Annotated in this window: 176 protein-coding genes, 2 tRNA genes and 2 pseudogenes; 76 read left to right on the top strand and 104 right to left on the bottom strand. The window is 64.1% G+C overall.

Annotated features, from left to right (window positions below; all coding sequences use genetic code 11):
• Positions 1–766 (bottom strand): annotated as a pseudogene (locus tag AC16HO_RS08560) (IS3 family transposase); the annotation flags it as partial.
• Positions 767–841: 75 nt separating this feature from the next.
• Here AC16HO_RS08560 and AC16HO_RS08565 point away from each other — a divergent pair.
• On the top strand, positions 842–2,227 hold the full coding sequence (locus tag AC16HO_RS08565; RefSeq protein WP_484335380.1) for a primase-helicase family protein: 1,386 nt from the start codon (positions 842–844) through the stop codon (positions 2,225–2,227).
• A 394-nt stretch (positions 2,228–2,621) separates the two neighbouring features.
• Here the strand turns inward: AC16HO_RS08565 and AC16HO_RS08570 are convergent, their stop codons facing one another.
• The 3 genes from AC16HO_RS08570 to AC16HO_RS08580 form a co-directional block, all read right to left on the bottom strand.
• Positions 2,622–3,101, bottom strand: coding sequence for a hypothetical protein (locus AC16HO_RS08570; protein WP_395642644.1), 480 nt, complete (start codon positions 3,099–3,101; stop codon positions 2,622–2,624).
• Between the two features lie 202 nt (positions 3,102–3,303).
• Positions 3,304–4,323, bottom strand: a complete 1,020-nt coding sequence (locus AC16HO_RS08575; protein ID WP_395642645.1) for a hypothetical protein — start codon at positions 4,321–4,323, stop codon at positions 3,304–3,306.
• A 216-nt stretch (positions 4,324–4,539) separates the two neighbouring features.
• Positions 4,540–4,800: a DUF3761 domain-containing protein gene (locus tag AC16HO_RS08580; RefSeq protein ID WP_395643046.1), complete on the bottom strand. Its 261-nt coding sequence runs from the start codon at positions 4,798–4,800 to the stop codon at positions 4,540–4,542.
• Between the two features lie 178 nt (positions 4,801–4,978).
• Here AC16HO_RS08580 and AC16HO_RS08585 point away from each other — a divergent pair, with 178 nt between their 5' ends.
• The 4 genes from AC16HO_RS08585 (at position 4,979) to AC16HO_RS08600 (ending at position 11,260) form a co-directional block, all read left to right on the top strand.
• The gene (locus AC16HO_RS08585; RefSeq protein WP_395642646.1) at positions 4,979–5,260 is read left to right on the top strand and encodes a helix-turn-helix domain-containing protein; all 282 of its coding nucleotides are present in this window, start codon (positions 4,979–4,981) and stop codon (positions 5,258–5,260) included.
• 460 nt (positions 5,261–5,720) lie between these two features.
• Complete coding sequence (locus AC16HO_RS08590) at positions 5,721–6,569, top strand: cyanophycinase (RefSeq protein ID WP_395642647.1); 849 nt, start codon at positions 5,721–5,723, stop codon at positions 6,567–6,569.
• Between the two features lie 82 nt (positions 6,570–6,651).
• Positions 6,652–9,444, top strand: coding sequence for a cyanophycin synthetase (gene cphA, locus AC16HO_RS08595; RefSeq protein ID WP_395642648.1), 2,793 nt, complete (start codon positions 6,652–6,654; stop codon positions 9,442–9,444).
• 7 nt (positions 9,445–9,451) lie between these two features.
• A complete protein-coding gene (locus tag AC16HO_RS08600) occupies positions 9,452–11,260 on the top strand; it encodes a Mur ligase family protein (RefSeq protein WP_395642649.1) in 1,809 nt (602 codons plus the stop codon).
• A gap of 24 nt (positions 11,261–11,284) precedes the next feature.
• Here the strand turns inward: AC16HO_RS08600 and AC16HO_RS08605 are convergent, their stop codons facing one another.
• Together AC16HO_RS08605 and AC16HO_RS08610 are read right to left on the bottom strand one after the other, a co-directional pair.
• Entirely contained in the window at positions 11,285–12,796 is a 1,512-nt protein-coding gene (locus AC16HO_RS08605; protein ID WP_395642650.1) for a glycosyltransferase family 39 protein, read from the bottom strand.
• 151 nt (positions 12,797–12,947) lie between these two features.
• Positions 12,948–14,171, bottom strand: a complete 1,224-nt coding sequence (locus AC16HO_RS08610) for a YncE family protein (RefSeq protein ID WP_395642651.1) — start codon at positions 14,169–14,171, stop codon at positions 12,948–12,950.
• Positions 14,172–14,342: 171 nt separating this feature from the next.
• Here AC16HO_RS08610 and amaB point away from each other — a divergent pair, with 171 nt between their 5' ends.
• The gene (amaB, locus tag AC16HO_RS08615) at positions 14,343–15,878 is read left to right on the top strand and encodes an L-piperidine-6-carboxylate dehydrogenase (protein WP_395642652.1); all 1,536 of its coding nucleotides are present in this window, start codon (positions 14,343–14,345) and stop codon (positions 15,876–15,878) included.
• A gap of 104 nt (positions 15,879–15,982) precedes the next feature.
• Positions 15,983–16,627, top strand: a complete 645-nt coding sequence (locus AC16HO_RS08620; RefSeq protein ID WP_395642653.1) for a class I SAM-dependent methyltransferase — start codon at positions 15,983–15,985, stop codon at positions 16,625–16,627.
• A gap of 13 nt (positions 16,628–16,640) precedes the next feature.
• Here the strand turns inward: AC16HO_RS08620 and AC16HO_RS08625 are convergent, their stop codons facing one another.
• Together AC16HO_RS08625 and AC16HO_RS08630 are read right to left on the bottom strand one after the other, a co-directional pair.
• On the bottom strand, positions 16,641–19,031 hold the full coding sequence (locus AC16HO_RS08625) for a heavy metal translocating P-type ATPase (protein ID WP_395642654.1): 2,391 nt from the start codon (positions 19,029–19,031) through the stop codon (positions 16,641–16,643).
• Positions 19,031–19,435 (bottom strand): heavy metal-responsive transcriptional regulator, encoded by a 405-nt coding sequence (locus AC16HO_RS08630; RefSeq protein ID WP_395642655.1) that lies wholly within the window; start codon positions 19,433–19,435, stop codon positions 19,031–19,033. Before AC16HO_RS08630 ends, AC16HO_RS08625 begins: the two co-directional genes overlap by 1 nt.
• Before the next feature lie 154 nt (positions 19,436–19,589).
• On the opposite strand from AC16HO_RS08630, the gene AC16HO_RS08635 reads away from it, so the two are divergent.
• From AC16HO_RS08635 to murB, 5 genes are all read left to right on the top strand, one after another.
• Positions 19,590–19,880, top strand: a complete 291-nt coding sequence (locus AC16HO_RS08635) for a DUF4190 domain-containing protein (RefSeq protein WP_395642656.1) — start codon at positions 19,590–19,592, stop codon at positions 19,878–19,880.
• A 94-nt stretch (positions 19,881–19,974) separates the two neighbouring features.
• Entirely contained in the window at positions 19,975–20,271 is a 297-nt protein-coding gene (locus tag AC16HO_RS08640; protein WP_395642657.1) for a hypothetical protein, read from the top strand.
• The gene (locus AC16HO_RS08645; RefSeq protein WP_395642658.1) at positions 20,268–20,474 is read left to right on the top strand and encodes a hypothetical protein; all 207 of its coding nucleotides are present in this window, start codon (positions 20,268–20,270) and stop codon (positions 20,472–20,474) included. Before AC16HO_RS08640 ends, AC16HO_RS08645 begins: the two co-directional genes overlap by 4 nt.
• A 50-nt stretch (positions 20,475–20,524) precedes the next feature.
• A complete protein-coding gene (locus AC16HO_RS08650; RefSeq protein WP_395642659.1) occupies positions 20,525–21,559 on the top strand; it encodes a quinone-dependent dihydroorotate dehydrogenase in 1,035 nt (344 codons plus the stop codon).
• Positions 21,560–21,651: 92 nt separating this feature from the next.
• Positions 21,652–22,674 carry a UDP-N-acetylmuramate dehydrogenase gene (murB, locus tag AC16HO_RS08655; protein WP_395642660.1) on the top strand — a complete coding sequence of 341 codons (1,023 nt, stop codon included), beginning with the start codon at positions 21,652–21,654 and terminating at the stop codon, positions 22,672–22,674.
• Positions 22,675–22,766: 92 nt separating this feature from the next.
• On the opposite strand, the gene AC16HO_RS08660 is transcribed toward murB, so the two are convergent.
• On the bottom strand, positions 22,767–23,117 hold the full coding sequence (locus AC16HO_RS08660) for a DUF711 family protein (protein ID WP_395642661.1): 351 nt from the start codon (positions 23,115–23,117) through the stop codon (positions 22,767–22,769).
• A 302-nt stretch (positions 23,118–23,419) separates the two neighbouring features.
• Here AC16HO_RS08660 and AC16HO_RS08665 point away from each other — a divergent pair, with 302 nt between their 5' ends.
• Positions 23,420–23,593 carry a hypothetical protein gene (locus AC16HO_RS08665; RefSeq protein ID WP_395642662.1) on the top strand — a complete coding sequence of 58 codons (174 nt, stop codon included), beginning with the start codon at positions 23,420–23,422 and terminating at the stop codon, positions 23,591–23,593.
• Between the two features lie 207 nt (positions 23,594–23,800).
• Here AC16HO_RS08665 and AC16HO_RS08670 read toward each other — a convergent pair whose 3' ends face one another.
• The 13 genes and pseudogenes from AC16HO_RS08670 to AC16HO_RS08730 form a co-directional block, all read right to left on the bottom strand.
• Positions 23,801–24,700, bottom strand: coding sequence for an adenylate/guanylate cyclase domain-containing protein (locus tag AC16HO_RS08670; RefSeq protein ID WP_395642663.1), 900 nt, complete (start codon positions 24,698–24,700; stop codon positions 23,801–23,803).
• Between the two features lie 486 nt (positions 24,701–25,186).
• Positions 25,187–25,263 (bottom strand) — tRNA-Pro (locus tag AC16HO_RS08675).
• A 99-nt stretch (positions 25,264–25,362) separates the two neighbouring features.
• Positions 25,363–25,719 (bottom strand): MerR family transcriptional regulator, encoded by a 357-nt coding sequence (locus tag AC16HO_RS08680; protein WP_395642664.1) that lies wholly within the window; start codon positions 25,717–25,719, stop codon positions 25,363–25,365.
• On the bottom strand, positions 25,700–26,002 hold the full coding sequence (locus tag AC16HO_RS08685; RefSeq protein WP_395642665.1) for an integration host factor subunit alpha: 303 nt from the start codon (positions 26,000–26,002) through the stop codon (positions 25,700–25,702). Before AC16HO_RS08685 ends, AC16HO_RS08680 begins: the two co-directional genes overlap by 20 nt.
• Position 26,003: 1 nt before the next feature.
• The gene (gene pheT / locus AC16HO_RS08690) at positions 26,004–28,397 is read right to left on the bottom strand and encodes a phenylalanine--tRNA ligase subunit beta (protein WP_395642666.1); all 2,394 of its coding nucleotides are present in this window, start codon (positions 28,395–28,397) and stop codon (positions 26,004–26,006) included.
• A 62-nt stretch (positions 28,398–28,459) separates the two neighbouring features.
• Positions 28,460–29,383 (bottom strand): annotated as a pseudogene (gene pheS / locus AC16HO_RS08695) (phenylalanine--tRNA ligase subunit alpha); the annotation flags it as partial.
• 385 nt (positions 29,384–29,768) lie between these two features.
• Positions 29,769–30,128, bottom strand: coding sequence for a 50S ribosomal protein L20 (rplT, locus tag AC16HO_RS08700; protein WP_347262556.1), 360 nt, complete (start codon positions 30,126–30,128; stop codon positions 29,769–29,771).
• A 12-nt stretch (positions 30,129–30,140) separates the two neighbouring features.
• Entirely contained in the window at positions 30,141–30,338 is a 198-nt protein-coding gene (gene rpmI, locus AC16HO_RS08705; protein WP_018973532.1) for a 50S ribosomal protein L35, read from the bottom strand.
• A 224-nt stretch (positions 30,339–30,562) separates the two neighbouring features.
• The gene (gene infC, locus AC16HO_RS08710) at positions 30,563–31,084 is read right to left on the bottom strand and encodes a translation initiation factor IF-3 (protein ID WP_395643047.1); all 522 of its coding nucleotides are present in this window, start codon (positions 31,082–31,084) and stop codon (positions 30,563–30,565) included.
• 43 nt (positions 31,085–31,127) lie between these two features.
• A complete protein-coding gene (gene thrS / locus AC16HO_RS08715) occupies positions 31,128–33,032 on the bottom strand; it encodes a threonine--tRNA ligase (RefSeq protein WP_395642667.1) in 1,905 nt (634 codons plus the stop codon).
• A gap of 392 nt (positions 33,033–33,424) precedes the next feature.
• On the bottom strand, positions 33,425–35,539 hold the full coding sequence (locus AC16HO_RS08720) for a hypothetical protein (protein WP_395642668.1): 2,115 nt from the start codon (positions 35,537–35,539) through the stop codon (positions 33,425–33,427).
• 430 nt (positions 35,540–35,969) lie between these two features.
• Positions 35,970–36,959 (bottom strand): inositol 2-dehydrogenase, encoded by a 990-nt coding sequence (iolG, locus tag AC16HO_RS08725; RefSeq protein ID WP_484335381.1) that lies wholly within the window; start codon positions 36,957–36,959, stop codon positions 35,970–35,972.
• Positions 36,952–37,818 carry a MurR/RpiR family transcriptional regulator gene (locus tag AC16HO_RS08730; RefSeq protein ID WP_395642670.1) on the bottom strand — a complete coding sequence of 289 codons (867 nt, stop codon included), beginning with the start codon at positions 37,816–37,818 and terminating at the stop codon, positions 36,952–36,954. The genes iolG and AC16HO_RS08730 overlap by 8 nt, the downstream gene beginning before the upstream one ends.
• A 156-nt stretch (positions 37,819–37,974) precedes the next feature.
• On the opposite strand from AC16HO_RS08730, the gene AC16HO_RS08735 reads away from it, so the two are divergent.
• From AC16HO_RS08735 to iolB, 3 genes are read left to right on the top strand one after another with little or no spacing between them, the layout of a single operon-like run.
• A complete protein-coding gene (locus tag AC16HO_RS08735) occupies positions 37,975–39,963 on the top strand; it encodes a bifunctional 5-dehydro-2-deoxygluconokinase/5-dehydro-2-deoxyphosphogluconate aldolase (RefSeq protein ID WP_395642671.1) in 1,989 nt (662 codons plus the stop codon).
• Positions 39,960–41,843: a 3D-(3,5/4)-trihydroxycyclohexane-1,2-dione acylhydrolase (decyclizing) gene (iolD, locus tag AC16HO_RS08740; protein ID WP_395642672.1), complete on the top strand. Its 1,884-nt coding sequence runs from the start codon at positions 39,960–39,962 to the stop codon at positions 41,841–41,843. Before AC16HO_RS08735 ends, iolD begins: the two co-directional genes overlap by 4 nt.
• A 5-nt stretch (positions 41,844–41,848) precedes the next feature.
• Entirely contained in the window at positions 41,849–42,640 is a 792-nt protein-coding gene (gene iolB, locus AC16HO_RS08745) for a 5-deoxy-glucuronate isomerase (protein WP_395642673.1), read from the top strand.
• Between the two features lie 38 nt (positions 42,641–42,678).
• On the opposite strand, the gene AC16HO_RS08750 is transcribed toward iolB, so the two are convergent.
• The 6 genes from AC16HO_RS08750 to AC16HO_RS08775 form a co-directional block, all read right to left on the bottom strand.
• Entirely contained in the window at positions 42,679–43,758 is a 1,080-nt protein-coding gene (locus AC16HO_RS08750; RefSeq protein WP_395642674.1) for a Gfo/Idh/MocA family protein, read from the bottom strand.
• Positions 43,755–44,621 carry a TIM barrel protein gene (locus AC16HO_RS08755; protein WP_395642675.1) on the bottom strand — a complete coding sequence of 289 codons (867 nt, stop codon included), beginning with the start codon at positions 44,619–44,621 and terminating at the stop codon, positions 43,755–43,757. Before AC16HO_RS08755 ends, AC16HO_RS08750 begins: the two co-directional genes overlap by 4 nt.
• Positions 44,622–44,695: 74 nt before the next feature.
• Entirely contained in the window at positions 44,696–45,796 is a 1,101-nt protein-coding gene (locus tag AC16HO_RS08760) for an ABC transporter ATP-binding protein (protein WP_395642676.1), read from the bottom strand.
• A gap of 8 nt (positions 45,797–45,804) precedes the next feature.
• Positions 45,805–46,629 carry a carbohydrate ABC transporter permease gene (locus AC16HO_RS08765; protein WP_395642677.1) on the bottom strand — a complete coding sequence of 275 codons (825 nt, stop codon included), beginning with the start codon at positions 46,627–46,629 and terminating at the stop codon, positions 45,805–45,807.
• Positions 46,626–47,498: a carbohydrate ABC transporter permease gene (locus tag AC16HO_RS08770; protein ID WP_484335382.1), complete on the bottom strand. Its 873-nt coding sequence runs from the start codon at positions 47,496–47,498 to the stop codon at positions 46,626–46,628. The genes AC16HO_RS08765 and AC16HO_RS08770 overlap by 4 nt, the downstream gene beginning before the upstream one ends.
• Positions 47,499–47,532: 34 nt before the next feature.
• Entirely contained in the window at positions 47,533–49,011 is a 1,479-nt protein-coding gene (locus AC16HO_RS08775) for an ABC transporter substrate-binding protein (protein WP_395642679.1), read from the bottom strand.
• A gap of 125 nt (positions 49,012–49,136) precedes the next feature.
• Between AC16HO_RS08775 and AC16HO_RS08780 the strand changes: the two genes are divergently transcribed.
• A complete protein-coding gene (locus AC16HO_RS08780) occupies positions 49,137–51,083 on the top strand; it encodes a DUF5054 domain-containing protein (protein ID WP_395642680.1) in 1,947 nt (648 codons plus the stop codon).
• Between the two features lie 48 nt (positions 51,084–51,131).
• Here the strand turns inward: AC16HO_RS08780 and AC16HO_RS08785 are convergent, their stop codons facing one another.
• From AC16HO_RS08785 to AC16HO_RS08805, 5 genes are all read right to left on the bottom strand, one after another.
• Positions 51,132–52,346 (bottom strand): DegT/DnrJ/EryC1/StrS family aminotransferase, encoded by a 1,215-nt coding sequence (locus AC16HO_RS08785; protein WP_395642681.1) that lies wholly within the window; start codon positions 52,344–52,346, stop codon positions 51,132–51,134.
• Positions 52,336–52,722, bottom strand: a complete 387-nt coding sequence (locus AC16HO_RS08790) for a DMT family transporter (RefSeq protein WP_395642682.1) — start codon at positions 52,720–52,722, stop codon at positions 52,336–52,338. The genes AC16HO_RS08785 and AC16HO_RS08790 overlap by 11 nt, the downstream gene beginning before the upstream one ends.
• Positions 52,722–53,078, bottom strand: a complete 357-nt coding sequence (locus AC16HO_RS08795) for a DMT family transporter (protein ID WP_395642683.1) — start codon at positions 53,076–53,078, stop codon at positions 52,722–52,724. Before AC16HO_RS08795 ends, AC16HO_RS08790 begins: the two co-directional genes overlap by 1 nt.
• Before the next feature lie 95 nt (positions 53,079–53,173).
• Complete coding sequence (locus tag AC16HO_RS08800) at positions 53,174–54,262, bottom strand: sterol desaturase family protein (protein WP_395642684.1); 1,089 nt, start codon at positions 54,260–54,262, stop codon at positions 53,174–53,176.
• Between the two features lie 159 nt (positions 54,263–54,421).
• On the bottom strand, positions 54,422–54,931 hold the full coding sequence (locus tag AC16HO_RS08805) for a DUF1993 domain-containing protein (RefSeq protein ID WP_395642685.1): 510 nt from the start codon (positions 54,929–54,931) through the stop codon (positions 54,422–54,424).
• Between the two features lie 327 nt (positions 54,932–55,258).
• Here AC16HO_RS08805 and AC16HO_RS08810 point away from each other — a divergent pair, with 327 nt between their 5' ends.
• The 3 genes from AC16HO_RS08810 to AC16HO_RS08820 are packed head-to-tail and all read left to right on the top strand — an operon-like array spanning position 55,259 to position 57,120.
• The gene (locus AC16HO_RS08810; protein ID WP_395642686.1) at positions 55,259–56,044 is read left to right on the top strand and encodes a galactose-binding domain-containing protein; all 786 of its coding nucleotides are present in this window, start codon (positions 55,259–55,261) and stop codon (positions 56,042–56,044) included.
• A gap of 26 nt (positions 56,045–56,070) precedes the next feature.
• Positions 56,071–56,583 (top strand): hypothetical protein, encoded by a 513-nt coding sequence (locus AC16HO_RS08815; protein ID WP_395642687.1) that lies wholly within the window; start codon positions 56,071–56,073, stop codon positions 56,581–56,583.
• A 15-nt stretch (positions 56,584–56,598) separates the two neighbouring features.
• On the top strand, positions 56,599–57,120 hold the full coding sequence (locus tag AC16HO_RS08820) for a hypothetical protein (protein WP_395642688.1): 522 nt from the start codon (positions 56,599–56,601) through the stop codon (positions 57,118–57,120).
• A 498-nt stretch (positions 57,121–57,618) separates the two neighbouring features.
• On the opposite strand, the gene AC16HO_RS08825 is transcribed toward AC16HO_RS08820, so the two are convergent.
• From AC16HO_RS08825 to AC16HO_RS08855, 7 genes are all read right to left on the bottom strand, one after another.
• Complete coding sequence (locus AC16HO_RS08825; RefSeq protein ID WP_395642689.1) at positions 57,619–59,055, bottom strand: M20/M25/M40 family metallo-hydrolase; 1,437 nt, start codon at positions 59,053–59,055, stop codon at positions 57,619–57,621.
• A 182-nt stretch (positions 59,056–59,237) separates the two neighbouring features.
• Complete coding sequence (locus tag AC16HO_RS08830; RefSeq protein ID WP_395642690.1) at positions 59,238–59,516, bottom strand: GNAT family N-acetyltransferase; 279 nt, start codon at positions 59,514–59,516, stop codon at positions 59,238–59,240.
• Between the two features lie 31 nt (positions 59,517–59,547).
• Entirely contained in the window at positions 59,548–60,390 is an 843-nt protein-coding gene (locus AC16HO_RS08835; RefSeq protein ID WP_395642691.1) for an N-formylglutamate amidohydrolase, read from the bottom strand.
• The gene (locus AC16HO_RS08840) at positions 60,387–60,968 is read right to left on the bottom strand and encodes a LolA-like protein (RefSeq protein WP_395642692.1); all 582 of its coding nucleotides are present in this window, start codon (positions 60,966–60,968) and stop codon (positions 60,387–60,389) included. Before AC16HO_RS08840 ends, AC16HO_RS08835 begins: the two co-directional genes overlap by 4 nt.
• A 69-nt stretch (positions 60,969–61,037) precedes the next feature.
• The gene (locus AC16HO_RS08845) at positions 61,038–62,096 is read right to left on the bottom strand and encodes a diguanylate cyclase (protein ID WP_484335383.1); all 1,059 of its coding nucleotides are present in this window, start codon (positions 62,094–62,096) and stop codon (positions 61,038–61,040) included.
• Positions 62,097–62,354: 258 nt separating this feature from the next.
• Entirely contained in the window at positions 62,355–64,055 is a 1,701-nt protein-coding gene (locus tag AC16HO_RS08850) for a M28 family metallopeptidase (RefSeq protein WP_395642694.1), read from the bottom strand.
• 205 nt (positions 64,056–64,260) lie between these two features.
• Positions 64,261–64,686, bottom strand: coding sequence for a hypothetical protein (locus AC16HO_RS08855; protein WP_484335384.1), 426 nt, complete (start codon positions 64,684–64,686; stop codon positions 64,261–64,263).
• 31 nt (positions 64,687–64,717) lie between these two features.
• Here AC16HO_RS08855 and AC16HO_RS08860 point away from each other — a divergent pair, with 31 nt between their 5' ends.
• Positions 64,718–65,017: a hypothetical protein gene (locus AC16HO_RS08860; protein WP_484335385.1), complete on the top strand. Its 300-nt coding sequence runs from the start codon at positions 64,718–64,720 to the stop codon at positions 65,015–65,017.
• Here AC16HO_RS08860 and AC16HO_RS08865 read toward each other — a convergent pair whose 3' ends face one another.
• Complete coding sequence (locus AC16HO_RS08865) at positions 65,018–66,586, bottom strand: EAL domain-containing protein (RefSeq protein ID WP_395642696.1); 1,569 nt, start codon at positions 66,584–66,586, stop codon at positions 65,018–65,020.
• A gap of 313 nt (positions 66,587–66,899) precedes the next feature.
• The gene (locus AC16HO_RS08870; protein WP_484335386.1) at positions 66,900–67,346 is read right to left on the bottom strand and encodes a glycine zipper 2TM domain-containing protein; all 447 of its coding nucleotides are present in this window, start codon (positions 67,344–67,346) and stop codon (positions 66,900–66,902) included.
• On the opposite strand from AC16HO_RS08870, the gene AC16HO_RS08875 reads away from it, so the two are divergent.
• From AC16HO_RS08875 to AC16HO_RS08885, 3 genes are all read left to right on the top strand, one after another.
• Positions 67,345–67,833: a hypothetical protein gene (locus AC16HO_RS08875; protein ID WP_484335387.1), complete on the top strand. Its 489-nt coding sequence runs from the start codon at positions 67,345–67,347 to the stop codon at positions 67,831–67,833. The genes AC16HO_RS08870 and AC16HO_RS08875 overlap by 2 nt on opposite strands.
• A 67-nt stretch (positions 67,834–67,900) precedes the next feature.
• Positions 67,901–69,211: a metal-dependent hydrolase family protein gene (locus AC16HO_RS08880; RefSeq protein WP_395642698.1), complete on the top strand. Its 1,311-nt coding sequence runs from the start codon at positions 67,901–67,903 to the stop codon at positions 69,209–69,211.
• A 52-nt stretch (positions 69,212–69,263) separates the two neighbouring features.
• Complete coding sequence (locus AC16HO_RS08885; protein WP_395642699.1) at positions 69,264–70,382, top strand: DUF1615 domain-containing protein; 1,119 nt, start codon at positions 69,264–69,266, stop codon at positions 70,380–70,382.
• 7 nt (positions 70,383–70,389) lie between these two features.
• Here the strand turns inward: AC16HO_RS08885 and thpR are convergent, their stop codons facing one another.
• Positions 70,390–70,971, bottom strand: coding sequence for an RNA 2',3'-cyclic phosphodiesterase (gene thpR, locus AC16HO_RS08890; RefSeq protein ID WP_395642700.1), 582 nt, complete (start codon positions 70,969–70,971; stop codon positions 70,390–70,392).
• 224 nt (positions 70,972–71,195) lie between these two features.
• On the opposite strand from thpR, the gene AC16HO_RS08895 reads away from it, so the two are divergent.
• The 4 genes from AC16HO_RS08895 (at position 71,196) to AC16HO_RS08910 (ending at position 73,099) form a co-directional block, all read left to right on the top strand.
• Positions 71,196–71,723, top strand: coding sequence for a bactofilin family protein (locus tag AC16HO_RS08895; RefSeq protein ID WP_395642701.1), 528 nt, complete (start codon positions 71,196–71,198; stop codon positions 71,721–71,723).
• On the top strand, positions 71,720–72,079 hold the full coding sequence (locus AC16HO_RS08900; protein WP_395642702.1) for a hypothetical protein: 360 nt from the start codon (positions 71,720–71,722) through the stop codon (positions 72,077–72,079). The genes AC16HO_RS08895 and AC16HO_RS08900 overlap by 4 nt, the downstream gene beginning before the upstream one ends.
• 160 nt (positions 72,080–72,239) lie before the next feature.
• The gene (locus tag AC16HO_RS08905; protein ID WP_395642703.1) at positions 72,240–72,689 is read left to right on the top strand and encodes a hypothetical protein; all 450 of its coding nucleotides are present in this window, start codon (positions 72,240–72,242) and stop codon (positions 72,687–72,689) included.
• 20 nt (positions 72,690–72,709) lie between these two features.
• Entirely contained in the window at positions 72,710–73,099 is a 390-nt protein-coding gene (locus tag AC16HO_RS08910; RefSeq protein WP_395642704.1) for an MmcQ/YjbR family DNA-binding protein, read from the top strand.
• Positions 73,100–73,126: 27 nt separating this feature from the next.
• Here the strand turns inward: AC16HO_RS08910 and AC16HO_RS08915 are convergent, their stop codons facing one another.
• A complete protein-coding gene (locus AC16HO_RS08915; RefSeq protein WP_395642705.1) occupies positions 73,127–73,900 on the bottom strand; it encodes a C1 family peptidase in 774 nt (257 codons plus the stop codon).
• 63 nt (positions 73,901–73,963) lie between these two features.
• A complete protein-coding gene (locus AC16HO_RS08920) occupies positions 73,964–74,158 on the bottom strand; it encodes a hypothetical protein (RefSeq protein ID WP_395642706.1) in 195 nt (64 codons plus the stop codon).
• Here AC16HO_RS08920 and AC16HO_RS08925 point away from each other — a divergent pair.
• A complete protein-coding gene (locus AC16HO_RS08925; RefSeq protein ID WP_395642707.1) occupies positions 74,157–74,816 on the top strand; it encodes an energy transducer TonB in 660 nt (219 codons plus the stop codon). The two genes, AC16HO_RS08920 and AC16HO_RS08925, sit on opposite strands and share 2 nt — an antisense overlap.
• 74 nt (positions 74,817–74,890) lie before the next feature.
• Here AC16HO_RS08925 and AC16HO_RS08930 read toward each other — a convergent pair whose 3' ends face one another.
• Positions 74,891–75,811, bottom strand: a complete 921-nt coding sequence (locus tag AC16HO_RS08930) for a M14 family metallopeptidase (RefSeq protein WP_395642708.1) — start codon at positions 75,809–75,811, stop codon at positions 74,891–74,893.
• A 203-nt stretch (positions 75,812–76,014) separates the two neighbouring features.
• Here AC16HO_RS08930 and AC16HO_RS08935 point away from each other — a divergent pair, with 203 nt between their 5' ends.
• Positions 76,015–76,458 (top strand): hypothetical protein, encoded by a 444-nt coding sequence (locus tag AC16HO_RS08935; protein WP_395642709.1) that lies wholly within the window; start codon positions 76,015–76,017, stop codon positions 76,456–76,458.
• Between the two features lie 84 nt (positions 76,459–76,542).
• On the opposite strand, the gene AC16HO_RS08940 is transcribed toward AC16HO_RS08935, so the two are convergent.
• Positions 76,543–77,769 (bottom strand): MFS transporter, encoded by a 1,227-nt coding sequence (locus tag AC16HO_RS08940; RefSeq protein WP_395642710.1) that lies wholly within the window; start codon positions 77,767–77,769, stop codon positions 76,543–76,545.
• Positions 77,770–78,237: 468 nt separating this feature from the next.
• On the opposite strand from AC16HO_RS08940, the gene AC16HO_RS08945 reads away from it, so the two are divergent.
• Positions 78,238–79,329, top strand: coding sequence for a calcium:cation antiporter (locus AC16HO_RS08945; RefSeq protein ID WP_395642711.1), 1,092 nt, complete (start codon positions 78,238–78,240; stop codon positions 79,327–79,329).
• Positions 79,330–79,479: 150 nt separating this feature from the next.
• On the opposite strand, the gene AC16HO_RS08950 is transcribed toward AC16HO_RS08945, so the two are convergent.
• Positions 79,480–80,019 carry a hypothetical protein gene (locus tag AC16HO_RS08950; protein WP_395642712.1) on the bottom strand — a complete coding sequence of 180 codons (540 nt, stop codon included), beginning with the start codon at positions 80,017–80,019 and terminating at the stop codon, positions 79,480–79,482.
• A 14-nt stretch (positions 80,020–80,033) separates the two neighbouring features.
• Complete coding sequence (locus AC16HO_RS08955; RefSeq protein WP_395642713.1) at positions 80,034–80,963, bottom strand: hypothetical protein; 930 nt, start codon at positions 80,961–80,963, stop codon at positions 80,034–80,036.
• 441 nt (positions 80,964–81,404) lie between these two features.
• On the opposite strand from AC16HO_RS08955, the gene AC16HO_RS08960 reads away from it, so the two are divergent.
• The 3 genes from AC16HO_RS08960 to AC16HO_RS08970 are packed head-to-tail and all read left to right on the top strand — an operon-like array spanning position 81,405 to position 82,776.
• Positions 81,405–81,908, top strand: a complete 504-nt coding sequence (locus AC16HO_RS08960; protein WP_395642714.1) for a hypothetical protein — start codon at positions 81,405–81,407, stop codon at positions 81,906–81,908.
• Positions 81,905–82,636 (top strand): hypothetical protein, encoded by a 732-nt coding sequence (locus tag AC16HO_RS08965; protein WP_395642715.1) that lies wholly within the window; start codon positions 81,905–81,907, stop codon positions 82,634–82,636. Before AC16HO_RS08960 ends, AC16HO_RS08965 begins: the two co-directional genes overlap by 4 nt.
• Before the next feature lie 5 nt (positions 82,637–82,641).
• On the top strand, positions 82,642–82,776 hold the full coding sequence (locus AC16HO_RS08970) for a hypothetical protein (protein WP_395642716.1): 135 nt from the start codon (positions 82,642–82,644) through the stop codon (positions 82,774–82,776).
• Between the two features lie 16 nt (positions 82,777–82,792).
• Here AC16HO_RS08970 and AC16HO_RS08975 read toward each other — a convergent pair whose 3' ends face one another.
• Positions 82,793–83,713, bottom strand: coding sequence for an IS1595 family transposase (locus tag AC16HO_RS08975; RefSeq protein WP_395642717.1), 921 nt, complete (start codon positions 83,711–83,713; stop codon positions 82,793–82,795).
• A gap of 110 nt (positions 83,714–83,823) precedes the next feature.
• Entirely contained in the window at positions 83,824–84,606 is a 783-nt protein-coding gene (locus AC16HO_RS08980) for a hypothetical protein (RefSeq protein WP_395642718.1), read from the bottom strand.
• A gap of 262 nt (positions 84,607–84,868) precedes the next feature.
• Between AC16HO_RS08980 and AC16HO_RS08985 the strand changes: the two genes are divergently transcribed.
• Together AC16HO_RS08985 and AC16HO_RS08990 are read left to right on the top strand one after the other, a co-directional pair.
• Positions 84,869–85,051, top strand: coding sequence for a hypothetical protein (locus AC16HO_RS08985; protein ID WP_395642719.1), 183 nt, complete (start codon positions 84,869–84,871; stop codon positions 85,049–85,051).
• 135 nt (positions 85,052–85,186) lie between these two features.
• The gene (locus tag AC16HO_RS08990) at positions 85,187–86,110 is read left to right on the top strand and encodes a dioxygenase family protein (RefSeq protein WP_395642720.1); all 924 of its coding nucleotides are present in this window, start codon (positions 85,187–85,189) and stop codon (positions 86,108–86,110) included.
• Positions 86,111–86,134: 24 nt separating this feature from the next.
• On the opposite strand, the gene AC16HO_RS08995 is transcribed toward AC16HO_RS08990, so the two are convergent.
• The 6 genes from AC16HO_RS08995 to AC16HO_RS09020 all read right to left on the bottom strand — a co-directional run bounded on the left by AC16HO_RS08995 (position 86,135) and on the right by AC16HO_RS09020 (position 91,056).
• A complete protein-coding gene (locus AC16HO_RS08995) occupies positions 86,135–86,623 on the bottom strand; it encodes an iron chaperone (protein ID WP_395642721.1) in 489 nt (162 codons plus the stop codon).
• A 33-nt stretch (positions 86,624–86,656) separates the two neighbouring features.
• Positions 86,657–87,067, bottom strand: coding sequence for a VOC family protein (locus AC16HO_RS09000; protein WP_395642722.1), 411 nt, complete (start codon positions 87,065–87,067; stop codon positions 86,657–86,659).
• A 31-nt stretch (positions 87,068–87,098) separates the two neighbouring features.
• Positions 87,099–87,560 (bottom strand): helix-turn-helix transcriptional regulator, encoded by a 462-nt coding sequence (locus AC16HO_RS09005; protein WP_395642723.1) that lies wholly within the window; start codon positions 87,558–87,560, stop codon positions 87,099–87,101.
• Positions 87,561–87,659: 99 nt separating this feature from the next.
• Complete coding sequence (locus AC16HO_RS09010; RefSeq protein ID WP_484335388.1) at positions 87,660–88,586, bottom strand: phosphate/phosphite/phosphonate ABC transporter substrate-binding protein; 927 nt, start codon at positions 88,584–88,586, stop codon at positions 87,660–87,662.
• Positions 88,587–88,987: 401 nt separating this feature from the next.
• A complete protein-coding gene (locus AC16HO_RS09015) occupies positions 88,988–90,001 on the bottom strand; it encodes a D-alanine--D-alanine ligase family protein (RefSeq protein WP_395642725.1) in 1,014 nt (337 codons plus the stop codon).
• Positions 90,002–90,003: 2 nt separating this feature from the next.
• On the bottom strand, positions 90,004–91,056 hold the full coding sequence (locus AC16HO_RS09020; RefSeq protein WP_395642726.1) for a putative zinc-binding metallopeptidase: 1,053 nt from the start codon (positions 91,054–91,056) through the stop codon (positions 90,004–90,006).
• A gap of 84 nt (positions 91,057–91,140) precedes the next feature.
• On the opposite strand from AC16HO_RS09020, the gene AC16HO_RS09025 reads away from it, so the two are divergent.
• On the top strand, positions 91,141–91,632 hold the full coding sequence (locus AC16HO_RS09025; RefSeq protein WP_395642727.1) for a hypothetical protein: 492 nt from the start codon (positions 91,141–91,143) through the stop codon (positions 91,630–91,632).
• Between the two features lie 284 nt (positions 91,633–91,916).
• Here AC16HO_RS09025 and AC16HO_RS09030 read toward each other — a convergent pair whose 3' ends face one another.
• From AC16HO_RS09030 to AC16HO_RS09070, 9 genes are all read right to left on the bottom strand, one after another.
• Positions 91,917–94,979, bottom strand: a complete 3,063-nt coding sequence (locus AC16HO_RS09030) for an efflux RND transporter permease subunit (protein WP_395642728.1) — start codon at positions 94,977–94,979, stop codon at positions 91,917–91,919.
• 122 nt (positions 94,980–95,101) lie between these two features.
• Positions 95,102–96,331 carry an efflux RND transporter periplasmic adaptor subunit gene (locus AC16HO_RS09035; protein ID WP_484335389.1) on the bottom strand — a complete coding sequence of 410 codons (1,230 nt, stop codon included), beginning with the start codon at positions 96,329–96,331 and terminating at the stop codon, positions 95,102–95,104.
• Positions 96,332–96,355: 24 nt separating this feature from the next.
• Positions 96,356–97,864: an efflux transporter outer membrane subunit gene (locus AC16HO_RS09040; protein ID WP_395642730.1), complete on the bottom strand. Its 1,509-nt coding sequence runs from the start codon at positions 97,862–97,864 to the stop codon at positions 96,356–96,358.
• A gap of 297 nt (positions 97,865–98,161) precedes the next feature.
• On the bottom strand, positions 98,162–99,088 hold the full coding sequence (locus tag AC16HO_RS09045; RefSeq protein WP_395642731.1) for a sensor domain-containing protein: 927 nt from the start codon (positions 99,086–99,088) through the stop codon (positions 98,162–98,164).
• Positions 99,089–99,220: 132 nt separating this feature from the next.
• Positions 99,221–99,577 (bottom strand): PadR family transcriptional regulator, encoded by a 357-nt coding sequence (locus tag AC16HO_RS09050; RefSeq protein WP_395642732.1) that lies wholly within the window; start codon positions 99,575–99,577, stop codon positions 99,221–99,223.
• Positions 99,578–99,747: 170 nt separating this feature from the next.
• The gene (locus AC16HO_RS09055; RefSeq protein WP_395642733.1) at positions 99,748–101,655 is read right to left on the bottom strand and encodes an HAL/PAL/TAL family ammonia-lyase; all 1,908 of its coding nucleotides are present in this window, start codon (positions 101,653–101,655) and stop codon (positions 99,748–99,750) included.
• On the bottom strand, positions 101,652–103,049 hold the full coding sequence (gene hisS, locus AC16HO_RS09060) for a histidine--tRNA ligase (RefSeq protein ID WP_395642734.1): 1,398 nt from the start codon (positions 103,047–103,049) through the stop codon (positions 101,652–101,654). The genes AC16HO_RS09055 and hisS overlap by 4 nt, the downstream gene beginning before the upstream one ends.
• 112 nt (positions 103,050–103,161) lie before the next feature.
• Positions 103,162–103,986 carry an energy transducer TonB gene (locus tag AC16HO_RS09065; RefSeq protein WP_395642735.1) on the bottom strand — a complete coding sequence of 275 codons (825 nt, stop codon included), beginning with the start codon at positions 103,984–103,986 and terminating at the stop codon, positions 103,162–103,164.
• A gap of 93 nt (positions 103,987–104,079) precedes the next feature.
• The gene (locus tag AC16HO_RS09070) at positions 104,080–105,297 is read right to left on the bottom strand and encodes a hypothetical protein (RefSeq protein ID WP_395642736.1); all 1,218 of its coding nucleotides are present in this window, start codon (positions 105,295–105,297) and stop codon (positions 104,080–104,082) included.
• A gap of 83 nt (positions 105,298–105,380) precedes the next feature.
• On the opposite strand from AC16HO_RS09070, the gene AC16HO_RS09075 reads away from it, so the two are divergent.
• On the top strand, positions 105,381–105,746 hold the full coding sequence (locus AC16HO_RS09075) for a hypothetical protein (protein WP_395642737.1): 366 nt from the start codon (positions 105,381–105,383) through the stop codon (positions 105,744–105,746).
• 250 nt (positions 105,747–105,996) lie between these two features.
• On the opposite strand, the gene AC16HO_RS09080 is transcribed toward AC16HO_RS09075, so the two are convergent.
• Positions 105,997–107,130 (bottom strand): ROK family transcriptional regulator, encoded by a 1,134-nt coding sequence (locus AC16HO_RS09080; protein ID WP_395642738.1) that lies wholly within the window; start codon positions 107,128–107,130, stop codon positions 105,997–105,999.
• Positions 107,131–107,626: 496 nt separating this feature from the next.
• Here AC16HO_RS09080 and AC16HO_RS09085 point away from each other — a divergent pair, with 496 nt between their 5' ends.
• The 3 genes from AC16HO_RS09085 to AC16HO_RS09095 are packed head-to-tail and all read left to right on the top strand — an operon-like array spanning position 107,627 to position 112,354.
• A complete protein-coding gene (locus AC16HO_RS09085; protein ID WP_395642739.1) occupies positions 107,627–110,191 on the top strand; it encodes a TonB-dependent receptor in 2,565 nt (854 codons plus the stop codon).
• 58 nt (positions 110,192–110,249) lie between these two features.
• Positions 110,250–111,062: a DUF1868 domain-containing protein gene (locus AC16HO_RS09090; protein WP_395642740.1), complete on the top strand. Its 813-nt coding sequence runs from the start codon at positions 110,250–110,252 to the stop codon at positions 111,060–111,062.
• 38 nt (positions 111,063–111,100) lie between these two features.
• Positions 111,101–112,354 carry an MFS transporter gene (locus AC16HO_RS09095; RefSeq protein ID WP_395642741.1) on the top strand — a complete coding sequence of 418 codons (1,254 nt, stop codon included), beginning with the start codon at positions 111,101–111,103 and terminating at the stop codon, positions 112,352–112,354.
• A 200-nt stretch (positions 112,355–112,554) separates the two neighbouring features.
• Here AC16HO_RS09095 and AC16HO_RS09100 read toward each other — a convergent pair whose 3' ends face one another.
• The 3 genes from AC16HO_RS09100 to AC16HO_RS09110 form a co-directional block, all read right to left on the bottom strand.
• Positions 112,555–113,976 (bottom strand): porin, encoded by a 1,422-nt coding sequence (locus AC16HO_RS09100; protein ID WP_395642742.1) that lies wholly within the window; start codon positions 113,974–113,976, stop codon positions 112,555–112,557.
• 225 nt (positions 113,977–114,201) lie between these two features.
• A complete protein-coding gene (locus AC16HO_RS09105) occupies positions 114,202–115,575 on the bottom strand; it encodes a sensor histidine kinase (RefSeq protein ID WP_395642743.1) in 1,374 nt (457 codons plus the stop codon).
• The gene (locus AC16HO_RS09110) at positions 115,565–116,269 is read right to left on the bottom strand and encodes a response regulator transcription factor (RefSeq protein ID WP_395642744.1); all 705 of its coding nucleotides are present in this window, start codon (positions 116,267–116,269) and stop codon (positions 115,565–115,567) included. The genes AC16HO_RS09105 and AC16HO_RS09110 overlap by 11 nt, the downstream gene beginning before the upstream one ends.
• Positions 116,270–116,425: 156 nt before the next feature.
• Between AC16HO_RS09110 and AC16HO_RS09115 the strand changes: the two genes are divergently transcribed.
• From AC16HO_RS09115 to AC16HO_RS09175, 13 genes are all read left to right on the top strand, one after another.
• On the top strand, positions 116,426–119,680 hold the full coding sequence (locus AC16HO_RS09115) for an efflux RND transporter permease subunit (protein WP_395642745.1): 3,255 nt from the start codon (positions 116,426–116,428) through the stop codon (positions 119,678–119,680).
• Between the two features lie 21 nt (positions 119,681–119,701).
• Positions 119,702–120,913, top strand: a complete 1,212-nt coding sequence (locus AC16HO_RS09120) for an efflux RND transporter periplasmic adaptor subunit (protein WP_395642746.1) — start codon at positions 119,702–119,704, stop codon at positions 120,911–120,913.
• Positions 120,910–122,391 (top strand): efflux transporter outer membrane subunit, encoded by a 1,482-nt coding sequence (locus AC16HO_RS09125; protein ID WP_395642747.1) that lies wholly within the window; start codon positions 120,910–120,912, stop codon positions 122,389–122,391. Before AC16HO_RS09120 ends, AC16HO_RS09125 begins: the two co-directional genes overlap by 4 nt.
• Positions 122,392–122,794: 403 nt before the next feature.
• Positions 122,795–123,112, top strand: a complete 318-nt coding sequence (locus AC16HO_RS09130) for a hypothetical protein (RefSeq protein WP_484335390.1) — start codon at positions 122,795–122,797, stop codon at positions 123,110–123,112.
• Between the two features lie 20 nt (positions 123,113–123,132).
• A complete protein-coding gene (locus AC16HO_RS09135; protein WP_395642749.1) occupies positions 123,133–123,999 on the top strand; it encodes an HvfB family MNIO-type RiPP peptide maturase in 867 nt (288 codons plus the stop codon).
• Positions 123,977–124,759, top strand: coding sequence for an HvfC family RiPP maturation protein (locus tag AC16HO_RS09140; protein ID WP_395642750.1), 783 nt, complete (start codon positions 123,977–123,979; stop codon positions 124,757–124,759). Before AC16HO_RS09135 ends, AC16HO_RS09140 begins: the two co-directional genes overlap by 23 nt.
• Positions 124,760–124,876: 117 nt before the next feature.
• A complete protein-coding gene (locus tag AC16HO_RS09145) occupies positions 124,877–125,530 on the top strand; it encodes an HvfX family Cu-binding RiPP maturation protein (RefSeq protein WP_395642751.1) in 654 nt (217 codons plus the stop codon).
• On the top strand, positions 125,527–125,985 hold the full coding sequence (locus AC16HO_RS09150; RefSeq protein ID WP_395642752.1) for a hypothetical protein: 459 nt from the start codon (positions 125,527–125,529) through the stop codon (positions 125,983–125,985). The genes AC16HO_RS09145 and AC16HO_RS09150 overlap by 4 nt, the downstream gene beginning before the upstream one ends.
• 72 nt (positions 125,986–126,057) lie before the next feature.
• Positions 126,058–126,705 (top strand): ribonuclease T, encoded by a 648-nt coding sequence (gene rnt / locus AC16HO_RS09155; RefSeq protein ID WP_395642753.1) that lies wholly within the window; start codon positions 126,058–126,060, stop codon positions 126,703–126,705.
• A gap of 52 nt (positions 126,706–126,757) precedes the next feature.
• On the top strand, positions 126,758–127,375 hold the full coding sequence (locus AC16HO_RS09160) for a ParB-like protein (protein ID WP_395642754.1): 618 nt from the start codon (positions 126,758–126,760) through the stop codon (positions 127,373–127,375).
• Positions 127,376–127,478: 103 nt separating this feature from the next.
• On the top strand, positions 127,479–128,510 hold the full coding sequence (locus AC16HO_RS09165; RefSeq protein ID WP_395642755.1) for a YXWGXW repeat-containing protein: 1,032 nt from the start codon (positions 127,479–127,481) through the stop codon (positions 128,508–128,510).
• A gap of 150 nt (positions 128,511–128,660) precedes the next feature.
• The gene (locus AC16HO_RS09170; RefSeq protein WP_395642756.1) at positions 128,661–128,942 is read left to right on the top strand and encodes an FmdB family zinc ribbon protein; all 282 of its coding nucleotides are present in this window, start codon (positions 128,661–128,663) and stop codon (positions 128,940–128,942) included.
• A gap of 90 nt (positions 128,943–129,032) precedes the next feature.
• Positions 129,033–131,255, top strand: a complete 2,223-nt coding sequence (locus AC16HO_RS09175) for a prolyl oligopeptidase family serine peptidase (protein ID WP_395642757.1) — start codon at positions 129,033–129,035, stop codon at positions 131,253–131,255.
• Between the two features lie 9 nt (positions 131,256–131,264).
• On the opposite strand, the gene AC16HO_RS09180 is transcribed toward AC16HO_RS09175, so the two are convergent.
• A complete protein-coding gene (locus AC16HO_RS09180; protein ID WP_395642758.1) occupies positions 131,265–132,362 on the bottom strand; it encodes an acyltransferase family protein in 1,098 nt (365 codons plus the stop codon).
• 284 nt (positions 132,363–132,646) lie between these two features.
• On the opposite strand from AC16HO_RS09180, the gene cysK reads away from it, so the two are divergent.
• Positions 132,647–133,585, top strand: a complete 939-nt coding sequence (gene cysK / locus AC16HO_RS09185) for a cysteine synthase A (protein WP_395642759.1) — start codon at positions 132,647–132,649, stop codon at positions 133,583–133,585.
• A 49-nt stretch (positions 133,586–133,634) separates the two neighbouring features.
• Here the strand turns inward: cysK and AC16HO_RS09190 are convergent, their stop codons facing one another.
• From AC16HO_RS09190 to rnr, 4 genes are read right to left on the bottom strand one after another with little or no spacing between them, the layout of a single operon-like run.
• Positions 133,635–134,150: a DUF1697 domain-containing protein gene (locus tag AC16HO_RS09190; protein WP_484335391.1), complete on the bottom strand. Its 516-nt coding sequence runs from the start codon at positions 134,148–134,150 to the stop codon at positions 133,635–133,637.
• A gap of 37 nt (positions 134,151–134,187) precedes the next feature.
• Positions 134,188–134,436, bottom strand: a complete 249-nt coding sequence (locus AC16HO_RS09195) for a CBU_0592 family membrane protein (protein WP_395642761.1) — start codon at positions 134,434–134,436, stop codon at positions 134,188–134,190.
• Positions 134,437–134,450: 14 nt separating this feature from the next.
• Positions 134,451–135,191 (bottom strand): 23S rRNA (guanosine(2251)-2'-O)-methyltransferase RlmB, encoded by a 741-nt coding sequence (rlmB, locus tag AC16HO_RS09200; RefSeq protein ID WP_395642762.1) that lies wholly within the window; start codon positions 135,189–135,191, stop codon positions 134,451–134,453.
• The gene (gene rnr / locus AC16HO_RS09205) at positions 135,188–137,692 is read right to left on the bottom strand and encodes a ribonuclease R (protein ID WP_395642763.1); all 2,505 of its coding nucleotides are present in this window, start codon (positions 137,690–137,692) and stop codon (positions 135,188–135,190) included. Before rnr ends, rlmB begins: the two co-directional genes overlap by 4 nt.
• A gap of 248 nt (positions 137,693–137,940) precedes the next feature.
• Here rnr and AC16HO_RS09210 point away from each other — a divergent pair.
• A tRNA-Leu gene (locus tag AC16HO_RS09210) sits at positions 137,941–138,025 on the top strand.
• 254 nt (positions 138,026–138,279) lie between these two features.
• Here the strand turns inward: AC16HO_RS09210 and AC16HO_RS09215 are convergent.
• The 6 genes from AC16HO_RS09215 to AC16HO_RS09240 form a co-directional block, all read right to left on the bottom strand.
• Positions 138,280–139,296 (bottom strand): nuclear transport factor 2 family protein, encoded by a 1,017-nt coding sequence (locus AC16HO_RS09215; RefSeq protein ID WP_484335392.1) that lies wholly within the window; start codon positions 139,294–139,296, stop codon positions 138,280–138,282.
• Positions 139,297–139,632: 336 nt separating this feature from the next.
• Positions 139,633–142,740, bottom strand: coding sequence for an error-prone DNA polymerase (locus tag AC16HO_RS09220; protein ID WP_395642774.1), 3,108 nt, complete (start codon positions 142,738–142,740; stop codon positions 139,633–139,635).
• Between the two features lie 12 nt (positions 142,741–142,752).
• Positions 142,753–144,195 carry a Y-family DNA polymerase gene (locus tag AC16HO_RS09225; protein ID WP_395642775.1) on the bottom strand — a complete coding sequence of 481 codons (1,443 nt, stop codon included), beginning with the start codon at positions 144,193–144,195 and terminating at the stop codon, positions 142,753–142,755.
• Between the two features lie 9 nt (positions 144,196–144,204).
• Positions 144,205–144,843 (bottom strand): translesion DNA synthesis-associated protein ImuA, encoded by a 639-nt coding sequence (gene imuA, locus AC16HO_RS09230; RefSeq protein ID WP_395642776.1) that lies wholly within the window; start codon positions 144,841–144,843, stop codon positions 144,205–144,207.
• Between the two features lie 9 nt (positions 144,844–144,852).
• The gene (gene lexA / locus AC16HO_RS09235) at positions 144,853–145,434 is read right to left on the bottom strand and encodes a transcriptional repressor LexA (protein ID WP_395642777.1); all 582 of its coding nucleotides are present in this window, start codon (positions 145,432–145,434) and stop codon (positions 144,853–144,855) included.
• Positions 145,435–145,605: 171 nt separating this feature from the next.
• Entirely contained in the window at positions 145,606–146,514 is a 909-nt protein-coding gene (locus AC16HO_RS09240) for a 5'-nucleotidase (protein ID WP_395642778.1), read from the bottom strand.
• A 221-nt stretch (positions 146,515–146,735) separates the two neighbouring features.
• Here AC16HO_RS09240 and AC16HO_RS09245 point away from each other — a divergent pair, with 221 nt between their 5' ends.
• Positions 146,736–147,725 carry a VirK/YbjX family protein gene (locus tag AC16HO_RS09245; RefSeq protein WP_395642779.1) on the top strand — a complete coding sequence of 330 codons (990 nt, stop codon included), beginning with the start codon at positions 146,736–146,738 and terminating at the stop codon, positions 147,723–147,725.
• 18 nt (positions 147,726–147,743) lie between these two features.
• On the opposite strand, the gene AC16HO_RS09250 is transcribed toward AC16HO_RS09245, so the two are convergent.
• Positions 147,744–148,511, bottom strand: a complete 768-nt coding sequence (locus tag AC16HO_RS09250) for an NAD kinase (RefSeq protein WP_395642780.1) — start codon at positions 148,509–148,511, stop codon at positions 147,744–147,746.
• A 200-nt stretch (positions 148,512–148,711) separates the two neighbouring features.
• Here AC16HO_RS09250 and AC16HO_RS09255 point away from each other — a divergent pair, with 200 nt between their 5' ends.
• The 8 genes from AC16HO_RS09255 to AC16HO_RS09290 all read left to right on the top strand — a co-directional run bounded on the left by AC16HO_RS09255 (position 148,712) and on the right by AC16HO_RS09290 (position 155,911).
• Positions 148,712–149,047, top strand: coding sequence for a PepSY domain-containing protein (locus AC16HO_RS09255; protein WP_395642781.1), 336 nt, complete (start codon positions 148,712–148,714; stop codon positions 149,045–149,047).
• 47 nt (positions 149,048–149,094) lie between these two features.
• The gene (locus tag AC16HO_RS09260; RefSeq protein ID WP_395642782.1) at positions 149,095–149,451 is read left to right on the top strand and encodes a COG4705 family protein; all 357 of its coding nucleotides are present in this window, start codon (positions 149,095–149,097) and stop codon (positions 149,449–149,451) included.
• A 22-nt stretch (positions 149,452–149,473) separates the two neighbouring features.
• Complete coding sequence (locus AC16HO_RS09265; RefSeq protein ID WP_395642783.1) at positions 149,474–150,139, top strand: response regulator transcription factor; 666 nt, start codon at positions 149,474–149,476, stop codon at positions 150,137–150,139.
• Positions 150,136–151,467: an ATP-binding protein gene (locus AC16HO_RS09270; RefSeq protein WP_395642784.1), complete on the top strand. Its 1,332-nt coding sequence runs from the start codon at positions 150,136–150,138 to the stop codon at positions 151,465–151,467. The genes AC16HO_RS09265 and AC16HO_RS09270 overlap by 4 nt, the downstream gene beginning before the upstream one ends.
• A gap of 232 nt (positions 151,468–151,699) precedes the next feature.
• Positions 151,700–153,133: a TolC family protein gene (locus AC16HO_RS09275; RefSeq protein ID WP_395642785.1), complete on the top strand. Its 1,434-nt coding sequence runs from the start codon at positions 151,700–151,702 to the stop codon at positions 153,131–153,133.
• Positions 153,133–154,266, top strand: a complete 1,134-nt coding sequence (locus AC16HO_RS09280; protein ID WP_395642786.1) for an ABC transporter permease — start codon at positions 153,133–153,135, stop codon at positions 154,264–154,266. The genes AC16HO_RS09275 and AC16HO_RS09280 overlap by 1 nt, the downstream gene beginning before the upstream one ends.
• A 2-nt stretch (positions 154,267–154,268) precedes the next feature.
• Complete coding sequence (locus AC16HO_RS09285; protein ID WP_395642787.1) at positions 154,269–155,000, top strand: ABC transporter ATP-binding protein; 732 nt, start codon at positions 154,269–154,271, stop codon at positions 154,998–155,000.
• Positions 154,997–155,911: an efflux RND transporter periplasmic adaptor subunit gene (locus AC16HO_RS09290; RefSeq protein ID WP_395642788.1), complete on the top strand. Its 915-nt coding sequence runs from the start codon at positions 154,997–154,999 to the stop codon at positions 155,909–155,911. The genes AC16HO_RS09285 and AC16HO_RS09290 overlap by 4 nt, the downstream gene beginning before the upstream one ends.
• Positions 155,912–156,226: 315 nt before the next feature.
• Here the strand turns inward: AC16HO_RS09290 and AC16HO_RS09295 are convergent, their stop codons facing one another.
• The 6 genes from AC16HO_RS09295 to AC16HO_RS09320 all read right to left on the bottom strand — a co-directional run bounded on the left by AC16HO_RS09295 (position 156,227) and on the right by AC16HO_RS09320 (position 169,204).
• Complete coding sequence (locus AC16HO_RS09295) at positions 156,227–157,729, bottom strand: hypothetical protein (RefSeq protein ID WP_395642789.1); 1,503 nt, start codon at positions 157,727–157,729, stop codon at positions 156,227–156,229.
• Positions 157,730–157,754: 25 nt separating this feature from the next.
• Positions 157,755–160,103 (bottom strand): S8 family serine peptidase, encoded by a 2,349-nt coding sequence (locus tag AC16HO_RS09300; RefSeq protein ID WP_395642790.1) that lies wholly within the window; start codon positions 160,101–160,103, stop codon positions 157,755–157,757.
• Positions 160,104–160,481: 378 nt separating this feature from the next.
• Positions 160,482–165,443 carry an NAD-glutamate dehydrogenase gene (locus AC16HO_RS09305; protein WP_395642791.1) on the bottom strand — a complete coding sequence of 1,654 codons (4,962 nt, stop codon included), beginning with the start codon at positions 165,441–165,443 and terminating at the stop codon, positions 160,482–160,484.
• 389 nt (positions 165,444–165,832) lie between these two features.
• Positions 165,833–167,140, bottom strand: a complete 1,308-nt coding sequence (locus AC16HO_RS09310; RefSeq protein ID WP_395642792.1) for a choice-of-anchor Q domain-containing protein — start codon at positions 167,138–167,140, stop codon at positions 165,833–165,835.
• Between the two features lie 127 nt (positions 167,141–167,267).
• Positions 167,268–168,428: an acyl-CoA dehydrogenase family protein gene (locus tag AC16HO_RS09315; protein WP_395642793.1), complete on the bottom strand. Its 1,161-nt coding sequence runs from the start codon at positions 168,426–168,428 to the stop codon at positions 167,268–167,270.
• Between the two features lie 47 nt (positions 168,429–168,475).
• Positions 168,476–169,204, bottom strand: coding sequence for a carboxylesterase family protein (locus AC16HO_RS09320; protein WP_395642794.1), 729 nt, complete (start codon positions 169,202–169,204; stop codon positions 168,476–168,478).
• 232 nt (positions 169,205–169,436) lie between these two features.
• Here AC16HO_RS09320 and AC16HO_RS09325 point away from each other — a divergent pair, with 232 nt between their 5' ends.
• The 4 genes from AC16HO_RS09325 to AC16HO_RS09340 all read left to right on the top strand — a co-directional run bounded on the left by AC16HO_RS09325 (position 169,437) and on the right by AC16HO_RS09340 (position 176,032).
• Complete coding sequence (locus AC16HO_RS09325) at positions 169,437–170,363, top strand: ArsR/SmtB family transcription factor (RefSeq protein WP_395642795.1); 927 nt, start codon at positions 169,437–169,439, stop codon at positions 170,361–170,363.
• Between the two features lie 33 nt (positions 170,364–170,396).
• On the top strand, positions 170,397–171,482 hold the full coding sequence (locus AC16HO_RS09330) for a homocysteine S-methyltransferase family protein (protein ID WP_395642796.1): 1,086 nt from the start codon (positions 170,397–170,399) through the stop codon (positions 171,480–171,482).
• 55 nt (positions 171,483–171,537) lie between these two features.
• Positions 171,538–174,234, top strand: coding sequence for a methionine synthase (gene metH, locus AC16HO_RS09335; RefSeq protein WP_395642797.1), 2,697 nt, complete (start codon positions 171,538–171,540; stop codon positions 174,232–174,234).
• Positions 174,235–174,319: 85 nt separating this feature from the next.
• A complete protein-coding gene (locus AC16HO_RS09340; RefSeq protein WP_484335393.1) occupies positions 174,320–176,032 on the top strand; it encodes a hypothetical protein in 1,713 nt (570 codons plus the stop codon).
• A gap of 67 nt (positions 176,033–176,099) precedes the next feature.
• Here AC16HO_RS09340 and AC16HO_RS09345 read toward each other — a convergent pair whose 3' ends face one another.
• Positions 176,100–176,444 (bottom strand): lipid-A-disaccharide synthase N-terminal domain-containing protein, encoded by a 345-nt coding sequence (locus AC16HO_RS09345; RefSeq protein ID WP_395642799.1) that lies wholly within the window; start codon positions 176,442–176,444, stop codon positions 176,100–176,102.
• Between the two features lie 290 nt (positions 176,445–176,734).
• Between AC16HO_RS09345 and AC16HO_RS09350 the strand changes: the two genes are divergently transcribed.
• The 4 genes from AC16HO_RS09350 to AC16HO_RS09365 all read left to right on the top strand — a co-directional run bounded on the left by AC16HO_RS09350 (position 176,735) and on the right by AC16HO_RS09365 (position 179,060).
• Entirely contained in the window at positions 176,735–178,072 is a 1,338-nt protein-coding gene (locus AC16HO_RS09350) for a sigma-70 family RNA polymerase sigma factor (protein ID WP_395642800.1), read from the top strand.
• Positions 178,073–178,079: 7 nt separating this feature from the next.
• Complete coding sequence (locus tag AC16HO_RS09355) at positions 178,080–178,262, top strand: anti-sigma factor family protein (RefSeq protein WP_395642801.1); 183 nt, start codon at positions 178,080–178,082, stop codon at positions 178,260–178,262.
• Positions 178,263–178,368: 106 nt separating this feature from the next.
• The gene (locus AC16HO_RS09360) at positions 178,369–178,788 is read left to right on the top strand and encodes a hypothetical protein (protein WP_395642802.1); all 420 of its coding nucleotides are present in this window, start codon (positions 178,369–178,371) and stop codon (positions 178,786–178,788) included.
• Positions 178,789–178,844: 56 nt separating this feature from the next.
• On the top strand, positions 178,845–179,060 hold the full coding sequence (locus AC16HO_RS09365; RefSeq protein WP_395642803.1) for a hypervirulence associated TUDOR domain-containing protein: 216 nt from the start codon (positions 178,845–178,847) through the stop codon (positions 179,058–179,060).
• Here the strand turns inward: AC16HO_RS09365 and AC16HO_RS09370 are convergent, their stop codons facing one another.
• From AC16HO_RS09370 to rpsO, 6 genes are all read right to left on the bottom strand, one after another.
• Positions 179,061–179,648 (bottom strand): uracil-DNA glycosylase family protein, encoded by a 588-nt coding sequence (locus tag AC16HO_RS09370; protein ID WP_395642804.1) that lies wholly within the window; start codon positions 179,646–179,648, stop codon positions 179,061–179,063.
• Positions 179,649–179,651: 3 nt separating this feature from the next.
• Positions 179,652–180,239 (bottom strand): DUF488 domain-containing protein, encoded by a 588-nt coding sequence (locus AC16HO_RS09375; protein ID WP_395642805.1) that lies wholly within the window; start codon positions 180,237–180,239, stop codon positions 179,652–179,654.
• A 143-nt stretch (positions 180,240–180,382) separates the two neighbouring features.
• Positions 180,383–181,447 (bottom strand): class III poly(R)-hydroxyalkanoic acid synthase subunit PhaC, encoded by a 1,065-nt coding sequence (locus AC16HO_RS09380; RefSeq protein WP_395642806.1) that lies wholly within the window; start codon positions 181,445–181,447, stop codon positions 180,383–180,385.
• A 111-nt stretch (positions 181,448–181,558) separates the two neighbouring features.
• Complete coding sequence (phaE, locus tag AC16HO_RS09385) at positions 181,559–183,028, bottom strand: class III poly(R)-hydroxyalkanoic acid synthase subunit PhaE (RefSeq protein WP_395642807.1); 1,470 nt, start codon at positions 183,026–183,028, stop codon at positions 181,559–181,561.
• Between the two features lie 143 nt (positions 183,029–183,171).
• Positions 183,172–185,274, bottom strand: coding sequence for a polyribonucleotide nucleotidyltransferase (gene pnp, locus AC16HO_RS09390; protein ID WP_395642808.1), 2,103 nt, complete (start codon positions 185,272–185,274; stop codon positions 183,172–183,174).
• A 215-nt stretch (positions 185,275–185,489) separates the two neighbouring features.
• A complete protein-coding gene (gene rpsO / locus AC16HO_RS09395) occupies positions 185,490–185,759 on the bottom strand; it encodes a 30S ribosomal protein S15 (RefSeq protein ID WP_395642809.1) in 270 nt (89 codons plus the stop codon).
• On the opposite strand from rpsO, the gene AC16HO_RS09400 reads away from it, so the two are divergent.
• The gene (locus AC16HO_RS09400) at positions 185,758–185,982 is read left to right on the top strand and encodes a hypothetical protein (protein WP_395642810.1); all 225 of its coding nucleotides are present in this window, start codon (positions 185,758–185,760) and stop codon (positions 185,980–185,982) included. The two genes, rpsO and AC16HO_RS09400, sit on opposite strands and share 2 nt — an antisense overlap.
• A 45-nt stretch (positions 185,983–186,027) precedes the next feature.
• On the opposite strand, the gene truB is transcribed toward AC16HO_RS09400, so the two are convergent.
• The 6 genes from truB to rimP all read right to left on the bottom strand — a co-directional run bounded on the left by truB (position 186,028) and on the right by rimP (position 193,418).
• Positions 186,028–186,960, bottom strand: a complete 933-nt coding sequence (truB, locus tag AC16HO_RS09405; RefSeq protein WP_395642811.1) for a tRNA pseudouridine(55) synthase TruB — start codon at positions 186,958–186,960, stop codon at positions 186,028–186,030.
• Complete coding sequence (gene rbfA / locus AC16HO_RS09410) at positions 186,957–187,301, bottom strand: 30S ribosome-binding factor RbfA (RefSeq protein WP_395642812.1); 345 nt, start codon at positions 187,299–187,301, stop codon at positions 186,957–186,959. The genes truB and rbfA overlap by 4 nt, the downstream gene beginning before the upstream one ends.
• A gap of 2 nt (positions 187,302–187,303) precedes the next feature.
• Complete coding sequence (locus AC16HO_RS09415) at positions 187,304–188,389, bottom strand: alpha/beta hydrolase (RefSeq protein ID WP_395642813.1); 1,086 nt, start codon at positions 188,387–188,389, stop codon at positions 187,304–187,306.
• Between the two features lie 105 nt (positions 188,390–188,494).
• Positions 188,495–191,131, bottom strand: coding sequence for a translation initiation factor IF-2 (gene infB / locus AC16HO_RS09420; protein ID WP_395642814.1), 2,637 nt, complete (start codon positions 191,129–191,131; stop codon positions 188,495–188,497).
• Positions 191,132–191,280: 149 nt separating this feature from the next.
• Entirely contained in the window at positions 191,281–192,774 is a 1,494-nt protein-coding gene (gene nusA, locus AC16HO_RS09425; protein WP_395642815.1) for a transcription termination factor NusA, read from the bottom strand.
• A gap of 134 nt (positions 192,775–192,908) precedes the next feature.
• The gene (gene rimP / locus AC16HO_RS09430) at positions 192,909–193,418 is read right to left on the bottom strand and encodes a ribosome maturation factor RimP (RefSeq protein ID WP_395642816.1); all 510 of its coding nucleotides are present in this window, start codon (positions 193,416–193,418) and stop codon (positions 192,909–192,911) included.
• 410 nt (positions 193,419–193,828) lie between these two features.
• Between rimP and AC16HO_RS09435 the strand changes: the two genes are divergently transcribed.
• Together AC16HO_RS09435 and AC16HO_RS09440 are read left to right on the top strand one after the other, a co-directional pair.
• Positions 193,829–194,434, top strand: a complete 606-nt coding sequence (locus AC16HO_RS09435) for a type IV toxin-antitoxin system AbiEi family antitoxin domain-containing protein (protein WP_484335394.1) — start codon at positions 193,829–193,831, stop codon at positions 194,432–194,434.
• Positions 194,431–195,306: a nucleotidyl transferase AbiEii/AbiGii toxin family protein gene (locus AC16HO_RS09440; protein ID WP_484335395.1), complete on the top strand. Its 876-nt coding sequence runs from the start codon at positions 194,431–194,433 to the stop codon at positions 195,304–195,306. Before AC16HO_RS09435 ends, AC16HO_RS09440 begins: the two co-directional genes overlap by 4 nt.
• A gap of 89 nt (positions 195,307–195,395) precedes the next feature.
• Here AC16HO_RS09440 and AC16HO_RS09445 read toward each other — a convergent pair whose 3' ends face one another.
• The 3 genes from AC16HO_RS09445 to AC16HO_RS09455 form a co-directional block, all read right to left on the bottom strand.
• Positions 195,396–195,614 (bottom strand): DUF2274 domain-containing protein, encoded by a 219-nt coding sequence (locus AC16HO_RS09445; protein WP_484335396.1) that lies wholly within the window; start codon positions 195,612–195,614, stop codon positions 195,396–195,398.
• The gene (locus AC16HO_RS09450; protein WP_484335397.1) at positions 195,611–196,876 is read right to left on the bottom strand and encodes a TraB/TrbI/VirB10 family type IV secretion system protein; all 1,266 of its coding nucleotides are present in this window, start codon (positions 196,874–196,876) and stop codon (positions 195,611–195,613) included. Before AC16HO_RS09450 ends, AC16HO_RS09445 begins: the two co-directional genes overlap by 4 nt.
• Before the next feature lie 2 nt (positions 196,877–196,878).
• Positions 196,879–197,314, bottom strand: a 436-nt coding sequence (locus AC16HO_RS09455; protein ID WP_484335398.1) for a TrbG/VirB9 family P-type conjugative transfer protein, incomplete at its 5' end; no start/stop codon positions are given.

Raw genomic sequence — 197,314 nt, forward strand, 5'->3', positions numbered from 1 at the left:
ATCAGGCGGCTGAGTACTTCGATCACCCGGCCTGACCGGATGCTGCCCTGGACGTCGATCGCCAGGCTCTCGCGCGTCCACTCGTCGATGACCGTCAGGCATTTGAGCTGCTGGTTGTTGGCACAGGCATCGAACACGAAGTCGTAGGCCCACACCTGGTTCGGGCCCGTCGCCGGCAAGGGCCGCGGGCGCTGGCTGGAGATGCGCTTGCGCGGCCGTTTGCGTGGCACCTGCAATCCCGCCAGCTTCCATAACCGGTGCGTGCGGTCCCAACTCATCACGTATCCGGCGCGCTCCAGATACACGTCAATGCGCCGATAGCCAAAACGTGGATACTGGGCCGACAGATCACGCATCGCCGCCAGCACCGGCGCATCCTTCGCCGGCTGGCGCGCACGGTAATACAGCATCGACCGGGAAACGTTCATCAGCGCGCACGCGCTTCGGCTCGACAGACCCCGCGCGAGCGCGAGCTTGGCCTGTCGCCGGCGTGCGGGCGCGCTCACCATTTTTTTGCGTTGATCTCCTTCATCACCTCGATGGCAAGATCGCGCTCGGCCAGCAGCTTCTTCAATCGGGCGTTCTCTTGCTGCAGAGTGCGCAGTTCCTTGACGTCGGCAGCTTCCAGCTTGCCATAGCGTTTGCGCCACACGTACAACGTCTGCTCGCTGATCCCGTACTGCTTGGCCACCTGTGCGACCGGCGTCTTGTCCGCCTCGCGCAGAATCTTGACCATCTGTTCTTCAGTGAATCGTGCCTTCCGCATAGACTCCTCGCTTCGTTGGCGGGAGCCATCTTCTCAACTTTCAGCCGGTCCGAGAATCGCCGGGCAGGTCATGGCATGACCGGTACTGGCGTTGGCGTACTGATAAAGTCGGCATATGCGAACGGCTGGCGACGAACGCCAGAGACGTATCCGGGCCGATTCGCAACGGTCGACGAAGCGTGCCAGTTCATCCGCGAGAACTTCGTTTACGTTCGCACGGAAAATGCTTACCTAGATGCCAATGGCGTTCGGTTATCGGTGGAAGCGCTGAACCGTTCCTGCGCGCGTCTCATGCCTAAAAGTGGTGACAAGGCTTCGGCGCGCGCCGACTACATCGCGAGCGAATTCGGTTGTATCGAGCTGGCCGACCGTGTCGGCTACGGGCCGGGTGAAGCCAGAATTTATCTGGACAATGGCATTCGTCTTGCCAACACCTATCGACCTTGGGAACCACAGCCGCTCGAACCAACGGAGCAAGAGAAGCAAATGTTAGAGCGGCATCGCATCCACCTGGTGAATGGCGAGCAAGACGCAGAAGATGGGTTGAACTACATCAATCAGTGTTTTGCCTATCTCGTCCAAAACCCACGATCTCGAATTCCTAAAGGCTTGCTGATAATTGGAAGTGAAGAAGGCAGCGGTAAAAGCACGCAAATGCTAGAAATTCCGCGACGCCTTTTTGGCTGGAATAATGTCAGCGCAGTTGGAAATAATGAGATAAATTCTGATTTTAACCCGTATATGTTTCATCGCATTGTAGTGTTTGAGGAAATTTGGCAAGTAAAGCAGACCGATGCATTAAAGAAAGCAAATGATCTGAAACCTTTAATAACCGATGCCAGAGTGCGAATCGTCGCCAAAGGAAAAGATGGATTTGAAGTGCGGAATATCACAACTATACTAGCCACAAGCAATCATATCGATGCGATCAACGTTTCCAATTCCGATAGACGATGGGCGATCATGGAAACGTGCGCAAAGGCAATGCCAAAAGAATTGGCTGAAGAACTGTATAGTTTTTTGAATAGCGAACGGGCACCGGGGGTACTGCGCTATATATACGGTCGAATGGATGTTTCCGAGTTCAATCCACACGTGGCGCCAACATCACAAGCGAAGCAGCGGGCGAAGGAAGTTAGTCGCAGCGATTGGGAGCAGGCTATAATTGACGCTTACTCTTCAAACAGCGGGTGTTTTGCGCGAGATATTGTCAGCCTAATGGACGTAAAAAAGCAAATCGAATTGGTGTTGAACCGAAGTGTGACGATGAATCACGTTACGAAATCCCTACAAGCAGCACCGTTGAACGCAAAGGAGATAAATGCAACGAAGTCCGTAGACGGTAAAACGAATGGTGCGCGGGGCTGGATCATTCGCAATCACGATTTATGGCTCAACGGCAAGACGAAGGCAGAGTGCTACGATGAGCTAACGCCATATCGCGTGGGGCCTATCTTGTAGCAAGGAGTGCTCAACACCATCAGCACTACCTCAACATTCAAGCAGGTGCGAGAGGCGCGATCTCATTGGATTCCAACGGCCTCAACACCCTCAACGCTTCTTTTTAATTGAAGAAAAAAAATATATGTATACACGCCCCCGCCGTGTGCCAGTTCAGCGACCGAAAAGGAGGTGTTGAGCCGTTGGGGGCATTGAGGCCAGCGTCGCGCCTATATTTCCGCCTTGACAGCCCTTTAAGCACCGCGCAGGACGCGGACATACTGTCTCAATGACCTGCGCGCCTTGTGGTGCCCGTTATCGGTTGCTCTCCACAGGCCGTGCATTAGCACGCAGTGTGCCACAGTGATTTGCCTATTTCGAGCACTTATTGCTGGACTCCTGTCCACGCAAAGACTTACAAGTCATTGTATGGAAGCAGCTGCATGGACGCACGCCTTACGGCAATCGTCAATTTCGGCATTCGCATGATATGAATATCTTGAACGCTATTTTTTTCTGCCGCAGCTCTTCGCGCCTCATGTTCTTCGATCTGCTTGGCGAGGTCTAGCTCTCTGGCGACTCTCTGCCCATATAGGGTATCAATCCAATATTCGAGCAAGGGAAATCCATTTTCCCAAGCTCCACGACTGTAAGAATCGATCCCATGCAGCTCCCAGAGGCTTGCGACAGTTTTGGTTTCTGGCAGCTTAGGTTTGACAGCGGGGTCTGCTTCTTCGAGTTCTCTTTTCGCAATCAGCCCTATTTCCCGCAACCAATCTTCTTTCTTCGGCCATCCATATCTTGGCTCGGGCGCGATTAGATCGTCCACTATCTCCCGCAGTCGAACCACGCGCGCTGCGTTGATGCAAGCCAATTCTCTAGCTTCGACGTTCATCGAACCATAACCTCATCTTTGCGTACAACTGTACCCTCATCCGCAACAAGCATGCCACGGTTTTCCCATTTGGTAGGTAGGGCGGCGTATGTAGCGATCGAGCGGGAACGCCAATAGAAGCAGGCTCTCACCGCCATAGATAAGATTTTCGCTCGCTTGGAGGATCACCATCTCCTCTCGTTCAGATGTTCTTGCATTTTCTTTAGCCGCACGAACGTTGAATCCATGTGGCAACACGCGCTTCGCATAGACGACGGTCGCTACCATTGATTTCGGTCATATTATTTGGTTCGGACCTCCGCGCCTGCGAAAGGACGAAATTGGCGTCCACACCCATATCACGCATGTATTTCATAACCACTGAATACATTGGGTCGGTCATCGGCACCGCTGAACCATCGGAATGACTGATTTTGTGAAACCCCAAAACTGGGTATGGCGACCAGATAGTTCGTTCAACACCCCCCATAAAAACAAGAGGACATGCTGAATAACAACCGTTCCATAGTGTAGTTTTCAGCCTATGTAAGCGAATGTAGAGACCAGCTCGCACCGCCTCTATGACAACGCCACCACCACTTCCAAGAGCTACCTCCTCAATTCCAGGGTGACTTTCGATAGCAGCAATCAATTGGGACGAAAATCCAACATTTACTGCACCAAGAATTCGGAGTGTTCTCCCATTGTTTTCGATAGCTGAGAATGTCGTTTGTTTACCGCTTATCCAGTCCGAATTAGGTATTGACATCTTTCCTACGCAATCAAGATTCCATTCCTGTATCTGCGCCCCCTTAACCAACTTGAGAGTATTTTTTGCAACATTTACGAAATTATCGAGTGTTTGTGCTGCAACTCGAACATCATAGGCGTTTTCATCTGTTCGTAGAGTTAGGTTGACTTTGTTAGATGCAGGTCTTAGATCACGAATGTCTTTGTCAAAGGCGAGGATCGTACCGAGCGCATAGCACTGCGACTCTGGCACACCAACCTCATTGTTTGCGGTACCGATATTGCGATCATCATTTATTGAATCGGCAAAAGACCAGTATTTCTCTGCGAGTAAACGGCTACGCTCAATCTCGTCTTTCAGTATTGACTGTCGCAACTCAAGTCCAAGAAAATCATTGTGCTCTTGCCCTATTGCATTCCTATGCACAGCCAAACCAATGGCAGAAAATGACATTAGGAACGCGAGCCACAGTTTTCTATTTTTAATGTCCATTGGGCCTCACCTTCTTGGCTCCCTTCTTTCCTGTATACGGATTGATGTTGCCTCTGGTTGACCAGTTATTGAGGGGCGAGTGATCGCGGTTGCTCCGATAATGCGGCGCGACGTAGGCACCGGATTTCTTGGTATAGCCATGTACGTGCTGCACAGCACTGGCAGGAAACGCCGGCAAAAGAACGGCCACCAGACAGAATGCAAAAATTCTCAATTTCATCTCCTTACCTCATTCCATTTAAGCCACTGCGCCACGCCGCCGTAATGAGAGCACGTCCCACGCGTGTGTTCTGAAAAGCTGTACGAGCCGTCTCGACACTGAGCCGAGGCGTTAGCCGGTGGGCCACTAGTGTCCGCGCAGGCGCGTGCACGACGTTGCCGCTGCTGTTGCTTCAGTAGCGATGGTTGCTTAGTTGCTGCTCCGCCCTCGGCGCGAGACAGTGATTCGACGATACTTGCGGGTCGCAGGCGACGTATTGAGAAAAGGACGCACTCGGTACTGCGACGAGTACCAGCAGAAGTGCAACCTGCATTTTCATAGCCCTAGCCCCCTATGCCTATGCGTTAAATCCTGAAGTCGGATCAGTCGTATGACGAAATAGCATATGTGTAGATCGCATATAAATTCAAGGGCCTCGCGGTTTTCCCGAGCGCAATGCCCAAGTCGATCTACAACGTCCAATATCGCGCGATGCTTGAACTACTTAAGCAGCAGCGTGAGGCGTCGGGGGTCTTGCAGGCTGATCTTGGAAAGCGCTTGAAAATCGCGCAGTCAAGCATCAGCCGCATCGAGTCCGGCGACAGGCGTATTGATCCCATCGAGCTGCGGAATTACTGCCTCGCTATAGGCTTGGATTTTCCGACCTTCGTGGGCCGGCTTGAGGAAAAACTAGCGCTAACCCCTGACGTGGCGGTTTCTCGCAGCAAGTCGAGGTGACCCCAAGCGGAGTTTTCCCAACCTGATCCAAAAAAATTTCGGATGCGAGCATATACCCCGGCATTGATCATGCGGGCCCGGCCGAGGGTGGTCTATCGCGTTGGAGTTTAGCCCCAGTGTACAAGTATACCCTCAAGCATTCGTGATGGTCCGCATGGGGGAGGCGTTGCTTGGGGCTGCAAACATGGCCTTGCTTGGGACACTTTTGGGACAGTTCGCTATAATCCACCCCGATACACGGCAATACTCGACAGAGCGAAACCCCTGAATTTCCTAGCGTCGAGTGTTGACGAAAGTTGCGCAAAATTGGCCTAGCACGACTCCTAAGGGGAAGGTCGCACGTTCGAATCGTGTCGGGGCCGCCAGTATTTATGTGTTCGTCGCAGAACATGAACGTCAAAAAGCGGCCGTCCCTGACCGCACGTTTCAATCATCATCTCCTGCTATCACTGTTCTACTGATGAGTCCGAGCAAAGTCATCGAAGGCGAAGAACGCGGCTGGATCGTGCCGATCGGCGGCGCCGAGGCCAAGCACCACGACGCCCGCATTCTCGGCCGCTTCGTCGACCTGTGCGGCGGGCGCGATGCCGAGATCGTGGTCATCCCGACCGCGAGCCAGCTCGCCGACACCGGCGCGCGCTACGAGGGCATCTTCGCCGACCTCGGTGCCGCGCGGGTCACCGCGCTCGATTTCGACACCCGCCGCGATGCCGAGGAACGCAACCGCCTCGCCCTGATCGAGAACGCGAGCGGCATCTTCTTCACCGGGGGCAACCAGCTGCGCATCTCCACCCTGCTCGGCGGCACGCCGGTCGCGCAGGCGATCCGTGCCTGCAACGCGCGCGGAGTCCACGTCGGAGGCACCAGCGCGGGCGCGAGCATCCTCTCCGAGCACATGATCGCGTTCGGCAAGGAAGGCGCTTCGCCCACGGCCGGCAGCGTGCGCCTCGCGCCGGGTCTGGGCCTGACCAACCGCTTCGTCATCGACCAGCACTTCCGCCAGCGCGACCGCTTGGGCCGCCTGCTCGCGGCGCTGGCCTACAACCCGTTCCTCGTCGGCATCGGCCTCGACGAGGACACGGCCGCGTTCATCCGCCCCGACAACACCCTCGAAGTCGAAGGCTCGGGTGCGGTGACCGTGGTTGACGCCAGCGACATGCAGTTCTCCTCGATGGATCAGGTCAGCGAGGACGAGCCGGTCTGCCTGATCGGCCTCAAGGTGCATATCCTCGTCGCCGGCGCGACCTACAATCTCGCCACGCGCACGGCGTCGGCCGGGTCGCTGGTATCACCGAAACAAACGCACTGAGCCTTTCCGCCGATTGGCGGATTGCGCTTTTTGTGCTTTCCTTGGAGGCATGGGGCGAGTTGCCCCGACTCAGGGAATCGATATGCGCATACTCGACCGCTCCGTCTACGTCGGCCCCTCGCTGTACGCGCACTTCCCGGTCATCAAGCTCGAGCTCGACCTCGGCGAACTGGAAAACTGGCCGACCGCCAAACTCGGCGACCAATTCATCGACGGCCTCGTCGCCGCCCTGCCCGGCCTGCAGGAACACGGCTGTTCGTACCGCGAACCGGGCGGCTTCATCCGCCGCATGCGCGAGGGTGAAGGTACCTGGCTCGGGCATGTGCTCGAACATGTCGCGATCGAACTGCAGAACGTCGCCGGCGAGGACGTCACCTTCGGCAAGACGCGCAGCCTCAGCGACGCGCGGCCCGGCGTGTACACCGTGGTCTACGAATACGCGCAACGCGAGGAAGGCATCGCCGCGGGCGATCTCGCGCTGCGCCTGCTCTGCTCGCTGCTGCCGGGGAACCTGCGACCGAAGGACAGCGTGCCCGAGGGCTGGAACTTCGCCGAAGCGCGCGATGCGTTCATCCGCTACGCGCAGCGCCGCGCACTCGGTCCGTCGACCGCCTCGCTCGTGCGCGCCGCCGAGCAGCGCGACATCCCCTGGCTGCGGCTCAACGAGCAGTCGCTCGTGCAGCTCGGCCACGGCAAGTACCAGCAGCGCATCCAGGCGACGGTGACCGGACGCACCTCGCATATCGCCGTGGAATTGGCGAGCGACAAGGAGGAGACGAACAAGATCCTCGCCTCGCTCGGCCTGCCGGTGCCGAAACAGGAACTCGTGCGCAGCGAGGAAGGCGCGCTGCGCGCCGCGCGCCGGCTCGGCGGTCCGGTCGTGACGAAACCCTACAACGGCAACCACGGCCGCGGCATCACGATCGCAATCACGAAAGACGAGGACGTGATCGCCGGCTTCAAGGCCGCGCAGGAACACTCGAACTCGGTCATCGTCGAAACCTATCTCGCCGGCGACGACCATCGCCTGCTCGTCGTCAATGGCGAGCTCGTCGCCGCGACCAAACGCACGCCGGGCCATGTCGTTGGCGACGGCACGCGTACGGTGCGCGAGCTCGTCGAGATCGTCAACTCCGATCCGCGTCGCGGCGTCGGTCACGAGAAGGTACTGACGAAGTTGCAGCTCGACCGCGAGGCGACCGTGATGCTCGAAGGCGCCGGCCTCAGCTTCGACTCGGTGCCGGAGAAGGGCCGCGTCGTACCGCTGCGCAAGACCGCGAACCTGTCGACCGGCGGCACCGCGACCGACGTGACCGACATCATTCATCCCGACAATCGCGACATGGCCGTGCGTGCGGTGCGCGCGATCGGACTCGATGTCGGCGGCGTGGACTTCCTTTCGCCGAACATCGCCGAGAGCTACAAGAAGGTCGGCGGCGGCATCTGCGAGATCAACGCCGCGCCGGGTTTCCGCATGCACGTTTCGCCCAGCGAAGGCACGCCGCGCGACGCGGCCGGGCCGGTGATCGACATGCTGTTTCCGCAAGGCACGCCGTCGCGCGTGCCGATCGCCGCGATCACCGGCACCAACGGCAAGACGACCACGTCGCGCATGCTCGCCCACATCGCCAAGATGGCCGGCTACACGCCGGGCCTGACCACCACGGACGGCGTCTACATCGACGGCCAGCGCACGGTCGAGGGCGACATGACCGGGCCGGTGTCGACGCGCATGGTGCTGGCCGATCCGAACATCGACATCGCCGTGCTCGAAGTCGCGCGCGGTGGCCTGCTGCGTGCCGGCATGGGCGTGCCCGAGGTCAATGTCGCCGCGGTGCTCAACGTGCAGAGCGACCATCTCGGCTTGAAGGGCATCGACACGCTCGAACAGCTCGCCGAAGTGAAGCGCATCCCGATCGAGGTCGCCAAGGATTGCGTCGTGCTCAACGCCGACGATCCGCACGTGCTCAAGATGTCGGCCTACACCGAGGCCAAGGTCATCTGCTACGTGACGATGAACCCCTCGCATGCGCTCGTGCGCGAACACGTGCGCGCGGGCGGCCGCGCCTGCGCGCTCGAAGCCGGCGTCAACGGCTCGATGATCACGCTGTACGACAAGGGCAGCCATATCCCGCTGATGTGGACGCACCTGATTCCCGCGACGCTCGAAGGCCGCGCGCTGCACAACGTGCAGAACGCAATGGTCGCGGCCAGCCTCGCCTTCGCCCTCGGCATCAAGCTCGACGCGATCCGCCAGGGCCTGCGCACGTTCGACACCACGTTCTTCCAGGCACCCGGCCGCATGAACGTGTTCAACGAGCATCCGTTCAAGGTGCTGATGGACTACGGTCACAACGCGCACGCGGTCGGGGTGATGGCTGACCTTGCCGGGCGCCTCGACGTGAGCGGACGCCGCATCGTCGTCGTCGCCGGGCCGGGCGACCGCCGCGACGAGGATCTCGTCGAGATCGCGGGTGCGGTTGCCGGCAAGTTCGACCACTACATCGTGCGCCGCGACGACGCGCTGCGCGGCCGCGACGGCGACGAGGTACCGCGCATCATCGCCAGGGCGTTGCAGGACAAAGGCGTGCCGGCATCCGCGATCACGACCATTCCCGACGAGCAGGAAGCGATAGCCGCCGCGCTGAAGATGGGCCAGCCCGGCGACCTGCTGCTGGTGTTCGCCGATGCGCTCGTGCGCTCATGGAAGCAGATCACCAAGTTCCATGCCGAGGGCACGCCGGCGCCCGCGGTCAAGCGCGTCGAACCGGTCGCCGCGATCGAGACCGTGGTCGAGGAGCGCGCCGTGGTCGAGATGGACGGTCTGATTCGCGACGAACGCGGCATCCGCTTCGCGCGCGACACCGAAGACTGAAAGCGGCATGACGATTCCGTTCGAGGATTCGCGCCGCCTGACCGGCGCCAATCTCTACTTCCCCGTGCCCGGCGCCGTGCTCGACACCGCGCCGGGAATCTTTGTGGACGATGCGGCCGTCGAGCGCTGGCGCGCCAATATCGATCGGCTGCGCCGCGAACTCGACTGGCCGGAAATCGAAACCGCGGCGCGCTTGCGCGATGGCACCGGCTCGCTCGCGATCACCGCGCCGATCGATCAGCTTTTCACGGCCACCGAAGTCAACGAGCTGGCGTTTGAGCAGACCCTGCTTCCCTTCTCCCCCGCGGGAAGGAAAGATTTTTTTCATGCTCCCGCTTATCCCGCGATTTGGGACCCGGAACTTGCGCTGCATACGTTGCAACGTGCATCCGTCGCGGAACGGCAACCCCGCCTGGTTGCATTGCTCGACGAAGCGCACCGACGCGATCTTCCCCCTGTGCTCGATGACACCGAACTGACGCTCGGCGCAGGCAGCGGCGCACGCACCTGGCCGCTCGATGCGCTGCCCTCGATCAGCGCCGTCGATTGGCCATCGCTGCACGGCATTCCGGTCGCACTCGTCACCGGCTCGAACGGCAAGACGACGACGACGCGCCTCGTCGCCGCGATCAGCGAACGCGCGGGACGGTGCACCGCCTTCAGCAGCACCGACGGCGTCGTCATCGGCGGCGAACTCGTCGCTGCGGGCGACTACTCAGGCCCCGCCGGCGCGCGCACCGCATTGCGCGATGCGCGCAGCGAAGCGGCGGTGCTCGAAACCGCGCGTGGCGGCATCCTGCGCCGGGGACTCGCAGTCGAGCGCGTGCAGGCGGCGATCGTCACCAACATCAGCGCCGACCACTTCGGTGAGTACGGCGTGCACGACCTCGACGATCTCGCCGATGCCAAGCTCGTCGTCGCGCATGCGTTGCGCGCCGACGGCACGCTCGTGCTGAATGCCGATGACGAGGTTCTCGTGCGCAAGAGCCGGCAATCGGGATTCGCGATTCGAGAATCGGAAAAAGCGAAACGTCTGGCCTGGTTCGCACTCGATGCGGATCATCCGCGCTTGATCGAACACCGCGCGCGCGGCGGCATGACCTGCGGGGTGAGCGACGGAAAACTCCTCCTGCACGCGGACGGAATCGATCGCTCGCTTGGACGCATCGCCGACATGCCGCTGAGCGCAAACGGTGCGGCGAAATACAACATCGCCAACCTCGCCGGTGCCGCGCTGCTTGCCCACGCGCTGGGCATCGATGATGCCGACATCGCGCAGGTATGCGCCGCGTTCGGGGCACGCAACAGCGACAATCCGGGCCGGCTGATGCGCTGGCGTTTTGGCGCGACGACGGTGATCGTCGACTACGCGCACAATCCGGACGGACTGCGCGGCCTGCTCGAAGTTGCGCGCAGTCTGCATCCGCAAGGCCGCCTTGCGCTCGTGCTCGGCCAGGCCGGCAATCGCGAAGATGCGGACATCCGCGAGCTGGCCGCCGTCGCCGCGCGCAACTGCCCCGACTTCGTCGTGCTGAAGGAACTCGCGAGCTACGCGCGCGGGCGCGCCTTGGGCGAGGTGGTTGCCCTGCTGCGCGCGGAGTTGGCACGCGAAGGCGTCGCGGAAAATGCCATGACCTTGCGCGACAACGAAATCGACGCAGCCCGTGGCGCGCTCGCCTGGGCACGCGACGGCGACCTGCTGGTCCTGCCGATCCACGACAAGCAGGGACGCGCCGATGTGGTCGCTCTGCTCGACAAACTTGCTGCGACGGAGTGGGAACCGGGCTTGGCGTTGCCGGCACGCAATCCTGCATAAGCGCGGTTCCGCGCTTTCCGGCAACTACATAAATTCGACTAACTTCGGCCACGACTCCACCAGCGGCTTGCGCACACCGCGGCAGAGAAAGATGTTCGGGTGATACTTCGTTTCCTCGTTGGCAACGCCGGCATCGTTTCTGGTGTGGCCGGCAAGTTCGACCGTCGTGCACGGCGCGTCGAGGTCCTTGCGATCGGCACCGACGACGATCATGTTCAGCGGCGTCGGCCCGTAGGGCCCGCGTAGCCAGAACGAGTTGGCCGCACTCCACGCCTGCGGCAGGCCGTATTGCGGGCCGTACAGATCGAGCGCGCCGGCTTCGCCGTAGTTGCTCGCCCAGATGCCGGTTTGCGCGCGCTCCTCCGGCGTCAGGCCATCGCGGATGCGGGCGACTTCGCGCACGAGCTCCGGCCAGCCGAACTGTTCGCGGAAGTCGCCGTTGAGGTCGTTGACTCGCGCCCACGCCGGCGAATTCACCGGCACCAGCGGCAGGCAAATGCGCAATACGATCGCGCCGCAAAGCACGATCACGAACGAAGCAGCCCACGCCGTACGGCGCCATTTCGCGGCCCCCATGCCCTCGATCACCGCCTGCAATTGCACCGCGCCGGTCGCGATCAACATTGGGTACAACGGCGCCGCGTAGTAGCCGCGGCCGCGCGCGACGACGAAGATCGCGAACGGAACCAGCGCCATCCAACCGAGGATGCGCCAACGCCTGCCACGCTCGGTCGCGAACACGTTCCAGAGCCCGAGCAGCCACAAAGGCACGGTAAATGGATTCGAAGCGATATAGAGCTGTTGCAACAGGAAACCATCGGCGCGACCGATGCGCATGTCGCGCGCATGGATGAACTGGAGCATGTCGAAGGTGACAAAATCGTGCCGGTACAGCCAGATCAGATTCGGCAGGAAAATCAGCAACGACAAAGCGACTCCGCACCACAGCCACTTGCCGCGCAGGTCGGCGCGCAGTGGAGTCAACAGGACACCGGCGGCCACTCCCGCGGCGAAGAACGCCGCGGTGTACTTGGTCATCATGCCGAGTCCCACCATCGCACCGATGGCGAGCCACCAGCGCGCATCGCCGGATTCGATGCGACAGACGACGAAATACGCCAGCAGCACGTACCAGAGAAAATCGAAGGTGACGTACATGAACAGCGCGCTTCCGGACAACGACACCGGACCGAGCGCGACGGCGAATGCCGCGACCAGCATGGCCGCGCGACCGCCGCCGATCCGCTTCACCATCAAGCCCGCAACGACGAAGACGATGCTCTGCGCCAGCGCGGGGAAGAACCGGAATCCGGCGAGCGAAGCGCCGAACCATTCCCATTCGATGCGGCCGAGGAACGGCGTCAGCGGCGGATAGGCGACGAAGCCCCAGTCGAGGTGGCGCGCGTCGCTGAGAAACTGCAGTTCATCGCGATGAAAGCCGTACTGCCCGTTCGTCGCGACGTGGAAAACCAGCTTGGCCGTGGCCAGCACCAACAGCAACATCACGTCGCGATCGAAGCCGCGTTTCGTCATCATCGTATTTGTCCTGAAATCCCGGCGAGCATAACGCATGGGCGACAGTGGCCTCATGCGATCCGCAGGCCCATGATCGGCGACGATATCCGGATGCCACCGGATTTCCTCCCCCGCGGCGTGTACATCGCCCCCCACTTTCGGCTGCGGCGGCTCAAGGATTGCCGAATACCGCACCGTGAGGGATGGCGCTGCCCTGCCAGCCGTCCGGCCATGTGCGGGTGAAGTCGATGGTCGTCGTCTCGAGCGTCAGCTTGCCGGTGTGGCGATCGATCGTGGCGAAACGAACCTTGGTGTTGAGTGCGCCGTAACCGGTGATGGCCAGGCGATCGCCACCCGGTTCCAGCGCGAGCCAATGCGGGTATTCGTCCGCGGGCAGCAGAATGCGGCTGACTTCGCGCGGATGCTCGGGATCGTGCAGGTCGAGGCTCGCGATCGCGTGTCCGCTTTGCATCGCCTCGACCAGAAAATCGCCGGCGACCACCGGCACCTCGCAGGTGCGATAGCCGAAATCGTAGACGTGTTGCAGCATCGGATCCTCGCTGGCCAGATTGCGCATGAGGAACAAGCCGCAGTTGAATGTCGGCACCACGACGGTCTCACCGTCGGCCAGAACGCGCGGCTCCGATGCATCGGCCGCAGTGTCGTAATACCAATCGGGCGGTTCCGGCAGCGCCAGGGTCTTGATCAGCTTCAGATCGGAGAGCCGCCAGACCTGCGCGACGTGACTGACCTGCGCGGCCATCATGTCCGCGCTGCCGGTGACGACGCGATCGTGCTTCTCGTCGACCGCCAGGCTGTACGGCCGGACGTCGGCGTGTCCCGCTGCCGCGGCCGACGCGGTCCGCACCACCTTGCCTTGCGGATCGAACTCCACCAGCCCGCCGGCGGCATGATTGAAGCCGCCCGAATACTGAAACGTCGCCAACGTGTTGCCGTTGGCGAGATAGGCGAACGAATGCGGATACCCGTAGGTGCCGACGTCGCCGAATTGGCGCACGAGCCGCGGGTGTACGGGGTCATGCAGATCGAAGACGTAGGTGCGGTTGCCCAGCCAGTCGTTGGCGTAGAGGACATCGTTCGCAGGCATCGCATAGTTCGTGTGGTGCGCCTGCGCCGCGTCTCCCACCGGCAACATCGCAACGAGCTTGCCGAACGACACCCCGGGGCCGATGTCGAAAACCGCGAGGAAATCCTTGCCCAGACCCAATCCCTTGCGCCGCGCCGGGATGTCGGCCGGCGTCATCTCCATGACCTGCGCGAGAGGCCGCCCGGCCTCCATCGCCCATACGAAAAGATGACGGCTGGAGCCCGGTGCGGCCACCGCGAGCAACGGGATCGCCAGGCAAACGAGCAACAGAAAACGACGCTGTTTCATGTTCATCCCCCTGCGCCAACGATGGAAATCCTAGCGGAATTCCGGCAGCACCGCTCCAGCCGCGGTGCCAGTATGGCGTATTGGCCCCTTCCAATTCCGCCTTCGCGGTTCCGGGAAGGTCCAATTTCCGGATTATAATTTGCCGCCTTTGCAAACCCATCTGGAATGTTCATGTCTGACAAGATCCTGTCCGCACTCGGCCTGACCGGCACCGTTTCCGGCACCTATCTAGGCAACGGCGAATGGTCGCGGACCACCGACGCCGGCCTGCTCGAGGTGATCAACCCGAGCACGCACGAGGTGGTCGGTCGCGTGCATTCGGCTTCGGCCAGCGACTACGCAACCATCGTCGCGCGCGCGCAGGCCGCGTTCGCGCAATGGCGCACGACGCCGGCGCCGAGGCGCGGCGAAGCAATCCGCCTCTGCGGCGAAGCGCTGCGCAAGCACAAGGACGCGCTCGGCTCGCTGGTGGCGCTGGAGATGGGCAAGATCAAACCCGAGGGCGACGGCGAAGTACAGGAAATGATCGACATCGCCGACTTCGCCGTCGGCCAGTCGCGCATGCTCTACGGCAACTCGATGCACAGCGAGCGCCCCGGCCACCGCATGGGCGAGCAGTGGCATCCGCTCGGCCTCGTCGGCATCATCTCGGCGTTCAACTTCCCGGTCGCGGTGTGGGCGTGGAACGCGTTCATCGCCGCGGTCTGCGGCGACATCTCGATCTGGAAACCGTCGCCGAAGACGCCGCTCTCCGCGATCGCCTCGATGAAGATCTGCAACGAGGCGCTCAAAACCGGTGGCTTCCCGGATCTGTTCTTCCTGTTCAACGACGCCGGCGTGGAACTCGCGCAGGCCTTCGTCGACGACCATCGCATCCCGCTGATCAGCTTCACCGGCTCGACCGCGGTCGGACGCACGGTCGGCGAGCGCGTGGCGCGACGCCTGGGCCGAAGCTTGCTCGAACTCGGCGGCAACAACGCGATCATCGTCGATGCCAGCGCGGACCTGAAACTGGCGATCCCGGCGATCGTGTTCGGCGCGGTCGGCACGGCCGGCCAGCGCTGCACGACCACACGACGTGTATTTATCCACAAATCCATTTTTGCCGACGTGATGGGCAAGCTCGTCGCCGCGTACAAGCAGGTCGAGAAGAAGATCGGCGACCCGACGCTCGCGACCACGTTGATGGGTCCGCTCAATTCGAAGGCCGCCGTCGACGGTTTCGTCGGCGCGATCGAGAAGGCCAAGGCGGCCGGCGGCAAGATCGAAACCGGCGGCGCAGCGCTCACGGACCGCGCCGGCAACTTTGTCCTGCCGACGATCATCAGCGGCGTGAAGAATGCCGACAGTGTCGTGCAGAGCGAAACCTTCGCACCGATCCTCTACGCGATGCCGTTCGACTCGCTTGATGAAGCAATCGCGCTGCAGAACGGCGTGCCGCAGGGCCTGTCGAGCTCGATCTTCACGCGCGACATGCAGACCGCGGAGAAATATCTTTCCGCGGCCGGTTCGGACTGCGGCATCGCCAACGTCAACATCGGCACCTCGGGCGCCGAGATCGGCGGCGCCTTCGGCGGCGAGAAGGAAACCGGCGGCGGCCGCGAGTCGGGTTCGGATGCCTGGAAGGCCTACATGCGCCGCCAGACCAACACGATCAACTACTCCGATTCGCTGCCGCTGGCGCAGGGCATCAAGTTCGACTTGTAGACGTCGGTCAAGGCATTTGATGCGGACCCGCGCGGATACGGCATGGCGCTGACCCTGTCCGCGTCTATCCACGCCCGCAACCACCCTTCCGACCCGCCTTCGCCATGATCAGCGAAACCCGGCAGCACTGGGAACGTGTCCATCGCGAGAAGGACGCGCGCGCGGCAAGCTGGTTTCGCCCGCACCTCGACACTTCGTTGCGGCTGTTGCAACGCGCCGGGCTCGACCCGTACACGCGCGTGATCGATGTCGGCGGCGGCACTTCGACGCTGGTCGACGACCTGCTCGACCGCGGCGTCACCCAGGTCAGCGTGCTCGATCTTTCCGAAACGGCACTCGAGGTTGCGCGCCGCCGCCTCGGCGAGCGCGCGGCGCGGGTCGAATGGCGCATCGCCGACATCACCCACGCCGATCTGCCGCCGGCCGGTTTCGACCTCTGGCACGACCGCGCCGTGCTGCATTTCCTCATCGGGAAGCCGGCGACGGATGCCTACGTGGGTCAAGCCGCCACCGCGCTGCGCGGCGGCGGGCATGCCGTGATCGGCGGCTTCGCCGGCGACGGCCCGGAGCGATGCAGCGGTCTGCCGGTCGCGCGTCGCGAGGCCGAAGACATCGCCGCGCTGTTCGCCACCCACTTCGAACTGATCGACCAGGCGCGCGAGATGCACTCGACGCCTTGGGGCACAGCGCAGTCGTTCGCCTACGCCCTGCTGCGCCGCCGCGGCGGCGGCGCGACGCACGCCGGATAGCGGCGCGCGGCGTTCACCGCGCCGCACGCAAGCGCAACGCATTGGCGATCACCGACACCGAGGAAAAACTCATCGCCAGTGCCGCGATCATCGGGCTCAGCAGCAGGCCGGTGAACGGATACAGCACGCCCGCGGCGAGCGGTACGCCGAGCGCGTTGTAGACGAAGGCAAGGCCGAGGTTCTGGCGCATGTTCGCGACCGCGCCGCGCGAGATCGCAAGTGCGCGAACGATGCCGCGCAAATCGCCCTTGACCAGCATGACCTGCGCGCTGGCCATGGCCACGTCGGTACCCGTGCCCATCGCGATGCCGACATCGGCGGCGGCAAGCGCGGGCGCATCGTTGATGCCGTCGCCGGCCATCGCCACGCGGCGCCCTTGCGCCTTGAGCTGCGCGACGAGCGCAGCCTTGTCCTGCGGTCGCATTTCGCCGTGCGCCTCGTCGATGACGAGGCGCGCGGCCACGGCCCGTGCCGTGGTCGCGGAGTCGCCGCTGGCCATGACGATGCGCAACCCGGCGGCGTGCAGCGTGGCGATGGCTTTCGGCGTCGAATCCTTGATCGGATCAGCGACGGCGACGAGGCCGAGCGCGCAGCCGTCGGCGGCGAGAAAAATCACGCTGGCACCATCGCCGCGCAGGCGCTCGGCCGTGCCGCGCAAGCCGGCGATATCGACACCGACTTCGCCCATCAGCGCCGCGTTGCCGAGCGCGAGGCGCCGCGCGCCGACGCGACCACGCACGCCGATGCCGGTCGCGGATTCGAAATCCGCCGCGGTTTCGAGGGCGAGACCGCGCCGCCGTGCTTCGGCGACGATCGCAGCAGCCAGCGGATGCTCGCTGCCCTGATCGAGGCTCGCGGCAAGGCGCAGCACCTCGTCCGCATTCACACCGGCGGCGGCGATCGCTTCGCGGAACGCAGGCTTGCCTTCGGTCAGCGTGCCGGTCTTGTCGACGATCAGCGTGTCGATCGTACGCAGACGTTCGATCGCCTCGGCATCACGGAACAGCACGCCGGCCTGTGCGGCACGGCCGCTCGCAACCATCACCGTCATCGGCGTGGCCAGGCCGAGCGCACACGGACAGGCGATGATCAGCACGGCGACCGCGTTGACGATCGCATACGTCCATGACGGCTGCGGCCCGCACACGCCCCAGACGACGAACGCCGTCGCCGCGACCACGAGCACCGCGAGCACGAACCAGACGCTGACCCGGTCGGCGAGCCGCTGCATCGGCGCGCGCGTGCGTTGCGCCTGGGCGACGAGGCCGACGATCTGCGCGAGCGCAGTCTCCGCACCAACCTTCTCGGCACGGATGACGAGGCTGCCGGTGCCGTTGAGGGTGGCGCCGATCACCTTGTCGCCGACCTGTTTCTCGATCGCGATGGGCTCGCCGGTCAGCATCGATTCGTCCACGTTCGAACGACCGTCGACGACCGCGCCGTCGACCGGAACCTTCTCGCCCGGCCGCACGCGCAGCAGGTCGCCGACCTGCACCTCGGCCAGCGGCACGTCGTCTTCGCGGCCGTCCACGTGCACGCGCCGCGCCGTTTTCGGCGCGAGGCCGAGCAGTGCCTTGATCGCCGCCGACGTGCTCGAACGCGCCTTGAGTTCGAGGATCTGCCCGAGCAGGGTCAGCGAAACGATGATCGCCGCCGCCTCGAAATAGACGCCAACGCGGCCGTGCTCGCGGAACGACTCCGGAAACGCCTGCGGCGCCACGGTCGCGACCACGCTGTAACCGAACGCGGCCAGTACGCCGGTGCCGATAAGCGTCCACATGTTCGGGCTGCGGTTCGCGATCGACTGCGCCCAGCGCTCGAGGAACGGCCAACCGGCCCAGAGCACCACCGGTGCGGCGAGCACGAATTCGAGCACGGTGCGCGTCGCCGCGGAACGTGCATCGAAGTAGTGGGCGAACATCGCCAGCACGAACACCGCAAGCGACAGTGGCAAGGTCAGGAAGAAGCGGCGGCGGAAATCGGTCAGCTCGGGATTTTCGTCTTCGTCCAGGCTCGGCATCACCGGTTCCAGCGCCATGCCGCAGGCAGGACAGGTGCCGGGGCCGTCGCGGACGATCTCTGGGTGCATCGGGCAGGTGTACTTCGTGCCGGGCGCCACGGGCACAGCCGGCCCGACATCCTTCTCCGACGCGAGATAGCGCAAGGGATCGGCGACGAACTTCGTGCGGCAGCCTGCGGAACAGAACAGGTACTCGCGAGCCGCGTGTTTGGCGCGATGCGCGGATTCGGGCTTGACCTTCATTCCGCACACGGGATCGATCGGAGGCCCCGCCAAATCGTCCGCAACCGCCGACGCGCGGCCGCGCTGGTGCGCACCGCAACAGCGCGGCGCTGCCGGCGCGGCGGCAACAGGGTGTTGGTGCGAATGCGTTTGCGTCGGCATCAGTACAATTCCTCGTCGGTCAAGGCGTTGAGAATCGGACATGCTTCCGCGCGCCCATGTCCAGGGCAAGCGCGGATCAGCTTGCGCAGGCCGGCACCGACGCGCTCGAGTTCGGCGATGCGCGCGTCGATGTCGGCGAGCTTGAGCTGCGCTGCGCGCTTGACCTTGGCCACGTTGCGCTCTGCGCTAAGCTCCAGCAGCGTGCGGATATCCTCGAGCGAAAAGCCGAGCGACTTGGCACGACGAATGAAGCGCAGGCGCTTGAGCTCGGCCTCGCCATAGCGGCGATATCCCGATGCGAGGCGCCCTGCCGGCGGCAGCAGGCCGTTGCGTTCGTAGTAGCGCACCGTGTCGATGGCGACGCCGGCACGCTCGGCGAGTTTTCCGATGCTGAAATTCGACATTTCGATCCTCCTTGCCGCACAGTCTAAAGTCTGGACCATGGTCCATAGTCAATAGTTGGAACCTGCATCATGCAAATGTTTTCCGTCCCGCGTCGGGCAGCGCAGGCAGACCGGTTTGGGTATCATCCGGACCTGCGCAACCTGGAACTGCCCAATGAATTCGAACCTGTCCGCCCCCACCTGCCCCACGGCGATCGCCAGCCTCGTCTTCGGCATCCTGAGCTGGATCGCGCTCCCGTTCATCGGCGCGATCGTCGCCATCGTCTGCGGGCATCTCGCGCGCGGCGAAATCCGCCACGCGCTGCCAGGCACCCTGCAGGGCGACGGCCTCGCCGTTGGCGGGCTGATCCTCGGCTACCTGCACATCGTCATCGTCGTCTGTTTCGTCCTGTTCGCGTTCATGTTCCTCGGCGGCATCGCCTGGTTCGCCGCACACCTGCACTGACGCCGGCAGCGACGCCACGCCATCCGGCGGCTTGACTCCGCCCGACATGTTCATTAGCATGAACATGCACATGTCCCGCAATTGAACGAATGCCATGAAGACCGAACGGGTGACCCTGCTGACCACGCCTAAATTCAAGGCGTTCCTGGGCAGCGAAGCCAGGCGCGAAGGAATCAGCGTCGCCGAACTGGTGCGCAATCGCTTCGAGCCGCAACCGTCGGCCGAAACCGTGATGGTCGAGACGCTGACCGCGGAACTCGCTACGCGCCTGAAGGAAGCGCGTAGCGCGTTGAACGAGGGCCTTGCGGAGTTTCACGCCTGGCTCGCTGAAAAGAATGGTGCGCAGGCGAAGCAACCCAAGCGTGCCGCTACCCGCCGCGGACGCGCATGAGCCTCCTGTCCGACAGCATCAAGACGATCCGCGATGCGCTGAAAATGGCCGACGACGTGAAAGCGGCCGGCGAAGCCTTGAAGCTGATCACCCAGGAACTGCGCGAACACGACCGTCGCATCACCCGACTCGAAGCCCGATGGGAAACGGCGATGCAACTCTCCGCGTTGCGCAGCGCGCGCCGGATCGGCAAGGACGAATGACTTGTCGCAGCGACGGATACCCGCGCTGAGCGACGCGATCGGATAGGCTCTTGTACGCCCTCGCCCGCCCCTTCCTGTTCTGCCTCGACGCCGAACGCGCGCACGATCTCGCGTTGGCTTCGATCGAGGCCGCGTACCGAACGGGCCTCAACCCGCTGCTCGCATTGAAGCCCGAATCGCTGCCGACGCGCGTGCTCGGCATCGATTTCGCCAATCCGGTCGGACTCGCCGCCGGACTCGACAAGAACGGCGCCTACGTCGACGCGCTCGCCGCGCTCGGTTTCGGCTTCATCGAGGTCGGCACAACAACGCCGCGCGCGCAGGCCGGCAATCCGAAGCCGCGCATGTTCCGCCTGCCCGAGTACGAAGCGGTGATCAACCGCCTCGGCTTCAACAACGGTGGCGTCGATGCGCTGGTGCGCAACGTCGAGCGCGCAAAATTCGACGGCGTGCTCGGCATCAACATCGGCAAGAACAAGGACACGCCGAACGAGCGCGCGGTCGACGATTACCTGCACTGCCTGGAGCGCGTCTATGCACGCGCGAGCTACATCACCGTCAACATCTCCTCGCCGAACACGCAGGGCCTGCGCGATCTGCAGGAAGAAGAAACCTTGAAGCGCTTCATCGGCACGCTGCGCGAACGTCAAGAGCAACTCGCCGCGCGGCACGGCGCACGCAAGCCGATGCTACTCAAGATCGCGCCCGATCTTTCCGATGGCGAACTCGATGGCATCGCCGGCGTGCTGCTCGCGACGAAGATCGACGGCCTGATCTGCACGAACACGACGATCGCGCGTGACGCGGTTGCCGGTGCGCGTTTCGCGGACGAAGCGGGCGGTCTTTCCGGCAAGCCATTGCGGAACAGGGCGACTGCCGTGCTGCATGGAATGGCGCAACGCCTCGGCGGCAAGGTTCCGCTGGTCGGCGTCGGCGGAATCACGCGCGGTGCGGACGCGGCGGAAAAATTCGCCGCGGGCGCGAGCCTCGTGCAGTTCTACTCCGGCCTCGTCTTTCGTGGACCGGCACTGATCGGCGAATGCGTCGAGGCGCTGCGCGCCGGGCGCAAAAGAATGGCGGCGTGATGGAGAAGAGCAAAAGCGCCCCTTCACCCAACTCTCCCCGCAAAACGGAAAACGCTTGGGGGAGAGGGCTCAAGTGCGGCTACGGCTACACGGTGCACGAGAACGCTTCGCTGCTTGACCGCACCACGTTCCGCCTGCCCGCGCGCGCGGCCACGTTGATCGATGTGCATGAATTCGATGCCGTGCCGGGTCTGCTCGCCGAAGCCGCACAGCAGAATCGCGACGTGCTGATCCTTGGCGGTGGCAGCAACGTACTGTTCACGCGCGACTGGCCCGGCGTCGTCCTCGCCTTGCGCACGCGCGGCCTCGACATCATCGAACAACACGTAGCCGACAGGGTGGATGATGCCGCACTCGTACGCGCCGCGGCCGGCGAAATCTGGGACGATTTCGTCCACTGGACGCTGGCCCACGGCCTGTGCGGTCTCGAAAACCTCGCCCTGATTCCGGGCAGCGTCGGCGCCGCGCCGATCCAGAACATTGGCGCCTACGGCGTCGAAGTCGGCGAGTTCGTCGATGCGGTTCATGCCTACGATCGCAGCGCCGGCGCGAACGTGCGCCTCGACCACGCCGCGTGCGCCTTTGCCTATCGCGACTCGCTGTTCAAGCGCGAAGGTGGACGCTATCTCATCACCGCCGTCGATTTCCTGCTGCCGCGCGAACGCGCGCTGCGCCTCGACTACGACGGTGTGCGCGAGGAGCTCGCAGCGATGGGCGCCGGCACGCCCGACGCACGCGCAGTCGCGCATGCGATCTCGCGCGTGCGCACGCGCAAGCTGCCCGACCCGTCGACGACCGGCAACGCCGGCAGTTTCTTCAAGAATCCGGTCGTTTCGCCCGGCCTCGCGGCAGCGCTAAAGCGCGAGTATCCGCGCTTGCCGCTCTGGCCGCTGCCGGACGGAGCGATAAAACTGTCGGCCGCCTGGCTGATTGATGCCTGCGGATTCAAGGGACTGCGCGACGGCGACGCGGGCGTATCCGGCCAGCACGCACTCGTGCTGGTCAACTACGGCGGCGCGAGCGGCGCACAGGTCTGGGCGCTCGCGCAGCGTATCCAGCGTACGGTGCTCGCGCGTTTCGGCGTGGCGTTGGAGCCCGAGCCGCTCGTAGTGTGACGCGCGCCGTCAGGACGATGGATCGGTACGCAACGTGGTGTGGAACAAATACGGGCCGTCGAAGTCGGTCTCGTCGCCGGCCTTCTTGCCCTTCACCGACTGCAGGCGCGCGGAAAGCGGCTTGTGTCATTCCCGGCAAGCGCGGCGACGTCGCCGGGCAACGGCACGGTGCCGAGACCGGTACCGCAAACCGCGGAACATGCGAGCAGCGAGTCGATTCCGCAGCTGCCATCGACCCAGCGCAGCGCGAGGCGCTTGTCTTCCACTACCGGCAGCACCAGGCCAGAGTAGCCGGCCTGCCTGATCTTCACCGTCGAAATGATCGCGAGTACGGCGGTCATCGTGTGACGCCGAAACTCGCGCCGGGATAGGACCGACGCCAGCGAACGTCCATCCGCTGGACCCGGCAACAGCATCGCCCACGGCTTCGCCGATCCGTGCATGGATGGCCAGTTGTCGGGTGAGTTCGGCGACGGAAGCGTCGAAATCGCCGTGCGTCGTAGCGAACATCCGCCGCACGATGCCGGGGCCGTGGAAGCCCGGCGAGAACTGCTTGCCCGCACCAGTGTGATGGGCGCCGGGATAGAACGACCCCGAGCGGTTTGAGCATCGCGGTCGTGGCGAACAGGAAGTCGCCCTGGCTGCGCGTGCTGTAGTCGGTCACGTAGCGCACCAGCTTCGCCGCCCCGTGGATCGTCTTCCAGCGGATCCTGTCGGCGGCGGTCATGACGGCGCTCGCGCAGACGTGCGTCAGCGTCGAGAGCACCTGCGCGAGCAGACGCATCGCGGCGGGATCGTCGGCATCGTGCAGCACGCCGGGCCGAGGTTGCGCACGGTCTGCGTCTCGCAGCCGCATCTGGCGAAATCCGCCCTGGCCGCGCTGAATGCCGTCATCGCCTCGTCGACCTGCTTTTCGTAAATCGATCGATCGAGGCGGGCGACGGCGGTGACTGTGCGCACCTTCGGCTTCGCGGCATCCGCGGTCGCATCGGCTTAAGCAAGGGCGAGCACACAGAACAGGATCGAAGCGATCAGGCGCTTCATGACGCCCCCCCCTCCGCATGAATCGACAGCAGTCGGTTGCAAACCTGGCGTGAGGTCGCAGCGCCGCGCGCTTACCCACCGCCTACTCGCTGCACTGGAAGTACAGCAGGTGATCTGGATTGAGTGCACTGGTCTGGCCGAGGCTGATCGTGCCGCTGCGCAGCAGGCGTACTTCGTCGCGATGGAACGACAGTTCGTCGTCGTCGCCGAATTTGACCCACGAACCGTTGGTCGAGCGGTCGGATACGACGAAGTAACCGCGCTTGTATTCGATCAGCGCGTGATTGCGCGATACCCATTCCGCGTCGACGACGAGGCTGGAAGAAAGGTCGCGGCCAAGCGTGAACGGCGGCGCGAGTTCGTCGAGGTCGATCGCTCGACCGCGGTAGCGCAGTTGCAGGCGCACGCGCGGCGCGGTGAAGTTTCCGGTCGAGATCGCACGCTGGACCATGGTCACGTTGGACGTGTCCTCCTGCCAGAGCACGTCGACGATGTCGATCGGCATGAGCTTGCCGGCCACGCGCGTCTGCCCCATCGAGCGCGTGCGCAGCATGCCGGCATTGGTCAGCAGGCGTACCGTAGAGGCGGTCGTGATGATCTGCTCGCGCTTGGCCAACTGGGTCATGCGCGCGGCGGTGTTGACCGCATCGCCGTATACGTCGCCGTCCTCGAGCAGCGTCTCGCCGTGGTGCAGGCCGACACGGATGGCGAGGAATTCGCGTGCACACTCCTCGTCCGCCGCAATGCGTTTCTGCATGTCGACCGCGGCGAGCAGGCCCTGGATCGGCCCCGGGAACGTGCACAGGATTTCGTCACCGATGTTCTTGATCACTTGTCCGCCGTGCTGGCGCACGACCTCGCCCAGCGCGGCGAGCATGCCCGCAACGATACGCCGCGCCTCAAGATTACCGCGCGTTTCGAACAGTTTGGTGCTGCCGCTGACGTCGGCAAACAGGATGGTGAGGGGTTGCCCTTGGATCATGGCGTCTGAATCATAGGCGATTCGGCTACCCCGCTCCAGCCGCTGGGAGCTCCGGTACATGGCCCGATCTGTGGCCAGCATCACCGATCCCGGAGTCGGTCATATCCAGGTCGTGACCCTGTCGTCTGATCGTTCGGTGCGACGCCGTAAACCGACGCGCCCGGTCGCCGGCCAGGTGTTGCTCCAGGCCCGCTGCAGCCACGAGAGTCAGTTGCTCCTCGAGAATCGCTTCCGCGTCTGCCGTACGCGCATCGTCCCTGACCACGCAGCGAAACGACCGGTCGAGCAGACCGGTGCGATGCCGCGCCCCGCTCTAGTCGACAATTCGAAGCGGCAGCGTCAGTTCCCACCCGCTTTCCCACGACCTTCGCCGATGGTGGGACAGTCCCCGTTGCATGCAGTGGCGGGAGTCTGAAACGCAAAACGGCTGGTCCCGTAAAAAGACCAAGCCGTTTTCTGTAGGCGAATCAAAAAGTCCACCGCTATTGGTCGGGGCGGCGGGATTCGAACCCACGACCCCCTGCCCCCCAGGCAGATGCGCTACCAGGCTGCGCTACGCCCCGACGTTGTTTTTCCATCATCCCTGATTGCGAAAATCAAGAAACGGCCGTCCCTGGGCCGCACTTTTCAATAGCTGCCGAATTCTAACAGATGCGTCGCTGTCAGTGGCGCAGGATCTGCAGCACTTCCTCGAGTTCCATGCGCACCTGACGCACGATCTGGTTGGAAATGCTCGTTTCCATGCGCGCCTGCTGGCCTTCGAGGCGCTGACGTGCTCCAGTGATCGTGAAGCCCTGATCGTAGAGCAGCGCGCGGATCTGGCGGATCATCAGCACGTCGTGGCGCTGGTAGTAGCGCCGATTGCCGCGGCGCTTGACGGGCTTCAGGTTCGAGAATTCCTGCTCCCAATAGCGCAACACGTGCGGCTTCACCGCGCACAATTCGCTGACTTCACCGATGGTGAAGTAGCGCTTGGCCGGAATGACCGGCAGTTCGTTGTTACTGCCTTGATCCAGCATACGACTCGACCTTGAGCTTGAGCTTCTGCCCCGGACGGAACGTCACCACGCGCCGCGCGGAAATCGGAATTTCCTCGCCGGTCTTCGGATTGCGTCCCGGCCGCTGGTTCTTCTTGCGCAAATCGAAGTTGCCGAAGCCGGAAAGCTTGACCTGCTCACCGCGCTCGAGCGCCTCGCGCACGACATCGAAAAAAGCATCGACGAATTCCTTCGCCTCGCGTTTGTTCAGGCCGACGTCCGCGAACAAGCGTTCGGCCATTTCCGCTTTGGTGAGCGCCGCCATCCTACCCCCTCAATCTCGCTCGGCAGTGGCGTTCCAGCGCCGCCACCGCCAGCCCCACGCATTGATCTGCGTCGGCATCGGTAAGAGTGCGCGATTCATCCTGCAAAATCAAGCCGATGGCGACACTTTTTAGTCCTAGTGCGAGATTCGGTCCGGCATATCGGTCGAATACGAATATCTCGCGCAGAATGGCGCCGACGGCAACGCGCACGGCGGTCTCGACCGCGGCGTAGTTCACGTTTTCCGGCAGCTCGATCGACAGATCACGGCGCAGCGAAGGGAAACGCGCCAGCGCGGCCCCACGCGGCACCGCGCGCGCGACCAGTCCGTCCAGATCGAATTCGAAGACGTAGATGTCGGTCTCGCAGTCCAGCGCCTTCAGCAGGCGCGGGTGCAGCGCGCCGAGGCTGCCGACGGCAATGCCGTCGCGCATGACGTCCGCCGCACGTCCGGGATGCAACCAGCTCGTCGCCGATGCGTTCGCATGGAAAGCGCGCGCATCGCCGCTGAGTGCGAACAGCGATTCGACATCGCCCTTCACGTCGTAGAAATCCAGCGCACGCTTGTCCGCCGCCCATTGCAACTCGTGCGCCTGACCACAGGCGACGCCGGCGATGCGCACCGTTTCGACCTGGGCGCCCACGCCCTGCCGGAATACGCGGCCGATCTCGAACAGCCGCACCCGTTCCTGCTGGCGGCGACGGTTGGCGATCAACGCCGAGACCAGGCCCGGCAACAGCGAGGTGCGCATCGTGCCGAGGTCGGCGGCAAGCGGATTGGCGAGTGCGATCGCACCCGCGTCGAGCTGCCAGCGCTTGAGCAGTTCGGCATCGACGAAGGCGAAGTTGACGGCCTCGCGATAGTCGCGCGCCGCAAGCTGGCGGCGCAGCGCCGCTTCGTCGACGCGCGTTTCCGACGGTGCGGCAACGCGGATCTCGCCGGCCGGCATCGTGGTGGGGATTGTTTCGTAGCCGTGGATACGCACGACTTCCTCGATGAGGTCTTCCTCGATCGCAATGTCGAAGCGCCAGCTCGGCGGTGTTGCGCGCCAGCCATCCGCGGTCGCCTCGATCTGCATGCCGAGCGCGGCGAGGACGCGCGCGACTTCGGCATCGGCGATGGCAATGCCGAGCACGCGTTCGAGCCGCCCCCGGCGCAGCGGCACCGCGGCTGGCCGGGCGAGAAACTGCGGCAGCGTCGCTTCCGTCACCGGTCCCGGCCTGCCACCACCGAATTCCACGACGAGTTGTGTCGCCCGTTCGAGCGCGCGCCGCGGCAGTTCGGGATCGACGCCGCGCTCGAAGCGATGCGAAGCGTCGGTATGCATGCCGAGCTTGCGCGCTCGGCCGCTGATCGCGGTCGGCGCGAAATGCGCGGCTTCGAGGAATACGTCGCGCGTGGTGGCGGCCACGCGCGTCGCATAACCGCCCATGATGCCGGCGAGTGCGATAGGCCGACTCCGATCGGAATCCGCCGCATCGGTGATGACGAGAAATTCGGGGTCGAGAGCAACCTCGGACTCGTCGAGCAGCTTGAGATTCTCGCCGGCGCGCGCACGACGCACGCCGATCGCGCCGACCAACGTCGCCGCGTCGAACGCGTGCAGCGGCTGGCCCATCTCGAGCAGAACGTAGTTGGTCACGTCGACAAGCAGGCTGATCGGACGCAGGCCGGAACGGCGCAGACGTTCGGCCATCCAGAACGGCGTCCGCGCATCGGCATCGATGCCCTCGATCAGGCGGCCGCAATAGCGCGGACAGTCGGCTCCCGCTTGCAGTTCGACCTTGCGCTCGTGCGTCGTGGTCGCAGCGAGCGTCGCGATAGCGGGCAGCGCGGCGCGCGCCCCGAAGATCGCCGCGACGTCGCGGGCGACGCCCTGCACGGACAGGCAGTCTGGCCGGTTCGGCGTCAGCTTGATCTCGATCGTCGCATCGGGCAGGTGCAGATATTGCGCAAGCGGCTTGCCCGCCGGCGCGTCGGCGGGCAGCTCGAGCAAACCCGATGCGTCGGCGTCGATACCCAGTTCCTTCGCCGAACAGAGCATGCCGAATGAATCGACGCCACGCAGCGCGGCCTTCTTGATCTGCATGCCGTTCGGCATCGCCGCGCCGACCGTGGCCAGCGGCGCCTTCAGGCCGCGGCGCGCGTTCGGCGCGCCGCAGACGATCTGCACCGTCGTGCCATCGCCGGTGGCGACCTGACAGACGCGCAGCTTGTCCGCGTTTGGGTGCGGGGAACATTCGACGATCTCGGCGACGACGATGCCCTCGAGCGCGCCGCCGATCGCCTCGACACCTTCGACTTCGAGGCCGGCCATCGTCAGCTTGCGGCACAACTCATCGCGCGTCGCGTTGATCGGAACGAGCTCGCGCAGCCAGTTTTCGGAGAATTTCATCAGGGAGTCGCCAGTTGTTCAGGCTTGTCACTCCGGCTTTCGCCGAAATGACGCCATCATGTTTATGCGAATTGCTTGAGAAAGCGCAGGTCGTTCTCGAAGAACGCACGCAGGTCGTTCACGCCATAGCGAAGCATCGCGAAACGTTCGACGCCCATGCCGAAGGCGAAGCCGGTGTAGCGCTCGGGATCGATGTTGCAGGCGCGCAGCACGTTCGGATGGACCATGCCGCAACCGAGCACTTCGAGCCACGCGGTCGAGCCATCGTCGCGGTCCCAGCGAATGTCGACTTCCGCGCCCGGCTCGACGAACGGGAAGTAGCTCGGCCGGAAACGCATCTCGAAATCGCGCTCGAAGAATGCGCGCACGAATTCGGCAAGCGTGCCCTTGAGATCGGCGAAGGTCGAGGTCTCATCGATGAGCAGGCCCTCGAGCTGGTGGAACATCGGGCTGTGCGTCTGATCGGAATCGGAGCGATAGACCTTGCCCGGCGCGATCACGCGCAGCGGCGGCGTGCGCCCGGTCATTGCGCGGATCTGCACCGGAGAGGTATGCGTGCGCAGCAGGCGTCCGTCGGGGAAATAGAACGTGTCGTGCATCGCGCGCGCCGGGTGGTGCGGCGGGAAGTTGAGCGCTTCGAAGTTGTGCCAGTCGTCCTCGATCTCGGGGCCGTCGGCAACTTCGTAGCCGAGCCGCGCGAAGATGTCGACCATGCGCTCCAGCGTGCGTGTGATCGGATGCAGGTTGCCGCGCGCGCCGTTGCGGCCGGGCAAGGTGATGTCGATGGTCTCCGATGCGAGATGCGCAAACACTGCCGCTTCCTCTGCAACGGATTTTTTCTCGGCAATTTCTTTCTGGAGCTTCTCTTTGATTCGATTGACTTGCTCGCCCCTTGCCTTTCTCTCCGCCGGGGGAAGCGCGCCCAACAGCTTCATTTGCTCGGTTATGAAACCACTCTTGCCGAGAAGAGCGACACGAACGTTCTCGATCTCTTGCAACTGTCGATTGATCTGATCCAACCCCAAGCGATCTGCCATTTCCTGGACGTTGATTCTCAGTTGCGCAAGACCACTATTCGCAGCTTGGCGCTGTGCTCGTTCTACGGCCTCCGTCAATCCCAAGTCACCGGAAATATTTTCGAATTTCTTTTGTTGCCCAACGATTTCTTGGAATCGGTCGATCGCGTGTTGGATCGATGCCAACTGCGCGGGCGCGACATCAAGATTGCCCAGATCAAGCAAATTTTTCTGAGAATTACTCATTGGAGAAGCCGTCGAATCTCAAAAAAGAAAAAGGAGCGAGGCCAAAGCCTGCTCCCCGAGTAATCGTCGTGCCGCGCTGACTGCGGCACGGGATTGGTCCTGCTGTCGATTACGCCGCGAGGCTGGCTTTCGCTTTTTCAGCCAGCGCACCAAACGCCGCGATATCGTGTACGGCGATGTCGGCGAGCACCTTGCGATCGACCGTGATGTTGGCCTTCTTCAGGCCGTTCATCAGGCGGCTGTAGGACAGGCCGAACTGGCGCGCGCCGGCATTGATGCGCACGATCCACAGCGCGCGGAACTGGCGCTTCTTCTGCTTGCGGCCGATGTAGGCGTACTGACCGGCCTTGATGACCGCCTGCTTGGCAGCGCGAAAGACCTTGCGCCGGGCATTGTAATAACCCTTCGCGCGGGAAATGATTTTTTTGTGTCGACGGCGGGCGACGACACCACGTTTGACTCGTGCCATGGTTTCGTCTCCTTACACGTAGGGAAGCATGCGCGCGATGCGACCGGAGTCTTCTTTGCGCACGATGTTGGGACCGCGAAGGCCGCGCTTGCGCTTGGTCGACTTCTTGGTGAGGATGTGGCTCTTGAAGGCATGACCGGCCTTGTACTTGCCGGAAGCCGTCTTGCGGAACCGCTTGGCAGCGGCCCGGTTGGTCTTGATCTTGGGCATGGCCCAACTCCTTAAGGTTGATTTTGTTACTCGCCTGAGCGGCAGCACGCTGCGCTTTCCGTCCTGCTCGGGCTTAGCTTGTGTAAGCTCACCGTGAAGTGAGCGGGTTCCAGATTTCAAACCTCTCCCCCACAAGCGTGACTTGGGAGCGAGAGGAACTGCTGGCGGCGCGACGGAAGGTTTCCCTTACATCGCCGTTGCCACCCGGCATACCGAAGCGTCGATCATTGCTTCTTCTTCGGCGCTACCATCATCACCATCTGCCGGCCTTCGAAGCGCGGGAAGCTCTCGACCACCGCTTCCTCGGCAACGTCCGCCTGGATGCGCCTGACCATCTGCTCGCCGATCTCCGTGTGCGCCATCTCGCGGCCCTTGAAGCGAACGACGACCTTGACCTTGTCGCCCTCTTCGAGGAAGCGCTTCATGTTGCGCAACTTCACGTTGTAGTCGCCGTCTTCGGTCGAGGGGCGGAACTTCAATTCCTTGATCTCGACCTGCTTGGTCTTGCGCTTGGCCGCGTGCGCCTTCTTCTGCTGCTCGAACTTGAACTTGCCGTAGTCCATGATGCGGCAAACGGGCGGATCAGCGGTCGGTTGAATTTCGACCAGATCCAGGCCCAGATCGCCGGCCATCGTCAGCGCTTCGTCGCGCGACAGGATACCGACCTGCTCTCCTTCGGCGCCGATTACGCGCACCCGCGGAACACGGATTTCCGTATTCTTGCGGTTAGCTTTTTCAGTGGCTATAAATGTTTCTCCGAAAATTTAATTGAATAAATTCAAGATGTTACTAGTTGTTCTTGAATTCGTTTCGCAACTTGTCGGCGAACTCGGTAATTTTCATCGAGCCCAAATCTTCACCCGACCGCGCACGCACGGCAACGACTCCGAGTTCCTTTTCGCGATCACCGACCACGAGTAGGTACGGAATCTTCTGCAACGTGTGTTCGCGTATTTTATAGCCGATTTTCTCGTTGCGCAAATCCGCTTCCACCCGGAAGCCTTGCCGGACAAGGGCTTGCACCGCCTCAGCGGCAAATTCCGCCTGCGCATCGGTGATATTCATGACCACCGCCTGCACCGGCGCCAGCCAGGCCGGGAACTGGCCGGCGTGGTGCTCGATCAGGATGCCGATGAAACGCTCCATCGAGCCAACGATGGCCCGGTGCAACATCACTGGCTGGCGGCGCTGGCTGTGCTCATCGACGTACTCGGCGCCGAGGCGGCCCGGCATCATGAAGTCCACCTGCATGGTGCCGAGCTGCCAGGTACGACCGATCGCATCACGCAGGTGATACTCGATCTTCGGGCCGTAGAAAGCGCCCTCGCCCGGCAGCTCCTGCCATTCGACGCCGCAAGCTTTCAATGCGGAACGCAAGGCGTTCTCGGCCTTGTCCCAGGTCGCATCGTCGCCGAGGCGCGGCTCAGGACGCAGCGCGATCTTGATCTGGATATCGCTGAAGCCGAAATCCGCATAGACCTGCAAAGCCTGCCGGTGGAACGCCGTCACCTCGGCTTCGATCTGGTCTTCGGTGCAGAAGATGTGGCCGTCGTCCTGGGTGAAGCCGCGCACGCGCAGAATGCCGTGCAACGCGCCCGAAGGCTCGTTGCGATGGCAGGCGCCGAACTCGCCGTAGCGGATCGGCAGGTCGCGGTAGCTGTGCAGGCCGTGGTTGAAAATCTGCACGTGGCCCGGGCAGTTCATCGGCTTGAGTGCGTACGTGCGCTTTTCCGACTCGGTGAAGAACATGTTTTCCTTGTAGTTGTCCCAGTGGCCCGACTTCTGCCACAGCGACACGTCGAGCACCTGCGGGCAGCGTACTTCCTGGTAGCCCGAATCGCGGTAGACACGGCGCATGTACTGCTCGACGACCTGCCAGATCGACCAGCCTTTCGGATGCCAGAAGACGAGGCCCGGACCTTCCTCCTGCACATGGAACAGATCGAGCTGCTTGCCGAGCTTGCGATGATCGCGCTTCTCGGCTTCCTCGAGCTGGGTCAGATAGGCCTTCAGATCCTTGTCGTTGAGCCAGGCCGTGCCGTAGACACGCTGCAGCATCTCGTTGTTCGAATCGCCGCGCCAGTACGCGCCCGCGACCTTCATCAGCTTGAACGCACGCAGCTTGTTCGTGTTCGGTACGTGCGGACCGCGGCACAGGTCGATGAATTCGCCCTGCGAATACAGCGACAGCTCCTCGTTCGCCGGGATCGACTCGATGATCTGCGCCTTGTACTCCTCGTTCTTGCCGCGGAAGAACGCGACCGCGTCGTCGCGCGACATGACCGAGCGCGAGACGTCGAGGTTTTCGGCAACGACCTTCTTCATCTCGGCCTCGATCTTGTCGAGGTCGTCCGGGGTGAACGGCATCTTGCGCGCGAAGTCGTAGTAGAAACCGTTGTCGATCACCGGGCCGATCGTGACCTGCGTGTCCGGGAACAGGCGTTGCGTCGCCTGTGCCAGCAGGTGCGCGGTCGAGTGGCGCAGGATATCGAGCGCCTCGGGGCTCTTGTCGGTGATGATCGCGAGGTTCGCGTCGTATTCGATCTTGTAGCTCGTATCGACGAGACGGCCGTCGACCTTGCCGGCCAGCGCAGCCTTGGCCAGGCCCGCGCCAATCGATGCGGCGACATCGGCGACGGTGACAGGGTGCTCGAACTGGCGCTGGCTGCCGTCGGGGAGTGTGATGTTGATCATGACCAATTCTTCCGCAGTGACTTTTTCGCTCCTCGTTCCCGCAGCGGCAGAAATCCAGCTTCTGCCCCGACCTGCGTGACGAGCGGGGATCGGGCCGTCGTCCTCGGCCCGGAATGACGCAATCGCAGGCAACAAAAAAGGCGCCAGGCGCCTTTCGTCGAGGTGGCTCAGCGATCGAGGTTCAGTGGGAAAACGCGCTAGTGCTCATGTCGCACACTCGGCTGACAGTTGCCCGCAAGCCACCTTTATTCAACTTCGTGCAGCGTACCGTAGAACCCGCATGCACACAAGAAAGCACGACAAAAATCCCCCGGCACAAACCGGGGGACAAATCGAATCATGCGTGCTCGTGTTCCACGGCAGTCAGGCCACGTCCCGACATGCCGCCACCTCTATTGCACACACACGGCATATGTGTTGTAGGCGAAACTGTTGCCGTTGTGATTCGTGACGACGAAAGTCCATTGCGTGGCGGAGCTTGGATAGCTCGATGTGATCGCTGCATAGTTGAGGGCATTGCCACCTGACGTGACATTGAACCCGCCGCTGATCACCTTGCCGGTTGCGCAAGTCACGTTGACCGTGCATGGGCCGCCGCTAGAACAAGTTCCTGACGGACCGGTAACCGTGCTGACACTGACCGATCCCGCGGCACCGGTAGCACCCGTCGCGCCGGTAGCGCCTGTTGCTCCAGCGGTACCCGCTGGGCCCTGTGCACCCGTGGCGCCCGCTGGACCCTGCGCGCCGGTGGCGCCCGCAGCGCCCGCCGGACCCTGTGCACCTGTAGCGCCGGCAGCTCCCGTCGGGCCTTCGGCACCGGTGGCGCCTTGCGCACCCGTGGCGCCCGTAGCACCTGCCGGACCCTGCGCGCCGGTCGCGCCCGCAACGCCCGCCGGACCCTGTGCACCTGTAGCGCCGGCAGCCCCCGTCGGGCCTTCGGCACCGGTGGCGCCTTGCGCACCCGTGGCGCCCGTAGCACCTGCCGGACCCTGCGCGCCGGTCGCGCCCGCAACGCCCGCCGGGCCTTCGGCACCGGTGGCGCCTTGCGCACCCGTGGCGCCCGTAGCACCTGCCGGACCCTGTGCACCTGTAGCGCCGGCAGCCCCCGCCGGGCCTTCGGCACCGGTGGCGCCTTGCGCACCCGTGGCGCCCGTAGCACCTGCCGGACCCTGCGCGCCGGACAACGCGATCAAGGCCCAATCAGTCGTATCCGTGGCCGGATCACCTGCGTTGTTCCCCGTCTTGTTGACGTAGGTGGAACCATTTTGGGTCACCACGTCATAGGCCGCGTACGTTCCGGTCGCGCCCCAGGCACCGACATAGGAGAAGCTCTGGCCGGTGGCTCCAGTCGCGCCGGTCGCGCCTGTCCCACCAGTCGCCCCCTGGTTTCCGGTCGCGCCGGTAGTGCCCTGAGCTCCCTGCGGGCCAGTTGGCCCCATTGCTCCCTGCGGACCAATATCGCCCTTGTCTCCCTGTGCCCCGGTGCTGCCGGTAGTGCCAGTCGGCCCCGTGGCGCCAGTCGCCCCGACTGTTCCCGTGGCTCCGGTCGGACCCGTCACTCCTGCGTCGCCTGTTGCGCCGGCTGGCCCGGTTGCACCCGTGGAACCGGTTGCGCCTGTGGGGCCCGTGGCGCCGGTGGCTCCCGTCGGACCAGTCGCTCCACCCGTTGTCGCCGACGCGCCACGGAAATAACCGAATGCATCGACCACGACCTGGGTCGGATTTTGCGCGAAGATCGCGAACCGGCCACTGTTGGGATTGATCGTCGCGACACCCGCATTGGCCACGGTTTGGCCACCGAGATAGTTCAGCCAGCTGGTGCCCAAAACGCCGCCATCGGGATAGACGGACAGAAACCCGTAGGCGCTGGGATCACCGAGACCGTAGGCCTGCACGGTGATATTGAGCGCCAGGGCAGACGGAATGGCACCGGTATAGCCCGCGCATGCCGAAGAGCCGCCCTGGGCGACGCCGCCCAAGGCATCGTACGTGCGCGTTTGCAAAGATCCGAAAGCGCCGCCGGCGCCGGGCTGGCGCGTGTCCACGATGCGGCAGGGGGTGATCGCGGTGTAGACCAGATCGTCCGTCCCGCTGACGCCGCCGCCGGTTTGCGCCGCACCGGCAGTCGTTGCAGTCGCCGCGATCGTGGTGGTCGTATTCGCGCGGCGGACGACCGATGCGCTGGCGGCGCTAAGCGCCGCTTCCAGCGAGGGCGCGCTCACCGCTTCGGTGAAGCCGCGTGCATCGCCTTGCATCAGGTTGTTCACGAGTTCGACGTGCCGTGGATCCAGCGTGCCATCAGCGCCGGGCTTGTATTGCGCGGCGAACAAGCCGGCGATCTGCTGAGCCTGCGCGAAGCGCTGCTGTGCCTTGGCCAGAGCGATCGGGTCAAGCCTGGCGGGACTTGCGTTGCGCAACTGCTGCGTGGCGAGCGTGCTGTGCACGTCGTTGAAATCCGCTGCGGATGCCGTCAGCGCGTAGGAAATGGCGACGGCAAGCGCCGTCATCGTGACGACTTTACGATTTATCAATTGCATGAATTTACCCCTGTATTCATCGGCTGAAAGATGTCTTTTCGATTCACATGCACAATGCCGTGCACACGGCAGGCATGCCGGTGCACCGCACTGGATTGGATAAAGGCCGTTGTGCTGGTGAACTGGACGACCATCGGTGGTCGGCAGCGACGCCGGGACACCGATTGACGACCGGCACATGTAGCGGTGACACGCCCCTCCCCCTACTGCTGGCCGCAGGTATGCAGTGCACGTTCAATTTTTCATTTCGCATCCCGCGGACACGCCCCTGCAGCGACCTCAGGTTAATGTTGCCCGTCACGGAATGCAATTGAGGCTATGCGGTACCCGCCACGAAAGATGTGGCAGGTCGATCCGGCCCGGATATTCCCGCAGAGGGGGCCGAATATGCTGCGCGCAATCAGATCAGGCAGGTCAAGGCCCGCGCTTCGCGCCATGACCGGGTGGCGAGCTCCGCCAGCTCCAGTGCCTTGATCCCGTCGACCAGGCCTGGAACCGGCCGTGCCGTTCCGGCCAGCAGGTTCGCGAAATGGGCCATCTCGAGCGCGTAGGCGCGGCGGTACCGATCGAGGAAAAACGGCTCGGGCACGTCGCTGCTGACCGCGCCGGCAAGCGCAGCGATGACTTCCGTAGGCCTGTGGTTGCCGGCCTGCAGCATGCCGGCCGCGCCCAGCACCTCGATACGCTGATCGTAACCATACGCCGCATGACGCGAGGTGTTGATCACGCAGAGACAGCCGCGACGCGAACGCAGCGTCACCGCCGCCGTATCGAGATCATGCGCCTGCGCGGCATCGGGACTCAGGCAAGCGCCGGTGGCATGGATTTCGAGGATCTCGTCGGCGAGCAGCCAGCGGCAGACGTCGAAATCGTGGATCAACATGTCCTTGAACACCCCGCCCGACTGTTTGAGATATTCGAGTGGCGGTGGCGCTGGATCCCGGCTGGTCAGCACAACCACCTCGGCCGCGCCGATCTCGCCCGCGTCGAGGCGACGCTTGAGCGCGGCAAAAGTCGGATCGAAGCGGCGCTGGAAGCCGATCATGCAGGCCACGCCGGCTTCGGCCACGACGCCGGCGCAGGCGCGTGCGTCGTCGAGCTCAGCCGCGACGGGTTTCTCGCAGAAGATCGCCTTGCCCGCATGCGCGGCGCGCGTGATCAGTTCGGCGTGCATCGCCGTGCTCGCGGCGATGACCACGGCAGCCACGAGCGGGTCCGCCAGCGCACGCTCGGCATCGGTCGCGGTCGCGGCGAACGCGGCCGCCAGTTCTTCCGCTGCCGCCACGTTGACGTCGATGACGTAGCGCAGCCGCAGGCCCGGTGTCACCGCGATGTTGCCCGCATGGATGCGGCCGATGCGCCCGGCACCGAACAGCGCGACCTCAAGCATCGTAGTCGCCGGTGTGCGCACCTTCATTCGGCTTCAATTCCAGCCGGTAGGCCAGCGCGACGAACAGCGCCTGGCACAGGCAGATCGTGCTGGTCAATGCACGGAACGCGAACGCGCTCGCTTCCTCGACCTTGAGCAGCACGTTCGCATGCGCGGCGAGCGGGCCGAGGTCGGACTCGCTGATCGCGATCACCTTGGCCTTGCGCTGGTGCGCGAGGCGCGCGCAGAACAATGTCTCCTTGCCATAGGGCGGAAAGCTGATCGCGATCAAGGCATCGCCCTTGCCGATGCTGTGGATCTGCTCGCGATGCATTCCGCCGAGCCCGTCGACCAGGTGCACGCGTTTCTGCGTGTGTCCCAATGCGTACGCGATATAGCTTGCGATCGCGAATGAGCGGCGCACCGCGACGATGTAGATCTGCTCGGCCTGCTCGAGCAGGTCGACCGCGGCACGGAAACGCGTGACATCGAAGCGCTCGACGAGTTCGTCGAGGCCGACCCGGCAGGCGTCGATGAAACTGCGCGCGATCTGCGTCTCGTCGAGTTGCTCCGGACGCCCGGCTATGACGCGGCGAATGCGGTGCTGGTAGCTGCCGGACGGCTCCGCGCGCTCGCGGAAGGCATCGCGAAACACCGCCTGCATCTCGCTGAAGCCGGAGTAGCCGAAGCGCTGTGCGAAGCGCACGACGGCCGATGGATGCACGTTCGACCCGACCGCCACATCGTTGACCTTCTGCAGCATGATGCTCGAACGGTGCTGCTCGAGATAACGTGCGATACCCTGCAACTGACGCGGCAGCGACTCGAACTCGTCGGCGACGCGCCGCATGAATTGATCCACTGCATTGCTGACGGCCAAGGGCGTGCTCCTGCGCAGATGCGGCTACCGGTGAGTCTGCAACATATGGAATAAAAATTCCATATTTCCAATTGATGCAATGCGAATTGCAATGATTGGGGGCAGGCCCTATTCTCACCCATACGACGCGCTTTTTCGCAAGCCCACGAGTCGCGCATGACAGAATCCGTTCACTCCGCCGCCTCGCGCCCGCTCGACGCCATCTTCCTCGGCCGTGTGGCCGTCGACTTCTATGCGCAGCAGATCGGTGCGCGCCTGGAGGACGCGACGAGCTTCGCCCGGTATCTCGGCGGGTCATCGGGCAACACGGCATTCGGTTGCGCGCGGCTCGGCCTCAAGATCTCGATGCTCAGCCGAGTCGGCGACGACCAGATGGGCCGCTTCCTGACCGAAACGCTTGTGCGCGAAGGCTGCGACGTCTCGCATCTGCGCGTCGATCCGGACCGCCTGACCGCATTCGTTCTGCTCGGCATCAAGGATCGCGACACCTTCCCGCTCCTGTTCCACCGCGAGAACTGCGCCGACATGGCGCTGGCCGCGGACGACATCGACGAAACCCACATCGCCTCGGCGCGCGCGCTCGCCATCACCGGCACGCACCTGTCGACGCCCGGCACTCTCGCCGCCTGCCGCCGTGCGCTCGATCTCGCACAAAAGCACGGCCTGCGGCGCGTGCTCGACATCGACTACCGCCCGGTGCTCTGGGGCCTTGCCCCGCGCAGCGACGGTGCCACGCGCTTCGTCGCGAATGCGCAGGTGACTGCGCATCTGCGCGAAATGCTGCCTTCGTTCGATCTCATCGTCGGCACCGAGGAAGAATTCCGCGTCGCCGGCGGCGGCGACGATCTGGTCGCCGCGCTGCGCAACGTGCGCGCCGCGACCCCGGCACTGCTCGTGATAAAGCGCGGTGCGCTCGGCTGCAACGTGATCGCCGACGAAATTCCGCCGCGCATCGATGATGCGCCGCTGTTCCGCGCGCCGCAGGTCGAGGTACTCAACGTGCTCGGCGCGGGCGATGCGTTTCTGGCCGGGTTCCTTTGCGGCTGGCTGGGCGACGAGCCGATCGAACGCTGCTGCGCTTGGGCGAATGCCTGCGGCGCCATCGTCGTCTCGCGTCACGGCTGCGCGCCGGCGATGCCGAGCCGCGCCGAACTCGATCATTTCCTCGCCCAGGTCAAGCTCGATCCGGCACGCGCGCGTCGCCCCGATCGCGATGCCGATCTCGCCCATCTGCATCGCGTCAGCGTGGCGCGAGCGCGCTGGGACGACCTGCACGTGTTCGCTTTCGACCACCGCAGCGCGCTGGAGGAGTTGGCCCGCGGCCGTGGAGCGGATGCCGAGGCACGTCTGTGCATGTTCAAGAACCTGCTGCTGCGCGCGACCGAGCAGACCGAGCGGATATCCGGTCTCGCCGGTCGCATTGGAGTATTGATCGACGACCGCTACGGCCAGGATGCGCTCAACGCCGCGAGCGGGCGCGGCTGGTGGATCGGCCGCCCGGTCGAACTTCCCGACACGACACCGCTCGCGTTCGAACGCGGCGGCTCGATCGGCACGCATCTGATCACCTGGCCGCACGAGCACACGATCAAATGCCTGGTCGTCTTCGACCCCGACGATGCCACGCAACGAGCCGAGCAAGAGCGGCAGCTGCGCACGCTCTGCGACGCGGCCTGCACCAGCGGACACGAACTGTTGATCGAAGTGATTGCGCCACTGCGCGCCGTGCCGGCGCGGCGCGGCGACCTCGTGCGTCGCGCGATCGAGTGCATCTACGCCTGCGGCATCAAGCCGCACTGGTGGAAGCTCGCGCCGCCGGATGCGGCCGACTGGCCCGCTCTGGATGCGCTGATCCTGCGCAGCGACCCGTGGTGTCGCGGTGTGCTCCTGCTCGGCGCCGACGCACCGCTCGTCGGTCTCGCCGCCGGTTTCGCCGCAGCCACCTCGAGTGCGACTTGCCGCGGCTTCGCCGTCGGCCGCAGCGTGTTCGCCGAACCCGCGCGCAGCTGGTTTGCGGGCGAGATCGACGCGGACACGCTGGTCGCGCGCGTGCACGCGAACCAGCGCGAACTCGCTGCACTCTGGCGCGCGGCGCGCGACAATGTCGTCCGCAACGGCGCAGGCAAACTTTCCGCAAACGCATGAACAAGGCAACGATCCGGCTCACCGCAGCACAGGCGCTGGTACGCTATCTCGCGGCGCAGCACGTGCGCGTCGGTGACGAGGTTCTGCCGTTATTTGCCGGCATGTTCGCGATCTTTGGCCACGGCAACGTTGCCGCCCTGGGCGAGGCGCTGTACGAACATCGCAACGCGCTGCCGACGTATCGTGCGCACAACGAACAGGCGATGGCGCACACCGCGATCGCCTACGCCAAGGCGCAGATGCGCAGACGCGTCATCGCGGTCACTACCTCGATCGGCCCCGGCGCGACCAATCTCGTCACCGCCGCGGCACTGGCCCACGTCAACCGCCTGCCCGTGCTGCTGCTGCCCGGCGACGTTTTCGTCTCGCGCGCCCCCGATCCGGTGCTGCAGCAGATCGAGGATTTCGCCGACGGCACGGTCAGCGTCAACGACTGTCTCAGGCCGGTTTCGCGTTACTTCGACCGCATCGTCGCGCCGTCGCAATTGCTGACCGCATTGCCGCGCGCCGTGCATGTGTTGACCGATCCGGCGCGATGCGGTCCGGTCACGCTCGCCTTGCCGCAGGACGTGCAAGCCCAGGCGTTCGACTTCCCCGCCGCGTTCTTCGAGCCGCGCGTCGTGGTTGCACCGGCAACACTGCCGGCGCCCGAGCAGATCGCCGCTGCCGCCGAGGCGCTGCGCGCGGCCCGGCGACCGATCATCGTCGCCGGCGGCGGCGTGCTGTACGGCGAGGCCGCGGATGCTTTGCGCATTTTCGCCGAACGCCATGCGATCCCGGTCGCCGAAACGCAGGCCGGCAAAGGCAGCCTGCCGTTCGATCATCCGCTGCAACTCGGTCCGGTCGGTGTCTGCGGCAGCGCCTCGGCGAACGCGCTTTGCACCGAGGCCGATTTCGTTCTCGCCGTCGGCACGCGTCTCGCCGACTTCACCACGGGCTCGAACGCGCTATACGCCCAGGCACGGCTGGTGACCCTCAACGTCAACGCCTACGATGCGCAGAAGAACGCGGCGATCGCGATCGTCGCCGACGCGAACAAGGGGCTGACCGCGCTCGCCGATGCGCTGACCGGCTTGCGGTCGGCAACGGATTGGTGCGATCGTGCGGTCCGCCTCGGCGACGAATGGCGAGTGAAAGTCGAATGCCTGACCGCCGCGCGTGAACTTCGCGCGGACGAACTGCCCTACGAAGCCGACGTGATCGGCGCCGTGCAGCGTTCGGCCGCCGATTCGGTCGACAATGACATCGTCGTCTGTGCCGCAGGCGGCCTGCCCGGCGAACTGGTCAAGCTCTGGCGTACGTGCAGCCCCGGTGGTTACCATGTCGAATACGGCTACTCGTGCATGGGTTACGAGATCGCCGGCGGCCTCGGCGTGAAGATGGCGAAACCCGAGCGCGAAGTCATCGTCATGGTCGGCGACGGCAGCTATCTGATGCTCAACTCCGAAATCGCCACTTCGGTGATGCTCGGCCACAAGCTCATCATCCTCGTGCTCGACAACCGCGGCTTCGGCTGCATCGGCCGCCTGCAGCGCGCATGCGGCGACGTGCCGTTCAACAACCTGCTCGATGAGGACTGCGCCACCGCTGCCGGCGGTGCGCCCGTGGTCGACTTCGCCGCGCATGCGCGCGCGCTGGGTGCGTCTGCCGAACATGTCGCCGACATCGCGCAGCTCGAGCACGCGCTGCGACGTGCGCGTGCCGCGAAAAACACGTACGTCGTTTCGATCCGCACCGATCCGCACCGCAGCACGGCGGAAGGCGGCAGCTGGTGGGAAGTCGCCGTGCCCGAAGTTTCCGCGCGCGAATCGGTGCGCGACGCACGCGCCGCCTACGCCGCCGCGCTGCGCAGGCGCGACGGTGACAGCGACGCGCAATGACGACGATGAGCCTTCTGGTCAAGGCAAAAGCGGACGCGCAACATCTCGTCCACATCACCCCGCAGTCGGCGGGCTGGCGCCATGTCGGCTTCGATGCCTGGCGCCTCGGCGCCGGCACGGAGTTGCGCATCGATCTTCCCGCCGGACGCGAAGGCTGTCTCGTCGTATTGAGCGGCACGGTCGACCTGCAGGCCGGCGACCTGCGCCGCGAGCGTTGCGGCGGACGCGCAAGCGTGTTCGACGAGCAAGCACCGCACGCACTGTACGCGCCGCCGCGCACGTCGATCCACGTGCGTGCGCACGATGCGGTCGAACTCGCGCTGGCGAGTGCGCCAGCGACGGGCCTCCACCCCACGCGCGTGATCGAACCCGCGCAGATGGCGCGCTCCACGCGCGGCATCGGCAGCAACGAGCGCTTCATCTGCGACGTGCTGCCGCAGACACAGGTAGCGGAATCACTGCTCGTCGTCGAGGTACGCACGCCGGCAGCGCATTCATCCAGCTATCCGCCGCACAAGCACGACAGCGACGATCCGCCGCACGAAACCTGGCTCGAAGAGGTCTACTACCACCGCATCGATCCGCCGCAGGGCTTCGCCCTGCAGCGCGTCTACACCGATGCGCGCGACCTCGACGAGACGATGGCCGCACACGATCATGACGTCGTGCTCGTGCCGCGCGGCTATCATCCGGTGGTGATGCCGCACGCCTACAACGGCTACTACCTCAACGTCATGGCCGGGCCGCGCCGCGAATGGCGCATCCGCAACGACCCGGCGCACGAATGGATGTTGTAGCGCTTGCTGCCCTGCTCCCGCGCGGAAAGGCGCAGCAACTACGCCGGATTGCGCGCTTCTGCGGCAAACAGTCTGCCGATCTGCGCGAACAATTCCAGATCGTCCAGTGAATCTTCGAGCGTCGTCTTCACCGGCGTACCGTCGACGACGGCATCGAAGAACGCGTCGAGCTCGGCGCGGAACGGGTCTTCGTGGAACGGGCCGATGATCTCGGTCGTGGTTTCGCGGTCGCCCGAGCGCGTGATCTCCAGTCGCGTAGGCAGATGGCGGATGTACGGTGTGTCGTAGTTGATGCGGAACAGCGCGCGGTCGCAGAGCACCTCGATACCCGAATCAAAGCGGGCGATGTGGTTGGTCACCGCCTCGTACACTGCGGTGAAATGCCCGTAGTCGAACAGCACCGCGATCGCCTCGCCGCCGTTGCGCTGGCGCGCGGCAAAGGTTTTCGGCATGCCGAACAGCTCGCGCATCGCCGAGAAACTGTGCGAGGACAAACCGGTCAACACCTGATAGCCGCGCACGACCGCAGCCGGCGCATCCGCGCCGACCACGGCGCGCAGCATCGCCTGCGTGCGCGCCCTGCCCTCGTCGATCACGGCCTGCGGCACGTCGCCCGGCTTGAACACGGGTCGCGTCTGCGCGACGAAAAACGGCGCCTCGCAAATCAGGTCGCGCACGCGCACGTGCTGCACCTCGGTCAACGCCGGCAGGCGCTTCTTCAGTTCGAGGAACGGCCGCGCGTAGCGGCGCATGTAACCGACGAAGATCGTCTTCGCATAGCCGCGCGCGCGCTCGATCAGCGGCAGCAACTGTTCGGCGTTCAGGCACACCGGCTTTTCGATGAAGACATGCTTGTCCGCGTCCATAGCGCGCGCCAGCAAATCGGCGTGGAGGTGGTCTGGCGTGAGGATGAATACCGCATCGACGTCCTTGTCGTCGAGCAGCGCATTCGCGTCGGCATGCGTGCGGGCGCCGTAGCGCCGGGCGACATGCGCGGACAGGCTCGGCGAAACGTCGCTCACCGCGGCGATCTTGTAGCGCGCATCGTCCGCAAGCAGCGGCAGGTGCATGAGCTGGGCGACTTCGCCCAGGCCGATCATTCCGACCCGGATCGTCATTGCACGTCTCCGCTCAGGGACTTGAGGTACTGCAGGTTCTTGCGCGCGAGGAAAACCGGCTCCTCGGTCTGCGTCGCACTCCAGTCCTGCTCGATGATGCACGGCCCCGCGTAACGCTTCTCGGCGAGCAGGCCGATGATGGCGGCCATGTCCACCGCGCCGTCGGTCAGCGGCGCGAAGATGCCCGCCTCCGACGCCTGCGCCGTGTCGATCTCGCCGCGCACGAGGCGCTCGCGCACCCTGGCGTCGACGCTCTTGAAATGCACGTAGCCGATGCGCGGCCAGACCTTGCGCATGTACGTGGCCGGATCCTGCCCCCAGGCCGCGTGATGCCCGGTGTCGAAGCAGAGATTGACCTCGGTGTCCTGCAACAGACGATCGATCTGCGCCTCGCGTTCGACACAGGTACCCAGATGCGGGTGGAAGGTCATCGCGATGCCGTAGTCGCCGGCCAGCCGTTCCTGCGCGGCGCGCACCATGCTGACTACGGTCTGCCAGCCGGATTCATCGACCACGCCGCGCTTCCCGGGCGGATACCAGTTGCCCTCGTCCATGATGACGACATGCTTCGAGCCGGCATCGCTGACGAGCCTGCCAAGCTGGTCGATCGTCGCGAGCAACGCATCGTGCGTGGACGGATCGGCCAGCGTGTGCACGTGCGTCGCGCCGGTCAGCGCGAGTCCGCGCGCCGCCAGAGCGTCCTTGAGTCGCGCCGCGTCGGTCGGCAGGAAGCCGAGCGGGCCGAGTTCGGTCGTCGCGTATCCTGCCTCGCGCACCTGGTCGAGATACTGATCGGGCGTGTAGCGGTTGTCTTTCGGGTAGTAGATACCCCAGGAACAGGGGGCGTTGCCAATCGATAGCATGGTGTTGCCTTTAGGGGAGATTGTGGAAGGTTGCTGTTGCACTTCATTCGCGCCTGCGCGGGAACGCAGTCGCTCTAAACCGGATCGTCGATTCTGTTTCCCGCGGAGTCGAACAAAGTGATCCGCGCCGCATCGAAGGCGAATGCGGCATCGCCTTCGACCAGCACGGGCGCATCGCCGAACACACGCGCGGTGACGCGCACGCCACCGTCGAGATCGAGCGTGACCAGGCTTTCCGGACCCATCGCCTCGTTGGCGAACAGCTTGCCATGCAGTCGACCGCCCGCCCCGTCCGCCGCGATGCGCAGATGCTCGGGGCGCACGCCGAGCGTGACGCGATCGCCGCGATCGAGTGCGCGATCAAGCGCGGGCCAACTTGCGAACGCCGACATTTCCAGTCCGCCGCCACGCAGCGTGATGCCGCGATCACAGCGCGTCGCCTGTGCCGCAACGAGGTTCATCGGCGGGTCGCCGACGAAGCCGGCGACGAAGGTGGTCGCCGGCCGGCGATAGATCTCCAGCGGCGGCGCGTACTGCACGATGTCACCCGCGCACATCACCGCGATGCGCGTCGACAGCGCCATCGCCTCGGCCTGGTCGTGGGTAACGTAGACCGCGGTCATGCCGCGACTGCGCTGCAAATGGCAGAGGAAAGCCCTCGCCTCCACGCGCATGCGCGCATCGAGGTTCGACAGCGGCTCGTCGAACAAGAATGCATCGGCCGGATGCACGAGAGCGCGCGCGAGCGAAGTGCGCTGCTGCTGACCGCCCGAGATCTGCGCGGGCAGGCGGTCGAGCAGTTGGCCGATGTGCAGCACCTCCGCGATCGCGCGCGCCTTCTCGTGACGTTGCGCTTCCGCCATGCCGCGCACCTTGAGCGGATAGGCGATGTTGTCGGCGATCGTCATGTGCGGATACAGCGCGTAGTCCTGGAACACCATGCCGATGTTGCGATCCTTCGGCTGCGCTCGCGTGACATCGCGACCGCCGATGCGGATGCTGCCGCGCGTCGGCTGTTCGAGCCCGGCGATCATGCGCAGCGTCGTCGTCTTGCCGCAACCGGACGGGCCGAGCAGGCAGACGAATTCACCGTCGCCGATGTCGAGATCGATCGCGTGGATCGTGTCGACCGCGCCGAAGCTCTTGCCGATCTTGTCGAGTTGGATCGATGCCATGAAAAGTCCTACGACTTGATTCCGCCGAAGAAGCGGAACCCGTATTTGCGGTTGACGTACCAGTACAACGCGATCACCGGCAGCGAATACAGCACCGAGTACGCGGCAAGCAACGGCACGATCGGCGTGCCGGCCTGCGAGTAGAACGAATAGATCTCGACCGACGCAGGCATGCGCTGTTCGCTGCGCAGGAGCACGAAAGGAATCAGGAAGCCGCCCCAGACCTGGACGAAGGCCCACACCGCCGCGATCGTCACTCCGGGACGCAGCACCGGCACGACGACGTCGACGAACGCGCGCCACGGCGACGCGCCGGCGACCAGCGCCGACTCCTCGTAACCACGCGGAATGCTGGCGATGAAGTCGCGCAGGATGAACATCGCCGTGGGCAGCAGTCCGCCGGCGAACACGAGGATCACCGCGAGCTGGGTGTCGATCAGACCGAGCGCGTTGACGATCAGGAAGATCGGCACCATCGCCGCCGAACCCGACACGACCGATGAGAACAGCAGCAGCACGTACTCGATCACGCGCTTGCCGCGCAGCGTGGCGCGCGCGAGCGCGTAGGCGGCGAGCGTGGCCGTCGTCGCGACGAGCAGCACCGTACCGAACGCCTGCAGCAGCGAGTTGAGCAGCGCGCCGACGGCGGCCCCGTTGGCGAACACGCGAGCGAAGTTGGCCAGAGTCGGTGGTGCCGGCAACGCCAGATCGAGGTCGGCGTGCGCATTGAACGGCGCGAACACGAACCAGATCAGCGGCAAAGCGAACGCGACACCGAGCAGTGCCGCGCAGACGCTGAAGACGATGCGTGAAATCAGCGCACGGCGGTTCATGCGGCCTTCCCTTTCTTGCGCAAGCCGCGTTGCGCGAGCCGCAGATAAACCAGCGAAAAGGCCAGATTGATCAGCATCACGATCACCCCGATCGCCGCGCCCTTGCCGAACTCGAAACTTTTGAACGCGATGCGGTAGGTGTAGATCGGCAGGATGTCGGTTTCGAACGATGGGCCGCCGGCGGTGAGGAGGAACGGCGTGAACACGTTGAACGTCCACATCGTGATCAGGATCAGGTCGGTGACGATATGGCCGCGGATCAGCGGCAGCACGATGTCGCGCAGCTTCTGCCAGCCCGAGGCGCCGACGACGTCGGCGGTTTCGAGATAACTCGGCGGAATCGACTGCAGGGCGGCGTCGAACAGCATCATCGAGAACGCCGCGCCGCGCCAGGCGTTGAACACGCAGATGGTCAGGAACGGATGCTCGATCAGGAAATCGGCGGCCGGGACATGCAGCCCGCGCAGCAGCTGGTTGAGCGTGCCCGCATCGCGATCGAGATAGGCGAACCAGGCGAAGCCGACGACGACGTCGGGCAGGATCCAGGCGAGCATCACGATGCCCTGCAGCAGCGACTTCGCGCGCGGCGACAATTCGCGCGAGATCCAGGCGAGCACGAGGCCGAGCAGCACTTGCCCGCACAGCGCCGAAAACACGACGAACTGGACCGTCAGCCACAGCGACGGACCGAAACCGCCCTGGCTCCAGAACGTCGCCGGGTCGAACAGGTCGAGATAGTTCTTCAGGCCGACCAACTGCGGGTGCAGCGCACTTGCGCCGAGCAGGCTGCGATTGGTGAAACTGACCGCGATGATCCAGAAGAACGGGAACACGACGAACAAGGTCACGAGCACACCCGCGGGCGTCATGAAGGCGACGCCGATACGGGAGGAAAATGTGCCGCTATTCCGCATGGTGGTCCGCGCCCGTCGTTCTGGCGGGAATTGCCGGGGCCTGCACTCCAGTGGCCGCAGAAGTATCCAACGCGACGACCTTGTCCGCGCCGACGATCTGCTTCACCGCGGCCGCGTATTCGGCCATCGCCGCACGCGGCGAGAGCTTGTTGGCGATCACGCTCTCGGTCATGCGCTGGATCTCGGCGGAGACTTTCTCGTAGTCGGCATCGATCGGCCGGATGGTCGTCAGCGGCAGCAACTCGCGCCCGCTCGCGCGCAGGAACTCCGAATGCGGCGGCAGTACGTCGTCGCGCACGCACAGATGTTCGTTGTATTCCTGGTAACTGCGCAAGACCGACGCCGAATTCATGAATGCGAGCAGCAGCCACGCTTCGTGCGGATGATTCGAATGCGGATTGAGGACGAAGCTGTTGCCGCCCGAAACGCTGACGAAATCCTGGCCGCGCACCGCGCTGCCCGGCGTGCGTGCGGGCATCTTCGCCCAGCCGACGAGTTCGTCGCGATCGGGGATGGGGAAATCCCCCTGCGGATCGATCGCGGTGTAGTAGAACCAGTTGCTCTCGATCAGGATCGCGCTTTTGCCGCGCTGGAAGTCGGTGAAGCTGCGGTTGCGCCCGCTGACCAGACGTTGCGTGCGTGCCTCGCCGAGCTTCTCGTCGATATACACGGTCTTGTAGAAGTCGAGCGCGGCGAGCATGCCCGGACTGCGCACGATCCAGCGACCCTGCGCGTCACGCAGTTCCTCGCCGGTGCCGGCAAGCAGCATCAGCCAGCCCTGCATCGTCGTCGCCTCGCCCATCGCGACACCGGCATCGATCTGCAGCGGATAGCTCGCGGGGTCATGCCGCTTCAGCGCGCGCGCGGCATCGAGAATGTCGTTCCACGAGCGTGGCTGCCAATGATCCGCATCGAGCCCGGCGGCGCGGAAACGGTCGCGACGGTAGAAGATCATGCGCACGTCGGTCTGCTCGGGTACGCCATAGCGCTTGCCGCGGAAACGTACGAGCGCCTGCGCGCTGTCGGGAATATGCGACCAGCCCTCCCACGCGTTCGCATCCGCGCCGGCAACTTCGTCCAGCGGCTTGAGCAGGCCCGCATCGACGAAACCCGGAATCTGGAAGCCATCGAATTCGGCAAGATCGGCGCCCTGCCCGGTGGCGAAGTCGAGTGCGAGCTGCTGCGACATCTGCTCGGCGCTACCGGCGAATTCGCGCAGCTTCACCGCCACGTCGCGACCCTGCGCCTTCGCCGCGGCAACGTATTCCGGGATCACCACCCGCTTGAGCCAGCGCGCCTCGGAACCGTTCACCCCGCCTTCGACGCAGCGGCAGGCGATCGACACTTCGACCGGCTCCGCCAGCGCCATCGCCCACGCAGCTGCGCCGAACAGCAACGCCGCCACGCGCATGCGGGTGCGCGCGACCGGGGCGCGTTGCGTCCAGCGGATGTGCGGCGTCGCCGGCATTGCTATTCTGTGCTCCTGGCGGAGGGCGGGACTCGGGACGTCGAGCTTAAGCATGCCGCAACACTATTGCAATTTGCATTGCAAAATAGAAGTATTTGGAATGTAAATTCCAAAACGGTACCGCCATGACCGCGCCCGCCATTCATCTCGTTTTCAAGACGCACCTCGACATCGGCTTCACCCAGCTCGCGGAGCGCGTCCGCCGGCAATACCACGACGTTTTCATTCCCGGCGCGATCGACACCGGCGAACATTTCCTGCGCGAGGACCCGCAGCAGAGCCTGTTCGTCTGGACCACCGGCGCCTGGCTGATCTGGGACCATCTCGAAACCCAGCCGCCCGAGCGCGTGCGTCGGCTCGAACGGGCGATCGAGCACGGCCTGATCCGCTGGCATGCGCTGCCGTTCACCACGCACAGCGAACTGATGTCGCCGGCCCTGTTCCGTGCGGGCCTGTCGTACGCGCAAGAGCTCGACCGCCGCTTCGGCATCAAGACGTGTGCTGCGAAGATGACCGATGTACCCGGCCACACGCTCGGAATCGTGCCGCTGCTCGCGCGTGCCGGAGTGAAATTCCTGCACATCGGCGTGAACTCGGCGTCGACGCCACCCGACGTGCCCGACCTGTTCCGCTGGCGCGCACCGGGCGGCGAGGAAATCCTCGTCGCCTATCAACGCAGCTATGGCTCGACGCATTTCGTCGAAGGCGCCGATATCGCCCTGAGCTTCGCCCACACCAACGACAACCTCGGTCCGCAGAGCGTCGGTCAGGCGATCGACTGCCATCGCGACCTGCGCGACGAGTATCCCGATGCCGACATTCGCGCCTCGACGCTCGATGCGTTCGCCGAAAGCATATGGCCGCTGCGCGAGCGCTTTCCGCTGGTCGAACGCGAGATCGGCGATTCGTGGATCCACGGCGTCGGCACCGACCCGGCCAAGGTGTCGCGCTTCCTCGAACTGCAGCGGCTCTACGACCGTTTCGAGGACGAAGGCCTGACGCCGCAACGCGCCGCATTCGGTCGGCGACTTTGCCTCGTGCCCGAACACACCTGGGGCGTCGACATCAAGACCTACCTGCGCGACGAGACGCATTGGGATCGCGAGGATTTCGAACACGCACGTCGCGATGATCCACGTTTCGCCTTCTGCGAATCGTCATGGAACGAGCAGCGCGCGTATCTCGACAGCGCCGTGGATGCGCTGGCCGACGAAGATCGCGCACTCGGACAGGCAAACCTGGCCGTGGCGAGCCCCGGCGGCGGAGAATCGGCGGTGCACGCATCCGCCGGGGCCGCATCGACCATCGAGGTCGGTGGTTGGCGCATCGCGATCGATCGCGATTCCGGCAGCGTGCGGAGCATCGCTTCGCCGAACGGCACCCGCATCGAAGGCGACCAGCTGATCGCCTACGCCTACGAAAGCTACGACGCGAACGACGTCGCGATGCAGATGCGCACGTACCTCACCGATCGCGTGCGCTGGGCCCTGCTCGACCATGGCAGGCCCGGGCTCGAGCACGCACGCACGGCGCGATCCGCGCGTTACGGCACTCAGCTTGCCGGCGTCGAATCCGCACCGGATCGCCTCGTTCTCCATTGGCGCACGCCGACGATTGCGCATGCGCAACTCGGCGCGCCCGGGCGGGTCTCGCTTCATGTCCATCCGCACGACCCGAACCGGCTGCGCATCGAACTCGTGCTGCACGACAAAGCCGCGAACCGCATGCCCGAGGCGAGCTTCCTCGCGTTCACGCCGGCTGGCGCAGGCAACTGGCAACTGCACAAACTCGGTCTCTGGCTTTCCGCCGCGGATGTGGTGCGCAATGGCGGCGGCGCCCTTCAGGCCGCAACGGCGGTGCGCGCGGCAGTACCCGGAGCGGCGCTGCAAATCTTCCCTCTCGATTCGCCGCTCGTCGCGCCCGCGAACGCCGCGTTCATGGGATTCGCGAGCGCGCCGCCGGATTTCGCGACCGGCATCCGCTTCAACCTGCACAACAACAAGTGGGGTACGAACTTCCCGATGTGGTGCGAGGGGACGCTGCGTTTCCGCTTCGATCTCGATCTCGCCTAACGCGGCGAATAGCCGGACCGCGCGGCGGCTGGAACCGGAGCTGCGAGGTCACCCGATCGCGCGCCGCAATCCGTCGAGCAGCAAATCGAATGCCGCCTCGTCGAGCCAGGGGCTGTTGGATATCGTCAGCGTACGCGCGGCGAAGTCGCGCGCATTGGGCACATCGGCCTTCGGCACTATCGCGGCAAGATAGTCGTAGTCGGGCAGCGCGTGGATGAACAGGCGGCTGACGCCGAGGTTCGTCGTCCACAGTTCGGCGAGTGCGGCATCGCGCGCCTCGCGCGAGGGCATGCGCAGCAGCAGAAACGGCCACGTGCCTTGCGCCTGCGCGCTGTCGCCGACGACTTCGACACCGCGGATCTGCGCGATCCGCAGGCAACGCCTGCGTGCCTGGCCCGCGCCGGCGTCGAGAAAATCGCGCAGGCGCGCAAATGCGCGCGCACCGACCCTCTGCCGCCATGCACCGACGCGATGCAGCGGGATGGCCAGCGGAAAATCATCGCCGACCGCGGCGACCGCATCGCCCGCGCGCAGCGCGCGGCGGCGCGGCCAGCCATAGACCAGCGGCAGCCCCGACGGGCGATAGAATGCATGGTAGCCGAGCAACTGCAGCGTACGCTTGCGTTCCCAGACCGCGTCGACCGCAACGATTTCTTCGCTGCATCGACGCAGCTGCGCGCGCAACGATGCATCGCATGCAGTCAGCAGGCCGCCTTCGAACGTGGTCAGCCCTTTGCCGACGGCGAGCGAGAAGAAGCCGATGTCGCCGCGCGTTCCTGCGGATGTGCCGTCCGCGAATCGCGCGCCGAGCGCCTGCGCCGCATCCTCGATCACATGCGCACCGACGCGACGCGCGCAGGCGATGGCGGTGTCGATATCGGCGACGCGCCCGGCCAGATGCGTGGGCACGATCGCGAGCGTGTCCTCGTCGCACAGCGCGGCCAACGCGGCGGCGTCCATGTCGATGCCGTTCGGCGCAAGGTCGCACAGGCGCAGCTTCAACCCGCAATGCGCGACCGCGATCGCGACGAGCGGACAGGTGTACGCCGGCACGATCACGCTCATGCGCGGACTGCGGCGCCTCAGCGCGGTCAATGCGACGACGAGCGCGGCGGTGCCCGAGCATTCGACCTGCACCTCGTCGATACCGAGGAATCGTGCGGCTTGTTCCGCCAGCGTGGGTGTGTTGAATGGCAGCAGGTCGCCGAAGCGCGGCGGCAAGCCCGCAGTCGGCGGCACTTCGTAGAGCAGGCTACGCAGCATCGTGGCCTTCGTCGGGCGGATCGAACGCGAGACAGACGATGCCGGCAAGGATGATGCCGCAGCCGACCAGTTGCACGGTCGACAGACGCTCGCCAAACAGGAAATACGAAGCGGCAAGGACGAAAACGACCTCGAGATGCGAGGCCGCGAACGCCGGCCCGACCGGCGCGCGCTTGAGCAGCGTCATCCAGGTGAAGAACGAGCCGAGATATCCGCAGATCGCGACATACATCCACGGCGCGCTGACCATGCGCAGGAACCAGGCGAACTCCGGCACGAACGGCCCGGCGTGGTTGGCGTTGAGCTTGAAGCAGATCTGGGTCATCGTGTCGAACACCATCAACACGAGAAAGCCGATCAGGTAGAAGCGTCGCATCAACCGGCTCCTACCACGGCCACGCCGATCGCGATCAGCGCGCAGCCGACGACACGCGGTGCGGTGAATTTCTCGGCGAACAACACGCGCCCGGCGATCAGCATGGCGACGATGTTGATCGAACCCAGCAGCACGCCCTGCGAGAGCGGGATCAGCGAAAGAAAACCCTGCCAGACGACGAATTCGGCGACGAAGCAGACCACGCCGACCCAGATCCATGGCCGGCCCGCCATCGCCTTCCAGCGCCCGAGCTCGCCGTCCGTGTCGGGCTGCGTCGCCGCCGCCTTGAACGCGAGATGGCCGCCCGTGTCGAGCGTGATGTTGAGCATCCAGAAGATGAAGACGAGCAGCGTCATGCGTGGTCACAGGCAATGAGCGGTGCCGCGGATTATCGCAGACCGCCTTGCGCGAAGTCAGGCCGGCGCGCGCAGGTGATGCGCCTTGCTCGCGTTCAAGCGGCGGAGACGCGCTCGGCAGCGGCCTTGGGCGGATGCGGTTCGAACGCATGCAGATCGACATGGCTGACCGGAATCGGCCTGAACATTTTTTCGTCGAACGCAACTTCCTGCAACTTCCAGCCGTCGACGCTGCGCACCGCACCCCAGAAGCGCTTGAGCGCGCCCCACTGCATCGCGACCACGCCGCGGCCGTTGTCGGCATCGACGGTCGGGTCGCCGACACCCGTCGGGCGCGGCGGCTCGCCGTACAGCGCCGTGCCGAACAGGTTGTCCCAGACCGACAGCACCTGGCCGAAATTGCAGTTATGCAGGGTCGGCCGCGACGGGTCGACACGCATGTGATGCAGTCGATGGAAGATCGGGCCGACAAAAACGCGCTCGAACAGACGGCCGAAGCCGATGCGCGTGTTGGTGTGCGAGAAGTTCTGCACGAGTTCGCTGACCAGTTCGAGCAGGGCGAACTGCGCCGCGTCGACGCCCATGAGCAAGCCCGCCGAGGCGAGCACGAATGACTGCATCACGCCGTCAAGATAGCTGCCGCGATCGTTGGTCCAGCAATTCATCTGGCGCTGGCTGTGATGCATGCTGTGCAACGCCCACCACCACGGGATTGCGTGCTGCGCGCGGTGCATCCAGTAGTAGGTCAGATCGTAGACGATGTAGTAGAGGCAGAACGCGAGATACGGATGATGCTCGATGCCGGGCACGAAGCCGAGCAGGCCGCCGCTCGGTGCCGCCGCCGCGCCGACATCGGCGCCGCCGCCGAAGAAATTGGCGAATGGTGTCAGCACGAGGAAGGCGAACAGCGGATTCAAGCCGAGCACCATCAGCAGGGTGAAGGTGCGGTCGATCCGCGTCAGATTGCGGTCCTTCCACGCCTCGGCCGGCGCGAACGTTTCCAGCGGGCGGAAGATGCACGAGATGATCGCGAGCTGGAGGAAGGCGATCAGCACCGCGGCAGCGATGTCGTTCGGATCGCCCATCAATTGGCCAACGCGCAGGAACGACAGCACCGGCACGACCACATGCCCGCTCACCCACGCGACGAGGCCTGTCCAGAACTGTGTCGCTAAATCGAACATGCGCGGCAAGCGGAATCAGAGGAAGCCACGAAGGCACGAAGATCGCGAAGTCACACGAAGGGAAGACAGAGGAATTTTACTCCCTCCGCTTTTCTTCGTGGTCCTTCTCCTTGATCTTGGTGCCTTTGCGGTTCAGGGTTTGATGCGAAAGCTCGGGCGTCAATCGAACTTGCCGAGGAAGTCGTTTTTGCCGATCTCGACGCCGTTGTGGCGCAGGATCGCGTATAGCGTCGTCACGTGGAAGTAGAAATTCGGCAGGACGAAATGCAGCAGGTACGGCAGGCCCTTGGTCTGCACGTCACCCGCGCGGCGCGGCACGACGATGTCGCGCGTCTCGCTGCCGGTGAATTTCTCCGCGGCGATGCCGTTGATGTATTCCAGCGTCTTGTTGATGCGCGCCTCGAGTTCCGGCAACGTCGTCTCGGTGTCGGCAAACGAGGGAACCTCGCTGCCGCTAAGACGTCCCGCCGCGGCCTTGACCGTGTCGGAGGCGATCTGCACCTGCTTGATCAGTGGCAGCATGTCCGGCGCCAGGCGCGAATTGAGCAACACGCCCGCGTCGATCTTTTTCGCCGCGGCGAACGCTTCCGCCTTCTTCAGCAGCACGAGCGTATTTGCGAACACGCGGTTGACCGTGGGGACGAGAATGTCGTGGACAGAAACGGACATGGGGATTCCTTGGATGGACAAAACGAGGCGACGCGCATTCTCGCATGCGCACGCGAAATCTACTAAAAAAAAATCCCGCCGAGCGACGGTTCCAAGCTACAGATTTTTGTTTGCCGTTGGCGCTGAGACATCAAACCGCGAGCGACAATCTCGGTCGAGTTCATCCGTGCACGACCCTTGCGCGCGCGCCACAGCATCCGTTAATCTTTCCTGAAATCCTTTGCCGTTTGCTCTCGAGGTAGGCCAAGGGTCTCTCAAAAAAAACCGAATGGGGATTCTGTGACAAACTCGGCAAGGCCGCAGTTTCGCCTGCGTGGCCGCCGCTTCTTGGCCACCGCAACCGCATTTTTCATCGCCATCGCCGGCTACGCCGGCGAGAAAGACGGCGACCGCACGGGGATCGGCTGGGGCGCCGATACCGACGGCTGGAACGATGCGAGCAGCGGTGTATTTCCGGACTGGCTGCAGGTCAACTTCAACGGCTCGCACGTCCTCAGCAGCGTCACCATCGTCACCCTGCAGGACAATTATCCCCGCCCGGCCGAGCCCGACGCCGCCATGACCTTTTCGGCCTTCGGCATGACCGCGTTCGACGTGCAGGTGTGGAACGGGTCGAGCTGGACCACGGTGGGCTCCGTTACCGGCAACGACAAGGTCATGCGCAACGTGACGTTTGCCCCGGTCGCTGCCTCGGCGATCCGCATCGTCTGCAACAACGCGTTGTCCAACTACTGCCGCCTCGTCGAGGTCGAGGCGCGCGACGACCGCAACTGGGCCGCCGCCACGAACGGGGCCAGTGCGACCGCCTCGTCGAGCCTCAGTGCCGCCTACCCGGTCGCGGCGATCATCGACGGCGAGCGCAAGGGCCTGAACTGGGGCAGCGGCGGCGGCTGGAACGATGCCACGCCGAATGCCTATCCCGACTGGGCGCGCATCGATTTCTCCGGTCACCAGTGGTTCGACCAGGTCAGCGTCTACGCCTTGCAGGACAACTACCCGAACCCGGTCGAACCTACCAACCAGACCACGTTCGCCCGGTACGGCATCACCTCGTTCGAGGTGCAGGTCTGGGACGGGGTGAACTGGATCGGAATGGGCTCAGTACGCAATTGAAACGGTGGCGTCGCAGGAGAAAATTTATGCCAATCTCGAAAAATCTTGTCACCGCGGCTGCGGTGCTGCTTGCGTCATGTATACCCGCATCCGCGTTCGCTTTCGATGAAACGTTGACGTTTCGGCTCAATGCGCAGGGCGAGGTCGAAGCGGTGGTTACCGGGTTGACGCGAGGGTTTGGCTGCAATGGGCAAGGCGCCAATGTAGAGTTTGATCCGCCATCGTCCATAACGATGGCTGGCAACGGCATAGTTGTCGTATCGGCATATAAAGGTGGACTTTGTTCCATACCGAAGGAGCCGCCTTGGACATATCAGCAGGTGGCCAACCTCGGCCACCTTGAGGGCAGTACATATCAGGTTGTCTGGAACGAGGGCGCACCGCCGATTCGCTTTCTGGCGGCGACGTTGAACATGTCAGACCCATACTCCGTAGCCGCACCGGCCTTGTCGCCGTGGGCACTAGGCATGTTGTTGCTGTCGACGGCCAGCGTTGCGTTGTTCGCGTTGCGCAAGCGGGCCGCGCGTCAGAGCCGCTGACAAGGCATCGTCGAGGTGGAAGCGCGCGACGACCGCAACCGGGCCGCCGCCACGAACGCGGCCACCGCGACCGCCTCGTCAAGCCTCAGTGCGGCCTACCCGGTCGCGGCGATCATCGAAGGCGAGCGCAAGGGCCTGAACTGGGGCAGCGGCGGCGGCTGGAACGATGCCACACCGAATGCCTATCCCGACCGGGCACGCATCGATTTCTCCGGTCACCAGTGGTTCGACCAGGTCAGCGTCTACACCGTGCAGGACAACTACCCGAACCCGGTCGAACCTACCGATCAGACCACGTTCGACCAGTACGGCATCACCAACTTCGATATGCAGGTATGGAACGGGGTGAATTGGGTGACCGTGGTTCGGTCGTCAACTAATCCTTCTCGGGTACATGGAGAACCTCATGACCACTTTGACGGAAACTCCCATTCACCCTGGCGGCAATGCTGTTGTTATTGCTGCCAGCCTCAGCGTTTGCCTTCGACGAAGTATTGTCCTTCCGCTTCAACGTCCAAGGGCAGGTGGAAGCGGTAGTAACGGGGTTGACCGACACGTGTAAAACCGGCGCTGAATCCAGATATACCGCAGTCACCAGTATCACCATAAAAGGCAACGCTATTCAGATCAATTCGAAAAACGCCAATGCTTTTTGCACTAACCGGGCTTCACCTCCAATAAGCTATTCAGTTTCCGCAAACTTGGGGCATCTGGACGAGATCACCTATCAGGTGACTGGGACCTTGGGGAACCCCGACATAACCCCGCCGCTCCGCTCCCTCAGCGCCACATTGGACGTCCCCGATCTGTTTGCTTCCATCGGCGCGCCGGCGCTGTCGGAGTGGTGCTCGGCGTGCTCGTTCTTGCGCTGATCGCAATGGCCGCGCGGTCGTCATTGCGCGATGGGATTTCTTCAATCGGCCGCGCGTGCCGCTGATCCGAGTAAGCCCGACTCCGCGTCGCTGGTGCGGAGCCGGATTGCTGCTTCAATCGTGATCCCGGCGAAAGCCGGAATGAGGAGCGGGCGCGGCTCCCTTACTTCGCCGCATCGGCGCTGTTCGCGTAGATCTTCACGACCTCGTAAAGGAATCTGCGCCCATCGAGCAGTGATTTCACGCGGATGCGCTCGTTGAGGCCGTGCGCGCGGCTGCCCTCGGCATCGTGGAACATGCCGGACAGCCCATAGGTGGGCACGCCGCCTGCGTTGAGGAAGCGGCCGTCGGTCGCTCCGGTCGCCATCGTCGGCACGATCGCGACGCCGGGCCACAGCGTCTCGGCGATCTTGCGCACCGGCTCCATCATCTGCTCGCTCAGCGGCGGCAGCGGCGTCTGCATGCCGGGCTCACCGACGGCCTTGACCGTGATCTTGTCTTCGCCCATCACGCTCGCGATCTGCTTGCGTACTTCCTCGACCGCCACGCCGGGCAGGATGCGGCAGTTCACGTTGGCATCGACGTGCTGCGGCAGCGCGTTCGGCGCGTGGCCGCCGTTGATTTCGGTGACGACGCAGGTGGTGCGCAGCGTGCCATTCCAGCCCGGATTCACCGCCCACAACCGCTCGGCCGCGGCCTCGTCGGGCTTGGCCGCGAGCACCGCGCGCATGTCCGCGGCGATCTGCGGCGACTGCAGCTTGGCCTGCGCCTCGAAATAGCCGCGCGTGACCGGGTTGAGCGCGATCGGGAAATTGTACGCGGACAGTTTCGCCAAGCCCGCAGCCAGGTGCGCGATCGGGTTGGCCTTGGTCGGGCGCGAACTGTGGCCGCCGACGTCGACGCCCTCGAGCTTGAAGTCCTGGTAGACCTTCTCGCCGGCCTGGATCTGCAGCGCGACCGGCTTTTCGTTCTTGTCGAGCTCGCCGCCGGCACCTTCGTTGAGCGCGAACGCGGCGTTGAGCACCTCGGGTTTGGTCTGCATCAGCCACTTGACACTGTTGAACACGTCCGGCGTCTCCTCGCCGCAGGTCAGCGCGAGCTTGATGCTGCGCCGTGGCACGAAGCCTTCCTTCCTGTAGCGGATCAGGCTGTCGGTGAATGCCGCGGCCATCGCCTTGTCGTCGCTGGAGCCGCGCGCGTAGAACCAGCCATTCTCCTCGACCAGCTTGAACGGATCGCGCTCCCAGTCCTCGCGCTTGGCCTCGACCACGTCGATGTGCGCGAGCAGCAGGATAGGCTTGGCCAGCTTGTCGTGGCCATGCAGTACGGCGATCAGCGCGCCGTCCTGCGGGCGCTCGGGCGGCGCGAGAATCTGGGTGTCGGCCTTGGGGATTCCAGCGGCGATCAGGCGCGCCTGCATCGCCTCGGCTGCCTTGGTGCAACTGCCGACCGAACGCGTCGTGTTGATCTCGACGAGCTGCTTGTACAGGCCGCGGAACGCGGCCTCGTCTGCGGAAGGCGCCTGCGCCCTGCCCTGCGCTGCGAACAGCGCGGCAACGACGGCGGTGAAAAGGGACAGTGACCGGGCAATGGCGCGCATGCGGATTCCTCGACGTTGGCGTGAACGTTCAAGAGTGCTACGCGGTTTCGCGAAATTCAATCCCGCCGCGCTTCTTTTTCAAAGCCGCGTGTCGACGAAACGTTCGATGCCACGGTTCATTGCGCGGGCGCTTGTCGCAAACTGCAACCGGCCCAGCGCCGTCGAATCGGAACACGCGCCGCTCAGGCCGGCACCAGATCCTGGTATTCGCGGTGCTTGGTGATGTATGCGGCGATGAACGAGCACTGGGGTATCGCCTTCTCGCCGTTGCGGCGCGCCTCGTCGAGCACATGCTGCGCAAGCTTCGAGCCGATGCCGCGCCCGCCGAGTTGCTCGGGCACGATCGTATGGATGAAGCGGATCGTGCCGGGCGTGCGCACGTAGTCGACATGCGCGGTGAAGCCGTTCACGCCCAATTCGTAGCGGTTGCGCGCGCGGTTGTCGATGATTTCGTCGGACACTGACTGTCTCCCCGCGTTTGTTTCGCGCCCATCATACGACGAAGCCGCGCGGCAATCGCCGCGCGGCCGAGGTCAGGCCCGTCGTCGCGCCGGCGCGAATCAGCCAACCGGCGACGCGCTCCGCCCACTCGGCCTGTCCCGCCGCGTCCGCAATCAGATCCTGGCGAATCTCGAGTTCGACATGCGCCAGCCCGCGTTGCTCGCCGTACACCGGGATCGCGTAGTCGCTGGCGTCGCTTACCGAGTACGGCTCGTTGTCGCCGACGACCCATTCGCCTTGCGTGCGGATCAGCCGCAACAGCGCATGCGCCAGGCGCGTGTCACGATGGTAGAGGATGCCGCAGTGCCAAGGCCGGGCCACGCCGAGGTAGCTCGGGGTGAAGCTGTGCACGGTGACGAGGATGGTCGGCCGGCCGGCGGCACGGCGCGCGTCCAGCTCGGCGACGATGCGTGCGTGGTACGGCGTGAAGACCTCGTCGATGCGCTGCCGCCGTTGCGCCGCCGACAGATCCGCATTGCCGGGCACCTCGGTGCGCTCGCTGCGCAGCGGGATCAGCGTCGGCGAGTCCAGCGGGCGATTGCAGTCGACAACGAGGCGCGAGTAGGTCTGCGCGATCGCGAACGCGTCCAGACGCGCGGCGAGCTGCGCGGTGACGCCGGCCGCACCGATGTCCCAAGCAATGTGCCGTTCGAGTTCGGTGGCGGCAACGCCGATATCGCCGAGCGCGCGCGGGAGGCGCTTTCCCGCATGGTCGCAAACAAGCAGGAACGGCGACGCGCCCGCAGCGTTGTCGACAGCGAACGCGGGCGGCTCGTCGGCGCCGAGCAACGGCGCGATACCAACGTCGGCACGCAGGTCCACGGCGACGGTCATTCCTGCGGCGCGCGCACCGAGGCACGCCGCGACCAGTCGAGATCGAGGATCACGCGCTCGCCGCTGCGCGCATCGGTCGCTTCGACGCGCGCGAGGCGGCCGCTGCCGTCGCAGATCCACGCACGCATGTCGCCATCGGCGTTCGATCCGGGCAGCTTGCCGCTGGCACGGAAACGGTAGACCCGGGCCTGGCACTGGCTCGTCTTCGACGCCGACTCGACGCGCGCGTCGCGGATCGTCGCAATCGCGCGACGCATCGCCGCCATGTCGAACGCGGTCGCCGGCACCAGCGCGCGGTCGACCGCGCTCCACACGCCAAGCGCGCTGATCCACGCGTGCGCGCCAATCGCGATGAACTCGATTTCGTCGGTGCTCGCATGGATGCGGTCGGGGAACACGACTTCGATCTCCCCCGCCATCGCCGGTAACGCCGGGCCGAACACACGCCCCTGCGCGTAGCCGCGGAAGCCGCCCGCATCGACGATCTGTTCGAACGCGCGTTGCACGTCGGCGCGCGCGTCGGCATGCGCCTGCATCGCGGCGGCGAAGCCGAGCAATCCCGCGAGAAGGAATTTCATCTGCGCTCCGCGAAAAGTTCCGCGCAAAGTATCCGCACGCGCGGATGAATGCAGCCTATCGCCCCGCGCTCAACGGGAGACGGCGACGCGGTCGCGCCCATTCGCCTTGGCCTCGAGCAAGGCCACGTCGGCACGCTTGACCCAGGCACGCGTGTCGTTCATGCCGGCTTCGTTCGTGGCAATGCCGATACTGACCGTCGACATCGCCACGGGAATGCCATCGGGTTCGCCGGCGAGCACGGTGAGACGGATGCGTTCGGCGATGATGCGTGCGGTCTCCGCGTCGGTCTGCACGAGGACGATGGCGAACTCGTCGCCGCCATAGCGTCCGGGAATGTCGACGTCGCGGACACAACGGCGGATGATGCCGGCGACCGCACGGATGACCTCGTCGCCGGTCGGATGACCGTGCTCGTCGTTGATGCGCTTGAAATGATCGATGTCTATCATCAGCAGCGCCGCCGGCAGACCGAGGCGCTGGTGGCGCCGCAGGACTTCCACGGTCTTGTCCTCCCAGCTGCCGCGATTGAGCAAACCGGTCAACCTGTCGATGCGGTTCAACTGCGCCAGACGCCGATTTTGCCGGCTCACGGTGCGCACCAGCCGGTAGTTGACGCAGCCGATGACGAGCGGATAGACAACCAGCAGCGGCAGGGCCATCAGCACTTCGGACATCGTCGTCGCGGGACTGACGTTGAAACCGAACGCCAGGACGGCGGCGACGCATCCGAGCATCAGCGCCGCGAACGTGCGTGCCAGCAGCTTCGGCCCGCCGAGGCTGAGCCGATCGAACGAGAGCATCACTGCCGACAACACGCTCGGTAGCAGGTTGAACTGCATCAACGCGATCCAGGCACCGCCCATGGCCGCGTCGACCAGCAGATTGCGCAGTTCGGCCTTGCGTGGCGAGCGCGAGCGCAGCGCAATCCAGCACGCCACGTGCGGCCAGAGAAAGCCGTTCGCGCAGAGCAAAGCCCAGGCAAGTGCGCTGGCACCGTTGACGCGCAGTACGCCGGCGACGCACAGGAAGCCGGCAGCCAACCCGAGCATGCGCAACAGGTACATCCGTTTGACCAGTTGCCGGTCCTGGCTGATGAACTTCGCAACTTCGGGCAGGGGCGCAGTCATCATGGGCTCGCAGACAGGTTGCCGATTGGTGGGTTCGTGGAAATGGACATCCGCCCCAGTCAGAGCAAAATGCATGCCATGTCGATCGGGAAACCCTCCCACCGCCCTGCAACCTGAGAAAAACCGCGCTGCGCCGGCGATCGGATCTCATGCGGACCCTTCCGCGCTGTTTCGGTGTTCCGCGCGATCCGGCAAAGAAAACGGCGCGCACCGTCATCCGGTGCACGCCGTGGACAGCGCTGAAACTGACCCGCGGGGTTACTTTCGGTCACCCGCGGTCGCGTCACGCGCGGCGCGGAACTCCGAATCGGCGGCCCAATTCGGCCATTGCCGCGAATTCGCGAGCTGGCTGCCGAGCTGGTAAAGCACGCCGAGGTCGTGACTCATGCCGGCGAAGGTCCAGGTCGGCTCCCACTGATCGGCCGGTTGGTGATAGCGGTTGGTGACGTAGTCTTTGCGCGCCTTCTCGCCTGCCTCGAGGCCGCCGTCGACGAGATCGTTGCCCGACTCCCACGAGAACGCTGGCACGCCGCGCTTGGCGAAGCCGAAATGATCGGAGCGGAAGAAGTGTCCGGCTTCCGGATGCGGATCGGCGGTGAACTCGAGACCGGCCGCCTTGGCCAACGCCTTGGCGTCGTCGAGCAGTTCCGAGCTGGCATTGCCCGATTGCGACCAGTTCTTCGCCATCCCCATCGGGTCGAGCGCGTCCATGTTGATGTCGGCTACGGTCGTCGCCAGCGGATACAGCGGCTTGGACGCGTAGTACTCCGAGCCAAGCAAGCCCTTCTCCTCCGCAGTGACATTGAGGAAGACGACCGAGCGTTCGGGCTTCGGAGCGTGCGCGAACGCGCGGCCCAGCTCGATCAGCGCTGCCGTGCCGGTGGCGTTGTCGACCGCGCCGTTGTAGATCCTGTCGCCCTTCGCATCGGGTTCGCCGATGCCGAGGTGGTCCCAGTGCGCACTGTAGATCACCGTCTCCCCGGGATACTTCGTGCCTTCGATGCGACCGACGACGTTCTGCGAAGTGATCACGCTGGAATCGACCTGGTAGCTGGCCGAGAACGTCGTGTGCTTGAGCACGACCGGCTTGAACTCGCGCGTCTGCGCTTCCTTCTTCAGCTTGTCGAAATCGAGGCCGGAACTCTTCAGCAGGGAAACGGCGAGATCGCGCTGGATCCAGCCTTCGAGCCTGGGGTGCGTGGCCGAAGGATCGTCGCGCACGACGTCGAACATGGTGTTCGTGTTCGAGTTCTTCACGGTCGCCCAGCCGTACGAGGCCGGCGCGGTTTCGTGCACGATGAGCAGGCCCGCCGCGCCGCGCCGCGCCGCCTCCTCGTACTTGTAAGTCCAGCGGCCGTAGTAGGTCATCGCCTTGCCGCCGAAGTCACCGACACCGGTTTCGAAATCCGGGTCGTTGATCAACACGATCGCGATCTTGCCCTTGAGGTCCATGCCCTTGAAGTCGTCCCAGTGCCGCTCCGGCGCGCTCACGCCGTAGCCGCAGAACACCACGGGCGCCTTCGCAATCGCCACCGCCTTCGCTCCGTCGAGCGGCGCGCGCACCGCGATTTCCGTGCCCTGGGTCAATGCATGCGCCTTGCCGCCGACGTTGAACGAGAGCTTGGGCACGCCCTCGATCTCGGCACGCAGAAGCGGCACCGGCTGCGTCCACTCGCGCTTGCCGTCCTTGAGTTCGCCGCCCGGCGCGAGGCCGGCGCCCTTCATCTGCTCGATCACATAGGCGACCGTCTTGGTCTCGCCCGGCGTTGCCGGACCACGGCCTTCGAAATCGTCCGAGGCGAGCGTCTTCACCTCCGCCGAAAGCAGCTTCGGATCGAATTGCGGCACATAGGCGGATTTCGCGACCGCTGCGACAGCCGGTTTCGCGGCCGGCTGCGAGGCGCAGCCCGCAGCGGAGGCGAGGGCCAAAGCGATGGCCGAGGCAAGCAGGATTTTCATGACGCTCCCGATCGTTGTGCAAACGGTGATCATAGTCCGCACGCATCGAGAGCGTCCACATGGCCGGGGCCGGCAGATACCGCGCATGCGCGGGACGATGCGGCCGCGCGACCGAACCGGAGGCAACGCTGCGCTGCCTGCGCGGCACCATCCACCGATGACGCGACTGCCCCTGGCCATTTGCCGATCGCGCGCGAACGTGCTTTCAGCCGCTGCCGCGAACGACTGGCTCGATGCGCATCTGCACATGCATCGCCGCCGGGTCCGTGGCGGCGTCTTCGGCGACGAGGATCAGCACCCGCTTGTTGCTGATGCCCGCATTGGTCAGACAGGAAGCGTATTCGCGGATACGCCGCTCCACTGCCGGCCGACTCGCCGAGTCGAGGTGCTGTACCGTCGCCCGCAAGGTAATCAATGTCTGTTCGTACTCGCGCAATACTTTTGTCAGCGGCATCAGGCGGCGGCAATCGTCGACAGCCGATTGCGCTTCGTCCTGCGTCAGCGACAGGGATTCATTGAAATCGAGTCTGACGCCTTCGTTCGTGCGAACCACCGTGATCCCAGGATCGGCACCCTGCTTGAGCCGGCCGGAGAGCACATCGAGGTAGTAGCCGACGTCGGCGGAAATCATCGAGTTGCGCTGGTCCCGGGCGAGCGCAAGCTTGGTTTCCGAACGCACCTTGTCGGCCTCGTATGCGGCGACGACCGGCACTTGCGGTGCACTGGCCGCCGGCACCGGAGCAGGTTTCACGACCGGCTTGCGCGGCTTGGCCGGTGGCAATGGATTGGGCTCTGCAGGCTCCGGCAGTTGGGTCGGGATCGATTCTTCGACGATCGGCGCGGGCGGTCTTGGCGAGGGCCGTCGAAATATGCTGCAGGCTGGCAGGGCGAGAACCAAGACCAACAACGGCAGCAACGCCGCCCCGGGGCCGACCGACGAACTGGGCAATCCGAGAGAGTGATCAGGTTTCACGGTTGTGCCGGTTGGAACGAAAAAAACGGATGAAATCATCGATCAGAAGCGGCTTGCTGAAAAGGTGCCCCTGTCCGAGCAGGACACCGTGATCGCCAAGCCAACTCACTTGCGCCGCAGTCTCGACTCCCTCCGCAGCGGTACGCAACCCGAGCGATCGCGCCATGTCGATGATGTGCTCGATTACCTGGCTGGTCGCAACGCTCTTGCCGATCGTATCGACGAAGGCCTTGTCGATCTTTATCACGTCGAGTTCGAATGACTGCAGGTAGGCCAGGCTCGAATAGCCGGTGCCGAAGTCGTCGATCGCGATCTGATGGCCGCGTAACCGCAATTCGCGAATCCTGGCGCGGTCGGCGTCGCTGTCGATCAGCGAGCGCTCGGTGATCTCCAGTTTTACCGCCTCCGGCGGCAATCCGGCCGCCGCGATGCTCTCGCGCAACTGATCACCGAGGCGCTCGTCCCCGAGGTCGCCGCCGGCGAGGTTGATGCTCAGCGTCATTGCGCCCGCTTCCGCGAATATCCTGGCAAGGTCGGCGACGGCTGTCCGCACGACCGCCAGCGTGACTTCATGCATTACCCCGGATTCCTCGGCGAGCGGTATGAACACGTTGGGACTTACCCAGGTCCCGTCTTCGCGCTGCCAGCGCGCCAACGCCTCGGCGCCGACGCAGCGCAATGTGCGCAGGTCGACCATCGGTTCGTATACCACGCTGATGTCGCCCGCACGCACAGCGCGACGCAGCGCAGTGGCAGCACTGAACTGGTGACGCGAGAAACGTCGAATCGCCTCGGTCCAGGCAGCGGCGACGATCAGGCCGAAAATCGCGCCTGCCGCGAGCGTCGTCGCGTGGCGTCTCCAGAAATTTTCCAACGGCTCGCTGGTCACGATTTCGACGGGCAACACACCGTGCAGCGAATAGCGCGCGTAGATGCGCTGTTTGTCCTTGTTCAGGCTGACGCCTACGGGCAACGACTTCGGAGCCGGCAGGCTCGCGTTCCACGGCGCCGCGGTCAAAGGCAGATCTTCCAGCCAGAGTTCGGCCTGGCGATCCTGCATGGGTCCGAGGTCGAGCAATTGGCGCGGATCGACCGCAACGTCGTGGTCACCGAAGCGCATGAGGAACAACTCGATGCCCGCGACCTTGGTCTGCTCGCTCGGCCACCAGGCGACGACTCCACTGTCGTAGACGCGATCTGCGCGTTTGGGCTTGAGCGCTGCCGGCAAAAATCCGACCGCACACAGGCGCTGGTTCGCCTGCCAGTAACCGATGCTGCGCACGTACGGCCGCGACATGGCGGCAATGCGCAAGGCGTCGAGGTGGGAATCCGAGCAGCGTGGCAAGTCGAGCGCATCGAACTGCACCAGCATGTCGCGCAGGTCGACCATGATGTGCTCGACGCGGTCGCCGAGGATGGCGGCCAGCTTGCCTGAGTAGGCGTCCTCGGACGCCACCGACTCGCGCCACAAAAACCACGTCAACGTGCCAAGCAACCCGGCGATGCCGAGTAGTCCTGTGAGGATGGCCCAGACGACCGTCTTTTCATGACGCAGCATGTCGGCGCGGCTAACCTTGCTCGAATATACGTTGCAGTTGCAACTGCCCCCTGACCCTGGCGGTCACAAGCACCCGTTCATTCCTTTGACGGGCAAATCGCAGCACTCCGTCCTTGCGAATTCGCGACGCGTACTTTCGACCCTTGTTTCACGCGACTCGCAGAATGCCAAATGCATCACATTTTTGTCAACGGGAACAGGCAGCAATCGTACGCCGACGCGGTGCACCACGCCTGGGCTCTGCCCTGTCCGCCATCGGACTGGCGGCAGGCCCCCGGAAAGTGCCACCTCGCAATCAGGAACAGATTCGTGCTCAGCGCACGCCACGCACCGGCAATGCGATGCGGCTGCCCGGGTCGTAGTCGAGCTTCACATGCAGGTTCTGCCCCTGGTAGGCATACACCACCTCGTACAACTGCGGCGAATCCTTGCCCGGGGTGACATTGCGGCAGCGCTTGACTACGCGCGTCACCGTGTCGTTGTCCTGGTGCGCCTCCTGGATTTTCTTGCCGGCGATGCCGCCGCCAACCGCACCGGCGACCGTGGTCAGCTTGCGTCCGTTGCCGCGGCCGAACTGGTTGCCGATCACGCCACCGGCGATGGCGCCGATGACCGTGCCTGCGACCTGATGGTCGTCGGACTGCGGGCGGCGCTCGGTCACGGTCTGGTCGCTGCACACCTGCTGCACACCGCTCAGCGGAGTGACGCTGATCACCTGGGCATACTCGGCGCTGTCCTGCGCCGCAGGCGGCGGCGCCATGCCGCCCGAACGCGGCGCGTATCCGGCCGACGCCAAGGCGCCCTGCTGCTGTGGCGGCGGATTCCGCGCCGGACCGTTCGGCGCCGCTGGCGCACTCGACGGTGCGGTCAGGTCCGCGACCGACATCGATGGCGCCTGCGGCGCGGGCTGCGGCGGGTTCTGTACAGCCGCCGGCGGATTCTGCGCGGGTGGCGCGGGCGCGTTCTGCGCCGCGTTGTCCGGCGAGGAACTGCTGCACGCCGTCAACGCCCCTGCCAGCGCAGCCGACAAGATGGCGGCGCACTTCTTCGACGACATGAATGAGGATTTGATCATCGCACTCTCCTTGCCACCCTGCCGCATGATGGTAGTCCGAAAACGTGTATGCGCGCTGAAATACCGGCTCGCGCAACGCTTGATCTGTGCTCCGGAAACGGGCACGGCGACGATTCGAGTGTGGGCATCGTCGCGCCCGCTCCGGCAATGCGATCCACGACGATCGCGGTGAATTGGCACCTGCGTTGCGCTCATCGATACGCATATACTTTCCCGCCAACAACGATGGGGAGCAAAGAATGAAACACCGTATCGCCACTCCGGTCTGCGCACTGCTGCTCGCCATGTGCGCACAGGCGCAAACGCCCGCGGCCAACACACCCGCGGCAAAACCACTCGTACTCAAGGCCGCGCACCTGTTCGACGGGCGCAACGGCACGCTGGTTTCCCCCGGTATCGTCGTCATCCAGGGCGAGCGCATCGCGGCGGTCGGCGCGAACGCGGCGATTCCCGCCGATGCGAAAGTGATTGATCTCGGCGACGCGACCCTGCTGCCCGGCTTCATCGATGCGCACACCCACATCGCCTCCGATCACAACGACAACTGGGCGCAGGGCTTCTATGAAGACATGCTGCGCTTTCCGGTCGAGCAGTCGTTCCACGCCGAACGCAACGCGCGCGCGACGCTGCGCGCGGGCGTGACCACGGTGCGCGAAGTCGGCGCGCCCGATTTCGTCGACGTCGCGCTGCGCAACGCGATCAATCAGCATATTGCCGAAGGCCCGACCATGCTCGTCGCCGGCCACGCGATCGGTTCGACCGGCGGCCACTGCGACAATTCGCCGATCCCGCCCGAGCGCATGAAGGAGCCCGGCCCGCTCGAAGGCGTGTGCAACGGCCCCGAGTCGTGCCGCCAGGCGGTACGCGAACAGATGAAGTTCGGCGCCGACGTGATCAAGATCTGCGCTTCAGGCGGCGTGCTGTCCGAAGCCGATCCGGTCGACGTGCCGCAGCTGACCCCCGAAGAACTCAAGGCAATCATGAGCGAAGCGCACGCATGGCGGCGCAAGGTCGCCGCGCACTGTCACGGCGATCTCGCCGCGAAGCTCGCGATCGAAGCCGGCGTCGATTCGATCGAGCACGGCAGCTTTCTCCAACCCGACACGCTGCAACGGATGAAACAGAAGGGCGTCTACCTCACACCGACGCGCATGACCCAGGAATGGGTGCTGGCCAAGGCCGACACCTATCCGCCGAAAATCGCCGCGAAGGCGCGCGCTGCGGCGACCGCGCATACCGAGATGATGAAGAACGCGATGAAGATCGGCGTACTCATGGCCTTCGGCACCGATGCTGCGGTCTATCCGCACGGCAGGAACGCAGAGGAATTCGGCGACCTCGTCGCGCTCGGCATGGCTCCGGCCGCCGCGCTGATGACCAGCAGCATCGGTTCGGCCAAGCTGCTCGGCATCGACGCCGACACGGGCACGCTCGAGTCCGGCAAGTACGCCGACATCGTCGCCGTGAAAGGCGACGTGCTCAAGAACATCCGCGCCACGGAAAAGCCGTTGCTCGTGGTCAAGCACGGCGAGACGGTGCGGATGGAGTGAACCAGGCGGTCGGTTGAGTCACAATGCGGGGAACACGGACGAGCTTCCCCGCATGCCCGAGTCGACACGACACAACCGCCCGGTCCGCCTGTTGGCCGCCATCACGCTGGCAGCCGTGTTCGCCGGCTGCGCGACGCCGCCGAAGAAACCGCTCCGCCGGGCCGACGAAGTGCGAGCACAACTGATGACGCTGATCCCAGTCGGCGCACAGGACCGCGCCGGCTGGGCGCTCGACATCACCGATGCGTTCTACGCGCTCGACGTCGAGCCGACCTCGTCACATCTGTGTGCCGCAATTGCGGTGATCGAGCAGGAGTCGAGTTTCGTCGCCGACCCGCCCGTGCCGAACCTCGGCCGCATCGCACAGGAGGAGATCGACCGCCGCGCTGGCGCGCATCACATCCCGGCATTCATGGTGCATGCGGCAATGGCGATCAAGTCTTCGGACGGACGCAGCTACAACGACCGCATCGCCGCCGTGCGCACCGAGCGCGAGCTGAGCCTGGTCTTCGAGGACCTCATCGATCGCGTGCCGCTCGGGCAGACGCTGTTCGCCGATTCCAATCCGGTCAAGACCGGTGGCCCGATGCAGGTCAGCGTGGCGATCGCCGAGCAATTCACGCGCACGCATCCCTATCCGTATCCGTACGACGGTTCGATTCGCCACGCAGTCTTCAGCCGGCGTGGCGGCGTGTACTTCGGCATCGCCCACCTGCTCGCCTATCCGGTGTCGTACGAGCGCATGATCTACCGCTTCGCCGACTACAATGCCGGCTTCTATGCCAGCCGCAACGCCGCGTTTCAGAACGCGATCCAGGTGCTGACCAAACAACCGCTCGCCTACGACGGCGACCTCGTCGACTACGCCGGTGGCACCGGCCATACGGAACTCGCGGTGCGCACACTCGGCAAGCGCCTGCAGATGAGCGACGGCGATATCCACGACGCGCTGGCGCAGGGCGAAACCTTCGATTTCGAGAAGACTTCGCTGTACCGCAAAGTCCATGCGATGGCCGATCGCGCCAACGGCGCGCCGCTGCCGCGCGCGATGCTGCCGCAAATCGGACTCGACAGCCCGAAGATCACCCGCAGGTTCACGACCGCCATGTTCGCCGAGAGTGTGGAGCGGCGCTATCGCGCCTGTCTCGCGCGCGCGGCCGCAAAAACCTGAGCGTCCGTCAATCCGCCAGCGTCCGGGTACGCAGACGCTCGTACCTCGTCTGGCCGAGCAGGCTGTGTACGAGCGCAAATTCGCGCACCGCCCACATGATGGTCGCGACGGCTTGTTCGGGCAGCGCCACGCGCTCGTAGCGCAGCGTCACGTGCGCGGTGAAATCGCGTGTCACGCGCTGCCGCAAACCCGCGTGGATCAGACATTCGCCGAGTTGCCTGCGCAATCGCTGCAAGGGTGCGTCGCCCGCCGCACCGACCAGCACGCACGGTTTCTTCTGCGCGTGCCCGCCGAAACTCTTCACGCGATCGAACCTGACTTCGAACGGTGCCGCCATCATCTTCGTGGCTGCGCTCTGCGCCTGCTCGACCACCGCCGCGGGCAGGCCGGCATAGTCGCCGAGATGATGCAGCGTGATATGCAGGCGATCGCGCCGCAGCGGTGTGCCGCGCAAACCGTGCTGCCGGCCGACCTCTTCGACCGGGTACGCAATCGCCGCGCTTGCCTCCGTATCGGGAAACACGGCGAAGAACAAGCGGTCCGTAGGTACCGCATCGGCGAAACCGTCCAACGACATCTGACCCGACATGCAATGAATTCCTTGATCTGGCGCCGATCTCGAAGACGGGAACCAAGCTGGCAGATTCCTGAGGCGCGCATATGAAACAGTACGCAAGCACCAGATCGAAAAGAGAATTTAACGAGAAATTCCGTTTTCCCTCGACTCGATCGCGTACTCTTGCCCTCCCGACGGCCCAGGGGGCGCTGTGCGTCGCTGCCGGGCAAAACCGCATATCGATCAGGAGCGCCCCAATGGCACTGTGGAAAGAACCGACCAAGCAATCCCCCGCTCCCGGCCTTCAGCCGGAACCTGCCGTCCCGGCGCGGTTCGATGCTCAGCCCGCACCCGAAACCCGGCCTGAGTTGGCACCGATCATCGCCGCAGTGCCGGCGCGGCCGCAGGCACGCATCGTGGAGAAGTCCGAATCGCTGATCGCGCCCGACATCACGATCGAGGGCAAGATCGAGGGCGCCGGTCACGTGCGCGTCGCCGGCCGCTTCAAGGGCGACATCAATGTGCATGGCGATCTGACCATCGACCCGCGCGCGAACGTGACTGGCAGCGTGCGCGCGGAGAAGGTGGTGATCGCCGGCGAACTCGTCGGCAACATCGATGCGGCCCAGCACGTCGATCTGGCCCAAAGCGGTGCGCTCAGCGGCGACCTCAAGGCGGGTACGCTCACCGTCGCCGCGGGCTCGCGCATGCGCGGCCATGTCGAATTCGGCTGGGGCGACGAAAAGAACGCCACGCACAAACCGGCGAACGGCTCGGCCTCGTGAGCCAGGTGCGCACGGGCCCTCCCGGTACGACACGCACCTGTCCGCATTGTCGGGAAACCATCCTCGAAAGCGCGACGGTGTGCCCGTCGTGCAAGCATCACTTGCGCTTCGCCGCGGATCTGCCCGCAGGCGACACGCAGGCTGCGGCGATCACGCCGCTGCGCGTCGAGGGCAGCTTCCGCAACAGCGAAGGGAGCGCCTGGGAGTACTCGATGGTGCTAACGATCCGCAACGAGCGCGGCGAGGAAATCGCGCGGCGTCTCGTCGGCGTCGGCGCGATCCAGCCCGATGAGCTGCGCGCATTCACGTTGAGTGTCGAGATGACGCCGGCCGCGGGTAAGCGCACGCGGCATTGAGCACTGCGTGTGCACGTGTGAACATGTGCGCATGACGAACCCGGTCACGACGCGCGTTTCATCCATCACGGAATTTCCTCGCCTGTCATTTGCCCTGTGCTGCGCACTGGGCGGTTTCTTGCTGGGCTGCACGGGACTGCAGCGAGGGAAATTCAGCATCGTGGACCGCGATTTCGAGCTGATCGCGGAAACGTCGCTGAAGAAGATCGATCCCCACCGTGACATCATCGCGATCGTCACGCCATCCGACATCGATCCGCGCGCGCGCAAGGCGCTCGCCGGGCTGCGCCCGCTCATCGCTCCCGATCAAGTTCCCGCGTCGAATGAATGGGTGCTGCCGCAAGGCTATTTCCTGCTGCAGGCATTCCGCGTCGAACTGGACGGTGCCGTATTCGAAGGCCAATTGGGACCGATCACGCGGAAGCTCACCAAAGCCGCGCTGCCGGACTGTGGCAAGATCTATTCCGTGCCGTTCTTTCTCAACGGCACCGACTGGTTCAATCCCAACTACAAGGTGACGACTTGCGACGAACGGCGCGTTTGGTGGCCTGCCGGTGAGGCACCGCCGCAGGACATCCCGCCCCGGGAAGACGCGGCGAGCATTCCCTGATCGCAACCGGGCAGATACACATGGCCACGCAAGCAGATGTCCGCCGGATTGCGCTCTCGTTTCCCGACACGATCGAGAAGGAAGGCCATTTCGCCTTCGAGGTGCGCCGTGGCGCGAAGTACAAGGGCTTCTGCTGGGTCTGGATGGAGCGCGTTGCGCCGAACAAGCCGCGTGTGCCGAATCCGCGCGTGCTCAGCGTGCGCGTTGCCGGTCCCGACGCCAAGGAAATCCTGCTGATGGCGGATGCGGACAAGTTCTTCACCGAGCCACACTACGACGGCTTTCCCGCCGTGCTCGTGCGGCTCGAAAAAATCGGCAAGACGGAACTGCGCGAACTGCTGTGGCAAGCCTGGCTGGCGCAGGCGCCGAAAACGCTGACGGCGCAGTTTCGCGCCGATGCGCGAATTTGATCGAACAGCGCCGCGGTAGTCCCCGCGCTATTTCCTCACCGTCCAGAAATCGTCGGACAGGTTGCGGTCGGCGAGATAGGCGTACGGCATCGTGAAGTAGCCTTGCTGGCCCCAGCCGGTGCCCCACGAATTGCGCACGATGAAGCGCTGCTTCGCATCGTCGTAGCCGACCGCGCAGACTGCATGTCCGCCGACGACGCGCTCGCTCTGTTTCGGCAAGTTGACGACGCCGGTGTTGGCGACCGTCTGCGATTCAAAGCTTTCATACACGGTAAAACCGAACACGAATGGATAGCCGTCGGCGATGCAGGAGCGCATCTCATTCGTCGTCGCCAGGCGCTGGTAGCTCGTGATCGTGTGCTTGAGCGCCTGCGTGTAGCAGGTCGGCGCCGGCTTCTTCGCGAACTGCTTGATTACGTAGGGCCACATCGTTTCCGCACACACGCCCTGCTTGGCCAGCGTCTTGATGCCGTCGCGCAGCATGGCGCCGGAATCCTGGCTCACGGAATGTTCGATCACGCGTTCGTTGTAGTACACGAACAGGCGCGAAAGATCGACCAGCGCTTGTCGTTGCTTCAATTCGAGGAATTCCAGCGCGCCGACCAGTGCGTTGGCGGTGCAACTGCCGAGCTGGCCCTGATCCTCGATCGGAGGACACTGCGCGCGCATGTCGACCTTGCCCGGCAATTTCCGCGACACCTTGTATAAGACGCCATAAAGTTGGTCGCGCTGGTCGGGCAAATCGGGAATCCAGCCGTAGCGTGCCTGCTTGCGTTGCGTGGTGGGAGTGGGCTTTTTCATACTCGATTCCTCCCGAAAGACCCGTGCTGCAGAGTTTCACTCTGCGCCTCATCCGGCAGGCAGTCAAACGCCGTTTCGCGGCAATTTGCGTGCCTGCCGCAGCAACGAGCGGCTGTCGCACCGAATGTGCCAAATAAAGCTGAATCGATCGGCATCGATAACAAAATCCGAACATCGGCGCCGCGCGTACGTGCCAAGCTCGCCATGCCGGGTGCCGCGGATGCGCTGCCTCTCATCGACGAACGGAAACGCAATCATGACCGAATCCGAACAACTTGCCACCCACGACAAGCCACACGCGAATACCATGATGCGCAAGGACCTGTACTACCCGATGCTCACAATCGCCATCGCGCTCGCATTCGTTGCGAATGCGTGGTTCTTCTATCGTCAGGGCCAGCAAGACATGGCCAGCATCGACCCCGCAAACCTTCCCCCCGCCAGGATCGCCTGGACCATACCCGTTCCGCCACAATCTTCGGCGACGACGAATCAACCCGACGGCAGCACCGTCCGACCGGCGCGCGGCGATGCGGCTAACGTCGACAGGCCCGCGCCCAGAAGGACGCCAAAGGCGAAACCTGCGACACGCATGCTGGCGAAGTCGACCGTGCCCGCGGCGGCTTCGACGACGAAGCCGATCGAGCGCACTGTCGCCTTGCTCTCCCATCCCAGGCCAGCATATCCCGCACCGGCATTGCGCGGTCGCGAACAAGGCACGGTGTTCGTGCTCGCGCAGGTCGACTCGACCGGCCACGTCAGCGATGCGCGCGTGGTACGCCGCAGCGGTTCCTTCACTCTCGATCGCGCAGCCACGAACGAAGTGCGTCGCTGGAAATTCGAGCCTGCCTTGCACAACGGCCAGCCGGTGGTCGCCAGCGTGCAGGTACCGGTCAGCTACCGGATCGGGGACTGAATCGCGCGAACCGGTCGGGTTGCGCGATCATCGCCGGTGGACCGAGCCGGGCAAGAGCCCGGCCCGATTTTTCTTCAGCGATGCGCCAGGGCGTAGTCGAGCGCCGCGCATACCGCCGCCACCTGCGCGTCGTTGCATTGCTCCGGCGTCACGCGCGGGCTGTCCGGATAGACCTCGGTCGTGGTCTTGTAGCGCGCATTGGTGATGCCGGCGCAAAGGCCGAGCTTGTTCAGCGCGTACTCGATGACTCCCGGCGCAACCACGCGTGAGCCGATGATCTCGCCGTTGGCGTCGGCCGGTGCGATGTGGGTGACCTTGGCCACCGCAGCGACCACGGCCTGCTGGAACCCGGGCTGCGGGTGCTCGCTGTCGTCGACCAGATAGAAGCCGTCGGGAATCTCATGCGGCTCGAAAGTCTTGCCGTCGCGCGCGGCCAGCGCGGGGCCGAATTCCGACTCGTCGCTGTCCGTGGTTTCGTGCAGATCGATGTGGACCAGCATGCGATCGCGCAGCGGCGCAACCAGGCGCATCAGCGCCGCGGACTCCGGCGCCGGACTGTTCTCGCGGAACGAACGATTCGGATCGATCGCCAGCGCGTTCCAGCGATGAATGCGCTCGTACGCCCACGGGCTGATGCACGGCGCGACGAGTACGTTGATCCGGCCGGCATATTCGGCCAGATGCCGGTCGACGAACCGCAGCGCACCATGCACGCCGCTGGTTTCGTAACCGTGCACGCCACCGGTGACCAGCGCCGCGGGCAACGCGTCGTTCCAGTTGCGGCTGCGGATCGCGAACAGCGCAAAGTTTTCCGGCCCATATTCGATTCGACCGTAGCCGACCACGTCGAAACGGCCGCGCAGGCGCTCGATCACGCCCAGCACGTCGGTTTCATAGCTGCGTTTGCGGGTTTGATTCGACAGCCAGATGGTTTTTTCGGCGGAACCCCAGGGAACGCCGGGAGTTCCGATGGAACAGTAGGCTTGCGTCGTCATGAGAATGCTTTTTGGTTGCAGGCTGCGGCAATCCACTACTGTACCAGTTACCGGCCACGCATGATCCGCGATACGCTTTCCACGACCAGCGTGATACTTGCGCATGGATTTTTACGTTTGATCAGGAGCAGGCTGACGCGGGACTCTTTCCCACCGGCCATCCCTGCCTTTTCAATGTCCTTGCCCGAACGAAGGAGAACAACGTGAAAAAAGCCATCCCGCTGTTGCTGCTCGCCCTCACGCCCTTCGCGGGGATCTGTGCCACGCCCGCGCAGGAGAAAGCCTTCGTCGATGTCTACAAGAAGGCATTCGAAGCGAAGGACGAGAAGACTCTGCATGGTCTGCTGTACACCAAGGGCGCCGACGCGCAGGCTCTCGAGTTCTACAAGATGATGATGACGAGCGACATGGGCGGCAAGATCACCTCGATCCAGCTCGCGGAACTCGATGCCGCGGACAAGAAGCGTGCGCAGGGCGGCCCCGGCCCCGACGGCAGGCCGATGAAATTCACCCTGGCGCCAACGAAGAAGCTCGTGATCAAGAGCGAGACCAGGAGCGCGCAGGGGTCCTCGAGCAGTTCGAGCGAAGTGTTCGTAGCCGAAAGCGATGGCAAGCTGGTGATACCCACGCCGGCACCAGCGAAATAGGCCATCGTTGCACGCGATGGAAAGCAGGCCCGGCCGTTTCCGGTGTTCGAGGCACGATGCGCGCGAAGCGCATCGCGGCCGTGCTTAGACGGCCGGGCAAGCCTGCCGGCGCGGCCGACGCAACGTCCCCGCGGCCCAGAGGTAGATGAGCGCCCCCAGCACGGCGGTAGTCGCGCCGACATAGCCGGTCGAAGTCCAACCCCATCCCGCGCTGATCGCCATGCCGCCAAGCCACGGGCCGAGCGCATTGGCGGCATTGAATGCGGCATGATGCGATGCGGCTGCGAGCGTCTGCGCGTCGCCGGCCACGTCCATCAGATGTGTCTGCAGCACCGGGCCAAGCGCTCCGAGCATGCCGATCGCGACCGTGATCGGCAGCAGCGTCCACAGCGAGCCTGCCGTCAGCGGAAACAGCGACAGCATTGCCGCCGCACCGAGCAGGATCGCCGGCACCGCTCGAAACCGCAACCGATCGAACAACCAGCCACCGAGAAAATTTCCGATCACGCCACCGAGACCGAAGCCGGCCAGGCCGAGTGGAATCCATTGTGCCGACACATTCGTCACCTGCAGCATCGTCGGCGCGAGATAGCTGAACACGCAGAACAGACCGGAGAATCCCACCGCGCCGATCGCCAATGCCTGCCAAACCGGCAGGCGGTTGAACGCGCGCAACTCCTCGAGCGGATGCTTCGGCGCCTCCACACGATCGCGCGGCATGAACATCGCGATCAGCGCGACGGTCGCCACGGCCACGCTGGACACCATGACGAACGCCCAGCGCCAGCCTATCGTCTGCCCCATCCAGGTCGCGATCGGATTGCCGATGAGGATCGCCACCGTCAAGCCGAACATGACGAGGCTCACCGCCTTGCCGCGCTCCTCGGGTTTGCTGATCGCCACGGCCGAAAGCGCCGCCACGCCGAAATAGGCGCCGTGCGGCAGGCCGGCGACGAAGCGCGCCAAGATCATGCTCAAGTAGTCAGGTGCCGCGGCGCTGGCGAGATTGCCGAACGCATAGAAACCCATCAGCACGAGCAACAACACGCGCCGCGGCAGCCGCCCGCCGAGGATCGCCAGCAGCGGCGCGCCGACGACAACGCCGAGCGCATACATACTGATGATGTGGCCTACTTGCGGCTCGCTCACGCCGAAGGTTTTTACCATTTCCGGCATCAGCCCCATCGCGGAGAACTCGCTCGTACCGATGGCGAAACCGCCTAGCGTCAACGCGGCCAGGATCAGGGCGCGGTGGCGCGGCGTTGCCGTTGCGGTCGGTCCAACGGCTTGCAAAACAGAAATTGTTTCCATGGCGATATTATGCTGCAAAGCAACATTCTCCGGGCGAACATGAAAAAAATGTAAGGAACCAAGGTCCAGTTCGCCGCCCCACATCACTCCGATACGCGAGGCACAATCGCTGTGCGGCAGGCTCCACCCACAGAAAAATCTCAGGCAGCAGCCGATGCCGGCGAACCCCGCCGCCGCTTCGCGTGCGTGCGAGAGCCGCCGTCGCTGTACGACAAGGCAAGCCGGACGTTTCGTGCCGCACCCGCCCGGATGCCGGCCGATGATCGGGCACTGTACGGCCTCGTCCACGGCGAAACCGCGCAGTAGTACTTCCGCGCACGTCCCCTTGCGCAGACACATCGGCAAGGGCAGGCTGCCGCGCACCCCCCGGCCGAAAAAAAGTGAAATTGTTCGCGCGTTCGCGTAAGTTCCACTTGAGTGCGCGGATCTTCCAGCGCGCCGTCCCCTCCGAATGAAGGAACAGCGCGCATGCGCCGTCAGCATCGACACAACCCGCTATGGACACTGGCCGTGCCGTCGCTCGGCATTGTCGTCCTCGCGTTGTCCTGGGTGGTGCCGGGCCTTCCGGGCATGCTCGCGCTGCTTGTGCTCGGGCTGATCGGCAGTGTGATCGCCTCGGTGCACCATGCGGAAGTGATCGCGCATCGCGTCGGCGAGCCATTCGGCACGCTGGTGCTCGCGCTAGCGGTCACGGTGATCGAGGTGGCGCTGATCGTGTCGATGATGCTCTCCGGCGGCGCAGAAACCTCCGGCCTCGCGCGCGACACGGTGTTCGCCGCGGTGATGATCATCCTCAACGGACTGATCGGCGCGAGCCTGCTGGTCGGCGGCCGCCGGCATCACGTGCAGGAATTCAAGCTCGAGGGCATCAACGCCGCGCTCGGCACGCTGACGGTCATCGTCGTGTTCACCCTGGTCCTGCCGAATTTTTCGACCAGCGCACCCGGCCCGGTCTACACACGCAGCCAGTTGCTCTTCGTCGCTGCGGCGACCCTGGTGTTGTTTGCCGCCTTCACCGTGTTCCAGACCATTCGCCACCGCGACTACTTCCTGCCGAAGGACGGCGGAGACGGCAATCCCGACGAGCATCTAACGCAGCCGACCAATGCGGAAACGATGACCAGCCTCGGCCTGCTGTTGGTCGCACTGGTCGCCGTGGTGCTGAGCGCGAAGGGCATCTCGCCGTCGATCGAGGCGGCACTACACGCCGCTGGCGCACCGGCAGCCACGGTCGGCATCCTGATCGCCGCGATCGTGCTGCTGCCGGAAAGCGTCGCCGCGATCCGCGCCGCGCATGCGAACCGCCTGCAGACCAGCCTCAACCTCGCGATCGGCTCGGCGATCGCGAGCATCGGCTTGACCGTGCCCACCGTCGCCGTGCTGTCGCTGGCCATGGGCTGGCCGCTGGCACTCGGCGTCGATACGAAGGCGACCGTGCTGCTGATGCTGTCGCTGTTCGTCGTCTCGATTTCGTTGCGTACCGGGCGCACGACGATGCTGCCCGGCATGGTCCACCTCGTGCTGTTCGCCGCCTACCTGTTTCTCAGCTTCGTGCCGTGAAAAGTACGGCGGTTTCCTTCTTTTCCTGGAAGTGAACCCGGCCTGCCAGTCGATCGCCGGGCGAGATCGCGGACATGCGCGCCAAGACCATAAAATCTGCTTGCGTATCAGCGCCCCTGGCGTGAACCATCGGGTGGATCTGAAGTCCTTTCAATGCTTCGGCAGCGATTGGCGATATGCCAACGCCGCACGCGCCGCGAGTGCTTCCGGCGCATTCCCACGCATCGATATCTCGCGCAGCCGGTCGAGCGCGCTGCCATCTCCGACGATCGCCAGGCCCGACATGGCATTGGACTTGTAGCCGTTGATGAAATTCTCGACCTCGCTACGGGTTGCCGCATCTTCGCTCTGGCTGCGCAGCGCCTGCCGTTGATCCTCCGACAATGCGTCCTTGAGCGCCGCATCGTCGAGAAACGCCCGTTGCGCCCGCCAGCGATTCGCCGCGGCACCTCTGACGGCCGCGATTTCATCTGCGGTCGGTCCCTCAGCGAGGGCGCCGGCGAAGGCCGTCTGCATCGCTGTCCGCCGACTCGACAGCGCATCGATCAGGGGGCGCGCATCGGGCGCCAGACAACTCGCGCGCAGCCACCGCTGCGCCAGCGCGTAGTCGGCTTCGTTCAATCCGAAGCGCGGTTGCGCCTGCGCACTGGCCGCAAGAAAAATGGCTAAGAACAGAGAGAAAATCCGCATGATGTTCTCCAAGGTCAGTTCGCGGGAAAAGTACCGTCCGCCCACAGGCGCTTCTGGATCGCGGGGCACTGGCGCGACACCGTGTCGCGCGGGCAGTCGCGGGTGGTTTGGCCCGGGCGCACGCCATAGGTCGCGTTTATCGCGGAACCCGGTTGCAGGTGCATGCGGAACAGTTGGCCTTCGGTGATGAAAGCCCGTGAATTGCTCGCCGAATGCATGATGTTGGTCTGGTCGAAGTTCGCGGTCAGATCGTCGATGTGGGTGAGCGCAAGATCGTGGCCCATCTCGTGCGATAACAGGTCGGTGCCTGCCGTGGAAGCGATGGCGACGAACGGGCCGCCGATCTGGCAGGCATTGCCGCGCGAAGTCGAACCATCGACCGAGTCGACCAGATAGACGTTGATGCGGCCGCTGTCGAAGCCGATGTCGCTCTGGATCTTGGACATGTTGGCGTTGCTCGTGCCACAGGTGAAGGCCAGGTAGCTCGAGCGCTTGCTGTTCGCCGTTGCGTCATGAATGGTCGTCGGAGTGAACAGCAGGCCCACGCGCTCCGGCCAATAGACGGTCTGCATGGCGAACCAGAAATTGTTGGCGCGGGTCTGATTGGTGGCGAACGGCGCGGACAAAACCCAGAAACTGATCGGCACGCGGATCTGATCGTGCAGATTCACATCCACGGTCCGATTGCCGAACCACGTCATCCACGACACGCTCTGCAGCGCCACTGGCCGGTATTGGCTGAAGCCGACCGCCTCGCCGCCGCCGGCGCGCGCTCCGACGTTGACCTTGTCGGCGCCGGTCGCGAAGCCGTCATAGCCGGTGCTGAAGCCATCGCTGACCAGTACGCCGTTTGGACTTCCGGATGTCGAGGCAAAATGAACCGTCGCCGTACCGCATCCGCACAGGGCGGCGCCGAGCAGGATGGTGGAAATTCGACCGATCATGGCTCCTCCTCTCCGCAACACCGGCGCCGCCGAAGCAATCCGAAGTCACGGTAAATCCGTGCCACCGATGCCGCAGCCCGGAACGACTGGCCGTGTCTGGCTCAGGCACACCGACCGCGTTCGGTCGTTCGGACGAACGCGACCGGTTCCCGCTCGACCGCTTGGCCATCGCAGGCCAGCACATCGGCGGGGATACAAGAAGATTCAGCAATAGCCGCCGGGCATTACAAGGGAGGCGCGTCGTGGCGACCAAGACGTGGTTCGCCCCGATCTGCCCCGCAGCTTCGTGCCGTGGAAAACCGCCGGTCCCGCGGCGGAATCACGATGGTAAATTCCACCCGTCGGCGAAGCCGCTCACGCCGCGGGCAAAAAAAAAGGCTGTTATATACAACACGCACCCACATGATATGATCCGGCAGGGCAGTCCTAGAAGCCGAGAGCATGCTGGGGAAGGTCGAATTTGTCGCCGCAGTGGACGCGTTCATGTTGGCGCAGAAGACACTTGCGGGTGTGGATGCGCCCTTAACGTGGCAGCGCGCACGAGACGATGACGCCAGGCGCGTGAAGATTCCTATTCAGGTAGACGGTGAGCAGCATGATCAATATCTGCTGATCGACGCCTTTCCTGAACACGAGAGTCTCAAGTTTTGCGTCGCAATTATGTTTTCTGAGTACGTTGTATGTCGATTGGACTTCGACCTTGAGGTCGTACACGGCAACAACCACTCGCACGAACTTCCATTGCTGGTTGTGGGTCCACACTGGCATTCGTGGGAATTGAACAGAACGACCATAGAGCTAGGTCATCGGTTCCATCTTCCGAACGCACTTGAATTTCATGAAGCCAGACAGTTTGATGCAACCCTGCGCTGGTATTGTGCTCAACGTCATATCGCACTTGGGGCGCATAAGATAGAGTTGCCGCACGCGGAGAGATTGCTATGAGCCAAAGAGAATCGGTACTACATGCTCTCGAACAACTTTTCACTGTTACGCAGAAGCGGGACGGTGTAAGCGTTCGCACGCAATGCCTCTACCCGTCGAACCAATTCATCCAGCTCACTGTGAGGGGTGGTGAAGATAGGTTTGTCGTTTCGGATGAACGCGGCGCAGTGAGAGAGGTGGAGGCGGCGGGGGCCACGTTGGCGAAAGAGGACAAGCTAATTGCTCCGGTCATGAGGCCGATGGGTCTTAGTGTGTCCAAGGGAATAATCAGACTGGAAACCGATGCGCGGTCTCTCGGCATTGCGGTTGCACTCGTCGCAAATGCCTCTAAGGCTGTCGCCGAATACCTATACGCGCACTTGAAGATTCGCCCCATGCAGAATTTCAAGGAAACGGTGTATTCGTATCTTCGCCAACGGTATCAGAACGCCATTGTAGAAGAGACGATTCCTGGCAAGAGCAACAAGGCCCACAAGTTTGAAAACGTGATCATTCTGTCGCAGGCCAAAAGGCTCGTTATCGACCCAGTGATTAACGACCGAAGTTCCATTTATGCGCGCGTCGTAGCGAACATGGATCTGAGGCAGGCTAACTATGCTGATATCGAGCAGAGGATTGTCTACGATGATCGCGAGCAGTGGAAAAGCGAGGATTTGAACTTGCTTCAGGCTGGAGCACCGGTCTTTCCGTATTCGCATGTCTCAGATGTGCTAGCTAGGTTGGTCTGAGACCCATGAACGCACCTACCACAAAAAACCAAGAGAAACGCGGCGAAAAAATGGATGATGTATTGAAACGGATGCTTGGTACTCCGCCGCAACCGAGGGATAAAAAGCCCGAGCATCCAAAGAAGAAGGCCGCCAAATAGACGGCCTTACTTCTTTTTATGCTTGCGGTTGCTCGCTAGGACGTCGATAGGTCAAACGCTTCCCATGCAGTTGCGTGAGAAGCTTATCTGACCGCTCCTTGTCGCTGACCTTTCGGTTATTCCAACGGTAATCGAACTCAGTGACATAGCGCTGTAGATGCTGCTCGCCGACGTGATGGAACGCGCCGATCAAACCGCGTTTGAGCAAGCTAAAGCTGGACTCGACGGTGTTGCTGTGAACATCGCCGCGAGCGTATTCACCACGGCTGTGCGCAGTAACGCCATGATCCGCGAACTCGCGACCAACAAGCGTGTAGCCTGAGTGCTCGTCAGTCATAAGACGCGCCGACTTGCACACGTTGGATTCGAGGACTTCGCGAAGCGACTTGGCGTTGACGTTGCGGACGACGATGCTGCGTTTCTCGCCGTCACGCTCGACCAGCGAAACGACTTTCATCTTGTGCTGGTAGCCGCGAGCGTTGCGAGGCTTCTGGCCATTGTTGCCCCAATAGGTCTCATCGGCTTCGACCGTGCCGCCACCGGAGCCAAGCAAGCCGCCATTCTCGGACTTCATGGCTTCGCGGATGCGATGCGTCATGAACCACGCGGACTTGTAAGTGACGCCGAGCATGCGGTGAATCTGATGCGAGCTAATGGCCTTCTTGCTGGCGCAAATCAGGTGCACGGCGAGAAGCCACTTGTTGAGCGGAATCTTGCTGTCTGAAAAGACAGTGCCGACGATGACGGTGAACTGCTTGCGGCAGTCCTTGCACTTCCACAGGCCGGGGCGCGTGGACTTGCCCTGTAGCTTGTAGTGGTCGCCGATGACGCCACAGTGCGGGCAGATCACGCCATCCGGCCAGCGCAGGGCTTCAAGGTATTCGCGGGCCTTGTCGGCGTCTTGGAAGTGCGGAGCTAGAAGATTTGCGGCAGACATGAGAACTGCTCCGAAGTTGGCGCAATTCTCCCCTTTTCATGTGGGTTTGTCAAGTATATAATCGCCAAAAAAAAGGCGGCCCGTCGCCGGGCCGCCGCATCTGCGCAGCCCTATTTCTTCGGCGCAGAATAGGTCAGTTCCTCGTTGTAGCTGTCGATGTGCGAGGACGAATCCTTGATCGACTCGCCGAACGATTTGCGCAACGCATCCGCATCGGCCTTGCCGTAGACTCCTTCGACCATTTTCCACAGCGGCGGATTGGGCTCCGCGCCCACGTCGGCCCAGTTTTTGTTCGGCAGCAAGACAACGTAGTCCGGCGCACCGACGTCGCCGCGGCGTACTTCGAACGTGCGGAACGGGCTGGACCAACCGCTCTTGTCCGCGGCTGCGGCAATCTTCTTCACGGCCCCCGTGAACGCCTCGTGTGCGTCGCGTCCTTCCTTCACCGTGAAAAAGATGACATCGATCAGTTGCGGCACCGCATTCTTGTCGCCGCCTTTCGGTTCGTGGCTCATGTCTGCTTGCTCGACCATGAAGGCGCTGGTTTCGCCTTTCAGATGCGCGTTGGCCTTCGTGCGCCACGTCGAATCGCAGGGCTTCATCTGCGTATGCATCGTGTCGAAATCGGCCCAGGCAACGGGGCCGGCGATGTACGAGTACTTGTAGGTGTTGCCGGTTTCATGTCCCCACGCGACCCAACTGTACTTGACACCATGTTCGCGCAGGCATTGGTTGAATGCCTTCACCGCAGCCTCGTAGGCATCCTGATCCGCTGGCGCCACCGTATCGGTGTAATCGCGATAGACATTTGCCTTGTTCGCATCCGCTGCGTGCACCCCGGTGGCAGCGAAAAGCACGAGCGCCGACACCACGCAAGTCGCATTGATCTTCACGTGAACCTCCCAAGTTGAGTTGGCGAAAAGGATCTCCGCGCGAACGCTCGCGCGAAGTGCGCGGAGTATGCGCGCAATTGGTTGAATGTGATACACATCACGAAATTTTCCGGACCTTCCTGCCATCGCCCGACGAAAGCCGCGGCCGAATCCGCAATGCTCCGGGCGTCGTCGGCATCCCAGGCAACGTCGGTGCGGACCACAGCCTTGCGATCGGCCCGGCAATCGCCGGCATCGGCCTGCCCCCCCGGCCACGGTCCCCATGCTGTCGCTGGTCATGGGCCGGCCGCTCGCACCCGCCGTCGACACGAAATCGACCGTGCTTCCGTTGCTGTCGTTGTTCGCCGCCGCAATTGTGCTGGGGAACGTGCACATCACGATGCTGCCAGGCGGCATCCATCGGGCGATGTCCGCCGCGTACCCATTGTTGCGCTTCGTGCCATGAGGGGCCGAAAAGCGATGCCCTTATTCCGGAAATTTGAATTTTCTGTGGAGTCCGACCGGAACGGTGCCCCGATCCATTGCCAGGCGACACGAATACGCCGAGCATTCGGATCGTCAGCATTCCGATGAGATTCTCGTGCACGATTCCTCTTTTCCCGCCTCTTCGCACCAGCGCCGCCGCCTGCTGAAAGCGGCCGGCAACGCCTTGCTCGCCGCGCCGTTGCTGCCGCTCGGCGGCTGCGGCACGACCACCCCGACGGCCGCGAAAGCTCCGCGCTGGGCCAGCGGCGGCACGGCAAAAATCGGTGGCGCGAAACGGTTCCCCGACCCGTTCGGGGCTTTCGACCATGCGTGCACGCTGACCTGCGCGGCCACGATCGGCCCATGCCATGCGCTCTCGCCGGAGCGCCTCGATGTCAGCGACGGATGGAACGGGTTGCCGCTGCGCCTCGCCTTGCGCTTGGTCGATGTCGACTGCCGGCCCGTGCCGGATGCGATCGTCGAGATCTGGCATACCAACTACACCGGCGGCTATTCCGGCCGGATCGCGCCGATGTGCAACAACAAGCGCGCCGACCTCGATCAGCGTTTCTTCCGCGGCTACCAGCGCAGCAACGCGCAGGGCCGTGTCGATTTCGACACCTGTTATCCCGGCTGGTATCGCGGACGCGCGGTGCACATCCACCTGCGCGTGATGACCGGCGAGTACCAAGGCGACGATGGCGCACCGAGCAGCGTGACCACGCAATTGCTGTTCGCGGACGCCATGAACCGCGACGTGTTCACCAGCCATCCGTTGTACCGCCCCTACGGCGAGCCAGATACGATGCTCGACCAGGACGGCGTGATCGGCGCGGAGACGGACAAATCGCCGTACCTGTTCGACACGCGCCGCATGGACGACGGCGTCCTGTTTGCCTCGAAGACTCTCGTCCTGCGCACATCGCCAGCCGATGTCGTCTGCGAGGCGAAGGGCTTGATGCCGCCTCACGGCCCGGGCGGCCCGGGGCGGTCCCGACAGACCACCGCCGGGTTTTCCGCCGCCACTACACCGGGGTGAGTACGCGACCCATCCGGGGTTCGATCATTGACCCGCCGCCCTCTTCACGAGCGTACTGATCTTCGCCTCCACCACAGCGGTCAACTCCTTCAACGCGTAAGAGGTCGGCCACATCGCACCGTCATCGAGCATCGCCTTGTCATTGAAGCCGAACGTGGCATAACGATCGCCGAACTTGCCCGCGTCCTTGAAAAAGCAGACGACCTTTTCGTCCTTCGCATAGGCGGGCATGCCGTACCAGGTCTTCGGCATCAGCGCCGGTGCCGCGGCAGTGATCAAAGCGTGCAGACGCTTGGCCATGGCGCGATCGGGTTCCTTCATCCTGGCGATCGCGGTCAGTACGGCGCGCTCGCCTTCCTCGCGGTTCTTGCTCACGCGCGCTTCCGCTTTCTTCTCCTGGATGTAAGCCTTCATCGCGGCGCGTTCGTCGGCGGAGAACATTTCGGACTTCTTGCTGGTAGTAGCGGTGCTCTTTGCGGACTTGCCCGCGCTTTTCTTCGCAGTCGTGTTCATGAAGATTCCTCGTGTCGACTCGATTGGAAAATCTCAGCCGCGTTCCTGCACGCGCAGCAGATTGCCGGCGGGATCGCGCACGGCACAGTCGCGCACGCCGTACGGTTGCAGGGTCGGCTCCTCGACCACTTCGGCGCCGCTCGCCTGAATGCGCTCGAACGTCGCATCGAGGTTCGGCGTGGCCAGCAGCATGATCGCGTAGGTGCCCTTGGCCATCATCTCGGCGATGGTGCGCTTCTCCTCCTCGGTTACGCCGGGGCTCGCAGCCGGCGGAAACAGCACGATCGAGGTGCTGGGCTGATCGGCCGGGCCGACCGTGATCCAGCGCATGCCGTTGTAGCCGACATCGTTGCGCACCTCGAAACCGAGCGTGTCACGGTAGAACGCCAGCGAAGCGTCCGGGTCGGTGTGCGGGAGGAAACTCGAATAAATGCTGATGCTCATGGTGGTGGTACCCGCGGTTGGAAACGAGCCGTCATGCTATTCCCGACTCGGGCTCGGGCGCTTCTTGATTCCTGATCGGTTGCGTCCGCCGCGGTCGCGTCACCAGCCTTGCGACACAGGACGGCATCCCCGCCGTCGCCTGCGTGGCCACCTGCCGATAGACGCTGGGCGACACGCCCGACAGTTCGGTAAAGCGCGTGCTGAACGTGCCCAACGATGCGCAGCCGACGGTGAAGCAGACTTCGGTGACACTGAGATCACCACGACGCAGCAGCGCCATCGCGCGCTCGACGCGCCGCGTCATCAGATAGCTGTACGGCGACTCGCCGAACGCGAGCTTGAACTGGCGGCTCAGATGCCCGCCGGACATGTGCACGCCACGCGCGAGATCATCGACGTTCAGCGGCTGCGCGTACTCGCGGTCGATGCGGTCGCGCACGCGGCTCAGGCGCGCGAGGTCGCGCAGGCTGTGCGTGTCGGTTTTTCCGGCCATGCGCGGCATCGTCCCACGCACTGCCATGGCGCTCAAGCGTGAAAACGGGATTGTTTCGCGGTCGTCCCTGGAAGCGCCCTGCCTTCTGACGAAGGTCGTTCAATCCAGCAGGCGGCGAAGTGCCGCAGTGCGCGCATCCGCGGAACGGAATCCCTGCGCCAGGTCGAGATACCGGTCGCGATCGACGGTAACCAGACGCGTCGCACCGGCCGCTTCCGACCAAGCCCCTGCGAGCGACGCAAGCGCCGCTGGCGCATCGCGATGCAGCCCGAGCAACACCTTCCGCGCGGCATCGCAGGAGATGCGGCCACCGTTGCGACACACTACCGGCCCCGGCGGAATCGGCGGCGAGCGCCACAACTCGCGCAGGCTGGATGCCAATTCCGGCTCGCGAGCAAGCGCTTCTCGCCACGGCGTGTCAGCCAGCGCCGCCACGTCCACCTCGCCGGCAAGCAGTGCGGCGAGCGCACCTTCGTGACTGCCTGCGTAGTTCAGCGCGGCGTAGTCGCCACTGCCACCGAGTGCCGCCAGATGCAGGTCCTGCACGAGCCCGCCAGACGTCGAGCCGCGCAAAGCTTGGGCCAAGCGCCAGCGCTGCGGCGTCTGCGCAAGTGTGGTGGCATCAACGGGGCCGGAGGCAACTCTTGCCAGCAATACGCCGCGGTAGCGTTCGGCGGTCCTGGGCGGTACCTCGAATACCGCGGCGGCCTGCGCGTCGCCCGCATCCAGCAAGGCAAGTCCCGCAAAGGTGTTGGTAACCGCGAGATCCGCGGCGCCGGACCGCACCGCGTCAACGAGTGCGCGGGGCGATTCGTAAAGGCGAACCACCACCCGCGCCTTCAGCCGCACGGCGAGGACATCGGCCAGCGGCTGCAACGCGGCAGCACGGTCGTATTTCGGATAAGCATAGGTTGCCAGTACAGCAATATCACGGGCGTGCGCACTCTCACCGTCGACAGCGACGCCAGTCGCAAACAGAACAAGCAGAAGCATGGCGGTGCAGTGAAGCAGATGTCGTGATCGCATCGACGTCTCCTGAAACGATCTTGGGAAAAACTACCGCGATGCGGTTCTTTCAGGCGACCGCGCACCGTGGGATGTCCATTCTCCACGTGTTCCGGCTCGGTGCCCAACAGTATGCCGAGACTCGATTCGGAGCGCGCGGGCTTCGCTTCCTTCGACGCCTGAACTTCAGCAGGCGGCACCTCATTGGCGGACCACCATAACCGTTTCCCATCGCAAAAAGCGACCCTGCCGTTCGGATCAGGCCAGTCGGCACCGCGCAGACTGGCGCGACTTGCCAGCAGCACAACGGCTAGGACCCGGCCGATGCCGGTCGGGGGCCGCAAGCAGTGCTTGCGTGCCACGCCAAGTCAATTGCCTCCGTTCTTCAGACTGCACGCAACCGCGACGGTCAGTTGCGACTGTCAGCCCTTCTGCCGCAATGCCTGATTGACAACCTTGCGGATCAGGCTCGAATAGGCGATGCCGGCCTTCAGTGCCGACTGCGCGAGTTCGTCGTCCCTGGCGATGCACGGATTGGCGTTCGGCTCGATCACGTAGACGTTGCCGCCCGCAGTCACGCGCAGGTCGAAGCGCGCGTAGCTGCGCAAATTGAGCGCGCGATAGGCGCGCTTGCACACCTCATCGATGCGTTTTTGCAGTTCCGGCTCGATCGGTCTCGCATCGTGATTGCTGATGCCCCAGCGCTTGCGGTATTTCTCGTCCCACTTGGCCTTGTAGGTGGCGATGCGCGGCTCGTCCTCGGCCATGTCGCCGAAGGTCATCTCGCGTGCAGGCAGCGTGCGCAGCGCGCGATCGCCGATCACGCTGACGTAGAGTTCACGCCCTTCGATGTATTCCTCCGCGATCGCATCGAGGGTCATGCGCTCCTGGATCATCTTGATGCGCGCGAGAAAGCCGGCCTCGTCGTCGACGATCGAGGCCTGTGAAATGCCGCGCGAGGCTTCCTCGGTCAGCGGTTTGATGATGCACGGCAGCTTCAGCAGTTTGGGCAGCCACACCTTGTGGCCGCGGTAGAACGTGTGGAAGCGCGGCGTGCGCACGCGATGGAAACGCAGGATCTTCTTGCACAGCCCCTTGTCGTTGCACAGGAACACCGCGCTCGAACTCGCTCCGGTAACCGGTACGTCGAGCAGTTCCATCGTCGCGATGACGTTCTTGTCCCAATGCGTGGCGTTGTTGTAGGTCTCGCACAGATTGAAGATCACCTCGGGCTTGAAGTCGCGCACCGCGTCGAGCAGTGGCCGCACGTCGTCGAACAGGCTCAGACGCCGCACCTCGTAACCGGATTCGAGCAGCGCCTGATACACGTCGTTCTCGGTATAGCTGCCGTCGGGGTCGGCGAATTCGGCGGCAAAGTCGTAGTCCGGCGGCACCGAATACGGCAGATCGAACACCATCAGTACGCGCGTGGCCATGCTCAGAGTTTTCCTCGCAACCGCGTCGTGTAGCGATAGTTCATCATCAGCGTGGTCAGGTAGGTGGCGAGTTTCAGTACCGCCACCGTGTCCGCCTCATCGGTGACCAGGCGCAGCGCGCGGCTGCGCTGGAGCACCGCCTTGTAGACTTTGTTGACCATGTAGCGCCGCTCGCCGCTCCAGTTGGATACTTCGACCAGCAGCGCCTTGCGTTGCGCCTGCAGCAGCTTGGCCACCGAACGCCGTGTCTCGCCGCTGGCCTTGCCTTCCACGAACATGCGGCGCAGGTTGTCGTCGTGGAACTCGGGAAAATCCTCGGCCTCGGCCTGGCGTCGCTTCCGGTAGTAGCGATCGAGCGTGCTGCGGATCGCGCCGGCTTTCCACAACTGCTTGCCGCTCGCGCGCAGCGGCGGCTTGCCGGCGATGTCGGCCATGAGCCTGTCGACGAACAACAGCTTGTCCAGCGCCTTCCATCCCGCGTATTTCCTGCGCCAGTCCAGTCCCGGCGTCAGCCAGACAGCGAACGTTTCGACGAAATCCTCGTCCGGGTGATACTGCGCGTAGTAGTAGTCGAGATGGCGCACATAGCTCTTGCTGTACGGACGATAGCGATACGTGTCGCCGTATTCCTCGGACGAATGCCCGAACACGCGCTGCCAGCTGCGCTTGCGGTTGAGATCGTAGGCGTAGGTGAGCGCATGGCCGCATTCGTGGCGCAGCAGCTTCATGCACGTGTCGTCGGTATCACCCTCGGCTTCCAGCATCATCTTGCGCTGCAATTCGATCAGCCGCGGATGCGCGAGATAGAACGGGATGCCGATCACCGGCTCGCCTTCCGGTGTCAGCCATTCGTCGGCGAGATAGCACCGTGGTCTGAAAAAGATGTTCTTCGCGGCCAGCTCGGCGTAAAGCTGCGCGATGCGCGCCTCGAGCCAGGTGCCTTCGATGCGCAACGGCAGCTCGGACAGGCGCAACCCGAGCAGTTTGTCTTCCGGAAGCGTCACCAGATCGGCCGAATCGATCCGCATGGTCGCGACGTCTTTCTGGTCGGGCATGCGGAATAGTGTACTCTTGGCTGCATCGCGGCGTGTATCGCGACAGGTCGCATCGCACAACCCACCACCAAACCGGAGATCGATTTGAAGACGCTGCTCGCCATCCTGCTTGCCGCCGGTGCGATCCAGAGCGCGCCCGCCCCGACCCAACCCGCTGCCGCAACGTCAGCGTCGTCTCCGCTGCTCGGCACCTGGGCCGTCGACGTCTCGCGCCTGCCGATGCCGCCGCAAGCGCGGCCGAAGAGCGTCACCATCACCTTCGGCGACGCGGGCGACGAGAAGTGGAAGATCGACGTGAACATCGCCAACGCCGACGGATCGACGATCGACACCTACGGCACGTATGCCCTCGACGGCACCGCCGCGCGCGGCCACGGCAGCACGATCGAAGCCGACACCGGCGCCATCAGGTTGCCGGCGCCCAACGTCCTGGTTGTGGGGCTCGGCAAAGACGGCATGCCGGCGTCGACGCGCGTCTACACCGCCAACGCGGACGGCAAGACCCTGGTTGAAACCGCGGTCAACCACAACGGCGTTCCGGTGATGCGCACGAACTATTTCACCCGGGTTCGCTAGCGGCGGCGGGAAACCCGCTGCGCTGCCCGGATGACTCCAATTTCCCCGGGGCCATCCCACCCATGCGGTGGCTTCAATCTTGCCCCCGTCCCGCCGCTGCTTGCCATCGGTCTCGTTGCCATTTTCCCGGCGGGATTGAAACGTGGCGCGGACAGGCGGCGGAAAAGTCGCCGCCTGTGATTTTCGATCGCGCCAGCGCTCGTCCGCAATGTGACCGCCATGATCGACGGCCAAAAAAAAAAACATCCCGGCTTGCGCCGGGATGTTGTCATCGAGGAGAACGATCAGGCCGTCGCCGGGTTGCCGTTCAGTCCTTCCGCAACCGGTTTCGCCGACTCGGCGTGATGGTCGGCCGCGATCATCATGTAGAACGCGGGCACCACGAACAACGTGAACAACGTGCCTATCGCAAGGCCCGAGGAGATCACCAGGCCCATCGCGAAACGACCCGCCGCGCCGGCACCCGAGGCGATCACCAGCGGGAATACGCCGAGCACCATTGCCGCGGTCGTCATCAGGATCGGGCGCAGGCGCACGCCGGCCGCATGCTGGATCGCTTCGAATTTGGTCATGCCCGCGCGTTGCGATTCGTTGGCGAACTCGACGATGAGGATGCCGTGCTTCGACACCAGGCCCATCAAGGTGACAAGACCGACCTGGGTGTAGATGTTCAGCGACGAAATCAGGTTGACGAAAATCAACGCGCCGAACAGCGCCATCGGCACCGACACCAGAATCACGATCGGATCGCGCAGGCTGTTGAACTGCGCGGCCAGCGCGAGAAATACGATGATGACGGCAAACAGCAAGGTCGTGCCGAAGCCGCCGGATTCCTGCACGAACTGGCGTGAGGGTCCGGCGTAATCGACCGAGTAGCCGCTCGGCGCGGCTTCGCTGATCGCATCGCGGAAGAACTGTAACGCCTCGCCCTGCGACATGCTGCTTGCGCCCTGGATCGTCGCCGAGTTGAGCTGCTGGAAATGATTGACCGAACGCGGCACGACCTCATGCTTGATGCTTGCCACCGTCGATGCCGGAATGACCGAGTCGCCCGGCCCTTTGATGTAGTAATCGAGCACCTGATGCGGATTCAGGCGATCGACCTGCAACATCTGCGGAATCACCTTGTACGAGCGCCCGGCAATCGAAAAGTAGTTGACGTAGCCGCCGCCGAGTGCGGCGCCGAGCGAGCTGCCGATGTCCTGCTGGGTCAGGCCGAGGGTGGTGATCATGTCGCGATCGACCTCGACGGTGGCTTGCGGCTTGTCGATCTTCAGGTCGGCGTCGACGAACCAGAACTTGCCCGAGTCCTGCGCCTTGTGCAGCACCTTGGTCACCACGTCGTTCAAGTTCTGGAACGGCTCGGTGGTCTTGATCACGACCTGGATCGGCGCGCCCTGCGCACCGGGCAGCGCGGGCAGCGACATGACGAACACGGTCGCACCGGCAATACTCGACCACATGTGCTGCAGCTCCAGCTGCAACTGATGCGCGGACTTCGTGCGCTCGCTCCACGGCTTGAACGCGATGCCGCCAAAGCCGGTGCCGGGCGTCGTGATCTGGAACATCATGTCGTATTCGGGAATCTTGCTGCCGGAGGCGAACATCTCCGCGGAATACTTGAGCATTTGGTTCGAAGTCGCATTCGGCGGACCGTTGAGCGCATAGAACAGGAAGCCCTGATCTTCGTCCGGGGCGAGTTCCGACTGCGAAGTCATGCCGAGCAGGAAGGTCGCGCCGAACAGCATGATGCCCATCACGACGATCACGACCCACGATTCCAGCGCGCTGCGCAGCACGCGCGAATAGCCGCTGTGAACCCGGTCGAACACACGATCGATCGCCTGCACGAAACGGTTTCCTTCGTGCTCGCCCTTGAGGAACTTCGCGCACATCATCGGCGAGAGCGTCAACGCAACGATGGCCGATACGGTGACCGCACCGGCAAGCGTGAACGCGAATTCGCTGAACAACGCGCCGGTCAACCCCTTCTGAAACCCGATCGGCACATACACGGCAACAAGCACGACGGTCATCGCCAGAATCGGCCCGCCAAGCTCGCGCGCGGCGAGCAATGCGGCCTCGAACGGCGACTTGCCCTCCTCCTTCATGTGCCGGTCGACGTTTTCAACAACGATGATCGCATCGTCCACGACGAGACCGATAGCCAGCACCAAAGCAAGCAAGGTCAACAGGTTCATCGAATAGCCGAGCGCGAGCATGATGAAAAACGTGCCGATCAGCGACAGCGGCATCGCGATCACCGGGATGATCACGGCGCGGAACGAACCGAGAAACAGGAAGATCACCACCGTGACGATGATCAGTGCTTCGATCAGCGTATGCACGACTTCGCTGATCGAGGAGCGGATGAACGTGGTCGAATCATAGACGACCTCGCCGTGCAGGCCAGCGGGCAACTGCGCGACGACGCCGGGCATGGCGTCGTGCACGCGCTGGGCCACGTCGAGCACGTTCGCTTCGGGCGCGACCTTGATGCCGACGAACAGCGCCTGCTTGCCGCTGAATGCGACGTTGGCATCATAGTCTTCCGCACCCAGCACGACGTTGGCGACATCGGAAAGACGCACGATCGCGCCGTCCTTCTGCTTTACTGCGAGCTGCTTGAATTCCTCGACCGAATGCAGATCGGTGCCCGCGGTCAGGTCGACGCTGACCATCTGGCCCTTGGTCGCGCCAACCGCGGCGAGGTAGTTGTTCGAACTCAGCGCGGCATACACGTCGGCCGCGGTGACGCCATGCGCGGCGAGCCGGGTCGGATCCAGCCAAGCACGCAAGGCGAACTGGCGCGTGCCGAACAGCTCTGCATTCTGCACGCCTTCGATCGACTGCAACTTGGGCTTGACCTCGCGCACCAGATAATCGGTGATGCTGTTCGGCGGCAACACGTCGCTGCGGAAGCCGATGTACATCGAATCGATCGACTCGCCGACCGCGACATTCAGCACCGGCTGCTGCGCCTGCGGCGGCAGCTGGTTGCGCACCGAAGTCACCTGCGTCTGAATCTGGGTCAGCGCGCGGTTCGCATCGTAATTGAGCCGCAACGTGGCCGTGATCGTGGACACGCCGCTGACCGAGGTCGAGGTCAGGTAGTCGATGCCCTGCGCCTGCGCGATCGCCTGCTCCAGCGGCTGGGTGATGAATCCGGCGACAGTCTGTGCATCGGCACCGTAGTAGGCCGTGGTCACGGTTACGGTCGCGTTTTCGGTTTTCGGGTACTGGCGCACGACGAGGCTGGTCGCGGCCTTGATGCCGAGCACGAGGATCAACGCGCTGACGACGATCGCGAGTACGGGCTTCTTTATGAAGGTGTCGGTGAAATGCATGGTTTGATTTCTCGCTACGCTCGATGGAAGGGGCGATCGTGTCGCCTCGCGAAGGGAACGGACGTTACGCCTTTCCCACTCATCGCCTGCCCGCAGCTTCGGGCAACCTCACGCTGCTCTGCTCAGTGTTCCTGCGGTTTCGGATTCGCCGCATCCGCCGGCAGCACTTTGTTGTCGACCGTTACGCGCACGCCGTTTTTCAGCTTGATCTGCCCGCTGGAAACGACCTCCGCACCTTCGTCGAGGCCCTTGGTGATCGCCACCTGATCGCCGCGCACGCCATCGGTGGTGACAAAGGCCTGGGTGACCACGAGCGCATCGCCGGGAATCGGCGGCGCACCGGAAGGCGCCGTCGCCTCGGGCTGCTTGCCGCCGTCACGCTTCACCTGCTCGGCCGCGGCCTTGTCGGCGTCGGCTTTTTTCGTGACGACGTAGACGGTTGCGCCATACGGGTTGTAGACGATCGCGGTTTGCGGCAGCGTGAGATATTTCGTCTTCGCGCCGGCGTCGATCGTTACGTTCGCGAACATTCCCGGTGTCAGCAGTTGGTCGGGATTGTCGACCTTCGCTTCGATTTGCACGTTGCGCGTGGCACCGTCGACCTTCGGATCGATCGCCGAGAGTTCACCTTCGAAGTTCTTGTCCGGGTAGGCGTCGAGATTCAGGATCACCTTCTGCCCGACATGTACCGTGGCGAGATCCTTCTGCGGCAGATGGAAATCGACGAACACGGAATCGGTCTGCTGTACGGTGACGAGCGCCGTGCCCGAGTTGACGTAGGTGCCCGGCGTCGTCGTGATGATGCCCGCACGCCCGGAGAACGGCGCACGCAATTGCTTGCGCTGCACGTTGACATGCTGCTGCGCAACCGCGGCCTGTTTGGCTTTCAGGTCGGCAGCCGTCTGATCGTAATCGGCCTTGCTGATCGCCTGCACCGCAAGCTGCTGCCGGGCGCGATCGAAGGTGACCTGCGCCAATGCAGCCGCGGCCTCGCGCTGACGCAGCTCCGCAACGTCTTCGCTGTCGCGCAACTGCACGAGCACCTGGCCTTCCTTTACTTCGTCGCCGGACTTCAGATTGACCTTGGTGACCAGACCGGCCAGATCGAACGCGAGATCGGCACCGCGCGCCGCGCGCACGCTTCCGACCGCCTTCAACTGCGGTTGCCACTCCTGGTACGCCGCTTTTGCCGTCGTAACTACGGCGGGCGGCGGCGGCTTCATGCCTGCGAGCATCCTCATCACCAGCATCACCTTGATGCCCGCGATCAGCGCGATCAGCAGCAATACCGACAGAATCATTACGACCATCTTCCTGGTCGTGCTCCATTTTTTCTTTTCGACAATGGCCATAGGTCTTCGTCCAGTCTTTCGTCGTTATTTCGTTGTCGGTTCGTTGGCGGCAAGAGGCGTAACGGAATCACCCTTCCAGCCACCGCCGAGCGCCGTGTACAACGCCGCGGTGTCGGCCAGGCGCGCCGCGCGCGCCTGAATCAACCCGAGCCGTGCCTGTTGATACTGGCGCGTTGCATCGAGCTCCTGCAGATAACTCGCCGCACCGTCGTGATACTGGACACGTACAAGTTCGAGACTCTTCGACGCCGATTGCTCGGCCTGCGCCTGCGCCTTGAGGTTGTCCGCGTCGAGTTCGAGTGCGCGCAGCGAGTCGGCGACGTTCTGGAACGCAACCAACACGGTCTGCTGGTAGTCCGCCGCGGCCTTGTCGAGCCCGGCTTCGGCCGCACGCTTCTGCGCGCGCAGCGAGCCGCCGTGGAAAATCGGCTGCAGCAGATTCGCGCCGATGCTCCATGCCTTGGTGCCACTGGCGAACAAATCGCCGGAATGCAACGCGGAAGAGCCAAGACTGCCGCCCAGCGTGACCTGCGGAAACAGGTTGGCGGCGGCAACACCGACATGCGCGGTCGCCTGATGCAAGGTCGCCTCCGCCGCGCGCACGTCGGGCCGTTGCCGCGTCAGCGTCGACGGCAGCGATACTGGCACCCCACGCGGCAGGTTCAACGCATCGAGATCGAGTGCGGAAAATTCGGTCTGCGACGGGAATTCACCGAGATAGACGGCGAGCTGAGTCTGCGTCTGCGCAAGCTGCTGACGCAGCGGCACCAGCGTGGCTTCGGCCGCCGCGACCTGGGTGCGGACCACCAGCACATCGGCCAGCGACTTCGCGCCGATCTCGTGCTGCGCCTCGACCAGCTTCAACTCCTTGTTGTACGCAGCGATGATTTCCCCGGTCATGCCGATCTGGCCGCGCAGCGAGGCTTCGCGAAAACTCGCAGTAGCAACGTTGGCCGCCAGCGTCAGGTAGGTGCCTTCGAGCTGGAAGCGCTGGTAGTCGATCGCCGCGGTCTGCACTTCGACACCGCGCCTGACCGCGCCGAACAGGTCGAGCGTGTAGTCGACCTTCACTCCGGCGTTGTACAGCGTGAACACGCTCGGTGCGACCGGACCGGTGGAGCCGACACCCAAGCTGTTCGCATTCGCGCGCTGTACTCCGACGTTGGCATCGACGCTCGGCAACAGCGAACCGCGTGCGGCATTCGCGTTTTCCTGCGCCTGGCGCAGTGCCGCCTGCGCGGACGCAACCGTCGGGCTGTGCGCCAGCGCCTGGGTGATGCGGCGGTCGAGCTCCGCGTTGCCAAAACCGGTCCACCATTGCGCAGGGACATCGGCGCCGGCGACGAAACGCTGCGCATCACCGGTCGGTGCCGGCGCCTGCGAGGTCACCGCGGGCAGTGCGTCCTTGCGGTACGCCTCGACCGCAGGTGCCGCCGGCGGGTGAAAGTCCGGTCCGGCCGCGCATCCCGCCAAGCCGGCGAGCAAAGCTCCGCACAGCGCGCCGCGGCGCGCATTCGCGTCTTTCAGGGTCATAACGAAATCCGAATATTTTGTACTTATGCGTTCAATAATAGACGAAGCGCGGATGAGTCTCAACAAGAGTGGACGAATCACTTCGAAAATTTCCCGACTGATTCACAACATGTAATACCGCTCGCGATATCGCCGCAACCGCCGGAAGTCATTCACCGATATGACGAACGGGCGTTCGCGTAATCGACAGGCACGGCGAAAGATTTCATGCATCGCTCTCAAATTCTGAGAAACCGCGCCATGGATTTCGTGATGCAGACCCGCTTCCGCGCATGTAGCTGAACGTCACGGTCGGCATCAAGCCGCCGGCTTGACCAGCAGGCTTTTCGCCAGCGCGCCCTGGAACTTCGCCAGCCCGCGTGCGAAATGCAGCAGGCCGAACAACAACGCGACACCGATGACGAAAACCAGTGGATCGGCGATCTGCCACGGCACCAGCAGCGTGTCGTTGAAATGAATGTCGGTCGCGATGTCGATGCGCACCAGGCCGAGCATCCAGCCGATATGCGCTATCGGGGCGAAGATGCAGGCCAGCGAAGTCGCGATGCCGGTCACGGCGATGGTGAAGTAGACGATGCCGAGTGGCAGCATCAGCACGAAGTACAGCAGCGTCGACCAGGTGCGGGGATCGGTGAACATCTCGCCCATGCGCTGCCAGAGTGTCAGGCCCGGCCGCGCGTAGACCGGGCGGCGCGGCATGCGCTCGCCGAGCATGGTCTCGACGATGCGCGACTCGACCAGCGCGAGCACGCGCGTCGTGGCGAAGAAGAATACCGCGAACACCACGCCGAAGATCAGTACCGACAATCCCAGCGACAGGCTCAGGCCGACCACGGTCCAGGTGAAATAGAAGATGCCGGTCGCCAGCGACAGCAGCATGTAGAACAGCCCCGCATAGGTGCGAGCATCGCTGCCGACCGCGAAAAATCGCCCCCATGCGGTTCGCTGCGGCCGCGGCCGCGGCGCACGCAGCGCCTGCTGCACTTGCACTTCCTTGTCGACATAGATGCCGGCGACTTCCTCCGGCGCGCCGTAGCTGCCGACGATCTTCGCCAGCACTTCAGCTTCTGACTTGCCCGGATTCTCGTGCAACTCGGCGCGCAGATGCTCCTCGGCGTCGTAGAGTGCGTCCTGGATCAGCGCGGGGTCGGCGCCCGCGCCCTGCAATGTACTGCGCAACTGCTCGAGATAGTCAGCGATGGTGCGTGGTGTCGTGCTGGTCATGTTCAATCCTCGGCAAGCTCATGCCGTCGTCGATGACGGCGAAGATCACGAAGCGGGCGTCTGCCCGCACTATTCGATGCTCATGCCGTCATCCTTGACGGCGAAGGTCACGAAGCGGGCTTCCTGTCCACGCTATTCAATCAACACGGAATCCACGAAATCACGGGTGTCGATCCAGGCGAGACTCCACTCGCGCAACACGCGTCTTCCGAGCGGCGTGATGCGGTAGTAGCGCCGTGGCGGCCCGGCCACGGACGGCTCGACAAGGCTCTCGAGCAGCTCCGCCGCAGCCAGGTTGCGCAGCACGGGATACAGCGCGCTTTGCTTGCCGCTGAGCACGCCGCCGCCGGTCTGCTCGAGCTTCTTCGCGATCTGGTAGCCGTACATCGGCGCGCGCGCGCGCGCGAGCACGCCGAGCAGCACCAGCGACACCGTGCCGGAGGAAAGCTCCTTCTGGAATTTCCACAGATGGGTGTCGGTATCGGTCATGGGAGCAGCATCACCATAGGCACAGGTGGACTATAGTGTTCAGTTGATACTAGTGCATGCGCCGGAAGTCATGGGCGACGCGACAGTGCGCCGCAGAAACCCGGGGCATCGAGGTGAAGCCCGATCGTTGTTTTGGCAGAGCCGCGGGCGCGGCGACGAACCGCGCAACGCTAATTCGGGAGCAATTCGTAGCCCGCGACCAGTGCACAGATGCGCTTGACGTCCTGATCCATCGCGCGATCGCGCTGCATGAAGCCGATGCGCTCGCGGATCTTCGCGAAAGCGGCGCGCACGGCGGAGCCGGCGTGGAATTCTTCGCTGGACGCGAGCGCGCCGGTCAGCTTCTTCACTTCAAGAACGAACTGCGCATGGCTTTCATGGTCCGGCTTGGGCGCGCCCGAAACCTTCGCGGCGAGGCTTTGCCAGTCGCCGCGTGCCGCCACCGCACGCGCCGCATTGAGCATGTCCTGCCGATATTCGAGCGCCTGCGCGGCGGTGTAGAGCTCGAGCGCCAGCACATGGCCGAGATCCTCGACCATCTCCAGCACGTGGCGTGCCTCGTTGGTGCCCATCGAGACGTGGTCCTCGGCGTTCGCGCTGGTCGGCACCGAATATACGCTGGCCGGATGCGCGCGTGTGGCGAGATCGTTGACCAGCGCGGCCGCGGTGTACTGCACGATCATGAAACCCGAATCGGTCGCGTCCTCGTTGCCGATCAGGAACGCCGGCAAACCGTCGTTCGTCGCCGGATCGACGAGCTTGTTCAGGCGCCGCTCGCTGATCGAGGCGAGCACGGGAATCGCCGCCTTGACGTAGCTCATCGCCAGCGCCAGCGGCATGCCGTGGAAGTGGCCTGCGGAAATGACTTGATCCTCGATGACCTTCGCATCGACCGCGTCGGGGAAGATCAGCGGATTGTCGGTGACCGCATTCAATTCGACGTCGAACACGCGCTGCGCCTGCATGAGCGCGTCGCGCACGGCGCCGTGCACCTGCGGGATGCAGCGCAGGCAGTAGGCGTCCTGCGGCTGGTGCTTCTTGCCGCCCTTGAACGGCATGAAGCGCTTGTAAAAATTTTCCTTGCCGTGGCGCTGCGACGGCGGCACGTAGTCCCAGCCGATGTCGAAACGATGTGCGCGGTCGGCCGGGTCGCTCCACGAATCGGCTAGCCAGGTCTTGAAGCGCGGCACGAGATGGTACGGAATATCGACCAGGGTCGAATCGCCAAGCAGTCGGCGCAGATTGGCGGCCGTCTCAACCTGCCCCGGATGCGGGCGCAGCGCGTGCACTTCCTCCTTGAACGCCGAGCTGCGGCCGGCAAACGCGTCGAGCGTCATCGCCGCGGCGAGATCGGCGGTCGCGAGCAGTTTTTCCAGCGCGTCGAGCGCCAGCGCGCCGCTCGCGAGCATCTGCGCGGTGCCGTTGTTGAGCGCAAGGCCTTCCTTGAACGACAGGCGCACCGGCGCGAGCCCCGCGCGTTTCAACGCTTCGCCGCCGGGCAGACGCTCGCCTCGGTGAAACGCTTCGCCTTCCCCGAGCAACACGATTGCAAGGTGCGACAGCGGCGCGAGATCGCCGCTCGCGCCGACCGAACCTTTCTCGGGAATCACCGGGATCACGTCGCGGTTGAGCAATTCGGCGAGTGACTGCAGCGTCGCCGCGCGGATACCCGAATGCCCGCGCATCAGCGTGTTGACCCGGATCGCGAGCATCGCGCGCACGACCTCGACCGCAAGCGGCTTGCCGACGCACACCGCATGCGTGGTCACGAGGTTGTGCTGCAACTCCTCCAGCAAGGTGCCATCGCGCCGGCTCTGATCGGTGCCGTTGGGGTTGCCGCTGGGCAGTTCGTCGCGCGCACGATGCGCGCCGAGCAGCTTGTCGGCATTGCTGCCGAAACCCGTGGTCACGCCGTAGATCGGCTCGCCGCGCTGCACCTGCTCGGCAAGGAAGTCGGCGGTGCGCTGCACCTTTACGAGCTGTGCTTGATCGAGTTCGATCCCGTGGCCGGTCTTCGCAATCGCGACCAGTTGTGCGCGGGTCAGGCTCGAACCATTCAGAAAAATCGACGTATTCATAGCTTCATCGCCTCGGCCTGTTCCAGTTCCACGCGCAACGTGCGCACCAGTTCCGCTCGCGCGACTTCGAACTGATCTTCCTTGCGCAAATCCTTGACCGTCACCGTGCCCTTGGCGATCTCCTCCGAACCGAGCACGACAACGAAGCGGATGCCGGCGCGATCGGCGTACTTGAACTGCTTGGCCAGCTTGCCGCCGTCGAGCACGACTTCGGTCGGGATGCCGCCGTTGCGCAATTGCGTCGCAAGTTCAAGATAGGCCGGAAGTTGCGCCTCGTCCATCTGCGTGACGAGCGCCTTGACCGTCGACTGCGCGGTGTCGATCAGCTTCGCTTCGCGCAACTGCCAGAACAGCCGCGTCGCGCCGATCGAGATGCCGACGCCGGGCAGCTTAGATTTGCTGTAGTTGGAGGCCAGATTTTCGTAGCGTCCGCCCGAGCAGATCGAGCCGATCTGCGGGTGGTCGTTGAGCGTGGTCTCGTAGACCGTGCCGGTGTAGTAGTCGAGGCCGCGCGCGATCGACAGGTTGATCGCGTAGTGCGTTTCCGGCACGCCGAGCGCGCGGATCATCGTCAGCACCTCGCGCAGTTCGGCGATGCCCTGGTTGAACACTTCGCTGCCCTGCCCCAACGCATCGAGTTTGGCCAGCGCGTCGGCATGGCCGTGCGAGCGGATCTGCACGAAGTCGAGGATCTTCTTGGCCGCGTCGGCGGGCAGGCCGAAGCCCTCGCCCGTCAGCGTGTCGCGCACGTAGTCCGCGCCGCGCTTGTCGAGCTTGTCGACCTCGCGCAGCGCCAGCGCCTGCTGCTCGGTATCGGTGATCCCGAGGCCCTCGAAGAAGCCGCGCATGATCTTGCGATTGTTGAGCCAGATCGTGAACGGGCCGATCGCGAGGTCGCGGAACACGCTGTAAATCACCGCAGGGATTTCCGCGTCGTAGCGGATCGACAGCGCGTCCTTGCCGATCACGTCGATGTCGCACTGGTAGAATTCGCGGAAGCGGCCGCGCTGCGCGCGCTCGCCGCGATAGACGCGCTGCATCTGGTAGCGGCGGAACGGGAAGCTCAGATCGTGCTCGTGCTCGGCGACGTAGCGCGCGAGCGGCACGGTGAGATCGAAGCGCAGGGCGAGCTCGGGGCGCTTGTCCTCACCCTGCTCTTTTCCGGCACGATCCAGCGCGCCGGTCGACTGCACGAAGTAGACCTGACGCTCGGTTTCCCCGCCCGACTTGGTCAGCAGCACGTCGGCATATTCGATCGCCGGCGTCTCGATCGGCAGAAAGCCGAAACGCTCGTAGTTGCGCCGGATCGTGTCGAGCATGTCGGCGAAGGCGATCTGATCGAGCGGCAACAGCTCCATCACACCGGGCATGGTGCGGGCTTGGGTCAACGGCATGGGTGTCCTTGCGCGAAACCGCGGCACAACGCCGCGCAGGTGCACATTTTACCATGCCGCGATGAGGTCGCTGCCGACCGGCGGACGCACCGGCCAACCGGTGCGATGTGGGCTACAACGTCTTGCCGATTATGTCGTTCTTGAGCTTGAAGCGCGAATCGAGCGACAGTGATTCACCGTCCTTGAGGTCGGACGCGGCCTGATTGTCCGCGAGCTGGCCTTGGGACATCCATGGCACGGGCTCGATCGGGCCGGGGATATAGCCTTTCCAGTGCCCGTCGCGCGGCGCATGGGTACTGATCGCGAACACCACCGGCACGATGGCCGACGTGCCCATCGGCTTGCCATTGACCGTCTCGGTCAAATCGTATTTCCAGTGCCGCGCCGCATCGATGCTGGCGTTCTCGAGAATTTTGCGCCAATCCCGTGCTTCGCGCTCGTTTGCGGTGCGGACATCGAGACTGGTCTGATACGGCAGCGCCTCGATCACCTTGCCCGTGTCGTCCAGGCGCACGGCCAGCAGTACTTTGCCGCCGACCTGCGCGCGAACCGCAGACGCCGGATAGCGCGGCGGACGGGTATGCGCCCTGCTCTGCGTCGGACCACCGAAATGCACGGCGACTACGCGGATCTTGTAACTGTCCTTGTCGACCGGTTCGGCGCCAAGGCTCAGGTTGATTGCCGTCCTGGCCGGCACCGCCTGACCATCGATCATGATCGGATTGAACATCCACTGACGGATGCTCCGGTCGACCAGTGCGGCGATCTGCTCCGGCAGTTGACTGCGCAACTTGTAGTCGCTGACATGTCCGTCCGCCGCGATCTGGATTTCACCCGAGGCCGCCATCGTGAACGTGGCGACCGGTTGCTCGGCGTTCGCGGCGAGTGTCGTTCCCGCCAGCAGTACCATCCCGACCGCCGAATTGCGTAGCGGCATCATTGTCTCCCGGAGTGCCATGCGTCCAATCTAGAAGCTACGCGTTGCCGAAACAAGCCACCCGACCACAGACGCCCAGTCCGGCCGGGCGAATCAGTAGCCACCCTGCTTGCCGATCCTGAACTCCAATGTCGCCCACAGCGCGCGCTCGTTCGCACCGAGCGCGTGTCGGTGATATTGGGCGTAATCGAGTTCGATGCCGAGGTCCTTGCGCAATGCGTAGTTGACCAGCGCATTGAGTTCCGAACCGTAGCGCTGGTCCACGCGAACGGCGAAGAAGTTGTGCCGCGTGATGCTCCAGTTCCAGCGGCCGGACTGGCCGAACAGACCGATGAACCGATCCTCCAGGCCGTTCGGCGGCGTGTTCTTGAATTGAGTCGTCCAGCCGTCGAAACCGTGGCTCGATCCATAGGGCGAGGAGAACGCGTTCCTGCCGTCGCCGCCGAGCCGCTCGTCGCCAAGCTTGAGACTGGCCCAGCGGTAACCGTAGCCCAGTTCGAGTAGATGGTAGTTTGCCCGGTAGCGCAGCGGGTTGTTGCGCCAGCTGACCTGGCGCGCGCCCTCGACCACCCAGCCAAGGCCGGCGCCGCTGTTACCGAGCGCGTATCTGCCGGTCCAGCGCAGGCCCGAAGTGCGCCAGGAATATTTCGCGTTCGTGTCGTTCTCGACGAAATAACCGTAGCCGGCGAGGTTGCCGAGTGGCAGCCTCTGGTCGAGGTGGATCAGGTTCGCGTCGAGTTGCCATTCGCGCTGGTCCGGATCGGGATAGTCGTGGCCGACCGAACGCTGCGCTTCGTCGAGATGGAAGTATTTGATCGTCGTGCCGGTGTCGAACTTGAGCGCCGCGGCGACGGCATCGAACGACTGTGGATTCTGGCGCCACAACCCCGGCGTGAAGAAACGGTCGTTGTCGAGGCTGACGTATTGACGCCCGAGCCTCACTATCGCCGTGCCGTTGTCGTACGCCAGCCAGGCGCCCGATACTTCGTGCGACGCGGGATCGCCTTCCGACGGCAGGTGCGTATTGCCGTTCGCACCCGTGTTGTAGTGCTCGCCGAACATGGCGAACACGCGCGTGCCTTCGACGTAAGCGCTCCATTCCAACGCGGGCTTCCACAGGTAGCCCAGACTCAAGCGCAAGGTATCGGCGTTGGCCGGCTTCGTGTAGCCGGCTTGATCGATGTGCGCCCAACGGTAGCGCAGGTCCGCCACCAGCCCGTCCGCGGGATCGCCCAAAGCGCTGACGGCATTCGCCAGCAATGCGAGCCCGACCGATACCGGATGCTTCCTCAACGTGCCTGCGCTGCCCATCCCCAATCGACCACTCCGCAACCATGCGCAGACACCATAGCGGGCACGGCACAACGCGCCAAGCAATCGCCGCGCATGTTCTTATGCCGCATACCGCAGACGATTTGCCTTGGCCGTGGATTCGACTTTGGTATAAGCCACCGCGACATTCCGCCAGACGCAAAAATGAGCCCGAGCCGGTCGCCGGCGCGCTCGTCGATCCGTGGATCACGATCCTGCCGCTGGCCGCGGTCGGCATGGTCAACTACCTGTTCACGACGTTGATCAAGGCCACCTACGGCAGGACCTACGAGGTCTCCCTCGTCGCAGGCGCCAAACCGCACAACGGCGCCGTCATCACCCTGCTCACGGTATGCGGGCTGACCCACCGGCAGGCCTACAAGGACATCTTCGCGGTCACCTGCCTGAAGACGCTGGCGGTATTCGTCGTGATTGCCGCGTACTACTGACCGGCATTCGTTGAGCGTGGTTCCGCCGACGAAAAAAGGTGATATCTACTTGGCGTACCCAATCTTCGGGCACAGGTTGCCGGCCAAGGCGCACTCCGCAAGCAACGCGCGCGCGCAATTCACCGCGGCCAATCCGCGGCGCCTGCGGTTTTGCTTCCAAAACTCCTTCATCAGGTATGCGGCGTGAATTTTTTTCCGGATCAATGCTACCGACGTACCCCGGAGCCAACACGGCGACATGAACTCGTCTCTAGTACGAAGACGCGGATGTGACGTAGTGCAGCGGCAGGCTTGCCGCGCCCAGATCCAGGCCGGATTTGGCCAGTTGCGAGACGATGATCTCGGGTACGCCCAAATCATTCGGAATGGCGCGTGGAAGCTGTTCGCGCAGCAACTGCGCCATCGGTTGCAACACGCTCATCGGCAGCAGGCCGTTCAGAACGATCGCTTCGAGATCCAGCGCGACGCTCAGGTGGCGGGCCAGATCGAGTACTTGGGGGCTGACGCGCGCCAGCCATTCTTTGATCAATCCTTCGGGAATGCGGGCCTGGCTGAGGTCGCGTATCTGCCGCGGGGGAGCGTCCATGCGCTCGGCGAGAAAATCCAGCAGATCGTGTCCGGATGGGCGCGCATGCTCGTAGGGATAGAGTCCGCCGAATTCGCCGGCGCGGCCTAGGCGACCTCGGTAGGGACGGCGATCCAGAATCAATCCGCCGCCGAACCCGTAGGCGAAGTGGAACGCGGCGAAGTGGTTGAGTTGCCGACCGGCGCCGAAATACATGTCGGCGAGCGTGGCGGTTTTGGCGCTGTTGTCGAGCCAGCTCTGCAACCCCAGCGCCTTGCGGAAATGCGCGGGCAAATCGATACCTTTCCATGCGGAGTATTCGTCCGGCAGACGGTGCGGGCCGCTCGGATTCAGGCCGGCGCCATACGCATTCAGAGCGACGCCCGGCATGCTGACGCCTGCGCCGATGACGCGCTTGCGCGGCACCGCGGCCTCGTCGAGCAGTTGCTCGAACATCTTCCGACTGTAGGTGGCGACGAGCGAAGGATTGGGCTCGCTCAGATTGCGGGTCAGGCTTGCGCGCGGGTTGCCCTCCAGATCGACGATGCAGGCCGAGAGGTATTCCGATTGCACGGCGATGCCGATGGCGAATGCGCCGTTCGGGTCGAGCGTGATGAGCTGGGCCGGCTTGCCGCGCTGACCATCGCGCACCTTGTGCAATTCCTTGAGCAGGCCGTAGTCGAGCAGATTCTGCGTCAACCGGGTCAAGGTCGGCGGTGTGAGTTGCGCGCTGTGCACCAGGCGCGAACGCGATTGCGGCCCGTGGCTGCGCAGCAGGTCGATGACATGCTTTTCGTTGTAGTCGAGTTGCAGGCTCATGGTCGGTTTCGCGCTTGCTGTCCGTGTATTCGAGAGCAATTATTTTCACAAATGCAAGAATGATTGCGAAGGTTTTCGGCTGAAATATCGCCCTTGTTGACGAGACAGCGTAGCAGATGTAGCATTTACTTCCATATTAGAAGTAAATTGTTTGAACAAGTCCCGAAACCGATCGTATCGCCGCCGAGTGGCAGCCGGCAACGACCGAGGGCTAATTCAAGCAGGGTCCGTTTTTGCCGTTGCCGTCATGAACGCAGGATCAAGATGGATTGCAAGCTGCGCCGACTGGCGATTCGCCACGCGAAGGCCTGCCTCGGCAACCGGTCTTCGCTGCACGGCTCCCGCCGCGGTGCCCGGCTTGCTTCCGTTGGACTGCGCGGAATCTGTTCGCTTCGTGATATCGACCTCCATCAAGGTATTTCATATGACCAAGCCTACCGTTCGCATACTCCGCTCGCGATCCGCCTTCGCCGCGGCACTGTTGGCAGCAATTGCATTGACGACATCGGTCGAAGCGGAAGTGCCGGCGGCGGCCGACCCTGAGCTTTCCCGGCCCGGCCCGGTATCCGCGAACGCCCCCGCGACAGCCGCGACCCCGGCGCAGGCGACACCGGCCGCTCCGCCCAGCGGTTCTGCGCCGCCAGCCGCAAACGGCGCCAAGACCCAGGATTTGCAGGAGGTCGTGGTCACCGGAAACGCAGCCTACGGCGGCGTCAAGAAACTCGATGCGAGTTATTCGGTGACGACGTTGACCGCCGACCAGATCAAACAGGCCAATCCGGTCAGCGCGAACGATGTACTCAAGGCCTCCCCGGGCATTCACGTGGAATCCTCCGGCGGACAAACGGGCGCGAACATCGAAGTCGCCGGCTTTCCCGGCAGCAGCGGATCACCTTTCGTCACCATCGCCCTCAACGGCAGCCCGCTGTATCCGGTGCCCGGATTGGCCTATCTGGAGCATGGCTCGCTGTTGCGCATGGACGACACGGTCGCTCGCGCCGAATTCGTCCAGGGCGGACCGAGCGTGCTGTACGGCAATGCGCAGCCCGGTCTGTTCGCCAACTTCATTCTCAAACAGGGCGGCGAGACCCCCGCCGGCAGTGTCGGCCTCACGTATGGCTCCGAGGGCATGCTGCGTCTGGACGGCTTCGTCAGCGGTCCGCTCGGCGGCAGCGGCTGGTCTGGCAGCATCGGCGGTTTCTGGCGCAAATCCGACGGCGTTCGCGATCCCCAATACACCGCCGACAAGGGCGGCCAGTTGACCGCGACGCTGTCGCACGACTGGGACAACGGTTCACTGATGTTTTATGCACGCGTCCTCAACGACAAGAATCAATTCGTCACCGGCACGCCGATTCTGAATCCCGGCCGCGGCCAGTTTTCCGCCTATCCGGGATTCGATCCATTGACCGGAACGATGGGCAGCAAGGCCGATCAACGTGAGTTCCTGCAAACCGTGCCGTGTTTCACCGCCGGCTGCACGCCGGGCGGCATACCGATCAACATGGCCAACGGCCGTGGCCCGGACGTGCGCTTCGCCGGCGCGAATTTCGATTGGGACTTCGGCAATGGCTGGTCGCTGTCCGACAAGCTGGGAGTGAGTGGCGGTACCGAGGGCATGGTCGCGTTCTACAGCACCGGCAGCAATCCTTCGACGCTGGCGGCTTACATCACCGCGGCTGCGGCGACGGCCGGCTTGCCTGCGGGCCTCGCGGCGACCGCCACCTATGCCAACGGCGGCGGCGCGGCGGACATGAACCAGAACGTGGTCAAGCAGGAGCTTCGCTACGTCAAGCAGCAATTCCAGTCGGCAAGCAACGAGCTGCACGTCAGCAAGGAGCTGTTCGACGGCAACACGTTGACGCTGGGCAACTACACGGCCGTCTACGGGTCGACCGAACATGCGTTCCAGGGCAGCAACATCCTGCTGCAGGCCGTGAGCAATCCCAATCCGATCGCGATCAGCCTGAGCGACGGAAGCAACACCTGGCAGCTCGCCAGCGCGCAAGGCTTCACCGCGGGGCCGACGGCGGTGAACATCATTCGCGGCAATGGATTCAATACCGCATTCTTTCTGAGCGACAGCTGGAAACTCGACAACTGGCTCTTCGACGCCGGCCTGCGCGCCGAACACCAGCACGTCACCGCGCATCTCGGCAACGTCGGCAAGGCGGATTTGGACGCCAACCCCTACACGCTGTACAACAACGGTTCGCGCTATGCATTGCCGGGCCAGAGCAACATCTATTACGGCAAGACGGCGCCTGCGTGGACCGTAGGTGCGAACTACGCATTCACCGACAACATGAGCGCCTATGTGCGCTTCAACAACGGCGTGCATTTCCCTTCGGTCACCGATCTGACCAGCTTGCCGGGCACGCCGGTCGGCAAGGTCCACAACATGGAAGCGGGCTTCAAGTATCAGCAGGACTGGATCTACGCGACGCTCACCGCTTATCGCCGGCTGTACTACGGCGTGCCGACGACCCTGCTGGTGGCCGTGGGCAACACCTCGCAGCTCGTCTCCTATGTTTACGGCTCGGCCACCAACGGTCTCAACCTGCAGGCGACGTTGAAGCCGTTCGAGAATTTTTCGCTCGTCTTTTCGGGCGACTATCAGGATGGCCAGTACACCCACAGCGACGGTTGCTACACCTACCAGGGTGAGACGTCGACAACCGTGTGCAATCCCAAAAACGCCTTCAACGGCAACCAACTCGCGCGGCAGCCGGTGTTCCAGGCGCGCGTCACGCCTGCCTATACGCTGCCCACGAGCTGGGGTTCGCTGAGCGCGTGGCTTACCTACGAGTACATTGGCTCGCACTACGGCGATCAGCTCCAGTTGCAGCCGCTGGGGCACTATCACGATTGGGCGTTTGGTGTCGTCGCCGACATCGGCACGCATTGGCAGTTGCGCCTGCAGGGCACCAATCTGACCAATCAGATCGGCCTTACCGAAGGCAATGCGCGCCTGCTTGACACCGCCAGTGCGGGCGGCGTGATCTTGGCGCGGTCGATCGAAGGCAGGGAAATCAATGCGCAGGTCAAATATCAATTCTGAAGAAACTTTCGGGCAGGTGCGCGGAGGCTGCGATGAATCGACCCAGGGGTACCCCGGCATGAACCCATCCCGACGCAAGATGCTGGCAAAGCTCTCGCTCGCGCTTTCCGCCGCGGTCGGTCTGCGCCGAGCGCACGCGGACGAGGGCGAACCGGAAATCCTGCGCTGCCGCCCGTTGCCGCCGGTCACCCCGGACGATGTCGGGCCCGACAAGAAGTTTTCGGTCAACGGCAAGGCCCAGCGCTACCCCGGCAATACCGTCATCTGCCACCTCCCCAAGCAGAGCGAAGCGTTTGCCGAACTCGGCCGCGCGTGCGCCGCATTGCGCGCCGAAGTCGGCACACGAAATTTGTCTTGGCTGCCGCCCGATTCGTATCACATGACCGTCTTCGACGGCGCGACCAACGCGTATCGCCGGCCGGGCGACTGGCCGCAGATGCTGCCGCTCGATGCGAGCATGGACGCCTGCAATCGATACCTGGCCGAGCGCCTGCGCAAGTTCGACCTCGGCCTCGATCCGCCGATCCGCATGGTCGTCGACGAGCGCGAATTCCCGGGTGGCTACACGCTGATCCCGCTGCGGCCCGTCGATGCGCGGGAGAATCGGCGTTTGCGCGATTTGCGCGATCGCATTTCCGTGGCCACGGGCGTGCGCCATCCCAACCACGACAGCTACCGTTTCCACACCAGTTTCGCCTACTACGTGCGCCAGTTCACGGCGGACGAAGAGGTGAGCTATCAGCTTGCCCTGGCGCGCACGGTGCAACGTCTGCGCAAAGCGTTGCCGGTGATCGAACTGGCAGCGCCCGAATATTGCCTGTTCGACGACATGCTGGCGTTCCCGACGCAGTTTCTGCTGAGAAAACTCTGATATAAGGCCATTGGCGGCATCGCCGCGTCGGAGTGGCCATGGCACTTGCAGGGTCGAGCGTGAGCGGCAAGCAGCGCGTCCTGTCGTCCGCGCACGACATCCGCGACTACGCGCTTGCCCACTTGGGCAAGTGTTTCTTCTGGGTCGCCGGCGATGCGCTGACGATCTATATCCTGATTCGCCACAACGGCTACGCATCGCGCTCGGCAGGGCTGATATTTCTCGCTGCGCTGTTGTGGAATGCGTTGTGCGACGTGCTCGTCGGCCTGTGGGCGGATCGACGCGGTGCGGCGGGACGATCCATGGCGGGCATCCTCGGTTTCGCGGCGCCGTTGATGGGTCTCGCCTTTGCCGCTAGTCTGTTCCTGTCGAACCAGCACGTGGTACTGACCGTTGGCGCGGCGCTGCTTTTCCGCACCGCCTTTTCGGTATTCGATGTGCCGCACAATGCGATGATGGCGCGACTGTCGACGACGCCCGCACTCGGCGTCAAGATCGCCAATCTGCGCACGATCTGTTCCGGCATCGCATCTTTGGTCGTCGGCATCGTGGCGATGCCGTTGCTTGCACGCAGCGACAGCATGTCAACCGTGCTGCTGATCGCGCCGTTGGCAACTGTGGCGGTCGCGCTGATGCTGCCGTTTCTGGCTATCGTGCCGCGCCTGGAACGTTTGCCGTACCACACCGCGCAGGTCGGAGGCATGCCCTCGCTCGGCTTCGTCCCGCTGTGCGTCGTCACCGCGCTCGGCACGATCGCGCTCGGCGTGCTCGGCAAGGCCGTGCTGCATCTGGATCTGTCGCGCTCGCAATGGACGATGGGGATCCTGCTCGCGCTGATGCTCGGCCGCGTCGTCGCGGTCGGCGTCACCGGCACATTGATCGCGCGCCTGGGCAGCGCCGGTGCACTACGCATTGCCTATCTCGCCTCGACCGTACTCATCCTCTGCCTGCCGCTGGCGGTGGCGGCGGATGCCCGCGCCGCGCTTGCGGTCGTCGTCGTGTTCGGCATCGCATCCGGTGCCGTGACCATCGTTTCGTGGGTGATCCTCGCCACGCTCGTGCAGTCGCCAGGCACGCGCAGCCAACGCGGCGCGTTGCGCTTCGGCGTCTTCACGATGATCGCGAAAGTCATCCTGGGCGTGGGCGGTTTTCTTTTGGGCGCGATCCTGTCGTACTCGATCGGCGCCGCGCCGGCCGAGGCGACAATGAGCCCGGCGACGCTGTGGGGTTTGTGCCTGGTGACGGCATCCGGCACGCTGCTCGCCGCCATCGAGTGCCGAGTACGAACTTGAATCGGTCTTGGCAACTCGCCGCCCGCTCGCTGAAACACACCGTCATCGTGACCGATGTCGGTGTGGAAATTCCTTGGTGGCAGGACCTTGTGCACCGCCTCGCGGCGCAGCTTCCGGCCCGCCGGCGAATGGCATCTTCCTTCATCGGGAAGATGCCAGAGGCTTCACCCCATTCATGTTGGCAAAGCTTTCCGGATCGTTCAGAACTGGAAGCGGAGACCCGTCATCAGGTTCGTGTTGTTGTCATGCAAATAGCCGTTCGACAGACCGTCCGCAACCTTCGAATACATGACGCCCGCATAGGCGTCGAAGCGCTTGGTGAATCGATAGTCGGCGACAAGCGAGAATGCATCGAGATTGCCGCTGCACTGGGCAAAGCCGTTGTTCGAGCATGGTGCACGCACGATCTCGCCAGTCGAGTTCTTCGCCGAATGGTAGTCGTTCTGGTCGTAGTGGTAGTAGCCGCCGGCCAGGCTCCATTCCTTGCTCAACTGAAACCTGGCGCCGACCCAGGAAACCTTCAGCTTCTTGTCGAATGCATAGGCGTTGTTGTTGGTCACGCTGATCGTGTACCCGCCGAGGCCGTCGAAGCCTGCCGCAAGGGGATTGGATGGATTCGAATAGGTTATCTGTTCGTAGCCACCGAACAGTTTCCACTGATCGTCCAGCTTGTAGTTCGCGGCCAGCGTCCACGACTCGTTGTCCGAAATCGTCGCAGCCAGGGAATCATGCGCCAGGCCGCAGCCCGTCGCCGTCGCGGTCGCGCACGGGGCGATCTGCGTGGCGCTGAGCGAGCCGGCGGCAATCGAGGTGTTCTTGAACGCATAGACTCCATCAACCGAAAGGCCACCGAAATCCGCGCCCACCGAAACCTGACCACCGTCACCCGGACTGCCATCGTTCTTGCCGAACTGCCACATCGCGGCAAAGCGGAAGTGCTGGTAATTGTAGTTGTACTTGACGGAGTTGTCGGCGCGCACGTTTTCCGTGTTGCCGCCGCCCGCCGTGGCACCCGAGTAGCCGATCACCGAGAACGCATACGAACCGGCCTGGGGGTCGTCCTTGCCGATCACGTCGGCCAGCGGCGTGTTGTGGCGGCCGAGGGTCAGCGTGCCGAACTCCTTCGAACTGACGCCGGCGAATGCCGGACCGTTGAACACCTGGCCGGCACGACTGCCGTCGGAAGCGGTCTTCTGATCAACTGCCGCCTTGCCATTGTTGTGGACCAGCGATGCCAGCGCATCGGAGAGCCGGCCTGAGGTCGGGTTGAAGCCCATCTCGAGGTTGAACACGAAATCCAGGCCGTCGGTGAGCTTCTCCGTGCCTTTCAATCCGATCTTGGACTGGCTCAGACCGTTCGGCGCGAGCGATGTGGTCGACTTGTTGCCGTTCTTGCTTACCAGATAGTCGAGGCCGAAGTACACATCCTGACTCAACGGAGCGCCATGGCTCTGGTAGGCAACGCCGACATCGGCGGCGCCGTAGAGCGTGATCCCATTCCAGGTCAAGCTGCCGTCATCCGCCGCCGCCGCGTTCGCGGAAATGACCAAGCCGGCGAGCACGGCGATGGCAAGCACGGATCGTTTCGCGACTGCGGCCGCGCGCTTTTGGTAGTGCTGCATGGAATACCTCGGGGTAGTAGTTGGAAAGCCGGAGTTTGTTCTGGCCACATGCGCATTCACGCGACGTAGCCCCAAATTCGTCTTCGCGCATGGTAGGAATCGACCGTTGCAGTTTTTTGACGGCGCTATGTTTCCAGCCGACATACCGTCGACCAATTGGACCTAGGTATCAGATTCCGTCGACTGGCAAGCAAGACGGTTCCGAACTTCCGCCGATGCCGACACTCAACCAGGCATTCGCCGTTGCCAGCACGACATCCGGGCTCTCAGCCCCCCTTCCGGCGCGTCGTCGAGCACGAGGCCGAATCCATGCAAGCGCACGATCGCATCGACAAGACTGAGGCCCAGCCCGCTGCCTGGTGTGTTGCGCGCATCGTCGGCACGAAAAAAACGATGCAGCACGGATTTGCGCAGGTCGGGTGGAATGCCCGGCCCCGAATCGCTGACCGAAATGACCGGTTCCGCTTGCGTTCCGCCGAGAGTCACGCAAACAACGCCCCCTGCTGGCGTGAACTTGATCGCGTTGTCCAGCAGGTTGCCGATCGCCTCGAACAGCAATTCGCCATCGCATACTGCGCTCGGACTCGACTCGATCCGAAGCGACAACTTCACGCCACCCCGATTGGCGAGCGGCTCGTACAGCTCGGTCAGCGTGCGCAGCACCGGTTCCAGGAAAGTCGGCGAAATTCCCGCGCGACGCCGTTTGCTTTCGATTTCGGAGATGCGCGACAACGCGCGGAACCGTGTCAACAGCAGATCGGTCTGGGTCAGCGCGTGATTCAGCGCATCGCGATGCAACGAAGTCTTGTCCATCGATTGTTGCGTCCGGTAGATCGACGCGCGCAGCCGCGTCAGCGGCGTGCGCAGATCGTGCGCAATATTGTCGCTCGCGGTCTTCACTTCACCCATCAACCGCTCGGTCTCGTCGAGCATCGCGTTGACGATCTGCGCCAGCACATCGAGCTCGCGGTTGCGCCTGCCGAGCGGCAGGCGTTGACTGTAGTCGCCGTCGGCGATGCGCCGCGCGGCACGATCGATGTCGCGGATGTGGCGCACCGCCGGCAGGCTGTAGAACACGCCACCCAGCACACCGAGCAACAGGATCACCGCGGCGATCAGGAAGCAGCCACGCAGCAACGACTGGCGGATCTGTTCGAGCAAGGCCACGTCGCGCGCCACGACGAGCACGCGGCCATCGTCGAGCGTGCGCCCGAGTGCGCGCACTTCGAGCGCCTGCGGAAACAGATCGTCATTGCGTTCGACCGGCAGCGCCCGCGGCTTGCCGTTGAGTATCAGCCCCTGCGGGATGCGCGCGAGGTTGCCAGCCAGCGCCTTGCCGTCCGCCGCGAACACGCCGAAGAAGCCGATGCGGCGGATATCACGTGCGATCTCGTAGGCGATGTCGTCGTCGAGTTGATCCGCGGTCGCGGTCGAAAAGACATGCACCTGGTTGAGCAGGATCTGGTCGACCTGCTGGTTCTGGTAGCGGGCCGTCTGCCAGTAGATCAGAGCGAACAGGCCCACGACGGCAAGCGCGAACAGGCCGCCGTACAGGACGGTCAGGCGGAAGCTCGTGATGCGCCAGAGTTCAGCGAACATCGCCGAACAAATACCCCGACCCGCGCACCGTATTGATCAGCGGCGGGCAGCCGGCCTGCTCGAGTTTCTTGCGCAGGCCGGCGATGTGCACTTCGATCAGGTTCGTGCCCGGATCGAAGTGGTAGCCCCACACGTGCTCGAAGATCATGGTTCGCGTCAGCGTCTGCCCGGAGTTGCGCATGAGGAAATCGAGCAATTGGTATTCGGTCGGCTTCAGTTCCAGATCGTGTCCGTCGAAGCTCGCGCTGTGCGCCACGCGGTCGATCTGCAAGCCTTGCACGCGCAACCGGGTCGGCTCGGCAGCGTGCGCCCGGCGGCGCAGCAGTACTTCGACGCGCGCCGCCATTTCGTCGGAGGCGAACGGCTTGGTCAGGTAGTCGTCGCCTCCCGCGCGCAACCCACGCACGCGCTCGTCGACGTCGGAGAGCGCGCTGATCATCAATACCGGCGTATGGATGCGGCGGGCGCGCAGATCGCCCACGACGCTGAGTCCGTCAATGTCGGGCAACATGCGATCGAGCGTGATCACGTCGTAGTTTCCGCGCAAGGCCAGCATCAATCCTGCCCTGCCCGTCCCGGCCCGATCCACGCGGAATGCGTGCGCGGTAAGTTCCGCGACGATTTCTTCCGCGGTGCTGTCGTCGTCCTCGATGACCAGGATGGATGCGGATTGGGAGTCGATCATCGCGCTCATGGTGAAAGCATAGCGCCACTGGGTTGATACGGGCCGCCAGTAAGCCACGAATTCGGGCGCCCGCGACGCATATTAAAAACCTTTAACTGGCCACGCGCGAAACAAGTCATAGCATCGCCGGTCACAACGCGTCGCCCTCACCGCACCACCTCCCGCATGAATCGGCTCATCCAGATCGCCCTCGCTCGTCCCTACACCTTCATCGTGCTGGGCATCCTCATCCTGATCATCGGTCCGCTCGCGATCCTGCGTACCCCGGTCGACATTTTTCCCAACATCAACCTCCCGGTCATCAGCGTGGTGTGGACCTACAACGGCCTCGCGCCCGACGACGTATCCGACCGCATAGTGACCTATTTCGAGCGGCAGATGACGACGACGGTCAACGACATCGAGCACATCGAGTCGCAATCGCTGCCCGGCGTCGGCGTGGTCAAGGTGTTTTTCCAGCCCGACGTCAACGTCAACGCAGCGATGGCCCAAGTCACCGCGATCGCCCAGGTGGTGCTGAAACGCCTGCCGCCGGGCATCACGCCGCCGCAGATTCTCTCGTACAGCGCATCGAGCGTGCCGGTGCTACAGCTTGCGTTGACGAGCAATACGCTGACCGACCAGCAGCTGTTCGATCTGTCCAACAACTTCATCCGCCCGCAGCTGGCCCAGGTCGAAGGCGCGGCGATCCCCTCCCCGTACGGCGGCAAGAACCGCCAGGTCGTCGTCGACCTCGACCCGAACGCGCTGCGCTCCAAGGGACTCTCGCCATCCGACGTGACCACGGCGATCCTCACGCAAAACCTGATCCTGCCGTCCGGCACGCAGAAGATCGGCACGTTCGAATACAACGTCACCCTCAACAACAGCCCCAAGGAACTCGAGCAGCTCAACGATCTGCCGATCAAGGCGGTCGCCGGCAGCGTGATCAAGCTGAGCGACGTAGCCCACGTGCGCGATGGCTATTCGCCGCAGCAGAACCTCGTTCTCGTCAACGGCCAGCGCTCGGTGCTGACCACGATCCAGAAGAACGGCAAGGCGTCCACGCTCGACATCGTCAGCCACGTTAAAACACTGCTGCCGACGATCCAGGCTGGCGCGCCGAAAGGGCTCAACATCGGCACGTTGCTGGATCAATCCGTCTTCGTCAAAGCGGCGGTGTCCGGAGTGATCCGTGAAGCCGCCATCGCCGCGGCGCTCGCCAGCGTGATGATCCTGCTGTTCCTCGGCAGCTGGCGCTCCTCGCTGATCATCGCCGTGTCGATTCCATTGTCGATCCTGTGCTCGATCGCCGCGCTGTCGGCGCTGGGCGAAACGATCAACGTGATGACGCTCGGCGGCCTCGCGCTCGCCGTCGGCATCCTCGTCGACAACGCCACAGTGACGATCGAAAGCATCAACTGGCATCTGGAACAGGGCAAGGAAGTACCGGTCGCGATCGTCGCCGGCGCCAACCAGATCGCGATCCCCACGCTCGTGTCTACGCTGGCGATCTGCATCGTGTTCGTGCCGATGTTCTTCCTTCCTGGCGTCGCGCGCTACCTGTTCGTGCCGATGGCCGAGGCGGTCGTGTTCGCGATGATCGCCTCGTACATCCTGTCCTTCACCCTGGCCTTGACGCTGTGCAGGTACCTGCTGAAGCCGCACGTGGATCCGCATCCGCCGACGGCAAATCCGATCGCCGACGCCATGCGCGAAGACGCAACCGAGCACATGGCCGGGGGCTACGGCAACGTGTTGTCGCGTTTCCAACGCAGCTTCGAACGCCACTTCGAAGAAGTTCGCGAGCGCTACCGCGCCTTGCTGGAATTTGCGCTCGAACGCCCGCGCGGGTTCGTTTTCGGCTTTCTCGGCATCGTGCTCGCCTCGCTGCTGCTGACTCCGTGGCTCGGCGAGAGTTTCTTTCCCACTGTCGACGCCGGCCAGATCAAGCTGCACATGCGCGCACAAACCGGTACGCGCATCGAGGAAACCGCCAGGCTCGCGGGCGAAGTCGAAAAAACGATACGCCGCGTCATCCCGGCCGCGGAACTCAAGAGCGTGGTCGACAACATCGGCCTGCCGGTCAGCGGCATCAACATCGCCTATTCGAATTCGGCGCCGATCGGGCCGGCCGACGCCGACATTCTGATCTCGCTCAACGAGGCGCATGGATCGAGCGACGACTACATCGCGCAACTACGCGAAGCGCTGCCGCGCGAATTCCCGAGCGCGACGTTCTCGTTCCTGCCTGCCGACATCGTCAGCCAGATCCTCAACTTCGGCCTGCCCGCGCCGATCGACCTGCAGGTGACCGGCTTCAAACGCGAGGAAAACCGTGCCTATGCCGAAGAACTGCTGCACCGCATGCGGCGCATTCCCGGCCTCGCCGACCTGCACCTGCAGCAGGCGTTCGACCAGCCCGAACTGCATGTGGATGTCGACCGTGCGCGTGCACAGGAAATGGGGTTCAGTGAGCGCGACGTGGCCAACGACCTGCTCGTGTCGCTGTCGGGCAGCGGCCAGGTCGCGCCGACGTTCTGGGTGAACCCGAAGAATCACGTGTCCTATCCGATCGTCGTGCAGGTGCCTCAGTACAAGATCGACACGTTGAGCGACCTCGACAATATCCCGATCACCGGCCCCAACAGCAAGCAGCACCAGATCCTCGCCGGCGTCGCCCGTATCAGTCGCGGCCAGGGCGACGGCGTCGTGTCGCACTACGACGTACAGCCCACACTCGACATCTACGGCGCGGTGCAGGGCCGCGATCTCGGCGCCGTCGCGCACGACGTCCAGGCGATCCTGCGCGACACCGCCAAGGACGTACCGCCCGGCTCCACCGTCGCGCTGCGCGGGCAGGTACGGACAATGGAGGAATCCTATTCCAGTCTGCTGTTCGGCCTCGCCGGCGCCATCGTGCTGATCTATCTGCTGATCGTCATCAACTTCCAGTCCTGGCTTGATCCGTTCATCATCGTTACCGCGCTGCCTGCGGCCATTGCCGGCATTGTCTGGATGCTGTTCCTTTCCGGCACCACTCTCTCGGTGCCGGCGCTGACCGGCGCGATCATGTGCATGGGCGTGGCCACCGCGAACAGCGTGCTCGTCGTCAGCTTCGCGCGCGACCGCATGCACGACGGTGCCGATGCGCTGACCGCGGCGCTCGATGCGGGCTACATCCGTTTTCGCCCGGTGCTGATGACCGCGCTGGCCATGCTCATCGGCATGCTGCCGATGGCGTTCGCGATGGGCGAAGGCGGCGAGCAGAACGCGCCGCTCGGTCGCGCCGTGATCGGCGGCCTGATCTTCGCCACCTGCGCCACCCTGTTCTTCGTGCCGGCCGTGTTCGCGATCCTGCACAAGCACGACCCTGCCATCGACCCCACCCCGGAACGATCCGCCGACGCTCCAATCGGCCCAGCCATCGCGACCCACTGACCTTTGACCTCCGCATCTGCCATGTCCGCCACCTCGCCCTTCGCCTCACCCTCACTGCGCCCCTCGCGTCGCATGGGCCTCATCGCCCTGATAGTCGCGATCGCTCTCGCCGCCGGCGGCATCGCCGCACGCGGCTGGCATGAGCATGCGCTCGCCAACCAGGTCGATGCAGACGCGACGCCGACCGTCACCGTCATCACGCCGCGCGCAGGCGATTTGAAACAGGAGCTCGTGCTGCCCAGTGACGTGCAGCCCTGGTACGACGCGCCGATCCATGCACGCGTGTCCGGCTACTTGAAACGGTGGTACACCGACATCGGCGCGAAGGTGAAGGCCGGCGACGTGCTTGCCGACATCGAAACGCCGGAACTCGACCAGCAGCTCGCGCAGGCGCGCGCCGACCTGGCCAGCGCCGTCGCCAGGGAAAAACTCGCCGAAACCACCTCGCAGCGCTGGCAGAAAATGCTCGCTTCGACCTCGGTGTCGAAGCAGGAGGCGGACGAAAAAGCCGGCGACTTCGAAGCGCGCAAGGCCGACGTCGCAGCACAACGCGCCAACGTCGACCGCCTGCAGGCACTGACCGGCTTCAAGCGCGTCGTCGCGCCGTTCGACGGCACCGTGACCGCGCGCAAGACCGACATCGGCGCATTGATCAGCGCCGGCAGTGGCGCCGACGGAGAACTGTTCCGCGTCGCCGACACGCACAAACTGCGCGTCTACGTCGAAGTGCCGCAGACCTACGCGGACCGCATCGCGACCGGCATGCCGGCGCAATTTCAACTGCCCGAGCGACCGGGCGAACACTATCCGGCGACGGTGATCGGCTCGGCGGATGCGATCGATCCGTCCTCGCGCACCCTGCGCGTCCAGCTCGAGGTCGACAACGCCGCCGGCAAGTTGATCGCCGGCTCCTACGCCGACGTGCATTTCGACCTGCCGGCCACGCCCGGCGCATTGCGGCTGCCCGTCACTGCGCTGATCTTCCGCAAACATGGGTTGCGCGTGGCCACTGTCGATGCGGGCGACAAGGCGGCGATGAAGGACATCCAGATTGGCCGCGACTACGGCACCCGCGTCGAAGTCGTCGCCGGCCTCGGCCCCAATGACCGCGTTATCGACAGCCCGCCCGACTGGCTTGCCGACGGCGACAAGGTGCGCGTGGCATCCGGCGACACGGCCGGTGCCGGCCTCGCCGCGGCGAAGCCGGGCCCGGCGATGGCAAAGCAACCGTGAACTCGATCCGTTCCGTGCTGCGCACGCTCGCCGTCGCGACCGCGACGATCGCCTTCGCCGGCTGCTCGTTCGCGCCGACCTACGAAAAGCCCGCGACCGACGTTGCCGATGCCTACAGGGAAACCGGCCCATGGAAGAACGCGGCGCCATCCGATCGCCTCGAACGCGGCGACTGGTGGCGCGACTACCACGACGCGACCCTCGACGAGTTGCAGGCGAAGCTGGATGCCGCAAATCCGGATCTCGCCGTCGCCGCCGACCGCTACGACCAGGCGCACGCCTATCTCGACCAGACCCGCGGCGCGCAATTTCCCGAACTCGACGCCGGCGGCCTCGCCACGCGCAATCGCCAGTCCGACCATCGCGCGCTGCGCTCCGCCACGCAGCCGTCGTACTACGGCGACAACGTCCTCGGCGCCACGCTCGGCTACGAACTCGACCTGTGGGGCCGCGTGCGCAATCTCGTAGCCGCGGGCAAGGCGAATACCGAAGCAGCCCGGGCCGAGCTCGCCTCGACGCGATTGAGTCTGCATGCGCAACTCGCCGACGACTACATCGCGCTGCGCGGGTTCGATGCGCAGGCAGCGTTGCTGGCCGACACGGTGCACACGTACGAGAAAGCGCTGACGTTGACCCGCGACCGCTTCGAAGGCGGCATCGCATCGGGCCTCGACGTCGCGCGCGCCCAATCCCTGCTCGATGCGACGCGCGCGCAGGCAACCGATATCCATGTCGAGCGCGCGCTGGTCGAGCACGCCATCGCCAGCCTCGTCGGCGTCTCCGCATCGAAGTTCTCGCTGCCGCCACGGATCGTCGAACTCGCGCCGCCGACGGTTCCGGTCGCACTGCCCTCCACCCTGCTCGAGCGCCGCCCCGACATCGCAGCCGCGGAGCGGCGCGCCGCCGCGGCGAACTCGATGATCGGCGTCGCCCGCGCCGCGTTCTTTCCGAGCATCAGCCTGACCGCGACTGGCGGTTTCGAAAACACCGGTGGGGCGGGCTGGCTGACCGCACCGAACGGATTCTGGTCGATCGGCCCGCGCTTCTCGTTCGCCCTGTTCGATGCCGGCAAGCGCCGCGCGATCAGCGCCGAGGCCGAAGCGGCGTTCAACGAAGCCGCCGACCGCTACCGCGGCACGACGCTGGCGGCGTTCCGCGAGGTCGAAGACAATCTTTCCCGTCTGCGCCTGCTGGACGAGGAGGTGAAACAGGAAAGCGCCGCAGTCGCCTCTGCGCAGAACACGTTGCGCCTGGCGATGGATCGCTACGAGAACGGCGCGGTGAACTATCTCGACGTCGTCGCCTCGCAGACGGCGGCGCTGCAAGCACAGCGCGCACTGCTAAGCCTGCGCGACCGCCAGTTGCGCGCCAGCGTGGGGCTGATCCGCGCGCTGGGCGGCGGTTGGTCGACGAAGGACCTGTCCGACCACGACAACGATCAACCCGCGGAAGCCGGCGTCCGCGCAAAAGTCGGCTGAGTCCCGCCGAAGCGATGCGCACCCGGCAGAGGACGCCGCATGCCGACCATCGGGCGGGACAGTCGAGCCCACCGATCGCGATTTTCCCGCCGCGAGGGGACGCGGCTCGACCAACGTTGCGACGAAGCGTTGCTCCCGTGCGACGAACCGGACACGGAGCACTGTAAGGATTTTCCCCCTCTGCGGTCTAATGCTCCGACGCGGCGCAGCACTCACGGTCTTGCCTGTGCCGGCGTTGGGACCTACCGTAATGACGCGAAGAGTTGGAATGCATCGAGGACGAGGCAGTGGCATGTCCGCGATATAACCTTTTCTTCACATCGTTATGTCTCGATGGAAACGCCGTCCCCGGCGCCGCCGGGTCAGCCGAAAAACTTTCATCCACACCACGGAGCACATCACCATGTCGAACAAAATGATCAAACCCCTCACTCTGGCCATCGGCACGGGCATCGTCGGCGCCTTCTCGCTCGCCCAGATCGCTCAGGCCAGCCCGACGTTTCACCTGAACAGCCTCGTCGCGGGCTACACCCAGTCGGCGGTCGGCAACGAGGGCAAGTGCGGCGAAGGCAAGTGCGGCGCGACCAAGGGCAAGAAGTGCATGGACATGGCCGACAAGGCCGCCCAGGACAAGTGCATGGCCGAAGCGCATCCGAAGGGCAAGGAAGGTTCCTGCTCGGCCGACAAGAAGGGCAAGGAAGGTTCCTGCAGCGGGCACTGAGCATCATGCTTCGTCCAGCCATGCTTCATGGCGCCGGACTCGGCCTGCGGCGGTCCCTTCTGGGGCCGCTGCAGGACTGGCGCGCCGCGCGCGAACCCGACGCGGATGACACCGGCGCGATCGATTTCTTCGAAGTCGCACCGGAAAACTGGATCAACGTCGGCGGGCGGCTCGGCAAGACGTTGCGCTCGTTCACCGAGCGCCATGCGTTCGTCTGTCATGGCCTGTCGCTGTCGCTCGGCGGTCCCGCGCCGCTCGATGAAACCCTGCTGCACAAGATCCGCCGCCTGCTCGACGAGCATGGCGTGGCGATCTACAGCGAACATCTTTCCTACTGTTCGGACGACGGTCATCTCTACGACCTGCTGCCGATCCCGTACACCCAAGCCGCGGTCGCCTACGTCGCCAAGCGCATCCGCCGCGCGCAGGACATCCTCGGTCGGCGCATCGCGATCGAGAACGTGTCGTGCTACGCCACGCCCGGCCGCGAGTTGAGCGAGGCCGATTTCACCCGCGCCGTGCTCGAAGCCGCCGACTGCGAACTGCTGCTCGACGTCAACAACGTCTATGTCAACAGCGTCAACCACGGTTACGACGCCAAGGCATTCATCGCTGCGATGCCGCCCGAGCGCGTCGCCTACCTGCATATCGCCGGCCACTATGACGAGGCGCCCGGCTTGATCGTCGACAGCCATGCGGCGCCGGTGATCGATCCGGTCTGGAACCTGCTCGACCACACCTATGCGCACTGCGGCGTGAAGCCCACGCTGCTCGAACGCGACTTCCACATTCCTCCGCTCGCGGAACTGCTCGCCGAGCTCGACCATATCCGTGCGATCCAGCAACCGCGCCTCGGACAAACACATGAACACCGTCGTCGCGCCTGATCTGCCGCAGACGCAGGAGCTGCAATACCGCTTCACCGCGCATCTGCGCGATCCAATGCAGGTACCGGTTCCCGACGGCATCGACGAGCGGCGCATGCGTGTGTATCGCGAACTGGTCTACGCGAACATGGAGAGCTTCATCTCGTCCAATTTTCCGGTTATCCGCAGCCTGTACGACGATGCCGCCTGGGAAAATCTCGCGCGTGAGTTCCTGCGCGACCACCGCTGCCACACGCCGTTATTCCCCGAGTTCGGCCGCGAATTCCTGCGCTGGCTGGAGACACGGCAGGAACAGGGGCGTGGCGATCCGCCGTGGCTGCTCGAGCTGGCCCACTACGAATGGGCGGAACTCGCGCTGGCGCTGGACGAAGCGGATATCGCCGCGCTGCCGCACGATCCCGACGGCGATCCGCTGACCGGCATCCCGGTCATGTCGCCGCTGGCCTGCGTGCTCGCCTACCGCTATCCCGTGCACCGCATCTCACCCGACTTCCGTCCCGCCGAACCACCGGCCGAACCGACCTTGCTGCTGCTCGTGCGCGGCCGCGACGACACGGTGCGCTTCCACGAAATCAATGCGCTCAGCGCGCTGCTGGTCGAACGCCTGCAACAGAACAGCAAGCGCAGCGGACGCGACTGTCTCGATGCTCTGCTCGCCGAATACGACCCCGCAACCGCGGCGCGTCTGCGCGCTGCCGGCGAGGCAATGCTCGGTGAGTTGAAGGAAAACGAGGCCATCCTCGGCACCCATCTCAGCTAGCGGCGCATGTCATTCCCGCTTGCCTCTGGCGGGAATGACGAGCAGGAGCAGTTTCTCGTGTAAGGTTTCGGCGACAGGCGCGTCCAACCGGCAACACAACGAACGAGGAACGCCGCCGTGCAAAACCTGATCCCGCTCTGGGAATCCCTCGCCGCACGCCTGCGCGGCATCGGCCAGATCGTGCCACCACTGGTCCTGCGCCTGATCATGGCATTCGAGTTCTGGCAGTCGGGCGTGGAAAAATACTACGGCGAAAACTGGTTTGCCGACATCCAGGACAAGTTCCCGTTTCCGTTCTCGGTGATTCCGGCGGACTTGAGCTGGTTTCTCTCCACCTGGCTCGAAATCGGCGGCGCGCTGCTGTTGCTCGTCGGCCTGTTCACGCGCTTCGCCGCCTATTCGCTGTTCGTGCTGACCTTCGTCGCCACCGCTGCCGTGCACTGGCCGGACATGATCACGATGTGGAGCGACCTGGCCAAGGGTTATGCGATCACCGACATGGGCCACGGCAACTTCAAGCTGCCGCTGCTGTTCGTCGTCATGCTGCTGCCGATCATCTTCCAGGGCCCGGGCAAGATCAGTCTGGACTATCTGCTTTGCCGCGGACTCAAGGCCGACGCCATGCCCGCCCCGATCGCCGATGCCTGGGCCTGGGGCTGGGCCGCGCTTGCCCTCGGCATTCCGTTCGCGATGCTGATTCCATTCCTCGGCAGTGCCCTGATCCTGCTCGCACTGGCCCTGTTCGCATTCGCCCGCTTCGCCCGCGCATGAGCACGCCGGCGCCGGACGAGGCTTCGTCGTCACCGGTACTGGCGGCGGTGCGCCGCAACGCGGTCGCACTGATCAGTCTGTCGGTCGCGCTGTTCTCGACGAGCTACAACACCTGGCGCAACCAGACCACCGAAGCACACCGCAACGTGCGTGAAGCCTCGTTTGCACTGCTCGAACAGGCCGGCGAACTGCAGCAGCTCGCCCAGCATCGCTACTACGGCGGCGACCATTCGCAGATGAACTGGATCGCATGCTGGGGCAAGGCGACGCTGATCCGCGACATGGCGCCGCTCGTATCGAAGGAGGTGCAGACGCGCGCCGAAGCCGTGTTCGTCGCGTGGAAGGAAAACGCCGGCGAACTCGAAAGCGGCCGGGGCGAATCCGCGCAGCACATCGAGATGGCGATCGATGCACTGACCGGCGAGGTACGCGACGAACTGCTCGCGCTGCGCTAGGGTCGTTGTGTCCGCTCGGCAATGGCGGCCGTCGAGATTGTGGGAACGGCAACGCGCGGCTATCCTCGCCGCATGTCCGCCCCCGCCGCCAGCAACGCGCATTCGATTAAATACGCCGAACGCTTCCGCGGCTTCCTGCCGGTCGTCGTCGACGTCGAGACCGGCGGTTTCGACAACGAGCGCGATGCGCTGCTCGAGATCGCCGCGGTCGTCGTGCGCATGGACGCGGACGGCATCGTCCATCCGGATCCCGCCGTGTCGACGCACGTCGTACCGTTTCCCGGCGCGAACATCGACCCGCGCGCGCTCGAAATCACCGGCATCGACCCGACCCATCCGTTCCGCGCCGCAGTCGAAGAACGCGAAGCGCTCGACCTGATCTTCCGCCCGATCCGCCGTGCGCTGCGCGAGTACGAATGTTCGCGCGCGGTGCTCGTCGGCCACAACGCCTCGTTCGACCTCGGCTTTCTCAACGCCGCGATCCGCCGCGTCGGCTACAAGCGCAGCCCGTTCCACCTGTTCAGCTGTTTCGACACCGCCACGCTCGGCGGCCTCGCCTACGGCCAGACCGTGCTCAGCCGCGCGGTGCAGGCCGCCGGCTTCGACTGGAACGAAGCGGAGGCACATTCCGCGGTTTACGATGCCGAACGCACCGCGCTGCTGTTCTGCGAGATCGTCAACCGCTGGAAAACGATGAGCGACGCCTGCCGCGCCCCATAGACATTGATAACATCCGGCGCGGCAGACTCATGCCTTTGCCGGAGTTCCGAGCATGCCCCTGTCGAGAGAACCGCGCCTGCGCCCCGTCGCCATTGCCGACCTGCGCCCGACCCAGATCACCGTCGGCATGCGCGAAGTCGAGGCCAAGCGCAAGAACTGGAAGAGCCATCCGGACTACAAGAAAGCCGATTTCCTCGGCAAGCACCTCATTCCGGTGATCTGGGGCCACGGCGAGCGCTACTACGTGATCGACCACCATCACCTGACGCTGGCCCTGCACAAGGAGGGCGTCAAACATATCGCGGTCACCGTCGTCGCCGACCTGCGCAACCTGGACGAGGAATCGTTCTGGTTCAACCTCGACAATCGCGGCTGGATGCATCCGTTCGACGAGAAGGGGCAGCGGCGTGGCTACAAGGACGTACCGAAGAAGATCACCGAGCTGGTCGACGATCCTTACCGCAGCCTCGCCGGCGAACTGCGCCGCATCGGCGGGTTCGCCAAGGACACGACGCCGTTCAGCGAATTCCTCTGGGCCGATTTCCTGCGCCGCGGGGTCAAGCGCAAACTGATCGAAGCAGATTTCGCCAAAGCGCTGGAAAGGGCGATGAAGCTCGCCAGGAGCGGCGACGCGGACTACCTGCCCGGCTGGTGCGGGCCGCTCGCCTGAAGCCGAAGCTGAACGAATTCGGCATCGCTCTCATGGGCTGTGTCCTCGCCGCCCGCGCGCCTGCGTTGTTCGGCTTGCGACACCCACTCACCCGGAGAATTCCATGAACGTTGCAGGGTCCACCCACCGCGCTTCCCGCTCGTGCGTCTGGCTCGCCCGCTCCCTCGTCGCCATCGCGGCAGCAACGGCACTGACTGCGGCCACGATACCCGCCGCGCACGCCGGCATGTTCGTTTCGGTCAACTTCGCCCCGCCAGCACTGCCGGTCTACGTGCAGCCGGCAATTCCGGGACCAGGCTACATCTGGACGCCGGGCTATTGGGCCTACGACCCTGTCAGCGGCTACTACTGGGTGCCGGGTACCTGGGTGCTGCCGCCGTACGCAGGGGCGCTGTGGACGCCGGGCTACTGGGGTTGGGGTGGCGGCATGTACGCGTTCCACCCCGGCTATTGGGGCCTGCACGTCGGCTACTACGGTGGCATCAACTACGGTTTCGGTTATGTCGGCGTCGGCTATGTCGGCGGCTACTGGGGACCGGGCGGGTTCCACTACAACCGCGAGGTCAACCGCATCACCAACGTCAACATCACCAATGTCTACAACAAGACGGTCGTGATCGACAACAACACGACGCGCGTGAGCTACAACGGCGGTCCGGGCGGCATCTCCGCGCAGCCGACGGCCGAGGAGGCGCGCTACGCGAGCGAGCGGCGCACGCCGGCGGTTGCCGCGCAGATGCAGCATCAGGCGTTGGCGAGCCACACCGAATCGATGCGCGCCTCGGTCAACCACGGCAATCCAACGATCGCGGCCACGGCACGACCAAGCGCGTTCAGCGCCAGCCGGGTCGACCATGCAGCGGTACCGAACAGCCATGCCGAGATGCGTTCCGCGAGTTACGCTCAGCATCAAGGCGCAGCGCAGGCGAATTTCGCGGAGCACAAACAGCCATTGCGCACGGACGCCAACCGGTCGACGAACCACGCGACGCAAAGCTATGCGCCGCATGCCTCTGCACGGTCGATGAATGCCCGTCCGGCCTCCATGCCGCATGCCAACACGACACCACACGCGAATGGCGAACGGGTCGCTCCTCACCTGGCGGCGCATGAGGGCAAGGCCGAACATCGCTGAGCGCAGTATGCCGGCCGGCAAGCCGCAACGAGGCCGTCCGTGCGACGGTCTCGTTTTTTCGCTGACGGATTCCACCGTCGCATTGCTTGAGTTCGCGCGGCGGCGGTCCCATCATCGGCATGACGACCGATTTTCATTCACCGACAGGCCATGCCGATCTACGAATACGCCGCCGCCGACAAGGGTTGCGCCCATTGCGAAGCGCATTTCGATGTGCGCCAGAAGCTCAGCGACCCCGAACTGACCTTGTGCCCGCAGTGCGGCGCACCGGTCAAGCGCATCATCAGCGCGCCGAACGTGGCGATCGGCAACGCGCATGTGCTCAAGGAGAGCAACGTCACGGCCAAGGGCTTCACCCAGTACCGCCGCGCCGGCAAAGGCGTGTACGAGAAGACCGCGGGCAACGGGCCGAAGTACATCAGCGGGGATTGAGCTGCGTCGGCTACACTTCGGGTTTGTCCGACACTTCCACGCCGTCACTCCCGCGCTGGCGGGAATGACGCGCATGGGCCAGGAGATTCGATGCGCCCCATTGCAATACCGGCCCTGATCGCCGCCGCCGTTTTCTGTGCGAATACCGACTGCGCCAGCGCCGCCGACCTCGTCTACCCCGCTGCAAGGAAAGATGCGCAGGTCGACATCTATCACGGCGTCCAGGTGGCTGATCCGTACCGCTGGCTGGAGGACCTCGACAGCCGCGACACGCGCAATTGGATCGACGCCGAGAACAAACTGACCTCGGGTTTCCTCGAGGCGATACCCGGTCGTGACCGCATCAAGCAACGCCTCAAGCAATTGTGGAACTACGAACGCACCAGCACGCCGCAGAAATACGGCGAACGCTGGTTCTATACGCGCAACGACGGCCTGCAGAACCAGGCCGCGCTCTACGTGGCCGACGCACTCGACGCCGCGCCGCGGCTGCTGCTCGATCCGAACACGCTGTCGAAGGACGGCACGGTCGCACTCAAGCAATGGAGCGTCAGCGATGACGGCAAATACGTCGCCTACGGCCTTTCCTCCGGCGGTTCCGACTGGGAAGAATGGCATGTGCTCGACGTCGACACGGCCAAACCCACCGACGACGTGCTCAAGTGGGTCAAGTTTTCCAGCGCGAGCTGGCGTCGTGACGGCACGGGGTTCTTCTACTCCCGCTACGACGAACCGGCCGGCAACTCGCTCAAGGCCGCGAACACGTTGCAGAAACTGTATTTCCATCGCCTTGGCGAGGATCAGGACGAAGATCTTCTGATTCACCAGGACCAGAGCCAGCCCGACTGGCGCTTCCAGGGCGAAGTCAGCGACGACGGCCGCTGGCTGGTGATCCTCGTGACCCGCGGCACCGAGCCGAAAAACCTCGTGCTCTACCGCGATCTGGCCAAGCCCTACCGGCAGAAGGGCGAAAAGAAGAAGGTCGCGCACGCGAACGTCCCGGGGCCGAATGTGCGCAACATGCAAGGCAAGAAGATCCGGAGCGAATCGGTAGTGACGCCGGTCGAAACCATGATCGGTAACTGGGACGCCACCTATCAATTTCTCGGCAGCACCAGGAACACGCTCTACTTCCTCACCGACGCCGATGCGCCGCGCTATCGCATCGTCGCGATCGACGTGGACAACCCGGACAGGACGGCCTGGAAGGAAATCGTGCCGCAGGCGAAAGACACCCTGCAGGGCGCGCGCATCGTCAACCGCAGCCTCGTCGCGGTGTACATGCAGGACGCGCACAGCGTCGTGCGCAGGTTCGATCTCAAGGGCAAGTCGCTGGGCGAGATCGCCCTGCCCGGCCTCGGCACCGCGTCGAACTTCAGCGGGCGTCCGCGCGACCAGTCGGCCTTCTATGTCTTCTCGAGTTTCACCACACCGCCCGCGGTGTATCGCTACGACCTGAGCGCTGCGAGCGGCGGCGTCTGGCGCGCGCCGAAAACCGCGTTCGATTCTGCCGGGTATGAAACCCGGCAGGCGTTCTACACCAGCCGCGACGGCACGCGCGTGCCGATCTTCGTCACCGCACGCAAGGGTATCAAGCTCGACGGCACGAACCCCACCATTCTCTATGGCTATGGCGGATTCAACGTCCCGATCCAGCCGGGCTACTCTCCCGCCGTCGCGGCATGGCTGGATCTCGGCGGCGTCTACGCGGTCGCCAACCTGCGCGGCGGCGGCGAATACGGGCGCGACTGGCATGAGGCCGGCATACAGACGCGCAAGCGGAACGTGTTCGACGACTTCATCGCCGCGGCGGAATATCTGATCGCGCAGAAGATCACCTCACCCGCAAAACTCGCGATTCGCGGCGGCTCGAACGGCGGCCTGCTGGTCGCGGCGACAGAACTGCAACGCCCCGACCTGTTCGCCGCAGCCATTCCGCAGGTGGGCGTGCTCGACATGCTGCGCTTTCGCGACTTCACGATCGGCAAGGCCTGGGAGTCGGACTACGGCTCGGTCGACAACGTGGATCAATTCAAGGCGATGTACGCCTACTCGCCACTGCACAACGTCAAACCCGGCATCGACTATCCGGCAACATTGATTTTGACCGGCGACCACGACGACCGCGTCTTCCCCGCGCACAGTTTCAAGTTTGCCGCGACGATGCAAGCGGCCAATCCACAAGGCAAGCCCAGGCTGATCCGCATCGAAACGCGCGCCGGCCACGGCCAGGGCAAGCCGACGACGATGCAGATCGACGAAGTCGCCGACGTCTACGCCTTCATCCTCAAGGCGATGAACCTCGCGCGCTGAGGCGGGCAGCTACGCGGCCGGGGCCACGCCGCCGGCGCGAGCATGGCCGGTGATGCGGTCGCGCCAACGCAGGATCGGCGATTCGAAGAAGTGATGGACGAACGCCGCGCATACGAGCGATGCCGCGACGAATCCCGCGGCACCGAGCACGCATTGCAGTGGCGTCGACGCCTGCCAGGGCAACAACGACATGCCGCGCATCACCGCGAGTTGGCACAGGTAGAGCGAATACGACCACAGCGCGATGCGGCCGACGCAGGCGCGCACGAGCGCGGGCGTCTTCGCGGCACGCCACCCCGCCGCCAGCGGCAGCCCCGCGGCGAGGCTGGCCGGGATGAGATTGAACAGAAAGGTGCGTGCGAAAAAACCGTGATCGCGCGCGGACAGGAAGAACACCAGCGCGGCCGCGACCATGCCGCCAATGCCGGCCAGCGCGAGCAAGCCGCGCGCCCGCGCATCGATGCCGCGTACGCCGCAGAACCAGGCCGCGAGTACGCCATAGATGAACGCATCCAGACGCAACAGCGCGATCTTGCGCACGCCGGAATCCCAGGCCGGATCGTAGTGCAGCACGTAGCCAACGCGTATCGCGCTGACCAGGGCAATCGCGAACAGCAGCCATGCCACGATGCCGACGCGCAGCCCCGACATGCGTCCGACCGCGAGCACCGTGAGCGGCGCAATCACGTAGAACAGCTCCTCGACCGACAGGCTCCAGGCTTCCGAAAACCACGGCGGGTGCGGCCAGGCGAAATTCTGCAGAAACACCAGGAACAGGCCGAACTGCGGCCAGCCGCCGAACAACAGGCGATAGAGCACGATGTTCAACGCGAGGAACAGGAAGTAGTTCGGCAGAGTGCGCAGCCAGCGTCGGATCCAGAACCGGCGCAGGCGGAACGATTCCGCCCGGAACTCGCCGATCAGGATGCCCCCGATCAGGAACCCGCTGAGCACGAAGAACAGCTCGACGCCGAGGAATGCAAAGCCGTACCAGGCGTCGAGTTCGCGGGTCAGCGGCAGGAAAAAAAAACTCGCATGCCCGGCGAGGACCAGCAGGATGGCCAGCGCGCGCCAGACGTCGAGGCCGAAGCGTCTCGTCTCACCCATCAGTCGCCGCCGCTACGGCTGGCATCGATGCGGTTCGACACGACTCGATGTGGTTTACGGAACGCGGATTGCATGCGGCGTACAGACTTGCGCGGTGGCGATGGAACGCGCATTGTAAATCGAACCCCGCGGCCGACGCAGGGCCGGTTCTTCGCCCGCCCCGCTGGTCGCGCCACGGTTTGCAGAGCGGAGGAATATGGTTATGCCTTTCGGCTGTCGCGAAGGGGCATTGCTCCGGTTCATACCGCTCTATACTCATCGCTTGCTCGCAAACAGGCCCCGCCATGATCTACAACAGCATCCTCGACACCATCGGCCGCACGCCCATCGTGCGCATCAACCGCCTGGCGCCTGCGGGCGTGGATATGTACGTCAAGGTCGAAGCGTTCAATCCCGGCGGTTCGGTCAAGGACCGCCTCGCCCTCGCGGTCATCCTCGATGCCGAGGCCAAGGGTACGCTCAAGCCGGGCCAGATGGTGGTCGAAGCGACCAGCGGCAACACCGGCGTCGCGCTGGCGATGGTGTGCGCGGCGAGAGGCTATCCGTTCGTTGCCTTCATGACCGAAACGTTCTCGGTCGAGCGTCGCAAGCTGATGCGCGCGTTCGGCGCGAAGGTGATCCTCACCTCCGCGGCGGAGCGCGGCACCGGCATGGTGCGCATCGCGCGCGAGTACGCCGAGAAGCATGGTGCCTTCCTCACGCGCCAGTTCGACAACGAGGCGAACCCGTCGTTCCACCGCAACACGACCGGCGCCGAGATCGTCCAGGATTTCGCCGGCAAACGCCTCGATTGGTTCGTCACCGGCTGGGGTACGGGCGGCACGGCCACGGGTGCAGGCGAAATCATCCGCCTCGCGCGCCCCGACACCAGGATCGTGCTGACCGAGCCGGCCACCGCCGCGCTTGTTTCGGGCAAGGAATGGAAGCCGCACAAAATCCAGGGCTGGACGCCGGACTTCGTGCCGGCGGTACTCAACAAGAACGTCGCGCACCAGATTCTTCCGGTCGACGAAGTCGTCGCGCGCGACACCGCGCGCGAACTGGCGAAGAAGGAAGGCATCTTCTGCGGCCTCTCCTCGGGCGGCACGTTCGCCGCCGCGCTCGAGGTCGCCAGGCAAGCCAAACAGGGCGACGTGATCCTCGCAATGCTGCCCGACACGGGCGAACGCTACCTGTCGACGTTCCTGTTCGAGGGCGTCAACGAGGGTTCGGACGAGGCGTGACCGGGGGCACTTCGACGCGCATTCGCCGGAGCCCGGCGCACGGCGGAGTTCAAACCGCCGCGCACTTCTTCACGGTATCCCAGGTGCGCGTGGTCACTTCGCCGCCGAACGTCTTCTCGATCAGACGCATGAACACCGGATTGCCCGGCTGCGGCACATAGGCGGTGAATATCTCGGCGCCGGCGATGCCGAGGATGCGCGCGCCATCGACCTCCGCGGGCAGCGCAACCATTGCCTTGGGCGGCTCACGCAGAAACGTGACCACGCGTTTCGCGCCCGCCGGTACACGGAACGCCTTGTACGGATCGGTTGCGACCAGCACGCGCAGCGCTTCGGTCGAACGCACGATCGTGTAGAACGCGCGATCGAGATCCCTCGTCATCGCGGCCTCAATCCGACGCGCAAGGGCCAGCTCCGTTCCGGCGCGCGCATCGAACGCGACGTTGCCGCTGGCAAGCACCGTCGTGACGTTGTCGAAGCCGGCCGCCTCGAAACAGCGCTTCAACTCGGCCATCTTCGCGTTCATCGGGCTGACGCCACGCAAGAAGGCTACATAACGCGTCACATCGTTTCTCCACAACCCCGGGCCGCCCGCATCGTCGTCATTCCATCTGACGCCGCCGCCAGCCACGTACCATGCCGTAGATGCTGATGGCCACCCACGCGGATTCGACGATGAAGGCCGACAGGTTGAACTCGTAAAGCAGCGACAGCACCACGGCCGCGGCGCCGATCGCGTTCATCGCCTGATATACGAAGCCCGTGCCGTGCAGCTTTCCGGCCTGCAGCAGCAGGAAGGCGGCCAGGGTTATGACCACACCGATCATTCCTACCCAGTCGTACCACGCCATGTTTCGTTGCCCACTCAGGATGCGCGCTGGCGCAGTGCTTCGAACAAGGCCACGCCGGTCGCAACCGACACGTTGAGGCTTTCCACGCCGCCGCGCATCGGAATCTTCGCCAGGAAGTCGCAGGCCTCGCCGGTGAGCCGGCGCATGCCCTCGCCCTCGCTGCCCATGACGATGGCAAGCGGACCCTTCAGGTCGAGCTTGTACAAATCCTGCGCCGATTCGCCGGCGAGACCGACCAGCCACACGCCGCTTTCCTTGAGCGCCTTCAGCGTGCGCGCGAGGTTGGTCACGGCGAAGAACGCGACACGATCGGCCGCGCCGCTGGACGCGCGTCGCACCGTCGGCGTGATGCCGGCCGCGCGGTCCTTCGGCACGACCACCGCGGTGACGCCGGCCGCCTCGGCACTGCGCAGGCAGGCGCCGAGATTGTGCGGATCGGTGACGCCGTCGAGCACGAGGATCAGCGTGTCCCTCGCCGCGTTCTCCACCAGTTCGTACAACTCCTTCTCGGTACGCGGCGGCGGTGCACGATAGCGCGCGACCGCGCCCTGATGGCGCGCGCCGCCGGTCATGCGGTCCAGCGCGTCGCGCGGGCGCGCGTGCGGCTTCAGGCCGAGTTCGCGCGCCTTCTCGGAGAGTTCCTTGACGCGCGCGTTCTGGCTGTCGGACTCGAAGTAGAGTTCAAGAATATTCTTCGGATCGTTGGTCAGTGCGGCATCAATGGAATGGATGCCAAACAGCAATTCGCCGCTCATTTGCGTTTCTTCCTGGCGGGTCTGGCCGCGTCGACTTGTGCCGGTTGCGCGGCGACCGGCTTCGCTTCCTGCTTCTGCACGAGGCGGAAGTCAATCTTGCGGTCCTCCATGCTCGCGCGCAGCACCTGGATGCGCACGGCATCGCCCAGGCGAAACTGCAAGCCGCGCCGCTCGCCGCTGAGCAGATGACGCACGGGGTCGAAGTGATAGTAGTCGTTCGGCAACTGGGTGATGTGGACCAGCCCCGACACCTGCGACTCGGTCAATTCGACGAACAGGCCGAACGAGGTGACGCCGGAGACGATGCCGTCGAATTCGCTGCCGACATGCTTCTCCATCCACGCGCATTTGTAGCGCTCGTCGACGTCGCGCTCGGCTTCGTCGGCGCGGCGTTCGTTGTGCGAGCAATGCGTTGCGAGCGAAGTCATGTCGTTGGCGCTGTAGGTATAGTCCTGAGCCTTGCCGCGCGACAGCGCGTAACGGATTGCGCGATGCACGAGCAAGTCGGGATAGCGCCGGATCGGCGAAGTGAAATGCGCATAATGCTCGAGCGCGAGACCGAAATGGCCGGAGTCCTGCGGGCTGTACACCGCAAGCGACTGCGAACGCAGCAGCACCGACTGGATCAGGCCAGCGTCGGGGCGCTTGCGGATTTCCTTGAGCAGGTTGGAGAAGTCTCCGGGCTGAACCTGCGCATGCGGCGGCATGCGCAGGCCGAATTCGAGAAGAAATTCCTGCAGGTCCTCGTATTTGGAATCTGGCGGCGGTGCGTGCACGCGAAACAACGCGGGAATCTTCGCCTTGTCGAGAAACTTCGCCGCCTCGACATTCGCCGCGATCATGCATTCCTCGATCAATTTGTGCGCATCGTTGCGCGGTTCGGCACCGAGCTGCACAACCTCGCCCGAGGCGGCGAGACGGAACTTCACTTCCACGCTTTCGAAATCGATCGCGCCGCGACGCTGCCGCGCCTTGGCGAGAATCGAGTAAAGCTGATGCAGCGTCTCCAGTTGCGGCAGCACGTCGGCGAGTTCCTGGCGCGCATCGGCATCGTTCTCGCCGAGCGCCTGCCAGACACGCGTGTAGGTGAGGCGCGCATGCGAGCGCATCACCGCCGGATAGAACTTCGTCTTCGACACCTCGCCCGAGTAGCTCACGTGCATGTCGCAGACCATGCACAGACGCTCGACCTTGGGGTTGAGCGAGCAGATGCCGTTCGACAACGTTTCCGGCAACATCGGCACGACGAAGCCGGGAAAATACACCGAGGTCGAACGCTTCACCGCTTCGTCATCGAGCGCGCTGCCGGGGCGCACGTAATGCGAAACGTCGGCGATCGCGACCACGAGGCGAAATCCGCCGGTCGCCTTCTCGGCGAACACCGCATCGTCGAAATCACGCGCGTCCTCGCCGTCGATCGTGACCAGCGGCAGTTTGCGCAGATCGACGCGACCTTTGATTTCCTCGCGCGTGACCTCCGGCTCGACCTGCGCCGCTTCGCGCAACGTCTGCTCGGGAAATTCCTGCGGCAGGCCATGCCCCGCGATCGCCATCTCGACGATGATCGAAGGCGTCAGCCGCTCGCCGAGCACGCTGACCACTTCGCCGATCGGGCCGCGCTGCGCGGTCGGCGGCTGGGTGATCTCGGCGACGACGATCTGGCCCGAGCGCGCGCCGCGATCCTTGCCGGGAGGAATCAGGATGTCCTGATGCATGCGCCGGTCGTCCGGCGCGACGACGACAACGCCATTGTCGACCACGATGCGCCCGACCAGGCGCGAGGCGCGGCGTTCCAGCACTTCGCAGATCGCGCCTTGCTTGCGCCCGCGCCGGTCGACGCCGACGATGCTGATCAACGCGCGGTCACCGTGCAGCACCTTGCGCATCTCCAACGGCGACAGATAGATGTCGTCGCCGCCCGCATCCGGACGCAGGAAGCCGAAGCCTTCGGCATTGGCGATGATCGCACCGGGGATCAGGTCGAGCTTGCTCGCCACGCCGTAGGCACCGCGGCGGTTCTGCAGCAACTGGCCGTCGCGCAGCATCGCGGCCAGGCGCTTGGTCAGCGCGTCGAAATCGCGCGGCTGCGAAAGCCCGAGGCCGCGCGCGAGGTTCTCCGCACTCAGCAACTGGCCGCTGTCGTTGAGGAAGGCGAGGATCGCCTCGCGACTCGGGATCGGAAATTCGTAGCGCTGCGCCTCGCGCTCTGCCTGCGGATCGGACGCGGACTTCTTCCTCGACGGCTTCGCTGCCGCGAATTTCCTTGCCGGGGGCATGCCCGGTTTCGCAGCGCGTACGGCAGGGCCGACCTCGTCTTTCGGCGGTCTCGCCGGTTTGCCGGCAGGCGCACCGGGAAACTCCGGCAGAAAACCGGGGCGTTTCGACGTCGGCTTTGCACCGCGGCCGGTAGACGACCCGGCATTGGCCACGTCGGGCAGCCAGCCCGGCAGCTTGGTGCTTGTCGTGCCGCGTTTGGACGCGGCGGGATTTTTCTTCTTCAAATGCAACCCTTGATTGACCACTGGGTAACTGCGCGCGGCCGCTGGCGCCCGGGCATCCTGACAGGTCCGGAATCGCCACCGCAAAGAGCAGCTCTCGCTATTGTACGCGGCGTCGAGTCGCGCACAGGGTCGATACGAACGCTGCGTGCCGGCCCAACACCCATCGCCGGGACAACAACAATTGACAGTCGCGGCGCGCGGCGGTATCTTGCGCGGCTCTCGCGAGCGGGAACCGGCGAGCGCACCTTGCCCAGGTGGCGGAATTGGTAGACGCACTAGTTTCAGGTACTAGCGGGTAAAACCGTGAAGGTTCGAGTCCTTTCCTGGGCACCACTTGCAGAGTCAAACGACTCCCATCTTCACCACGAAGATACCCGAGAACCCCGCCCCGATGCGGGGTTTTCTGTTTTTCGCAGGTTGCGGCGCCGCAGACGCGCGCACGACTGTCGAAATCGCCCGAGGCGGCTCGATGCCGCGCCCGACGTGCGCGGCATCGAGCGCAATGGCGACCGCCAACCAAATCTGCGCATCAAACGTCGTGGCGTGCCCTGCGCAGTCAGACGAGGAGAAACCCGGGGCAACGGCGTCTAGCCGCGGTGCACTCGCCCGGGTATGTTGATGCCAAACGTCCACTTCCACGCGTCGCCGTCCTTGACGTAGAACGACGAGCTCCAGATCGGTCCGATTTTCTGGCCGAAACAGGTACCGTCGGCCTGCGCTTTGAAGGTAATGAAGCCGACCGTCGGCGAAAGCATCCTGCCCGCCGCATCGGTGAACGCGATATGGCTGACATCGCATCCGGCTGCCGACCCTGACCAGGCTTTCAATCCTTCGGCCTTGGTCGGGAAATAGGTACCGAAAATATCGACGAACGAAATTTCCCTGGCCATCTCCGCAGCCATCTTCTCGGCGTCGTGCAACCTCCAGGCCTCCCAGAGTCTCTTCTCGACCGCGAGCATGGCGTTGGTGCGGGCGTCGCGTTCGGTCAGATCGGTGTCATTGGCCTCCGCTTTTATCGTTCCCGCTGAGGATGCGGGCGCCGCTTTCGGATCGACGATGGTATCGCCGGCATGGAAAGCCCCCTTCCAGCGAGCACCATCGCGCACGTATACACTCGCCGCCCGACTGTCCGCAGGCACTTTCTGACCGGCGCACGAACCGTCGACGCTGGCCACGTAGGTGATCAGCGCCACCCCCTTGCCGAGCAGCCTTGCCTGCCCGTTGGACAGCCCGAAGCTCTTGATCTCGCAATCGGCGCCCGTGTACTCCTTTTTCGCTGCCGCCTTGTCGAGCCTGCCCACCGCTCCCCAGCCGGCAAACCCGTCGGCGAGAAAAGTATCCCAGAACTTCGCATTCCTGGTCTTCCAGGCGTCGTAAGCGCTTCTGTCGAGCGCGATCAGGGTAGCGTCAAGCGAGCCGGCGCTCGCTGTCCCTTGCGCTGGTGCGGCTGCGGTATCGGCGAACGTGTCCCCGGCGTGCAGCGAGAGGGCAAGCAGGATCGCCGATGGCAAAACGACAGCTTGGCGCACGCTCATGAATCGTCTCCTGTTGGTCAAGCGCAATTCAAGCTCAAGCCTCAAGTCTCTGGCGACGAATCGCATCATGGGCGCAGCATACTCGCGTGTGCCCCGGTCCGAAAGCGCGCCAAGCGCTGCCGAAGGGTTGCCGACACGGATCGAACGTCTTCGTGGCGTGCTGCGCCGAATGCTGCGGATCCCGTCGATCAAGCGCTCACGGACGTTGCAAGGAGGGTCGACTGGCCAAGCTCATCCGTTTTTGGGGATGCACGCAGCGAATTCAGCGCATCGCCGGCGCCCGAAGTACACGGCATGTCCAACGCATCTGTCGTTGGCGTGCGAGGTTTTTCGCAACTGGAAGCCACAAGCATCCGCAAACCAGTCCGCATCCGGCAAACTCGTTTCGCGGTCGATGACGTCGCGCTATCTGAAATCCCTGGAATGCGCCGCGAGTCCGGCGAGCAGCGAGCTGAGATCCCGCAGGTTCTCGGCGATCAGGTGCTGCACGCCTTCGACCGATTCGAGCAGGCCGTCGACGAGCAGCAGGCGCGACTCGAGGAACGCACGGCGCTGGCGTTCGGCCAGCGCGAGACGAACGATGACGTTGATCTGCCCGTCCTCGTCCTCGAGCGTGACGAAGGTGAGTCCGCTCGCGGTCTGCGGGCGTTGGCGGCCGATCACGAGGCCGGCTGCGCGCACGGGCCGGGTTCCCGTGATTTCGCGCAATTCGGCCGAACGACGGCAGCGCTGCGCGCGCAGTTGCCTGCGCACGAGAGCGACGGGATGCGGCCCCAGGGTCAGGCCCGTGCTCGCGTAATCGGCGAGAACGGATGCATCGATGCCGGGCGGTGGCAGCACGACTCGCGCTTCGGCCGGACTGTCGCGACCGAACAGCGGCAGGTTCGCCTCGACGCCGGCGATCGCCCAGCGCGCGCGATGCCGGTGGCCGGCAAGACCGCGCAAGGCGTCGGCCTGCGCGAGCAGACCCTGCGCGCGCCGATCAAGCTGCGCGCGCGCGCACAGGTCGACGATCGAAGTGAACGCTGCCTGCCTGCGCACGGTTTCGATGCGCCGGGCCGCGTCTTCGCCGAACCCGCGCACCTCGCGCAAGCCCAGGCGCAATGCCGGCTGCGCACGCACCGCTTCCGCCGCGCGCGGCGTGTCGAAGGATTCCAGCGAGGAATCCCATCCGCTGCAGCGCACGTCCACCGGCAGCACCCGCACGCCGTGGCGGCGCAGGTCCTGCACGATCTGGCTCGCCGAATAGAAGCCCATCGGCTGGGAATTCAACAGCGCGCAGGCGAATGCGGCGGGCTCGTGGCATTTGAGCCAGCTCGAATCGTAGGCGATCTTGGCGAAACTCGTCGCGTGCGATTCGGGAAAGCCGTAGTCGCCGAAGCCTTTCATCTGCTCGAATATGCGTTCGGCGAAATCGTGCGGATAACCCCTACTCGCCATGCCGCCGAGCAAACGTTCGCGCAGGTGTTCCAATCCGCCGCGGCGCTTCCACGCGGCCATCGAACGTCGCAGCTCGTCCGCCTCACCCGGGGTGAAGCCGGCAGCGACGACGGCTATCTGCATGACCTGTTCCTGGAACAGCGGCACGCCGAGCGTGCGTTCCAGCACGCCGCGGATCTCGGGCGACGGATAACTCACCGCTTCCTTGCCCTGTCGCCGGCGCAGGTACGGATGAACCATGTCGCCCTGAATCGGCCCGGGCCGCACGATCGCGACCTCGATGACCAGGTCGTAGAACTCCTTCGGCCTCAATCGCGGCAGCATCGCCATCTGCGCACGCGACTCGATCTGGAACACGCCGACCGTGTCGGCGCGCTGGATCATCGCGTAGGTGGCGGCGTCTTCCTTCGGAATCGTGGCCATCGTCAGATCGCGGCCACGATGCGCACGCAGCAGATCGAGGCATTTGCGGATGCAGGTCAACATGCCCAGCGCGAGACAGTCGACCTTGAGCAGGCCCATCGTGTCGAGGTCGTCCTTGTCCCACTGGATGATCGTGCGCCCGGCCATTGCCGCGTTCTCGACCGGCACGAGCGTGTGCAAAGGCGCATCGCAGATGACGAAGCCGCCGACATGCTGGGAAAGGTGGCGCGGAAATCCGTGCAGTTCGCGCGCAAGCACGAGCGCTCGCCGCAGCATCGGCGCGGCCGGGTCGAAGCCAGCCTCGGCCAGGTGTGCGGCCATGGTCTCCCCGTCGTCGTGTACCGAGATCGAGCGGCTCAGTTGGGCGACCTGATCGGCGGAGAATCCGAGCGCGCGGGCGACGTCGCGCAGTGCGCTCCGGGTCCGGTAGCTGATCACCGTTGCCGCCAGCGCTGCGCGGTCGCGGCCGTACTTGGCGTAGATGTATTGAATGACCTCCTCGCGCCGTTCATGCTCGAAGTCGACGTCGATATCGGGCGGCTCGCCGCGTTCCTCCGACAAAAAACGGCCGAAAACCAGCTTCGAGCGCTGCGGATCGACCGCGGTGATGCCGAGGCAAAAGCACACCGCGGAATTGGCCGCCGATCCACGCCCCTGGCAGAGAATTCCTTTGCCGCGCGCAAAGTTCACGATGTCGCTGACAGTGAGAAAGTACGACTCGTATCCGAGCTTGGCGATCAACGCGAGTTCCATCTCGATCTGCGCGCGCGCGGCGGCGCCTTCGCCTTCGGGCCAGCGCCAGCGGATGCCCTGTTCGACCAGATCCCGCAGCCAGGTTGTCGGCGTATGCCCGCGCGGCACGATCTCGCCCGGATACGCATACTTCAAATCGCGCTTCAGGTCGAACGTGCAGCGCGCCGCGATGCGCAGTGTTTCCGCGAGCAGCTCGCGTGGATAAAGTTCGGCCAGCGCCTCGCGCCGGCGCAGGTGGCGTTCGCCGTTCGCGAACAGGTGGCCGCTGCCGGCGCGCAGCGTCGTGTGGTGGCGGATCGCGGTCAGCATGTCCTGCAACGCACGCCGGCGGCGCACGTGCATGTGCACGTCGCCCGCGGCGACGGCGGGCAATTCGTGACGGGCGGCAAAGTCGAGCAGCTGGCGCAGGCGCGCGGCGTCGTCCGCGCCACAATGCAGTTCGACCGCCAGCCAGGCACGTTGTGGAAAATGCCGTTTTATCCACTCTGCATCATCCGGTGCCGGGGTTTCGCCGGGAATCCACAGGGCGAGCAGGCCATGCGCATGCGCGGCGACATCCGCACGGCGCAACGCATATCCGCCCTTCTTCGCCTCGCGCCGCCCCCGCGTGATCAGCGCGCAGAGCGACTGGTAGGCGGCGAAATTCGGCGCAAGCAGGACGAGCTTGAGGCCATCGTCGAGATGGATCTCGCTGCCGACGATCAGTGCGACTCCGGTTTCGCGCGACGCTTCCAGCGCGCGCACGATGCCGGCGAGACTGCATTCGTCGCTGATCGCGAGCGCGCGGTAGCCGAGCTTAGCCGCGCGCTCGAACAGTTCCAGCGCGGTCGAGGCGCCGCGTTGGAACGAGAAATTCGACAGGCAATGCAGCTCGGCGTATTCGGGCGCGGTATTCATGCCGGCGGAATCTCACGCGAACCATCCGTGCAGCAGCCACGGCGCTTCGCCGCCGATGCCGCGAAATGCCCAGGCGCGCTGGCCTTGCTGCGTTTCGATCACGTAGTAGTCGCGGCGCAGGTCACCTCCGTCCCACCAACCCGCTTCGATGCGCTCGGGGCCGGCGAGGATGCGCTTCGGCTCACCGCGCAACGGCAGCGGTCGGCGCAGCAGCCAGCCCGGGCGTGGTCCGGGCCGGCGCACGGGGGCTGCGGCTGGCGCGATTGAGCGTTTGCGCCAGGCATGTTCGGGACGCGGATCGTCGGCCACCGCGAGCGCGTACACCGCATCGGCGCCGAGCCGGTTGTGCAGCCGGTCGGCCAGTTGCGGCCAGTCCAATTGCGCGCCGCGCGCTTCGTCGAACAGGTCGCGCGCCAGCGGTACGAACGGCGGCAGGTTCTCGGCCTGCACGCCGAGCGCGCGCACCGGCGCGGGAACCGGGCTTGCCTGCAGGCGCAGCAGGCAAAGTTCGAAGATCGTGCGCGCGTCGCGCTGCGGCGACTGCAGGCCGATCGCCAGCCGCGTCGGCGCGCGCTGCCTGAACTGCAGCGGGTCGTGTTCGAGCACGATCGCGAGTTGTTGCACGCCGCCGTCACGGCTGGTCAGGAAGGCGCAAAGATCGCCGACCAGACGATGCAGCGGAAAACGCAACGTTTCGCTCGACTCGATCTCGTGATCGAATTCCATGCGTGCGTGGAAACGGTCGGGCGGGCGATACAGCGGCAACGGATCCGGCGCCGCGCCGCGCAGGCGGTCGAGATGCTCGGCAAGCGCGGCGCCGAAACGGCGGATCAAGCCGGCGCGCGGCAATGCGTAGACTTCGCGCAGGCGCGAGAGGCCCATGCCGCGCAGCGCCTCGACCACGAGCGGGTCGAGGCGTGCATGCCCGATCGGCAATGCATCCAGTGCCTGGCGCAGCGTTGCCGCGTTGCCGACGAGCGCACCATCCTGCGCGCGTGCGAGCGCGAGCGCGCCAAGCGCGGTCGGCGCAACGGCGAGCCGATGCGTGATGCCGAGAGCGTTCAGCTCCTCGCGCCAGCGCCGCTCCAGCCGCGGCCACGGGCCGAACAGCGAAAAACTGCCGCCGACCTCGATCAGGATCGCATCGTCCTCGCGCAAGCTCACCTGCGAGCTGTAACCGTAGGCCCAGCCGGCGAGCAGTTCGCGCAGCCGGCATTCCTGCGCGGGATCGCGTACTGCGGTTTTCAGTGCTGGAAACAGCGCCTGCGCCGCGGCCAGAGTCTGCCCGCGGCGCACGCCGGCTTCACGCACGCGCGGCATCGCATCGACGATCAGCGGACATGCCTGGTCGCGCGAGACCAACGCGAGCTGCTGCATGCGCGCATCCGCATCCGGCACGCTGCGCGCGAGCGCATCGAGTCCGAGACGTGGCAACAGCAAGGCCGCCCAAAGCATCGGTATCCCCTACCCGGCCTGCCGCAACGGGATCGAACGCGCGGGCGGATTGGCGCCACGACATTTGAGGATGCGCAGATGCGTGCCCTCGCCCGCCTGCAGGCGGATGCGCGTCGGTGCAGGCGAAGGGTTCGCCGCAGCACGCGCGGGACGGAAGGCAAAGCCGAGCGCGTTGCCGAATTCGGCCGCGACCTGCAGGCGGCGCAGCGTGCGATCCGTCGCCTGGCGCGGCCAGCACAGCACCGCCGCGCAGACGCCCGAGCGCAGGCATTGTTCGGCGGCCCACGACGCCTGGGCATCCGCGCTCGCCTCCACGCAATGCAGGTAGCCAAGGTCGATGCCGCTGACGAACAAGGCTGGCGCATACGGCAGGTAGGGCGGCGCGACGAGAACGACGTGGCGCTTTTGCCCGGTCAGTCGTGCCAGCGCCGGCAGGACGAGCGCAAGCTCGCCGGTGCCATCCGCGTCGAACAGGATCTCGGTCATAGCGCCCTGGGTCCAGCCGCGATGCGGCAGGATTGCATCGAGCGCGGCATGTCCGGATGGCACGCACGCGACCTCGTGCTCGTTCGCCGCGCCACGCCAGACGCGCGGATCACGCAGCACCGCATCGATCGCGGAATCGGGGATGGCGGCCAGGACGCTCATGCGCAATGTCTACGGCAGGCGGATCACGCCGACGTAAAGGCCTTCGATCGCGAAGTCATCTGCCTGCGGATCGACCTCGATCGGCGCAAAGTCGGGATTGGCCGGCAGCAGCGTGATGCGCGAGCGCGTGCGCCGGAATTCCTTGACGGTGATCTCGCCGTCGATGCGCGCGATGACGATCTGGCCGTTGCGTGCCTCGGGCGTGCGATGCACCGCGATCAGGTCGCGATCGAGGATGCCGGCGTCGCGCATGCTCATGCCCTCGACGCGCAGGAGGAAATCCGGACGCGGACGGAACAGGTGGCGATCGATCGCGATCTCGCGTTCGACCTGCGCATCGGCACCGATGGGTTGGCCGGCGGCGACGCGGCCGATCAGAGGAAGGTTCAGGAATGGCGGAGCGAACGCGTCGTTGGCGGCAGCGGAAAGGCGCATCCGCTTTCCGGCCGCGCATTCGTCGAGATAGAAGCGGACGGCGGCGAGGCGGCTTTGCGGAACGCGAACCGGAGTCGTCGGCTCGCCGTAGCGGTTCGAACCGGGCTTGCGCCCGGCGCCGGGCCGGGCTCCGCCATGGGATGGAAGCTGCTTCATCGCAATTCTTGATTTCCGAACGAAAATCAAGAATACCACATTTCGTCGCAGCGTCTGCGACGCGCCGGATCGGCCGGGCCTTTCCGCCGGCCTGCCCTTTGCACGAAGTCATGCCGCAGGGCGCGCGTCGCACGCCCGCCCTCCAGCGGCGCGGCAAGGCAGCAACCGTGCTCAGCGCTTCTCGTTCGACACGCCGTGCGGCACGTGTCCCGTGGCGACATGGCGGCGCGCGGACTCGACGTTGTGCGCGGAGTCGTCAAAGAAAATGTCGGCGCCGAAGGTTTCCAGGAACGGCCCCTTGTCGCGGCCGCCGAGGAACAGTGCCTCGTCGAGACGCACGCCCCAGTGGCGCAGGGTCAGGATCACGCGCTTGTGCGCGGGCGCGGAACGCGCGGTGACAAGCGCGGTGCGGATCGGCGAGTTCTCCTCGGGGAACGCCTCCTGCAAACGATGCAGTGCGGCGAGGAAACCGCGGAAAGGCCCGCCGGACAGGGGCTGGTCGACACGCTCTACCTCGTGCCGATGGAATGCCTCGATACCGTGCTCCTGCGATACGCGCTCACCCTCGTCGCCGAAGATGACCGCATCGCCGTCGAAGGCGATGCGCAACTGATCCGAGGATGCGGCCGGCGCCTTCGACGGCAGGATCGTTGCGGCAGCAATGCCGGCATCGAGCGAACTTTTCACGCTTTCCGGGTTGGCCGACAGGAACAATTGCGCACCGAACGAACGCACATAAGGCCATACCGCCGCGCCCGAGGTGAACGCGGCACGCGCGATGTCGAGGCCGTAATGCTCGATCGAATTGAAGATGCGCAGACCCGTGTCGGTCGAGTTGCGCGAAAGCAGGATGACTTCGACGCGCGGCGGTTCGGGTTTCGGCGGGTTCAGCCTGAGCAGTTTCTGCACAAGCGGAAAAGCGATGCCGGGCACCAGCGCGTCGTTCTCGCGTTCGCGCTGGAACCTATGAAACGCCTCGAGGCCCGCCTGCTCGAACAACGCGTGGCTTTCGGCCATGTCGAACAGCGCGCGCGAAGTGATCGCGACGATCAGACGGTCGGCGGCTTCGTTTTCGGGCATGGGTGGCATGTTACCCCATGCCAGGAGCCGACCGATCGTTGGCAGATCCGCACCTGAGCACGGCGGGAAAAGTAAAGTTTTGTTCCAGTTTCTCCCCAAGTGTATTTTTTTGTAACTGTCGCGTATCCTGCGCGACGGGCGGAATCCAGAAACGTCTGCAGCGCACGCTGCCGGCCCCGGCCGCCCGGGGTGCCGGTGTCGCGTGTGCATCGTATCTACCGATGACCATCGAATTCGAAGCGCCCGTCCTGCCTTCCGCATCGGCCTGGCCGACACTGCGCCTGATCGATCCGCCGCGCTCGCAGGAGCGCGCCTCGCTGCTCGAATTCGCCCGCCGCACCTATGCCGGCAAGCGCAAGCCCCTGCTCAAGCGCGCGCGCTTCCTGCTGCGTGCGCTGGCCCGGTACCGTCTGCACGACGCCTGGCTGCGCCTGCTCGAGGCGCCCGCTTTGCGGCCGATGCTCGCGCGCCAGCCGCTGCTCGCGGCGAAAATCCAGCATCGCTACGCGCTCGACGGCTGCGACACGGCCGCCCGCCTCGGCCTCGCCAGCGGACATTTCGATGCGTTCCTGCGTCGCGTTCCGCGCCCGCTCGTCGCAGCGATCTATTCGCCGGCGGGTTTGCGCCTGGCCGCGATCGAAACTCCGCCCGGCCGCTACGAACTGCGCCTGCTGCACTTGCCGCACTGTTGGCAGGAAGGCGAAATCTCGATCGGCCTGTTCGAGGATTCCGCGCCGATCGCGTCGACCACCTTCATTCTTGGCGACGCCGCCGAATTTTCCCCTTCCCTGCGCGCGCACCAGCGCGCGTTGCTGATCGGCGGCATCCAGGGGCTGCACGGCGACGACGGCCAGGATGCCTTCCGCCGGGCGACCAAGGCGATGCTAGGCCTGCGGCCATTCTCGCTGCTCGTGCACGCCGCGCGCGCCGTCGCGGGCAGCGTCGGTGCCACGCGCCTGCTCGCGGTCGCCGATGCCGGCCACGCGCTGCGCTACAAACGCGGCAAGGGCCGCATCCGCCTCAGCTACGATGCGATCTGGCGCGACCACGGCGCGGGGGCGCTCGACGCACGCGTGTTCGAGCTCGGCCTCGCCACGGCGCACCGGGACCTCGCCGACATCCCGAGCCAGAAACGCGCGCAATACCGGCGTCGCTACGCGCTGATGGATTCGGTCGACGCGGAAATCCGCGGCGCACTCGCCGCCGCCTGAAGCGCAGTCGCGCCGCCTTCAATACGCAAACTGTTCGTTGAGGATGCGGTCTTCGAGGTTGTGTTCCGGATCGAACAGGAGCTGCACGGTACGGTCGCGCGATTCGCGCACCGTCACCTCGACCACGTCGCGTACTTCGTTCGAATCGGCGGTCGCGCTGACCGGGCGCTTGTACGGGTCGAGCACCTCGAGCTTGACCTCGGTGCCCGCGCGCAGGATCGCGCCACGCCAGCGCCGCGGACGGAACGGGCTGATCGGGGTCAGCGCGAGCACGTCGGCGCCGAGCGGCAGGATCGGACCGTGCGCGGACAGGTTGTAGGCGGTCGAGCCGGCCGTGGTCGAGACGAGCACGCCGTCGCACATCAGCTCGTCGATCTTGACCGTGCCGTTGAGCGAGACGCGGATGTGCGCGGCCTGCTTGGTCTGGCGCAACAGCGAAACCTCGTTGAACGCGAGTGAAGTCGTGCTGCCACCGGATTCTCCGACCGCCTCCATCACCAGCGGCTTGAGCACGGTCGCCTGCGCGCGCTCGAGGCGCTCGCCCAGGCAGTCGATGCGAAACTGGTTCATCAGGAACCCGACCGTGCCGAGCTTCATCCCGTACACCGGCTTGTTCAATGCGAGATGACGGTGCAGCGTGCGCAGCATGAAGCCGTCGCCGCCGAGTGCGACGATCACGTCGGCCTCTTCGTACGGCACTTCCGCGTACCGCGCGCGTATCTGCGCGAGCGCATCCTGCGCTTCTTCGGTGCGGCTGGCGACGAAGGCGATGGCGGATCGGGTCACGGCGGCTCCACGCAAGGGTCGCGCCGATTCTAACCGCGAACTCGACGCCCGACGTCATTTTCGACAGACGACCACGCCGATTTCCTTGAGTCGCTCGCACTGCGCCGGAGCGAACCGAAACCTCGCCTGGCTCAGTGGCAGCTAAGTTTGCCTGCGTAATCTCTCCTTCGTGCAAATCCCTGCACGCTCGGAGAAACGTCATGTACCTCAACACCAAGTCTTTCCTCCTGGCGATCGCCATTGCGGCAACCGGCGCAGTCGCCCACGCCGACAAGAGCGGCGCGGAGAACGACGCCCCAGCGATTGCCACGGCCAAGATTCCGCTCACTCAGGCCGTCACCGTTGCCGAACAGTACGCCAACGGCAAAGCGTCGCGCGCCGAGTACGAAAACTCGAAGCAGGGTTGGGTCTACGACGTCGAGGTAGTCAGCGCAGCCAGGGTCGTCGATGTCCGGGTCGATGCCGACAAGGGCACGGTCGTCTCGTCCGCAGTGGACAAGGTGGATCGCGATGACGATCACGACGAGCAGGACTGACCGGTCGCCATCGATACGTCCGGATCGCCCAACGGACGCGATCCGGATTGAAGACCTTCCAATGGCTGACGATCATGTTCTCCCGGGCCTTGGGTACAGCATTCGGCGATTGGCCGGCCGATGCGACGGGCCCGGGCTACACTGGTGCGGTCATCGTGCTCAGCGAGCTGCTCGCCCCTGGCCGTGGCGATCTACCGCGGGATCGGCGTATCCCGCAGTTGCTGCTCTGGACGGCGTTCATCCTGGCCCGTCCACTGCGTGCCGTGGTCGGCGATTTTCTGGACAAGTCGCTGAGCGCGGGCGGTCTGGCGCTGAGCCGCCATTCGGCATCGATCGCACTGCCGACCTGCATGCCGATCGCGATCCTGCTGTTCCGGCAGCGGGCTGCCAGGGCGATACATTGAACGGCGAGGGAAAGGAGGAGGAATGCGGGTATTGCTGGTCGAAGACGACCCCATGATCGGTGAAGCCGTCCACGGCGCATTGAAGGATGCGTCCTATGCCGCCGACTGGGTAAAAGACGGGCCGAAAGCGCTTACGACGCTCGATTGCCAGCATTATGATCTGGTACTGCTGGATCTGGGCCTGCCCGGCAAGGATGGATTGGAGGTGCTGACCGCCATCCGCGCCAAGGACAACCCGGTTCCCCTGCTCATCCTTACCGCGCGCGATGGCCTGGATGATCGTCTGCGCGGCCTCGACGGCGGGGCCGACGACTACGTGTCCAAGCCCTTCCAGATGGCCGAGCTGCTCGCCCGGATGCGCGCCGTTCTGCGGCGCAAGGGCGGCACGGCTGCGCCCGCGTTCAGCAATGGCGTGGTGTCGCTCGATCCGGCCACCAAGGAGGCCTGCGTCGGCGGCGGTCCCCCGCGGCAACTGTCCCAGCGCGAGTTCGCGTTGCTGCACGCCTTGCTGGTGCGGCCCGGGGCCATTCTCTCGCGCTCCGAGCTGGAGGACCGCATCTACGGCTGGGGACAGGAGGTCGAGAGCAACGCCGTCGAATTTCTGATTCATGCGCTGCGACGCAAGCTGGGCGGCGAGGTCATCAAGAACGTCAGGGGGGTCGGATGGATGGTCGCAAAAGGCGCTTGAACGATTCGGTTCAGCTCAAGCTGTCCTTCGCCCTGTCGCTGGCCATCTTCGTGGTGGCCATCGTGGCGGGCGTCTTCTCGTTCCTGTCGGCTTTCAATGAAGCGCATGAATTGCAGGACGATGTGCTGCGCCAGGTCGCGCAGCTCATGAATAGTCGGCTTCTGTCGCCGACCTTGCCGACCACCGATGCCCGACTCGCGGATGCCGATGAAGAGTCGCGCGTGATCGTCCAGCGTTTGGGCGAGGCCGATCCGTCTGCGACGAGCGTGGATGCCGGCGGTACTCTTTCCCTGCCGACAACCCTGGCGGATGGGCTGCAAACGCTGGATGTCGGCGGCGAGAACTTCCGCGTACTGGTCAAGACCACGGCCGCGGGTGAACGCATTGCGGTGGCTCAGGAATCCGAGTTTCGCAACGAAATCGCCCACGACGGTGCGCTGCGCACCGTGATGCCTTTCCTGATTCTGGTGCCGGTGCTGCTGCTGATCGTCGCCAACCTGGTGCGCAAGATGTTCCGCCCGATTGCCGCGCTCTCCCGGGCAATCGACCAGCGTGCCGAGCAGGAACTGCATCCGGTCGACGATCGCCACTTCCCGGTCGAGGTACGGCCCTTCGCCGTGGCGATCAATCGTTTGCTGGCCCGCGTGGGTCAGTCCATGGAGTCCCAGCGCCGTTTTGTGGCGGATGCGGCACACGAGCTGCGCTCGCCGCTGACCGCCCTTTCGCTGCAGGCCGAACGGCTGGCGGAAGCGGAGATGTCCGGCCTGGCACGCGAGCGGCTGACAGTGCTGCGCCGAGGAATCGAGCGCGACCGGAGCCTGCTGGATCAACTGCTGACCTTGGCCAGGGTGCGGTCGGCTGCCGACTTGCCGCAGTCGCCCGTGTCCGTCCAGCGCATCTACCGCCGCGTGTTGGAGGACCTCATGCCGCTGGCCGGGGCCAAGCACATCGACATCGGCGTCGAAGGCACCGAAGACGCCAAAGTACGGGTCAGCGAGTTTGACATGATCGCCGTGGTCAAGAACCTGGTCGACAACGCGATTCGCTACACTCCCGAGGGAGGGCGCGTCGACCTTTCCGTGAGGGTGTCGGAAGGCAGCGTCGAACTGTGCATTCGGGACAATGGACCCGGCATCCCGTTGGCCGAACGCGAGCGGGTTTTCGACCCGTTCTACCGCGCCCTGGGTAGCGAGCAGATTGGTTCGGGCCTGGGGCTCTCCATCGTGCAAACCATTGCGCATCGCATCGGCGCGGAAATCCGCCTGGATTTCACCGACGAATCCCGGCAAACCGGGCTGAGCGCCGTCGTCATCGTCCCCACTAGGTAACGGCTTGAGAAGCGAGGAGAGGGGCGAAATGCTTACTGTGGCCGGGGTTTTCCGGGCCTGTTCATCCGCTGTCCACGCAACGCTGACGGCCATTCTCGCCAAAATGAACATTCACGGGACCGATTCCAGCGCGGCCGCCTCGCCCCGAACGGACATCTGCACATTCTGCACGATCCAAGCGACAATAGGCGATGACTCGAGGGGCAATCCACGCGGCCATGACCATTTTTTCATGTTGCTGATGCGCTTTCCGACACCTCTGCGCGAGGGTGTACGGGCTGGCCTGCGTGCGCTCGCGTTCGCCGCGACTTGCGCAACGAGCGCATGCTCGTGGCACACGGCCATTCCCGATCTGCCCAAAGACACGCCTGCCGACTGGCAGGCGCGCAACGCTGCGGCGGGCGGCTTCGCCCCCGATCTCGACCATTGGTGGCGCGCCTTCGACGACCCGGTGCTCGACGGCCTGATCGAACGCGCGCTGCACGACAACCTCAACATCCGCATCGCCGGCGAGCGCCTGCAGGCCGCACGCGCGATCCGCCACGCCCACCGCGGCATGTTCTGGCCGAACCTCAATTTTCGCACCTTCATCGAGACCGCGCCGAATGCAAGCACTGGTTATCTCGAAATCGGCCTCGATTCGACCTGGGAGTTTGGCTTCTTCGGCCGCGCCACCGGCAACAAGCGCATCAACCTCGCCGACGAGAATCTTGCGATCATCGATGACGCAGCGGTGCGCGTATCCGTCATCGCCGAAGTGGCGCGCAACTATGTCGAGTTGCGCGCCGCTCAGGCGCGCGCGCGCGCCCTCGACGAAGTGGTCGCGGTGCGTCACCGGCAGGCCGCGCTCGCGCAGACACGCCTCGCCACCCGCATGGGCACGCAGCTCGAACTGGACCGGGCCCGGGCCGAATCGCTGCAGGCGGAGAACGAAGCGGCTGAACCGGCACTGACCGCGGCGCAAACCCGTCAAGCCCTCGCCGTTCTGCTCGGTACGACCACTCCTGATCCTGCCCTGCTCAGCGCATCGAAGCAGCCGGTGCTGCCCGCGATCGACTTCCGCAGCGCGCCCGCCGATCTCCTGCGTACCCGCGCCGACATCCGTCGCGCCGAACAGAATGTCGTGCGCGCGGCGGGCGAGCTGGGCATCGCACGCTCCGACCTGTTCCCCAAGTTCGGCCTCTACACCACCCTCATTTCCTCCACTGCGCTGACCTCCACCCATCTCAATGACGACTTCGTGTTCATCGCTGGACCGACGATTTCCCTGCCGATCCTCGACTGGGGTGCGCGCCGCCAGGTCATCAATGCGCGCGAACGCGCGCTGCAGGCTTCGCTGCTCGCGTATCGCCAGGCGGTGATCGAGGGCGTGGGCGAGGCGCAGACCGCGCTTGTCCAGTTCGATGCGAAAAGCGTACTCGCGGGCAACGAACAGAAGGCTTTGGACCTGAGCGAACGTGGCGCGAAATCCGCGCAGACGATGCAGCGTATCGGCCTCGGCGACGGCCTGGAGACCGCCACCGCCGATCTCGCCGCGGCGCAGGCACGCCTTGCGCGCAACCTCGCCACGCGCGACCGCGCGCTCGCCTACATCGCGTTGTACAAGGCCTTCGGCGGCACGATTCCGCCGCTCGCGAAAGACGCGAAGAACGAAGGCCTGCCGTAGTGGTCGCCCTCGCGCGCAAGACCCTGATCTACGAGTGGCGCAAGTTCCTGCCGGCCGCGCTCGCGGTCGCGTTCTCGGGCCTGCTGCTGCTGATGATGACCGCGCTGATGTTCGGCATCTTCTCCAGCGCCGGGGTCTACGTAAGCCGCTCGGGTGGCGACATCTGGGCCGGCTATCCGGGCACGCAGACCGTGGAACTCGGCCGCCCCGTGCCGCGCGACACCGAAATGTGGTTACGCATGGACCCGGCCGTGGTCCAGGTCGAGCCGTTCCAGTGGCTGGACGGCGACTGGCGCGGCCCGGCCGAGCGCGGCAGCGTATCGGTATTCATCTCCGGCATCGACCCCGCGCCGAACGGGCTGATGTTCTCGCATGTGCTCGACGTTGCCGAACGCGCGCTGCTCAACGAACCCGGCGCGGTGATAGTCGACGCGGCCGACCTGCCCAAGCTCGGCCTCGACATCGGCAGCACCGCGTTCCTCAACGGCCACCGGGTCAAGATCGTCGCCGCGGCGAACGGCCTGCGCACGCTCGGCGGCGTCAATATCGTCACCTCGATCGCCACCGCGCGCACCCTGGTCGCCGATGCTGCCGAGCGCGACAAGGTCGCCTACTACGTCGCGCGTCTCGCCGCGGGCGCGAACCCGGACGTGGTGCGCGACCGGCTCACGCCCGTTGCCGCCGCCCACCGTTTTGCAGTGTGGACCCACGACGAATTCGCGCGCAACGCGGCAACCTACTGGATGTTCGAAACCGGTGCCGGACTCGGCTTCATCTTCCTTTCGTTCGTGGTCTTCCTCGTCGGCGTGGTCATCACCAGCCAGACGCTGTTCGCCGCGGTCGCAAGCTCGGTGCGCGAGTACGCCATGCTCAACGCGCTCGGCGCGGGCATCGGCGCGCTGCGCCGCGTGATCCTCGAGCAGGCGTTCTGGGTCGGCACCATCGGCGTCGTCGTCGGCAGCGCGGTGAGCGTCTCGCTGGCCCTGCTCGCCCACGGACAGGACGTGCCGATCGCGTTCAACTATCTGGCCGCGATCGCCTGCGCCACGCTGGTCATGGCGATCGCGCTGATTTCCGGCTTTCTCGCGGTCGGTGCGATCAATCACCTTGAACCGGCGAACCTGCTGCGCTGATCATGACCGCACTCGTCGCCGACAACATCACCAAGAGCTACACGAGCGGGCGCGTCGAAACGCACGTGTTGCAAGGCATGTCGATCGCGCTCGACGAGCGCGAGCTGACTCTCGTGCTCGGTCCCTCCGGCTCCGGGAAAAGTACACTTCTGGCAATACTGAGCGGCCTGCTCAAGCCCGACCGCGGCAACGTCGCCGCGCTCGGCGAGGATCTGTGGCAGAAATCGCGTGCGGACCTGGAGAAGTTCCGCCTCGAGCACACCGGCTTCGTGTTCCAGGGTTTCAACCTGTTTCCGGCGCTGACCGCGCTCGAGCAGGTGATGCTGCCGCTCAACTACCTCGGCCTGCCGCGCCATGCCGTGCGCAACATGGCGTTGGCCTCGCTCGAAGAAGTTGGCCTCGCCTCGCGCGCGCACCTGCGCCCGATCGAACTGTCCGGTGGCGAGAAACAGCGCATCGCGATCGCGCGCGCGCTGGCGAAGAAGCCGCAATTCCTTTTCGCCGACGAGCCGACCAGCGCGCTCGATTCGGTCAACGGCAAGAACGTCATCGACGCTCTGCATCGCGTCGCGCGTGTGTACGGCGCAACCGTCGTCTGCGTCAGCCACGACACGCGCCTCGCCGCCGACGCCGACCGCATCATCCACATGGCCGACGGGCGTATCCTGTCCGACGTGAAGCAGATCAGCGCGTCGGCCCCGTCCAGATCCACTTCCGCGGAAGCGAACCCATGAGCAAGACCGCCCTCACCCCGCTCGTCCTCGCAACCGGCGCAGCCGTCGCGCTGATGCTCGGCGCCTGCGGCAAGACCACGTCGGGCACGCCGGCAGCGACCGCAACGGCCTCGTCGAAGTTCGTCGCGATCGCGCGCGGCCGCGTCGACGTGCAGGGCGGGCTCGTCCATGTCGCCGCCTCGCGCGACGGCATCGTCGCCGAACTGCCGAAGGCAGCCGGCGACGACGTCAAGGCCGGCGACGCGCTCGTCGTGCTCGACACGAAGCAAGCCCGGATCGCGCTCGACGCGGCGCGCGCCGAACTCAACGCGGCGAGTGCGCAAGGCACGCTGCTCCGCGCCAAGCAACCGGCGCTGAAGCTGCGCGCGGCGCGCGTGCTCGAGGCGGCCGTGGCCGGCGCCGCGACCGGCCAGTCGGCTGACGACGCGAAACAGGCGATGGCGGAATTGAACGCCGAGATCGCCGTTGCCGACGCCAACATCGAGACGGCGAAGCAGAAAGTGCGCCAGGCCGAGTACGAGATCGAGGCGCGCACGCTGCGGGCCCCGGTCGCCGGCCGCATCATTTCGCGCGCGACGCACATCGGCGACGTCGTCTCGCCCTCGTCCGGCGAACTCGTCGAACTGCTGCCCGACGCGCCGCGCATCGTGCGCGCCGAACTCAACGAAGGCTTCGTCAACAAGGTCGGCGTCGGCATGACCGCGGAAATCTCCAGCGAGACCGACCCGGGCAAGCCGCAGACCGCGCGCGTAAACCGCATCGGCGAGGTATTCGGCCCGAGCAAGCTCAACGAAAGCGCGCAGGAAACCACCGATACGCGCGACGTCGAGTGCATCCTCGAACTGCCCGACAACAGCCTCAAGGTCGGCCAGCGCGTGCAGGTGCGTTTTTTGCCGGCGGCGGTGCGATAACGTCCCGCCCGCGCCGCGCCATCGCTCACGTCCCTGCCGGCGGTAGGCAGGCGCAACGCAGATATCGAGCCGCTACTTGGCAGTCAGAGAGGGATTGTCGGCAAAGTTTGGATTCAACAGGGAGCGGAAACTAGAGCGGTTTCGGTTTGGTTGTTGACACATCTCCCCTCGCGGGAGAGGGGGAGCCACGGTCTTCGGCGATGCATCCACCTCCGCCCTTGTCTTCGAAGTCCTTCTTCCCAGCCCCTCTCCCGCGAGGAGAGAGGGGTTGAGGTGGCTCGCTGGTTGTAAGATTTGAATCAAAAATGCTCTAGTTCAGGAGCACGGAGAGCTATCGGAGATGTTGATGCATCTTGCGTTGGCTTTGTGTCGGAACAACGCAGTGTAGTTAGCCAGAATGCCCTTGCCGTCGGCATTGCCATTGATGAGTTGCGTAACCCAGAAGCCCGTGACTGGTTGTCCAATGAGAGCTTTGCTCCCGCTGGTATCTGTCAACAAGCGAAGCGGTGACGTCGGTTGCTGGCCTTGATGAAAGTCCAGTATCGCCCAACCCGTCTGCGGACTCGACGCCGGAAGATTCATCGGAACTAAATTGGACGCAAGAACATTCGAAGGCGTCTTTGGGCCGTATAGCTGATCCATTCCATTCGCGCCTCCTGAGCCAAACGTCACGATTTGACTGTCGTACAGGAGGCGCGGCGACGGACAGCTTCCCACGGCGAGGCAGACTGGCACCGCAATTTTCCCCTCCCTATCCAATTGAACCCACCTCACGTCGGTGTAAGAAACCGCCGTACCACTCTGAGTGACTCCGTACGTATACTCGAACGGCAGTTGCGCACTCTGGCCGACATAATACGGATCGACATAGAACCGTTTTGTGGGATAGGTAATGACCCACTCCGAACGCGCCGCCGTGCCGCCGCCGGTCCAATATTCGTTGGCCAATGACTCGACCATGAAAACAGCGGACACGGCATCGATGCCACGCTTGAAGCCAAGCGATTGGACCTTATTGCCCGTGTAGACCAAAGCCGATAGCGACGTCGCGCTGGCAATGTTTGGCGTCAATGCATCGGGCGCGCTGTGCTGCCCTACGCCACCTTCTGCATAGAACTGCGTAATCGCATCGGCATTGTAGGATTGCACCGTGCCAACCGGAACATTGACGATTGTCCCGCTGCCGAACAGGCCGCCTGTGGCCGGTCCGATATCGGTTTGCGCGTTGCTTCGCCAATAGCCGCCCTCTTGCCAAGCCTGAAGCACTTGTGAGCAATCCGTCGCATCACCGTGGTGCTTCAACGAATCGCTAGTCTGCCAGACATCGTTCGTCACCGTACCCATTTCGATGACTTCGATATGTCCCTCGCGCGTGCGTGAGGAACCTGTCGGACCACCGTCTGCACCCTGCGTCGAGCCCGAGTTGAAGTTGTTGGTAGAAAAAGCCATTGCTGACACGATCGTCGAGGGAAGCTTCGGCACCGTGCAACTGGCATCGTTGGTATACAGCGCCGCACCGTCGCCGGACTCGACCACTGCGCTCACCCATGTATCGTAAGGCTGTAGATACAGGTTGAAGTCGAGCACATCGCGCCCGTTGTAGCCTTCGAGAAACCGGACTTTGACCGCTTTGGTGTCGGTACTGGAATTAATCAATGTCAATAACGTCGAGTTATTGCCGTTAACCGTGTAGTACGGATAGACCAGTACTTGACCCAGGCCATGGGGGTTTATGACCACGGCGTAAATCGGCATTGAAACGACAAGCGCGATACACGCGCTGGCCACAAAAGTCCTTTGCTGAAAATGTCTTGTCATTAGATTTCTCCTGAAACTCCGCCCGTCATAAAATCGAAGGAACAGGTCCCTGATTTAAATAGACATAACCGAGCCAGTCACTTCCGGAATTATCCGTATACCCCAAAGAATACATTGCCGTTTCCAGCGTATCCGGAAAGATTGCATGGTCGTCGCGCGACGGATTGTACTTCCGCATCAATTTGACGGTACCCGTAGGCTGCGAACTGGTCTTAGGATATATATATCCTTCAATGCCATCGACTTTATATCCAAGATCGGTGAAGGCGGTCACACCCGCGGAATCAGCCGTGTAAGTCACGTCGATATGCTGCGGATTCGAATTGCAAATCACCGGGGGACTGATGGTCGCATCGCCGCACTTCCACGACAGACGATACAATGGAACCAATGGGTCGCCGCCATTCTTGGGGTTTAGCGATGTAGTAAAAACCCAAACCTGCGCTTTCGGACTTCCGCTAACACCAGGAAACGATGAATAACCATTAATGCCGACGCCATCGAGTACCGAATAGCTAATAGAACTCGGCATGCCGTTATTTCGTGGTTCCAGTGTCCCTATCGTTGCCGATGCGGCCATCTGCGGAACAGTTGTGTAGAAATAATCCGACCGCCCCGGGCTGTACATCGAAAATAAAGGAGTCAACCTATTAGTCGTTTGCGCAATTGTGTTTGCGACGGCTGTTAGCGCATTCGGAACTCCGTAACTCGATAGTATCTGAGGGCTCGATAACGTGTAAGTATAAGTACCAGAAAATGTGCCACTCGCTTGACGAATCAATGTTTTTATCTGTGAAGCGCTCAGCCTTGGATTAATCGATCTCAAAATCCCGGATAGTGCGGAAACATATGGCGCGGACATGGATGTTCCCGAGCAATTCCCATATCCGTCATTCGCCGCTCCGGAAAAATCAAACCCTGCCGAATCGGCGCAAGGCCGCCTGTCGGTAACGGAAATGTAGTTCGACCCCACTGGCAAGGTCGAGACAATATCCGCAGCGGGTGCCATTACCCCGTCACTACCAGGGTAGTTGCTTCCGGAAGAATCAGGCCGGCCATACCAGTCTAATGCGTTTGGCTCAGTCCAAAGCTGCACACTATAGGGATACGAAAAAGGGTTACTTGGCGCAGCTGCGATTTGAACACCGCCTACCGCAAGCACTGCGGACTCGCTCGCAGGGAATGCAGGTTTGTTCCAACGAAAATTGCCAGCGGACGCAACGGCGAGAAGATCTCGGCTTGTGGCTAAGCTTAAGGCGGTACAAAAATTGTCGATGTCGAAATAATTGGAGGCTGGGCAAGCAATATTTTCACTATATTCGACTGTACCAAGGCTCATGTTTACGACTTGAAACCCACGCTCTATCGATTTATTGAGCCCTACAACTATGCTTGCCCAATCCTGATTAATTCGCATTTCTCCGAGGCTGCAGTTTGGACACGCACCTGCCACCCCGATCGAGTTATTCACCGTCGCTGCGATGATTCCGCCGACATGTGTGCCGTGCGCTTCAAATCCCGCTGGTGGTAGCGAAATGGCTGCGGAGAAGTGTGATCTGTAGTTTTTCTGCAGGTCCGCCGGAGCTGTGTCGTTTACGAAGCCGGTATCTATATCTGCAACATAGGAGAACCCTAGGGCCTTATCCCACGCCGCGGGAAAATTCATGGCGTGTAGTCCCCATTGATACTGGGCTGGATGGGTCGCGTTATACTTGGCAAAATAGGAATCGTTGGGTGACCAAGCAAATCGTAGTGTACGATTCATCCCCACGCTGGACGCAAATCTTTTTTGCAGTTCTAATTTTGCTTTTTTGGCGCTGGCAATATCGCCATAACGCAGGATCACATATCTCTGTAGACGTTCAGTCGGATCATCGGCTTTCAATTCGGCGCGACTGACGTTGTCCAGCCGGTCATCATCGATAAGATACCTGGCGTCGACTGGATTGAAGAAAGCCGAAAGCAAGCGCATATCCGCCTTCTCAACGCCTTCGACCAATACGTCCTCAGCGCGTACGGAGCCTGACAAACCAATATTTAACGATGAAAGCCATGCCGGGTTTGCGCTGTCCGGCAAAACGATCAATTCATTGCTGTTTCCGTTCTCATCTGACAGATACTTCCCGACCTCGAATGCCTTGCGAGGTCTGCGCGTAGTCTCTTGCACCTGCTTGCGATAAACGACGAGGTCGGCGTTTTCCATGGGAGGCCTGTCGAACACGCCGCCGACGAAAGGACCTTCCGTAAACTGCGAAGCGACAGTCGTTCCATTGGAATGTTGCGGAAGTGCTCCACTTACGAGAATCGCGACCATTGAAGCAATTCGTGCTTTGCGCACAGAAATAAGACGAGGACTCACCCAGTACAAATTCATAGCTACTCTCTCCGACCAGTTTGGCGCTCTACCCAGCGCGAGTCGAAGGTAACAATTGATTTGTCAAGAATTTGATAACAAAAGATTAATAATTTAATTTGGAAATCTTTAACAACCGAAATCTGCGACCGAGGCCTCGCTTGTTTCGGATTCCTGATTAGCCCCAACACTCAGCGCAGCAACGGCTCGTTGAGGGAGAGAGCTTGGGGTGAGGGGCTTTCGATCATCGTGAAAGGCCAGAGCGAGAAGCGCCCCCATGCCTCTCCCCCACGCCAGCTCTGATGAGGGGGCTTGTGCCGCACTGACGTCCGACGCGAATCAGGTCAACCCTTGCCGGCCGTTCCTACTGCGCCGCGAGCAGCATGCCCGCAAGCGCCATCACGACGACTGCGCCCCCGCCTGCACGAGCTGGGCGAGACGGCGCACCGCGACCGAGATGATCGGATAGTCGGTCACCACCTGCGAGCGCATGTCGGCGAACATCGCGAGCGTGAACTTGAGCGAGGCATCGTCGCGGCCGAGCCATGCGGCGACCAGATCGCTGCCCTTCGCGCCTTTCTTGCCGCCCTCGAGCACCTGCGCGGTCAGCGCGCGATGCTGCGCGTAGAGTTCGTCGCGCAGGCCGCCGCGCGCCTGCGCGTGCCATTGCGATTCGACCGGCAACGCCTCGATCTTCTGCATCAGCCAGTTGAGGTTGAGCGATTCGCCGAGGCCGAAATACACCTCGGCCGCCTCGCCGATCCTGAGCTTGTGGTCGCTGGCGACGTGGATGATGTCGAGGCCCGAGCCCGGCGTGCGCAGGCCGGCGAGTTCGTTGCCGAGCGCGTCGGGGAAGCCGGCCTCCTTCCAGCGGCGCTGCTCGCTCTCGTAGATCGCGCGCTCGCTCGGCGTGACCACGTCGTAGAGCTGCTTGCGCAGTTCCTGCATGCCCTTGTGGTATCGGGCCACGGCGGCGGCGATGTCGAGTCCTTCGTCGGCATGGTTGAGCAACCAGCGCGTGGTGCCGCGCAGGCACTGCCAGATCACGAGCAGCGCGTCGATCTGCGCGTTGCCGTTGACCTTGCCGTCGAGCGCCTCGATCTGCGCCCACATGTTGCGCGCATCGAACACTTCGCGCGCGATGTTGAACGCACGCGCGACCTGCGCCGGCGTCTTGCCGGTGTCCTCGCCCATGCGCAGGACGAAGGTCGCGCCCATGCGGTTGACCATCGAGTTGGTCACCGCGGTGGCGATGATCTCGCGCTTCAGGCGATGGCGCTCCATGTGCTCGGCGTACTTCTCCTGCAGCGGCACCGGGAAATAGCGGCGCAGCTCCTTCGACAGGTACGCATCCTCCGGTACGTCGGATTCGAGCAACTGCTGGAACAGCACGATCTTCGAATACGACAGCAGCACGGCGAGTTCCGGGCGCGTCAGGCCGAGGCCGCGCGCCTTGCGCTCGGCGAACTCGGCGTCGCTCGGCAGGAACTCGATCTGCCTGTCCAGCAAGCCCTGCGATTCCAGCGTGCGGATGAAATGCTGCTTGGAACCGAGACGCGCGACCGACATGCGCTCCATCAGGCTGATCGCCTGGTTCTGGCGGTAGTTGTCGGCGAGGACGAGGCGCTCGACCTCGTCGGTCATCGCCGCGAGCTGCTTGTTGCGCTGGTCCATCGTCAGCTCGCCGCGCTGCACCGCGTCGCCGAGCAGGATCTTGATGTTGACCTCGTGGTCGGAGGTGTCTACGCCGGCCGAGTTGTCGATGAAGTCGGTATTCAACAACACACCATTGAGCGCCGCTTCGATGCGCCCGCGCTGGGTGAAGCCGAGGTTGCCGCCCTCGCCGATCAGCTTGCTGCGCAATTCCTTGCCGTTGATGCGGATCGCGTTGTTGGCGCGGTCGCCGACATCGGCGTTGGTCTCGACTTCGGCCTTGACGTAGGTGCCGATGCCGCCGTTCCAGAGCAGGTCGACCGGCGCCTTGAGGATCGCACGCTTGAGGTCGTTCGGCGACAGCGCCTCGACGCCGTCGTCGATGCCGAGCGCGGCGCGCACTTCGGGCGAGATCGCAATCGACTTCGCGGTCAGCGGATAAATGCCGCCGCCCTTCGAGATCAACTTCGCATCGTAGTCGGCCCACGACGAACGCGGCAGCTTGAACATGCGCTCGCGCTCGGGGAAGGTCCTGGCCGCATCCGGGTTCGGATCGAGGAAGATGTGGCGGTGGTCGAACGCGGCGACGAGGCGGATGTGCTTCGACAGCAGCATGCCGTTGCCGAACACGTCGCCGGACATGTCGCCGATGCCCACGCAGGTGAAGTCCTGCGATTGCGAATCGCGGCCGAGCGCGCGGAAGTGGCGCTTGACCGATTCCCACCCACCCTTCGCGGTGATGCCCATGGCCTTGTGGTCGTAGCCGACCGAGCCGCCCGAGGCGAACGCGTCGCCGAGCCAGAAATCGTGCTCGATCGAAATCGCGTTGGCGATGTCGGAGAACGTCGCCGTACCCTTGTCCGCGGCGACGACGAGATACGGATCGTCGGCGTCGTGGCGCACGCAGTTCTGCGGATTCACCACCTTGCCGTCGACGAGGTTGTCGGTGATATCGAGCATGGCGTTCATGAACAGGCGATAGCAGGCGATGCCTTCGGCGAGCTGCGCATCGCGGTCGCCGCCAAGCGGCGGACGCTTGACGAAGAAACCGCCCTTCGAGCCGACCGGCACGATGACGGTGTTCTTCACCATCTGCGCCTTGACCAGGCCGAGCACCTCGGTGCGGAAATCCTCGCGCCGGTCCGACCAGCGCAGGCCGCCGCGCGCGACCGGCCCGAACCTCAGGTGCACTGCCTCCACGCGCGGTGCATAGACGAAGATCTCGCGGTACGGCCGCGGCTTCGGCAGGTCCGGCACCCTGGACGGATCGAACTTGAACGAGATGTACTCGCGGTGCTTGCCTTCGGGCGTCTGGAAATAGCTCGTGCGCAGCATCGCACCGATCGTGCCGAGGTAGGCGCGCAGGATGCGGTCCTCGTCGAGGCTGGCGACGTTGTCGAGCAGCGACTTGACCGCATCAACGGCGGCCTTGTACTGCTCCTCGCGCGTCTGCGCACAAGCGGCAACGACGGCGTCGACGATCATGCCGCGCTGTTCTTTCATCGTTTCCGGCAGCAGCGTGTCGATTTCCTTCTGCAGGCGCTTCTTCTGCTGCTCGATCTCGGCCTTCGTCCACTTGTCGCGCGCGGGATCGAACTTGGTCTCGAACAGCACGATGAAAAACGCCGCGATCAGCGGATAACGGTTGAGCGTCTCCTCCATGTAGCTCTGCGAGAACGGCACGCCGGCCTGCAGCAGGTACTTGCACACGCCGCGCAGCATCGCGACCTGGCGCCAGTCGAGGTTGGCGCCGAGGATCAGCTTGTTGAAGCCGTCGCTCTCGGTCTGGCCGCGCCAGATGCGCTCGAAGCTCTGCTGGAACGTGTCGCGCACGGTGTCGAGATCGAAGTCGAAACGGCCGGCCGGTTGCACCTCGAAATCCTGGATCACGATCGACGTGTCGCCGACGTGCATCTCGTACGGATGCTCGGACAGCACCTTCATGCCCATGTTCTCGAGCATCGGCAGCACTTCGGTCAGCGTGATCGGCGCGCCGTAGCGGAACAGCTTGAAGCGCAAATTGGTCTCGCCGCGCGAGCGGTAGAGATTCAGGCGGATGTCATCGGCGTTCTTCAGGCTCGCCGCCGCTTCGACGTCGGCTGCGGCGACGGCCGAGGAAACCTCTTCGATGTAGCCCGCCGGCAACGCCCTTCCGTAGCGGTTGGCCAGGCGCGAGCCCTTGTCCTCGCCGTGTTTCTTGACCAGCGTTTCGCGCAGTTCGTCGTGCCAGTTGCGCACGACCTGGCCGATCTTCGCTTCGAGTTCGGCGACGTCGTAGCCAGGCTTGTCGCCCGGCTTCGGCCGGATCACCAGATGCACGCGCGCGAGCGGCGACTCGCCCATCTGCACCGAGGAATCGACGCGCTCGCCGTGGAAGGCGCGCTTGAGCAGCGCCTCGATGCGCTCGCGCACATCGGTGTTGAAGCGCTCGCGCGGCACGAACACGAGGCAGGAGAAGAAGCGGCCGTACTTGTCGCGGCGCACGAACAGGCGCGAACGCGCGCGGCCCTGCAGGTGCATGATGCCGCCCGCGGTATCGAACAGTTCGTTCTCGCTCGATTGGAACAGCTCCTCGCGCGGCAGCGTCTCGAGGACGTTGCGCAGGGTCTTGCCCGAATGCGAGTCGCGCTTGTAGCCCGCGCGGTCCATCACCGCCTCGTACTTCTGCCGCACGAGCGGGATCTCCCACGGCCGGCGCGTGTAGGCGCCCGAGGCATAGAGGCCGAGGAAACGATGCTCGGCGGTCGGCATGCCCTTGTCGTCGAATTCGAGCACGCCGATGTAGTCCATGTAACCGCCGCGGTGCACGGTCGAGCGCGCGTTGGTCTTGGTCAGGATCACCGCGTCGCCCGTGCCCGACTTGCGCAGCTCGTGCGACACCAGCGTCTTAAGCGAGCGCGGCGCGACCTGCTTCTCGCTGCCGCGCAGGATGCCGAGGCCGGTTTTCGGCGAGGCCTCGAGCACTTCGTCGTCGCCCTTCTTGACGACGTGGTATTCGCGGTAGCCGAGGAAGGTGAAATGGTCCGCCGCCGCCCAGCGCAGGAACTCCTGCGCCTCGGCGACGCCGGCCGCGTCCAGCGGCAGCTTCCACTTGCCGACATTGTCGGCCATCTCGAGCATCTTCGCCTTCATCACCGGCCAGTCGGCGACGGCCGCGGCGACGTCGTGCAGCGCGAGCTGCATGGCCTTCTGCAGGCGCTCCATCTCGGCCGGCTCGCTCAGGCGATCGACTTCGAGATACATCACCGACTCGGGCCTGCCCTTGTGCGCGTCGTCGAGCGCGAGGTTGAGCAGGTTGCCGCCCGGATCGCGCGCGATGAAATACACCGGATGGATCAGGCCATGCAGCGCCAAACCGTGTTCGTGCGCGGCGATGCCGACCGAGTCGACGAGGAACGGCATGTCGTTCGTCGCGATCTGCACGGCCGTGTAGTTCGACTCCCAGCCGTCGTTCTCCAGGCTCGGGTTGAACACGCGCACGCTCGGCGTGTTCGCCGCGCGCACGCGGATGAAATCCATCAGCCCGTGCAGCAGCGCCGCCCAGGTCTTCGCATCGCGCACGGCGACGTCGTCGCCGGCGACGCGGCTGAAAAACTGGCTGACGAAAGTGCGCGCCTGCTGGACTTGTGCCGCGGAGGAAAGATGCGGCTGCAGCTCGGTGAGGATGGCGTCGATCGTGGTGTCGGCCGGTGCGAGTTTCGCGTTCATGGCGGATCGGAAGTCCCTGGCGTGAGTGGCTCCGGCCCGATGCCGGATCGAACGCGAATTATAAGCCGCTTTGCTTGCAGGCGATGGAGCCACTTCGGCGTAGCTGCCCATCGCTCCGCCTCAGCAAGCGTTCACGATCCTTCGGAATTCCTCGCCGCGTTGCAACATGGAGGCACAACGAATCCGCGCTTCTTCCAAAAGCAAAGGGCGCCATGCGGCGCCCCTCCTTTCAAATGCACTCGAACCGGCGAAGCCATTTCGAATGCCTGCGTGGCGAGCTGCACGCGTGTGCAGGTGCCTGACTTTCACTGCCGCGTGCGGAAACGGAACGCCGCAGACGGGATGCTGCGATGTTCGCATTCATGCGGACAGGCACATGCCCGTCAATTTCAGTCTCCACAGTCGATCGCGGATTCGAACGCCAGCCGGCTCAGCGGAAACTGGCCGCTGCCGAACTCAGGCAGATCGGACTGGTAATTGAATTGCGCCGCCGCGCAACTCGTCAGATCGATGTCCACCGTGCCCCACGGACTCGCCTTCGCCCCCGTCGGCGCACCGCCCGGCTGCAACACGCCGCCGGTATTGCGTGCCATCTGCGCGTGGATGTGCCGATCCGAGGTCAACGTGCCGACACCGTAGATCCAGGCCTGGTTGCCGTTGTTGTCGAACGTGGTCCAGAACACCATGACATCCTTGTTGTCGTGGATGCGCCGCAACGACACATAGTGGCCGTTGGCGATGCCCGGCACGTAGTAGAGCCCGTTCATGCCGTTCGCCGTCACCAGGCCCACACCGCCGCCGAACTCGTAGGCACCAGCATCGCAGTTCACCGCGTTGCGCGTGACGCCGCGCGCATCGGTGGCCTCGCAGTATTGCGCGACGCCGGCGCGATAGGCCGGGCTGGCGTAGTCGATTTGCACGGTCGGCACGAGACCGCCGTGGTCGGCTGGTGCGGGCAAGCCCATATCCGAAACGACTTTGTCGCCTGTGCTCGCGGAGGGCCCACACCCGGGATCGGTCAGCACATTTCCACCGAACGAAGTCAGCGGCGTTCCGTTGGTCTGGAAACAAATCTGCTTGTTCGAAGAGAGCAGCGAATTGGACAACGTGATTCCATTGCAAATCATCGGGTTCATGCCACACGGGCCCATCGTCAGTGACGAATCGACGAACGTGGAGTTGTAGGCAGTGAAGGTGCCGGTCAGAGACGCTCCGATCCAGGTCGTATTGCGCAGCGTCACATCCGCTGGCGCAAAGCTCCGCAGCGTCGTGCCGAGCGAGTTCCCGAAAACGGTCACGTTCTCCAGATAGAGCGCACCACCATTGCGGAACAGTCCGCTGGGCACGCTACCCATGCAAGTGTCGGTTTCGTCCACAAGCTTCAAATTGCGCACCGTCAGCACTACGCCGGGACCGACGTTGAAAGCCGTCCCCAATCCGCAAATCTGTCGTGCCCGGATCGTTGCTCCATTGCCTTCAACGACCAGTTTGCCCTGCCCGACGCTGATCGAGCAGGCCGTGTCGTTGCTGACGTAGCTTCCGCCGCGGGCGAGTTGAATGGTCGTGGGCCGATTCGCGGCCTGCGCCGCTGCGCTTTGAATTGCAACACAGTCGCCGTCGGCAACCCACACCACACCGGCGGTGGCGGTTTGGCACAGACCAAGAATAAAGCTCAACAGCAAGATGAAGCGCAACATATCGTCACTCCTCCGCAGTTTGGGCGCGGCCCGTTTTTATACGAACACCCCGCATTGCACGTGGCATCCGCTCAGGTTCGGCGCTAAAGAGTAGCGTTGTCAGAGAAAAGTTCAGATTGCATTCAGTTCATCGCAATCCGGTTTCGTTGCGCGCGATCACCATGCGCTGGATCTCGCTCGTGCCCTCGTAGATCTCGGTGATCTTCGCGTCGCGGAAATAGCGCTCCAGCGGCATTTCCTTGGAATAGCCCATGCCGCCGTGCACCTGGATCGCCTGGTGCGTGATCCACATCGCCGATTCGGACGCGGTGAGCTTGGCCACCGCGGCTTCGGTCGAGAACTTGCCGCCGCTCTTTTCCGCCTGCTGTTTGGCCCAGGCCGCGCGCAGCACGAGCCAGTACGACGCATCGAGCTTGCACTTCATGTCGGCGATCTTCTGCTGGATCATCTGGAAGCTGCCGATGGACTGGCCGAAGGCCTTGCGGTCGCGCGCGTAGACCAGCGTCGCCTCGTAGGCCGCACGCGACAGGCCGACCGCTTGCGAGGCAATGCCGATGCGGCCCGCGTCGAGCACGCTCATCGCCACCTTGAAACCCTCACCCTCGACGCCGATCAGGTCTTGCGCGGGCACGCGATAGTCGGTGAACTCGATCTCGCAGGTCGCAGAGGCGCGGATGCCGAGCTTGGGTTCGGTCTTGCCGCGATGGAAGCCCGCGCGCTCGGTGTCGATCATCAGCGCGCTGATGCCCCTGGCGCCTTTCGCCGGGTCGGTCATCGCGAACAGCAGGATGTATTTCGCGACCGGACCCGAGGTGATCCAGCTCTTCTTGCCGTTGACGACGAAGCTGCCGTCGGCCTGCCTGACCGCGCGCAGCTTCATCGCCGTCGCGTCGGAACCGGACTGCGGCTCGGTCAGCGCGAACGCGCCGATCGCCTTGCCCGACGCGATCGGCTCGACGTATTTCAGCTTCTGCTCGTGCGTGCCGAACTTGAGCAGGCCGTTGCAGTACAGCGTGTTGTTCACCGACATGATCGTCGAGGTGGCGCAGTCGGCCGCGGCGATCTCGATCATCGCGAGCACGTAGGAAATCGAATCCATGCCCGCCCCGCCGTACTCGACCGGCACCTCGATGCCCATCAGGCCGAGCGCGCCCATCTCACGGATGTTGTCGAGCGGGAATTCGCCCTTCGCATCGAACTCCGCAGCGACCGGCGCGATGCGCTTCTGCGCGAAGTCGCGCGCGACGGCCTGGATGGAAAGCTGGTCTTCGCTGAAATTGAAATCCATGACGGCTCCAGATGAGTGTTTTTCGAGCAAAAGCGAGGCTGGCCATCTTACCGCGTTGCGTAGTCGGCGAAATCGCAGGCCTTGCCGCGCAGGCGCTGATTGAGCATCCAGCCGAGCAGGCCCGGCGTCGCATAGGCGCGATGCCAGATGACGTGCATTTCCTCCGGATACTCGGTATAGATCGGCCTGCCGCCCATCGCGCGCAGCGCGCGTACGACCGCGCGCGAACCGACCATTTCGCCGTCGTAGCCTTTCTCCACGTCGGTGTCGTTGTCCTTGCCGCCGTGGAACACCCACTGCGGCACAAGCGCGATGGGCGCGAGCCCCGAGGTTTCCGTCATCCCCGACATCGGCACGCCGGCGGCGAAGCACGCGGGCCAGGTCTTGAGCGTGTCCCACACGCCCGTGGCGCCATCGGAAATGCCGGTCAGGATCACGCGCCGCCGGTCGATCGGGAAGCGCTTGAACGCATCGCGCACGACCGCGGCGACGCGCGCCGGCGGCCAGTAGGCGTTGGTCGTTTCCGGCGCGATATAGACGAACGGCACGTTCGTTGAAATCGCCCGGTCGATCAGTTCCATCGAGCCGTTGCCGTAGCCGCCGAGTTGGGATTCGTTGTCGGTGCCATCCTGCCAATCGCCGTGCAGGAAGATCACCAGTGGCAGCAATTCGTTGTTTTCGCGCCCGGGCGTGACGATCGCGCGATACGGCACGCGCATGGAGTCGTCGGTCCAGTATTTACCGAGCGCGGCATTGTCGATGGCGTGTGCGGGCATGGCGGCGAACCAAGTGCAGAGGCCGAGGATCAGCGAGCGGTGAGCGGTGAGCGGTGAGCGGAAAAAGCCGGGAAACCATCGACGATGCGCAACGCCCGCTCTTCCCCGCTCACCGCTCACGGCTGCCCGCTCACTGCTCGAAGCCACCGCTTTCCGCTCATCATCCACATTGACTCCGCGCCGCATCGCCCATATTCTACGCATATATCTTTCAATCAAGATAAAAGGATAAATGGACCTCGCCTCGACCTCGGCCCTGCTGCGCCTGCTTTCCGACCCGACCCGGGTACGGCTGCTCGCGCTGCTCGAACGCGAGGAGCTGACCGTGGCCGAGCTGTCCGACGTGCTGCGCCTCGCCCAGCCGCGCGTGTCGACGCACCTGGCCAAGCTCAAGGAGGCCGACCTCGTGCGCGACCGCCGCGCCGGCGTGTCCGCCTATTATCGCTACAACTCCGAGCTGGATGCGAAGTCGTCGTCCTTCCTGCATGCGCTGCGCGAGACGATCGACGACGCCCTGCTCAAGAACGACGCGCAGCGCCTGCCCACCGTGCTCGCCGAACGCGCGCGCGCCGAAGGCTGGGCGGACACCGTCGCCGGCGACATGGAGCGCCACTATTCGCCGGGCCGTACCTGGGAAGCGCTGGCGCGCGCGCTGGCCGGGCTGATCGACTCGGGCGACGTGCTCGACATCGCCTCGGGCGACGGCGCGCTGGCCGAACTGCTCGCGCCGCACGCGCGCAGCATCGTCTGCATCGACTCGAGCGAGCGCGTGGTCCATGCCGCGCGCGCGCGGCTGAAGACGTTCGACAACGTCGAAGTCCAAGCAGGCGACATGCATGCGCTGAATCTCGACTCGAAGCGGTTCGACCTTGTGCTGTCGATGCACGCCCTTACCTACAGCGACGCGCCGGCGCAGGCGGTCGTCGAGGCCGCGCGCGTGCTCAAGCCCGGCGGACGCCTGCTCGTGACCACGCTGGCCCGGCACGCGCACCGCACCGCGGTCGCGCCGTTCGACCACCGCAACCTCGGCTTCAAGGATGCCGAGCTGCGCGAGTTCGCGCGCAAGGCCGGCCTCGAGGTGCTGAGCTGCACGCGCCTGACGCGCGAACGCCGGCCGCCGCACTTCGAAGTGTTGTCCTTGCTGGCACAAAAGCCATGACCGATACGGCAATGTTTTGTCTGGAGCAATGAAATGAACACCGCCCTGCCCTGGCTCAATCCGGTCCGCACGCAAGCGCTACTCGACGCGCTGGCCAAACGCATCCTGGTCATCGACGGCGCGATGGGTACGATGCTGCAGTCGTACAAGCTCGAGGAAGACGGCTACCGCGGATCGCGCTTCTCCGAAGGCCGCGACGCGCATCATCAGCATGAACACCACGGCCCCGGCTGCGACCTCAAGGGCAACAACGACCTGCTCTCGCTGACCCAGCCCGAGATCATCAAGGCCGTGCACACCGCGTATCTGGACGCCGGCGCCGACCTGATCGAGACGAACACGTTCAACTCGACCACGATCAGCCAGGCCGACTACCACCTGGAACACCTCGCCTGCGAACTCAATCGCGAAGGCGCGCGGCTCGCGCGCGAGTGCTGCGATGTGGTCGAGCAGAAAACTCCCGGGCAACCGCGCTTCGTCATCGGCGTGCTTGGGCCGACCAGCCGCACGGCGTCGATTTCGCCCGACGTCAACAATCCGGGCTTCCGCAATGTGAGTTTCGAGGAACTCGATGCGGCCTATCGCGAAGCCACGCGCGGCCTGCTCGACGGCGGTGCCGACGTGGTCATGGTCGAGACGATTTTCGACACGCTCAACGCCAAGGCCGCGCTGTACGCGATCGGCAAGGAATTCGAGCGCCGCGGCGCGCGCGTGCCGATCCTGATCTCGGGCACGATCACCGACCTGTCCGGCCGCACGCTTTCCGGCCAGACCGCCGAGGCGTTCTACTACTCGCTGCGCCACGCGCAGCCGCTGGCCATCGGCCTCAACTGCGCGCTCGGCGCGAGCGAGCTGCGCCAGTACGTCGAAGCGTTGGCCAACGTCGCCGAGTGCCATGTGTCCACGCATCCGAACGCCGGCTTGCCCAACGCGTTCGCCGAATACGACGAGACGCCCGAGCAGATGGCCGCGGTGGTCGGCGAATTCGCGACCAGCGGCCTGGTCAACCTCGTCGGCGGCTGCTGCGGCACGAGCCCCGCGCACATCCGTGCGATTGCGCAGGCGGTGCGCGGCGTCGCGCCGCGGGTTTTGCCCGCGATTGAGTCGGTAGCCGCGTAGAAATCGTCATTCCGGCAGTCCCTGCCGGAATGACAAGCAAGAGCAAAGCACAACAATGACCCAACCTCGATACACCCGTCTCTCCGGCCTCGAACCCTTCGTCATCACGCCGGACCTGCTGTTCGTCAACGTCGGCGAGCGCACCAACGTCACCGGCTCGGCCGCGTTCAAGAAATTGATCAAGGAAGACCGCTACGCCGAGGCAGTCGAAGTCGCACGCCAGCAGGTCGAGAACGGCGCGCAGATCATCGACGTCAACATGGACGAGGGCCTGATCGATTCCGAAAAGGCGATGGAGAGATTCCTCAACCTGATCGCGGCCGAGCCCGACATCGCGCGCGTGCCGGTGATGGTCGACTCGTCGAAATGGACGGTGATCGAATCGGGGCTGCGCTGCCTGCAGGGCAAGGGCGTGGTCAATTCGATCTCGCTCAAGGAAGGCGAGGAAATCTTCCTCGAACACGCGCGCAAGGTGCTCGCCTATGGCGCCGCCGTGGTCGTCATGGCCTTCGACGAAACCGGCCAGGCCGACACCAGGGCGCGCAAGGTCGAGATCTGCGCGCGCGCGTACAGGATTCTTGTCGAACAGGTCGGCTTCCCGCCCGAAGACATCATTTTCGACCCGAACATCTTCGCCATCGCCACCGGCATCGAGGAACACAACAACTACGCGGTCGACTTCATCGAGGCCACGCGCGAGATCAAGGCGACGCTGCCGCACTGCCACGTCTCCGGCGGCGTGTCGAACGTGTCGTTCTCGTTCCGCGGCAACGAGACCGTGCGCGGCGCGATCCACAGCGTGTTCCTCTACCACGCGATCGCGGCAGGCATGGACATGGGCATCGTCAACGCCGGCGCGCTGCCGATCTACGACGATCTCGATCCGGAGCTGCGCGAACGGGTCGAAGACGTCGTGCTCAATCGGCGCGAGGATGCGACCGAGCGCCTGCTGGAAATCGCCGAGAAGTACAAGAAGGGCACGGGCGAGCAAGGCGCCGGCAACAAGGAAAAACTGGCCTGGCGCGAGAAGGACGTGCGCGAGCGCCTGTCGCACGCGCTGGTTCACGGCATCGACGAATTCGTCGAAGGCGACACCGAGGAAGCGCGCCTGCAATCGACGCGCCCGCTCGACGTGATCGAAGGCCCGCTGATGGACGGCATGAACGTGGTCGGCGATCTGTTCGGCGCGGGCAAGATGTTCCTGCCGCAGGTGGTGAAATCCGCGCGCGTGATGAAGAAGGCCGTGGCCTACCTGCTGCCCTTCATCGAGGCCGAGAAAGCGCGCACGGGCGATGCGGGCAAGTCGAACGGCAAGATCGTCATGGCCACGGTCAAGGGCGACGTGCACGACATCGGCAAGAACATCGTCGGCGTCGTGCTCCGCTGCAACAACTTCGAGGTGATCGATCTCGGCGTGATGGTGCCGGCGCAGAAGATCCTCGACGTGGCCCGCGCCGAAAACGCCGACATGATCGGCCTGTCGGGCCTGATCACGCCCTCGCTCGAGGAGATGAGCCACGTCGCCAAGGAAATGCAGCGCCAGGACTTCCACGTGCCATTGTTGATCGGCGGCGCGACGACCTCGCGCGCGCACACGGCGCTGAAGATCGAACCGCACTACAAGTCGCCGACCGTGTGGGTCAAAGACGCCTCGCGTGCGGTCGGCGTGGCGCAGTCGCTGATCTCGAGGGATCTCGTCGGCGATTTCATGGCGAAGATTCGCGCCGAATACGCCGACATCCGCGAGCGCCACAAGGACCGCGGCCCGGCCAAGCGTCTGGTTTCGCTCGACCACGCGCGCGGCCAGGCGTTCGACGGCGGCTGGGACAACTACACGCCGCCCACGCCGAACAAGCCCGGCATCACCGTGTTCGCCGATTATCCACTCGCCGAATTGGTCGAACGCATCGACTGGTCGCCGTTCTTCAATACCTGGGAACTCGCCGGGCACTACCCGCAGATTTTCGACGACGCCGTCGTCGGCAAGCATGCGCGCGAACTGTTCGATGACGCGCAAAAAATGCTGAAGCAGATCGTCGCCGAAAAATGGCTCACGGCCAGCGCGGTGATCGGCTTCTGGCCGGCGACACGCATCGGCGACGATGTCGAGATTTTGCAGGACGCGGGGTCCGGGTCCCGGCTTCATTTCCTGCGCCAGCAGGCGGACAAGCCGCCCGGCCGGCCCGATTTCTGTCTCGCCGATTTCATTGCGCCGGAGCAGTCCGGCAAGCAGGACTGGATCGGCGGCTTCGCCGTCACCGCCGGCACCGGCATCGAGGACAAACTCGCCGAGTTCGCCAGAACCTTCGACGACTATTCCTCGATCCTGCTCAAGGCGCTCGCCGACCGCCTCGCCGAGGCGTTCGCCGAGCGCCTGCACGAGCGCGTGCGCAAGGAGTTCTGGGGCTACGCGGCCGCCGAGACGCTGGGCAACGACGAGTTGATCGCCGAGAAGTACCGCGGCATCCGCCCCGCCCCCGGCTACCCGGCCTGTCCCGACCACACCGAGAAAGGTACGCTGTTCGCCCTGCTCGAAGCGACCAGATCCGCCGGCATCGAACTCACCGAAAGCTTCGCGATGTACCCGACCGCCGCCGTGTCCGGCTGGTATTTCAGTCACCCCGGCAGCCAGTACTTCGTGCTCGGTCGCGTGACCCGGGAGCAGGTCGAGGACTATGCCCGGCGCAAGGGCTGGACGCTCGCCGAAGCCGAACGCTGGCTCGCGCCGAACCTCGACTACGACCCCGAGTAGTCGCTGCCGTCTTTTCCGCATCCGATTTTTCGCGTACGCGGAAAAGTGTAAGCTCCGCGCATCGATCACGACTTGGGGAGAAGTCATGAATACGATCCATCGTCGCTTTGTCGCGGCACTCGGCTCGTGCGCTTTGTTCGCGTGCGCATCCACTTCGCAACAGAAGTCCGACGCGCACACGGAACACGCGGGAATGGCCGCGCCCGCCCCGGCACTCGTGCAATGGGCCCGGGGCGCGCAGCCTCTGGACGGACTCGGCGCCTACTCGCGCAAGGTTACGACGAACTCGCCCGAGGCGCAGGCGTATTTCGACCAGGGCCTGAACCTGATCTACGGCTTCAACCACGACGAGGCCGCGCGCGCGTTCGCCCGCGCCATCGAACTCGATCCGGCCTGCGCGATCTGTTACTGGGGCGCGGCCGAAGCGCTGGGTCCGAACTACAACATGCCGGCGATGGAACAGCGCTGGCAGGCGCTCTGGAACGCCGTCGAGTCCGCGCAGAAGCAGGCCGCGCACGCGACGCCCGTCGAGCAGGCTTTGATCGGCGCGCTGGGCAAGCGCTACGCGAGCGCGATTCCGGTACCGCCCGAAAAAATGCAGCCTTTCAACGACGCCTACGCGAGCGCGATGCGCGAGGCCGCCGAACAGTATCCGGCCGATGACGACGTGCAGGTGTTCTTCGCCGAGGCGCTGATGACGGCGAATCCGTGGAAATTGTGGAGTAACGAGGGCAAGGCCGCTCCGGGCACCGACGAGATCGTCGCGACGCTGGAAGGCGTGCTCGCGCGCAACCCGACCCACCCCGGCGCAAACCACTACTACATCCACGCCGTCGAGGCCTCGCCGCATCCCGAGAAAGGCCTGGCCGCCGCCGACCGGCTCGCCGCGCTCATGCCGGGCGCGGGCCACATCGTGCACATGCCGTCGCACATCTACCAGCGCGTCGGACGCTACGCCGACGCCAGCACGGCGAACATCGACGGCGCGAAGGCCGATGCCGCCTACGTCGACAAGGCGAGGCCGCCGGGATGGATGTACTACAGCGGCATGTATTTCACCCACAACTACCAGTTCCTCGGCTACTCGGAGGCGATGCGCGGCCGCTCGACCGCGGCGCTGCAGGCCATGCGCGAGATGACCTCGCGGCTCACCGACGAATCGCTGCACATGGGTGCCGGCCTTGACTGGTACGCGGCCGAGCCATTTTTCGTGATGGAACGCTTCGGCCGCTGGCAGGACATCCTCGCCGTACCCGCGCCCGATCCGAAACTGCTCGGCCTGTCGGCCGCGTATCGTTACGCGCGCAGCGTGGCGTTCGCAGCGACGGACCGGGTCGATGCCGCGATCGCGGAGAAGAACGAACTCGACGCCATCGCCGCGGCTACGCCCGCCGACGCGCCGGCCGGGCTCAACAAGGCCGGCGACCTGATCGCCGTCGCGGCCGCGGTTGCAACGGCACGCATCGCCGCCGCGCAAGGCCGCCGCGGCGAAGCCATCGCCGCGCTGCGCGAGGCGGTCGCAAAAGAGGATCGGCTCGACTACGACGAGCCCGCGGACTGGTTCGTCCCGGTGCGCCACCTGCTCGGGGCGGAACTGCTGCGCGACCACAACGCAAAGGAAGCCGAACAGGTTTATCGCGACGATTTACGACGCCATCCGGAAAACGGCTGGGCGCTGTACGGCCTCGCCCGGTCGCTCGAGGCACAGCGCAAGACAAAGGACGCCGCCGCGATCGGGCAGCGTTTCAAGCAGGCATGGAAAGATGCCGACATCGCCCTGACCGCGTCGGCCTTCTGAGTTTTCGTGAAAATTCCGGTCGCGGACGGCTGCGTTTCAATTTCGCGTTCCAGCGGGAAGGCAAGAGTCAAGAACCGCGCGGCTCCTCGTGCTCGCCCGTGCTCAGGTCGCGATGGCGCAGGTGCGCATACACGTTGTAGAACGACACGAACATCGGGAACGCCGTCTGGATGATGCCGACCGAATCATTCTTGCCCCAGATGAAGTAGGCGAGCGTCAGCACGCTGCCGGTCACCGAGAGATACCAGAACATCATCGGCACGGTGACGCGCTTCAGTTTCTTGGTCGCGTAGAACTGCACGAACCAACGTGCGGTGAACAGCGCCGTGCCGAGAAAGCCGACCAGCTTCCAGCCGGTTACGGCTACCTTGAACAGGTGGAAGAAATTCAGGTGGAACAGAATCTGGTCCATGAGGCGGGCCGGATGAAATGAAGGGGCGCGGAGTTTAGCAAGCGCTTCGGCACATAGCCTGAAAACTTTGCCCCGGGGCCTCACCCGGCTTGCCAGCCTGCGCTCGCATCACCCCCGAGTCGCGATCCCGACCCCGCGCCACACGCGCGCATTCGCATGCGTGAGCCGTTTCCGCCGGAATTGCGCTTTCCTGATCGAGGCCGCCGCATTGCGCCGGATCTTCCGCATGGCGCATCCGGCCCGCCGCGCCTGAAAGCACCTACGGATCGATGAAGTACGGACGACTGGACATGCTGCGATTCCCCGGCGTTTTCACCGCCCTCATCTTGATGGCCGCGCGGCCGGCCGTAGCGTTGACGCCGCCACGGCCGGGCGCGGAAGTGCTGGTCGAAGCCGCCTTCCGCCTGGGCATCCCGCGCGACTACGCCAGTGCGCGCGGCCTTGCCGACGTGCGCGAACCGCAACGGCTCGTCGGCATCGGCGGTCGCGACGCCCTGGGCTATGAGCAACGACTGACACCGGCAGCCGCGCGCGCGTGGGCGCGCATGCGCGCCGCGGCGGCAGGCGACGGCATCGATCTGCGTGCCGTGTCCACGTTCCGCAGCGTCGAAGCGCAGCTGGCGATCGTGCGTGGCAAACTCGCGCACGGGCAGACGATGGCCGAGGTTCTGCGGGTCAGCGCGGCGCCCGGCTACAGCGAGCACCACAGCGGACGCGCGGTCGACATCACGACGCCGGGCTACGCTCCGGTCGAGGAAGAATTCGAGCGCTCGCCCGCGTTCGCCTGGCTCTTGCGGAACGCGAAGTTCCACCACTTCAGGCTGAGCTATCCACGTGGCAATGCGCACGCCATGGCCTACGAGCCCTGGCATTGGTGCTGGCAGGACGATGCCCCCGAATCGATGCCGTACGCGCCGGAAACCATAGCCACGATCGCAGCGGAAGTACGGACGGACGCCAGCGACGCGCAACGACAAGGCCGCACCGATGGCATAATGCGCAATCTGTCCCGGCCGCAATACCGCATGGAAACCGGCGATTCCGCTGCTGCTGCTTCCTCCGCCGTCGTCATCGATTTCGAGACGCTGGCCGCGCATCGAACTTACCTGCTCAAGGTCGCGCGTCTGGAACTGCGCGACGAGCACCTGGCCGAGGACGCGGTTTCCGACGTGTTGACCCAAGCCTACGAGCGCCGCGCGAGCTTCGCCGGACGCTCGTCGCTGCGCACCTGGCTCACCGCGATCCTCAAGAACCACATCATCGATCTCGTGCGCAAGCAATGGCGCGAGGAACCGTTGCCGGAAGCCGGCGAAAACGCCGAGCACGAGTTCGATCGCCTGTTCGACGCGAGTGGCCACTACGCCAGGCAGCCTATGGATGCCGGCAATCCAGCCGAACTGGCACAGCAGGATGCCTTCCTCGTCGCCGTGCAACGCTGCGTCGACAAGCTGCCCAGGCGCACCGGCCAGCTGTTCGTGCTGCGCGAAGTGCTCGGCAGCGACACCGACGAGCTGTGTAAGGATTTGCAGATCACGCCGTCCAACGTGTGGGTGCAACTGTACCGGGCGCGCATGATGCTGCGTACTTGTCTTGAAAACGTGGGTTTCGGCCGTGCGCAGACTGGCTAGGCATCCGATGTTCCGCATCACCTGCCTACAGGCCTCGCGCCTCCTCTCGCAGCAGATGGAACACTCGTTGCCGTGGCGCATGCGCCTGCGCTTGCGCCTGCATCTGTTCGCCTGCGATGCGTGCATGCGGGTCGCGCGCCAGTTCGAGGCGATGCGGTTGGCGTTGCAATCCTGGCGCGAACGCGACTGATCCGGCACTTTTTTTCGCGGCGCACAAGGGCTGTTCGTGCCGAAGGTTGTATTCTTGGCACGCAGACCCCAGATCGGACGAAATACGAGAACCATCAGGAGGGCATATGCTGCAATTCAATCCGGGCCAGCTGTATTTCCTCGGTCGCGAAGCCAGCGACCGCCTGCAACAGGCCGCGAAGCTCGGCCTCGAAGGCAGCGACCAGGCCTTCGATCTCACGATCCGCACTGTGCAATTCCACGTCGACGCGATGACGCGTTTGATGACCCAGACCTCCCACGTCAAGGACATAGCCAGCTTGCGTCAGTTGTGGTCGGAGTTGTTCGACTTGATGCGCGAATCCGTTGCCACCAGCAACGCCTCGCAGAAGCAGACGATCGAGATGGCGCTCAAGGCAACCGAATTGTTCTACACGAACATCTTCGAGCAAAGCTCGGCGACCAAGAGCGGTGCGAAACCCAAAGCCGGCGCCGCGGCCGCGCCGTCGCCCGCTTCGCCCCGCGCTGCGCGAAGCGGAAAAAGGTAGCGCTGCCCTCGCCGCGACGCGATATCGCGGCCTGGCGAGCCGGACCGGCGGAAGTCATGGGCGAGCACTTCAAGGTCGGCGACCATGTCGCCTGGAATTCCGAAGCCGGTCGCGTCAGCGGCCGGATCGTCAAGGTGCACACGCAGGACGTGAACTACAAGGGCCATATCCACCATGCCGGCCCGGACAAACCCCAGTACGAGATCAAGAGTGACCGCACGGATCACGTCGCCATGCACAAGGGGCCAGCGCTGACCAAACTCGATCGCTGACTAAAGCTCAAGCGATCGGACGAGGGCGCGGAGTTCCGGCACCAGTTCCTGCTCGAACCAGGGATTGCGCACGCACCACGGTCGGTTGCGCGGAGAAGGATGCGGCAGCGGCAGATGGCCTGACGGAAAATAGTTTTTCCATGCCTTGACCGTATCGCCAAGCGTCGTCTTGCGACGATCCGCCAAATAGTGGACCTGCGCGTACCTGCCCACGAGCAAGGTCAACGCGATCCCGGGCATCCGCGCATTCAGTTTCTCGTGCCAGCGCGGCGCGCATTGCGGCCGCGGCGGCAGGTCGCCGGAGCGGCCACGCCCCGGATAGCAGAATCCCATCGGCATGATGGCTACCTTGCTCGCGTCGTAGAATTGCGCCGGCGTCAGGCCGAGCCAGTCACGCAGCGTGTCCCCCGATGCATCGTCCCAGGGAATGCCGGTTTCGTGCACCTTCCTTCCAGGCGCCTGGCCCACGATCAGCAGCCGGGCGGACGCATGCGCCTGCAGTACCGGCCGCGGTCCGCAAGGCAGGCTCGCCGCGCAATGCGTACACGCGCGGATGTCCTTGAGCAACTTCGAAAGCGGCGTTTGCATCTCTCACAATGGCAAGGAAAGCGACGGGTCCGCAGGCGGCGGGTAGCTGATGCGGACACCTTCGACTCGCGCGAACGAGGTGAGTTCGTGATGGCGATAGTTGCTTTCCGACAATATCTCGATCACCGCGATGCCGCGCACGACCAGCGCATCGGCCACGAGCGAGCGATGGCAGCGCCAGGGCACGGCCTCGGCGCACATGATCACGACACGGCGCTCGCGGCTCAGGCGAACGAGTTCGTCGAGCGCGGCGCCGAATTCCGGCGTCTGCATGTAGTCGGCGTAGCCATGGAAACCGGCGTTGCGCCAGGCACCATTCGGTGAATCCTTGCGCGGCCGGCGCAGGCCGCCCAACGCGCGCATATGCACATAATCGATTTGCTCCGCCGCGAGACTCGCGGCCAACGCGTCGCCGTTGAATTGGGGGTTGCGGCGCGATCCCGGCACCGTGCGTATGTCCACCAGCCGTTCGATGGCGTAGACCCGCAGCAGCGCGATGAAACGCGCGATCGGCAATGTCGAATGCCCGACCGTGAACACCGTGCCGACTGCCCAGCGCGCCTGCCGCGGTGGTGGAAGCTTGTCATTCATCGACGTGGCGGTCCGACGCTGCGGTTGCACGACATCGGTTTGCGCAACCATTCGATGCGGCGCCGGGCAACGTCGTCATCGGCGCAAAACGACCGACAACCTCGCGCTCGCGTGACGGCTCCATCACCGTTGCCGGCGCATCCTCAGGTGCGCGCCGCCAACCATTCGTGGATCGCCGTCGGTACCTCGCGCTGCGCGCGGCCGGAAACGTAGATGCCGATGTGTCCGCCCTTGAACGCGAGCTCGGTGTAATCGTCCGAGCCGATGCGCCCACGCAGCGCGCGCGAGGCGTCGGGCGGCACGAGGTGATCCTGCTCGGCGAAGATGTTGAGCACGGGTACATCGAGATTCTTCAGATCCACCGACTTGTCACCGATCTTCAGGCCGCCGTTGACCAACTTGTTGCCCTGGTAGAAATCCTTGATGAACTGGCGGAACGCGGCGCCAGCCTGGTCGGGGCTGTCGAAAATCCATTTTTCCATGCGCAGGAAATTTTCCAGCTCGGCCTTGTCGTCGAGAATGTCGACGAGGCCGATGTACTTCTGCTGGTTCAGGCGCACCGGTTTGAGCATCAGATAGCAGTAGTTCATCAGGTCGGCCGGCACGTTGCCGAGCGTATCGACGAACAGGTCGACGTCGAGATGCTGCACCCAGTTCGAGAGCATGTTGTCGCGGGTCTGAAAATCGACCGGCGTCACCATCGTGATCAGGTTCTGGACCTTCTCGGGATAGATCGAAGCGAAGCACAGACTGAACGCGCCGCCCTGGCAGATGCCGAGCAGGTTGATCCTGGCGAGCTTGTGGCGCTTCGCCACCACGTCGACACAGCGGCGGATGTAGCCGTTGATGTAGTCGTCGAGAGTCAGGTGTTTGTCCGAGGCGTCGGGATAGCCCCAGTCGATGAGATAGACGTCCTCGCCGCGTGCAAGCAGATTCTTGACCAGGGATCGATCATCCTGCAGGTCGACCATGTACGGCCGGTTGACCAGCGCGTAGCTGATCAGGATCGGCACCTTCGCGGTCGGTTTGTGCGGCCCCTTGAAGCGGTACAGAACGAGCTTGTCCTCGCGGTAGATTTCTTCCTTGTCGGTCGCGCCGTAGTGCACGTCGTCAAGGGTGCGCAGCACCTGCATGCCGGCCGCGATTTTCTGCTGAAACCTCGAAGCTTCCTCGTACGCCTTCTGCGGCGCGATGCGGATGGGGTTCATGGAGTCGTACCTCGCAACGATTCGTCATGCCAGCGAAAGCTGGCATCCAGCTTTTCATCGGCGTCAAAGATCAAGGCTGGATTCCAGCTATCGCCGGAACGACCAGCCAGGTTACTTCTGCTTGCTCCGTTTCTCGTTTTCCTTGCCGCCCTTGCTCGGCTTCGCCACGCGCGCCGCGGCGGCGCGCAACTTCGGCTTGCGCTTGACGCGTCGCTGCATCGCCGCAACCGCATCGGCGAACGAGCTCGCCGTCGGTTTGCCCGCCGTTTCATCGGCCGGACGCGGGCGCACCACCGCTGCGGGTGCGCGCGACTTCACCGCCGCGGCACGACGCCGGACCGGCTTCGCCGCGGGCCGCGGTTTCACTGCGGACGGCGCGGGTTTCGCTGCCGTGATCGCAGCCTCGACCGGTTTCGCCGCGGCAGCGGAATGCTTCGAGTTTGCCTGTGCCAACGACTTCCTCAACGCGGCAACTTCGCTGCGCAGGGCGTCGACTTCGACCTCGATGCCGCCATCGGCACGCACACCACCGTCGCGCACTTCGCGGCGCAGGTCGTGGACACGCTTGCCGAGGCTGTCGAGTTCGCCGCGTGTAGGCATGCCAAGCTCGCGACCGACGCGCTCGACCTCGGCCTGGATCTGCTTGCGCACGCGCATCTGTGCATTGGCAAGTTCGCCGTAGGCCTTGCTGAATTCTTCCGACAGCGCGACCTCGGCATAGGCGTCCTCCATCGCGTCGACCCAGAGGTCGTACAGCGCCTTGAGCGAGTCGATCGCGCGTCCCGGCTCGCCGCGTTCGGCGAGCTTGTGCTCGAACAATTCGTTGCCGCGTTGGGCCGCCTTGAGCATCAGACGGTTGTACTCGCGCAGCGCCTGCTGGTATTCGACCAAGGCAAGCGCGGTGCGCTGATAGTGCTCCTGGTGTTCGCGCGCGAGACCGAACGCCGGCATCTGCAGCCACGACAGGCCCTGCTTGCGCATCTGCTCGATGTATGGCGCGAACGCGGAAGGCAGTTCGGCGAACCCCTGGGCGCCCTTGCCGGCCACCTCGCGCAAGGCCTTCGCGAACGGATTCGCCGCCGGATCGAAGCCGGGAATGCCCGACGTCCCGGTGCCGGCGAAGCCACTGCGTGCCGCGTCGATCCACACCTGCGCGGGATGCGCCACGCCGTCGCCCGGCACCGAGCTTGCGAACAGCGATTGCATCATCGCAACATAGGCCTTCGCACTTTCGGTCAGACGTTCGGCCGTTTCGCTCTGCTTGCCCGCGTCGGCGAACAGACGCGACCATTGCTCCAGGCCCTCGTGCCATGGCGATTGTGGCGCCGGCGCCGCACCAGCGAAAGGATTGAACGGGGCGAACCCGGCAAAGCCGGCCGTCGGCGGCACGGCGAACGGATTCGCAACGCCCGCGGCGAACGGATTGGCGCCGGAGAACGGATTCGCCCCGGCGAACGGCGCCGCACCCGGCGGCAGCGCAAACGGCGCCTTCTGCGCGAGATCGGACCAGGCGTTGAAATACTGGCGCTGCAACGCATCCCAGTCCTTCAGCCAATCATTCATGCTCTTGTTTTCGCTCATGCCTGTGTCTCCAGATTCGTTTTCGATGCTAGCACGCGTTTGCCGCGATCGCACTACGCGAACGAGGTGCGACAAGGCTGCTTCTCGGCCAACAAAAAACGCGCCGAGGCGCGTTTTTTGTTGTCGCTGGAACGAGGGGCGAATTACGCCACACCGGCTTCTTCATTCACCGCCTTCATCGACAGGCGGATGCGGCCCTGCTTGTCGACTTCGAGCACCTTGACCTTGACGATGTCGCCCTCCTTGAGCTTGTCGGAAACCTTCTCGACGCGCTCGTTGGAAATCTGCGAGACGTGGACGAGGCCGTCCTTGCCCGGCAGGATGGTGACGAACGCGCCGAAGTCCATGAGCTTGGCGACCTTGCCCTCGTAGATGCGGCCCGGCTCGACGTCGGAGACGATCTGCTCGATGCGCGCCTTGGCCGCGTCGGCCGCTTCGCGGTTGACCGAAGCGATGACGATCGTGCCGTCGTCGCTGATGTCGATCGTGGCGCCAGTCTCTTCGGTGATGCCGCGGATCACGCTGCCGCCCTTGCCGATGACTTCGCGGATCTTGTCGGGGTGGATCTTCATCGTCATCAGGCGCGGCGCGAATTCGCTCATCTCGGTGCGCGAGGTCGTGATCACCTTGCCCATTTCGCCGAGGATGTGCAGACGCCCTTGCTTGGCCTGCGCGAGCGCGACCTTCATGATCTCCTCGGTGATACCGTCGATCTTGATGTCCATCTGCAGCGCACTGATGCCGTCGGCGGAACCGGCGACCTTGAAATCCATGTCGCCGAGGTGATCCTCGTCGCCGAGGATGTCCGACAGCACGACAAAGTTGTCGCCCTCCTTGACCAGGCCCATCGCGATACCCGCGACCGGCGACCTGAGCGGCACGCCCGCGTCCATCATCGCAAGCGAGGAGCCGCAGACCGAGGCCATCGACGAGGAGCCGTTCGACTCGGTGATCTCCGAGACCACGCGCACCACGTACGGGAAGGCCTCCATCGTCGGCTTGACCGCCTGCACGCCGCGCTTGGCAAGGCGGCCGTGGCCGATCTCGCGGCGCTTCGGCGCGCCGAAGCGGCCGGCTTCACCGACCGAGAACGGCGGGAAGTTGTAGTGGAACAGGAACGGATCCTTCGACTCCCCTTCCGGCGCGTCGATGATCTGCGCGTCGCGCGCGGTGCCGAGCGTGACGACGACCAGCGCTTGCGTCTCGCCGCGCGTGAACAGCGCCGAGCCGTGGGTGCGCGGCAGTACGCCGACGCGCACCGTGATCGGACGGATGTCGTCGAGCTTGCGCCCGTCGATGCGCACCTTGCTCGCGAGCACGGAGTCGCGCAGCGTGCGGTATTCGAGTTCACCGAATTCCTTGGCGAGTTCGGCCTTGTCCCACTTCTCCGCCTCGATGCGGCCGGCGAGGCCGGTCAACACGTCCTGCTTGATCGCGGCGATCGCGTCGCGGCGCTGCAGCTTGTCGCGAATCTGGAACGCCTTGCCGAGCTGATTGCCGACCGCTTCCTTGAGCGCGCCGATCGCGGCGTCGTTCTTCGCCGGGGCGGTCCATGCCGACGGCTTGGTGCCGGCCTCGACCGTCAGCTCATTGATCGCGTTGATCACGACCTGCATCGCCTTGTGGCCGAATACGACCGCGCCGAGCATGACGTCTTCGCTGAGCAGCTTGGCTTCGGATTCGACCATCAGCACGGCGTTCGAGGTGCCGGCGACGACGAGGTCGAGATCGGAGGTTTTCAGTTCCGTCGCGGTGGGGTTGAGCAGATACTGGCCGTTCGCGTAGCCGACGCGCGCGGCGCCGATCGGACCCTTGAACGGGATGCCGGCCAGCGACAGCGCGGCGGAAGCGCCGATCATCGCCGGAATGTCGCCGTCGATTTCCGGGTTGAGCGAAACAACCTGAGCGATGACCTGCACTTCGTTCTTGTACTCTTCCGGGAACAACGGACGCACCGGACGATCGATGAGGCGGCTGGTCAGCGTCTCCTTCTCGGTCGGGCGGCCTTCACGCTTGAAGAAACCGCCCGGAATGCGGCCGGCGGAGTAGAACTTCTCGACATAGTCGACGGTGAGCGGGAAGAAATCCTGCCCCTCCTTCGCCTTTGCCGCGGCGACCGCGGTGACCAGCACTACGGTACCGCCCATCGACACCATCACCGCACCGGACGCCTGGCGGGCGATTTCGCCCGTCTCGAGCGTGACCGTCTGATTTCCGTACTGGAACGACTTGGTTACTTTTGCCACGTTGGATTCCTTGAATCGTTTGCGAGGTCGCAAGACCCCTTTTGCTCGTCAATGCGCCGCGTCCTGCGGCTCGCCCCGGAGCCATTCGCTGCGCGAATGTTCGCTTCGGCATCCTGCCTTCACAATCCCGCGCGAGCGGGAGGGAATGCTGTACTGGTTTTCGAGCCCTGAAAATGGATCATCCCGGCATGCGCCGGGATGACGGGTGATGTTGCTTAGCGGCGCAGACCAAGACGCTCGATCAGCGTCTTGTAGCGCTCCGCATCGGACTTCTTGAGGTAAGCCAGAAGACTGCGGCGCTGATTGACCATCTTGAGCAGGCCGCGACGCGAATGGTGGTCCTTGTCGTGGTCGGCGAAATGCTTGGAGAGGTGCTCGATGCGCGCGGAAAGCAGCGCGACCTGCACTTCGGGAGAGCCGGTATCGTTCGGCGCACGGCGGTATTCTGCAATGACCTTGCTGGTCTGTTCGACGGAGAGAGACATGATGTTTGCCTTTGATGAAGCGTCCGGCGCGGATCAGCTGACGTCTTGTGGGTCAGCGCGGCCCGCGTTAGTGGATCGGTTTCGATGGATGAAAAAAATGCTTCGCTACAACGGAACGAAGCCACTCATTGTAACCGTTTTTTGCGCCGACGTGGGGTGGCGCGCCGCCGAAAACTTCGTGCAGGGCAGCGAACCGGACGGCGGCACGGATCCCGACGAATAGATCTATTGGAAATTATTTAATAATCAACCAATTACAAAACAATCCTCACTCGATGACCTGCCCAGTAGCCGCGGCGTTGAAGCCACGCAGCACGCGCGCTCCACCGTCGATGCCGATTTCGACCAGGGCCACCAGATTTCCCTGTCCATCGAGCGCCCGGCACAGCGGCGCAGCCTCCATGCCAGTGCGCTCCAGTCGCTTGCCCTGACGCAACGCGATCGCCTGCGGCGGGGACAGGCTCAACGCCGGCAAGGCCGCCAGGCCTTGTCCGAGCGGCAGCAGCAGTTCATCGAGGCCGGCCGGTCCCCGCTCGCCGTGGATGTGTTCGAGTTGTGCCAGAGTCCGCATCGCCGGCTGCCTGAATGGTTCCACCCATTCGCGACGCAACGCGGTCAGGTGCGCACCGCAGCCAAGCTTTGCGCCGAGATCGCGCACGAGGCTGCGCACGTAGGTGCCGGAGCCGCATTCGACGTGCAGTTCGAGCACATCGCCTGCGCACGCGAGCAGATCAAATGCGAAGACCTCGACCTCGCGCGCGGGAACATCGACCTCCTCACCGCGGCGCGCGCGCTTGTACAACGGCACGCCGCCCTGCTTGATCGCGGAATACGCCGGAGGAATCTGCACGATGCGCCCGCGCAGCGTCGCCAGCACGGATCGAATCGTGGTTTCATCGAAGGCCGGGACCGGGCGAACGTCGACGACCTCGCCTTCCGCATCGTCGGTCGTCGTGGTTGCGCCCAACCGACATCGCGCCATATACGCCTTGCGCGCACCGAGCAGGTAGCCCGCAATCTTGGTCGCTTCGCCGAAGCAGATCGGCAAAAGGCCCGTCGCCAGCGGATCAAGGCTGCCGGTATGGCCCGCCTTCTGTGCGCGGAACAGGTGACGCACCTTTTGCAGTGCCTGGTTTGAACTCAACCCCGGCGGTTTGTCGAACAACAGAATGCCGGAAACATCGCGAAACTCCCGCTTCACGGCTTCTCGCGCAGCAAAGCTTCGATACGTTCGCCGCGATCGAGCGAATCGTCGTAGCGAAAGCGCAGTTCAGGCACGCGGCGGATGTTCATCGTGCGCGACAGCTCACGACGGAATTCCTTGGCGAGTTCGTTGAGTGCTTTCACGCCGTCCTTCGCCGTGTCGGGCAGCAGGGCGGTAACGAAGATCGTCGCGACGTCGAAATCCCTGGTGACCTCCACGTCGGACACGCTCATCGACGGCAGCGCGTTGTCGCGCACGGCCTGGTGCACCATCGTGCCGAGCAGGCGGCGAAGTTCGGCGGAAAGGCGGTCGGCACGGTTGAAGGAACGGGTGGCCATGCTCAATGCTTCCGGTCCGCGCCGGCACCGCCAAGTTCACGATCAAAGAAATGCGCCACAACGGCATACATCGCCTTCGATTCCGGCAGCTCCGGATCGGAGAAGAACGAATGCCACATGCCTTCCCAGACATGCAGTTCGGTTTTCACGCCGGCCTCGGTCAGCAGCTCGTTGCTGCGCAGCGTCGCGCTCATCGTGAAATCGCGCGAGCCGGAAACGAGCAGGGTCGGCGGAAATTTCGCGAGCACGCTCGAGGACACGCCCGGCAACACCAGCGGACTCGCCGGATCGGCGCCTTTGAAATACGGCAGCCTCGTCAGCGGAAAGAACCGCACGGGCACCGTTTCGCCCATCAGAAGATGCGCCGTATACGCCGAATCGCCGTTGAAATCGACCACGCCGGCGCAGAAGATGCCGATCGCACCCGGCACGGGCAGGTTTCTGGTCTGCAGCCATGCGGTCGCTTCCGCGGTCAGTGCGCCGCCGGCCGAACAGCCGTAGATGCCGATGTCCTGGGCCCGATGCGTCTTCAACAATTCCCGGTATACCTTTTCCACGTCCTCGCTCGCAGCCGGGAACGCGTGCTCGGGACCCTGGCGGTAGTCAACCGTGACGACCTTGATCTTGCCGACGCTCGCAATCGGGATCGCCTCGACCATGCCGCCCGAGCCCGCGCCCCAGAGAAAGGCGTCGCCGTGCAGGTTGATCAGCACGCGTTGCGCATTGCGCGGTGCGACGCCGCCTTTTGGCGTCACCACTTCCGCGGCGACCCCGCCGAATTTCCGCGCTGCGATCTCGACCGGGTAGAGCTTCTTCATGCGCTCGGCGCGATCACTGTTGATCTTGTCGTAAAAGGTGCGGCTGGCCTGGATGTCCTGACCCAGCGGCGGCGCGGCCTTTCCTTCCTTGAATATCTCGCCGAAACGCGCGAGCGCTTCCTTCGATGCGAAAACCGAGAACGGAAAGCGCGCGGCAGGCGCGGAGACTGTGCCGGTGGCGTCGATTTGGGGGAGAGATTCCTGTGCCTGCACGGAAGCGGCAAGCGTGATGCCGAACAGCAGCGGTAGTTTGAGTCGCCGAAAAATCATGATTGCCCCGCGACGTTGCCCTGACGCGGCGGATTTCCAACGCCGTCATTCCCGCGAAGGCGGGAATGACGGGCAAGGAGCTTCCGCCCTTCCGAACCCCGATCCTTACAGCGTCCTTGCCACTTCGATGCGCTCGAAGCATTCGATCTGGTCGCCCGGCTTGACGTCGTTGTACTGTTTGACGCCAATGCCGCACTCCATGCCGTTGCGCACTTCCTCGACGCTCTCCTTGAAGCGGCGCAGCGATTCGAGCTCGCCCTGGAAGATCACGGTATTGTCGCGCAACACGCGGATCGGCTTGTTGCGCTTGACCGTGCCCTCGATGACCATGCAACCGGCGATCGCGCCGAACTTGGACGAGCGGAACACATCGCGCACCTGCGCCACGCCGATGATCTCCTCGCGGATCTCGTTGCCGAGCAAGCCGGAAGCCACCTGCTTCACCTGGTCGATCACGTCGTAGATGATCGAGAAATAGCGCAGATCCAGACCGTTCGCCTCGATGATCTTGCGCGCGGAGGCATCGGCACGCACGTTGAAGCCGATGATCACGGCCTTCGATGCGGCGGCCAGCGTAGCATCGGATTCGGTGATGCCGCCGACGCCCGAGCCGATCACGTGCACCTTGATCTTGTCATTGCCGATCTTGGTCAACGCGTCGCGCAGCGCTTCGGCCGAGCCTTGCACGTCGGCCTTGACCACGAGGTTCAGCGTCTGCTGGCCCTCGCCCTGGCCCATCTGCGCCATGATGTCTTCCATGCGATTGCCGGCCTGCTTGAGCAGGCGCGCGTCGCGGCGCTTGTGCTGGCGCTCGAGCGCGACGTCCTTGGCCAGACGTTCGTCCTGGACGACGATGAAGTCGTCGCCCGCATCGGGAACGCCGGAGAGGCCGAGCAACTGCACCGGAATCGACGGGCCGGCCGAATCGACCTGCTGGCCGCCTTCGTTGAACAGCGCGCGCACACGGCCGTACTCGACGCCGCAAACGATGAAATCGCCCTTCTTCAGCGTACCCTGCTGGACGAGCACGGTCGCGACCGGGCCACGGCCCTTGTCGAGACTGGATTCGACGACGACACCGGAGCCCAGGCCGTCCTTCACCGCGGTCAGTTCCATGACCTCGGCCTGCAGCAGGATCGCTTCGAGCAGGTTGTCGACGCCGTCGCCGGTCTTGGCCGACACCGGCACGATCTGCACGTCGCCACCCCACTCTTCCGGCACGACCTCGTGCTGCACGAGACCCTGCTTGACCTGATCCGGATTCGCTTCCGGCTTGTCCATCTTGTTCATCGCGACAATCAGCGGCACCTTCGCGGCGCGTGCATGATTGATCGCCTCGATCGTCTGCGGCATCACGCCATCGTCGGCGGCGACGACGAGAACGACAATGTCGGTCAGCTTCGCACCGCGCGCGCGCATCGCGCTGAACGCGGCATGGCCCGGCGTGTCGAGGAACGAGATCACGCCGCGATCGGTCTTCACGTGGTATGCACCGATGTGCTGGGTGATGCCGCCGGCTTCGCCGGAGGCGACCTTGGTGCGACGGATGTAATCGAGCAACGAAGTCTTGCCGTGATCGACGTGGCCCATGATCGTGACCACGGGCGGACGCGGCTCTCTGTCGCCGACGATCTCCACTCTGGCAAGCGTGGTCTCGGCGTCGTGCTCCTCGAGGCGCGTGGCCTTGTGGCCGAGTTCCTCGACGACGAGCACCGCGGTGTCGTGATCGATCGGCTGGTTGATCGTCGCCATCACGCCCATCTTGAACAGCGCCTTCACTACGTCTGCGCCCTTGACCGCCATCTTCTGGGCAAGGTCGGAGACGAGGATCGATTCGCCGATCGGGATGTCGCGCGTCACCGGCGCGGTCGGACGTGAAAAACCATGCGGGCCGCCCGACGGCGAGCGCACCTGCTCGACCTGGCGGCGCGGCTTGCGCTTGATCGCGCCGCGACGCGCGTGCCCCTCGTCGGAGAGGTGCAGTTCGGCACCGAAATAGCGCGGCGCGCCGTCTCCCTCGCTGGGCATGCGATGCGAACCATGCTTCTTGTGCCGATTGGCGGCATGCGCGGCCCCCTCAGCCTCGCCATTGGCGCGCGCGGGACGCGGACGCGGAGCCTCGGCCGGCTTGCGCGCCGGCGCCGCGGTTTCGGATTTTGCCGCGCGTTCGGGCTGTTTCTCCACCGTCGCCGCGGCGTTGCCGGCCTGTTCTGCGGCCAGCTTGGCCTGCGCTTCGCGCGCCTCGGCTTCGGCGCGCGCGCGCGCTTCCTCGGCGGCGCGCAGCTTGGCCTCTTCCTCGAGGCGGCGGCGCTCCTGGTCCTGGCGCGTGATTTCCTCGGTCTCGCGCTTGAGCTGCGATTCGGCGAGCTTTTTCAGCGCATCTTCGCGCTCCGCGTCGGGCTTCTGTTCGTCGGGAATCTCGCTGCGCTTGACGTAGGTGCGCTTCTGTCGCACTTCGACATTGACCGTCTTGCCTCGCGTCGCGCCCTGATTGACCGTCAGTTCGCTGACCGTGCGGCGCTTGAGCGTGACCTGGCGCGGCGCGCTGTCCTCGCTGCCGCCGGAGCTCTCGCCTTTGCCGTGTGTGCGGCGCAGGAAGCCGAGCAGCTTGACCTTTTCGGTGCTCGAGACGACCTGGTCGGGACTCGAAAATTTCATGCCGGCGCCGTCAAGCTGGGTGAGCAGCTTGTCCACGCTCATGCCGAGTACACCGGCGAGTTGTTTGATCGTTACGTCCGACATGATTCCTGCTTCTCCTCGCAGCGATGCGCAGTCGTGACTCGCGCACCGCCTTCTGTTTCTGCGTCGCCATCCACGCTTCCGCGCGACGACGACTCGCGTGTTTTCAAGTGTTCATACGCACACCTGATTCGTTCTCTGCCCGGCGCCGGCTACGCCGCCTCAGCCTGTCTTGCCGCCATGATCAGCGCCGACGCGCGCTTTTCGTCGACACCGTCGATGGCGAACTCGACCAGCTCGTCGGTCGCCAGATCGGCCAGATCCTGGCGCGTGACGACCTTGTGCTGGGCGAGCGTGAATGCGGTCGCCTCGTCCATGCCCGTCACCGCGAGAAGATCGTCCGCCGGTTTGTGCTCGTCGATGTCTTCCTCGACCGCGAGCGCGTCGGTGAGCAGCGCATCGCGCGCACGCGCGCGCAACTCCTCGACGATGTCCTCGTCGAAGCCTTCGATGCCGAGCAGTTCCGCGGTCGGCACGTAGGCGATTTCCTCGACCGTGCTGAAACCTTCCTGGACGAGGATCGCGGCGATTTCCGCATCGACCTCGAGCTTTTGCTGGAACAGCTCGCGTGCCGCGGTCTGTTCGGCCTCGGACTTGGCCGCGACCTGGTCCTGGGTCATCACATTGAGCTGCCAGCCCGAAAGCTTGGAGGCGAGGCGCACGTTCTGGCCGCCGCGGCCGATCGCCTGCGAGAGCTTGTCCTCGGCGACGGCAATGTCCATCGAGTGCTTGTCCTCGTCGACGATGATCGACTGCACCTCGGCCGGCGCCATCGCGTTGATCACGAACTGCGCGTGGTTTTCGTTCCACAGGACGATGTCGATACGCTCGCCGTTGAGTTCGTTCGACACCGCCTGCACGCGCGATCCACGCATGCCGATGCAGGCGCCGATCGGGTCGGTGCGATGATCGTGCGCGAGCACTGCGATCTTGGCGCGGTCGCCCGCGTCGCGTGCCGCGGCCTTGATCTCGACCAGCCCCTGGCCGACTTCGGGCACTTCGAGCTTGAACAGCTCGATCATGAATTCCGGCGCGGTGCGCGAGACGAACAACTGCGGGCCGCGCTGCTCGGCGCGCACCTCGTAAAGATAGCCGCGCACGCGGTCGCCCGCGCGCACCGCTTCGCGCGGAATCGCCTTGTCGCGCGCGATGTAGGCTTCGGCATTGCCGCCGAGGTCGAGATAGATGCTGCCGCGTTCGACGCGCTTGACCACGCCGGTGACGAGTTCGCCGACACGATCCTTGAACGCCGCGACCACGAGCGCACGCTCGGCTTCGCGCACATGCTGCACGATGACCTGCTTGGCGGCCTGCGCGGAGATGCGGCCAAAGTCGGGATTGTCGATCTTTTCCTCGATGAAATCGCCGACCTGTGCGTCCGGTTTGACGTCGATTGCGTCCATCAGGCGCAACTGGCGATCGGGCGACTCCATGACCACGTCGTCCGCGACGACCTCCCAGCGGCGGAACGTCTCGTACTCGCCGCTGTGGCGATCGATCGCCACGCGCGCGGCGACGTCTTCGTCCGGATAACGCTTCTTCGCAGCGGAGGCGAGTGCCGCCTCGAGCGCATGGAAGATCACGTCTCGTTCAACGCCTTTTTCGTTCGCGACCGCATCGGCCACCAACAACATTTCTTTACTCATCGTCACACCTTTGTTCGAGAAGGCCCCATCGTCGGGACTTCGACTTGCGCACGTACCACCACAATCCGGGCTGCGACCGCCCCTTGACTCAAGGGGGGGTGAAGACCGCCGCGGGCCGAATTCTGCAGTTCTACCTATTTCCTGGTTTTACCTTTTTCCACTTTGCCGCCTTTTCCCGGCTTCATCGGCTCGTCGAATCGCGGCACGAGTTTGGCTTTCTGCACGTTGCCGTGCGGGATGTCCACCGCGGCACCATCCTGCTCGACCTTGATCGTCTCGCCCTCGACCGCGAGGATCGGTCCCAGGAAGCGGCGCCGGCCGTTGAACGGCAGGCTCAGCTCGATTTTCACCTGCTCGCCGACGAAACGCGCAAACTGCGTCGGCGTATACAGCGGGCGATCGAGTCCGGGCGAGGACACTTCGAGCGTATAGCGCCCCGTGATCGGATCATTCACGTCGAACAACGCCGACACCTGACGGCTGACCAGCTCGCAGTCGTCGACGGTGACCGGTCTGTCGGCGGCATCGATGTACACGCGCACCAGCGAATTGCCATGCGAAGGGCTGTACTCGACGCCGAGGCATTCCAGCCCCATGTCGGCGATCGCGGGCGCCAGCAGATTGGTCAGTTCCTCGTTTCTCATGGTTTTTGCGCTCGTCCGTGATCGCGAGAATCAAACAGCGGGCTCCTGCCTGCACTTCTCGAAAAAATCGCGACCCGACGAAATGTCTTCGAATACCTGATTTCAGAAACAAAAAATGGGCCGAAGGCCCATTCCATAGTCCGCCGTTTTGATCCAGAAACCGGCGATCCGCATCCTGCGAAGCGAATGCCCGGACAAGCCGGGCATTCAGAATTTGGTAGCGGGGGCAGGATCAGGACACTATCTTGCAAGTACCCAAATCCCATTGCCGCCACCAGCAAGTAGGAAATTCTAGGGCAAGCACGGATTCTCCGCAACCCGCGCAATCTCAAAACCTTGGCGGATGCTCGCTGGCAGATATCAATAGCTAGGTATATAATTATAAATACCTAGATATAGAGACTATCTAAATGGAAGCCGCCAGCCAGAAAAAGAAAGCCCTTGCCGCCGTGAAGCGGCTCGGCGTGGCGCGTCCTCGCGATCTCGTGCGGCTCGGCCTACGCCGGGAATATGCACAGCGGCTGGCGAATCGAGGGGAACTGCTGAGGGTTGCACGGGGACTGTATGCCGTTCCTGACGCCAAAATTTCGTCACACAGGACTCTCGCCGAGGTTGCCAAGGTTGTTCCCTGCGGAACCATTTGCCTGCTTACGGCGCTTCGCTATCACGGCCTGACGACGCAGTCGCCGCCGGAAGTGTGGATCGCCCTCAATGTGCATGCCTGGAAGCCGCGCAACACGCCGTTCCCGGTGCGAACGGTCTACTTCTCCGGCACGGCACTCAATCAAGGCGTGGAGATGCACAAGATCGACGGCGTTCCGGTACGCATCTACTCCGCCGCCAAGACAGTCGCCGATTGCTTCAAGTACCGCAACAAGATCGGCGTAGAAGTCGCCGTCGAGGCGCTGCGAGACTATCTCAAGCAACACCGGCGCGGCAGCGACGAGCTGTGGCATTTCGCCAAAATCTGCCGCGTGAGCAACGTCATGCGCCCCTATCTGGAAGCCGTCGAATGACGACAAAGGAACTCAAGGATCGCGCCGCATCGGTGCGAGCGCGGCTGCTCAATCTGGCACGAGAAAAGGAAGAAGACTTCCAGATCACGCTGCGCAACTATCTGTTCGAACGTTTTCTCTATCGGCTCAGCCGTTCGGAACTGCACGATCGCTTCGTGCTCAAGGGCGCCATGTTGCTGCGGCTATGGGCCGATCAACCGTATCGAGCCACAACCGATCTCGATCTTCTGTCACGCGGAAACAATGCACCGGATGCCGTCGCCAAGGATATTGCCATCGTATGCGCCACCGCAGTGGAGGACGATGCCGTCTTCTTCGACGCGACCACGATCGGCGTCGAAGCGATTCGCGCCGAGGAAGAATATGCCGGCGTGCGCGCGATGTTCGATGCGCGGCTAGGCACGATTCACGAACGGCTGCAGATCGACATTGGCTTTGGCGACGCACTATGGCCGCAAGCCGAGGAAATGGCGTATCCAGTCGCCCTGGGCGATCCGGCGCCTCATCTCAAAGCGTATCGACCAGAGACGGTCATTGCCGAGAAGCTGGAAGCGATGGTCTCGCTCGGAATCCGAAACAGCCGGATCAAGGACTTCTTCGACATCGACTATCTTGCCCGCACGAATAATTTTGATCGCCCGACGTTGATTGAAGCCGTGCGCCGCACGTTCGAGCGACGCGGCACGCCGATCCCGAAGGAAATCCCCATCGGACTGACGCCGGAATTCTGGCGACAACCCGGCCGCGAAGCGCAGGTAAGAGCATTTGCGCGCAGAGCAAGGCTTGCCGTCACTCCGGAGAGTGCTGCACAACTCGGCATGCGCGTCGCGGATTTCGCCTCCCCATTACTCAAAGCGGCGGCGCACAGTTAGCAGTTGAAGGCCAGAATCGAAAACAAATACATCGGGCTGCGTGTTGCTAGTTTGGCCGTCCGAATGCAAACGCAGTTTGGCAAAATGCGTCATGCCTTTCCTCTCTTGAACGCTCGGTCGCGCGCCATGAACGCTTCCAGCATGTGCGGAATCAACGTCGCCGCATCGACAGCCTCGCCGTAAGTTTGTGCATGCAGCATTGCATAACGATCAAGTTCCACTTTCAAACTCGCCGGGCACGAAAACGTCAGCCTGATGTTCTCGATCTTCGGCATTGGCCCCAACCGCAGCTTGCGCGTCGTGTTCATTGCGATATCCCTCGGTTGAAGAACATGGGTTGATAGGGCCGAAGCACCAAGTCGCGATTGACGATGATGCGCACCGGCAAGCCCGGCCGTTCGGTCAGTGTCGGCTGGATGTTGAGATTGCGCCGTGTCATTTCTTGTCCGACCTGATTCGCACTGTCCTGCAGACTATCGCGTCCTGCAACGACGACCTGATTGCCGTTCCGGTTCTGCGGTGCCGCCAACTCGGCACCGACACCCAGCAACGTCGTCAGTGCCGCGCCAGCGAAGACACGATCCCAATGCCAATCGACGCCATCCTCCAACCCAGCGTAGCCGGCCGGGTCGGCGCCGGCCAGGTTGTCCAGCACAAGCGATGACGTGTCCGGCAAGATAATGCGGTTCCAAACGACCTGCACCCTACTCTGCCCGTAACTGACCTGGCTGTTGTATTTGCCGAAAATGCGTGAGCCCTGCGGGATCAGCAAAAACTTTCCAGTCGCCGTGTCATAGATCGGCTCCGTCACGGTGGCGATCACGTCGCCCGGCAAATCGGATTGGATGCCTGTCACCAGCGCGCCCGCGATCACCGTTCCAGCCATGACCTGATACGGCGAAGTCGGCATCTGCAAATTTCCGGAATTGCGAGTTTCCGCAGCCCCGGCTTTCTGGAATGCCTCTTTCTGATCTTGGCGATTCTGCGCAGCGGTCGCATCGGCAGGATGCGCTGCCGTGGAAGCAGGCACCGCCGCGAGCGGATCGAAGCCAACCAAGCTGGACGCCGGAGCGGCAGCGACTGCCTGCGCAGGTGCGGCGTTGTTCCGCGGATTGCTCGAACGGAAGAACACCGACGAACCCGCCGCGGCTTCCGCTTCCTTGCGCAACGCATCGCGCTCGGCAGCGGCCGGGTCTTGGCCCGGCGGTGTATAGGCAGGCGTCACCGGCTGCTGCGAATGCACGATCGCCGGGCCGAGATCGCCCGGTAACGGTGGCCCGAGTTCCGGCACTTTCGCCGGCAGCTTGGAGTAGTCGGCAGGAAGCTGATTGAGCCCTTCGGAACGCGAGACGCGATCGACGTTGTACAGCTCGGTCGGCTCGTTTCCCGCGCGCCGCTTCGAGGGTTGCAACGACCAAAGTGTGGCACCCAACACCGCGATGCCGAGACCGCCGATCAGCAGCGCCAGTATGCGACGGTTCAATCGCATCACCGAACGCGGCTGTGCTCGCAAAGCCACCGTCTCCGGTGCGACCTTCGCTGCGGTATCAGCGATGGGGATATCGCTCATGGTCAGTTCCCCTTCGACACGCCGTCCGTGCGCTCGATGCGCACCACGTCGCCCTTGTCGCCGCCGAGGCGCAGTTCAGCCGCGCCGAACAGTCGATCCACGATGTAGTACGGCGCACGGAATCGATAGTTCACCAGTTGTCCGTCGCCCTGTGCACCGATCACGAACAGCGGCGGCAACTCACCTTGCGCGATGCCCGCCGGGAACTGGATATAAATCTTCTCGCCATCGTCGAAGGCACGCAGCGGCTTCCACGGCGCATTGCTGCCGTTGACCGAATAGCGGAAGCGAATCTTCTCCAGCGACAGGCCAGTATCGACCGGCGCCGTCGCTTGCGCCGCCAGGGCTTGGCGCTGCAAGGCCAGCATCTTGTCCTTCGGATAGTCCCACGACACCGAGGCCATCCACGCTTTCTCGGTCGACGTCAGTTCGATCAGA

The sequence above is a fragment of the Rudaea sp. genome (assembly GCF_057139185.1).

Excerpts from the sequence above, each read along its gene's own strand:
- AC16HO_RS08800 (WP_395642684.1), bottom strand. The coding sequence starts at position 54,262 with ATGTTCGATTTAGCGACACAGTTCTGGACAGGCCTCGTCGCGTGGGTG.
- AC16HO_RS08940 (WP_395642710.1), bottom strand. The coding sequence starts at position 77,769 with ATGGAAACAATTTCTGTTTTGCAAGCCGTTGGACCGACCGCAACGGCA.
- AC16HO_RS09370 (WP_395642804.1), bottom strand. The coding sequence starts at position 179,648 with ATGCAAACGCCGCTTTCGAAGTTGCTCAAGGACATCCGCGCGTGTACG.
- AC16HO_RS08970 (WP_395642716.1), top strand. The coding sequence starts at position 82,642 with ATGAACGCACCTACCACAAAAAACCAAGAGAAACGCGGCGAAAAAATG.
- iolG (WP_484335381.1), bottom strand. The coding sequence starts at position 36,959 with ATGCTTGAGGTCGCGCTGTTCGGTGCCGGGCGCATCGGCCGCATCCAT.
- AC16HO_RS09295 (WP_395642789.1), bottom strand. The coding sequence starts at position 157,729 with ATGACAAGACATTTTCAGCAAAGGACTTTTGTGGCCAGCGCGTGTATC.
- AC16HO_RS09075 (WP_395642737.1), top strand. The coding sequence starts at position 105,381 with ATGCCGCATACCGCAGACGATTTGCCTTGGCCGTGGATTCGACTTTGG.
- AC16HO_RS08825 (WP_395642689.1), bottom strand. The coding sequence starts at position 59,055 with ATGCGCGCCATTGCCCGGTCACTGTCCCTTTTCACCGCCGTCGTTGCC.
- AC16HO_RS08895 (WP_395642701.1), top strand. The coding sequence starts at position 71,196 with ATGGCACTGTGGAAAGAACCGACCAAGCAATCCCCCGCTCCCGGCCTT.
- AC16HO_RS09375 (WP_395642805.1), bottom strand. The coding sequence starts at position 180,239 with ATGAATGACAAGCTTCCACCACCGCGGCAGGCGCGCTGGGCAGTCGGC.
- infB (WP_395642814.1), bottom strand. The coding sequence starts at position 191,131 with ATGTCGGACGTAACGATCAAACAACTCGCCGGTGTACTCGGCATGAGC.
- metH (WP_395642797.1), top strand. The coding sequence starts at position 171,538 with ATGACCCAACCTCGATACACCCGTCTCTCCGGCCTCGAACCCTTCGTC.
- AC16HO_RS08575 (WP_395642645.1), bottom strand. The coding sequence starts at position 4,323 with ATGGACATTAAAAATAGAAAACTGTGGCTCGCGTTCCTAATGTCATTT.
- cphA (WP_395642648.1), top strand. The coding sequence starts at position 6,652 with ATGCGCATACTCGACCGCTCCGTCTACGTCGGCCCCTCGCTGTACGCG.
- AC16HO_RS09355 (WP_395642801.1), top strand. The coding sequence starts at position 178,080 with ATGTTCCGCATCACCTGCCTACAGGCCTCGCGCCTCCTCTCGCAGCAG.
- AC16HO_RS08635 (WP_395642656.1), top strand. The coding sequence starts at position 19,590 with ATGAATTCGAACCTGTCCGCCCCCACCTGCCCCACGGCGATCGCCAGC.
- AC16HO_RS08790 (WP_395642682.1), bottom strand. The coding sequence starts at position 52,722 with ATGCGACGCTTCTACCTGATCGGCTTTCTCGTGTTGATGGTGTTCGAC.
- AC16HO_RS09140 (WP_395642750.1), top strand. The coding sequence starts at position 123,977 with ATGAACACCGTCGTCGCGCCTGATCTGCCGCAGACGCAGGAGCTGCAA.
- AC16HO_RS08775 (WP_395642679.1), bottom strand. The coding sequence starts at position 49,011 with ATGCCGGCGACGCCGCACATCCGCTGGACGCAACGCGCCCCGGTCGCG.
- iolD (WP_395642672.1), top strand. The coding sequence starts at position 39,960 with ATGAACAAGGCAACGATCCGGCTCACCGCAGCACAGGCGCTGGTACGC.
- AC16HO_RS09435 (WP_484335394.1), top strand. The coding sequence starts at position 193,829 with ATGGAAGCCGCCAGCCAGAAAAAGAAAGCCCTTGCCGCCGTGAAGCGG.
- rplT (WP_347262556.1), bottom strand. The coding sequence starts at position 30,128 with ATGGCACGAGTCAAACGTGGTGTCGTCGCCCGCCGTCGACACAAAAAA.
- AC16HO_RS09030 (WP_395642728.1), bottom strand. The coding sequence starts at position 94,979 with ATGCATTTCACCGACACCTTCATAAAGAAGCCCGTACTCGCGATCGTC.
- AC16HO_RS09120 (WP_395642746.1), top strand. The coding sequence starts at position 119,702 with ATGTCCGCCACCTCGCCCTTCGCCTCACCCTCACTGCGCCCCTCGCGT.
- AC16HO_RS08785 (WP_395642681.1), bottom strand. The coding sequence starts at position 52,346 with ATGCTGCGTAGCCTGCTCTACGAAGTGCCGCCGACTGCGGGCTTGCCG.
- AC16HO_RS09380 (WP_395642806.1), bottom strand. The coding sequence starts at position 181,447 with ATGAACCCCATCCGCATCGCGCCGCAGAAGGCGTACGAGGAAGCTTCG.
- AC16HO_RS08880 (WP_395642698.1), top strand. The coding sequence starts at position 67,901 with ATGAAACACCGTATCGCCACTCCGGTCTGCGCACTGCTGCTCGCCATG.
- AC16HO_RS08590 (WP_395642647.1), top strand. The coding sequence starts at position 5,721 with ATGAGTCCGAGCAAAGTCATCGAAGGCGAAGAACGCGGCTGGATCGTG.
- AC16HO_RS08945 (WP_395642711.1), top strand. The coding sequence starts at position 78,238 with ATGCGCCGTCAGCATCGACACAACCCGCTATGGACACTGGCCGTGCCG.
- AC16HO_RS08845 (WP_484335383.1), bottom strand. The coding sequence starts at position 62,096 with ATGACTGCGCCCCTGCCCGAAGTTGCGAAGTTCATCAGCCAGGACCGG.
- AC16HO_RS08585 (WP_395642646.1), top strand. The coding sequence starts at position 4,979 with ATGCCCAAGTCGATCTACAACGTCCAATATCGCGCGATGCTTGAACTA.
- AC16HO_RS09050 (WP_395642732.1), bottom strand. The coding sequence starts at position 99,577 with ATGACCGATACCGACACCCATCTGTGGAAATTCCAGAAGGAGCTTTCC.
- AC16HO_RS08840 (WP_395642692.1), bottom strand. The coding sequence starts at position 60,968 with ATGAAATTCCTTCTCGCGGGATTGCTCGGCTTCGCCGCCGCGATGCAG.
- AC16HO_RS09115 (WP_395642745.1), top strand. The coding sequence starts at position 116,426 with ATGAATCGGCTCATCCAGATCGCCCTCGCTCGTCCCTACACCTTCATC.
- AC16HO_RS08760 (WP_395642676.1), bottom strand. The coding sequence starts at position 45,796 with ATGGCATCGATCCAACTCGACAAGATCGGCAAGAGCTTCGGCGCGGTC.
- AC16HO_RS08640 (WP_395642657.1), top strand. The coding sequence starts at position 19,975 with ATGAAGACCGAACGGGTGACCCTGCTGACCACGCCTAAATTCAAGGCG.
- AC16HO_RS09110 (WP_395642744.1), bottom strand. The coding sequence starts at position 116,269 with ATGAGCGCGATGATCGACTCCCAATCCGCATCCATCCTGGTCATCGAG.
- AC16HO_RS08670 (WP_395642663.1), bottom strand. The coding sequence starts at position 24,700 with ATGATCCAAGGGCAACCCCTCACCATCCTGTTTGCCGACGTCAGCGGC.
- AC16HO_RS09320 (WP_395642794.1), bottom strand. The coding sequence starts at position 169,204 with ATGCCCGCACACGCCATCGACAATGCCGCGCTCGGTAAATACTGGACC.
- hisS (WP_395642734.1), bottom strand. The coding sequence starts at position 103,049 with ATGCCGTTGACCCAAGCCCGCACCATGCCCGGTGTGATGGAGCTGTTG.
- AC16HO_RS08910 (WP_395642704.1), top strand. The coding sequence starts at position 72,710 with ATGGCCACGCAAGCAGATGTCCGCCGGATTGCGCTCTCGTTTCCCGAC.
- AC16HO_RS09180 (WP_395642758.1), bottom strand. The coding sequence starts at position 132,362 with ATGGGTGAGACGAGACGCTTCGGCCTCGACGTCTGGCGCGCGCTGGCC.
- AC16HO_RS09315 (WP_395642793.1), bottom strand. The coding sequence starts at position 168,428 with ATGGATTTCAATTTCAGCGAAGACCAGCTTTCCATCCAGGCCGTCGCG.
- phaE (WP_395642807.1), bottom strand. The coding sequence starts at position 183,028 with ATGAGCGAAAACAAGAGCATGAATGATTGGCTGAAGGACTGGGATGCG.
- AC16HO_RS09240 (WP_395642778.1), bottom strand. The coding sequence starts at position 146,514 with ATGCCCGAAAACGAAGCCGCCGACCGTCTGATCGTCGCGATCACTTCG.
- AC16HO_RS08770 (WP_484335382.1), bottom strand. The coding sequence starts at position 47,498 with ATGACGCCCGCGGGTGTGCTCGTGACCTTGTTCGTCGTGTTCCCGTTC.
- AC16HO_RS09170 (WP_395642756.1), top strand. The coding sequence starts at position 128,661 with ATGCCGATCTACGAATACGCCGCCGCCGACAAGGGTTGCGCCCATTGC.
- AC16HO_RS09400 (WP_395642810.1), top strand. The coding sequence starts at position 185,758 with ATGATGTTTGCCTTTGATGAAGCGTCCGGCGCGGATCAGCTGACGTCT.
- AC16HO_RS09080 (WP_395642738.1), bottom strand. The coding sequence starts at position 107,130 with ATGAGCCTGCAACTCGACTACAACGAAAAGCATGTCATCGACCTGCTG.
- AC16HO_RS09340 (WP_484335393.1), top strand. The coding sequence starts at position 174,320 with ATGAATACGATCCATCGTCGCTTTGTCGCGGCACTCGGCTCGTGCGCT.
- AC16HO_RS08605 (WP_395642650.1), bottom strand. The coding sequence starts at position 12,796 with ATGATGACGAAACGCGGCTTCGATCGCGACGTGATGTTGCTGTTGGTG.
- AC16HO_RS09070 (WP_395642736.1), bottom strand. The coding sequence starts at position 105,297 with ATGGGCAGCGCAGGCACGTTGAGGAAGCATCCGGTATCGGTCGGGCTC.
- AC16HO_RS08975 (WP_395642717.1), bottom strand. The coding sequence starts at position 83,713 with ATGTCTGCCGCAAATCTTCTAGCTCCGCACTTCCAAGACGCCGACAAG.
- AC16HO_RS09150 (WP_395642752.1), top strand. The coding sequence starts at position 125,527 with ATGAGCACGCCGGCGCCGGACGAGGCTTCGTCGTCACCGGTACTGGCG.
- AC16HO_RS08795 (WP_395642683.1), bottom strand. The coding sequence starts at position 53,078 with ATGACGCTGCTCGTCTTCATCTTCTGGATGCTCAACATCACGCTCGAC.
- AC16HO_RS08850 (WP_395642694.1), bottom strand. The coding sequence starts at position 64,055 with ATGAAAATCCTGCTTGCCTCGGCCATCGCTTTGGCCCTCGCCTCCGCT.
- AC16HO_RS08630 (WP_395642655.1), bottom strand. The coding sequence starts at position 19,435 with ATGTCGAATTTCAGCATCGGAAAACTCGCCGAGCGTGCCGGCGTCGCC.
- AC16HO_RS08645 (WP_395642658.1), top strand. The coding sequence starts at position 20,268 with ATGAGCCTCCTGTCCGACAGCATCAAGACGATCCGCGATGCGCTGAAA.
- AC16HO_RS08815 (WP_395642687.1), top strand. The coding sequence starts at position 56,071 with ATGCCAATCTCGAAAAATCTTGTCACCGCGGCTGCGGTGCTGCTTGCG.
- AC16HO_RS08805 (WP_395642685.1), bottom strand. The coding sequence starts at position 54,931 with ATGTCCGTTTCTGTCCACGACATTCTCGTCCCCACGGTCAACCGCGTG.
- thpR (WP_395642700.1), bottom strand. The coding sequence starts at position 70,971 with ATGTCGGGTCAGATGTCGTTGGACGGTTTCGCCGATGCGGTACCTACG.
- AC16HO_RS09365 (WP_395642803.1), top strand. The coding sequence starts at position 178,845 with ATGGGCGAGCACTTCAAGGTCGGCGACCATGTCGCCTGGAATTCCGAA.
- AC16HO_RS09045 (WP_395642731.1), bottom strand. The coding sequence starts at position 99,088 with ATGACCAGCACGACACCACGCACCATCGCTGACTATCTCGAGCAGTTG.
- AC16HO_RS09225 (WP_395642775.1), bottom strand. The coding sequence starts at position 144,195 with ATGCTTTGGGCGGCCTTGCTGTTGCCACGTCTCGGACTCGATGCGCTC.
- AC16HO_RS08755 (WP_395642675.1), bottom strand. The coding sequence starts at position 44,621 with ATGCTATCGATTGGCAACGCCCCCTGTTCCTGGGGTATCTACTACCCG.
- AC16HO_RS08620 (WP_395642653.1), top strand. The coding sequence starts at position 15,983 with ATGATCAGCGAAACCCGGCAGCACTGGGAACGTGTCCATCGCGAGAAG.
- AC16HO_RS08735 (WP_395642671.1), top strand. The coding sequence starts at position 37,975 with ATGACAGAATCCGTTCACTCCGCCGCCTCGCGCCCGCTCGACGCCATC.
- AC16HO_RS09325 (WP_395642795.1), top strand. The coding sequence starts at position 169,437 with ATGGACCTCGCCTCGACCTCGGCCCTGCTGCGCCTGCTTTCCGACCCG.
- AC16HO_RS08985 (WP_395642719.1), top strand. The coding sequence starts at position 84,869 with ATGCTGTCGCTGGTCATGGGCCGGCCGCTCGCACCCGCCGTCGACACG.
- rpsO (WP_395642809.1), bottom strand. The coding sequence starts at position 185,759 with ATGTCTCTCTCCGTCGAACAGACCAGCAAGGTCATTGCAGAATACCGC.
- AC16HO_RS08875 (WP_484335387.1), top strand. The coding sequence starts at position 67,345 with ATGCCGCCCGAACGCGGCGCGTATCCGGCCGACGCCAAGGCGCCCTGC.
- AC16HO_RS08625 (WP_395642654.1), bottom strand. The coding sequence starts at position 19,031 with ATGCCGACGCAAACGCATTCGCACCAACACCCTGTTGCCGCCGCGCCG.
- rpmI (WP_018973532.1), bottom strand. The coding sequence starts at position 30,338 with ATGCCCAAGATCAAGACCAACCGGGCCGCTGCCAAGCGGTTCCGCAAG.
- rbfA (WP_395642812.1), bottom strand. The coding sequence starts at position 187,301 with ATGGCCACCCGTTCCTTCAACCGTGCCGACCGCCTTTCCGCCGAACTT.
- AC16HO_RS08855 (WP_484335384.1), bottom strand. The coding sequence starts at position 64,686 with ATGATTTCCGCCGACGTCGGCTACTACCTCGATGTGCTCTCCGGCCGG.
- AC16HO_RS09195 (WP_395642761.1), bottom strand. The coding sequence starts at position 134,436 with ATGGCGTGGTACGACTGGGTAGGAATGATCGGTGTGGTCATAACCCTG.
- AC16HO_RS08765 (WP_395642677.1), bottom strand. The coding sequence starts at position 46,629 with ATGAACCGCCGTGCGCTGATTTCACGCATCGTCTTCAGCGTCTGCGCG.
- AC16HO_RS09090 (WP_395642740.1), top strand. The coding sequence starts at position 110,250 with ATGAACCCATCCCGACGCAAGATGCTGGCAAAGCTCTCGCTCGCGCTT.
- AC16HO_RS09305 (WP_395642791.1), bottom strand. The coding sequence starts at position 165,443 with ATGAACGCGAAACTCGCACCGGCCGACACCACGATCGACGCCATCCTC.
- AC16HO_RS09310 (WP_395642792.1), bottom strand. The coding sequence starts at position 167,140 with ATGTTGCGCTTCATCTTGCTGTTGAGCTTTATTCTTGGTCTGTGCCAA.
- AC16HO_RS09000 (WP_395642722.1), bottom strand. The coding sequence starts at position 87,067 with ATGAGCATCAGCATTTATTCGAGTTTCCTCCCGCACACCGACCCGGAC.
- AC16HO_RS08720 (WP_395642668.1), bottom strand. The coding sequence starts at position 35,539 with ATGACGGCGCTTGCCGTCGCCATTTCCTACGCGCTGACGGCATCCGCA.
- AC16HO_RS09130 (WP_484335390.1), top strand. The coding sequence starts at position 122,795 with ATGTCGAACAAAATGATCAAACCCCTCACTCTGGCCATCGGCACGGGC.
- AC16HO_RS08925 (WP_395642707.1), top strand. The coding sequence starts at position 74,157 with ATGACCGAATCCGAACAACTTGCCACCCACGACAAGCCACACGCGAAT.
- AC16HO_RS09415 (WP_395642813.1), bottom strand. The coding sequence starts at position 188,389 with ATGATTTTTCGGCGACTCAAACTACCGCTGCTGTTCGGCATCACGCTT.
- lexA (WP_395642777.1), bottom strand. The coding sequence starts at position 145,434 with ATGAAGCAGCTTCCATCCCATGGCGGAGCCCGGCCCGGCGCCGGGCGC.
- AC16HO_RS09220 (WP_395642774.1), bottom strand. The coding sequence starts at position 142,740 with ATGAATACCGCGCCCGAATACGCCGAGCTGCATTGCCTGTCGAATTTC.
- AC16HO_RS09055 (WP_395642733.1), bottom strand. The coding sequence starts at position 101,655 with ATGAATACGTCGATTTTTCTGAATGGTTCGAGCCTGACCCGCGCACAA.
- AC16HO_RS09300 (WP_395642790.1), bottom strand. The coding sequence starts at position 160,103 with ATGAATTTGTACTGGGTGAGTCCTCGTCTTATTTCTGTGCGCAAAGCA.
- AC16HO_RS09350 (WP_395642800.1), top strand. The coding sequence starts at position 176,735 with ATGCTGCGATTCCCCGGCGTTTTCACCGCCCTCATCTTGATGGCCGCG.
- AC16HO_RS08835 (WP_395642691.1), bottom strand. The coding sequence starts at position 60,390 with ATGACCGTCGCCGTGGACCTGCGTGCCGACGTTGGTATCGCGCCGTTG.
- AC16HO_RS08610 (WP_395642651.1), bottom strand. The coding sequence starts at position 14,171 with ATGAAACAGCGTCGTTTTCTGTTGCTCGTTTGCCTGGCGATCCCGTTG.
- AC16HO_RS08680 (WP_395642664.1), bottom strand. The coding sequence starts at position 25,719 with ATGCTGGATCAAGGCAGTAACAACGAACTGCCGGTCATTCCGGCCAAG.
- AC16HO_RS09015 (WP_395642725.1), bottom strand. The coding sequence starts at position 90,001 with ATGGCCACGCGCGTACTGATGGTGTTCGATCTGCCGTATTCGGTGCCG.
- AC16HO_RS09100 (WP_395642742.1), bottom strand. The coding sequence starts at position 113,976 with ATGCAGCACTACCAAAAGCGCGCGGCCGCAGTCGCGAAACGATCCGTG.
- AC16HO_RS08750 (WP_395642674.1), bottom strand. The coding sequence starts at position 43,758 with ATGACGATCCGGGTCGGAATGATCGGCCTGGGCGAAGTCGCCCAGCTC.
- AC16HO_RS08570 (WP_395642644.1), bottom strand. The coding sequence starts at position 3,101 with ATGAACGTCGAAGCTAGAGAATTGGCTTGCATCAACGCAGCGCGCGTG.
- AC16HO_RS08780 (WP_395642680.1), top strand. The coding sequence starts at position 49,137 with ATGACCGCGCCCGCCATTCATCTCGTTTTCAAGACGCACCTCGACATC.
- cysK (WP_395642759.1), top strand. The coding sequence starts at position 132,647 with ATGATCTACAACAGCATCCTCGACACCATCGGCCGCACGCCCATCGTG.
- AC16HO_RS09160 (WP_395642754.1), top strand. The coding sequence starts at position 126,758 with ATGCCCCTGTCGAGAGAACCGCGCCTGCGCCCCGTCGCCATTGCCGAC.
- AC16HO_RS09105 (WP_395642743.1), bottom strand. The coding sequence starts at position 115,575 with ATGTTCGCTGAACTCTGGCGCATCACGAGCTTCCGCCTGACCGTCCTG.
- AC16HO_RS09175 (WP_395642757.1), top strand. The coding sequence starts at position 129,033 with ATGCGCCCCATTGCAATACCGGCCCTGATCGCCGCCGCCGTTTTCTGT.
- AC16HO_RS08565 (WP_484335380.1), top strand. The coding sequence starts at position 842 with ATGACCGGTACTGGCGTTGGCGTACTGATAAAGTCGGCATATGCGAAC.
- AC16HO_RS08920 (WP_395642706.1), bottom strand. The coding sequence starts at position 74,158 with ATGATTGCGTTTCCGTTCGTCGATGAGAGGCAGCGCATCCGCGGCACC.
- AC16HO_RS08950 (WP_395642712.1), bottom strand. The coding sequence starts at position 80,019 with ATGCGGATTTTCTCTCTGTTCTTAGCCATTTTTCTTGCGGCCAGTGCG.
- thrS (WP_395642667.1), bottom strand. The coding sequence starts at position 33,032 with ATGATCAACATCACACTCCCCGACGGCAGCCAGCGCCAGTTCGAGCAC.
- AC16HO_RS09255 (WP_395642781.1), top strand. The coding sequence starts at position 148,712 with ATGTACCTCAACACCAAGTCTTTCCTCCTGGCGATCGCCATTGCGGCA.
- AC16HO_RS09020 (WP_395642726.1), bottom strand. The coding sequence starts at position 91,056 with ATGCCCGACCAGAAAGACGTCGCGACCATGCGGATCGATTCGGCCGAT.
- AC16HO_RS09245 (WP_395642779.1), top strand. The coding sequence starts at position 146,736 with ATGACCATCGAATTCGAAGCGCCCGTCCTGCCTTCCGCATCGGCCTGG.
- AC16HO_RS09035 (WP_484335389.1), bottom strand. The coding sequence starts at position 96,331 with ATGGCCATTGTCGAAAAGAAAAAATGGAGCACGACCAGGAAGATGGTC.
- AC16HO_RS09290 (WP_395642788.1), top strand. The coding sequence starts at position 154,997 with ATGAGCAAGACCGCCCTCACCCCGCTCGTCCTCGCAACCGGCGCAGCC.
- AC16HO_RS08915 (WP_395642705.1), bottom strand. The coding sequence starts at position 73,900 with ATGAAAAAGCCCACTCCCACCACGCAACGCAAGCAGGCACGCTACGGC.
- AC16HO_RS08870 (WP_484335386.1), bottom strand. The coding sequence starts at position 67,346 with ATGGCGCCGCCGCCTGCGGCGCAGGACAGCGCCGAGTATGCCCAGGTG.
- imuA (WP_395642776.1), bottom strand. The coding sequence starts at position 144,843 with ATGAGCGTCCTGGCCGCCATCCCCGATTCCGCGATCGATGCGGTGCTG.
- AC16HO_RS09345 (WP_395642799.1), bottom strand. The coding sequence starts at position 176,444 with ATGGACCAGATTCTGTTCCACCTGAATTTCTTCCACCTGTTCAAGGTA.
- AC16HO_RS08885 (WP_395642699.1), top strand. The coding sequence starts at position 69,264 with ATGCCCGAGTCGACACGACACAACCGCCCGGTCCGCCTGTTGGCCGCC.
- AC16HO_RS08930 (WP_395642708.1), bottom strand. The coding sequence starts at position 75,811 with ATGACGACGCAAGCCTACTGTTCCATCGGAACTCCCGGCGTTCCCTGG.
- AC16HO_RS09450 (WP_484335397.1), bottom strand. The coding sequence starts at position 196,876 with ATGAGCGATATCCCCATCGCTGATACCGCAGCGAAGGTCGCACCGGAG.
- AC16HO_RS08995 (WP_395642721.1), bottom strand. The coding sequence starts at position 86,623 with ATGAACACGACTGCGAAGAAAAGCGCGGGCAAGTCCGCAAAGAGCACC.
- pheT (WP_395642666.1), bottom strand. The coding sequence starts at position 28,397 with ATGAAATTCTCCGAAAACTGGCTGCGCGAGCTCGTTCCGATCAACGCG.
- AC16HO_RS08955 (WP_395642713.1), bottom strand. The coding sequence starts at position 80,963 with ATGATCGGTCGAATTTCCACCATCCTGCTCGGCGCCGCCCTGTGCGGA.
- AC16HO_RS08660 (WP_395642661.1), bottom strand. The coding sequence starts at position 23,117 with ATGCACGGATCGGCGAAGCCGTGGGCGATGCTGTTGCCGGGTCCAGCG.
- amaB (WP_395642652.1), top strand. The coding sequence starts at position 14,343 with ATGTCTGACAAGATCCTGTCCGCACTCGGCCTGACCGGCACCGTTTCC.
- AC16HO_RS09065 (WP_395642735.1), bottom strand. The coding sequence starts at position 103,986 with ATGCCGCTACGCAATTCGGCGGTCGGGATGGTACTGCTGGCGGGAACG.
- AC16HO_RS08965 (WP_395642715.1), top strand. The coding sequence starts at position 81,905 with ATGAGCCAAAGAGAATCGGTACTACATGCTCTCGAACAACTTTTCACT.
- AC16HO_RS09135 (WP_395642749.1), top strand. The coding sequence starts at position 123,133 with ATGCTTCATGGCGCCGGACTCGGCCTGCGGCGGTCCCTTCTGGGGCCG.
- AC16HO_RS09165 (WP_395642755.1), top strand. The coding sequence starts at position 127,479 with ATGAACGTTGCAGGGTCCACCCACCGCGCTTCCCGCTCGTGCGTCTGG.
- AC16HO_RS09265 (WP_395642783.1), top strand. The coding sequence starts at position 149,474 with ATGCGGGTATTGCTGGTCGAAGACGACCCCATGATCGGTGAAGCCGTC.
- AC16HO_RS08865 (WP_395642696.1), bottom strand. The coding sequence starts at position 66,586 with ATGCTGCGTCATGAAAAGACGGTCGTCTGGGCCATCCTCACAGGACTA.
- AC16HO_RS09005 (WP_395642723.1), bottom strand. The coding sequence starts at position 87,560 with ATGGCCGGAAAAACCGACACGCACAGCCTGCGCGACCTCGCGCGCCTG.
- nusA (WP_395642815.1), bottom strand. The coding sequence starts at position 192,774 with ATGAGTAAAGAAATGTTGTTGGTGGCCGATGCGGTCGCGAACGAAAAA.
- AC16HO_RS09445 (WP_484335396.1), bottom strand. The coding sequence starts at position 195,614 with ATGAACACGACGCGCAAGCTGCGGTTGGGGCCAATGCCGAAGATCGAG.
- AC16HO_RS09040 (WP_395642730.1), bottom strand. The coding sequence starts at position 97,864 with ATGACCCTGAAAGACGCGAATGCGCGCCGCGGCGCGCTGTGCGGAGCT.
- AC16HO_RS08685 (WP_395642665.1), bottom strand. The coding sequence starts at position 26,002 with ATGGCGGCGCTCACCAAAGCGGAAATGGCCGAACGCTTGTTCGCGGAC.
- rnt (WP_395642753.1), top strand. The coding sequence starts at position 126,058 with ATGTCCGCCCCCGCCGCCAGCAACGCGCATTCGATTAAATACGCCGAA.
- AC16HO_RS09010 (WP_484335388.1), bottom strand. The coding sequence starts at position 88,586 with ATGCGATCACGACATCTGCTTCACTGCACCGCCATGCTTCTGCTTGTT.
- AC16HO_RS09095 (WP_395642741.1), top strand. The coding sequence starts at position 111,101 with ATGGCACTTGCAGGGTCGAGCGTGAGCGGCAAGCAGCGCGTCCTGTCG.
- AC16HO_RS09330 (WP_395642796.1), top strand. The coding sequence starts at position 170,397 with ATGAACACCGCCCTGCCCTGGCTCAATCCGGTCCGCACGCAAGCGCTA.
- AC16HO_RS09275 (WP_395642785.1), top strand. The coding sequence starts at position 151,700 with ATGTTGCTGATGCGCTTTCCGACACCTCTGCGCGAGGGTGTACGGGCT.
- AC16HO_RS09360 (WP_395642802.1), top strand. The coding sequence starts at position 178,369 with ATGCTGCAATTCAATCCGGGCCAGCTGTATTTCCTCGGTCGCGAAGCC.
- AC16HO_RS08960 (WP_395642714.1), top strand. The coding sequence starts at position 81,405 with ATGCTGGGGAAGGTCGAATTTGTCGCCGCAGTGGACGCGTTCATGTTG.
- AC16HO_RS09440 (WP_484335395.1), top strand. The coding sequence starts at position 194,431 with ATGACGACAAAGGAACTCAAGGATCGCGCCGCATCGGTGCGAGCGCGG.
- AC16HO_RS09215 (WP_484335392.1), bottom strand. The coding sequence starts at position 139,296 with ATGATGCGATTCGTCGCCAGAGACTTGAGGCTTGAGCTTGAATTGCGC.
- rimP (WP_395642816.1), bottom strand. The coding sequence starts at position 193,418 with ATGAGAAACGAGGAACTGACCAATCTGCTGGCGCCCGCGATCGCCGAC.
- iolB (WP_395642673.1), top strand. The coding sequence starts at position 41,849 with ATGAGCCTTCTGGTCAAGGCAAAAGCGGACGCGCAACATCTCGTCCAC.
- AC16HO_RS09285 (WP_395642787.1), top strand. The coding sequence starts at position 154,269 with ATGACCGCACTCGTCGCCGACAACATCACCAAGAGCTACACGAGCGGG.
- AC16HO_RS08600 (WP_395642649.1), top strand. The coding sequence starts at position 9,452 with ATGACGATTCCGTTCGAGGATTCGCGCCGCCTGACCGGCGCCAATCTC.
- rlmB (WP_395642762.1), bottom strand. The coding sequence starts at position 135,191 with ATGAGCGGCGAATTGCTGTTTGGCATCCATTCCATTGATGCCGCACTG.